This window comes from Streptomonospora halophila (genome assembly GCF_039542725.1).
GTDB lineage: Bacteria > Actinomycetota > Actinomycetes > Streptosporangiales > Streptosporangiaceae > Streptomonospora > Streptomonospora halophila.
In genome coordinates, this window is sequence record NZ_BAABIK010000013.1 from 1 (window position 1) to 165283 (window position 165283).

At 72.7% G+C, this 165283-nt stretch carries 146 protein-coding genes, 7 tRNA genes, 1 pseudogene and 1 CRISPR repeat array; of the genes and pseudogenes, 72 read left to right on the forward strand and 82 right to left on the reverse strand.

Annotated elements, in window-relative coordinates:
* Positions 1-367: 367 nt before the first annotated feature.
* Positions 368-1168 (forward strand): Mut7-C RNAse domain-containing protein, encoded by an 801-nt coding sequence (locus ABEA15_RS12525; RefSeq protein WP_345556764.1) that lies wholly within the window; start codon positions 368-370, stop codon positions 1166-1168.
* A gap of 1157 nt (positions 1169-2325) precedes the next feature.
* On the opposite strand, the gene ABEA15_RS12530 is transcribed toward ABEA15_RS12525, so the two are convergent.
* Both ABEA15_RS12530 and ABEA15_RS12535 read right to left on the reverse strand, forming a co-directional pair.
* Positions 2326-3000, reverse strand: coding sequence for a DedA family protein (locus tag ABEA15_RS12530; RefSeq protein ID WP_345556765.1), 675 nt, complete (start codon positions 2998-3000; stop codon positions 2326-2328).
* Between the two features lie 184 nt (positions 3001-3184).
* Positions 3185-4210 (reverse strand): LacI family DNA-binding transcriptional regulator, encoded by a 1026-nt coding sequence (locus ABEA15_RS12535; RefSeq protein ID WP_344140988.1) that lies wholly within the window; start codon positions 4208-4210, stop codon positions 3185-3187.
* Between the two features lie 426 nt (positions 4211-4636).
* On the opposite strand from ABEA15_RS12535, the gene ABEA15_RS12540 reads away from it, so the two are divergent.
* The 8 genes from ABEA15_RS12540 (at position 4637) to ABEA15_RS12575 (ending at position 15045) form a co-directional block, all read left to right on the forward strand.
* Positions 4637-6982, forward strand: a complete 2346-nt coding sequence (locus ABEA15_RS12540; protein ID WP_345556766.1) for an AbfB domain-containing protein — start codon at positions 4637-4639, stop codon at positions 6980-6982.
* A gap of 253 nt (positions 6983-7235) precedes the next feature.
* Positions 7236-8345, forward strand: coding sequence for an ABC transporter substrate-binding protein (locus ABEA15_RS12545; RefSeq protein WP_345556767.1), 1110 nt, complete (start codon positions 7236-7238; stop codon positions 8343-8345).
* 69 nt (positions 8346-8414) lie between these two features.
* The gene (locus ABEA15_RS12550; RefSeq protein ID WP_345556768.1) at positions 8415-10130 is read left to right on the forward strand and encodes a sugar ABC transporter ATP-binding protein; all 1716 of its coding nucleotides are present in this window, start codon (positions 8415-8417) and stop codon (positions 10128-10130) included.
* Positions 10127-11089 (forward strand): ABC transporter permease, encoded by a 963-nt coding sequence (locus ABEA15_RS12555; RefSeq protein WP_344140994.1) that lies wholly within the window; start codon positions 10127-10129, stop codon positions 11087-11089. Before ABEA15_RS12550 ends, ABEA15_RS12555 begins: the two co-directional genes overlap by 4 nt.
* Positions 11086-12135 (forward strand): ABC transporter permease, encoded by a 1050-nt coding sequence (locus ABEA15_RS12560; protein ID WP_345556769.1) that lies wholly within the window; start codon positions 11086-11088, stop codon positions 12133-12135. The genes ABEA15_RS12555 and ABEA15_RS12560 overlap by 4 nt, the downstream gene beginning before the upstream one ends.
* A 220-nt stretch (positions 12136-12355) precedes the next feature.
* Complete coding sequence (locus ABEA15_RS12565; RefSeq protein ID WP_345556770.1) at positions 12356-13024, forward strand: C39 family peptidase; 669 nt, start codon at positions 12356-12358, stop codon at positions 13022-13024.
* 540 nt (positions 13025-13564) lie between these two features.
* On the forward strand, positions 13565-14149 hold the full coding sequence (locus ABEA15_RS12570) for a hypothetical protein (protein WP_345556771.1): 585 nt from the start codon (positions 13565-13567) through the stop codon (positions 14147-14149).
* Positions 14150-14208: 59 nt separating this feature from the next.
* The gene (locus tag ABEA15_RS12575) at positions 14209-15045 is read left to right on the forward strand and encodes a hypothetical protein (RefSeq protein WP_345556772.1); all 837 of its coding nucleotides are present in this window, start codon (positions 14209-14211) and stop codon (positions 15043-15045) included.
* 71 nt (positions 15046-15116) lie between these two features.
* Here ABEA15_RS12575 and ABEA15_RS12580 read toward each other — a convergent pair whose 3' ends face one another.
* On the reverse strand, positions 15117-15971 hold the full coding sequence (locus ABEA15_RS12580; RefSeq protein WP_344141000.1) for an NAD(P)H-dependent oxidoreductase: 855 nt from the start codon (positions 15969-15971) through the stop codon (positions 15117-15119).
* A gap of 679 nt (positions 15972-16650) precedes the next feature.
* On the opposite strand from ABEA15_RS12580, the gene ABEA15_RS12585 reads away from it, so the two are divergent.
* From ABEA15_RS12585 to ABEA15_RS12610, 6 genes and pseudogenes are all read left to right on the forward strand, one after another.
* Complete coding sequence (locus ABEA15_RS12585) at positions 16651-18810, forward strand: hypothetical protein (protein WP_345556773.1); 2160 nt, start codon at positions 16651-16653, stop codon at positions 18808-18810.
* Between the two features lie 507 nt (positions 18811-19317).
* The gene (locus ABEA15_RS12590) at positions 19318-20358 is read left to right on the forward strand and encodes an AAA family ATPase (RefSeq protein ID WP_345556774.1); all 1041 of its coding nucleotides are present in this window, start codon (positions 19318-19320) and stop codon (positions 20356-20358) included.
* 43 nt (positions 20359-20401) lie between these two features.
* On the forward strand, positions 20402-21547 hold the full coding sequence (locus tag ABEA15_RS12595) for a DUF58 domain-containing protein (protein WP_345556775.1): 1146 nt from the start codon (positions 20402-20404) through the stop codon (positions 21545-21547).
* Positions 21535-23790, forward strand: a complete 2256-nt coding sequence (locus ABEA15_RS12600; protein WP_345556776.1) for a transglutaminase TgpA family protein — start codon at positions 21535-21537, stop codon at positions 23788-23790. Before ABEA15_RS12595 ends, ABEA15_RS12600 begins: the two co-directional genes overlap by 13 nt.
* A gap of 78 nt (positions 23791-23868) precedes the next feature.
* Positions 23869-26754 (forward strand): protein kinase domain-containing protein, encoded by a 2886-nt coding sequence (locus tag ABEA15_RS12605; protein ID WP_345556777.1) that lies wholly within the window; start codon positions 23869-23871, stop codon positions 26752-26754.
* 98 nt (positions 26755-26852) lie between these two features.
* Positions 26853-27092 (forward strand): annotated as a pseudogene (locus tag ABEA15_RS12610) (hypothetical protein); the annotation flags it as partial.
* On the opposite strand, the gene ABEA15_RS12615 reads toward ABEA15_RS12610, so the two are convergent.
* On the reverse strand, positions 27089-27610 hold the full coding sequence (locus tag ABEA15_RS12615) for a hypothetical protein (protein ID WP_345556778.1): 522 nt from the start codon (positions 27608-27610) through the stop codon (positions 27089-27091). The pseudogene ABEA15_RS12610 and the gene ABEA15_RS12615 overlap by 4 nt on opposite strands.
* A 302-nt stretch (positions 27611-27912) precedes the next feature.
* Here ABEA15_RS12615 and ABEA15_RS12620 point away from each other — a divergent pair, with 302 nt between their 5' ends.
* The 3 genes from ABEA15_RS12620 to ABEA15_RS12630 all read left to right on the forward strand — a co-directional run bounded on the left by ABEA15_RS12620 (position 27913) and on the right by ABEA15_RS12630 (position 30788).
* Positions 27913-28428: an acyl-CoA thioesterase gene (locus ABEA15_RS12620; protein ID WP_344141009.1), complete on the forward strand. Its 516-nt coding sequence runs from the start codon at positions 27913-27915 to the stop codon at positions 28426-28428.
* A gap of 116 nt (positions 28429-28544) precedes the next feature.
* Positions 28545-29690 carry an alcohol dehydrogenase catalytic domain-containing protein gene (locus ABEA15_RS12625; RefSeq protein WP_345556779.1) on the forward strand — a complete coding sequence of 382 codons (1146 nt, stop codon included), beginning with the start codon at positions 28545-28547 and terminating at the stop codon, positions 29688-29690.
* A 480-nt stretch (positions 29691-30170) separates the two neighbouring features.
* The gene (locus ABEA15_RS12630; protein ID WP_345556780.1) at positions 30171-30788 is read left to right on the forward strand and encodes a TetR/AcrR family transcriptional regulator; all 618 of its coding nucleotides are present in this window, start codon (positions 30171-30173) and stop codon (positions 30786-30788) included.
* A 156-nt stretch (positions 30789-30944) separates the two neighbouring features.
* On the opposite strand, the gene ABEA15_RS12635 is transcribed toward ABEA15_RS12630, so the two are convergent.
* The 6 genes from ABEA15_RS12635 to ABEA15_RS12660 all read right to left on the reverse strand — a co-directional run bounded on the left by ABEA15_RS12635 (position 30945) and on the right by ABEA15_RS12660 (position 39460).
* The gene (locus ABEA15_RS12635) at positions 30945-31709 is read right to left on the reverse strand and encodes an SDR family NAD(P)-dependent oxidoreductase (protein ID WP_344141013.1); all 765 of its coding nucleotides are present in this window, start codon (positions 31707-31709) and stop codon (positions 30945-30947) included.
* 259 nt (positions 31710-31968) lie between these two features.
* Positions 31969-33447 (reverse strand): mannitol dehydrogenase family protein, encoded by a 1479-nt coding sequence (locus ABEA15_RS12640; protein ID WP_345556781.1) that lies wholly within the window; start codon positions 33445-33447, stop codon positions 31969-31971.
* An 86-nt stretch (positions 33448-33533) separates the two neighbouring features.
* Positions 33534-34919: an MFS transporter gene (locus ABEA15_RS12645; RefSeq protein WP_345556782.1), complete on the reverse strand. Its 1386-nt coding sequence runs from the start codon at positions 34917-34919 to the stop codon at positions 33534-33536.
* Between the two features lie 116 nt (positions 34920-35035).
* A complete protein-coding gene (locus ABEA15_RS12650) occupies positions 35036-36223 on the reverse strand; it encodes an Ldh family oxidoreductase (RefSeq protein ID WP_345556783.1) in 1188 nt (395 codons plus the stop codon).
* 1668 nt (positions 36224-37891) lie between these two features.
* Complete coding sequence (locus ABEA15_RS12655) at positions 37892-38644, reverse strand: IclR family transcriptional regulator (RefSeq protein ID WP_344141017.1); 753 nt, start codon at positions 38642-38644, stop codon at positions 37892-37894.
* Between the two features lie 90 nt (positions 38645-38734).
* Entirely contained in the window at positions 38735-39460 is a 726-nt protein-coding gene (locus ABEA15_RS12660) for a response regulator transcription factor (protein ID WP_345556784.1), read from the reverse strand.
* Between the two features lie 270 nt (positions 39461-39730).
* Here ABEA15_RS12660 and ABEA15_RS12665 point away from each other — a divergent pair, with 270 nt between their 5' ends.
* From ABEA15_RS12665 to ABEA15_RS12675, 3 genes are read left to right on the forward strand one after another with little or no spacing between them, the layout of a single operon-like run.
* Positions 39731-40738: a ring-cleaving dioxygenase gene (locus ABEA15_RS12665; protein ID WP_345556785.1), complete on the forward strand. Its 1008-nt coding sequence runs from the start codon at positions 39731-39733 to the stop codon at positions 40736-40738.
* Positions 40735-41430 (forward strand): alpha/beta hydrolase, encoded by a 696-nt coding sequence (locus ABEA15_RS12670; RefSeq protein WP_345556786.1) that lies wholly within the window; start codon positions 40735-40737, stop codon positions 41428-41430. The genes ABEA15_RS12665 and ABEA15_RS12670 overlap by 4 nt, the downstream gene beginning before the upstream one ends.
* Positions 41431-41456: 26 nt before the next feature.
* The gene (locus tag ABEA15_RS12675) at positions 41457-41930 is read left to right on the forward strand and encodes a MarR family winged helix-turn-helix transcriptional regulator (protein ID WP_344141021.1); all 474 of its coding nucleotides are present in this window, start codon (positions 41457-41459) and stop codon (positions 41928-41930) included.
* 100 nt (positions 41931-42030) lie between these two features.
* Here the strand turns inward: ABEA15_RS12675 and ABEA15_RS12680 are convergent, their stop codons facing one another.
* The 4 genes from ABEA15_RS12680 to ABEA15_RS12695 form a co-directional block, all read right to left on the reverse strand.
* A complete protein-coding gene (locus ABEA15_RS12680) occupies positions 42031-42627 on the reverse strand; it encodes a TIGR03086 family metal-binding protein (protein WP_344141022.1) in 597 nt (198 codons plus the stop codon).
* Positions 42539-43477, reverse strand: a complete 939-nt coding sequence (locus ABEA15_RS12685; RefSeq protein WP_345556787.1) for a helix-turn-helix domain-containing protein — start codon at positions 43475-43477, stop codon at positions 42539-42541. Before ABEA15_RS12685 ends, ABEA15_RS12680 begins: the two co-directional genes overlap by 89 nt.
* A gap of 372 nt (positions 43478-43849) precedes the next feature.
* Positions 43850-44287, reverse strand: coding sequence for a VOC family protein (locus ABEA15_RS12690; RefSeq protein WP_345556788.1), 438 nt, complete (start codon positions 44285-44287; stop codon positions 43850-43852).
* A gap of 1 nt (position 44288) precedes the next feature.
* Positions 44289-44873, reverse strand: a complete 585-nt coding sequence (locus ABEA15_RS12695; protein ID WP_344141025.1) for a DinB family protein — start codon at positions 44871-44873, stop codon at positions 44289-44291.
* 61 nt (positions 44874-44934) lie between these two features.
* Between ABEA15_RS12695 and ABEA15_RS12700 the strand changes: the two genes are divergently transcribed.
* Both ABEA15_RS12700 and ABEA15_RS12705 read left to right on the forward strand, forming a co-directional pair.
* Positions 44935-45894, forward strand: coding sequence for a helix-turn-helix transcriptional regulator (locus ABEA15_RS12700; RefSeq protein WP_345556789.1), 960 nt, complete (start codon positions 44935-44937; stop codon positions 45892-45894).
* 138 nt (positions 45895-46032) lie between these two features.
* The gene (locus ABEA15_RS12705) at positions 46033-46935 is read left to right on the forward strand and encodes a metallophosphoesterase family protein (RefSeq protein WP_345556790.1); all 903 of its coding nucleotides are present in this window, start codon (positions 46033-46035) and stop codon (positions 46933-46935) included.
* 83 nt (positions 46936-47018) lie between these two features.
* Here the strand turns inward: ABEA15_RS12705 and ABEA15_RS12710 are convergent, their stop codons facing one another.
* Entirely contained in the window at positions 47019-47897 is an 879-nt protein-coding gene (locus tag ABEA15_RS12710; RefSeq protein WP_345556791.1) for a LysR family transcriptional regulator, read from the reverse strand.
* A gap of 83 nt (positions 47898-47980) precedes the next feature.
* Between ABEA15_RS12710 and ABEA15_RS12715 the strand changes: the two genes are divergently transcribed.
* Complete coding sequence (locus ABEA15_RS12715; protein WP_345556867.1) at positions 47981-48706, forward strand: SDR family oxidoreductase; 726 nt, start codon at positions 47981-47983, stop codon at positions 48704-48706.
* A 223-nt stretch (positions 48707-48929) separates the two neighbouring features.
* The gene (locus tag ABEA15_RS12720) at positions 48930-51080 is read left to right on the forward strand and encodes an intein-containing Rv2578c family radical SAM protein (protein WP_345556792.1); all 2151 of its coding nucleotides are present in this window, start codon (positions 48930-48932) and stop codon (positions 51078-51080) included.
* Positions 51081-51112: 32 nt separating this feature from the next.
* Here the strand turns inward: ABEA15_RS12720 and ABEA15_RS12725 are convergent, their stop codons facing one another.
* A complete protein-coding gene (locus ABEA15_RS12725; RefSeq protein ID WP_345556793.1) occupies positions 51113-52003 on the reverse strand; it encodes an endo alpha-1,4 polygalactosaminidase in 891 nt (296 codons plus the stop codon).
* A 225-nt stretch (positions 52004-52228) separates the two neighbouring features.
* On the opposite strand from ABEA15_RS12725, the gene ABEA15_RS12730 reads away from it, so the two are divergent.
* Both ABEA15_RS12730 and ABEA15_RS12735 read left to right on the forward strand, forming a co-directional pair.
* Positions 52229-52813: a DUF4232 domain-containing protein gene (locus ABEA15_RS12730; protein WP_345556794.1), complete on the forward strand. Its 585-nt coding sequence runs from the start codon at positions 52229-52231 to the stop codon at positions 52811-52813.
* Positions 52814-53085: 272 nt separating this feature from the next.
* Positions 53086-54258, forward strand: a complete 1173-nt coding sequence (locus ABEA15_RS12735; protein ID WP_345556795.1) for an elongation factor Tu — start codon at positions 53086-53088, stop codon at positions 54256-54258.
* Positions 54259-54355: 97 nt separating this feature from the next.
* On the opposite strand, the gene ABEA15_RS12740 is transcribed toward ABEA15_RS12735, so the two are convergent.
* A complete protein-coding gene (locus ABEA15_RS12740) occupies positions 54356-54856 on the reverse strand; it encodes a DUF2000 domain-containing protein (protein WP_345556796.1) in 501 nt (166 codons plus the stop codon).
* A 161-nt stretch (positions 54857-55017) separates the two neighbouring features.
* Between ABEA15_RS12740 and ABEA15_RS12745 the strand changes: the two genes are divergently transcribed.
* The 4 genes from ABEA15_RS12745 (at position 55018) to ABEA15_RS12760 (ending at position 59047) form a co-directional block, all read left to right on the forward strand.
* Positions 55018-55533 carry an Lrp/AsnC family transcriptional regulator gene (locus tag ABEA15_RS12745; RefSeq protein ID WP_345556797.1) on the forward strand — a complete coding sequence of 172 codons (516 nt, stop codon included), beginning with the start codon at positions 55018-55020 and terminating at the stop codon, positions 55531-55533.
* Positions 55534-55750: 217 nt separating this feature from the next.
* Positions 55751-56803, forward strand: a complete 1053-nt coding sequence (gene sigJ / locus ABEA15_RS12750) for an RNA polymerase sigma factor SigJ (protein ID WP_345556798.1) — start codon at positions 55751-55753, stop codon at positions 56801-56803.
* Between the two features lie 210 nt (positions 56804-57013).
* Positions 57014-58357, forward strand: coding sequence for an NAD(P)/FAD-dependent oxidoreductase (locus ABEA15_RS12755; RefSeq protein WP_345556799.1), 1344 nt, complete (start codon positions 57014-57016; stop codon positions 58355-58357).
* Positions 58358-58582: 225 nt separating this feature from the next.
* The gene (locus ABEA15_RS12760) at positions 58583-59047 is read left to right on the forward strand and encodes an SRPBCC family protein (RefSeq protein ID WP_344141041.1); all 465 of its coding nucleotides are present in this window, start codon (positions 58583-58585) and stop codon (positions 59045-59047) included.
* A gap of 161 nt (positions 59048-59208) precedes the next feature.
* Here ABEA15_RS12760 and ABEA15_RS12765 read toward each other — a convergent pair whose 3' ends face one another.
* Both ABEA15_RS12765 and ABEA15_RS12770 read right to left on the reverse strand, forming a co-directional pair.
* Positions 59209-59952, reverse strand: a complete 744-nt coding sequence (locus ABEA15_RS12765; protein ID WP_345556800.1) for a YqeB family protein — start codon at positions 59950-59952, stop codon at positions 59209-59211.
* 91 nt (positions 59953-60043) lie between these two features.
* Positions 60044-60274, reverse strand: coding sequence for a hypothetical protein (locus tag ABEA15_RS12770; protein WP_345556801.1), 231 nt, complete (start codon positions 60272-60274; stop codon positions 60044-60046).
* Positions 60275-60452: 178 nt separating this feature from the next.
* On the opposite strand from ABEA15_RS12770, the gene ABEA15_RS12775 reads away from it, so the two are divergent.
* Positions 60453-61811 carry a sensor histidine kinase gene (locus ABEA15_RS12775; protein ID WP_345556802.1) on the forward strand — a complete coding sequence of 453 codons (1359 nt, stop codon included), beginning with the start codon at positions 60453-60455 and terminating at the stop codon, positions 61809-61811.
* Between the two features lie 145 nt (positions 61812-61956).
* Here ABEA15_RS12775 and ABEA15_RS12780 read toward each other — a convergent pair whose 3' ends face one another.
* Together ABEA15_RS12780 and pgi are read right to left on the reverse strand one after the other, a co-directional pair.
* A complete protein-coding gene (locus tag ABEA15_RS12780) occupies positions 61957-62562 on the reverse strand; it encodes a histidine phosphatase family protein (protein WP_344141046.1) in 606 nt (201 codons plus the stop codon).
* Between the two features lie 103 nt (positions 62563-62665).
* Complete coding sequence (gene pgi, locus ABEA15_RS12785) at positions 62666-64351, reverse strand: glucose-6-phosphate isomerase (protein ID WP_345556803.1); 1686 nt, start codon at positions 64349-64351, stop codon at positions 62666-62668.
* 345 nt (positions 64352-64696) lie between these two features.
* Between pgi and ABEA15_RS12790 the strand changes: the two genes are divergently transcribed.
* Both ABEA15_RS12790 and ABEA15_RS12795 read left to right on the forward strand, forming a co-directional pair.
* The gene (locus ABEA15_RS12790) at positions 64697-66049 is read left to right on the forward strand and encodes a dihydrolipoyl dehydrogenase family protein (protein WP_344141048.1); all 1353 of its coding nucleotides are present in this window, start codon (positions 64697-64699) and stop codon (positions 66047-66049) included.
* Between the two features lie 343 nt (positions 66050-66392).
* Positions 66393-67367, forward strand: coding sequence for a hypothetical protein (locus ABEA15_RS12795; RefSeq protein WP_345556804.1), 975 nt, complete (start codon positions 66393-66395; stop codon positions 67365-67367).
* Positions 67368-67439: 72 nt separating this feature from the next.
* Here ABEA15_RS12795 and ABEA15_RS12800 read toward each other — a convergent pair whose 3' ends face one another.
* From ABEA15_RS12800 to ABEA15_RS12855, 12 genes are all read right to left on the reverse strand, one after another.
* A complete protein-coding gene (locus ABEA15_RS12800; RefSeq protein WP_344141050.1) occupies positions 67440-67739 on the reverse strand; it encodes a DUF6221 family protein in 300 nt (99 codons plus the stop codon).
* 211 nt (positions 67740-67950) lie between these two features.
* A complete protein-coding gene (locus ABEA15_RS12805; RefSeq protein ID WP_345556805.1) occupies positions 67951-68781 on the reverse strand; it encodes a glutamate ABC transporter substrate-binding protein in 831 nt (276 codons plus the stop codon).
* Between the two features lie 50 nt (positions 68782-68831).
* Complete coding sequence (locus ABEA15_RS12810; protein WP_345556806.1) at positions 68832-70325, reverse strand: hypothetical protein; 1494 nt, start codon at positions 70323-70325, stop codon at positions 68832-68834.
* 6 nt (positions 70326-70331) lie between these two features.
* Positions 70332-71060, reverse strand: coding sequence for an FHA domain-containing protein (locus ABEA15_RS12815; protein ID WP_345556807.1), 729 nt, complete (start codon positions 71058-71060; stop codon positions 70332-70334).
* A gap of 19 nt (positions 71061-71079) precedes the next feature.
* Complete coding sequence (locus ABEA15_RS12820; protein ID WP_345556808.1) at positions 71080-72402, reverse strand: VWA domain-containing protein; 1323 nt, start codon at positions 72400-72402, stop codon at positions 71080-71082.
* 340 nt (positions 72403-72742) lie between these two features.
* Complete coding sequence (locus tag ABEA15_RS12825) at positions 72743-73822, reverse strand: protein phosphatase 2C domain-containing protein (protein WP_345556809.1); 1080 nt, start codon at positions 73820-73822, stop codon at positions 72743-72745.
* Positions 73823-74011: 189 nt separating this feature from the next.
* A complete protein-coding gene (locus ABEA15_RS12830) occupies positions 74012-76450 on the reverse strand; it encodes a serine/threonine-protein kinase (RefSeq protein ID WP_345556868.1) in 2439 nt (812 codons plus the stop codon).
* A gap of 541 nt (positions 76451-76991) precedes the next feature.
* Positions 76992-77657, reverse strand: a complete 666-nt coding sequence (locus ABEA15_RS12835; RefSeq protein WP_344141057.1) for a response regulator transcription factor — start codon at positions 77655-77657, stop codon at positions 76992-76994.
* 92 nt (positions 77658-77749) lie between these two features.
* On the reverse strand, positions 77750-79078 hold the full coding sequence (locus tag ABEA15_RS12840; RefSeq protein ID WP_345556810.1) for a sensor histidine kinase: 1329 nt from the start codon (positions 79076-79078) through the stop codon (positions 77750-77752).
* Between the two features lie 184 nt (positions 79079-79262).
* Complete coding sequence (locus ABEA15_RS12845) at positions 79263-79856, reverse strand: HdeD family acid-resistance protein (protein WP_344141060.1); 594 nt, start codon at positions 79854-79856, stop codon at positions 79263-79265.
* A gap of 196 nt (positions 79857-80052) precedes the next feature.
* Positions 80053-81342 (reverse strand): citrate synthase, encoded by a 1290-nt coding sequence (locus tag ABEA15_RS12850; RefSeq protein WP_345556811.1) that lies wholly within the window; start codon positions 81340-81342, stop codon positions 80053-80055.
* A gap of 338 nt (positions 81343-81680) precedes the next feature.
* Entirely contained in the window at positions 81681-82202 is a 522-nt protein-coding gene (locus ABEA15_RS12855; RefSeq protein WP_345556812.1) for a methyltransferase family protein, read from the reverse strand.
* 157 nt (positions 82203-82359) lie between these two features.
* Here ABEA15_RS12855 and ABEA15_RS12860 point away from each other — a divergent pair, with 157 nt between their 5' ends.
* On the forward strand, positions 82360-83229 hold the full coding sequence (locus ABEA15_RS12860) for a TetR/AcrR family transcriptional regulator (protein ID WP_345556813.1): 870 nt from the start codon (positions 82360-82362) through the stop codon (positions 83227-83229).
* A gap of 141 nt (positions 83230-83370) precedes the next feature.
* On the opposite strand, the gene ABEA15_RS12865 is transcribed toward ABEA15_RS12860, so the two are convergent.
* Positions 83371-84123 (reverse strand): TetR/AcrR family transcriptional regulator, encoded by a 753-nt coding sequence (locus ABEA15_RS12865; RefSeq protein ID WP_344141066.1) that lies wholly within the window; start codon positions 84121-84123, stop codon positions 83371-83373.
* A gap of 173 nt (positions 84124-84296) precedes the next feature.
* Here ABEA15_RS12865 and ABEA15_RS12870 point away from each other — a divergent pair, with 173 nt between their 5' ends.
* Complete coding sequence (locus tag ABEA15_RS12870; RefSeq protein WP_344141068.1) at positions 84297-85451, forward strand: acyl-CoA dehydrogenase family protein; 1155 nt, start codon at positions 84297-84299, stop codon at positions 85449-85451.
* A 100-nt stretch (positions 85452-85551) separates the two neighbouring features.
* On the opposite strand, the gene ABEA15_RS12875 is transcribed toward ABEA15_RS12870, so the two are convergent.
* Together ABEA15_RS12875 and ABEA15_RS12880 are read right to left on the reverse strand one after the other, a co-directional pair.
* Positions 85552-86016 (reverse strand): TIGR03668 family PPOX class F420-dependent oxidoreductase, encoded by a 465-nt coding sequence (locus ABEA15_RS12875; RefSeq protein WP_344141070.1) that lies wholly within the window; start codon positions 86014-86016, stop codon positions 85552-85554.
* A gap of 119 nt (positions 86017-86135) precedes the next feature.
* A complete protein-coding gene (locus tag ABEA15_RS12880; RefSeq protein ID WP_345556814.1) occupies positions 86136-87863 on the reverse strand; it encodes a serine/threonine-protein kinase in 1728 nt (575 codons plus the stop codon).
* 280 nt (positions 87864-88143) lie between these two features.
* Between ABEA15_RS12880 and ABEA15_RS12885 the strand changes: the two genes are divergently transcribed.
* The 4 genes from ABEA15_RS12885 (at position 88144) to ABEA15_RS12900 (ending at position 90272) form a co-directional block, all read left to right on the forward strand.
* Positions 88144-88491: a TFIIB-type zinc ribbon-containing protein gene (locus ABEA15_RS12885; protein ID WP_344141073.1), complete on the forward strand. Its 348-nt coding sequence runs from the start codon at positions 88144-88146 to the stop codon at positions 88489-88491.
* A 57-nt stretch (positions 88492-88548) separates the two neighbouring features.
* The gene (locus ABEA15_RS12890) at positions 88549-89262 is read left to right on the forward strand and encodes an AAA family ATPase (RefSeq protein ID WP_344141074.1); all 714 of its coding nucleotides are present in this window, start codon (positions 88549-88551) and stop codon (positions 89260-89262) included.
* Positions 89263-89459: 197 nt separating this feature from the next.
* On the forward strand, positions 89460-89594 hold the full coding sequence (locus ABEA15_RS12895) for a hypothetical protein (protein WP_345556815.1): 135 nt from the start codon (positions 89460-89462) through the stop codon (positions 89592-89594).
* Positions 89595-89657: 63 nt separating this feature from the next.
* Positions 89658-90272 carry a TetR/AcrR family transcriptional regulator gene (locus ABEA15_RS12900; RefSeq protein ID WP_345556816.1) on the forward strand — a complete coding sequence of 205 codons (615 nt, stop codon included), beginning with the start codon at positions 89658-89660 and terminating at the stop codon, positions 90270-90272.
* A 100-nt stretch (positions 90273-90372) separates the two neighbouring features.
* Here the strand turns inward: ABEA15_RS12900 and ABEA15_RS12905 are convergent, their stop codons facing one another.
* From ABEA15_RS12905 to ABEA15_RS12945, 9 genes are all read right to left on the reverse strand, one after another.
* Entirely contained in the window at positions 90373-91704 is a 1332-nt protein-coding gene (locus ABEA15_RS12905; protein WP_344141077.1) for a cytochrome P450 family protein, read from the reverse strand.
* A 325-nt stretch (positions 91705-92029) separates the two neighbouring features.
* Positions 92030-94408 carry a heavy metal translocating P-type ATPase gene (locus ABEA15_RS12910; RefSeq protein WP_345556817.1) on the reverse strand — a complete coding sequence of 793 codons (2379 nt, stop codon included), beginning with the start codon at positions 94406-94408 and terminating at the stop codon, positions 92030-92032.
* 588 nt (positions 94409-94996) lie between these two features.
* Positions 94997-95596 (reverse strand): GNAT family N-acetyltransferase, encoded by a 600-nt coding sequence (locus ABEA15_RS12915; protein ID WP_344141079.1) that lies wholly within the window; start codon positions 95594-95596, stop codon positions 94997-94999.
* A gap of 229 nt (positions 95597-95825) precedes the next feature.
* Complete coding sequence (locus ABEA15_RS12920; RefSeq protein WP_344141080.1) at positions 95826-96614, reverse strand: ion transporter; 789 nt, start codon at positions 96612-96614, stop codon at positions 95826-95828.
* A gap of 123 nt (positions 96615-96737) precedes the next feature.
* The gene (locus tag ABEA15_RS12925; protein ID WP_345556818.1) at positions 96738-97634 is read right to left on the reverse strand and encodes a helix-turn-helix domain-containing protein; all 897 of its coding nucleotides are present in this window, start codon (positions 97632-97634) and stop codon (positions 96738-96740) included.
* A gap of 293 nt (positions 97635-97927) precedes the next feature.
* On the reverse strand, positions 97928-99403 hold the full coding sequence (locus tag ABEA15_RS12930) for an alanine/glycine:cation symporter family protein (RefSeq protein WP_344141082.1): 1476 nt from the start codon (positions 99401-99403) through the stop codon (positions 97928-97930).
* 250 nt (positions 99404-99653) lie between these two features.
* Positions 99654-100346, reverse strand: coding sequence for a nitrate reductase molybdenum cofactor assembly chaperone (locus ABEA15_RS12935; protein WP_344141083.1), 693 nt, complete (start codon positions 100344-100346; stop codon positions 99654-99656).
* A 440-nt stretch (positions 100347-100786) separates the two neighbouring features.
* Positions 100787-101515 (reverse strand): rRNA methyltransferase, encoded by a 729-nt coding sequence (locus tag ABEA15_RS12940; protein WP_345556819.1) that lies wholly within the window; start codon positions 101513-101515, stop codon positions 100787-100789.
* Between the two features lie 80 nt (positions 101516-101595).
* Positions 101596-101670, reverse strand: a tRNA-Asp gene (locus tag ABEA15_RS12945).
* Positions 101671-102396: 726 nt separating this feature from the next.
* On the opposite strand from ABEA15_RS12945, the gene ABEA15_RS12950 reads away from it, so the two are divergent.
* Positions 102397-102774, forward strand: a complete 378-nt coding sequence (locus tag ABEA15_RS12950; protein ID WP_345556869.1) for an RNA-binding S4 domain-containing protein — start codon at positions 102397-102399, stop codon at positions 102772-102774.
* Positions 102775-102906: 132 nt separating this feature from the next.
* Here ABEA15_RS12950 and ABEA15_RS12955 read toward each other — a convergent pair whose 3' ends face one another.
* From ABEA15_RS12955 to ABEA15_RS12965, 3 genes are all read right to left on the reverse strand, one after another.
* Complete coding sequence (locus ABEA15_RS12955) at positions 102907-103317, reverse strand: SRPBCC family protein (RefSeq protein ID WP_345556820.1); 411 nt, start codon at positions 103315-103317, stop codon at positions 102907-102909.
* Positions 103310-103627, reverse strand: coding sequence for an ArsR/SmtB family transcription factor (locus ABEA15_RS12960; RefSeq protein WP_344141086.1), 318 nt, complete (start codon positions 103625-103627; stop codon positions 103310-103312). The genes ABEA15_RS12955 and ABEA15_RS12960 overlap by 8 nt, the downstream gene beginning before the upstream one ends.
* A gap of 261 nt (positions 103628-103888) precedes the next feature.
* A tRNA-OTHER gene (locus ABEA15_RS12965) sits at positions 103889-103950 on the reverse strand.
* 609 nt (positions 103951-104559) lie between these two features.
* On the opposite strand from ABEA15_RS12965, the gene ABEA15_RS12970 reads away from it, so the two are divergent.
* The gene (locus tag ABEA15_RS12970; RefSeq protein ID WP_345556821.1) at positions 104560-106056 is read left to right on the forward strand and encodes a hypothetical protein; all 1497 of its coding nucleotides are present in this window, start codon (positions 104560-104562) and stop codon (positions 106054-106056) included.
* Here the strand turns inward: ABEA15_RS12970 and ABEA15_RS12975 are convergent.
* Positions 106037-106792, reverse strand: coding sequence for a helix-turn-helix domain-containing protein (locus ABEA15_RS12975; protein WP_345556822.1), 756 nt, complete (start codon positions 106790-106792; stop codon positions 106037-106039). The two genes, ABEA15_RS12970 and ABEA15_RS12975, sit on opposite strands and share 20 nt — an antisense overlap.
* A gap of 874 nt (positions 106793-107666) precedes the next feature.
* On the opposite strand from ABEA15_RS12975, the gene ABEA15_RS12980 reads away from it, so the two are divergent.
* Together ABEA15_RS12980 and ABEA15_RS12985 are read left to right on the forward strand one after the other, a co-directional pair.
* Positions 107667-108161: a GntR family transcriptional regulator gene (locus ABEA15_RS12980; RefSeq protein WP_345556823.1), complete on the forward strand. Its 495-nt coding sequence runs from the start codon at positions 107667-107669 to the stop codon at positions 108159-108161.
* Between the two features lie 10 nt (positions 108162-108171).
* Entirely contained in the window at positions 108172-108723 is a 552-nt protein-coding gene (locus ABEA15_RS12985; protein WP_345556824.1) for an HD domain-containing protein, read from the forward strand.
* A gap of 20 nt (positions 108724-108743) precedes the next feature.
* Here ABEA15_RS12985 and ABEA15_RS12990 read toward each other — a convergent pair whose 3' ends face one another.
* Both ABEA15_RS12990 and ABEA15_RS12995 read right to left on the reverse strand, forming a co-directional pair.
* Positions 108744-109220: an NUDIX domain-containing protein gene (locus ABEA15_RS12990; protein WP_345556825.1), complete on the reverse strand. Its 477-nt coding sequence runs from the start codon at positions 109218-109220 to the stop codon at positions 108744-108746.
* A gap of 4 nt (positions 109221-109224) precedes the next feature.
* On the reverse strand, positions 109225-109968 hold the full coding sequence (locus ABEA15_RS12995) for an XRE family transcriptional regulator (protein WP_345556826.1): 744 nt from the start codon (positions 109966-109968) through the stop codon (positions 109225-109227).
* Positions 109969-110269: 301 nt separating this feature from the next.
* On the opposite strand from ABEA15_RS12995, the gene ABEA15_RS13000 reads away from it, so the two are divergent.
* The 6 genes from ABEA15_RS13000 to ABEA15_RS13025 all read left to right on the forward strand — a co-directional run bounded on the left by ABEA15_RS13000 (position 110270) and on the right by ABEA15_RS13025 (position 115656).
* Positions 110270-110701: a plasmid replication, integration and excision activator gene (locus tag ABEA15_RS13000; protein ID WP_345556827.1), complete on the forward strand. Its 432-nt coding sequence runs from the start codon at positions 110270-110272 to the stop codon at positions 110699-110701.
* Positions 110701-111012 carry a hypothetical protein gene (locus ABEA15_RS13005; RefSeq protein ID WP_345556828.1) on the forward strand — a complete coding sequence of 104 codons (312 nt, stop codon included), beginning with the start codon at positions 110701-110703 and terminating at the stop codon, positions 111010-111012. Before ABEA15_RS13000 ends, ABEA15_RS13005 begins: the two co-directional genes overlap by 1 nt.
* A gap of 99 nt (positions 111013-111111) precedes the next feature.
* A complete protein-coding gene (locus ABEA15_RS13010) occupies positions 111112-112527 on the forward strand; it encodes an FtsK/SpoIIIE domain-containing protein (RefSeq protein ID WP_345556829.1) in 1416 nt (471 codons plus the stop codon).
* Positions 112527-114224 carry a replication initiator gene (locus ABEA15_RS13015; RefSeq protein WP_345556830.1) on the forward strand — a complete coding sequence of 566 codons (1698 nt, stop codon included), beginning with the start codon at positions 112527-112529 and terminating at the stop codon, positions 114222-114224. The genes ABEA15_RS13010 and ABEA15_RS13015 overlap by 1 nt, the downstream gene beginning before the upstream one ends.
* A 2-nt stretch (positions 114225-114226) precedes the next feature.
* Entirely contained in the window at positions 114227-114403 is a 177-nt protein-coding gene (locus ABEA15_RS13020) for a helix-turn-helix domain-containing protein (RefSeq protein WP_345556831.1), read from the forward strand.
* Positions 114403-115656, forward strand: coding sequence for a tyrosine-type recombinase/integrase (locus ABEA15_RS13025; RefSeq protein ID WP_345556832.1), 1254 nt, complete (start codon positions 114403-114405; stop codon positions 115654-115656). Before ABEA15_RS13020 ends, ABEA15_RS13025 begins: the two co-directional genes overlap by 1 nt.
* 99 nt (positions 115657-115755) lie before the next feature.
* Here the strand turns inward: ABEA15_RS13025 and ABEA15_RS13030 are convergent.
* The 4 genes from ABEA15_RS13030 to ABEA15_RS13045 form a co-directional block, all read right to left on the reverse strand.
* Positions 115756-115829, reverse strand: a tRNA-Phe gene (locus ABEA15_RS13030).
* Between the two features lie 24 nt (positions 115830-115853).
* A tRNA-Asp gene (locus tag ABEA15_RS13035) sits at positions 115854-115928 on the reverse strand.
* A gap of 114 nt (positions 115929-116042) precedes the next feature.
* Positions 116043-116115 (reverse strand) — tRNA-Glu (locus ABEA15_RS13040).
* 141 nt (positions 116116-116256) lie between these two features.
* Positions 116257-117813 (reverse strand): metallophosphoesterase family protein, encoded by a 1557-nt coding sequence (locus ABEA15_RS13045; RefSeq protein WP_345556870.1) that lies wholly within the window; start codon positions 117811-117813, stop codon positions 116257-116259.
* A gap of 201 nt (positions 117814-118014) precedes the next feature.
* Here ABEA15_RS13045 and ABEA15_RS13050 point away from each other — a divergent pair, with 201 nt between their 5' ends.
* Together ABEA15_RS13050 and ABEA15_RS13055 are read left to right on the forward strand one after the other, a co-directional pair.
* Positions 118015-118368 carry a metallopeptidase family protein gene (locus ABEA15_RS13050; protein WP_344141087.1) on the forward strand — a complete coding sequence of 118 codons (354 nt, stop codon included), beginning with the start codon at positions 118015-118017 and terminating at the stop codon, positions 118366-118368.
* 241 nt (positions 118369-118609) lie between these two features.
* Entirely contained in the window at positions 118610-120106 is a 1497-nt protein-coding gene (locus ABEA15_RS13055) for an MFS transporter (RefSeq protein WP_345556833.1), read from the forward strand.
* A gap of 318 nt (positions 120107-120424) precedes the next feature.
* Here ABEA15_RS13055 and ABEA15_RS13060 read toward each other — a convergent pair whose 3' ends face one another.
* Positions 120425-120688, reverse strand: a complete 264-nt coding sequence (locus tag ABEA15_RS13060; RefSeq protein WP_344141089.1) for a PspC domain-containing protein — start codon at positions 120686-120688, stop codon at positions 120425-120427.
* 352 nt (positions 120689-121040) lie between these two features.
* On the opposite strand from ABEA15_RS13060, the gene ABEA15_RS13065 reads away from it, so the two are divergent.
* Both ABEA15_RS13065 and ABEA15_RS13070 read left to right on the forward strand, forming a co-directional pair.
* Positions 121041-121733: a hypothetical protein gene (locus tag ABEA15_RS13065; protein WP_345556834.1), complete on the forward strand. Its 693-nt coding sequence runs from the start codon at positions 121041-121043 to the stop codon at positions 121731-121733.
* A 91-nt stretch (positions 121734-121824) separates the two neighbouring features.
* Positions 121825-122454 (forward strand): TetR/AcrR family transcriptional regulator, encoded by a 630-nt coding sequence (locus tag ABEA15_RS13070; RefSeq protein ID WP_345556835.1) that lies wholly within the window; start codon positions 121825-121827, stop codon positions 122452-122454.
* A 105-nt stretch (positions 122455-122559) separates the two neighbouring features.
* On the opposite strand, the gene ABEA15_RS13075 is transcribed toward ABEA15_RS13070, so the two are convergent.
* The 4 genes from ABEA15_RS13075 to ABEA15_RS13090 all read right to left on the reverse strand — a co-directional run bounded on the left by ABEA15_RS13075 (position 122560) and on the right by ABEA15_RS13090 (position 125736).
* Positions 122560-123621 (reverse strand): glucose 1-dehydrogenase, encoded by a 1062-nt coding sequence (locus tag ABEA15_RS13075; RefSeq protein WP_344141094.1) that lies wholly within the window; start codon positions 123619-123621, stop codon positions 122560-122562.
* 141 nt (positions 123622-123762) lie between these two features.
* Positions 123763-124905, reverse strand: a complete 1143-nt coding sequence (locus tag ABEA15_RS13080) for an amidohydrolase family protein (RefSeq protein WP_345556836.1) — start codon at positions 124903-124905, stop codon at positions 123763-123765.
* Positions 124892-125173 carry a hypothetical protein gene (locus ABEA15_RS13085; RefSeq protein ID WP_345556837.1) on the reverse strand — a complete coding sequence of 94 codons (282 nt, stop codon included), beginning with the start codon at positions 125171-125173 and terminating at the stop codon, positions 124892-124894. Before ABEA15_RS13085 ends, ABEA15_RS13080 begins: the two co-directional genes overlap by 14 nt.
* Positions 125174-125502: 329 nt before the next feature.
* Entirely contained in the window at positions 125503-125736 is a 234-nt protein-coding gene (locus ABEA15_RS13090; protein WP_344141096.1) for a hypothetical protein, read from the reverse strand.
* 1413 nt (positions 125737-127149) lie between these two features.
* Here ABEA15_RS13090 and ABEA15_RS13095 point away from each other — a divergent pair.
* The 4 genes from ABEA15_RS13095 (at position 127150) to add (ending at position 130785) form a co-directional block, all read left to right on the forward strand.
* Entirely contained in the window at positions 127150-128793 is a 1644-nt protein-coding gene (locus ABEA15_RS13095) for a pentapeptide repeat-containing protein (RefSeq protein ID WP_345556838.1), read from the forward strand.
* A gap of 234 nt (positions 128794-129027) precedes the next feature.
* Complete coding sequence (locus tag ABEA15_RS13100; protein ID WP_345556839.1) at positions 129028-129303, forward strand: hypothetical protein; 276 nt, start codon at positions 129028-129030, stop codon at positions 129301-129303.
* Positions 129304-129355: 52 nt separating this feature from the next.
* Positions 129356-129511, forward strand: coding sequence for a hypothetical protein (locus ABEA15_RS13105; protein ID WP_345556840.1), 156 nt, complete (start codon positions 129356-129358; stop codon positions 129509-129511).
* 233 nt (positions 129512-129744) lie between these two features.
* Complete coding sequence (add, locus tag ABEA15_RS13110) at positions 129745-130785, forward strand: adenosine deaminase (RefSeq protein ID WP_345556841.1); 1041 nt, start codon at positions 129745-129747, stop codon at positions 130783-130785.
* Positions 130786-131218: 433 nt separating this feature from the next.
* Here the strand turns inward: add and ABEA15_RS13115 are convergent.
* A tRNA-Lys gene (locus tag ABEA15_RS13115) sits at positions 131219-131291 on the reverse strand.
* A 451-nt stretch (positions 131292-131742) separates the two neighbouring features.
* Between ABEA15_RS13115 and ABEA15_RS13120 the strand changes: the two genes are divergently transcribed.
* Positions 131743-131970 carry a BCCT family transporter gene (locus ABEA15_RS13120; protein ID WP_345556842.1) on the forward strand — a complete coding sequence of 76 codons (228 nt, stop codon included), beginning with the start codon at positions 131743-131745 and terminating at the stop codon, positions 131968-131970.
* Between the two features lie 214 nt (positions 131971-132184).
* Here ABEA15_RS13120 and ABEA15_RS13125 read toward each other — a convergent pair whose 3' ends face one another.
* Positions 132185-132844 (reverse strand): GyrI-like domain-containing protein, encoded by a 660-nt coding sequence (locus tag ABEA15_RS13125; RefSeq protein ID WP_345556843.1) that lies wholly within the window; start codon positions 132842-132844, stop codon positions 132185-132187.
* A complete protein-coding gene (locus ABEA15_RS13130) occupies positions 132834-133361 on the reverse strand; it encodes a PadR family transcriptional regulator (RefSeq protein WP_345556844.1) in 528 nt (175 codons plus the stop codon). The genes ABEA15_RS13125 and ABEA15_RS13130 overlap by 11 nt, the downstream gene beginning before the upstream one ends.
* A gap of 226 nt (positions 133362-133587) precedes the next feature.
* Here ABEA15_RS13130 and ABEA15_RS13135 point away from each other — a divergent pair, with 226 nt between their 5' ends.
* The 5 genes from ABEA15_RS13135 to ABEA15_RS13155 all read left to right on the forward strand — a co-directional run bounded on the left by ABEA15_RS13135 (position 133588) and on the right by ABEA15_RS13155 (position 138537).
* Positions 133588-133983, forward strand: a complete 396-nt coding sequence (locus ABEA15_RS13135) for a MerR family transcriptional regulator (protein WP_345556845.1) — start codon at positions 133588-133590, stop codon at positions 133981-133983.
* Positions 133980-134969 carry an aldo/keto reductase gene (locus tag ABEA15_RS13140; protein WP_345556846.1) on the forward strand — a complete coding sequence of 330 codons (990 nt, stop codon included), beginning with the start codon at positions 133980-133982 and terminating at the stop codon, positions 134967-134969. Before ABEA15_RS13135 ends, ABEA15_RS13140 begins: the two co-directional genes overlap by 4 nt.
* A 154-nt stretch (positions 134970-135123) precedes the next feature.
* Positions 135124-135510 (forward strand): hypothetical protein, encoded by a 387-nt coding sequence (locus ABEA15_RS13145; protein ID WP_345556847.1) that lies wholly within the window; start codon positions 135124-135126, stop codon positions 135508-135510.
* Positions 135507-137345: a caspase, EACC1-associated type gene (locus ABEA15_RS13150; protein ID WP_345556848.1), complete on the forward strand. Its 1839-nt coding sequence runs from the start codon at positions 135507-135509 to the stop codon at positions 137343-137345. The genes ABEA15_RS13145 and ABEA15_RS13150 overlap by 4 nt, the downstream gene beginning before the upstream one ends.
* A 181-nt stretch (positions 137346-137526) precedes the next feature.
* Complete coding sequence (locus ABEA15_RS13155) at positions 137527-138537, forward strand: pirin family protein (RefSeq protein ID WP_345556849.1); 1011 nt, start codon at positions 137527-137529, stop codon at positions 138535-138537.
* Positions 138538-138670: 133 nt separating this feature from the next.
* Here ABEA15_RS13155 and ABEA15_RS13160 read toward each other — a convergent pair whose 3' ends face one another.
* Positions 138671-139726 (reverse strand): maleylacetate reductase, encoded by a 1056-nt coding sequence (locus ABEA15_RS13160; RefSeq protein WP_345556850.1) that lies wholly within the window; start codon positions 139724-139726, stop codon positions 138671-138673.
* Positions 139727-140244: 518 nt separating this feature from the next.
* Entirely contained in the window at positions 140245-140874 is a 630-nt protein-coding gene (locus tag ABEA15_RS13165) for a hypothetical protein (protein ID WP_344141105.1), read from the reverse strand.
* Between the two features lie 278 nt (positions 140875-141152).
* Between ABEA15_RS13165 and ABEA15_RS13170 the strand changes: the two genes are divergently transcribed.
* Positions 141153-141995 carry a pentapeptide repeat-containing protein gene (locus ABEA15_RS13170; protein ID WP_345556851.1) on the forward strand — a complete coding sequence of 281 codons (843 nt, stop codon included), beginning with the start codon at positions 141153-141155 and terminating at the stop codon, positions 141993-141995.
* A gap of 256 nt (positions 141996-142251) precedes the next feature.
* On the opposite strand, the gene ABEA15_RS13175 is transcribed toward ABEA15_RS13170, so the two are convergent.
* Both ABEA15_RS13175 and ABEA15_RS13180 read right to left on the reverse strand, forming a co-directional pair.
* Entirely contained in the window at positions 142252-143544 is a 1293-nt protein-coding gene (locus ABEA15_RS13175; RefSeq protein WP_345556852.1) for a glucarate dehydratase family protein, read from the reverse strand.
* 9 nt (positions 143545-143553) lie between these two features.
* Positions 143554-144549, reverse strand: a complete 996-nt coding sequence (locus tag ABEA15_RS13180; protein ID WP_425579388.1) for a 5-dehydro-4-deoxyglucarate dehydratase — start codon at positions 144547-144549, stop codon at positions 143554-143556.
* Positions 144550-144765: 216 nt separating this feature from the next.
* Between ABEA15_RS13180 and ABEA15_RS13185 the strand changes: the two genes are divergently transcribed.
* The 3 genes from ABEA15_RS13185 (at position 144766) to ABEA15_RS13195 (ending at position 147681) form a co-directional block, all read left to right on the forward strand.
* Positions 144766-145539 (forward strand): IclR family transcriptional regulator, encoded by a 774-nt coding sequence (locus ABEA15_RS13185; protein WP_344141108.1) that lies wholly within the window; start codon positions 144766-144768, stop codon positions 145537-145539.
* 408 nt (positions 145540-145947) lie between these two features.
* Positions 145948-146874 (forward strand): alpha/beta hydrolase family protein, encoded by a 927-nt coding sequence (locus tag ABEA15_RS13190; RefSeq protein ID WP_344141109.1) that lies wholly within the window; start codon positions 145948-145950, stop codon positions 146872-146874.
* A gap of 285 nt (positions 146875-147159) precedes the next feature.
* On the forward strand, positions 147160-147681 hold the full coding sequence (locus tag ABEA15_RS13195; RefSeq protein WP_345556853.1) for a hypothetical protein: 522 nt from the start codon (positions 147160-147162) through the stop codon (positions 147679-147681).
* A 164-nt stretch (positions 147682-147845) separates the two neighbouring features.
* Here ABEA15_RS13195 and ABEA15_RS13200 read toward each other — a convergent pair whose 3' ends face one another.
* The 3 genes from ABEA15_RS13200 to ABEA15_RS13210 form a co-directional block, all read right to left on the reverse strand.
* Positions 147846-148799 carry a glycine betaine ABC transporter substrate-binding protein gene (locus ABEA15_RS13200; protein WP_344141111.1) on the reverse strand — a complete coding sequence of 318 codons (954 nt, stop codon included), beginning with the start codon at positions 148797-148799 and terminating at the stop codon, positions 147846-147848.
* A gap of 75 nt (positions 148800-148874) precedes the next feature.
* Positions 148875-150107, reverse strand: a complete 1233-nt coding sequence (locus tag ABEA15_RS13205) for an ABC transporter permease (RefSeq protein WP_344141479.1) — start codon at positions 150105-150107, stop codon at positions 148875-148877.
* A gap of 5 nt (positions 150108-150112) precedes the next feature.
* Positions 150113-151441, reverse strand: a complete 1329-nt coding sequence (locus ABEA15_RS13210; protein ID WP_345556854.1) for a quaternary amine ABC transporter ATP-binding protein — start codon at positions 151439-151441, stop codon at positions 150113-150115.
* A 522-nt stretch (positions 151442-151963) separates the two neighbouring features.
* On the opposite strand from ABEA15_RS13210, the gene ABEA15_RS13215 reads away from it, so the two are divergent.
* Together ABEA15_RS13215 and ABEA15_RS13220 are read left to right on the forward strand one after the other, a co-directional pair.
* Positions 151964-152596 carry a rhomboid family intramembrane serine protease gene (locus ABEA15_RS13215; RefSeq protein ID WP_425579389.1) on the forward strand — a complete coding sequence of 211 codons (633 nt, stop codon included), beginning with the start codon at positions 151964-151966 and terminating at the stop codon, positions 152594-152596.
* Positions 152597-152745: 149 nt separating this feature from the next.
* Positions 152746-153756, forward strand: coding sequence for an SDR family NAD(P)-dependent oxidoreductase (locus tag ABEA15_RS13220; protein WP_345556855.1), 1011 nt, complete (start codon positions 152746-152748; stop codon positions 153754-153756).
* A 239-nt stretch (positions 153757-153995) separates the two neighbouring features.
* On the opposite strand, the gene dcd is transcribed toward ABEA15_RS13220, so the two are convergent.
* Positions 153996-154589, reverse strand: coding sequence for a dCTP deaminase (gene dcd, locus ABEA15_RS13225; RefSeq protein ID WP_344141114.1), 594 nt, complete (start codon positions 154587-154589; stop codon positions 153996-153998).
* A 119-nt stretch (positions 154590-154708) separates the two neighbouring features.
* Between dcd and ABEA15_RS13230 the strand changes: the two genes are divergently transcribed.
* Positions 154709-154779, forward strand: a tRNA-Gly gene (locus tag ABEA15_RS13230).
* 258 nt (positions 154780-155037) lie between these two features.
* A CRISPR array of direct repeats spans positions 155038-156164; the repeat unit is 37 nt; unit sequence GTTGCGATCCTCGGCCGCCGCTGACGGCGACCGCCAC.
* A gap of 275 nt (positions 156165-156439) precedes the next feature.
* Complete coding sequence (locus tag ABEA15_RS13235) at positions 156440-157816, forward strand: tyrosine-type recombinase/integrase (protein WP_345556856.1); 1377 nt, start codon at positions 156440-156442, stop codon at positions 157814-157816.
* 738 nt (positions 157817-158554) lie between these two features.
* On the opposite strand, the gene ABEA15_RS13240 is transcribed toward ABEA15_RS13235, so the two are convergent.
* From ABEA15_RS13240 to ABEA15_RS13285, 11 genes are all read right to left on the reverse strand, one after another.
* Positions 158555-158782, reverse strand: coding sequence for a helix-turn-helix domain-containing protein (locus ABEA15_RS13240; RefSeq protein WP_345556857.1), 228 nt, complete (start codon positions 158780-158782; stop codon positions 158555-158557).
* A complete protein-coding gene (locus ABEA15_RS13245) occupies positions 158761-159081 on the reverse strand; it encodes a WhiB family transcriptional regulator (RefSeq protein WP_345556858.1) in 321 nt (106 codons plus the stop codon). Before ABEA15_RS13245 ends, ABEA15_RS13240 begins: the two co-directional genes overlap by 22 nt.
* Positions 159078-159914 carry a hypothetical protein gene (locus ABEA15_RS13250; protein WP_345556859.1) on the reverse strand — a complete coding sequence of 279 codons (837 nt, stop codon included), beginning with the start codon at positions 159912-159914 and terminating at the stop codon, positions 159078-159080. Before ABEA15_RS13250 ends, ABEA15_RS13245 begins: the two co-directional genes overlap by 4 nt.
* A gap of 46 nt (positions 159915-159960) precedes the next feature.
* On the reverse strand, positions 159961-160332 hold the full coding sequence (locus tag ABEA15_RS13255; protein WP_345556860.1) for a hypothetical protein: 372 nt from the start codon (positions 160330-160332) through the stop codon (positions 159961-159963).
* Positions 160329-161387 (reverse strand): DNA cytosine methyltransferase, encoded by a 1059-nt coding sequence (locus ABEA15_RS13260; RefSeq protein ID WP_345556861.1) that lies wholly within the window; start codon positions 161385-161387, stop codon positions 160329-160331. The genes ABEA15_RS13255 and ABEA15_RS13260 overlap by 4 nt, the downstream gene beginning before the upstream one ends.
* Positions 161384-162259: a TRM11 family SAM-dependent methyltransferase gene (locus ABEA15_RS13265; protein WP_345556862.1), complete on the reverse strand. Its 876-nt coding sequence runs from the start codon at positions 162257-162259 to the stop codon at positions 161384-161386. The genes ABEA15_RS13260 and ABEA15_RS13265 overlap by 4 nt, the downstream gene beginning before the upstream one ends.
* A complete protein-coding gene (locus ABEA15_RS13270; protein ID WP_345556863.1) occupies positions 162256-163074 on the reverse strand; it encodes a hypothetical protein in 819 nt (272 codons plus the stop codon). Before ABEA15_RS13270 ends, ABEA15_RS13265 begins: the two co-directional genes overlap by 4 nt.
* Positions 163075-163215: 141 nt before the next feature.
* Complete coding sequence (locus tag ABEA15_RS13275) at positions 163216-163473, reverse strand: hypothetical protein (protein WP_345556864.1); 258 nt, start codon at positions 163471-163473, stop codon at positions 163216-163218.
* 75 nt (positions 163474-163548) lie between these two features.
* The gene (locus tag ABEA15_RS13280) at positions 163549-163722 is read right to left on the reverse strand and encodes a hypothetical protein (protein WP_345556865.1); all 174 of its coding nucleotides are present in this window, start codon (positions 163720-163722) and stop codon (positions 163549-163551) included.
* 65 nt (positions 163723-163787) lie between these two features.
* The gene (locus ABEA15_RS25635) at positions 163788-164354 is read right to left on the reverse strand and encodes a helix-turn-helix domain-containing protein (protein ID WP_425579390.1); all 567 of its coding nucleotides are present in this window, start codon (positions 164352-164354) and stop codon (positions 163788-163790) included.
* Positions 164355-164436: 82 nt separating this feature from the next.
* Positions 164437-165069 (reverse strand): hypothetical protein, encoded by a 633-nt coding sequence (locus tag ABEA15_RS13285; protein ID WP_345556866.1) that lies wholly within the window; start codon positions 165067-165069, stop codon positions 164437-164439.
* Positions 165070-165283 lie beyond the last annotated feature (214 nt).

The window sequence follows — 165283 nt, forward strand, 5'->3', positions numbered from 1 at the left end:
CACCAGCCCCACCGCCACGGCGCGCAGCCCCTGCACCTCCGGCAGGAACCGGCGTTCCGAGCCTGCGGGAGGCGCCGCGGCGGGAGTGGATACGGTGGACGCGGAGCGTGTTTCAGCTGACACGGTATGCGTTTCGTGACGGGAGTAGAGGGCCGCACCCGGTGGGAGGCAGCCCGAGTACCTCCATGGTGTCGTGACCCCCTCGTTACAAACAAGGCGTTACCGGGACTTTATGTGAATTCTTACAGAATCATGTGAGTTCTCTCAGGATTCCGCAACTCTCCAGGTCAGAGGCGTGCAGCGGCGTCACCTGCGGTTCCGCGCGCGGGGCTCAGGGGGTCGGACGCCGGCCTGGCATCCTGGGAGCATGGCGCGCGACGACCGGCCTCAGGTGCTCCTGCGGTTCGCGGACGGGCTGCGGTTCCTGCTCCCGTCCCGCCACCGGAGCGCCGAGGTCCGCGTGGACCGCGACCCCACGGCGACCCTCGGCCACCTGGTCCAGTCGACCGGGGTACCGCTGACCGAGGTGGGCGGCCTGCTCGCCGACGGGTGCCCCGTCGGTCCGGGCCACCGCCCCGGGCCCGGGCAGACCGCGGACGTCCTGCCGGTCGAGCGCCCGCAGCGGCTGCCGGCCAGCCCTCCGCGCTTCCTGCTCGACGTCCACCTCGGCGCGCTCGCCCGGCGCCTGCGCCTGGTCGGCGTGGACACCGGCTACGGCAACGACCTCGACGACGACACCCTGGTCGCGATGGCCAACCGGCAGCGGCGCGCGCTGCTGACCCAGGACCGCCGGCTGCTGCACCGACGCGCGCTGGAGGCCGCGGCCTTCGTCCGCGGACACGGTCCCGACGACCAACTGCGCGACGTGCTGGACCGCTTCGCACCGCCGCTGGCGCCGTGGAGCCGCTGCACCGCCTGCAACGGCCCGCTGGTTCCCGCGGCGAAGGAGGCGGTCGAGCACCTGCTGGAACCGGGGACCCGCCGTACCTACGCGGACTTCGCCCGCTGCCGCGAGTGCGGGCGCGTCTACTGGCCGGGCGCGCACCACGCCCGGCTGGCCGCGATCGTCGAGACGGCCCGGGAGGCCGTGGCCGCCGCGGGCGGCCGGGACGGCGGCCGGAGTGCCCCTGCGGGCGGGGGCGCCGCGCGACGCTCCGCACGGCCATGAGCCGACGGGCGTGGGCCCGCACCGATCCGACGCAGCGCGGGGGATGCGGCCCGGGAATTCGCTGCGCCCGATGATCACAACAGCACCGCACGCGCCGAAAGAGCCGTTTCGCGACCACCGACGCGTTTCTCCGGTTATCGCCTGAAATTCCCGGTCCGGCCGGCGGGTGCACCCGCAGAATTGCCAGCTGTGCCCGCATCGACCTGCAGAGACCCGGCGAACGGCAAATCCGATCGGCCGCGAAAACCGGTATCCCGGAATTCGCCGGGTGCACGCGGATAAACTCGCACCACCGACGGGACCTTCCCCGGATCGCGGGTCCCCGCAACGGAACGGGCCACCGTCCGGAACCCTCGAACCCCCCGGACTCCGCTACCCCCGTCCTTTTCGACTCCGCCGCACGGCGATACCCGGCGGCTCCCTCTCCCGTGTTCCGAAAGGCACAGCAATGTCCGCAGGCGCCACCTACGGTCACCGCACCGCACATCCCGGTGCCGGCCGGCAGGCATCCGCCCCTCCGTCGCCGGAGGGGCCCCACGCCGACCCGGAGGCGCTCGACGCCGCCCAGAACGCGGCACTCGCCTCCCTGATCCGCCGCCTCGCCGGTACGCGTCCGGAGATCTTCGCCGACATCCCCCCGGCGCCGACCCCGGCGGGCCCTCGCCACGCGGCCCCGCCGCCCGGAGCCGGGCCCTGGCACGCCGCCCCTCAGTCCTCCGCTGCGTTCTCGTCCGACCGGCCCGAGCCGGAACCGCGCCGCACCGACCGGAACCCGGACGCACCGGGGGCGCGCAGCGCACGCGAGGGCGCCCCGCCTGGACCGCCGCGCCGCTCCCGGCGCGGCCGCGGACCCGCTCCGGGCGCGTGGACCGTCTCGTTCCCGCAGCTGTGTGCCACCGGCGGGGCCGAAGCCGTCCTCGGAGCCGTCGGCGCTCTGGCACGCACGGTGCACGCGGTGCGCGCGCTCGGCCGGTAGCCGCCGTGTCCGCAGCGCTCTGCGGCCTGGACGCCCTCCGGAGACCTCGCCGGCCCTCGGTCGCCCCCCGGACACCGCCGCGGGCGACGACCGTGCGCGGGCGAGCCGTATGCGGCGGCCGCACCGCCCGGCCGCGGGCGCAACGACCCGCCGCGCGCGGGGCCGGATGGCGTGCCGGCGTTCACTGAGCCTTGTTCGCGACCTCGGGACCGGCCGCTGCGGTCGGGGATGCCGGAGCGGCGACGGGCTCGGCCGCCCGGCGGCGCCGGCGTACGGCGAAGCGCACGGCTTCGGTGACGATGCCGATACCGGCGGAGAATCCCACGCCGATCGTGACCGCGAGCAAATGGTTGCCCTCGAAGGTCTCGCTGGCGGCGAATCCGATCAAGCCCGAGTACAGGGCCCACAGCACGGCGGCGAGCGCGGCGAATGCGCTGAACCGGGAGAGGGGGTACTCCAAAGTTCCGGCGGTGAGCGTCGTCGCGGTGCGCCCTCCCGGGACGAAGCGCAGCGCCACGATCATCAGCCCGCCGCGCTGCCGAAGCGCGCCGGCCGCCCATTCGCGGGCCGCGCGGCCCCGCTTGCCCGGAAGCAGGCGAGCGGTGGCGCGGGTGCCGAGCAGGCGCCCGATCACGTAGGAGACGTGGTCGCCGACGAACGCGCCCGCCGCCGCCACGGCGATCGCGGCGGCGAGGTCGGTATCGCCGGAGGCGGCCAGCGACCCGGCGGCGATGACCGTCGTCTCGCTGGGGACCACGGGAAAGAAGGCGTCCAGGACGCATACGAGGAAGATCGCCAACAGCGCCCACGGCGAAGCCATGGCACCGGAGACGATCTCGTTGATGGCGTCAACCACGCTGGACGGCCGTTTCCGGCTGGTGCGTTCGGCCGGCGCCGGACCCGGCGGTTCGGGGGGTCGGAGGGCTGATCGCAAAGAGGTCGGGCATAGCCGGAACACTAGGGGCGGCGCCGGTTCCGCCGCGATGGTGGCGACGCCCCGGATTCGCGTAGTGGTACCCCTACCCGCGGTCGGCCCGGCTCTAGGGGCGGCCCAGCGTGCTCTCGCGGCGGATGAGGGCGAACCCCGGGCGGATGTAGCGGGGGTCGGCCTGCGCGGCCTCGTCGCCCCCGTCGAGACGGGCCAGCAGCGCGTCCACCGCCGCCTGGGCGATCGCCTGCTTGTGCGGGGCGATGGTGGTCAGGCTGGTCGAGCAGTAGCGGCCGTCGTCTATGTCGTCGAAGCCCACCACCGCGACGTCCTCGGGAACCCGCAGGCCCCGCTCGATGAGTGTACGCATCGCGCCGATGGCGATCAGGTCGTTGTAGCAGAACACGGCATCGGGGGCGACGCCCGAGTCGAGGAGGCGGGCCATCGCCTGGGCTCCGTCTCCGCGCGTGTAGCCGTCGGTGGCGGCGACCAGCTCGTCGCCGGCCGCCGCACCGGGCGACTCCGCGATCGCCGCGCGCCAGCCGCGCAGGCGCAGGTGCGCGACCCGGCGCACCCGTCCGTGTCGGGCCCCGAGGAAGGCCACCCGGCGCCGGCCCAGGTCGAGCAGGTGCCGGGTGGCGGTGCGCGCCGCGGCGACGTTGTCGATGGCGATGTGGTCGTGGGGCGCCTCGTACTCGCGCTCGCCCAGCAGCACCAGGGGCGCGTCGTTCCCGCGCGCGAGCAGGTCCTCGTTCTCCAGCTCGATCGGGCTGAGGATGAGCCCGTCGATCAGCCGCGCCCGAAAGCCTTGGGCGAAGAGGACCTCCTGGTCGCGGCGCCCGTTGGTGTGGTCCAGCAGCACGATGTAGTCCAGGCCGGCCGCGTAGCTGATCACGGCGTCGGCCAGCTCAGCGAAGTAGGGGTTGCCCAGCTCGGGCAGTGCGAGGGCGATGATCCCGGTGCGCCCCTTGCGCAGGTGGCGCGCCGTGAGGTTGGGCCGGTAGCCCAGTTCGTCGATGACCTGCTGCACCCGCTGCCGGGTGGCCGGCGTGACGTGCCGGTAGCCGTTGACCACGTTCGACACCGTCTTGACCGACACGCCCGCGCGTGCGGCCACGTCCTTGAGGCTGATGTTCACAGCGTCTCCTTCGCACGCGCGCCTGCCCCGCTCCCATCCGTGCGCTACTCCGCCCCTGCGGAGCGATCGGCACGGCGCGGCGCCGGATGAAGGCGCTTACCGACCTACGGGCCGACTGGGCCCTCGGCCCGCTCGGCGCTTCCCGGTGCCCGGTGCCCGGTGTCGATGCTGACTTTTCCATCGTTATACAACACCGGAGACGACCCCGTACATGGGCGCTGCTCACCGCATGTCTGTGAATCGAGCGCACTGCGGTGGGACTTCCGCGGACTGCGCACGGCGATGAATCGGGGTCTGGACAGCCACGTGTGACTGTGCTCTCATCATGGATGGAACCGGGTTTCCCACGTTGTAAAACCACGGGACCTCGGTCAGCGGACCTGCCGGCGCCCGCTCGACCGAACCCCTCATACCCGGAGGCTTCGGATGAGACGCTTCCCCCTTGACCTCGATCCCCCGTCCCCGTCCGACGAACCCCGCCCCCGCTTGCGCGGCGGGCGCCGCCGCTCCCCGCTGACCGCGCTGGTAGCGGCCGCCGCCGCACTGCTCATGCCGCTCACCCTGGCCTCCCCCGCACAGGCGGCCGAATGGGAGCCGCAGGAGCCCCCGCTGACCACTCCCTGGACCGACGACGTCTCGGCGGACAACGCGCTGCCCGAGTACCCGCGCCCGCAGATGGTGCGCGAGGAGTGGCGCAACCTCAACGGCGAGTGGGAGTGGGCGCCCGCCCAGGAGGGCGAGAAGCCGCCCTTCGGCGAGTCCCTCGACCGCACCATCCTCGTCCCCTACCCCGTGGAGTCGGCGCTCTCCGGCATCGCCGAGGACACCGACCGCATGTGGTACCGCCGCACCTTCACCGTGCCCGACTCCTGGAAGGGCCGGCACGTCAAGCTGAACTTCGACGCCGTGGACTACAAGGCCGAAGTGTGGGTCAACGGCACCAGGGTCGGCGCCCACCGCGGCGGCTACGACCGGTTCACCTTCGACATCACCGACGCGCTGCGCCGCGGCGAGGACAACGAGATCATCGTCGGGGTGCACGACCCCACCGACTCGGGCCAGCAGGCGGTCGGCAAGCAGCGCAACGACCCCGGCGGGATCTTCTACACCTCCTACTCCGGGATCTGGCAGACCGTGTGGATGGAGCCGGTCGCGCCGGCGCACACCACCCGCGTCGACCTCACCCCCGACGTCGCGGGCGAGAAGCTGGACGCCGTGGTGCACACCGCGGGCGGGGGCGGGGTGACCGCGCAGGTGACCGTCCGCGACGGCCAGAACGTCGTGGGCAGGGCGCGCGGGAAACCCGGCACGAAGATCGAGGTGCCGGTGCCCGACGCGCGCCTGTGGTCGCCCGACGACCCGTTCCTCTACGACGTCGACGTCGAGCTCAAGCGCGGCTCCAAGGTCCGCGACCGGGTCGAGAGCTACGCCGGTATGCGCTCCGTGGGCACCGAGATGGTCGACGGCACGCGGCGGATGGTCCTCAACGGCGAGTACGTCTTCCAGATGGGCCCGCTCGACCAGGGCTACTGGCCCGACGGGATCTCCACCGCGCCCACCGACGAGGCCCTGAGGTTCGACATCAAGGCGGCCAAGGACCTCGGGTTCAACACCATCCGCAAGCACGTCAAGGTCGAGCCCGACCGCTGGTACTACTGGGCCGACCGCATGGGCATGCTGGTCTGGCAGGACATGCCCTCCATGGCCCACAGCCCCGACGAGGCGGCCAAGGACCGCTACGAGCACGAACTGCGGGAGATGGTCGACCAGCACCGCAGCTTCCCCTCGATCACGCAGTGGATCCCCTTCAACGAGGGCTGGGGGCAGTACGACGGCGCCCGCATCGCCGACGAGGTGAAGCGGATGGACCCGTCGCGCCTGGTCACCGGCGCTTCCGGCTGGTACGACACCGGCAACGGCGACGTCGTCGACTCCCATATCTACGTCGGTCCCGGCGATCCCACGCCCGCCACCGCGTCCCGCGCCTCGGTGCTGGGCGAGTACGGCGGCCTGGGCCTGCGGGTCGAGGGCCACGAGTGGAGCCCCGGCGACGGGTTCGGCTATGAGATGGTCTCCGACAGCGCGTCGCTGACCTCGCGCTACGTCGGCCTGACAGCGGGGCTCCAGCGGCTGGAGCGCACCAACGGGATCTCCGCGGCGATCTACACCGAGATCACCGACGTGGAGAACGAGCTCAACGGCCTGTGGACCTACGACCGGCAGCAGATCAAGGTCGACGAGGACCGGATACGCGCCGCGCACGAGGATCTGATCGCCGGCCGCCCGGTCATCGAGCCGGCCGACCTGCCGACCGGTGAGCACTCGCTGCGTGTCACCACTCCCGGCTACGACAACCGCTACATCCGGCACCAGGACGCGCTCGGGTTCACCGAGGTGGTCGAGGAGTCCAGCTCCGACCTGCTCAAGCAGGACGCGACGTGGCGGATCGTGCCCGGCCTGGCCGACGACACGTGCTACTCCCTGGAGTCCGCGAACTACCCCGACGAGTACCTGCGCCACCGCGCCTCCCGGGTGCGGCGCGAGGCGTCCGACGGCTCCGAGCTCTTCCGCGAGGACGCCACCTGGTGCGCCGAGCCCGGCCTCTCCGGCTCGGGGGTCTCGCTGCGCTCCTACAACTTCCCCGACCAGTACCTGCGCCACTACGACTCCGAGCTCTGGCTCGCCGGTGTCGGCGGACCCGAGCCCTATGAGACCGCGCAGCTCTTCGACGAGGACGCCACCTGGGCGATCGAGGAGCCCTGGGCGAGCTAGCCCCGGCACCGCGCAGCGGCCCGGCGCCGCCCGCCCCCGACCCCGGCGGGCGGCGCTCCGGCCGCACCCGCGGACCGCCTTCCCCACCGATACGCACGGGCCGGCCGGCCCGCCGCCGGCCCGTGCCCATCCCATCCGCTCGATCACTCACCCGATCCCGTCCACGCGATCCCATCCATCCGCGACCGCTCGGCGAACGCGCGCACGGCGCGACCGACCGGCCCGCACATCCCTTCACTGGTGGAGGCTGGAAATGGCAACCGACCCCTCCGACCGCGCCGGGCGCTCCCCGCGCCGCACGGCTACGGTCTTCACCGCGGTCACCTGCACAGCGCTGACACTGCTGGCCACGTCCTGCGCACGCGGCGAGGACGAGGCCGCGGGCGGCCAGGACGGCGGCGACGCGGCCGCCCAGGCCCAGGTGCTCGACGAGGCCGCGGGCAGCGACGAGACCTGCTCCGCCGAGCAGGCCGGCATCGAGGAGTTCGACCTCAAGGACATGAAGGTCGGGTTCTCCCAGTCCGAGGCGGAGTCGAACCCGTTCCGCATCACCGAGACCGCCTCCATCAAGAAGGAGGCCGAGAAGCGCGGCGTCGAGCTGATCACCGCCAACGCCCAGTCCGACTTCGCCCAGCAGATCAGCGACGTGCAGGACCTCATGTCGCAGGGCGCCGAGGTGCTGATCATCGCCCCGCTCAACTCCGACGGCTGGGAGCCGGTGCTGGCCGAGGCCGAGCGCAAGCAGGTGCCCATCGTCACCATCGACCGCCAGATCAACGGCGACGCCTGCAACGACTACGTCACCTTCATCGGATCGGACTTCGTGGAGCAGGGCCGGCGCGCGGCCGACCAGATGATCGAGGCGCTGGGCGGCAAGGGCAAGGTGGCCATCCTGCTGGGGGCCGCCGGCAACAACGTCACCACCGAGCGCACCAAGGGCTTCAAGGAGCGCGTCGAGGAGAAGGCGCCGGACATCGAGATCGTCTTCGAGCAGACCGGCGAGTTCACCCGCGAGGGCGGCCAGTCGGTCACCGAGCAGCTCATCCAGTCCAACCCCGACATCGACGGCATCTACGCCGAGAACGACGAGATGGGCATCGGCGCGGTCACGGCGCTGCGCGGCGCCGGCAAGCAGCCCGGCGACGTCGAGATCGTCACGGTCGACGGCACCGAGGAGGCCGTGCAGCTCATCATCGACGGCTGGATCCACGGCGTCGTCGAGTCCAACCCGCGCTTCGGCCCGCTGGCCTTCGACGCCCACGAGTCCTTCGGCAAGGGTGAGGAGGTCCCGGTCGAGCTGATCATCTCCGACCGGGAGTACGACGCCGAGAACGCCGAGGAAGAGCTGCCCAATGCGTACTAGTCCCGGACCGGGGTCCGCGGCACGGCAGGCCCCGCCGGCGACGGAGCACAGGAGGAGGAGACGGTGGCGATGACCGCTACCGCAGAGCAGGGCGGGTCCGGCGCCGCCGGTCCCGTCCTGCGGACCCGCGGACTCACCAAGCGGTTCCCCGGGGTGCTGGCCCTCGACGACGTCGACTTCGACCTCTCCCACGGCGAGGTGCACGCCCTGGTCGGCGAGAACGGGGCCGGCAAGTCCACCCTGATCAAGGTCCTCACCGGCGTCTACGCCCCCGACGGCGGAGAGGTGCGCTACCTCGGGGGGGCGGCCCGGTTCGACACGCCGCTGCGCGCCCAGCAGGCCGGGATCTCCACCATCTACCAGGAGGTGAACCTGATCCCGCTGCTCAGCGTGGCGCGCAACCTGTTCCTGGGGCGCGAGCCGCGGCGCTTCGGGCTGATCGACTTCGCGCGCATGCACCGCGAGGCGGCCGGCATCCTGCGCGACTACGGGGTCGAGGTCGACGTGACGCGGCCCCTGCAGGGGCTGTCCATGGGCGCGCGGCAGATGGTCGCGCTCGCCCGCGCGGTCGTCGCCGACGCCCGCGTGGTGATCATGGACGAGCCGACGTCCTCCCTGGAGCCGCGCGAGGTCGAGACGCTGTTCACGGTGATCGGCGGACTGCGTGAGCGGGGCATCACGGTGGTCTACGTCAGCCACCGGCTGGACGAGCTGTACCGGATCTGCGACCGCGTCACCGTCCTGCGCGACGGCCGGGTGGTCCACACCGGGGAGCTGGCCGGCCTGGAGCGCCTGCGGCTCATCTCGCTCATGCTCGGGCGGGAGGCCGAGCAGGTCGAGCGGCAGGGCGCCACCACCTTCGGCGGACCGCACGAGCGGCGCGCCGGGGAGCCGGTGCTGGTCGCCGAGGAGCTGGACGACCGGCATCGGCTGCACGGCGTCTCCCTGGCGATCCGCCCCGGCGAGGTGCTGGGGCTGGGCGGGCTGCTGGGCTCGGGCCGCACCGAGACCGCCCGCGCGATCGCCGGGGCGGCGGCGCTGCGGTCCGGCCGGATCACCGTGGCGGGCGTCCCGCTGCGCCGCCGGTCGACGGGCGCGGCGATCGCCGCCGGTATCAGCATGCTGCCCGAGGACCGCAAGAGCGAGGGCATCATCCCCGAGCTGTCGGTGCGGGAGAACATCGCGCTGGCGGCGATGCCGCGGCTGTCCCGGTTCGGGCTGGTCTCCGAGCGGCGGATCGACCGGGTGGTGGACGTGTTCGTCGAGCGGCTGCGCATCAAGTCGGCCGGCACCCGGCAGAAGGTCGCCGAACTGTCCGGCGGCAACCAGCAGAAGGTGCTGCTGGCGCGCTGGCTGGCGCTCAACCCCCGGGTGCTGCTGCTCGACGAGCCCACCCGCGGTATCGACGTCGGCGCGAAGGCGGAGGTGCAGCGCCTGGTCGACGAGCTCGCGACCGAAGGGCTCGGGGTCCTGCTGATCTCCTCGGACCTGGAGGAGCTGATCGAGGGCGCCGACCGGGTGGTGGTGCTCAAGGACGGCTCCGTCGTGGGCGAGCTGAGCGGCGACGAGGTCAGCGAGGGCGCGCTGATGCGGGCCATCGCCGACGCCGACACCGCCGACGCGGACGCCGACCGCGGCGGCCGCGGGGACGCAGGCGGGGCCGCGGCCGAAGGCGCCGGCGGGCCCGGCGGCCCGGAGGAGCACGAGGGCGGTGCCGGCCGCGCCGGCCCGCGGGCGGGCGCGGCCGCAGGCGACACGACGCCGGGAAGGGAGGGTGCCCGATGACCGCGATCGGCATGCCCGCTGTGCGCATCGACCGCACGCGGGTCGTCCCCTGGCTGCAGGAGTACGGCGTCTACATCGGCGTGGCGGCGCTGCTGGTGTTCAACATCGCCCTCACCCCGCACTTCCTGTCCCTGGAGAACTTCCGCACCCAGGCGGTGCAGGTCACCCCGGTGCTCATACTCTCGCTGGGGATGGCGCTGGTGATCGCCACCGGCGGCATCGACCTGTCGGTGGGGTCGGTGATGGCGCTGGCGGCGGCGATGATCTCGCTGTACCTGGGCTACGGCCCCGTCGTCGCCGTGCTGGTGGCCCTGGTAGCGGGGGCCGCGGCGGGTGCGGTCAACGGCGCTCTGGTGGCCTTCGCCGGAGTGCAGGCCATCGTCGCCACGCTGGCGATGATGATCGGCGGCCGCGGTTTGTCGCTGGTGCTGCTGCCCCAGCTCGACGGCATCCGCAACCCCGCTATCCGCGAGCTGGGCGCGGGCGACGCGTTCGGCGTGCCCTACCTGGTGTGGATCTCGGCGGTGCTCGTGGCGGTCGTCGTGTTCGTGGTGCGGCGCACCGTCTTCGGCCGCCGGATCGTGGCCATCGGCGGCAACCGCCGGGCGGGCGAGCTCTCCGGGCTGCCGGTGCGGCGCACGCTGCTGGCCGTGTACGTGCTCTGCGGGCTCTTCGCGGCCGTCGCGGGCGTGCTGGCCACGGCGCGGCTCCAGGCCAGCGACCCCAACTCCATCGGCCGGCTGATCGAGCTGTCGGCGATCACGGCCGTGGTCGTCGGCGGCACCCCGCTGCAGGGCGGGCGTGTGCGCATCGCCGGCACGGTGGCGGGCGCGGTGCTGATGCAGCTGCTCGTCTCGACCCTGATCAAGCACGACCTGCCGCCGTCGTGGACGCAGATCGCGCAGACCGCGGTGATCATCGCGGCGGTCTACGTGGCGAGGGAGCGTGGGAGGAAATGACCGCGGTGAAAAGCACGGCCGCGCCCGGCACCGGCCTCCCGGGCGGGCCCGGCGGCAGCGGCGGAGGGCGTCCGGTGTTCGGCTCCGGGCGGGGCGGCGGCTCGGCCGCCGAGTTCGTCCAGCGGCACGGCGCGCTGGTGGTCCTGGTGGCCGTGCTGGCCGTCGCGGCACTGACGATCGACGGCTTCTTCAGCCTGGGCAACCTCAACCACATCGCCGTCGGCGCGGCGTTCCCCGCCATCATCGCGCTGGGCATGACGTTCGTGATCGTCACGGGCGGCATCGACCTGTCGGTGGGCACCGTGTTCGCGCTGGCGGGAGTGCTGGCCGCGTGGGCGTCGCAGTACGGCAGCCTGGCCGCGCTCGCCCTTCCGCTGGCGGTGTGCGCACTGATCGGCGCGCTCAACGGGGTGCTCATCGCCAAGGCGCGGCTGGCGCCCTTCATCGTCACGCTGGCGACGATGCTGGGCGCCTGGGGACTGATGCTGGCCGTCTCCGACGAGGGCACCGAGACCTACGTGGTGCCCGACGGGCTCGCCATCACGCCGATGGTCCAGGACCGCTTCTTGGGCATCGGCTACCCGGTGCTGCTGGTGGTGGTGCTGTTCGCCATCGGCGGGGTGGCGCTGCGCCGCACCGGATGGGGCCAGAACATCTACGCCGTCGGCGGCAACGAGGACGCGGCCGCGCTGATGGGTGTGCCGGTGGCGCGCACCAAGATCACCGCCTACACGCTCTCCGGTCTGCTCGCCGGGCTGGCCGGTGCGCTGAACGCGGTGTGGCTGGGTTCGGGCGTGACCATCTTCGGTATCGGCATCGAGCTGGACGCCATCTCGGCGGTGGTCATCGGCGGCACCCTGCTGGCCGGCGGCTACGGCTTCGTGTCGGGCTCGCTGGTGGGCGTGCTGCTGCTGAACGTCATCCAGAACATCATCAACGGGATCGGCGGGCTGAGCTCGGCCTACCAGCAGGTGGTCAGCGGGTCGTTCCTGATCGTGGTGGTGCTGGCGCAGAACTACCTGAGCAGGCGGCGGGAGCGGGTCTGAGCGGCCGGCCGCCGGGCGCCGGCGCACGTCTGACGCCCGCCGCCGCCCGGCGGTCGCGCACAGCCTCCGCCGGGCCTGCGACGCGCCCGAACGGCCGCCGGTTCCCGGCGCACCCCCGCGATCGAAGCCCCGCTGGGCGGACGGTACGGTCCTCCGGTTCCGTTCTGCCGCAGGCGCGCTGACGGTCGCCTCGACCGCCGCGCGCCCGTCTGGAGGTCACATGCACGGTTTCCGTCTGGCCGTCGGCGCGCTGGGCGCCGCCGGCGTCCTCATCGCCGGGGCTGCTCCCGCCGCGGCCGAGCCCGCTACCGCGCCCTCTCCGGGTTCCACGGTCGTCGGCACGTCCCAGGCCCCCGCTCCCACAGCGTCGCCCCTGGCCGAGGCCCCCGTCCGCTACGAGGTCAAGCACAAGGCCTGGGAGCAGAAGGAGCCCTCCTGGTGCGCTCCGGCGAGTGTGCAGCTCAGCCTGCGCACCTTCGGGGTGTACGTCACCCAGGACACGCTCGCCGACAAGATGGGCACCGACTCGGTCGGTACCTCCGGCGCCGACATGGAGCGCGTCTACGACTCCTATCTGAAGGACGAGGGCTACGAGATGTCCTGGTCCACCGCCCAGGACCCCGAAGCGCTCATGGACGCCGTGTCCTACGACGTCGGCGTGCTGCACAAGGCCATCCCGCTCGGCGTGTGGGGCGCGGAGGCGTCCTGGATCGGTGCCGACGAGAACTTCGGCCACGTGGTCTCGGTGCGCGGCTACGACAAGGAGAAGGACACGTTCACCATCTGGGACCCGTGGCTCGGTGGCTACGGCGGCCACCACACGGTCTCGGCCGACGACCTGGCCGACGCGGCCCAGAGGAACGGCCTCGCCTACGTCCACAGGCTCTGAGCCCGGGCCCCGCTGACGCGGGTCCGAACGCCTCCGGCCCCCACGCCCCCTGCCCCGCGACATGGTGGATCCCGGAGGCCCGTGACGCGGCCGCGACGCCGCCGTGCGCCGTCGCGCAACCGCGCCCGCCCGACCGCGCCCCTTCCCGCGCCGCTCCGGCGGCCCGGGAAGGGGCGCTTCGTCCTCTCCCGCACCGCGGCGGCTCCGAGCGCGCCGAGACCGGACGGTTCAACCGGTCCGGCCGGTCCGGCGCGTCCGGCGGACGCTCCTGCGAACGCCGCAGGCCCATTACGGACCGGCGTTCGCGCCTCGACGGCCCGTCCGAACGGCGGAGCGGGCCCGCGGCGGACCCTTACCGCGGCGCGACATCGCCGTCGCGGCCACCGCATCGCCCCAGGCCGGAGCGTTCGCGGCCCGCATCGGCCCCGTGACCGGCCCCTTGCCCGCGATTTACCCGGCAATGGCGGGGTAGCCCTCGGTCGAAGGCCAACCCGGCCCGCGGCGGGCGGGGTACGGACGGCACCGAGGAGGCCGATCGGCATGGACACCGGCCTGGTGATCACGATCGTCGTGGTCCTCGTACTGATCGCGGCCGCGGCGGCCTTCGCCGTGCCGTGGCAGCGCAGCAGGCGGCTGCGCTCGCGCTTCGGCCCCGAGTACGAGCGTGCCGTGCAGGAGCACGGCGACCGCCGCGCCGCGGAGCGCGAGCTGACCGAACGCGAGCGGCGCCACGCCGAGCTCGGCCTGCGGCCCCTCTCCGAAGGCGCGCGCCGCAGGTTCGAGGCGGACTGGGACAGCGTGCAGGAGCGGTTCGTCGACTCGCCGGAGGACGCCGTCCGCCAGGCGCACGGCCTGGTCGACCGGCTGATGACCGAGCGCGGATACCCCTCCGGCGACGACGACCGGCGCATCGCCGACCTCTCGGTCGAGCACGGCGGCACCGTCGACCGCTACCGCCGGGCGCGCGCCGCGAGCGAGCGCAGCGCGGCCGGCGAAGCGTCGACCGAGGACCTGCGATCGGCGATGGTGCACTTCCGCGCTCTGTTCCACGAGCTGCTCGGCGACGGCTCCACGGCCTCCGCCGGTTCCGACACCGCCGACCCCGGCGATCCCGCCGCCCGCTGACCCCTGACCGCCAGCCGCCCCGGGTGCGCACGCGCGCCCGGCCGAAGGGAGTTCCGGAGATGGACAACCCGCTCAAGCGCAAGAACGAGGCCGCGGCGGACCCCGGCGCCGAGCGCGGCCGAAAGGAACCGGCGGATTCCGGCGCCGCCGCGGCAGGGGCCGGTACCGGGTCGGGATCCGGCCGCGAGGGGAATAGCGGCCAGGACAGGGCGGCGGCCGGCGGCGCTGCGCGGTCCGGAGGCGACGGCAGGGCCGGCGCCTCGGCGGGCGCACAGCCGTCCTCCGCCGGGAGCGGGGCGGGCGGCGGGTCCGAGTCGGCGGCGCATCCGCCGAAGACCCCCGCCAAGGCCTTCGTGGGTGTGCGGGCGGGTTCGGCCGCCAGGCGGCGGCAGGGGGCCGCGTCGGCCCAGGCCGCCGAGACCGCCGGATCGGGTACGGACACCGAGCAGGGGAAGGCGCCCGCGGCCCCCGCCGAAGGGGCGGCACCCGCCGCGTCGAAGCCCGCGGAGGCCGGCGCGTCCGGGGCCCCGGCACCCGCCGGGTCGGCCGCGCCCGCCCGGTCGGCCCGCCCCTCCGCTGACGGACGGCCGTCCCGGAGCGGCGCCGACACCGACGAGCGGGGCGCCGAGCTGTTCTCCGGCGAGGAGGCCCGCCGCCTCCAGCAGCGGTGGCGCGACGCGCAGAGCGACTTCGTCGACGACCCGCGCGCGGCCGTGGGCACCGCCGACGAGCTCGTCGGCGAGGTGCTGCGCACGCTGCAGGAGCGGCTGGCGGCGCACAAGCGCACGCTGGAGGGGCGCTGGGCCGAGGGAGCCGAACCCGACACCGAGGACCTTCGCACGACCATGCGGAGCTACCGCGCCTTCTTCCGCCAGGTGCTGCGCGCCGAGGACTGACCGGCCCGCGTCGGCCGCCGCCCGTGCGGGAGGCGGGGACGGCGGGCCCGCACCGCCGCGGTCCGGGCGTCTCACGCAGAGGGGCGGCCCGGGACCCGCGGACCGGTGCCGTCCTTGGACTCGGCGGCGGGCGGCCGCCCGTCGGGGCCGAAATCGGCCCGGTGCGCGCTCAGGCCGGTTCGGCCGGGCGCCGTGTCCGGGCTGAGCACGAGGTCGTCGTCGTAGTCGGCGCTGTTCTCGTGCCGGTAGGCGATGGGTTCGGCGGTGTCCAGCTCGGCGAGGCGCTTGCGCAGCTGCGCCGCGTTGGCGGCGAACGCCTCGTTGTCGGCGCGGTCGGCGCCGTAGACGACGAACGGCGGCAGCGCTGCCGCGCCGGTGTACCAGAATGTGCCGTGCAGCAGGGGGAACAGCACCTCGTCGACCTGGCCGTGCACGCCCCGGGCACCGAACCCGGACTCGCGCGCGCCCACGGAGGTGACGATCAGCGCGCGCTTGCCGACCAGCCCGCCGTCGCCGTAGCGCCTGGTGCGCCCCCGGTCGTCCTTCAGCCCGAATGCGAAGCCCTGCACGAGCACGCGGTCGAACCAGCCCTTGAGGATCGCGGGCGGGCCGAACCACCACAGCGGGAAGTGGAAGACCAGGACGTCGGCCCACTCGATCTTCTCCTGCTCGCCGCGCACGTCGGCGCCGAGCCGCTGCTCCTGGTAGGCGCGCTCCTGGGCGTCCCCGACGAACAGCCGGTCGCAGCCCGCGCCGCCGACCCCGCGGAAGTCGGCGGGGTCGACGACGGGCTTGAAGTCCATCCCGTAGAGATCGGAGACGCGGTGTTCGTGGCCGAGCGCCTCCAGCTCGTCCAGCCCCTCGTCCATCAGGGAACCGTTGAGGGAGCGCCGTTCGGGGTGGGCGAACACCCAGAGGATCTTCATGGTCCGATACTGCCTTATGGGTGGCGGCCTGGATCAAGGGTTTCGCCGTAGCGCGATTCCGCGGCGGCCCATCGGGCATCCCGGAGAATCCGGGCGCCGACGCCGGGATGAATTCCCGGCGGCGAACAGTCGGCCCGGCGCGATCGGACCGGCATGCCTCCGCCGACGCGCGGCGGCCGGCGCGTGCGCGGAATGCGCCGCCTTGACCGGGGGATTCCTGCGATTTGCGTTCGGAATCTCCGGGCGCCTGCGGCCGGGCCCCGAGAACGGCGGGGAGCCCCGCCGCGCCCGGCGTGCGTGCGCGCCCGGCGCACCGCCGAGCGCGCGTTGCCGGCGGGCGTGAGCCCGCGCCGCGGCGGCAGGGAGAAGCCTCGCGCGGGGGCCGCCACGCGGAAATCCACAACCCCGGGATCGCCTTTTTTCACGGTGGGGATCCGAGTAAAGTTCCTGGAGCGGTAGGTCCGAGAATTCGTATTCCCGAACGAGGCGACGCAGCTCCATAGCTGAGAGTAGTGGCGGGCGGCACGAGCGCAACCGCATCGACCAGATGTCTCCGCTGCTCACAGCACGGCCGACCGGTGCCCCTCCCCGGTCCGGCGGACACTTCGGGCAGCGGCGGCGCCGCCGCAGGGCATGGCCCCGCGTTCTTCACCCCCGGAGGAATGGACAGGAGACCCCCTTGCGCCACCAGCACGGCTCCCCGCGCACACGCTTCGGCCGACCCGCAGCGGGCGCGGCCGTCGCGGGCCTGGCCACCGCGCTCGTCGGCAGCGCGGTGTTCGGTGTCGGCGCCTTCAGCCGCCTCGACGACCTCTCGGACGGCTCCACCTGGCTGTGGAGCGCGGTCACCGGCGAGGTCATCCGCGTCAACGCCAACAACGGCCGGGTCGACCTGGTCCACTCCGTCGACGGCGCCGAGGACCATCCGGTGCGCCTGGCGCAGAACAACCGGCACCTGGTGCTGCACGACCTCGAAGCCGGCTCGCTGACCTCGGTGAACCTGGCGCGCATGGAGTTCACCGGTGAGTCCGGGATCGGCTCGGCCGACGACAACCGCTTCGTCCTGGGCCGCGGCGCCGCGGTCATCATCGCCGAGGAGCGCGGCGAGGTCCGCCGAGTCGACCCCGAGACCCTGCGGCCCGCGGGCGAACCGCTGCGCCTGGGCGGCCGCCTGGTCGGCGGGCAGTTCGACGCCGAGGGCGTGCTGTGGGTGGCCTCCCCGTCGCAGGGCACCGTCGTGGGCATCGACACCCGCTCCGAACAGCCGGAGGTCGTCGAGAGCGTGCCCGTGGGCGATCCCGGCGACGACCTCGCGATCACCGTGCTCGACTCCGGCGCACTGGCGGTGAACACCGACTCCGACGAGCTCAGCGTGGTGACCGGCGGGTCGGCCGACACGGTGGAGTCGCCGGTCGGCGTGAACGGCGCCGAGGTCACCGACCGCACCGAGGGCGGACTCGCCGCGGTCACGGTCCCCGACACCTCGTCCGTGGTCGCGGTCGAAGGCCTGCCCGACGACCCGCGGGTGCGGACGTTCACCGTGCACGGCACCCGCCCCGACGCCGCGGTGCCCTTCGCCGGCGACGTCTACGTGCCCTACTCCGAGGAGGGCCTGGTCCGCAGGTTCTCCAGCGACGGGCGGCAGCGCACCACCATCCGCGTGCCGGACGCCGGCGAGAGCCCGCTGGAGCTGGAGGTCCGCGACGAGCACCTGTTCATCAACGCGCCCGAGTCGGAGTCGGCCCTCGTCGTCGATTCCGACGGCGGTGTGCGCAAGGTGAGCAAGTACGACACCGATCCCCGGGCCGACGGCCCGGGCGGCGCCGAGAACCAGGGCGAGCGCCCGGGCGGCGACAGCGCCGATCCCTACGTCGAGGGCCCCGACGGCGGCGGCTACGTGCCCGAGCAGCCCGACCTGCCCGATGCCAGCACGCCCGAGGACCTGCCCGAGCCTCCCGGCCGCCCCGAAGGCGGCCGCGGCGAGGAGGCGCGTCCCGAGGAGCACGAGGACGGATACGAGGAGCCGTCCGCCGAACAGCCGCCCCGGCCCCCGGACGTCCCCGACCTGCCCGACGGCGAATGGGCGCCGGGCGACGGCCAGGGCGGGGAGCAGGGCGAGCAGGGCGGCCAGGACGGCGAGCAGGGCGGCGGGGGCGGCCTGCCCCTGCCCCCCGGCGGAAACGGCGGCGAGGGCCCCGGATCCGGCGGCGGGGACGACGAGGACGAGGAGTCCGAGGACGGCTCGGACGACGGCGGTCTGCCCGACCTGCCCGGCGGCGGCATCCTCGATCCCCAGGACCCCGAACCCCCGGAGTCCGGGGACGACGAGAACGACGAGGACCATGAGGGCGACGGCGGCGACGGCGACCAGAGCGGGGATGACGACGACTCCGCCGAGGGAGACGACGAGGCCCCCGAGGAGGAGGACGACGGCGGCGCGGATCCCGGCGGAGGTCCCGACGGCGGAGATGAAGGAGGAGACGACGGCGACGGCGGCGGAACCGGTACGGAGGAGCCCGAGGACGGCGGCGACACCCCCGATCCCGCGGATCCCGGCGACACTCCGCCCCCCGAAGACCCCCAAGACCCCGAACCCCCGGTCACCGATCCCGGGACCGACCCCGATCCCGGAGACGACGTGCCGCCGGAGAGCGGCGGCTCCGGCGGTGGCCCGGGCGACGCCCCGCCCGAAGAGGGCACCGGCGGACCGCAGAACGGGGCCGAACAGCCGGAGGCACCCGCCGACGGGGGAACAGGCGGAACGGGACCCGGCGGAACTCCGGAGCAGGACGACGCCTCCGACACCACACCGGACGCCGATGCCGAGCCCGCGTCCTGACGCGTGTGACCGAATGGAGGGGACGGGGCGCCTGCACCGCTCCGCCGAGTCCGCCCGGACCGAACCGCGGCGCCGGGCGGGCGGCGAGCGCGCAGGCATGGCGCACCCCTGGCCCCCGAACCCAACATTCCGCAGCACGACAGGGAGGAGGCGCCGCCATGGGCCGGGCGACCGGAGCCGCCGCGCGGCACCCCGCCCCGCTGCGCCCGGTCGGCCCCGGCGGGCGCTCCGATCGGCCGCCGGGGCCTCCGCCGGCGTGGCACCGCGCGCCGTCTCGCCCCGGAGCGCCGCCGTGCGGCGACCTCGGCACGGCACGCGCCGAACGGCGCTCTCCTCAGACGCCGGCCGACGGCACAGGCCCCGGCCCGCCTTGCGCTCCGAAGACACGCCTCCGTCGCGCGGCCGGCACCGGGCGCGACGGAGCCCCCGCTGCCCCGGTACCGCACCGCCCGGCCTCCCGGCACCGCGGCACCGCCCGACCCGACCGCACGATGCGGAGACTCCACTATGACGACCTCGGCCCCCCGCACCGCTCCCGACAGCGTCCCCCGATCCGGCGCCGGCTCCCCCGCCCCGACGCTGACCGGGTCCGAGGCCGCCGAGCACGCGGCGGCCTTCCGGCGGCTGGCCGCCGAAGTGGGCTCGGCCGTCCTCGGCAAGACCGACATGGTCCGCCTCGCCCTCGTCGCCATGCTCAGCGAGGGCCACGTGCTGCTGGAAGACGTGCCCGGCGTCGGCAAGACCACGCTGGCGCGCGCGGTCGCCGCGGCGACCGACGGCGAGTGGCACCGCATCCAGTTCACCCCCGACCTGCTGCCCTCCGACGTCACCGGCGTCCCCGTGTTCAACCAGGACACCCGCGAGTTCCAGTTCCACCCGGGCCCGGTCTTCGCCAACGTCGTCGTCGCCGACGAGATCAACCGCGCCTCGCCCAAGGCGCAGTCGGCGCTGCTGGAGGTGATGGAGGAGCGCCAGGTCACCGTCGACGGCCGGCGCTACCCCGTGCCGCGGCCCTTCCTCGTGGTCGCCACGCAGAACCCTGTCGAGATGGACGGCACCTACCGGCTGCCCGAGGCCCAGCTCGACCGGTTTTTGATCCGGCTGTCCCTGGGCTATCCCGACACCGACTCCGAGCTCGCCATCATGCGCGGGGACCGGCTCAAGAGCACCGACGAGCTGACGGCGGTCGTCGGCGGCGAACAGCTCGCACGCATGTCCGCTGCCGCCACGCGGGTGCACATCCACGACGCCGTGTACCGCTACGCGCTGGACCTGGCCCACGCCAGCCGCGCGCACGACGAGATCCACGTCGGCGTCTCCCCGCGCGCCACGGCGGCGCTGATGCGCGCGCTGCGCATGTACGTGCTCACCGAAGGCCGCCACTACGCCACGCCCGAGGACGTCAAGGCGCTGGCCGTGCCCGTGTGGGCCCACCGGCTGGTGCCGGCCGCGGGCTCGGCGATCAGCGGGCGCAGCCCGGCCGACGTCCTCGGCGACATCGTCGACCGCACGCCCGCTCCCCACGCCGTGCGGCTGGCCGATGGCTGAGGCGGGCGGCGGCGACGCGCGGGAGCGGCCGGGGAGCGGCGCCGTGCTGCCGACCGCCCGCGGTTGGCTGGTGCTGGCCGGCGGCGCCGCCCTGCTCGTCGCGGGCGCCGGGTTCGGCTACCGGGAGCTGCTGGTGCTGGGCGCGGTGCCCTTCGCCGTTGTCCTGGTGTCGGTGGCCCTGGTGGGCCGGCTGCGTCCGATGCAGGTGCGGCGTTCGGTCGCCACACCGCGGGTCTCGCCGGGCGACGAGGTCGAGGTCGTCTTGGGCACCGACGAGGACGGCCGCGGCCGGGGCGCGCACCTGCTCGCCGACCGGGTCGCCGGCCCGACCGGAGCGCGGTCGGTGGAACTGCCCGCGACCCGGTCCGGCGACCCCCGGCCGACGGGCTACCGGCTGCGGGCCGAGCGGCGCGGCGTGCTCGACCTGGGACCGCTGGAGTCGCGGCGGCGCGACCCGCTGGGCCTGGCGGCCGCCCGGCGCGTCTCCGGCGGGACCGACCGGATCTGGGTGCACCCCCGGTGGGAGACGCTGGGCGCGATGCCCGTCGGCCGCAGCGACGACCCGCAGGGCGTGTTCGACGGCGGGCGCGCGGGCAGCGTCAGCTTCCACACCCTGCGCGACTACGTAGCGGGCGACGACGTGCGGCACATCCACTGGCGCAGCACGGCACGCCAGGGCAAGCTCATGGTGCGCGAGCACCTGGACACCTCCCACACGCGCATCAGCGTCGTGGCCGACGACCGCGGCGGCGCGGCCGGCGACGAGCTCGCTGCCCTGGACGAGGTCGCGAGCGCGGCGGCCTCGGTCGTGGCGGCGGCGGTCGAGGGGCGGTGGGCCTGCGAGCTGCGGCTGGTGGGCGGACGGTCGGTCGAGAGCACCGGTCGGTTGGCGCCGATGCTCGACCTGCTCGCCGAGGCGCACCCGAACCCGGGCGCCGACCTCGCCCGTGAGCTGTGGCGGCTGCGCAACCGCCCCTTCGGCGACACCGCGGTGCTGGTCAGCGCGTCGATCACGGCGGCCGAGGCGCGGATGTTCGCGCGGCTGGGCGAGGTGTACCCGCGGCTGGTGCTGATCGTGCTGCGCCGGTACGGCCGACCGCTCGGCGCCGTTCCCGGCGTGACGGTGGTCGACGCCGGCGACGCCCGCGACCTGGCCGCACGCTGGAGCGGTGAGCGGTGGTCGGCGTGAACCGGGCGGCCGCGGCGGCGCGGGGGGCGGTGGTCCTGGCGGCGCTGGTCGCGGCGGGTGCCGCGCCGGGGCTCGCGGTGGCGCCGGGTTATGTCCAGCCCGCGCCGGTCGCCGCGCTGCTCGCCGGGTGGTCGGCGGCGGCCGTGCTGGTCACGGCGCTGCTGCGTAGCCGGCTGGGTCCGGTCGCCGCCTTGGCGGCCGGGCTTCCGCTCGCCTTCGGCGGCGTGGCGGTGCTGGTGGCCGCGGTACCGGGGCCCCGCGACGACCTGTGGTGGGGAACCGTGGACGCCGTCGCCCACTCCGGCGCCCGCATCCTGACGACCTCGCTGCCGACGGCCGTGGCCGCCGACACGCTGGCGCTGCCGTCCCTGGGCGTGTGGCTGGCGGGCGCCGCCTCGGTTCTGGCGGTGCGGGCCGGATCCCCGCTGACGGCGCTGCTGTGCCCGCTGGTGGCGCTGGCGGGCGCCGCCGTGCTCAACGGTCCCGACATCAGGCCGGCCTACTACCCCGCGGCGCTGTTCGCACTGGCGGCGGTCGTGCTGCTGGCGGCCGCCGCCGACTCCTCGCCGGGACCGGGCGGCGGAGCCGGCCCCGCAGGCACCGGCGCCGCGGTGGCTCCGATCACCGCCCGCCGCACCCGGTCCGGGCGCATCGCGGGCGCGCTGCCGCGGGCGCTGAGCCTGAGCGCGGTGCTGGCGCTGGTGGCCGGGCTGACCGCCTACGTCGGCCCGCTGGCCCTTTACGGCGCGCCGATCCGCCCGGCCGACCCCCGCGCCGCGGTCGTGCCGCCCGAGGAGGACACCGCGGCGGTGAGCCCGCTGAGCTACCTCGCCGGCTGGTCCGCCGAGCCCGGCCGGCGGCTGCTGCGCGTCACCTCCGATCAGCCGACGGAGCTGCGGTGGGTCACGCTGTCCGACTTCGACGGCGTCACCTGGCTGCCCGCCGGCCGCTACCGCGCCTCCTCGCAGGTCCTGCCGGAGCCCGAGCACGAGGTTCCGCCGGGGCGGCCGCGGCGGGTGACCGTCGACGTCGAGGAGCTGCCCGGGCACTGGCTTCCGGCGGCCGGGCTGCCGCGGAGGGTGGAGGGGACACCGGTCGCCTTCGAGCCCGCGTCGGCCACACTGCGCACCCGCAGCGGCGCGGCCGCGGGGCTCCACTACCGGGTGGTGGGCAGTGCGCCGGAGTACCGCGAGCCCGACCTGAAGCAGGCTGGCGAGCCCGACCTGGAGGAGTTCGCGGAGTACCTGGAACTTCCCGCGGGCGCCCCTGAGGAGATCGAGCGGATCGCCGAGGCCTATGGCGACGGCACGCCCTACGAGCGCGCGAACCGCCTGGCCGGCCACCTGCGTGCCAACTACGGTTTCGCACCCGAGGCGCCCGGCGGGCACGGCTACGCCAACCTCGCCGAACTGCTGGTGCCGCCGCACGAGCAGGGCGGCGGCGGCACCTCCGGTCAGTTCGCGAGCGCGTTCGCGCTGCTGGCGCGGGCGTCGGGACTGCCGAGCCGCGTGGTCGTCGGCTTCGGCAAGGGCACCGCGATCGACGGCGGCGACAGCCGGCTGATCCGCTCCGGCGACGCCGTGGCCTGGGGCGAGGTCTACCTGAAGGGCGTGGGCTGGGCGCCGTTCGACGTCACTCCGGGCGATCCCAAGCGCAACGGCGCCGACACCGGCTCCGAGGCGGGCGCGGGCGGCGGCTCCGGCGGGCAGGCGGGCGCGGGCGCCGCGCAGCAGGAGGGCGGGTTCCTCCGGATCACCGGCACCCCGCTGGACGTCGCCTACGCCTGGGAGTTCGCCGGGCGCAGCGGCGCGGGCGCGGCGACGGCCGTGGTGCTCGCGGCGCTGGTCGCCGGCGTCCTGCGGGGGGTGCGGCGCGGGGTCCGGCTCGGCGCGCGCGACCCCCGGCGCAGGCTCGCGGGGGCGTGGTGGGAGCTGCGCGACGGGCTGCGCCTGGCCGGTGCGGCGCCGCGGCCCGCCGACACGGTCACCGACGTGCTGGCACGGTCCGACGGCCTGCTTCCGCCGCCCGGAGGCGGCAGGCGCGAGTGGGCGCTGGGGCGGGCCCTGAACGCGATGGCGTTCGTGCCGCCCCAGGAGCGCGCCGACCGGGTCGGCGCGGCGGAGGCGGCCGCCGCCTCCGCGGAGGTGCGCGCCTACACGGCCGCGCTGCGCCGCCGCGCGGGCCGGGGCCGCCGCCTGCTGTGGTGGGTCGACCCGCGACCGCTTTTCTGGAGGCGCCGATGAGGACAGCACGGCATCGCAGGGCGGCGCCCTCGGCCCGCGTCCGACGACGGCCGTTCGGCGAAGGACAGGAGGTGCGCCGTGGGTGATGCGCCGAGCCGCGCGGGCGACGCGGTGCTGAACGTGCCCGGGGTGTTCGCGCCGCAGCCGCTGTACTGCGGCGACGACTCCGTGCTCTACCGCGCGAGGCGCGACCCCGGCGGCACCCGGGTCGTCGTCAAGTTCGCCCGCGCCCGCGGGCCCCGCGAGGAGCGCGATGAGATCGAGCTGTGGCGGATGCATTCGTCCAACCGGGGCGTCCACTCGCTGCTCCAGCACGGCACGGCCGGCGACGGCCGCCCGTACGCGGTCATGGAGGACTGCCCCGACGGCGACTACCGGCGCATCCTGGCCGAGCAGGGGCCGGTCGCGGTCGCCGAGGGCGTAGCGGTGGGCACCGCCGTGGCCGACGCGCTCGCGGCGGTGCACGCGCGCGGGCTGCTGCACCATGCGGTGGCGCCGGAGAACATCCTGCGGGCGCGGTTCGGCCCGGCGCTGATCGACTTCGGTTCGGCGCTGCCCCGCGACCACCCCTTCCCGCCGGCGCACCACCGCGACGGGGCGGTGGAGCACGTTCCGCCGGAGCAGTTGGCCGGCGCGCTTCCGGGACCGGCGTCGGACGTGTACCGGCTCGCCTCCACCGTGTGGACGCTGCTGGCTGGGCACCCGCCGTTCGCCGACGGCGCGGGGGAGGCAGCGGAGGAGGCGCAGCGAGGCGCTCCGGCGGCCTCCTACCGCGTGCGGGTGCTCGGGTCCGCTCCCCCGCGGGTACCGCGCGAGGACGTGCCGGAGCGGATCCAGGACGTTCTGCGCCGCGCGCTGGCCGCCGACCCTGCGGAACGGGTGGGCGATGCGGCCGCCTTCGCGTCGCTGCTGCGCGGCGAGGACGCGGCGGACCCCGCTGAAGCGCCTCCTCCGCTGCCCACCACCCGGCGCCCGGGCCCGCGACCGGACCACCGTCCGCCGCCCGGCACAGCACCGGCGGCGCTGAGCCCCGGCAGGCGCCGCCTCCAGCAGACCGCGGCCGCCGCGGGCACGGGCGTCCGGGACACCGGCGTCCCGGAGCCGCCCGCACACCGGGACACGGCGGTACACCAGGAGCCGGCCGGCGCCGAATCCGTGCCGCCGAACACGCCCGAGCGCGGCACCGGCCCCGGCGCGGATACCCTGCCGCCGCCGTCCGGACCCGACACCGGACCCTGGGCACCACCGCCTCCGCAGCACCACTCCGGCCCCCCGCTACACGCCACTGAAGCCCCCATCGGTGAGCACAAGCACGAGGGACCGCCCGCCGGAACTCGGGCCCCGAACGCGCCCGCGGACCAAGCCCACCCCGGCGCCGCACACGCGGACCAGGCCCTACCCGACCCCGCACGCGGTTCCCCGGAGCACCCCGCGGTTCCCGTGCCAGGCACGGCCGAAAACCCCGTGGACGAGCACGGACCCAAGAAGACCCCCGAAGCCGGAACCGGGGCCCCGCCGACCAGGCTCGCGGACCATGCCGACCCGGGCGCCGCACACAGGGCTCCACCCTCCCTCAGGCTCACCCCCGACCTCCCGCCGGGCAGTGCCGAGAGTCCTTCCGGCAAGCACGAGAACACAGGACCGCCCGGCGCGGATACCCTGTCGCCGCCGTCCGGACCGTGGGCGCCACCGCATCCGGAGCACCGCTCCAACCCCCCACTGCACGCCACCGAAACCCCCGTTGAGGGTCACGGGCACGAGGGACCGCCCGCCGCCGGAAGCGGGGCGCCGGGCACGCACGCGGACCAGGCCCCACCCGACTTCGCACACGGTTCCCCGGAGCACCCCGCAAACCCCCTGCTGGCCACCGACGACCCTTCCAGCGAGCACCGGCGCGAAAGACCGCCCGGCACCGGCCTCCCCTTCCCGGAGCCGCTACCGCCTCCCGTACCGGCGGCGGAGGTCGCGGCGCCACCCGCTTTGCTACCGGACGAGCGGTCGGCGGGCCCGGGGCCCGGGCCCGCCCGTTCCGCAGCGGCGGACGCTCCGGCCCGAGACGCGTCCGGCGCCGAAGACTCCCGGCGGCACGCCGGCTCCGCCGCCGGGGCCGACGGGCACAGCCTCCCCGAGCCCTCCGGGGCCGCCGACGACGCGGCCGTAACCGGGTTGGACGCCGTTCCCGAGCCGCCCTATGCGCTCGATCCCGGGGTCGCACCCGCTACACGGGGTGCGGTGCCGCCGCCCTATGCGTTCGACGGCGGGACGGCCGCCGCACCCGGCGGGACGCCCGGCGGCGGCGTCCCGCCGTGGCAGCACCCGCCGATCGGCCCCCCGCAGCTCCCTCCCACCGGCGGCCCGCCTCTCGATGCTCTCCTCCCGCCGGTTTCCGGGAACCGCAAGCGACGGCGAGCGGGACGGGTCGCGTTGTACGCGCTGGCGGCGTCGGCCCTTCTTGCGGTGGTCGCCGGCGCAGCGTGGCTGGCCTCTCCGCTGCTGTCGTCCGCGCCGGCGTCCTCCGGGCATCCGCCGGCGGCCGCCGAGGCCTCACCGGAGCCGTCCGCGCCGCCGGCAGGCGGCGGTCCCTTGGCCGCCGACGACGCGGAGGCGGCCGACGCCGCCGAGGACGCCGCACAGGACGCCTCCGACGGCACCGAGCCGAGCGGCGACGCGACCGGCCCGGCCGACATAGCCCCGACCTCGGTCGAGATCCGGGACGGCACGATCAGCGTCGCCCTCTCCTGGGCGGACAGCACCGGCGGCGCGGCAACGCACCATGTCGTCGGCGGCCCGGTCGGCGCTGGCGAGGACTCCGGCATGGCGAGCGTGCCGGCGGGCGAGACCAGTGTCGAGATCACCGGCCTCAACCCGGATGTCGAGTACTGCTTCCGAGTGGTGGCCGTCCAGTCCATCGACCTCGCCGCCGCCTCGAAAGAGGTGTGCACCGACCGCGGTTCCCAGGAGTGAGCCTTTCGGCCCGCCGCACGCGCAGCGCCCCCACGCCACCGCCCCGAAGTGGCGGAGCGCTGCCGGCTCTCCGGGGTCTGCGGCTAGGCACGGCCCAGCCCGCTGACCAGCGGGCCCACCGCAGGCGCAAAGGCTCGGCGGGCGGCAGGCCCCCGGCCTTCGACCGGCGGGCCTACCGCGGCCGCAACACCGTGGAGCGGGCGATCAACCTGCTCAAGTAGAACCGTGCGGTGGCGACCAGGTACGACAAGCGGGCCGCGGTCTATGACGGCACGGTCCAGCTCGCCGCGATCCGGATCTGGCTGCGCGACCTCACCCGTTCAAAAAACAGAACCTAAGGGGCGAGGGTCGCGGCGGCGGCTCGGTCGCAGGCGGCGGTGATCTCGGCGAGCGCCTGCTGCGCCTTCTTCGGCAGCCGCACGCGGTCGGCTTCGGCGACGTCGACCTGGCGCAGGCCCGCGACGAAGGGAATGCGGACGAGGGCACTCGCGTGCCGCCCGGCGCGACTCAACAGGTCGGCGGCCGCGCGGGGCTCGGGGCCCGAGCCGTCCGCGACCACGGCCACAGCGGCGATCCCCGCCCCGCTCGCGGCCACGTGGTCGGCGACCTCGGCGGCGCGGGCGGCGGCCGCGACGCTGTTACGGGTGGCCAGGACCAGCGGACGGCCGAACGTGTCGATCTCGCTGCGCTCCACCGAGTAGGTCCCCAGCTCCCACGGGGTCCTCAGCAGGATGCGCAGCGTGGTGGTCCCGGCGCCGCCGTGGCAGCCGAGCAGGACCGGCTCGCGGGCCCAGTCCGGCAGTCCCGCGGCGCCATCGCTCCCGGCCGCACCGCGGTCGCTCCGGCCGTGTGCCATGCCATCACCGTCCATCGTCGCAAGCGGCGCGCCGGATGCTCGGCCACCGGGGTTGGCGTCCGGCCCGCGGCCGACACACCGCCTTCTACCCCAACGCCGAGTGCCGCGCAAGAGCGGCCGTCCGGCGCCCTGCTCGGCCGCCCTCCGCCCTCCTTGCTTGGTCTCCTCGCCGCCTCCTCCCGCCGGGCTTTCTCCTGGGGGCACCGCGCCGGCGCCGCCGACTCCCCGCGTGAACGTCGCCCGCGGGCACGCGATACGGTACATACCAATCGGTATGTCGCGATGCTGAACGGGGGTGACCGGTGGACACTGCCGACGACGCCGCCGGTGCGGGGACCGGCGCTGCGGGCGGGGCCGCGCCGGAATACGCCCACTGGACGGAGATCCCCACGCGGTGGGCCGACAACGACGCCTATGGCCACATGAACAACACGGTCCACTACGAGTTCATGGACACCGCCATCAACACCTGGCTCATCGAGCAGGGCGGGCTGGACTACCGGGGCGGCGAGGTCATCGGCCTGTGCGTGGAGTCGCAGTGCTCCTACACCGCCGAGATCGGCTTTCCCGAGGTCCTGGCCGTCGGGTTGGCGGTCGCCCGCCTGGGCACCTCCTCGGTCCACTACCGGGTAGGGCTCTACCGCAGTGACCGGCGCTCCGTGGTGGCCGAAGGGCGCTTCGTGCACGTCTTCGTCGACCGGGGGACCCGCAGGCCGGTCCCCGTCGAGGGCCGGCTGCGCGCCGCGCTGAAGGAACTGGAGCGGCCCGAGAAGCCTGAGAGAACCGAGAGACCCGCCAAGCCCGAGGAACCGGGGTAGCCGGCGAAGCCGCGGACGGGCGGGGACGCGCGTCCGCCTCGGACGCGCCCGAGGTGAACGGCACCCGAGGACCGGCGGCAGCCGGTCCGCGATGACCCGGTGAAGTGGAGGAGCCCGTGAACGCATCCGCCCCCGCGGCCGTGCGCGCCGCCGTCCTGGAGGAGATCGGCGCCGACGCCCCCTACGCCCGCTCGCGCCCGCTGCGGGTGCGCGAGCTCGGACTCGCCCCGCCCGGCCCCGGCGAGCTGCTGGTGCGCATCCGCGCCGCCGGGCTCTGCCACTCCGACCTGTCGGTGGTCAACGGCGACCGGCCGCGCCCGGTGCCCATGGTGCTCGGCCACGAGGCGGCGGGCGAGGTGGTGGCTCTCGGTGCCGGTGCCGGGGACCGGTTCGCCGCCGGCGACCACGTGGTGCTCTACTTCGTCGCCCCCTGCGGGGGCTGCCCCCGCTGCCTGGAGGGCCGCCCGGCGCTGTGCGTCCGCGGCGCCGCCGCGAACAACGCCGGCGACCTCGTGGGCGGGGGCAGGCGCTGGCGCGGCCCCGACGGCGAGCGGCCCGCCCACCACCTGGGGGTCTCGGCCTTCGCCGAGTACGCGGTCGTCTCCGCCGACTCCGCGGTGCGCGTGGACGCCGACCTGCCCTTCGAGGTCGCCGCGCTGTTCGGGTGCGCGGTGCTGACGGGCGTCGGCGCCGCCCTGAAGGCGGCCGATGTGCGGCCGGGCGAGCGGGTGGCGGTGTTCGGCCTGGGCGGAGTGGGGCTGTCGGCGCTGCTGGGCGCGAACGTGGCGGGCGCCGCGCAGATCATCGGGATCGACCCCGTCGCCGCCAAGCGCGAGCTGGCGGCCTGCCTGGGCTCCGCGGAACGGCTTCCGGGCGGCCCGGACGCGGTGGAGGAGGTGCGCGAGCTGACGGGCGGCGGCGCCGACAAGGTCGTCGACACCACGGGCAGCGCCGACGTGCTGGCGCAGGCGTACCTGGCCGCGCGGCCAGGCGGCACCACGGTCACCGTCGGGCTGCCGCATCCCGACCGGCACGTGTCGATCCCGGCGGTGACGCTGGCGGCCCAGGAGCGCACGCTGCGCGGCAGCTATCTGGGATCAGGGGTGCCCGCCCGCGACATCCCCGCCTACATCGCGCTGTACCGCCGCGGGCTGCTGCCGGTCACCGAACTGCTGTCGGGCCGCCTGCGGCTGGACGAGGTCAACGAGGGCTTCGACCGCCTCGCCTCGGGCGAGGCCGTCCGGCAGGTGGTCGAGCTGTAGGCCGCCGCCGGCCGGCCGCCGCCCCGCGGGGCGGCGGCGGGCGTGCCCACGGCCGCCCGGCGCAACAAGCCCCGGCGGGCCGGAAGCGACGACGTCCGCGCAGCGGTGGAAGGCCACTCCCGACCGGCCGATGCCGAGATCCCGCCCGATGGGAGCGGAGCCGGCGCGGCCCCTTGCGGCTCGCGGCTGCAGGAGTCCAGCCGGTAGGAGCCGCAGTCGGATCCGCCCGGGCCGGCGGCTCCTGCTCGGGCCGGAGGTCCGGGGCAGACCGAGGCCGTGCGGCGACGACCCGACCGCTCCGCCCGGCCGCGCGCCCCTCCGTCGGCGCACTCACGCGCCCGATCCCGCTCCCGTACGCCGCGTGCCGTGTTCCTCGTGACGCGAATCGAGCGCCGGCACGCCTTCGCTACCGTGGATCCGCACGCAGCCAGCTCCGGGGCGTCGCCGCTGCACGCAGCCCCGCGGACCGGAAGGGCGCACATGGCACGCAGGACGGGCACACGCACGGGCGGGCGCGCGGGCGCCTGGCAGTGGAGCCGCACCACCCGCACCCGCAGCGTCCTGCTGGAGGCCGCCCGGGAGATCTTCTCCGCCAAGGGCTTCGCCGATGCCGGGGTGGCCGACGTGGTCGAGCGCGCGGGTTCCAGCGTGGGGAGCCTCTACCACCACTTCGGCGGCAAGACCGAGCTTTTCCTTGCGCTGTGGGAGGACCAGCAGGCCTACGACGAGGAGCAGGCGGGCACCGCCGTGGCCCGAGCGCGCGCGGACGGCGAGGACGACCCGCTCGAACTCTTCATCGCGGGCGCCCGCGCCTTCCTGGAGGGGTCCTGGCAGCGGCGGGACGTGGGCGTGCTGCTGCTCGCCGGCGACGGTCCGCCCGGGTTCGACATGCTGCGCCGCGGCCGCAACCGCGAGTGGGTGCGCCAGAACTCGGCGCTGCTGCAGGCCGGCGACTCCGCACTGGAGCGGCTCACCGTCAGCGTCTTGACCGCGGTCATCGGCGAGGCGCGCCGCGAGATCGTCGTCGCCGACTCCCGCGACGAGGCCGACCGGCTCACCGAAGCCACCGTCGACCTGATCCGCCGCCTCGGCGGTTAGCCCCGGACGGCGGTCGCGGCAGCAGCACTCCTCCACCGCGGCACCGCGTGCCAGAGCCGGGACATCGGGCCGGAGGGGTCGGAGGGAGTCGACGGGGGCAACGCGTCTCCTCGGGGCGAGGGAGGGGGCGCTCCATGGTCCCACCCCGGGGGTCGGTCAGTAGAGCACGTGCTTGCCGCCGTCGATCACCACGGTTTCGCCCGTGACGGCGTCCATCTCCAGCATGGCCAGCAGGGAGCGGGCCACCTGCTCGGGCTGGGTGGTGGCACGGAGGGGGACGACCTCGCGCTCCTCGCGGCTGAACGCGGCGAAGCCCTCCTCGCCGCGCAGGTCCGTCTGCCAGCGGGTGGCGACCGTACCCGGAGCGACCGCGTTGACGCGCACATCGGGCGCCAGCGCCGCGGCGAGGGCACGGGTGAGCTGCTCCAGCGCGGCCTTGCTGACGCCGTAGGCGATCGACGAACCTCCCGCGCGGAAGGCCGAGATGGACGAGGTGCTGACGATCGCGCCGCCCGCCTCCCGCAGTGGGCGCTCCAGCGCGCGGGCGCAGCGGAAGGCGCCGACCACGTTGACGTCGAGGATCTCGTGCCAGATCTCGTCGGTCAGTCCGGCGAGGTCCTCCGCCGGCACGGCGCGGGTGGTTCCGGCATTGTTGACCAGCGCGTTCACTCGTCCGAAGCGCTCCACGGCGCGGGCGGCCATCGCCTCGACCGCAGCGGTGTCGGCGACGTCGGCCCGCACGGGCAGTGCCGGTACGTTGCAGGCCTCCACCTCTCCGGCGGTGTCCTCGGCCTCCTGGGCCGACCGGGCGTAGGTCAGCACGACTCCGGCGGCACCGCGCCGGGCCGCCTCAAGACACACCGACCGCCCGATCCCCGTTCCGCCGCCGGTGACGACGACGACAGCGCCTTCGATCCGCATCCGCTCCTCCTCGCTCCGACTGCTCGGTGACTCGGGACTTGGTGAGCTGGTGGCTCGGTGGTCGGTCTCGCTCCGCTCGACGCCTCGCCGATCGGCGCTTCGCCGGCCGACGCCCGCTGATCACTCCGCGGTGCTCGCGACCCGCACACCGGCCCGGCACCGGCCGCCCTGACCTACCCGCGCCCTGCGCGCCCCGTTCCGGCTATCCCGTCTGCGCTCCCGCCTCTCCCGGCCATCCTGGCCATCCCGGCTCTCCCGGCTATCCCGCGGCCTCCTGGACCGCCGCGTGGACGCCCCGCACCTCCACCGTGCGCAGGGCTTCGGCGACCCGGTCGCCGACATCGGGCCGCGAACCCGACTCCTCCGACAGCCCGTACAAACGCTCGCGCAGCAGGTCGACGGCCTCGGTGGCGTAGCGGGCGGGCGCGAGTTCCGCGGCGATCTCCTCCGAGACCGGGTCCAGCCGCGGGCGGGCGCCGACGGGCACGCGCAGCAGGTGCACCCACGCGGCGATCGCCAGGCATGCCAGATGCGGGTCCTCGCCGCGGCGCACGTGCTCGGCGGCCGGCGCGACGAGGCGCTGGGGAAGCTTGCCGACGCCCTGCTGGGCGATCTTGGCGAGCTGGTGGCGCAGGTTCGGATTGCCCAGGCGCGCCAGCAGCGCGTCGAACTCGGGCGGGCTGCCGCCGACCGCCGCGGCGCTGGGCGCAAGCTCGTCGCGGTAGAGCGCGCGCAGATAGCGGCGCAGGTCCAGGCGGCCCACCGCCTCGGTGACCGTCTCGGCACCCAGAAGCAGCCCCAGGCACGCCGTCGCGGACAGGGGGGCGTTGACGCAGCGCAGCTTGACCGTCTCGTAGGGACCGACGTCGGGGGTGAACTGGACGCCCACGCGATCCCAGGCCGGTCGCGGACCCGCGAAGGCGTCCTCGACCACCCACGAGCGGTGCTGCTCGCCGACCACCGCGGCGGCGTCGGCGACGCCCAGCGCCTCGGCGACCCGGTCCAGGTCGGCCTGCTCAGTGGCGGGTACGACCTGGTCGACCACCGTCGAGCAGAACGCCACCCGCTCGCCGACCCACTCCAGCAAGGGGGCGGCCTCGCTCTCGGGCAGCATCTCGCAGAAGGACTCGACCAGCCCGCGCAGCAGCCTTCCGTTGCGCGGCAGGTTGTCGCAGGGCAGCACGGTCAGCGACTCGGCACCCGCGCGGCTGCGCGCCTGCAGGCCGCGCACGAGCTGTCCCACGGCGGTGCGCGGTGCGCGCCCGAGCGCATCCGCGGCGGTCTCGGGGTCGTCCGGTGCCAGGCGGCCGGTGGCGGGGTCGTGGCGGTAGCCGCCCTCGGTGACGGTCAGGGTGACGACGCGGGTGGCCGGCGCCGCGAGGGCGGCCGCCAGCCGCTCAGGCTCGTCCAGCGCCGACACGGTGTCGGTGATCGCACCGACCGCGCGGACCCGGTCGGCGCCGTCGGCCGCCCGCTCGGTGACCGTGTAGAGGTTGTCCTGGCCGCGCAGCGCCTCCACCGTCGACCGGCCGCGCGAGGCCGCGGCGCAGATCCCCCAGTCGCCGGGCTCGGCCGCCATGGCGAGCTGGGTGAACACGGCCTGGTGCGCCCGGTGAAAGGCGCCGGGCCCCAGGTGCACGATCCCGGTTCCGGTCCCGGGCGGCGGCAGCTCGGCCGTGAGCTCGGTGGGCAGCAGCCCGCGGGCGGCGCGGTTCAGCCGCGGCGTCGCCGTCGTCATGGTCACCTCCGCATCAACGATTCGTCCGTGGGGAGCGGCCGGGCACCCCGCCCGGCCGCTCCCCGGCGCCCCGCTACCCGCGCCCGCTACTCGGCCGACGGTTGCCGGTCGCTGCGCCAGGAGGCCGAGACGATGCTCGTTTGGTCGGTCTCGAAGGCGGCGATGTCGATCTCCCGGGTCTCGCGGGAGAAGATGAACGCGACCAGCGACACCGCCGCCGCGCCGATCATCAGCAGCGCCACCAGCCACGGGTCGCCGCCGGAACGGGCGAGCAGCGCGGTCGCCGCGACCGGTGAGAACCCGGCGATGGCCGCACCGATCTCGCGGGAGGCGGCGAAGCCGGTGTAGCGCACTCCGGCGCCGAACAGCTCGGCGTAGAACGCCGGCTGCACCGCGATCATAGGTGCCACGCCCAGAGTGGTCGCGATGAGCAGTGCCGACCAGATCACCACGGGCTCGCCGGTGTTGAGCATCAGGAAGAACGGATAGGCGAACGCGGCGGTGAACAGGACGCTGAAGATGTTCAGCGGCCGCCGCCCGATGCGGTCCGACAGTGCGCCGAAGACCGGCTGCAGCAGGATGACGGCGATTCCGAACGCGATGACGCCGGTCAGCGCCACCCAGCGCGGCTGGTCCAGCTGGGTGGTGAGGTAGGAGACGCTGAACGTCGCGAAGATGTAGACGACCGCTGTGTCGCAGATGTGCGCGCCGATGCCGACCAGGAAGCTGCCGGGGTAATTGCGCAGCGCCTGCACGATCGGGACCTTGACGGTGGTGCGCTTCTGCACCGCCCGCAGGAAGACCGGCGACTCGGCCACGCGCAGCCGAAGGTACAGCGACACCCCGATCAGCAGGAAGCTGAGCAGGAACGGCACCCGCCAGCCCCACGACATCAGCGCGTCGTCCGGCAGGAAGCCCACGATCAAAAAGACCACGGTGCCCAGTACCAGGCCGATCTGCACGCCGGTCTGCGCGAACGAGCCGAAGAACCCGCGCCTTCCGGCAGGGGCGTGCTCGGACAGCAGCGTGGAGGCGCCCCCGAACTCCGCGCCGGCGCCCAGTCCCTGGCAGATGCGCAGCAAGGTCAGCAGCACCGGAGCCCACAGCCCGATCTGGGGGTAGGTGGGCAGCAGCCCGATGATGCCGGTGGACAGGCCCATCACCAGAGTGGTGATGACCAGGGTCGTGCGCCGACCGAGCACGTCGCCGATGTGGCCGAAGACGAACCCGCCCAGCGGCCGGAAGACGAAGCCCACGCCGAAGCTGGCGAAGGCGACGAGCGTGCCGACGGCCGGGTCGGCGTCGGTGAAGAACAGCGCGTTGAAGACGAGGGCGGCGGCTGTGCCGTAGATGAAGAAGTCGTACCACTCGAGCGCCGTGCCCACGAGAGACGCGAGGACGACGCGCCGCATGTGCTCGGGTGACGTCGCGGGGATGTTGTCCGGGGTCCTCGCCCCGTCCTGGTCGGTCATGGCGGTTACTCCGTCTCTCCCCCGTATTCGGTCGTGGCCGGGGTCGGCGTTCGCCGACCGGGGGCGCCCCGCGGGGCGCGGCGGGCCGACCGGGTGCGGCCCGGTCGGCCGGTGATTCACCGTGGTGACTGCGCGGGCGGGTCGGCGACGGGACCGCCGCCCGCCCGCGGATCGGAGGTCCGGTGTCCGCCGGAGCGGTCGGGCACCAAGGCGTTCAGCTCCTCCCATACCGAGGAGGGGACGGGGATGCCGTTCTCGGTCCGCTCGGCGCGGGCGCGCCGTTCGACGTCGCCGGGCACGAGCACCTCGTCGGCGCCTTCGGCCGCGGGTGTGCTGCGCAGCTCGGCGCAGAAGTCCTCGACCTGGGCGCGGAAGGCGTCGGCGGGCATGAACCGCGCCGGGTCGATGCCGACGAGGACCGTGCCGTTGTCGCCGCTGTAGCCGGGCAGGCAGGAGATCCCGCCGCCGGAGAGCAGGCCGCCGACCGCCTCGATCATCACGCTGAGGCCGTAGCCCTTGTGCCCCGCGAAGGGCAGCAGGGCACCGCCCTGGTAGAAGTCGGCGGGCTGAGTGGAGACGCGCCCGGCGGAGTCCATCAGCACGCCTTCGGGCGCGCGCTCGCCGCGGGCGCGGGCCATGGCGAGCTTGCCCTCCGCGACGGCGGATGTGGCCCAGTCCATCACCACGGTCCCCTCCCCTGCACCGTCGTCGGCCGGGCCGCAGGGCAGCGCCCAGGCCAGCGGGTTGGTGCCGAGCCTGCGCTCACGCCCGCCGAACGGGGCCACCGTGGGGTCGACGTTGCACAGCGCGATGCCGATGTAGCCGGACTCGGCAAGGGACTCGACGTACTCGCCGAGCCGGCCGATGTGGTTGCAGTCGCGGACTGCGGCGATGCCGATTCCGTGGCCCTCGACGACACCGTTCAGCGCCCGAACGGCGGCGGCCGCGGCGACCTGCCCGAACGCGCGGTGTCCGCGGACGGTCAGCACCGCGCCGTCGGTGGGCTCGACCTCGGGGACGGCGCCGGGCTCGATCCGCCCCAGGTCCACCGCGCGGGCGTAGATGGGCAGCCGCCGGACACCGTGGGAGTCGTGGCCGACCAGGTTGGAGTCGACGAGGGACGCCGCCACCGCAAGCGCGGTGCCGCGCGGTGCGCCCATGTTCAGGAGCGCGGCCTCGGCGAGTTCGGTCAGCTCGCCCGAAGACACGATGCGCGTCGGCCCCTCGTCGGCGCCGCCCGAGCCGGCTCCGACACCGGCGTCCATCCAGTCGGCCGCGCTCGGCCGGTCTCCCCCGCTGTGCACAGGCTTTCCGTCCCTTCGAGAGGCTCTGCGTCCTTCCGTTTCATTGAATGAAACGGCGTTCCACTGCGTTCCACGCATATTCGCATAGGTGTGACGAGATGTGAAGGGGGTCACACGCCATTACATCGGCACCGGCGGTGGAGGGGTGGGGCGTTGGACCCGCGGAGATCGGTTCGGGTGCTCGCCGGTTGCGCGTGCGACGTAGGCGGCGAGGGCGGTGGGTGGCTAGGCCCGCAATTACCGGTGCGGGTGCCCGCCGGTGGCTCTTGCAACGACGGCAGCAAAAGCGGCGGGTGGGCCCACGACCCGAGCACACGACGAGGGCAGCAACGGCGGTGGGGGGTTGGGCCCGCAGGGATCGGTTCGGGTGCTCGCCGGTTGCGCGTCCGACGTGGGCGGCGAGGGCGGCGAGTGGTTCGGCCCGCGACCACCGGTCCGGGCGACCGCCGGTGGCTCGCGCGGCGACGGGCCGCGGGCGAGAGCTCTGGGCCGACTGGAGTGGACATTTCGGATATACGGGGCGGGGGTGGTCCCGCGGGTACGCGATGCCCGCTCGAACCAGCGGGCTGCACCGCCACTCGGCTTGGATTCCGCAATTCGGAAATTTGTGCGGCGTCTTGTCCTATTCATCCCGGTTCCAGGCTGGCATGCAGGCCCACACGGCGACGAGACCGCCGAAAACCGCACTTTGGGGCCCTCAGGGCTGCATCCGGCGGGGTTCGTCGCTCTCGGCGACGCCGCGGACCTCCCCAAGCGGGGTGCAAACCGGGCAATCCGGCGGAAATCCTCTCGGGTGAAGGCGTGCTGCGGTGTGCCAGAAGGCCGCGGAGTGCATCAGGGCAGTCTCGTCGCACGGCAGATCGAAGCGCCGCTCCCTAATGCCCGCTTTGTCGCACCCGTGTGGCCCACATCAAGGGATCGGCCGCCCCGCCGCACCGGCGGGTTCCGCACCGGCGCCGGCGGCAGCATCTGATCGCCGCCTCGCCCCCTCCCGCCCGTGCTGCCCGCGTTACGTCGGCCACCGGCGAGCGCCCGAACCGATCACCGCGGGCCCCCAACCACCCACCGCCCTCGCTGCCGACGTCGGGCGCGCAATCAGCGAGCACCCGAACCGGTGATCGCGGGTCCCGCCATCTGCGACCTCGCTGCCGACGTCTACCGGCGATCGCGAGCTGAGCCACCCATCACCCTCGCCGCCATCGTCGCGTGCGCCACCGGCGAGCACCCGAACCGGTGATCGCGGGCGCACCCCCACCGCCCTTGCTGCCCTCGTCGCGTCGGCCACCGGCGAGCACCCGAACCGATCACCGCAGGCCCAACCACACACCACCCTCGCTGCCCCCGTCGGGCGCGCAACCCGCGAGCACCCGAGCCGGCGATCGCGGGTCCCGCCATCTGCGACCTCGCTGCCCTCGTTGCGTCGGCCACCGGCGAGCACCCGAACCGATGACCGCAGGCCCAACCACACACCACCCTCGCCGCCGGCGTCTGGCGCGCAACCGGCGAGCGCCCGAACCGATAGGCGCAGGCCCAACCACCCGCCGCCCTTGCTGCCATCGTCGCGTGCGCAACCGGCAATCACTCGAACCGATCACAGCAGACCCAACCACCCACCACCCTCCCCGCCCCCGTCACGGGCGCGATCGGCGGTGGCGGTGGCGGTGGCGGTCAAGGCGTACCCAGGAGGGCGGAGATCTCGCGGGCCGCTGCGGCGACCTGGTCGCCGCGCCAGGCGGCGGTGCCCTCTGTGGGCACGTGCACCAGCGCCGCGGCGCTCACGCCGCCCACGACCTCTCCCGTGTAGTCGGTGATCGCCGCGCCGACGGCGCGCACGCCGGTCTCGTTCTCCTCGCGGTCCTCCGCGTAGCCCCGCGCGCGCACTGCCTCCAACTCGGCGAGGAGGCTGTCCTCGTCGCAGATGGTGTCGGGTGTGCGGCGGGGCATGCCGGCGCGCTGAAGCAGCGCATGCACGCGGTCGTCGGGCATGTGCGCCAGCATCGCCTTGCCGACCGACGTACTGTGCAGCCACAGCTGCATGCCCACCCGCGAGGCCAAGTGGTAGGGCTTGGTGCCCTCCAGCTTGGCGGCGTAGACGGCCTCGTCCCCGGTCAGCAACGCCAGGTGCACCGTCCACTCGGTGCTCTGCTGGAGGCGCGAGAGCACGGGGTAAGCGTGCTGGGGCAGGTCGAGCCGGCGCATGTAGCGCCCGGCCAGCGAGAGAACGCGCGGCCCGCCCGTGTAGTGGCCCTGGCCGTCGGTGCGCACGAAGTCGCGCGCCACCATCCGCTGCAGGATCCGGTGCACCGTGGGCTTGGGCAGCTCCGTGGCCGCTGCGATGTCGGCCAGCCGCGACGTGTGCGCCAGCGCCTCCAGGACGTCCAGCGTCCGATCCGTCACCGTCTCCTTCTCACGCCCCTGCATACCCCGATTATCCGCACACCCGGCAACCGCCACCGACCGCACCGCCGCCGCACTGCCGCACCGCCGGCGGGCCGGCGGTGCCGGGAGCGCTTAGCGGGTGCCGTCGCCCCCGGGTTCCGCGTCGTCGTGCTCGGGGATCAGGCCCGCATCATGGACCAGCAGCGCGACCTGCACGCGGTTGTTCAGGTCGAGCTTGGCCAGGATGCGGGAGACGTGGGTCTTGACCGTGGGCACGCTCAGGTGCAGGGACGCGCCGATCTCGGCGTTGGAGCGGCCCTCGGCGACGGCCACGGCGACCTCGTGTTCGCGCTCGTTGAGTGAGCGCAGCCGCTCGCGCGCCCGCTCCCGGCGCCGACCGCGCCCGTCGTCGCCGGTGGCGTGCGTGATCAGGCGGCGGATCACCGACGACGACAGCACCGGCTGCCCCTGGGACACCCGGCGCACCGCCTCGACGATCTCGGAGGGCGGCGTGTCCTTGAGCACGAACCCGGCTGCGCCCGCTCCCAGCGCACGCAGCACGTGCTCGTCGGCGTCGAAGGTGGTGAGGACGACGACCTCGGGCGCGGCGGGCCGGGCGCGCAGCACCTCGGTGGCCGCGAGCCCGTCCACCGCCGGCATCCGGATGTCCATCAGCACGACGTCGGGCCGCAGGCCGGCGACCATCTCCGCGACGGCGGCGCCGTCCCCCGCCTCTCCCACGACCTCCAGGTCGGGCGCGCCGCCGAGCATCATCCTCAGCCCGGCGCGCAGCAGCGGGTCGTCATCGACGATCAGCACGCGGATCTTCGCGGCGTCCGAGTCAGCGGGGACCGTCATACCGCCAGCCTAGGGCGACGGCGCGGGACGCCGTGCGAGAACCCGCCCCCTTAACCCGCCCCCTTGCGCGTCGACTGGACCGGTTGTGCCCACCCCGCGGCCACCGACCCGTCTGACCGGCTCCTTACTCCGCGGCCGCCGACCCGCCTGACCGGCTCCTCACTCCCCCCTCACCCCGCGTCCTCTGGACTCACCCGCGGAATATGGTTTAAGATTCAACTGTTTTCGGGGATGTAGTCCAAAGGACAACCAAACCGGAGGGGGCCGACCATGGACGTGCGACCGGCGGGGCTGCACCACGTCACCGCCATTGCCAGCGACCCGCAGGCCAACGCCGACTTTTATCTGAACGCGCTGGGCATGCGGCTGGTCAAGAAGACCGTCAACTTCGACGCGCCCGACACCTACCACCTGTACTACGGCGACCGCGCGGGCAACCCCGGCACGATCCTGACCTTCTTCCCCTGGCCCGACGCGCCGAAGGGGCGCCTGGGCGCCGGCCAGGCCACCACCACGTCCTTCTCGGTGCCCGAGGGGTCGCTGGGCTGGTGGCAGCGCCACCTCGCATCCCTCGACATCGAGACCAGCCGGCCCGCCGAGCGGCTCGGCGAGGACGTGCTGAGCCTGCGCGACCCCGACGGCCTCGTCATCGAACTGGTCGCCGGCGCCGACTTCCACGACACCGACCCCTGGGACGGCGCGGGAATCCCGGTCGAGCACGCCGTCCGCGGCATCCGCGGGGTCACCCTGACCGAGCACGACCTCGACGCCACCGCCGGCATGCTCAACGGCAAGCTCGGCTTCGAGCTCGCCGCCGAGCTGGGCGGCCGCTACCGCTTCCACACCAGCGAGGCCGGCCAGGGGGTCGGCACCGTCGTGGACGTCCTGGCCGACCGCGGCGCCCGCAACGGCCTGGTGGCCGCCGGCACCGTGCACCACGTCGCCTACCGCGCCCCCGACCAGCCCACCCAGGTCCGCTGGCAGCAGAGCCTGGCCGGCGACGGCGTGGGCGTCACCGAGATCCGCGACCGCTCCTACTTCACCTCGATCTACTTCCGCGAGCCCGGCGGCGTCCTGCTGGAGATCGCCACCGACGGCCCCGGCTTCGACTACGACGAGCCCCTGCTGCAGCTGGGCCGCAGGCTGAAGCTGCCGCCGTGGCTGGAGCCGCAGCGCGACGAGATCGAGCGGCACCTGCCGGAGCTGGTCGTCGGCGAGCACGAGGACTCCGCCACGTCGGCCGCCGGCGCCGCGAGCGGCGACGAGGCCGCCCGATGAGCGCGGCCGCCGACTTCCACCACGTCTACGTGCCCGCCGAGGAGCCGGGGCGGCCGACGCTGCTCCTGCTGCACGGCACCGGCGCCGACGAGCACGACCTCCTCGGCCTGGGCCGCGCCCTGGCACCGGGGGCGGCCCTGCTGTCGCCCCGCGGCAAGGTCAGCGAGAACGGCCTCAACCGCTGGTTCCGTCGCCTGCGCGAGGGCGTCTACGACACCGAGGACGTCATCGCGCGCTCCGGCGAGCTGACCGGTTTCGTGGAGTCCGCCGTCGCCGAGTACGGACTCGACCCGCGCGGGGTCGTCGCGGCGGGCTTCTCCAACGGCGCCAACATCGCCGCGGCCACCCTGCTGCTGCACCCCGGCGCGTTGGCGGGCGCCGCCCTGTTCGCCGCCGCGGCGCCGCTGCAGGACCGCGAACCCCCGATGGCCGACCTGTCGGGGACCCCGGTGTTCCTGGGCGCGGGCCGCATCGACCCGATGACCACCATCGAGGAGGCGCGGCTGCTCACCGGCCAGCTGCGCGAGCGCGGCGCCGCGGTCACGCTGCACGAGCACCGCGGCGGCCACGAGCTGCCGGTGCCCGTGCTCGACGCCGCACGCCGATGGCTGGCCGAGAGCGGTCTCGCCGGTTCGGCGCCGGCTCCGGCGGACGGGCCGCCGGCCGCCGGAGCCGACGGCGGGGCCGGGTAAGGGCGGGCGTGAGTACGATGGCGCCCATGACCGCAGGGGAGGAGGGCGTGCGCTGGCTCGACGCCGAGGAGCAGTCCGTCTGGCGCTCGCTGCTCCGAGCGCAGTCCCGCATCGAGGAGGAGCTCGACCGCGATCTGCAGGCGCGCAGCGGGGTCAGCCTCGTCGAGTTCGGGATCCTCGTCGCCTTGTCGGAGGCGCCCGGCATGCGGATGCGGATGCGGGTCCTGGCCGACAGCGTCATCGTGTCCAAGAGCCGCCTGTCCCACCAGATCACACGGCTGGAGCGCGCCGGCTACGTGCGCCGCGAGCCCTGCGAGGAGGACCGCCGCGGCTTCTGGGCGATCCTCACCGACCAGGGGCTGAAGGTGCTGCGCGAGGCCGCCGGCGGGCACGTCACACGGGTGCGCGAGCGCGTCTTCGACCGCCTCACGCGTGAGCAGGTGCGCCAGCTCGGCGCCGTCATGCGGCTCCTGGAGCCCGGAGACGGCGCCGGAGGCTGACGAGAGGCTGCCCGCCCCTCCCGCAGACCCCGGGGGCCGCACCCCGGGGGGACCCGGCCGCGCGCACGCCCGGCGCGCGCGGCCCGACCGAGCGCCCGGATCAGGGGCGGCGGCCCAGGTAGGCCAGCATCCGGTCCTGCTCGGACGCGGACTCGGGCACGCTGACCTCGGGACCGCAGACTCCCTCCATACGCAGGGTCTCGCCCAACTGGCGCGCGCTTTCGAAGACGCGGGCGACCTCGGCGGCGGGCAGGGTCTCGTCCTGCCCGGTGGCGCGGGCGAGGTCCCAGGCGTGCACGACCAGGTCGAAGCCGAGGAAGTCGTCGATCGTCCGCGCCAGGCTGGTGCGGCCGAAGTAGCCGTCGAACTCCGTGGCCGCCTGCTCCGGGTCGTCGAGGACCTCCTGCAGGGCCGTGCGCGCTTCGTGCCAGGCGGCGACCGGGTCGTCCTCGACCCGGATCCGCAGGTCGATCGCGATCCCCACGTGGCCCGGCATGTTCGTGTGGTTGTCGATCATGTGGCGCAGCAGGTCGCGCGCCGTCCATCCGGCGCACGGCGTCGGGGACTCCCAGCGGCCTTCGGGCACGCCCTCGACCCGCCGGGTGAACTCAGCGGACCGTTCGCGGTAGCGCTCGGCGGTCTCCGCGGTGTCGGGCTGGGGTGTATCGGCGTTCGTCGCCGTGTTCGCGGTGTCCATGGCGACGATTCTGCTGGGGCCCGGCGCCCGCGGTCGTGTACGGATCGGACACCGCGGCGGGGACGATCCCGGCGCCCAGCGCGGCGGCGGGCCGCGCGCCGCTGTGCCCGCCGGACCGGCGCGGTGGGCGGCCGACGAGTTCGTGCGGTGGGGCTCCGCCGAGGTCGCGGCACTCGCGGTACAGGTGCGACTGGTCGGTGAACCCGGCGGTGTGCGCGAGGCCGGCGAGGTCGGCGGGCGCGGCCGGGTGGCGCGCCAGGCGCAGGAACCGCTGAAGGCGCAGGATGCGGCGCAGGACCGAGGGCCCGTAGCCGAACGCCGCCGTGCTGCGCCGGTGGAGCTGGCGTTCGCTCAGCCCGGTCTCGGCGGCGAGCGCGGCAACCGGTGTGGAGGGGTCGGCGGTGAGCATGCCCGCGACCGCGGTGACGACCGGGTCTGCGGGCGGGATGTCCCGCCGGCTGCTGCGGACCAGGTCCTCCAGCACGGCGACGCGCTCACGGTCGCCGCCGGCCTCGTCGAGTTGTTCGAGCAGTCGGCGCCGGCGGGCCGAGCCCAGGACGTCCTCGATCGGGATGCGGCGCTCGCGGGCGGCGGCGGTGTCCAGCCCCAGCACGGCGCCGACGCGGCCCGGGCGGAAGCGGACGCCCACCGCGGCGGTGCCGGGCGGCAGGGAGAACGTCCATCCGGTGGTCTCGGGACCGCACACGACGAGGCGGCCCCCGTCGATCCACAGCACGTCCACGCACCCGTCGGGCACCAGGCGGTGGCGGCCCTCGATGCGCGCGGTCCAGCTCAGCACGAGGTCGTCGGCCAGGTCCGCCGCTACGGGCTCGGGCGTGTACCAGGTCATGGCTCCCCTCCGGTCCGGCGGCGGAGGCGACGGTCGCGCGCGTGCGGGACCGCGGCCGTGCGCCGGTTTCAGCGGGGCCCGGGCGATCGGCCGCCCGGACGTCCGGCGGTCTCCTATCGGCGCGCAGCCCCACGGCGAACGGGCGTGCTCCCCGGGCCCCGCAGCCCACTCTAGTGCTGTGACCGGCGACAGTGCTGTGACCGGCGACGTTCACGGGTTGCCCGTCGGATCGCGCCGTTGTCGGCCTTGGAGGTTCCCACGACCGCGCCCTGGCCGTCGGGGCGTCCGATCGCACGGCGGCGCGGAGCCCGGTAGCCGGCGCGGTGCGCGGCGGAGCCCGGTACCGGTCGCCGGTACCGCCGCGCATCCGCGTCAGTCGAGGCAGAACTCGTTGCCCTCGGGGTCGGCCATCACGATGTGGCCGGCCCCGAGCGGCGGTGCGGGCTCCTCGCGCCTGATCCGTGCGGCGCCGTGCGAGGCGAGCCGCTCGGCCTCGGCCTCCAGGGCCGCCATCCGCGCGTCGCCGTCGAGCCCGGGTGCGGCTCGCACGTCGAGGTGCACCCGGTTCTTGACCTGCTTGCCCTCCGGCACCCGCTGGAAGAACAGCCGCGGCCCCGAGCCCGCGGGGTCGACCACCGCCGAGGCGTCGTTGCGCCTCTCCGGCGGCACGCCCATCGCCTCCAGCGCCTGCTCCCACGTCGCGAAGCCCGCGGGCGGGTCCTGCACCTTGTATCCCAGGGCCTCGCACCAGAAGCCCGCCAGTGCGGCGGGGTCGGCGCAGTCGAGCGTGATCTGGATGTCGCGGGCCATGTCAGCTCGCCTCCTGCCGTGTGTGTCGGCGGGTGTGCAGGTACAGGTCGCGGAGCAGGCACACCTCCGCCATGTGGTGGATCACTTCGCGGTTGATGTGCGCGACCAGCTCCGCCATGGAGTGTTCCGCGTACTCCCCTTCCGCCTCGCCGCACGGGCGGGCGAGGCCGCTTTCCCCGAGCGACTCGACCCCGGCCTGCCACGCGGTGTACTCCGCGTCGAGCTGGGCCAGCGCCGCGGTCGCCGTCTCGGCGTACTCGAACGACCAGTAGTCGACGGGCGCGCGGCCGAAGTGGGAGGCGTTGCGCATCGCCAGCACGCCCACGATCACGTGCCCGAGCCGCCAGGCGATCGTCGTGAGCGGCGCCGGGTCGGGCTCGGGAAACGCGAAGTCGATGGTCATCGCGCCGGACCCGCCCTGCACCGGTGCCGTGCCGGTCCCGCGCGGGCGCACGTTCCAGCAGTCCTGCGCCGGCTCCCAGAAGTACTCGTCGTCGGTGAGCCCGTCGAGGCGCCCGCGGAGCTGGTTGCTCCAGTGCCAGTCGAGCTGCTCTCTCAGCAGGCTGTTCCATGTGTGATCGGTCATGGCTCCAGCCTCCTCCCAATAGCGGACAGGGTCGTTCCGTGATCTGTGGAACGATGCGCCTATGACCGTCGAAGCGACGACCGAACGCGTGCTGCGGCTGCTGGCGCTGCTCCAGCGGCGGCCGTCCTGGACCGCTGCCGAGATCGCGGCCGAGCTGGGGGTCACCGACCGCTCGGTGCGCCGCGACGTGGAGCGCCTGCGCGCGCTCGGCTACCCCGTGCAGGCGGCGCCGGGCGTCGGCGGCGGCTACCAGCTCGGCGCGGGCACCCGGCTGCCGCCGCTGCTCTTCGACGACGAGGAGGCGACCGCGACGGCGGTCTCCCTGCGGCTGGCGTCGGGCGGCACGGTCGCCGGAGCGAGCGAGGCGGCGCTGCGGGCGCTCGCGAAGCTCGACCAGGTGATGCCGCCCCGGCTGCGCGCCGAGGTGCGGGCGGTGCACGGCGCCACCGAGATCCTTGTCGGCCCCGGCGTCGAGGTCGACGCGGAGGTGCTGGTGACACTCGCGCGCGCCTGCCGCGACGCCGTGCGGGTGCGGTTCGGCTACGTCGGCCGCGACGGCCAGGAGAGCGAGCGCACGGTCGAACCGGTGCGGATGGTCACCACCGGCCGCCGCTGGTACCTCATGGCCTGGGACCCCGACCGCGACGACTGGCGCACCTTCCGGCTGGACCGGATGCGCGAGGTGGCGGCGACCACGTGGCGCTTCCGTGCGCGGGAGCATCCGGACCCGGTCGCCTACGTGCAGCGGTCGGTCACCGGGGCGCCGTACCGGTACCTCGCCCGGGTGCGGATCCACGCCCGGGCCGACCAGGTGCGAGCGCTGGTTCCGCCCCAGGTCGCGCGCGTCGACGACGACGGCGACGGGTGGTGCCTGCTCGTCGGCGGCGCGGACGAGCTGGAGTCGATCGCCATGCACGTCGCGCGGCTGGGCTTCGAGGCGGAGGTCCTGGACCCGCCTGAGCTGCGCGAGGCCGCCGCCGTGCTCGCCCGCCGGCTCGCGGCGATGGCCGGGGCGGGCTGAGCGCTGCGGCCGGTCCGCTCGCGGACCGGCCGCAGGGGTGCGTGCCTGAGGGCCGGGTGCACGGGTTCGCGGAGAATGTCCGAGACTGTTCGGATGACGGCAGACGAGCCGAACCGAGCCTGGGAGAGCCGAGGGCCGATGCCCGAACCGAACGCCGCCGACGAGCCCGACGAGCCCGCCGGACACGCCGACCACGCCGGAGCCGCGGGCGAGCCGCGCCTGCTCGCCATCAGCGACCTGCACGTGTCCCACAGCGGCAACCGCGAGGTGCTGGAGGGGCTGCGCCCCTACACCGGCGGCGACTGGCTGATCGTCGCCGGGGACGTCGCCGAGACCCCCGCCGCCGTCGAGGAGGCGCTGCGCATGCTGCGCGAGCGGTTCGCCGAGGTGGTGTGGGTGCCCGGCAACCACGAGCTGTGGACCACCCCGCGCGACCCGCTGCAGCTGCGCGGCGCCGAGCGCTATGAACAGCTTGTGGACATCTGCCGGGGCCTGGGCGTACACACCCCCGAGGACCCGTTCCCCGTGTGGCGCGGCGCGGGCGGCCCGGTCACGGTGGTGCCGCTGTTCACCCTCTACGACTACACGTTCCACCCGCCCGGCACCTCCACCAAGGAGGACGGGCTGGCCTACGCCCGCAGCACCGGCGTGGTCTGCACCGACGAGTTCATGCTCCACCCCGACCCCTACCCCTCCCCCGACGCGTGGTGCCGGGCCCGGCTGGAGTACAGCGAGCGCCGCCTGGCCGAGGTCGACGGTCCCACCGTCCTGGTCAACCACTACCCGCTCGTGCGCGAACCCACCGACGTCCTCTACTACCCCGAGTTCGCCCAGTGGTGCGGCAGCGTCCACACCGCCGGATGGCACCTCAAGTACGACGCCGCCGCGGTCGTCTACGGCCACCTGCACATCCCTCGGACCACCTACCACGACGGGGTCCGGTTCCAGGAGGTCTCGGTGGGATACCCGCGCGAGTGGCGGCGCCGCCCGGTCCCCGACAACCGCCTCTACCAGGTGTTCCCCGCACCGGCGGAGGGCTAGCGGCCCGTCCCGGCGGGCGCCCGCTCTCCGGCCCGCCGGGCGGATCCCCCGGTGGCCGGTCCGACAGGAGCTTGAGGGGGGCCTCAGTCCGCGGGCGCGGGCTCCGCGGCGCCGCGGAGCCCGGCCGCTGAGCGGACGAGTGACGCGACCTCCGGTGAGCGGCTGCTCGGCGGCCACGCGATCACCGTGGTGACGTCCGGCGCGTCGGCGACGGGCACCGCGACGTGCTCGGGCCACTGCCAGGCGCGGCTGGAGGCGGGGATGACCAGCAGCGTCCTGCCCAGCGCAACGAGCTGAGCGAGCTGCGACTGGGTGTGCACCTCCGGTCCGGGCCCCTCCGGGTAGGACCCGTCGAGCCGGGGCCAGCGAGCCAGCGGCAGGTCCGGCACGTCGCGGACATCGGCCAGGGTGAGCCGGTCGCGCGAGGCGAGCGGATGCCCCGCGGGAAGGAGCGCGATCTGGCCTTCGACGTAGAGGTCCTCGGTGTCGAACCCGGCGAGGTCGTCGAAGGGCCGGTGCATGAGGGCCGCGTCGGCGCGCCCGTCGCGGAGCAGCCGCGCCTGCTCGCCGACCTCGCACAGCAGAACCTCGACCGATGGCGCTTCGGGATCGCTCGCGAGCGCGTCGAGGAGCCGCTGCAGCAGCTCGTGGGACGCTCCGGCCTTGGTCACGAGCACCAGCCGCCGCGTCGGATCCCCGGCACGCCGCGTCCGATGCGCGGCGGCCGCGACCGCGTCGAGGGCCGCTCGGGCCTCGCGGAGCAGCACGCTGCCGGCGTAGGTCAGCGCCGCTCCCCGGCGGTCCCGGTCGAAGAGCCGGACGCCGAGCCGCTGCTCCAGCCGGCGGATCGCGCGCGAGAGCGGCGGCTGCGCGATCCCCAGCCGAACGGCGGCGCGTGCGAAGTGCAGCTCCTCGGCAACGGCGACGAAGTACCGCAGCTCGCGGGTCTCGAGATCGTCCACGTGCGGAGCCTACCGCCTGATACCGGGCGAGTATCACAGCCGAGCGAATCGGTCTTGGACGGCGAGCGCGGGGCTCGCCGAGTATTGGTCCCGTGAACGACACGAAGACCGCGCTGGTCACCGGCGCGAACAAGGGAATCGGCTTCGCCATCGCACAGGGCCTGGGAGCGGCCGGCTTCACGGTCGCCGCGGGCGCGCGCGACGACGCCAGGCGCGAGCAGGCCGTCGACCGCCTGCGTGCCGCGGGCGCCGACGCGTTCGGGGTCGCCCTCGACGTCACCTCAGACGACAGCGTCGCCGCCGCGGCCGCGGCCGTCGAGAAGGCGGCGGGACGGCTCGACGTGCTCGTCAACAACGCGGGCATCTCCGGCCGGACCGGCGACGGCATACAGGACCCGACGACGCTCGACCTCGACGTCGTCCGCACCGTCATCGAGACGAACGTGCTCGGGGTCGTCCGGGTGACGAACGCGCTTCTCCCGCTGCTCCGCCGCGCCGACTCGCCGCGCATCGTCAACATGTCGAGCAACATGGGTTCGCTGACACTGCAGACCGGTCCGATCCTGGCCGCGTACGCACCGTCGAAGTCGATGCTCAACAGCCTCACGGCGCAGTACGCCCGCCGGCTCGCCGACACGAACGTCATCGTGAACGCCGCCTGCCCCGGCTACGTCGCGACCGACTTCACCGGCTTCAACGCGCCGCGGACGCCCGAGCAGGGTGCCGCGATCGCGATCCGGCTCGCCACCCTGCCCGACGACGGACCGCGCGGCGGCTTCTTCGACGACGAGGGCGCCGTCCCCTGGTGACTCCGGACGGGCGGGAGCGAAGGCGCCGGCCCGCATTTGCGCCGCCCTCCCGGCCATCACCGCGCCGCAAAGTTCCGCAGTTCACGCGGCGCCCACTCGGCGGTCGAAACCCCGGCCTCACGGCCCCCGCGGCCCGGAGCGCGCGTGCGGCCGTGAAGCGCCTCGTCACAGGCCTGTGGACGGCCACTGGACACGCATTCGAACCTGTGTTCGTATTGAGGGTATGCGATGGGAATCCTTGCGTGACCAGCACGACGAGCCCGCGCTGTTCGAGCGCGCGGACGTCGCGCCCGAGCCCTCCGGCGCCGGGCGCGGCACCGGGCGGGCCGGGCTGGCCGATCCCGGACCCGGGCCGGTCCTCGGCGGCGACGGCGGCGACGCCGTGGCCGTCGAGATCCGCGCCCGATCGATCATCAACCGCGTCCCCGGCGAGGCCGCGGTCCCGTTCCGCTGGACTGTCAACCCCTATCGGGGCTGCAGCCACGCCTGCGTCTACTGCCTGTCCGGCGACACCCCGATCCTCATGGCAGACGGCCGGACCAGACCGCTGGCGGAGATCAGGGTCGGCGATCGGATCTACGGGACGCGCCGCGCGGGCGGCCGCCGGCGCTACACACCCACGACGGTGCAGGCGCATTGGACGACGGTGAAGCGCGCCTACCGCATCACGCTGGCCGACGGCACGGTGCTGGTGGCCAGCGGCGACCACCGGTTCCTCACCGGCCGCGGCTGGACATACGTCGCCGGAGGCGCCTCCGGCCACCGCCGCCGGCCGCACCTGACCGAAGGGACCGGACTGCTGGGCACGGGCCGCTACGCGGATCCGCCCGAGGGCGCCGGCGCCTACAGGAGGGGCTATCTCTGCGGGATCCTCCGCGGCGATGCGCCTCCCGGCGGTTCCGGCCATCCGGGAACGAAGCGTCCGGCCGACGGAGCCCGCGTGTTCCGACTCCGCCGGGCGCTCGCCGACGGCGAAGCGGCGGATCGCGCCGCAGGCTGCCTCGCCGGTCTCGGCGTGAGCGCGGTCCGCTTCGACCCCGCCGCCGCGCCGGAGAACCGGCGAGCGATCACGGCGATCCGCACCGCGCAGGGCACCTCGTCCGAGCGCATGTCCGAGATCGTGGAATGGCCGGTCGCACCGTGCGACGAATGGCGCAAGGGGTTCCTCGCGGGGGCGTTCGACGCCGAAGGCGACTGTTCCGGAGGCGTCCTCCGCATCTCCAGCGCCGACAGCGAGATCATCGCGGCGGTCGGCCTGAGCATGAAGCACTTCGGCTTCGAGCACACCGTCGAGGGACCCGCCGCGGTGTCGGGCGCGCAGGTCGTGCGGCTCACCGGAGGACTGCGCGAGCGGCTGCGGTTCCTCCAGACGACGGACCCCGCGATCACTCGAAAGCGCGGTATCGACGATGCCGCACTCGAGTCGGACCCCCGGCTCGACGTCGTCTCGATCGAGGACACCGGCGAACTACGCACGCTGTACGACATCACGACCGGAACGGGGGACTTCCTCGCGAACGGCGTGGTGAGCCACAACTGCTTCGCCCGGCGCACGCACGAGTATCTGGACCTCGACTCCGGACACGACTTCGACTCCAAGATCATGGTCAAGGTCAACGCCGGCGAGCTGCTGCGGCGCGAGCTGGCCAACCCGCGGTGGGCGGGCGAGCCGATCGCGATGGGCACCAACACCGACCCCTACCAGCGGGCCGAGGGCCGCTACCGGCTGATGCCGCAGATCATCGCGGCCCTGCGCGACTTCGCCAACCCGTTCTCCGTCCTCACCAAGGGGCGGCTCATCCTGCGCGATCTCGACCTGCTCGAACAGGCGGCCCGGGTCACCGACGTGGGCCTGGCGGTGTCGGTCGGCTCCCTCGACGAGGACGTATGGCGCACCGTCGAGCCCGGCACCCCGCGCCCCGCCTCGCGGTTGGACGTCGTCCGCCGGTGCGCCGACCGCGGGCTGAGCTGCTCCGTGCTGATGGCGCCGATCCTGCCCGGCCTGACCGACTCCGCCGAGCAGATCGAGGCGACCGTCGCCGCGATCGCCGAGTCCGGCGCCGCGAACGTCACCCCGATCCTGCTGCATCTGCGCCCCGGCGCGCGCGAGTGGTACATGCGGTGGCTCGCACGCGAGTACCCGCACCTGGTGCCGCGCTACCGCGAGCTGTACCGCCGCGGCGCCTACGCTCCCAAGCCCTACCGCGACCTGGTCGGCGCGCGCGTGCGCGACGCCGCACGCCGCCACGGCCTGCTGCGCCCCGACAGCGGCGACCCGCCGCGCCACCGCCCCGCACCGGCCGACGGCTCCGCTTCGGCGAGGTCCGACGGCGGCCGCGCCCCCGGCGGCGAGCAGCTGACCCTGCTCCAGTGACACGCACGCGAAACGGCGGATCCCCCACGGGCTCAGGCTCGGCCGAACTCGTCGCAGGTGGCGTGGACGTACCCCGCGGACTCCGGCGTCGCCACGTCCAGGTCCCGCAGCACCGCCGAGACCCCGAGGTCGCCGAAGGAGCAGGCGGCGGGCATGTCCTGCTCGCGGTACTCCACGTCCAGCACCCGGTCCGGATACGCGCCGGCGTAGACGTCGCACTCGTTCCAGCGGCCGCACTCCTCGGTGACCGCGAAGTCGAAGCCGGCCACGGGACCGCCGTCCGCGTCCCGGATCAGCTCTGCCGCGTTCTTCTGCCCGGCCGCCAGGCCTTCGCGGTGGGCGCGGGCCGTCAGCAGCTCGGCGAACCCGACCGCGTCCGCGCGGTCGAGCAGCGACTCCGAACGCGTCCACGAGTCCAGGTTGTCCAGCTCCACGGCGTCGAACCCGTCCTGAGCGCAGCCCCGGATCCACGCGCCGACGACCTCCGCGGCCGCTTCGCGCTTGTCCGCGGTCGAGATGTCGATCAGCGCCTCGTCCCAGTCGGAGTCGACGACCAACTCGCCGTCGGCGTCGCGCAGCAGCAGGTCGGGACGGTCCTCGCGCCACTGGTCGAGCTCTCCGGGCTGCACCTGGAACCCGTTGACGTAGCAGACGTTGTAGACGCCGTCGGCGGGCGCGTCGAGCCGGTCCCGGATGACCGCGTCCGCGCCCTCCGGCAGGGGGTAGGCCCCGCCGATCTGGTAGTCGAAGGCCGTGTGCGCGGGCGGCGGCTGGGGGGACGCGGCCTGCTCGCCGGAGGAGTCGGCGGACTCCTCCGCGGCGGCCGGCCGTGCGCTCTCCTCTCCGGGCCCGCTCGGTGCACAGGCGGCGAGGGCGAGCAGGGCGGCCATCGGGAGGGTGCGCACGGCGCTCCGCACAGTCATGGCAGCAAACCTACCGCCGTTCGGCCGCCCTCGGGCACCCGCGTGCGGTGGTACGGCGGCGCCCGCGAAGCGCGCCGGCACAACCGGCCGAGAATCGGTTTACCTGCGGCGACGTCCGGTTCAGGCCGTGTTTTCGGCTCCGCTTCACGAACAGGCGCGCCGAAGCGGCGGTCACAACAGTGACAGCACAACAGCCCGGACGGAATCGTCCGCGAAGGGGGAGCGATGTCCGCACGCACGTTCACGACCGCCGCCGCCCGCAGTCTCCGCACCGCCGTAGTCGCCGGGGTGGCGGTGCCCGCCCTGCTGGCGGGTGCGCCGCTCGCCGCCGCCGACACCGCCGGCACCGCCGGCGCGGGGGACGCCGGGACCGTGCCCGACTGCGGGTTCCACCGTTTCAAGCTGATCGAGAACGGCCGCAACGCCGCGGCCGGCACCATGGCCTTCGACTTCGCGCTCGCCCGCGTCTCCGACGGCGCCGGAGCGTGCCTGATGCCCGGGTCGGTGGAGGTGCGCTGGGTGGACGGCGACGGCGAGCAGGTCGGCGCCTGGGCGCGCCAGCGCAGCGAGCCCGGCGAACCGTTCGTGCTCGACGAGGGGGACGTCGCCGAGTTCACCATGTTCCACGCCAACACCGGCAACTACGTCCCCGAGGAGTGCGAGCCCACCGAGGCCGCCGGCATCGAGTACGCGATCGGCGAGAGCGGCGAACTGTCCTACGCCGGGCTGGGCCCGGGGCTGACCGTCTGCGCCGATTCCGAGATCCAGGGCACGAGCCTCTCTCCGGTGACACCGAGCCCGTACAACTGAGGCCCCCGGTTCCGCCCGACCGCCGCGCGTCCGCCGAAAACCCGTTGCCGCCGCGCGGACCGCGGTGGATCATCGCGGGCATGTTCCGGCACGCCTCCTCGCTCACGCCCGCGGTCGCGGGCGCCGCGGAGCGTGCCCGGAGCGCGGCCTCGCTGCGCGACCTGTTCGACGGCGCCGAGCGCTGACCCCTTCCCGGTCGTTGTGAGGCGGCCCGGCGGGAAGGGGTGGGCACGGCGCGGGCCGCTTCCGCAGCGAGCATCGAGGGAACCATTATGGCCAAGAAGGCCTTCGTGCGGACCAAGCCGCACATCAACATCGGCACGATGGGGCACGTCGACCACGGCAAGACCACGCTGACCGCGGCGATCACCAAGGTGCTGAGCGAGTCGGCGGGGGCCGACCATGTGCCCTTCGACCGGATCGACCGGGCGCGCGAGGAGGCCGCGCGCGGCATCACGATCAGCATCGCCCACGTCGAGTACGAGACCGCCACCCGGCACTACGCGCACGTCGACATGCCCGGCCACGCCGACTACGTGAAGAACATGCTCACCGGCGCGGCCCAGCTCGACGGGGCGATCCTGGTGATCTCCGCGCACGAGGGGGTCATGCCGCAGACCCGCGAGCACGTGCTGCTCGCCCGGCGGGTCGGAGTCGCGCACGTCGTCGTCGCGCTGAACAAGGCCGACGGCGCCGACCGCGAGCTGGCCGACCTGGTCGAGTTGGAGGTGCGCGAGCTGCTGGCCGAGCACGGCTATCCGGACTCACCCGTCGTGCGGGTCTCCGGCCTGCGCGCCCTGGAGGACGACCCGGTGTGGACGGCCTCCGTGGCCGAGCTGCTCCGCGCCGTCGACGAGCACGTGCCGGTGCCCGAGCGCTACACCGACGCGCCGTTCCTGCTGCCGGTGGAGGGCGGGCTGTCGGTGACCGGCCGCGGCACCGTCGCCACCGGGTCGATCGAGCAGGGAAGGGTGGCCGTCGGCGACACCGTCGAGGCGGTCGGCGCGGGCCCGGGCTTCACGGCCGTGGTCACCGGGGTCGAGACCTTCGGCAAGACCATGGAGTACGGCGAGGCCGGGGACAACGCCGCGCTGCTGCTGCGCGGTGTGCGCCGCGAGCAGGTGCGGCGCGGGCAGGTCCTCGCGGCCGTGGGCACCCAGTCGGCCCACCACCGCTTCGCCGCCCGGGTCCACCTGCTCACAGCCGAGGAAGGCGGCCGCCGCACCTCCATCGGCGACGGGTACCGGCCGCAGCTCTACATCCGCACGGCCGACGCGCCCGGGCGGCTGCGGCTGCGCGGCGCGGAGCGCGCCCGTCCCGGTGAGACCGTCGACGTCGAGGTCGAGCTGGGCACCGCCCTGGCCATGCGCCCGGGCCTGGGGTTCGCGATGCGCGAGGGCGGCAGGACCGTCGCCGCCGGGACGATGACGGAGCCGCTGGACTGAGACCCGACGTCGGAGTCCAGCGAGGGGGAGGGGCCGCGGCCCCTCCCCCTCGTGTGTCGCGGGCTCCGAGGGCGCCGGAGCGCCTGCCCGGCCGCCGTCACGTGAACAGCGGCAGGCGCCCGACGATCTTGTCGACCTTGTTGCGCGGGCCGACCAGCGCCACGCCGTGGTAGCGGAGGTCGTCGGCGCCGGTCTCGGCGAGTGCGTCCAAATACCCGCTGTAGACGCGGCAGACCTGGGCCAGCGAGGGCATGTCCACGACGAGCAGGCCGGACTTGCTCAGGGCCTTCTCTCGGATGCCGCTCACCTCGGCGGTGTCGCCGGCCAGGACGGTGCAGCCGGTCCAGGGCAGCCCGCGGTGCGCTCCGCCGGAGGCGTCGGCGCCGCCGGGGCCGATCATCTGCGGCACCTCGCGGCCTACGGCGGCGGCCAGGCAGCTCGCGGTGTTGGCGGCGAGGCCGGGGTCCAGGTCGCGGTCGATCACCATCACCCACTTCACCCGCAGGCCGCGGGTGGGGGTGTCGATGTCGACGTCGTCGGGGTCGAGTCGGAACGGGGTGGTCTCCGCCGGGTCCGGGCGGGTGAGCTGGTCGGTCATACGGTTCCTCGGCCTGGTCGCGGGCGTGGTGCGGCGCACCGCGCGCGTTGCGCGCGCAGGAGTTCCGGTCGTTCGACGTACGCGTACTCTGAAAGAAGCTAGCCATACGTGCGACTTGTGCAAAGCACTACCGAACATCGTTCGGCGAGGGAGCGGAAACGGTGGAGCTGGACGAACTCGACAGGGCGATTCTGCGCGAAGTGCAGAAGGACGCACGGCGCACCAACCGCGACCTGGCCGCCGCGGTCGGCGTCGCGCCGTCGACCTCGCTGGAGCGCATGCGGTCCCTGCGCGAGCGCGGGGTGCTGCGGGGATACCGGGCGGAGGTGGATCTGGAGGCCATCGGGCGCGGCGTGCAGGCGATGATCGCGGTGCGCATCCGCCCGCCGTCGCGGCGCAACATCGAGTCGTTCCGCGAGTGGGCGGCACGGCTGCCCGAGACCGTCGGCCTGTTCGTGACCTCGGGCAGCAAGGACTTCTTGATCCACGTCGCGGTCGCCGACACCGACGGCCTGTACGCGTTCGTCATCGACCGCCTGACCGAGCGCCCGGAGGTCGCCGACGTCGAGACCAGCGTCGTCTACGAGCACATGCGCACACCGGCGGTCGAGCCGGTGCGGCCCCGCGGCAAGGCGTCGGGCCGGGGTCGGGGAGCCGGCGAGCCCCGGACACACTGACCGATGGCGCCCGGCCGACGACCGGAAGCGGCCACCCGCACCGGACGGACGTGCGTCCACCCGGGCCGCGCAGGCACCACGGCGACGCCTACCGCGGCCACGCCGCCCGCACCGGCGCCTTCGTGCCGCTCGTCGGCCGCCTCCACCCCCTGACAGGCCGGGCCCCGATCGGGCGGGGCAAAAACCGTGATCCACGACGGCGGCCTAGCATCGTGCTGTGGCCCCATCGCGATTCGAGCCCGACCCGCGGCCCGCCGACCCCGCGCCGGCGGACGGCGGCGGCCGGACGGGCGCCGACCCCGCCGGGGCCGCGTCCGCGTCCGCAGCGGCGGGCGCTCCGACCACCCCCGTGTCCGAGGCGGCCAAGGCGGAAGTGTTCGCCGAGCAGCGCCCCCGGCTGCTCGGGCTCGCCTACCGGCTGCTCGGGTCGGCGGCCGAGGCCGAGGACGCCGTCCAGGACGCGTACCTGCGCTGGAACGGAGCCGATCCCTCGGTGGTGCGGGTACCGGCGGCCTGGCTGACCAAGGTGGTCACCAACCTCTGCCTGAACCGGCTCACCTCCGCGCGGGCGACCCGCGAGCGCTACATCGGCCCCTGGCTTCCCGAACCCGTGCTGACCGACAGCGGCGCGCTCGGGCCGATGGAGACGGCGGAGCAGCGCGACTCGGTGTCAGTAGGCGTGCTGGTCATGCTCGAACGGCTGACCCCGCCCGAGCGCGCCGTTTTCGTGCTGCGCGAGGCGTTCGGGCACACGCACCGCGAGATCGCCGAACTCCTCGACGTCGACGAGTCCCATTCGCGGCAGCTGCTGCGGCGCGCCCGCGAGCACGTCGGCACGCCGCAGCGCCGCTTCACGCCCGACTCCGCCCAGCAGCGGCGGCTTCTGGAGCGGTTCTTCGCCGCCGCCGCGGAGGGCGACGTCCCGGCGTTGGAGCGGATGCTCGCCGACGACGTCACCGCCTGGGCCGACGGCGGCGGCCGGGTCCGCGCCGCACGGAACCCCGTCGCGGGCCGCTCGAAGGTCGCGCGCTTCACAGCCGGGGTGAGCACGCTTCCCGAGACGACGGGACTGGAGATCGAGCTGCGGCCGGTCAACGGCGAGCTCGGCGCGGTGCTGCGGGTCGGCGGCGAGCTGATGGGAGCCACCTGGCTGGAGGTGGGCCCGGACGGGCGGATCACGGCGGTCCGGGCCGTGCTGCATCCCGAGAAGCTGGAGTTCCTCGCGGGGCAGGTGGCCGCGGAGCATCGGGACGCCCGGACCGACGGCTGAGTCGCCGCCGATCGGCCGAGCCGCCGCATCCGCGTGCGAGGCGCGATCCGCGTCCTCCCACTGCGAGCGCGGTCGCCGCGGCGGCCGCGACCGAAGGCCGGAATGTGGCCCAGATCACGGACGCCGCCCGCCTCCGGCTGTCACGGCCCGCGCGCGGCGCCGGTTCAACCTCCGCGGACCAACCGCAGGGAAGCGGAAGGAAGGAACGCCATGACACCCCATCGCATCGTCGTCCTGGGCGCGGGCTTCGCAGGCCTGACCGCCGCCAAGCGCGCCGCCGGTTACCTGCGCGGCACCCCGGCGCGCGTCACGCTGGTCAACGCCGCCGAACACCTCGTGGAGCGGACCCGCCTCCACCAGGTCGCCGCGGGCCAGCGGCTGCCGGAGATCCGGATCGCCGACCTCCTGCGCGGAAGCGGGGTCGAAGCGGTCTTCGGGCGTGTCACCGCGATCGACGCGGACGCGCGCACCGTGCACCTGGACGAGCACCGAGACCCGGCCTCACCGTCGGGCGGGTCGCCGGTCCGCGAGCGGCTGTACTACGACACGCTCGTCTACGCGCTGGGAAGCTCGTGGGACACCCGCGACGTTCCGGGCGTGGCCGAGCACGCGTTCGCGGTCGCCGACGCCGAGCAGGCCGCCCGGTTGCGCGACCACCTTCGTGTGCACCAGGGAGCGCGGCCCGGCGACGGGGGCGGCCGCACCGGCGCGGGAACCGCCCCGGTCCGCTCCGCGGCGGCTCCGGCGCTCGTCGGAGGGGCCGCCGCGGCCGGCGGCGCCCCCGAAGCCGCCGCGCACACGGCCGACGCCGCACCCGAGCACCCGGCCACGGCCCACACGCGCCACCGCATCGTCGTGGCCGGCGGCGGGCTGACCGGCCTGGAGACGGCGGCCGAGCTGGCCGAGGCCTATCCCAACGCGCGCGTCGAGCTCGTCTCGGCCGAGGCGGTAGCCGACTGGCTAGCGCCACGCGCGCAGCGGCACCTGCGCGGCTCGCTGCGGCGGCTGGGGGTGGCGGTGCGCGAGCACACCGCGATCACCGCTGTCCAGGACGGCCGCGCCCTCGTCGGGGACGGGGAGTCCGACGCGATCGCCTTCGACACACTGGTGTGGACCGCCGGGTTCCGAGTCCACGCGCTGGCCGCCGAGGCGGGCCTGGCCGTCGACGACACGGGGCGCATACTCGTCGACGCGTCTCTGCGCTCCGTCTCGCATCCGGAGGTGATCGCCGCGGGAGACGCCGCGGCGGCGATGACCCGGGGCGGTGTCGCGCGCATGACGTGCCAGACGGGCCTGCCGATGGGGGTGCACGCCGGGGGCGTGGCCGCCGACACCGCCCGCGGACGCGCGCCCCGACCCGTCCGGCTGCGCTACGTGGCGGTCAACATCAGCCTGGGGCGCCGGGACGCGGTGACCCAGTTCCTGCGCGCGGACGACACACCGGTGCGCGCCGCCCTCGTCGGCCGGTCCGCGGCCGCGCTCAAGGAGGGGATCACCCGCGGCGTGGTCACCGCGCTCCGCCACCCCGGCCCCTTCTTGCCCCGCCGCGCGTAGCGCGGTGGCCGCCCCGGCTCCCGTGGACGGGGGGAGCCGGGGCGGGGCGACGGGCTACGCGGGATACGTGCGGTGTCAGGACCGGGCGTCGATCGTCCGCTCGGTCCTGCCGAACGGGACCGCCCGGACCCGTTCCCGGCGAGCGATGAGTTCGCGCGGTTGCTCCGGTCGAAAGTGGTGTCACATCGAACGCGGCGCGGCCGCGCGGACCTGAAGGAGCACGCCATGACCCGCACCACCGGCACCGAGAACGCCGACGGCAGCAGCTACACCGTCACCCGCGAGTACGACGCCCCTGTCAGTGCAGTGTGGGACGCGTGGACCGAACCCGACGCGTTCGCGAAGGTGTTCAACGCCGTACCCGAGTCCGTCGTCCTGGACGTGCGCCCCGGCGGCGGGTTCCGCGCCGACATCAAGACGCCCACCGGCGAGCTGCACCCCGTCAGCGGCAGTTACGTCGAGGTCGTCAGGCACAGCCGCCTCGTGGAGGACATGGGCGCCGCCCAGGAGGCCGGGCTGGAGCCCCAGCGGATGGCGATGGACTTCACCGACCTGGGCGGCGGCCGCACCGCGCTGACCGTCCACCAGACCTGCGACAGCCCCCAGACGGCCAAGATCTCCCGCCAGGGCACCGAGTTCCTGCTGGAAAGCTGCGCCACCTACCTGGCGTCCGCTCGCCCGTCGGCGTGACGCGCCGCAGACGAGCACCGAAGCGGTTCGCGACGACGAGGCCGCCGGGCGGCCGGCGGGGGCGACGCCTCGCCGACCGCCCGAGCGCGGCACCGGTCGCCGTTGTCCCCGGGCCCCGCCGGACGGGCTCCCGCGCCGCCCCCGGACGGGCCCCCGCGCGCTCAGGGCCCCTCGGAGGCGGATCCCGCGTCGTCGCGCGGCGCGATCGCGCGCCAGTACTGGGTCTTGCGCTCGTCGCGCACCACCAGCCCCAGCTTTCCCAGCTCCGCCCGCAGCTCCTCGGCGTCCCGGGCGGCGTCGGAGCCGTCCTTGCGCAGGGCGCGGGCTCGCGCCGCGAACAGGCCGTGGGCGCTCGCCGAGAGGTCCGGCACGCCTTCGACCCAGCGGCGGTAGTCCGCGGCGCACGGGTCGCCGCCCTCGCGCCAGGGGTAGCCGTGCTTCCGGAACGCGGCGGCGAGCCGGCGCGCGTCCAGGTCGGTTGCCTGCCCGGCCAGCTCCTCGGTCCGCGGCCCCAGCGCCACCAGCCGTTTTCCGTCCTTGAACACGGCGCTGACCTGCGAGCGCCGGAAGGCGACCCGGCGGTCGCCGGACTCGACGACGGCCTCGCCACCGTCGACGGTCACCGTGCCCGACTCGCTTTCGCCGATGAGCGCCAGCACGAGCCCCGCGACGAGCCCCACCACGGCGCCGCCGATGCGCGTCGGCGTGTCCGGCAGCGTGCTGATCAGCTGCACCGGTCCCTCGAACGGGGTCCACGGCCAGGTCGCCAACCATTCGGCCAGGGTCTTCAGCAGCGCGCCGAGCACGGCACCCAGGAGCGGCAGCCCGCCCCACATCAGGACGCGCTCGCTCCTGGCGGGCGCGACGACGGTGGCTTTGCCGGGTGCCGGCGCGTCCCGTTCCATCGCAGCTCTCTCCTCAGCCATAGCTGTCCGAACCCCCAATCCCGGTCGACCGGCCGCGCCCCGCTCGGCTCCGACGCCCGCGCCACCGACCTCATCGGCCGTGTCCCCGTCCGGCGGCGACGAGCGCCGCGATCCCCGCGACCAGCAGCGACACGCTGACGAACACCGCGTAGTCGTCGAGCCGCGGCAGCCGGCCGACGACCGACAGCCGCCCGGCAGCGCGCCATGCCCCGGCGCCCAGCTCCCCGGCGAGCCCGACGGCCGCCTGGAAGCACAGGACGAGGCCGAGGAGAGCGGTGGCGAGCGGCGCGATCCGTGCCATGCTCCGACGCTAGGCCGAGCGGTCGCTCCGGCGCGTCGGCCGCCGGTATCGCCTGCCCCGACCGAAGTCTCGGATCGGCGGCTTGGCGCCGGCCGAAAGCATCGTCCGCCGCGCCGCGAGTAGCCGAACGGGCTGCCTGAGCGGCACGGCCCATGGCCGCCGAGTAGGTTCGGCAGCCATGGAGAGCGCACCGACCGGCACCGCGCCCCGCCGCAGGCGCGGGCCGCGCGAGTGGGCGGTCGACATCGGCCTGTTCCTGGCGGCCGTGGTCTACGGGCTCGCCTGGACGATCGCTCTCTCGGAGGATCCCGAGGTCACCGCGACCGCGGTGCTGCGCGAGCAGGTCGTCTGCGCGGTCGCCTGCGCCGCGGTGTGGCTGCGCCGGCGCTGGCCGGTGGGTCTGGCGCTCGGGCTGATCCCGCTGTCGGCCTATGCCTCGCTCGCCGACGGCGCCCAGTGCGCCGCCCTGTTCACCGTCGCCGTCCACCGCTCCGCCCGCACGGCGGCCCTGTGCGGCGCGGCGACGGTGGCGGGGCAGATCGCCTACTTCGCGGTGTTCGTCAACCTCGTCCCCGCCGAACGGCTGCCCGACGACGGCGAGCTGCAGGTGATCGTCGCGTTCACGTCGGTGCTGGTCGTGGCGGTGCTGGGCTGGGGCGCGACGGTCCGCCACCGGCGGCAGCTGGTGCTGTCCCTGCGCGAGCGGGCGGCGCGGGCCGAGACCGAGGCGCGGCTGCGCGCCGAGCAGGCCCAGATGCACGCGCGCGAGCAGATCGCCCGCGAGATGCACGACGTGCTCGGCCACCGGCTGTCGCTGCTGAGCGTGCACGCGGGCGCGCTGGAGTACCGCCCCGACGCGCCCGCCGCGGAGATCGCCGGCGCGGCGTCGGTGATCCGAGAGAGCGCGCACCGGGCGCTGCAGGACCTGCGCGAGGTCATCGGCGTGCTGCGGGCCCCGGTGGGCGAGCTGCCGCAGCCGACGCTGGCCGACGTACGCGGCCTGGTCTCGGAGTCGGCCGCCGCCGGGATGCGGGTGGAGCTGAACGACGAGGTGCGGGGGCGCGCCCCCGACACCGTCGGCCGCACCGCCTACCGGATCGTGCAGGAAGGGCTGACCAACGCCCGCCGCCACGCCCCGGGCGCGCGCGTGCGCGTCGGCCTGCGGGGCGGCCCCGGGGAAGGGCTGTCGGTGGAGGTGGCCAACACCGCGCCGGACGCGGGGAGCGCCGTGCACGCCGCCGGGAGCGGGGGCGCACGGGAGCCCGAAGCGGTGAGCGGGCGCGCTGGGCCGGATGCCGCTGCGGACAGCAGGGCGACGGATTCCGGTCCGCTCGGCGACGACGGATCGCCCGAACGGGAACCCGGTGATCCCGCCGGGTCGCACGCCGGGGGGCAGGGCCTGCTCGGACTCGCCGAACGCGTCTCCCTCGCCGGAGGACGGCTCAGCCACGGCCCCGGCGAGGAGGGCGGCTTCCGCCTGCACGCCCTCCTGCCCTGGAACGAGGACGGCGGCGCACCGGATCCGGAGGCACGCTGAGGCGGCCGCGCCGCAACGCGCCTTCCGGATCCCGATCCCGAGGGAGACGGCGCGGCCGACGCGGTCCGCCGGGCGCCCCCTCCCGCCCCGGCCCGCGGGGGCGGGGCCGGGCGGCTCCCGGCGTGTGCCGGTGCGGGCCGCCCGGCTACTCGCGCCGCGGCACCACGTTCCAGTCGGTGAGCACCGGGCGCCCGTGCTCCTCTCCCAGTCGGGCCGTCGCCGCGGTCTCCAGGCGGAACAGCGCGCCGCGGTCCGCGGGGAGCCCCAGGCGGCGGGCGGTCAGCACGCGCAGGAAATGGCCGTGCGCCACCAGCGCGGCGTCCGCGGCTCCAGGGTCGTCCAGAACGGGACGGAGCCGCTCCAGCACCCGGTCGGCCCGGTCCCCGACGGCCTCCACGGACTCCCCCGGGTGCTCGGCGTCGCCCGGCACCACGCCGTCGTGCCAGATGTACCAGCCGGGCCGCTCACGCTGGATCTCCCCGGTGGTGCGGCCTTCGTAGCCGCCGTAGTCCCACTCCATCAGGTCGGGGTCGGCCACGCCGCCGTGCAGACCCGCCAGCTCCGCCGTGCGGCTCGCCCGCTGCAGCGGGCTGACCAGGACACGCGACAGCCGCTGCGAGGCGAGCAGCGGGCGCAGGGCGCGCGCCTGCTCCTCGCCCTCCCCGGTCAGCGGGACGTCGGTGCGCCCGGTGTGCCGGCGCGCGACGCTCCACTCGGTCCGGCCGTGGCGGATCAGCAGCAGTCCACCCATGCGGTCTCCCTCCCTGTCCGCCTGTTCCCTCGCCCGTGCACATTTCGCCGGCCGGTCGCGCGCCCGACGCTCCGGGCAGGCCTGGCCGCCTGTTGCCGGGCGGTCATCCGTTCAGCGACCGGTACCGGCTCACCAGCGCCGCCGTGGAGGAGTCCAGCCCCGCCACGTCGGCACCTTCCGTCAGCGCCGGCTCGATGCGCTTGGCCAGCGCCTTGCCCAGCTCGACACCCCACTGGTCGAAGGAGTTCACGTCCCAGACGGCCCCCTGGACGAACACCTTGTGCTCGTAGAGGGCGATGAGCTGCCCCAGCACCGACGGCGTCAGCTCGGTGGCGAGGACGGTCGTGGTCGGGCGGTTGCCCGCGAAGGTGCGGTGCGGCACCTGCTCGGGCGGTACCCCCTCGGCCGCCACCTCCTCGGCCCTCTTGCCGAAGGCCAGCGCCTGCCCCTGGGCGAACATGTTGGCCATCAGCAGGTCGTGCTGGGCGATCAGCTCGGCGGACATGCCGGGAACGGGCCGGGCGAACCCGATCAGGTCGGCGGGCACCAGCTTGGTGCCCTGGTGCAGCAGCTGGAAGTAGGCGTGCTGGCCGTTGGTGCCGGGCGTGCCCCACACGACGGGGCCGGTCGGCCAGGTAACCGGACGGCCCGCGCGGTCCACCGACTTGCCGTTGGACTCCATGTCGAGCTGCTGCAGGTAGTCGGGGAAGCGGGCGAGGTACTGGCTGTAGGGCAGGACCGCGTGCGACTGCGCGCCGTGGAAGGCGCCGTACCAGATGCCCAGCAGGCCCATCAGCATAGGCGCGTTGGCCTCGATCGGCGCCGTGCGGAAGTGGTCGTCGACGGTCCGGAAGCCCTCCAGCATCTCGCGGAAGCGCTCCGGGCCGATCGCCACCATCAGCGACAGCCCGATCGCCGAGTCCATCGAGTAGCGGCCGCCCACCCAGTCCCAGAACTCGAACATGTTCTCGGTGTCGATGCCGAACTCGGCGACCTTCTCCGCGTTGGTGGAGACCGCCGCGAAGTGCCGCGCGACGGCCGCGACGTCGCCGTCCAGCCCGGACAGCAGCCACGCGCGCGCCGACGTCGCGTTGGTGATGGTCTCCACCGTGGTGAAGGTCTTCGAGGAGACGATGAACAGGGTGGTCGCCGGGTCCAGGCCGCGCAGCTTCTCGTGCAGGTCGGCGCCGTCGATGTTGGAGACGAAGCGGACCTCGACACCCCGCTCGCCCGCCGCCTCGGAGCCGGTGAAGGGGAGCAGCGCCTCGTAGGCCATGGCCGGGCCGAGGTCGGAGCCGCCGATGCCGATGTTGACGACCGTGCTGATGGGGTCGCCGCGGTGCCCCCGCCACACCCCTGAACGCACCCGCTCGGCGAACCCGGCCATCCTCTCCAGCACGCGGTGCACCTCGGGCACCACGTTGCCGCCGTCCTCCCCCTCGACTCGGACGACGGCGTCGGCGGGCGCGCGCAGGGCCGTGTGCAGCACGGCCCGGTCCTCGGTGGTGTTGATCCGCTCGCCCCGGAACATGGCGTCGCGCAGCCCGGCCACGTCGGATGCCTCGGCCAGGGCGCGCAGCAGGCGCAGGGTCTCGTCGGTGACGAGGTTCTTGGAGTAGTCCAGGTGCAGGTCGCCCACCTGCACGGTGTACCGGCCGCCGCGTTCGGGGTCGGCGGCGAACAGGTCGCGCAAATGCGCCTCCCCGAGCATCGCACGGTGCTCGCCCAGTGCCGCCCATTCGGGAAGGCGGTCCGGGCGCGTGCGGTCGGTCGCGGTCGTGTCGGGCATCGGTCTCGCTCCTCGCTGGTCCGTTCGGTGTCGTGCTCCCGGGCCGCCTCCGGGCCGGATCGCCCGCCCGGGCCGCCGGGGCACACCCCTACCCCGAATCCTGCCCTCTCGCCCGACCCGCTCGGTGCGCGGGCGCGCCCGGGCGGGGCTCAGGGGCGGACACGCTCCGACGCGCCGCATCGCGCGTCCTGCGCGGCGAAGGCGGGTAGCAGTCCCTCGTCCGCACGGCGCACCGGAGACCTCCGGCGCACCGGCCGCGGCCCATCGGAGAGGTCCGCACCCCGGGGCGGCACTGCCGGGCCGGTGCCCGGGCGGGCCGCACTCGTCGAGCAGAGGAGCACCCACATGGACGAGCAGTACGACGCCGTCGTCATCGGCATGGGTCCGGGCGGCGAGGTCGCCGCGTCGCAGCTGATCCAGGCCGGAAAACGCGTCGCCGTGGTCGAGCGCGAGCTCATCGGCGGCGAATGCGGGTACTGGGCCTGCATCCCGTCCAAGACGCTGCTGCGCCCGCTGGAGGCCGCCGCCGGAGCGGCAGGGGCGGCGGGGCTGGAGCGGCCCGAACCGGACTGGGCGGGCATGCGCTCCTACCGCGACACCATGATCCGCCACCTGGACGACTCCAAGCAGGTCGAGGGCTACCGGTCCCAGGGCGCGGCGGTGTTCAAGGGCACCGCCCGGTTCGTCGGACGCGACCCGTGGGTGGTCGAGGTCGGCGAGCACCGGCTGAGCGCGGCCGACGTGATCGTGGCGACGGGGTCGTCCGCCTCCCGGCCCCCGATCGAGGGCCTTGAGGAGGTCGAGGTCTGGACCAACCGGCAGGCGACCACCGTCGAGGAGATCCCCGGCCGCGCCGTGGTCGTCGGCGGCAGCGCGGTGGGCGTGGAGATGAGCCAGTTCTTCGCCCGCATGGGCTGCTCGGTGACGCTCGTGCAGCGCGGCCCGTCGCTGATGGACCGCGAGGAACCGCGGGTGGGCGAGCTGACGGCGGAACTGCTGCGCGGCGACGGGGTCGACGTACGCACGGGTGCCGAGCCGCGCAAGGCCTACCGGAGGGGCCGCGACAGCGTGCTGGAGCTGCATGACGGCTCCGAGGCCGTGGGCGACGTGGTGCTGCTGGCCGCCGGCCGCAGGCCCCGCCTGGAGCACCTGGAGCTGGACGCGGTGGGGGTGCGCACCGGGGCCGCGGGTCTGGAGGTCGACGAGCGCTGCCGAGCGGCGCCGGGGCTGTGGGCGGTCGGCGACGTCACCGGCGTCGCGCTGTTCACGCACGTCGCCAAGTACCAGGGTGGAGTCGTCGCCGCCAACATCCTCGGCGGCGACCGCACGGCCGAGTACACCGGGGTCCCGCGCGTCGTCTTCGCCGACCCCGAGATCGCCGCCGTTGGCCTGACCGCGGACCGGGCGCGCGAGCAGGGGCTGGACCCGGTATCGGCGGAGGTCGACCTGACCGCCGGGCTGGCCCGCCCCTGGACCTACGAGACCTCGCCCCGCGGCCGCGTCGGCGTGGTGGCCGACCGCGGAAGCCGCACCCTCGTGGGCGCCTGGGCGGTGGCCCCGCTGGCGGGCGAGTGGATCCACACGGCCGCACTGGCGATCCGCGAGGGCATCGGCGTGGACCGGCTGCGCGACGGGATCTTCCAGTTCCCCACCTACAGCGAGGGCTACACGCTGGCGGTGAACGAACTGGACCTGTAGTGCGCGGGGCGCGCGGGCGGTCCCCGCGCGGACGTGGCGCCCGGGCCGCGGGCGCCTTCGCCGAACGGCCCGGCCCGTGTCCGAACCGCGTCGCTCGGGGCGGATACTGGCGGTGAGTGTGTAACCGGTGCCACAGTCGGGCAGGGGAGTGTTCTCAACGCGGTCGACGCGGTGCCTCTCGCGTGCCGCGGGCGGTACAGCGGGAGGTGCGGCACAGGAGTAGGCGCGGGCGCTTTCCTGCGCTCCGCGCGGTAGGGGCGGTGCCGCCCGCCGCACGACGACGGGCGCACGCGGCACGGGCAGACTCGGCCGCGAACAGCCGACGGCACGAGGGGCGGTCCTCATGGGAGCCGACACAGCCGGGCACGCGGCCCGCCGGGCCGCGCGGCGCGCGGGCGCGCGTGCCGCGGGGGCGGCGGTGTGGACTCCCTTCCCGCTGCTCGCGGCCCAGGGCGCGCGCCTGTGCTCACCGGTGGTGCGCGGGCTGTCGGCGGCCGCGCTGGCCCTGTTGGCCGCCTCGGCGCTGTCGTCGGCGGCGGCCGGACTGCGCTCGGCACGTGCCCTGGTCCTCGCCCGGGCGGCGCCCGCGCCGCAGAGCGACCCGCCCCCGGCGCGCCGGGACGGCGCGGCGCCGGCGTCCGAGGAGACCGCGGCCTCCGGGGAGAGCCCGGCGCGGATCCCGGTCCAGCGCCCGCCCGAGCCCGTGCCGCCCGCCGTTCCCGTTCCACCGCAGTGGACCGCCCCGCCGCGCCCGCCCGCGCAGCGGCCGGCGCCGCCGAGGACCGGGACCGCCGGTGCGGATCCGGCGCCGCCCGAGCACCCGCCGCCCGATCCGCCCGAGCAGGACGCGCCGCAGCGGAAGCGCGGCGCCGCCGCCCGTCCCCGGTGGCGCTTCGCGGGCGGCGCATGGCGGCCCGCTGCGCTGTGGTGGCTGAGGGTGGCCGTGCTCGTGCAGGTCGCCGCCGTTCTGGCCGGTTCGGTCACGGTCGGCGCTCCGAGTGCCCCTCCGGTACAGGCCGCAGCGCTGCTGCACGGCCCGCTGCTGGGGCCGGTGCTCTTCGCGGGTGCGGCGCAGGCGGCCGCGGCCGCGGCGATCGCGGCGGCCGCCCGGACCAGCCGGCTGCCCGCAGTGTTCAGCCTCGTGCTGCTGGCGGGAACGGCGGCGCAGGGGCGGCTGGCCGGGGTCGACCAGGTCTACGTGCTCCTCCTCGGCGCAGTGCTCGTGGCTCCGGGGCTGTGGGTGGCTCTGTGGGCGTGGGGCTGGCGCTGGCCGGAACCGGACGGCGCCGAGGCGAGGGTGCAGGCACCGGCGGACTGACGGCCCTCCGGCGGGTCGTCGCTTCGGCCCGGCGGTGCCGCAGATCGCCGGCCCTCCAGCGCTGCCGGGGAGTCAGTGCTTCCAGGAGGAGTCGTAGTCCGGATGGGCCGCGTACACCGCCGCCAGATGCTCCAGCGCGCGGCGCCAGGCGTGCAGCGCCGACCAGGCCCCGTCCTCCTCGGCGGCGGACTGGGCTCCGTCGTTCAGGGAGTCCATGCACTCGCGGTAGGTGGCGGTGTACCCCTCCACGATGCCGCGCTTGGCGGCGACGTCGGCGCGGGCGCGCTCGGGGCCGCCGGTGCCCGGTGACGCCGCATGCGCCGCGCGCTCGTCCTCCTCCAGGCGCTCGTTGAGGAACTCCACGATCGTCACCCTGCTCCACTCCTTCCGCCGGAATCACACCTCATCGACGCCGCCCGCGGCCCGTGCATTCCACTCGTGCGCCCCGGCGGATACGCTACGCGCCGCACCGGCTCCCGTATGTCCGCAACCCACGCGTGTGGGCGGTGGTCCGGCGATTGTACGGAGTCTCCCCGTTCCGGCGGCTCCCCCGGCCGCGCACGCACCGCCACCGCCGCCGCGCTCAGCCGCACCCCTCGAACTGCGGAACGCTGGTGTTGACGTCCAGCCCGCTGTCGCCGAACCACTTGCGCAGCAGCCAGGCCGCGGTGCCGTCCTGGTACATCCGGGTGATGGCCCGGTTGACCTCCTCGCAGCCCGCGATGTCCTCCTTGGCGACGCCTACCCCGTACTTCTCGTTCGTGAACGGGGCGTTGACGAGGTGGAAGTCCGACGGCGCGTCCTCCAGGTAGCCCGCCAGGATCAGGTCGTCCGTCGAGACCGCGTCCACGTCGCCCTCGGCCAGCAGGCCGATGCAGTCGCTGTAGGTCGGGCGCTCCACACGCACGGCGTCGATGCCGCGCTCCTCGATCACCCGGTTGGCGGAGTTGGACCCGGCGCCCTGGCACAGCCGCCGACCCTCCAGGTCGGCCACGCCGGTGATCGAGGTGTCGCCGGCGCGGACCAGGATGTCCTGGTGCGCCACGTAGTAGGGGCCGCCGAACGTGACGACGGTCTTGCGCAACTGGGTGATGGAGTACGTGGCCAGCACCAGGTCGACCTCGCCGCTCACGAGCACGCGCTCGCGCTCCTCGGAGGTCACCCCCACGAACTCCACGTCCTCCGCGGGCACTCCCAGCTCTTCGGCGATGTAGAGGGCGACGTCCACGTCGAACCCCTCGATGCGGCCCTCGTCCGCGCGCATCCCCAGGCCGGGCTGGTCGTCCTTGACCCCGATGCGCAGCCGCGCGGCGTCCACGATCGAGACGGGCCCGCCCACCGGGTCGGTGCAGGCCCAGGTGGCGGACAGCAGCACGGCGGCCGCGACGGCGGGCGCCAGTCGGCGCAGCCCCATCGGCGCTCGCCTCCTCTCCTGCTCGGCCGGTCCGGCCGGTCCGGCCGCGGCTAGCGGTACTCCGCGAGCCGCGGCCGCACCCCCAGCACCACCAGGGCGGCGAATCCCAGGCACGCGCCCAGCAGGACCGCGTCCCAGCCGCGCAGCCCCGCCCGGGCGTCGGCGACGGCGGTGTCGAACGTGTTGATGTGCAGCGCGGTGAGCTGCACCAGGGACCGCTCGTAGCGGTCGAAGAAGTCCTCGACGGACTCCTCACCCGACATGTGGGCGTCCACGGCCGCGCCGATCCTCCCGTCCTCGGCCAGGGAGCGCATCCGCTGGTCGGCGCGGAGGAAGGCGCTGTAGTCCCGCAGGGTGCGCCGCTGGACCTCCTCGCGGCCCTCGACTCCGCCGGACCGGATCTCGCCGCCGAGGAGGCCGAGCATCCGGCCGTCGTAGGCGGTGTGGTCGGGCACGGTATCGGCGACTTCGGCGGTGTAGCCCTCCAGGTCGCCCGGCGGCTCGGAGCCCTCGGGCACCAGCAGAACCACCATCCGCGCGTCCTCCAGGAAGTTCTGCTCGTAGGTGACGGCGCGGCCGGGGTCCATCAGCCACCGGCTCTGGTCGGCGTTCATGCCGGTGCTGATCGCCCGCGCCCGCGACAGCGACAGCACCGAGTCGAGGCCGTCGACCTTGGCGCTGCGCAGGTGCGCGGCCTGCTCCTCCAGCATCCCGATCGCGGCGAGTCCCAGCACGAGCACGCCGGCGGTCGCCGCCGCGAGCGGAAGGTTGTAGCGGCGCCGGAACCGCCGGCGCAGGAAGATCTGGAGCGCGACCAGCGACGCCAGCAGCGCGGTGGCGGCGGCCGCGACCAGCGCGATGCCCACCGACGACGCCGAGCTGTTCTCCTGGTAGGTGCTGCGCACGGTGGCGCCGCTGTCGAGGGTGAGGTTGTAGGCCTTGGGCAGCAGGTCGCGGCGCATCAGCTCGCCGGCCTGCCGGTAGAGCCGGACGACCTCCTCGGGCGGCGAGCCCGCGGGGCGGCCGGCCTCGTCGCTGATGAGCTGGGCCTGGGCGACCAGGTGCTCGTAGCGGTTCATCCCCTCCATGACCGCGCGGACGTTCTCCTCCTCGGTCCCGTCGCCCTCGGCGAGCTGGGCGGCGTGCAGCAGCGCCTCGCCGGCGTCGGAGCGCCGCTGCTCGTAGCGCACCAGGGCGGCCGCGCGCCCGTCGCCCAGCGAGTGCTCGGCGCCCATCAGCAGGACGTTGGCCATCTGGGCGTCCATGTCGCTGAGCGCGAAGTACAGGTCGGCGGTCGCCACCACCTTGGGCCCCTCGCCGCTGCCGATGATGTCCAGGCCCTCGCGTGCGCGGGCGATGGCCGACCCGGTGGCCGCGAACAGCACGCCGGTCAGCACCAGGCACAGCGCGCTGAGCAGCCACACCCAACCGCGGGTGCCGGGCCGGCCCAGCCACGGCGGCAGGCCCACAAGGGCGCGCGCCCGATCCGCGGCCCGGGTGGCGAGCCTGTCGGCGATCTCGGGGGCCTCGACGCTGCGCTTCACCGCCCCTCACCCCCGCTGGCGGTGAAGGGTGATCGCGGTCCAGGCGCCGACGTAGATCCGGTCGGCCTCATGCAGCGGTACCTCCCTGTCGTGCGGCACGGGCTCGGCGGTCCCGTTGAGGGTGGTCCCGTTCGTCGAGCCTTCGTCGACCAGCACCCAGCTCCCGCCGGGACGGGCGAGGAGGGCGGCGTGGGTGTGGGACACGGCCGGGTCCTCCGGCGGGCCGGCGAGATCGATCTCGGGGTGGACGCCCAGCCGGAGGCTGCGCCGCCCGATCCGGACCCGCTCCCTGTTCAGCGGCACCCGGCGCTGCGGCGCATGCGCGGGGAACGCGATGGCGTCGGGGTCGAGCACGCCGAAATCGGCCATGGAGTGGTAGTAGGCGGGGTCGGCGCAGACGATGGCCCACCAGGTGTCCCGGTGCGGTGCGGCGCCGCCGGGGCCCCGTTCGGCCGGTGCACCGGAGTGCGCGGCCGAGCGGGCGTGCGGGACGTGCGACAGCGGCAGCGGCGAGGCCTCGGTGCGGTCGGCCGCGGCGAAGTCGTGGCCGCAGTCCTCGCAGAAGCGGCCGGCGCGCTCGGCGGCGCAGTCGGGGCACACGGAGCCGGTCGGATCGGCGGCCGCGTCGGCGGGAGCGGCGGCTCCCCGCCCGGTCGCCGGTGCGGGGTTCGGCAGCCCGCACACGTCGCAGTAGGCGCGGGCGGCTGAGAGGTGTCCGGCCGGACACGTCGGCATGGTCGGCCCCTTCTTGCTCTCACACGGCCCCCGGTCCGCGGTCGCCCGCGCGTGTGCGCATGGTCGTGGTCGAGCGGGTCTCGGGCTCCGCCTCGTGGGCGCGGGCGACCGCCGGGCGTAGCCGGACGGTTCCCGCGGCCGGGTCGACGGCCTCGACCACGCTGTCCAGCAGTGCGGCGGCGGCCTCGTCGCCCGAGGCGTGGGCCAGGGCCACCGCACGCCCCAACCGGGCGGTGGCCGTATCGGTGTCTCCGTCGCGTCGCGCGCGCAACCCCTCCTGCACGGCGCGCGACAGCTCGCTTGCTCCGGTCCCGGGGGCGGCGGCACCGTCGGCGTGCGCGGACGGTCCGGGACCGTCCGCCCACTCGACGACGACGTCTTCGCGGGGCCCGTCCGCCGGATCGGAGCCGGCGTGCACGGGCCCCACGCGGGCGGCGCGCATCCGCCGCCCCGCCTGCGCGGGCGGCACCCGCACGTGCAGGTGGAAGGCGCGGCTCTCGGCGCCCCAGGATCCGGTGGGATAGTCGCCGGTCAGCGCGCCGGCGGGCGCCCGGCGTGCCGTGAGGTCGCAGACGCCGGGCGAGACCTGGACCAGGGCGGCCGCGTCGGCACCGCGGGGTGTCCACAGCCGTAGCGCGACGTCGGCGACGGCCTTGCCGGCGGCGGCGCGGACCGCCGCGCGGACGTCGTCGGCCAACCGCTCGGGGTCGACCACGCCGAAGGTGCCGAGCATGGCGTCGGCCACGCGGTGCGGCGCGGCGGAGTCCGGGCCGGTGCCCACGCACCGGCAGTCGCAGGCGAACCGGCCCTCCTGCGCCCGCAGCGCCGGTTCGAACGCGGCCGGATCGGCGCCGTCGCGCCCTCCGGTGAGCAGGACCGCGTGCTTGAGCGTGCCGGCGGCCAGCGGCGCGAACAGGTCTCCGGCCGTGCGCAGCCAGGTCCCGATGCGGGCGTCACCTCCGGCGGTGAGCGCGCCCACGGCGGCGTGCGCCTCGGCCCGGGTGCGGGCCGAGGCCGCGGCGAGGCGGCCGGGGCCGGGGTAGACGGTGCGCGCGGTGGCGGAGCCGGCCACGACGGCGAAGGCGGCCCCCTCGCGCAGTTCGTCCACGGCGGCGCACACGGCCCGCTTGGCGGCGGCCAGCTTCGCGCCGCGCATCGAGTCGGAGGTGTCGACCACGACGACCTCGGCGGCGGGTGCGCGGACGGCGTCCGGTGCGGGCGTGCGGCAGGTGACGTGCACGACAGCGTGCACGTCGGCGCATCCGGGCGGCAGCCGCAGCCACCCGTCGCGGTCCACGCGTACGGAGAACTCCGGCGCCGCGGTCGCGGCCCGCCCGGTCACGGCGCCCCGCCTTCCCGGGCGCGCCCCGGGGCCCGTGTTCCGCGCGGCGTGTGCGGAGCCCGCCGGGAACCGGAATCGGCGCCGCGCCGCAAACGCCGGTGCGCACTCGCCCGGTCCGGCGCGCCTCGCCCGTCTCCGCCACCGGCCGGGTGCCGCGGAGAACCGCCGCACCGAGCGTGCGTGGGAGCGAGCCGCCCCGCCGACCGCGCCGTTCGGTCGGCGCCGGACGGTCTGGCGCCGTATCCGGTCCCGCCGCGGCACTCCGCCGGGGCGCCGAGCCGGCCGGGCGCGGCCCCGGCCGGCACGCGACCGCTTCGCGCGCGGCGGCTCGACGACGGCATCAGGCGTCCCCCTCCGCGGCGGCCGGGCCGGGCACGTCGATCACCACGGCCGTGACGTTGTCGTGCCCGCCCCGCTCCAGCGCCAGGCGGACGCAGGCGCGCGCGGCCGCGAGCGGCTCGGGACCGGCGCCTCGGACGAGCGCGGCCAGGTCCTCAGGATCGGGCAGGTAGTTCCACAGGCCGTCGCTGCACAGCAGCAGGCTGCCCGCGCCGCCGGGGTCGAAGGCGGCGACCCGTCCGGCGGCGCCGCCGTAGTCGGCGCCCAGCCACGCGATCAGCGCGTGGGCCTGCGGCGCGTCCGCCGCCTGCTCAGGGGTGAGCACGGACATCGCGACCATGGCCTCGCTCCAGGAGTCGTCCCGGGTGAGCTGCACCGAGGGAGCGGCCGGGGGTCCGCCGCCGAGCCAGTAGGCGCGGCTGTCGCCGACCCAGGCCACGCCCAGCGGCCCGCCTCGGGGCACCGCCGCAGCGGCGAAGGTGCAGGCGGGCGCCTGGACCGCGGAGTCGGCGAGCGCGGCGACGGCGCGGCCCGCCCGGTGCAGCGCCGCCCCGAGCGACTCGGCGGTGCCGACCCCGCCCTCCAGCGACTCGCCGAGCGCGGCCGACCCGGCCGCCGCGGCCGCGCGGGCGGCGGTCTCAGGGCGCTGCGAGGAGGACACCCCGTCGCAGACGACCGCGGCGGTCGCCGAGCGGCCGGGCCCGCCGCCGGCGCCGGGCAGCACGGCGGTACGCAGGGCCATGGCGTCCTCGTTGCGTTCGTGGCGCAGTCCCCGGTCGCTCACGCCGGCGGCGGTGCCCGGGCCGAGTTGGAGCTCGCTGTGGTCGCCGGGGCGCCGGCGCAGCCCGCACCGCGTGCAGGCGCCCGCGTCCAGCCGCGCGCCGCAGCGCGCGCAGGGGGCGGAGTCCTCGGCGGCCGGTGCGGGAGGGGCGGCGGCCGCGGCGTGCACGGCCGCCCGAACGCCGGAGGCGCCGTCGCGCCCGTTCCCGGAGCCGGGCAGAGGATTGCCGCAGTGCTCGCAGAAGCGGTCCTCCGCGGACACCTGGTCACCGCACACCGGGCAGGTCAGCACGCTGCGCATCGCCTCCCCTCTGCCGCGCGGGCGCGGCCGCCGAAGGCGCGCGGCGTGGGGCCCCGGCCGTCGGCTTCGTCCGGCCGCGGCCGCCGCACAGCGGTACACCCCCGGACCGCGCCCCTTCGGAGCGCGTCTCCCCCTCAGGGCACATACCCGCACCGGGCGGTGGGGCTAACGCGAATGCGCGGCGGGCGGTCACAGCAGCGTCCGCGGCCGGACGGCGTTGGCGCGGTCGACGAGGACACGCCGGCGCACCGCGTCGGTGGTGATGCGCGCCCGCTCGCGATAGCTGCGCTCCAGGTTCGCGCGCAGCCCCTCCTCGGTCAGCGGTGCGCCCAGCAGCCGGGCGCGCGGCGACTCGGGGCCGTATCCGGCCGCCACCCAGTCGAGCGCGGTGCGCAGCACCCGCGCGTTGAGCCGGTCGCGGGCCTCGCCGCGCAGGCCGAGGCGGCCCAGCCGCGCCACGGCGTCCAGGAAGACCGCCTCCGACAGCGAGGCGGGCTCGCGGTCGGTCACCAGTGCGCTCACGGCCGCCATCTGCGCGGCGATGTAGACGCTGGACAGCTCCGGCACCATGTCCAGCACCTGCGCCGCCCCGGCGGGGTCGCCGCGGGCCAGGCGGATGCGGGCCAGGCCGAACCCGGCGCTGACGAAGGAGCGGTCGGTCAACCACACCGTGCGGTAGAGCTGCTCGGCCTCGTCGAGCCCGCCGGTGAGCTCGCAGGCGCCGGCGAGGCCGAGCTTGGGCGCGGCCTCGCCGGGCAGGTGGTCGAACAGCTCCTCGAAGCGGTCGCGGGCGTCGCAGCACTCGTGCGCGCCCAAAGCCATGACGGCCCAGTACCAGAACGGCCGCCAGTCGCCGGGCGCGCAGGCGCCGAACTCCTGCAGCTGGCGGGCGGCCTCGTCGCGGCGGCCCACCCCGATCAGGGCGCGCGCCAGCAGCAGCCGGGTCTCGGGGGTGGGACCGGCGTCGCCCTCCAGGGCGGCGGCCAGGTCCTCGTCGGGCAGCGCCGCGAGCCCGGACAGCTCCGCGGCGGCCTCGTCGGCGGGGTCGACGAGCGGCAGCGGCAGCGCGGCCGCGACGCTTCCCGGGTCGGGCGGGCCGAGCAGCCGGTCGGTCTCGTCGATGACCCGCACCAGGTTGCCCGAGGTGAACAGCGGGTGCTCCGCACCGAACAGGTTCGACGGGGCCGGGTGCGGGCGGCCGTGCATGTCCGAGAGCACCTCGCGCAGCACGCCGGTGAGCTGCTCGGCCATCTCGGCGGCCGCGGAGAAGCGCAGTTGGGGCTCGGGCTGCAGGGCGCGGCGCAGCAGCCGGTCGTAGGAGGGGTAGCGCCGCAGCACCGGCACGGACGCGGCGTCGGGCAGGTCGTCCCGGTAGGCGCCCCCGTAGTCGAACCGGAAGCTGAGCACGGCCAGGCAGCGCGCCACCGAGTACAGGTCGGAGCCGATCGAGGGGCCGATCTCGCGCAGCTCCCGCTCGGGCACGCGGTAGCCGACCGTGGTGTAGACGGGCGTGACCAGGTCGTCGATGCGCCGCACCGCGCCCAGGTCGATGATCTTGATCTGCTCCTCGCTCTGGATGACGTTGTCGGGCTTGAAGTCGCAGTACAGCAGCCCCTTGCTGTGCAGGTGGCCGAGGGCGCGCAGCGCTTCGAGCCCGTAGGCGATCACCCGGTCCGCCGGCAGGCCGTCGGCGCCGGGGTTGCGGTGCAGGTGCTCCATCCGCAGGTCCCACAGCGACTGCCCGCCGACGTACTCCATGACGATGTGGCCCGCGGGCACCCCGGTGCGCGGGTCGGGGTGCTGCACGAAGTTGTAGATCTTGACCACGTTGGGGTGCTCGACCTCGGCGAGCACCCCGCGCTCGGCGGCCGCGGTCTTGTGCGCCTCGGCGTCGCCGACGTTGAGCAGGCCCTTGAGCACCACCCACCGGTCGTCGACGTTGTGGTCGCGGGCGAGGTAGATCCAGCCGAGCCCGCCGTGGGCCAGGCAGCCCAGCACCTCGTACTGCCCGGCGACGACGTCGCCCGGCGCGAGCTTGGGCGTGAAGGAGAACTCGGTGCGGCAGGAGTGGCAGTAGCCCTCCGTGCGGCCGGGGCGGCTCCCGCGGGCGCGGCCCACGCTCGCGCCGCAGTGGCCGCACACCCGGCTCCGCTCGGCGACCACCGGGTTGCTCAGCACGGCGCCGGCGGGATCGCGGTAGGGCACGGGCGGCACCTCGACCATGCCCAGGCCCAGCAGGCCGCGCGACGAGGGCGCGCCCGGACGGCTCGAGGCGCCGACGGCCGGGCCGTCGCCCGAGTGCGCCCGCTGGCCCGGGATGCCCGAGGAGTCGGACAGGCGGGCCTCGCGCAGGCTCGGCGAGCGCCCCGACGACGGCGGCGGCGCGGCGGCCGGGCCGCCGCTGCGGGGGCGCCCGCCGTCCCGGGCCGCCCGTTCGGCGTCTCCGCCGACCTCCTGCGGCGCGGAGGGCCGCGACGGCGCAGGCGCGGTGGGCGGTGCCGCGGCGGCGGTGCCGGCCGCCCGCGGAGCGGGGACCACCGCCGAGCGGGCGACCGGCGCCATGCCGCACTCGTCGCAGTAGCCGTCGTCGACCACACCGGTGCAGTCGGGTTCGGCGCACTCGTTCATCGGCACGCTCCCGTTCCTCTGCGGGCACAGCGGCGCCCCGCGCCGACGCGGTCGGCCGGCACGCTGTGCGCCGGCGCTCGCGCAGCATGAGGCACGTTGCCTCCGAGTCTTACCCCGTTGCCGGAGCTCCACAAGCGGACGCGGCACCGGCGACCGTATCCGGCCGGTAACGCCTGGGTGACCCGGCGGCCATCCCCGTGTTCTTCGGCGGTACCGCCGTGCAGCGGGTGGGGCGACGGCGGCGGGACCGCCCCGCCGCCCCCGCCGGCCGTGTCTTTAGCGACTGCCGGGTAGCGGGCCGCGTACGTAAGGTAGTACCTCGATCGCGAACAGGCCACCGCCCGCGTTTCGCCGAGCGGCGCAGAACGTCCCCGCCGGAACCGCCTGGTGTGTGCGAAACCGGACCCGGCGGGGACGCCGACGCCGCCTGGGCGGTGATCGAACCCCTCGTGACGGCCACACGGCCATCCGGTCGGAGTGCTCGATGGAGCGACCGTTCTGCCGACCCGGCTGTGCAGTCACCCGGTTGCCCAGCGGTCGCTCAGGCGAGCCAGCCGGGGCGCACCATGCCGGTCTCATAGGCGATGACGACGAGCTGGGCCCGGTCGCGCGCGCCCAGCTTGGTCAGCACCCGGCTGACGTGGGTCTTGGCGGTCGCGGGGCTGAGTGTGAGCCGGCGGGCCAGCTCCTCGTTGGACAGGCCCTCGGCGACCGCGGCCATCACCTCGCGCTCGCGGTCGGTGAGCGAGTTCAGCCGCGGCGCCGGCGGCGGCTCCTTGATGCGCCCGGCGAACTCGCCGATGAGGCGGCGGGTGACCGAGGGCGCCAGCAGCGCGTCCCCACGGGCGACGACGCGCACACCGTGGATCAGCTCGGCGGGCTCGGTGTCCTTGACCAGGAACCCGCCGGCGCCGGCCTTGAGGGCGCCGTAGACGTACTCGTCGAGGTCGAACGTGGTGAGGATGACGACCTTCACGCCGCGCAGCGCGTCGTCGGCGGCGATGCGGCGCGTGGCCTCCAACCCGTCCAGAACCGGCATGCGGATGTCCATCAGCACGACGTCGGGCCGGTGTTCGCGGGCGGCGCGCACCGCCTCCTCGCCGTCACCGGCCTCGGCAACGACCGCGATGTCGTCCTCGCCTTCGAGCATGGAGCGGAAACCGGCGCGCACGAGTGTCTGGTCGTCGGCGAGCACCACCGTCGTCATGCGTGCCCCGCCTCCCTGTCGTTGCGGCCCTGACCGGCCGCTGTCCCTTTCCTACCAGGCCGCGGGGCCGCCGGGGAGGCCGCGCGGGGGCCTCAGCCGGAATCGGGGCGGAGAGGCCGGGCGGCACCCCCGCCGGGGGGCGTGGCAGCGCTACCGTCCGGCGCGTGCAGCGGGAATGCGGCGCGGACGGCGAAGCCGGGCCCGTCGTCGCGCGGGCCCGCGCTGCACGCGCCGCCGACCGCGGCGGCGCGCTCGCGCATCCCGCGCAGCCCGTTGCCCTGCGGGTCCGTTCCCGGGGCCGTGCCGCCGCCGTCGTCGGCCACCACGACCCGCAGCTCGCCGCCGCCGTAGTGGACGCACACCTCGGCGCCTGCGGCGCCGGAGTGCCGCAGCGCGTTGGTGAGGGACTCCTGCACGATGCGGTAGGCGGCCAGGTCCACCGCCGCGGGCAGCTGCGCGAGCCTGCCCGTGACCTCCAGGCGCACCGGGAGGCCGGCGGCCGCCGTCTGCTCGGCGAGGTCGTCCACGCGCGCCAAGGACGGCACCGGCGCCGTCGGCGCGCCGTCCTCGTCGACCTGGCGCAGCACGCCCAGCGTCGAGCGCAGCTCGCGCAGGGTGTCGCGGCTGGCCTCCTTGATGCGGTCGAGGGCCGCGTAGGCGGCGCCGGGGTCGTCCCTGCGGTGCGCGGCCGCACCGGCCTGCACGTTGATCAGGGAGATGCTGTGGGCGATCACGTCGTGCACCTCGCGGGCGATGCGCAGCCGCTCCTCGACGGCGCGGCGGCGGGCCTCCTCCTCGCGGGTGCGCTCGGCCTCGGCGGCGCGGTGCTGGGCTTCGCGCATGTAGGCGCGCTGGCTGCGGGCGATCTCGCCGACCAGCAGCACGACCAGGGCCCAGGAGAGCACCGACAGCGCGCGCGATGCCTGGAAGTCGAGCACCTCCACGACGCCCGAGACCGCCAGTACGGCGCCGACCGCGGCCAGGGCGGCGCTGCGCGCGCCGACCGCGCCCAACCGCACCACCGCGACCACGAGCCCCGCCCAGGCGACCCAGATGTCGGCGGTGACGGTCATGTAGTAGCCGAGGACGCTCAGGCCCATCCCGACCGCCGCGGTGTGCGGGAACCGCGTCAGCAGGGCCATCGCCGCGGTGCCCGCGAGCAGGATCGCCAGGCCCGGTTCGACGCCGTTCTGCCCGAAGGCCACGGCAAGCTGCAGCACGGCTACACCGGCGGCGAGCAGCAGGTCGACGGCCGCCTCGGGGATCCGCAGCGGACCGATCAGCAGGTTCCCGCTGCGGGAGGCCGCCGCCTCGTCGCCGCCCGCAGCAGCGGCGGCGCCGGCAGGCGGCCCGGCCCCGGTGCCGACGGCGGGACCGGCCGACCGGAGGGCGCGCAGCAGGGCCCGCGCCCGCCGGATCACCGGAGTGCTCCTCGCCCGCGCCGCGGGCGCCCGACGCGTTCCGGCATCACAGGCCCACCCTCCATCGGACGACGGCCGCCTTCTCAGCGGGGCCGTACAGCCAGAATGGAGTACGCGCGCGTGCGCACGCATCCCCCTCAGGAGGCAACCGCGGCTGCGACCGCGGGAGTAGGGCGCGCCCGGTTCAGGCCGTACCGCCGGTCTGCGGGCCCTCCTGTGCGGGGCCCCTGTGCAGTGTGCCGCCGGAGCCCTGGCCCAGGCCGCGCATGCGCAGGCTCAGACCGATGAGCGCCGCGCCGAAGACGATGGCGTAGGCGCCGATGGCGAAGGACATCGCGACCGCCCCGCCGAACGGCACGATCCAGATCACCAGGCCGAAGGCGACCGAGAGCGCGCCGCTGAAGATGTAGAGCCACTCGCCGTGGATCTCCCGGCGCAGCCGGTAGGCGGTGAGGATCTCGAACACGCCGGTGATGATCGCCCACAGGCCCAGCAGGATCGCCAGGACGAGCACGGTGGCCAGCGGCCAGGCCAGGATGATCAGACCGACGACCACGCCCAGGATCGCCTCCCAGACCAGCGGCGGGCGGTCGCCCTCCTCGGCGCGCAGGGCCGCCCAGCCCGCGAAGACGCCGTCGACGAGGGCGTAGACGCCGAAGACCGTCGCCAGCGCGATCGCCGTGATCCCGGGCCACAGGACCGCGACGAGCCCGAAGACGATCGCCGCGGCGCCCCGGACGGTGAGGACCCACCAGTGCTCTACCAGGTAGTCGAGCATGTCTCCCCCGATCGATCGACCACAGTGGCGCACTGCCCGGAGGCGGGCGCGGTGATGGTCGCGGGGGCGCAATTATTACCGGCGGCGGGGCAAGCCGATACCCGTCAGTGGTGCGGTGCGCGGTGTGCGCATGCAGGCACCCGGTCGCGCGGGCGGGGCGGCTCCGCCGCGCGGCCGGGTACGGGTGCGCCGCGCCTCAGCCGTTGTAGGAGCGCTGCGCCGGGCCGACGTAGAGCTGGCGCGGCCGGGCGATCCGGGCGGCGGGGTCGAGGCGCTGCTCGCGCCAGTGCGCGATCCAGCCGGGCAGCCGGCCGAGGGCGAACAGCACGGTGAACATGCTGGTCGGGAAGCCCATGGCGCGGTAGATGACGCCGCTGTAGAAGTCGACGTTGGGGTAGAGCTTGCGATCGGTGAAGTAGGAGTCGGCCAGCGCGCGGCCCTCCAGGCGCAGCGCGAGCTCGAACAGCTCGTCGGGCTGCTCCTGGCGGTCCAGGATCTGGGCGGCCAGCTCTTTGATCTCCTTGCTGCGCGGGTCGAAGTTCTTGTAGACCCGGTGCCCGAAGCCCATCAGCCGCGTGCCGCTCTCCTTGTCCTTGACCTTGGCCAGGAACGAGTCGACGTCGCCGCCGAGGCCGCGGATCTCCTCCAGCATCTCCAGCACGGCCTGGTTGGCGCCGCCGTGCAGGGGGCCGAACAGGGCGTTGATGCCGGCGGAGACGCTGCCGTAGAGGCTGGCCTGGGAGGAGCCGACGACGCGCACGGTGGCGGTGGAGCAGTTCTGCTCGTGGTCGGCGTGCAGGATGAGCAGCAGGTCCATCGCCTTGGCGTAGAGCTCGTCGAGCTCGCGGCTGCCGCTGTCGCCACCGAAGGTCATCCGCACGAAGTCCTCGACGTAGCCGAGGCTGTGGTCGGGCTCCAGCGGCTGCTCGCCCGCGGAGTTGCGGTAGATGCGCGCGGCGACGGTGGGCAGCTGCGCCAGCAGCAGCATCGTCGCGCGGTCGACCTGGTCGGAGTCGTCGGGATCGGTCGTGTCGGCGTAGAAGGCCGCCATGGTGTTGACCGCGGCGCCCAGCAGGATCATGGGATGGCCGTCGCGCGGCAGAGCGTCGATCATGGCCCGCATCTCGACGGGCAGGGCGGCGTTGGCGCGCAGCTGCTCGGTGAACTCCTTGAGCTCGCCCGGCCCGGGGAGTTCGCCGTGGATGAGGAGGTAGGCGACCTCCAGGAAGGAGCTTCCGGCCGCGAGTTCCTGGATGGGATAGCCGCGATAGCGGAGGATGCCCGCTTCGCCGTCGATATAGGTGATCTTCGACTGGCACGCGGCGGTGTTGGCGAACCCGGGGTCGAGGGTGACCATGCCGGCCCGGCTCAGCAGGGTCTTGGCCTCGAAGGCCTGTTCACCCTCGGTGCCGGTCAGCAGCGGCAGGGTGTGCGCCCCACCTTCGTACCGCAGCTCTACCGCGCGCTCTTTGCCGTCTTCGCTCATGCCTGAGCAACCTTTCCAGGCGGGGATGCGGGGGATCAGGGAAAGCCGCCGTCCCGGCTCGACCGTGTCTTGCGTTCAGTTCTTATTAAACTCCAGTGAAGCAAAACAGTACAATTGTCGCGCATTGGCGAACCGGTGACATGGGACACACCATAAAGCTGGCAAACAGTTTCCCATGTGCTAAAGAACCGTTGTTTTTCGCGCTCTCCGAAAGTGTACCTGTTTGACATCCGAACAGTCCTTCGCCCCCCGTGAAACACGGGGAGCCCCCGCCCCACGGGACATCGCGCCGCGCGGGCACCCCGGGGCGGAGGCCCGCCTCCCGCTCCCGCGCGGGCTCAGCCGGCGGCGCCGGTGCGCGGCGCCTGCCACGGACGCAGCCGCGGCAGCCACGCGGGCACGTTGCGGCGGTACTCGGCGTACTCGGCTCCGAAGGAGCGGGCCATCGTCGGCTCCTCGTAGAGCCGCACGAACACCGCGGTGACCGCCCAGAACACCAGCGCCCACAGGGCCACGCCCCACGAGCCGAACAGCAGCGCCTCACCGATGTTGACCGCGGTCAGCGCCACGTACATGGGATTGCGCACGTAGCGGTGGAAACCGTCCACGACCAGGTGCTCGGTGGGGGCGACCGGCGCCGGCGTGCCGCGGGCCGCGGCGAAGCGGGCAAACGCGTGCACGCACGCGTACAGGCCCGCGCAGGTCAGTACGGCGCCGAGAACCTGGGCCGCGATCCAGTACGGAAGCGGCTGGCGAAGCTCCCAGCCGCTGATCAGCCACGGAATGAGGCCGACCATCGTGCCCGGCGCCACGACGAAGAACACGGCACTGCCGACTGCTGCCGACGTCCGACTCCGCATCGTTCCTCCTTCCCGTCTTCCGCAGTCCTGTGCACTGCGGTCGGATGCCTTGCGGGATGCCGCGCGACCGCGGCACCGGCGCCCGGGCCGAGGCGGCCGGGGACGCTGATGCCTGGGTATCTGAAACTGCTCGATATGTATAGTAGTATCGAGTTTCATGATGGAGCAGAGGAACGAAGACGCGCGGCGGGTCCCGCCCGGCCTCGTCGACGCGGCCGTAGCGGCGGCGCGGGAGCGGGGTCGAGACGTCGCCGAGGTCCCGCTGACAGCCATCGCCGCGAAGGCCAACATCTCGCGCAGCACTCTGCTGCGCCGGCTCGGCGGAACGCGCGCCGCGCTGGACGCCGCCGTCCTGGCCTCCGGCGTCGACCCCGGGGGCCGCCCGCCCGTGCGCGAGCGCGCGGTCGCCGCGGCGGCGGAGATCATCGGCGACCGCGGGCTGGGCGGGGTCACCCTGGACGCCGTCGCGGCCGCCGCGCAGTGCTCGGTGCCCAGCCTGCACACGGTCTTCCACGGGCGCGACGGCCTCCTGTCGGCCGTCTTCGAGCGCTACGGGCCGGTGATCGGCATCGAGGCGGTCGCCGAGGACCCCCCGGAGCGCTTCGAGGACGTCGTCCACAGCCTCTTCCGGGCGATCGTCACCGCTTTCTCGAAGGAGCCGCGGGTGCTGCCCGCCATCGTCGCGGACCTCCTCGGCCGCCCCGACGGCCCGGGCTCGCGCCTGCTGGAGGCGGCGGTCCCCCGCCTGCTGCACGGGATGACCAGCCTGTTCGCCGCCGAGATCGAGGCCGGACGGCTGCGCCCGCTGCCCATGCCCGTCATCATCCAACTGCTCATCGGGCCGCCCGCGGTGCACATGATGGTGCGCCCGGCGCTGGACCGCGCCCTCGGCCCGGCGCTGCCCTCGGTCGACGACGCCTGCGCGATGTTCGCCGACGGGTTCCTGCGCGCCGTGGCCCCCGATCCGTCCACCGCCGAGGGCGGTCCACACGCGCCGGGCGGGACCGGGCCGCGGGAAGGGGTCTGAGGCCCCCGTTCTCAGCGGACGGCGGCGCCCCCGCCCTCGGCGACGGACCGCGAGCCGACCGGGCGCGGGGTGCCGGGGAAGAGCTGCCCGGAGTCCCCGCCGCGGCCCGGACCGTGCCGAGGCGGACGGCCCGCCGACCGCTCAGCCGCCTTCCGGCCCCAGCGCGGAGCGGATGCGGGAGAGCACGTCCGCGCCGGAGGCGGCCGCGGGGTAGACGGCCACCAGGACCGACTCCTGCGCCGCGGCGTCCCGGCCGCCGGCGCCGCCCGCGTCACCCTCTGGAACGGGAGGCTCGCGCAGCAGGGCGCCCAGTGATCCGGTCACGAACGCCATGGCCTCGTCGAACCGGCGCCAGGGCACCGGCTCCTGCGGGGCGTGCAGCCATGACCGCAGCACGTGGTTGTGCGCGGCGATCACCGACGCGGCCAGCGCCTCGCCGGTCAGGGCCCGCCGCCCCGCCGTCTCGCCGCGGCCCAGGAAGCGGCTGAACGCCGCCTGGTAGCGGGCGGTCATGGCGATCTCGCGGTCGCGCAGCCGGGGCACGGCGCGCACCAGGCGGAAGCGGGGCACGGTGATCTCGGGCGAGCGCACGTACTCCTGGAAGACCATGCGCGCGGCGGAGCGCACCGTGGCCACGGGGTCGTCGTCGGGCGCGGCCTCCAGGAAGCGCTCGACGGTCTCGAACAGGTCGTCGTGCTCGGCGAAGAGGATGTCCTCCTTGGACCCGAACCGGCGAAAGAGGCTGCGCCTGCTCATCCCGGCGGCGGCGGCGATGTCGTCCATGGTCGTGGCCTCGTAGCCGGCCTCGCTGAACAGCCGCACCGCCACCTCGACCACCGCGGTCCGGGCCGCGCCGCCCGGCCTGCCCCGATCGCCCTCCGCGCGCTCAGCCACCTCGGCCCCATTCCCCGTCGATCCGCTGCGTGTTCCCCGTGCTCCTCCCACGAGTATCGGCCGTCGTTCCGTTCGTCGCACCCGATCCGTATGATGACACTAGATGCCATGTATGGACACGCAGTGCCAGATGGCGACACGGCCAGCCGGGACCGAGGAAGGCGGGAAGCGTCATGGGCGACTTCGACCTGTTCAGCATCACCGAAGAGCACGAGCAGCTGCGCGAGGCGGTACGCGCCGTCTCCGACGACAAGATCGCTCCGCACGCGGCCGAGGTCGACGAACGGTCCGAGTTCCCCAAGGCGGCCCACGACGCGCTCGTGGACACCGACTTCCACGCCGCGCACATCCCCGAGGAGTACGGCGGTGTGGGCGCCGACGCCGTCGCGACCTGCATCATCATCGAGGAGGTCGCCCGCGCCTGCGCGTCCTCCTCGCTCATCCCGGCGGTGAACAAGCTGGGCACGATGCCGCTGATCCTGGGCGCCTCCGAGGAGGTCAAGCAGCGCTACCTGGCACCCGTGGCCGGCGGCGAGGCGATGTTCTCCTACGGCCTGTCCGAGCGCGAGGCCGGCTCCGACACCGCCGCCATGCGCACCCGCGCCGAGGCCGACGGCGACGACTGGATCCTGAACGGGCAGAAGTCCTGGATCACCAACGCGGGGGTGAGCCGGTACTACACGGTCATGGCCGTCACCGACCCCGACGGCAAGCGCGGCGGCAACGTCAGCGCGTTCGTGCTGCACGCCGACGACCCCGGCTTCACCCTCGGCGAGCCCGAGCGCAAGCTGGGGATCAAGGGCTCGCCCACCCGCGAGCTGTACTTCGACGACGTGCGCATCCCCGGCGACCGCCTGGTCGGCGGCGTCGGCGAGGGCCTCAAGCTCGCGCTGCGCACGCTGGACCACACCCGGGTCACGATCGGCGCCCAGGCGGTGGGCATCGCCCAGGGTGCGCTGGACCACGCGGTGGCCTACGCCAAGGAGCGCAAGCAGTTCGGCTCCGCGATCGCCGACTTCCAGGGCATCCAGTTCATGCTCGCCGACATGGCGATGAAGCTGGAGACCGCCCGGCAGATGGTCTACGTCGCCGCCGCGAAGTCCGAGCGCGGCGACGCCGACCTGCCGTTCTTCGGCGCCGCGGCCAAGTGCTACGCCTCCGACGCCGCCATGGAGATCACCACCGACGCCGTCCAGCTCCTCGGCGGCGCCGGCTACGTCAAGGACTTCCCGCTGGAGCGCATGATGCGCGACGCCAAGATCACCCAGATCTACGAGGGCACCAACCAGATCCAGCGCCTGGTAATGGCCCGCCAGCTGCTGAAGTAGGCCGCGGCCCGCGGCCCGCGGCACCGCACGGCTCCGGCGGAGCGACGCTTGCCCCGTCCGCGGTCCGCCCGCGGTCCGTCCGCCGGTTGCTGCGCTCGGGTCAGTCGGGCTGGTCGGAGGACCAGCCCGACCAGCGGGTGACCTCGACGAGGACGACCGGACCGGAGGGCGGGGCGTCGCGGTACTGGGCGTAGCGCTCCTGGAGGCGGCGGACCGCGGTGCGGTGCTCGGGGGGCGCGTTCTGGGAGTCGGTCCCCGGGTCCACGATGCGGGCGAGGCCGTCGGCGCGCACCCACCACAGCCGGGACCAGTCGTCGGAGTACGCGTCGGCCAGCAGGCACACCCGCGGGTTGGCGGCGATGTTGGCGAGGCGCCGCAGGGCGGTCGTGCGCTTGGGCTTGTGGTCGACCGCGAAGGCGACGGTGTCGGCGTCCTGCCCCTGACCGGCGATCAGGGCGAACGTGACCGGCACCAGGTGGGGCAGACCGTCGGCGTCCGCCGTGGCAAGGCGTGCGACGCGCGCGCGGGCGAAGTGCTCCCGGCACTGTCGGGCGTTCCAGCGCATACCGCGAGCCTGCCACGGAAGGCGGCCCCGGCGGGCGCGCCCCGCCCCGAAGCGGCCGATCCGGCCGGGCCGATCGGGCCGCGCGCTCGTACGGCCGGTCGGGCCGGGCGGCTCCGCCGCTACTCGGCCGGCTCGAAGGACTCGGCCGCCTCGTCCAGGATCGCCTTGTTGCGCGCGAAGTCCTCCTCGGTGGACACCAGGAACAGCGCGTAGCCCTTCTCCTCGGTGTGGAACGCCCGGTCCACGGCGTGCATGGCGGTGCCGTGCTGCCCCGTGAAGGTGAACTCCCAGTCGGCCGCGCTGATGTAGTCGTCGGTGTAGGGCTCGCCGAGGGCCTCGATCCCGACCAGCGAGTAGCCGTCGAAGTTCGCCGACATGCGCGGCTCCTGGGCCACCCAGTCGTCCTTGGCGTTCGACGCCGGGGCGTCGCTCTGGTCGATCTGCAGGTAGCCCTGCTCGCCGGGGATGTCGAAGAAGACGCTGCTGCCGTTGCGGTTGTCCAGCGGCCAGTCCTCGGGGACCTCGACGGAGAACCCGGTGGGGTCCTCGTGCTCGGTCATCTCGGGCAGCTCCGGCTCGTCCTCGCCGTCGTCGCCCGCGGCCTCCGTCGCCTGCCCGCCGGAGTCCGGCGCCGCCGCAGTGCCGTCCTGCCCCGCTTCCGAGGAGTCCGCGCTCGGCCCGGCGGTGCCGCCCGCGGCGCCGGCCTCCTCCCCGGGGGCGCCCTGGCGGCTGCCGATCCAGGCCACCGTCCCCGCGACCAGCACCAGCGCCGCCAGTCCGCCCGCGACCGCCAGCGCAGCACCGCCGCGGCGGCCGCCGCGCTCCGGTGCCGGCCCCGCTGCCGGAACGGGTCCGGGCGGGTCCGCTGACACGGGTGCCGCGCCGGCGCTCTCGCCGATGCGGGAGGTGCCCGACGCCGGCGCGGAATGCGCGACGTGCAGGGCCGCCCCGGCGGGGGCGTGCTGCGCCGCGTCGTCCCGGCGCCCGGCCGGAGCCGCCGAGTCCCGGTCCCGGCGGGCGTCCTCGACCGCGGCCTGGAGCAGTGCGGCCGCCTCGTCGACCGAGGGCCGGTCACCGGGCTCCTTCTGCAGCAGGCGTTCGATGACCGGCTCCAGCACTCCCGCCGACGCCGGCTGCGGTACCTCCGCGGTGACGATGGCGGTCAGCGTGGCCATGGGTGTGTCGCGATGGAAGGGCGTGGTGCCCTCGACCGCCTGGTAGAGGGTCACGCCCAGGGCCCAGATGTCGCTGGCCGGCGTGGCCGGCTTGCCGTGCGCCTGCTCGGGCGCGAGGTAGCTCGGCGACCCCACGAGCAGGCCGGTGCTCGTGAGGTGGCTGGAGCCCTCCAGGTGCGCGATGCCGAAGTCGGTCAGCACCGCGCGGTCGCCGCGGGCGATGAGCACGTTGGCGGGTTTGATGTCGCGGTGCACGATGCCGCGCTCGTGGGCGAGCGACAGCGCGGCCGCCACCTGCGCGCCGATGCCCGCGGCCCGCTCCGGCTCGAACGCACCGCCGCTCTTGATGAGGGAGCCGAGCGACGGCCCGCGCACCAGCTCCATGACGATCCAGGGCCGCTCGTCGATCTCGACCACGTCGAAGACGGTGATGATCGAGGGATGGCTGAGCTGGGCCGCGTGGCGGGCCTCCCGCAGCATCCGGGTACGCAGCACCTCGACCTCGGCGGCGGGCAGCTGCGGGGGGATGAGCAGCTCCTTGACGGCCACCGGCCGGTCCAGAAGCTCGTCGACGCCCTCCCAGACGCGCCCCATCCCGCCCTCGCCGATCAACTCGGTCAGGCGGTAGCGGCCGGACAGCAGGCGCCCCGGCTCACTGCTCTCGTTCGTCATCGATGGGGATTCCTCGTAGTGGGATGGCGGTGCCCGGCGGAGGGGGCGCGGTCAAGGCGAGTTTAGGAGCAGTCGCGGGCCTTCACGGGCGCGCGGTGCGCCCGGCCGAGGCGCCGGGTTGACCCCGTCGACCGCCGTGGACGGACGGAGCGCCCGGTGCAGCCGTTTGAACTGGGACGACGCGGAGTTCCCGAATCGGGCGGCCGGTTGCGGCCGCCGCGGTCGCATACGGGATTCCGGTTTTTATCCGCGCCACAGCGCCTGCGGCTATTGTGTAACCGTGATATGCCCTAAGTGCCAAGGCCAGATGCAGACGTTCGACCGTATGGGGATCCACCTCGAGCAGTGCCCGAACTGCCGGGGCATCTTCCTCGACCGAGGCGAGCTTGAGCAGATCATCTCCGCCGAACAGCGCCACTACAGCCACGCTCCCGGTCCCGCCGGCCCCGTGGGCGGCCCCGCTCCGGTGCGGCCCTACCGCGACTCCCCCGCGCCCTACCACGGTGGCGGCCACGGCGGCCACGGCGGCGGCTACCGCGACTCCCCCCGCCCCTACGGTTACGGCGACTCCCCCCGCCCCTACGGCAACAAGCGCCGCAAGAGCTTTCTGGAAGGGCTCTTCGACTAGCGTGCGCGCCACCACCGCACCCGCCCGCCGGCGCGGCCCCGTGCGCGGGACGGCCGCGTGAACCCGCTGATCTGCGCACGCTGCGGAGAGTTCACCGACCGACCGCACGTCGACGCCGACGACCCGACGGGCGCGGTGCTGTGCTGTGCCCGCTGCGGCCACCGCGAGCCCTTCCGGCGGCTGCCGCTGCTGTGCGTGACCGGCCCCAGCGGCACCGGCAAGTCCACCGTCGCGCGCCTGCTGCTGGAGAGCCTCTCGCAGCGGTTCGTGGTGCTGGAGCAGGACCTGCTGTGGACCGGCGGGCTGCGCGATTCCGACACCGAGCACCCGCTGTTTCGCACCACGTGGCTGCGCACCGCCGCGATGATCCAGCAGAACGGCCGCCCGGTCGTGCTGTGCGGCACCGTCGTGCCTCCGGAGTTCGAGGCGCTGCCCGAGCGCGCACTGTTCTCGGAGATCCGCTACCTGGCGCTGATGTGCGACCCCGGGGTGCTCGCCGCGCGGCTGCGCGCGCGGCCGGCCTGGCGGCAGTGGGACGAGCCCCGCATCGCCGAGATGCTCGACTACGCCCGGTGGGTCGAGGAGACCGCGCACGAGATGGACCCGCCCGTCGACCTGCTGGACACCACCGGGGTCCCGGCGGAGCGCACCGCCGAGGAGGTCGCCCGGTGGGCCCTCCGCACAACGGGCGCAGCCGGCGCACCTGCTGCTGCGGGCCTGCGGGCGGACGCCGCCGGCCGCCCCTCCCGCGACTCGGCCCCTCTGCGCTGACACGCGCAGGCTCCCTCTCAGCACCGCCGCGCCGGATCCCGCGGCCGCCGGAAACCCTGGCTCCCGCGCTGATCGCCGCACTGTGCGCGGCCTTCTGGCAGCGCTCGCTGGGCTGGGGGCTGGTCGTCATCGACGGCGGGCTGGCGGTGAAGATCGCCTGAACGGTCGCCAACTCCGGGGCGGACGGCCTGGCCACAGTGCTGCCGCTGGGGGCGGGCGGACTGGTGATGACCGCCGTCATCGTGGCGGTCGCCAAGTGGCGCGGACTGCGCCTTTCGCTGCTGCGCGGGAACGCGTCCGCGGCGGCCGACCGGCCGCCCGAGCGCGTCTGAAACCATATGACCGCACCGGGCGCACGGACGCGATCGGAACACCGACCAGGGAAGGAGGCCGCGGTGCCTCCCGCGTTCTCCGCCGAGGAGAAGGCCCGTATCAAAGGGGTGCTGCTGGAGTCGGGGCGGCGGCTGTTCACGACGCGGGGGCTGCGCAAGACCTCGCTGGAGGACCTGGTGGCGCCCGCCGAGATCGCGAAGAGCAGCTTCTACCAGTTCTTCGACTCCAAGGAGGCGCTGTACCTGGAGCTGATGACCGACCGCATGACCGAGGTCAGGGGCGCCACGGTCGACGACGCGCTGCTGTCGGCGCCCGACACCCGCGAAGGGCTTCGGCGGTTCCTGCACGCCACCGTCACCGTGCTCACCACCGACCCGCTCTACAGCCGGCTGATGACCCACCCCGAGGAGATGGAGGCGGTGGCCCGCCGCCACGACCCGGAGTCGGTGACCGGCGTTCCCGGGAACCCGGTCACCGCCCTGTTCTCCTTCGTCGACGAGAAGCGCGGCGAAGGCGCGCTCGTGGGGGCGGATCCGGCGGTCATCGTCGGCGTCCTCCAGGCGGTCCTGCTGCTGCCCATGCACGCCGGGCGCCTCGCCTCGCCGGAACGCTACCCCGAGGTGCTCGACCTCCTCGTCGACATCGTCGCCGCCGGGCTGGCGCCGGACGGGCGGTGACGGACGGGCCGTGCCGCCTTCGCAGCGCGGAGGCGAAGGGAGCCGTCCGTGGCTCCGGCGGCCCGTCAGCGGCCCTCGCGGCGGGGCCGCCGGTCCGCGCTCACCGGTCGCGCCGGAGCATCGCCAAGAAGTCGGACAGCCTCAACCGCTCCGGCGCCGCGGAGCCGCCGGAGCCGACCTCCGGGGACGCAGGGGACGTCTTCCAGGGCACCTCCTCCTGCGTGGGGGACTGCGGCGTGAAGGAGACCGGGAGGCGGGTGAGCGACCGGGAGAACGGGGAGCTGCGCCACTCCAGCTCGGCGGCCGGCACGGCCAGGCGCACGCCGGGCAGCCGGCGCAGCAGCGTCCGGACGCCGGTCGTCGCGATCATGGTCGCGAGGTCCTGCGCGGGGCAGCGGTGCGGACCGACGCCGAACGAGAGGTGGGCGCGGTTGGCGGTGGCCCCCGCCTCCTCCTGGGCGTTGGCGCCGGCCATCGCCCGGTTGGCCGCCGCGTAGCCGAGGAGGACGGGCGAGCCCTCGGGCAGCGTGCCGCCGTTGGGCAGCGAGACGTCGGAGACGGGATACAGCACCGGATAGCCGATCAGCGGCGGGTCCTGCCAGAGCACATGCTCGATCGCGTCCTCGACGTCCATGCGCCCGCTGACGATCTCGTCGCAGAAGGCGGAGTCGGTGAGGATCATCCGCATGGCGTTGCCGATGAGGTTGGCCGTGGGTTCGTTGCCCGCCCCCACGATCAGCACCAGGTGCTGCAGTACCTCCTCGTCGCTCAGGCCGGCGCGGTGGTCCAGCAACCGCGTTGTGACGTCGTCGCCCGGCTCCTTGCGCTTGCGGGCGATGACCCCGGAGACCACGCGCTCCAACTCGGCGCCGGCGCGCTCGGAGTCGGCGGCGTCCATCATGGCGGCCAGAGCAGTGATGAACCGCCGGCCGCTGTCCTCGTCGAACCCGAAGATGCGGTTCATGACCGTCAGCGGCAGCACGCGGGCGTACTCGTCGATGAGGTCGGCCTCGCCCAGCTGGCAGAACCCGTCGACCAGCGACTCGGCGACGCGGGCGGTGTAGGCGGTGGTCTCGGCGGAGTCGATCCCGCCGAGACTGTCGGTGACGGCGCGGCGCAGCCGCTTGTGCTCGGCCCCGTCGGCGAAGAGCACGTTGGGACGGTGCTCCATCATGCCCAGCACGCCCGCGTCCTCGGGGATCAGACCCGAGCGCCAGTCGCTCCAGCGCCGGGCGTCGCGGCTGAACGTGGCGGTGTCGCGGCACCAGGCGATGATCGTGGCGTAGTCGAGGACCAGCCAGCCGCGGACCCCCGGTTCGAGCATGGCGGGCACGACCGGGCCGTAGGCGTCGCGCACGCGCCGGTAGACGCGGTCCGGATCCCGGTGGAATTCAGGCTTGTACGGCTCGGCGTACGGGCATCCGTCGGTCACTCGGTCCGTCCTCGGGCTCGCGGGGCGTGACGCGCGGCGGCGCGGCGGCGCCCGGTCGGCCCACCGCACCCCGATGCGCCCGGACTCCCCGAAAGGGGAAGGGGGTTCGGCGACGAACCCTACGTCAACCGACGTGCGGAAAAAAGCTCTGCGCGACCGGTCCGCGACGCAATGTCCACCGGTTACGGGCTTGCACCATCCTCGAATTCCTGTCCCGCACCGGTCGGTAGGCGGCACCCGTCCGCGTTCGCCCGGCCCGGCGCCCGCAGGCGTCCGGAGGCGGCGGACGGCCGCCGCCTCCGGACGTATCCCGCGTCCTCCGAGCTCAGCGCGCCGACGCGGCCGACGGCGCCGGTGCGGCCGCGCCGCCGGCGTCGGCGTCGGCGTCGGCGGGGCGATCGGGACCGCGCCCGTCCTCGCCGTCGCGCGCCAGCGGGCGGAACGTCCGCAGCCGCAGGCTGTTGCTCACGACGAACACGCTGGACAGCGCCATCGCGCCGCCGGCGATCATCGGGTTGAGCAGCCCGGCGGCCGCCAGCGGCAGCGCGAGGACGTTGTAGCCGAACGCCCAGAACAGGTTGCCGCGGATGGTGGCCAGGGTGCGGCGGGAGAGCCGGATGGCGTCGGCGGCCACCCGCAGGTCGCCGCGCACCAGCGTGAGGTCGCCCGCCTCGATCGCGACGTCGGTCCCGGTGCCCATGGCCAGGCCGAGGTCGGCCTGCGCCAGCGCAGCGGCGTCGTTGACCCCGTCGCCGACCATGGCGACCGTGCCGCCCTGCTCCTGCAGCCGCCGCACCACGGCGACCTTGTCCTCGGGCAGCACCTCGGCCACGACCTCGCCGATGCCGACCTCGGCTGCGACGGCCTCGGCCACCCCGGAGGTGTCGCCGGTCAGCAGGACCGGGCGCAGGCCCAGCGCACGCAGCCGGGCGACCGCCTCCTTACTGGTGGGCTTGAGCGTGTCGGAGACGGCGAGCACGGCGCGGGCGGCGCCGTCCCAGCCCACCGCGACCGCGGTGCGCCCCTGCTCCCGGTCGCGCTCGACCGCGCGCTCCAGCTCCTGCGGAAGCTCCATGCCTCGTTCGGCTAGCAGGGCGGGGCGCCCGACCAGTACCCGGCGTCCCTCCACGACGCCCTCGACCCCGCGGCCGCCGATGGCGGCGAAGCCGTCGACTCCGGGGAGCCCGCCGACGCGCTGGACCGCGCCCGCGGCGATCGCCCGGCCGATCGGGTGCTCGGACGCGTCCTCGACCGCACCGGCCAGCCGCAGCGCCTCGGCCTCGTCGACTCCGCCCGCGGCCGCGACACCCGCCAGCGCCATGCGCCCGGTGGTGACGGTGCCGGTCTTGTCCAGCACCACGGTGTCGATGCGGCGGGTGGTCTCCAGCACCTCGGGGCCCTTGATCAGGATGCCCAACTGCGCACCGCGGCCGGTGCCCACCAGCAGGGCGGTGGGTGTGGCCAGGCCCAGCGCGCACGGGCAGGCGATGATCAGCACGGCCACCGCCGCGGTGAACGCCTCGGCGGCGCCGCCGGTGCTCAGCCAGAACCCGAGGGTGGCCGCCGCGAGCGCGATCACGACGGGCACGAACACGCCCGAAACGCGGTCGGCCAGGCGCTGGACCTCGGCCTTGCCGCTCTGCGCGTCCTCGACCAGCCGGGCCATCTGCGCCAGCTGAGTGTCGGAGCCCACGCGGGTGGCGCGCACGAGCAGCCGGCCGCCGACGTTGGCGGTCGCGCCGGCGACCGGCGAGCCCGGGCCGACCTCCTCGGGCACCGACTCACCGGTGAGCATGCTGCGGTCCACGGCGGAGGTGCCCTCCTGCACCTCGCCGTCGGCGGCGAACTTCTCGCCGGGGCGGACGGCGAACACGTCGCCGACCGCGAGCCGGTCGACGGGCACCCGCTCCTCGCGGCCGCCGCGCACGACGGCGGCGTCCTTGGCTCCGAGTTCGAGCAGCGCGCGCAGCGCGGCGCCGGCGCGGCGCTTGGACCGGGCCTCGAAGTAGCGGCCGAGCAGGATGAAGGAGGTCACGCCGGCGGCGACCTCCAGGTAGATGTTCCCGGCGCCGCCGCCGCGCTCGACGGTCAGCGAGAAGGCGTGCATCGTGCCCGGCTCGCCCGCCGTGCCGAGGAACAGCGCGTAGAGCGACCAGCCGAAGGCGGCCAGCGTGCCCATCGACACCAGGGTGTCCATGGTGGCCTGGCCGAGCCGCAGGTTCTTGGCGGCGGCCCGGTGGAACGGCAGGGCGCCCCAGACCACGACCGGCGCGGCGAGGGTGAGCGAGGCCCACTGCCAGTAGGTGAACTGCAGCGCGGGGACCATGGCCATGGCGATGACCGGCGCCGACAGCAGGAGGCTGACGGCGGTGCGCGTACGCAGGGAGCGCAGCGGGTCGTTCGGCCCGCCCTCGGCCGCGGCGGAGTCCGCGCCGCGTTCGGCATCGGGCGGCGGAGGCGGGGTGGCGGTGTAGCCGGCCTTCTCGACCTGGGCGACGAGGTCGTCGGCGCTGACACCGTCGGCGTAGGTGACCCGGGCCTTCTCGGTGGCGTAGTTGACCTCGGCGGTGACGCCGTCGAGCTTGTTGAGCTTCTTCTCGACCCGGTTCGCGCACGAGGCGCAGGTCATACCGCCGATCGCGAGCTCGATCCGGTGTTCGGCCCCGGCCGGGGCGCGCTTCGGTTCCACGCTTTCGCTGCTCATCGCCTTGTGACCTCCTCCGCGGCCGGAGCCGCACGTCGCGAGGGTGCTGATCGGGAGCGCGCCGGAGAATCCGCCGGGAACCTCTGCCCGGCCCAGCCTATGCCGCATACGGGGAAGGGGTATGTGAGGGGCACGCCCTCGCTCCCGGGCGGGACCGCCGCGCCCGGCCGGTCACGCCCCCTCCGCGGGGCCGCCGGGCGGGGCGCGCCCGTACCCGGTCCCGCCGCGAAGGCGGCCGCAAGCACGAGCGCGAACACGGAGATGCGCGCGGGAGCGCTCATCGCCCTTCCCCCCGCGCACTCCGCGCGCCGCGGACCGGCGCGGTCGTCCGCCTCCCACCCATTGCCGCTCCCCTTCACCCGACTACGCCCGATACTATACCCCCCTAGGGTATATTCAAGGCAAGCCGCATCCCGTGTTCCGCACGCCACCGCCCCGCCGGCGGCGCCGGAGGGGCAGGGCGGAGCGGGCCGCTCCGCGGCCGGGGCGCGGTCGGGGAGCCGGTCGGGTCGTGCCCGGGGATCTCGGGGCGGTTTCACGCAGGCGTGGAGGCGGCGGAGGAGCCCTCGGGGCGGCCGCCTGCGGGAGTCAGTCGTCCTTGAGGGTCAGCCGCGCGACGGGCCGCCCGCTGCCGGGGTGGGGGGCGCAGGTGAAGCCCGCCTTCTGGAACATGCGCACGGTGCCGGTGTAGACCTCGGCGCTCGGCGCCCGCCCGCCTGCGGTGTCGACGGGATAGGCCTCCAGGATGCGGCCGCCGCTGGCGCGGGCGTGCTCGATCGCCCCGTCCAGCAGCTGCGACCCCATGCCCTTGCGGCGACGGCGCGGCGGCAGCCAGAAGCACACCAGCGACCACACATCGGGCTCGTCGGGGTCGGCCGGACGCAGCGAGCGCGAACGCGCCAGCCGCACGAAGTCCTCCCGCGGCGCCACCGACACCCAGCCGCACGGCTCGGATCCGTCATAGGCGATCAGACCGGGCACCCTGCCGTCGAGCGTCACGCGCTGGAGCGCCTCGCGGTTGCTGCCACCGCGCTCAGCGGGCGTGCACGACACGCTCGCGGTGAACTCCTTGGCCCTGCGCCGGAAGTAGACGCACCAGCAGTGGCCGTAGGCTCCGGTCGGCCCGAACAGCCGTTCCAGGTCTGCCCACCGTTCCGGGGTGGCGGGCTCGATCGCGACAATGGTCATCTGGCCCCCTCGAACACGGGCGTTGTGACCTAGAACACTAGCGACTCCCGCCCCGAGAAGGCACCCTCACAGGCCCCGACTTGTGACCTGCTTCATGCGCCTGCGCATACTCCCAGCTCACCCCGCACCCGTGGAAACGGGCTCACTCCGGTGGCGGAGCGGTGGGCAGGATGCGACGGCAGCCCCGCCGGCACCCGCCGCGCGCCCGCTCGTGGCGGGGGCGGGCCGCTCAGGCCGCCTCACGTTCCCTGCGCAGTGCGGCGACCTCCGTTCTGAGTGCGCGGAGCTCCGCGAGGACCTCCTGCTGGGGGTCGTCCTCCTCGATCTCGCGGCGGCCGGACTTGTCGTGCTCCAGGGCCTCGACGGCCACCGCGATGAACAGGTTCAGGGCGATGAACGTCGAGGCCAGGATGAACGCCACGAAGAACAGCCACGCCGCCGGCTGCTCCGCCATCACGGTGCGGGCGATGGAGCCCCAGCTGTCGCCGGTCATGATCTGGAACAGGGTGAACAGCGACGTCGTGATCTCACCGAAGTGCTGCGGTGCGCTGGCGCGGAAGAGGTTGGTTGCCATCACCGCGGCCACGTACAGCAGCAGCGCGACCAGGAACGAGATCGACGCCATGCCGGGCAGCGCCTTGAACAGGCCGGTCACGACGTGGCGCAGGGTCGGCACCACCGACAGCAGGCGCAGCACCCTCAGCACCCGGAGCACGCGCAGCACCGAGAACGGCCCGGACGCGGGCATGAGGGCGACCAGCACGATGACGAGGTCGAACCAGCTCCACGGGTCGCGGAAGAAGCCTCCCCGATAGGCGAAGATCCGCAGCCCCAGTTCGACCACGAAGACGCCCAGAACCATCATGTCGACCCGGTGCAGCAGCACGCCGTGGTCCTCGACGACCGGCAAAGAGGTCTCCAGCCCCAGTACCGCTGCGTTGACCAGGATGACGGCGATGACGCAGTTCTGGAACCACCGCGCCTCCACGATGCCCGCGACTCGGTCGCGCACGCTCACGGAAGGCTCTCCCCTCAGGCTCGCCGGTCGGCCGTGATCACGGCAGCCTATCGGCCCGCCTCCCCCGCGTGGCCGGGGTTTCCGACCGCTTCCGGACACTGCGGCGCGGACTCCCGCCCGGTGTCAGGCGGGGTCCGCGGGCCCGGCGGCCTGGGCCGAGGAGCGGAGGCCGCGCTCCTTCGCCCAGTCGGCCAGCCGCATGACGGCGTCGTGGTCGGGGCTTTCGGGGTCGGAGCTGAGCAGACCGATGAACTGCTCGTCGTCCTCGACCACCGCCAGCACCTCCCAGTCCAGCGAGAACTCGCCCACCGCCGGGTGGTCGAAGCGTGTGGCGCCGAACGGCCGCAGTGAGACCAGGTGCTGGTTCCACCACCGCCGGAAGTCCTCGTCGCGCACGGACAGCTCGCCCACCAGCTCCTGCAGGCGCGCCTGCTCGCTGCGGGCGCCGCTGTTCATCCGCAGGAACGAGACCGCCTCGCGGGCACGTTCGCGCCAGTCGACGAACACACTGCGGATCGCGGGATTCAAGAAGACGATGCGCACGTAGTTGCGCTGGCGCGCGCTCATGGCGGCCAGGTCGCCGAGCAGCGCCGCGGCCGATCGGTTCCAGGCCAGGATGTCCAGATAGCGCCCGAACACCAGGGCCGGCATGCCCACCACGTTGGCCAGCAGCCGCTCCACGCCGACGCTCACCCGCTGCTCGTCCTCGGCGACGGCCAGACCCAGCTCGGGGTCGGCCAGCTTGAACAGGTGCAGCCGCTGGTCGGCGTCCAGTCCCAGCGCCGTTCCGATGGAGTTCAGCACGGTCCGCGACGCCGTGCGCAGCCGGCCCTGCTCCAGCCGCGTGTAGTAGTCGACGCTGATTCCGGCGAGCTGGGCGACCTCCTCCCTCCGCAGTCCCGGCACCCGACGCGACGGGCCGCCGAAGGGGATGCCCGCATCACGGATGGAGACGAGCGCTCGCCGCGCATTGAGGAATTCGGCCAGCGGCCCCCGGTCTCCGTGCTGGTCGCCTCGCATAGGCCTCGATTATGGCATCGGCGGGCATCTCGGGGGGGGAAGATCGTTCCCTGGAACGGTCCGCCCTTCTCCAGCACCGCGCTTTCGGGCAGTCTCTTCTCCCGAGGGCGGATCCGCTCCGCTGCCCGGCCGCTTGCTCCGGCAAGCGGTTCGGCGGGGAGGGGGCAGCGGAGCGGGCTCCAAGGGAGGTGCGACCCCACCTGCAAGGCGGGGTCGCACCTCCCTGTTCTCGGTCCGCACCGCCCTGCTCGCGTCCCGTGCCGACCGCCCAGGGCGATCGGCACGCCGGCGGTCTAGCGGCTGCCCGCGCCCGCCTCGTCGGCGGCGGGCTGCTGCTCGGCCTCCCAGCACTGGACTCCGCGCAGCTGGGGGAACCGGTCGCGGGTGAACACCGGGTCGAGGCCCTGCTTGCGCTGGGCCACGTAGTCCTTGAGCACGATCCCCACCACACCGGCGAGCGGCGCGAGGGCCACCAGGTTGACCAGGGCCATGAAGCCCATCGCGGTGTCGGCCAGGCTCCACACGATCTGCACGGTGCCGATCGAGCCGAGGAAGGTCGCCACCAGGAAGACGACCTTGAACCCGGTCATGACCCCCCGGTTCTCGGTGAGGAAGGCGACGTTGGCCTGGCCGTAGTAGAAGTTGCCCAGGATCGAGCTGAAGGCCAGGAGCAGCAGCACCACCGTCAGCGCGTGCAGCGACCACGTGCCCAGACCGGTCTCCAGGGCCTCCTGGGTCAGCAGTGGACCGCGCTCGGCACCGAGGGTCGGGTTGGTGGTCAGGATCAGGAACGCGGTCATGGAGCAGATGATCAGGGTGTCGAAGTAGACGCCCAGGGTCTGCACGAGGCCCTGCTTGACCGGGTGGGTGACCGCCGCGGTGGCGCCGGCGTTGGGGGCCGAGCCCAGTCCGGCCTCGTTGGAGAACATGCCGCGCCGCACGCCCTGGATGATCACCGTGCCGATGGTCGCTCCGGCGACCTCGCGCAGGCCGAAGGCGCTCTGCACGATCTCGGAGAAGACGGCGGGGACCTGGTCGGCGTTGAGTACGACCACGACCAGGCCCATGATCAGGTAGAACACCGCCATGAAGGGGACCAGCGTCTGCGTGACGTGGGCGATGCGGCGCACGCCGCCGAACACGACCAGCGCGGTCACGGCCACCAGCAGCAGGCCGACCGCAGCCGTCACCCAGGTGCCGAACTCGTAGCCGATGGCGCCCGCGGAGTTGGCCACGGCGTTGGCGATGGTGTTGCTCTGCACCGCGTTGAACACGAATCCGAAGGTCACCGTGATGGCGATGGCGAAGATGATCCCCATCCACCGGGCGTTGAGCCCGTGCTGCATGTAGTAGGCGGGACCGCCGCGGTAGCCGGTCCGGTCGCGCACCTTGTACAGCTGACCGAGCGTGGACTCCACGAAGCTGGCGGCCCCGACGAAGAGGCCGGCGATCCACATCCACAGCACGGCGCCGGGTCCGCCGACCGCGATCGCACCGGCCACGCCGACGACGTTGCCGGTTCCGATGCGCGCGGCCGCGGAGATCGAGAACGCCTGGAACGAGGAGATCGCCCGCTTACCGTCAGGGGCGACCTCGGGTTTGCTGCGCAGCGTCCGGACCATCTCCGGGATCATGCGCAGCTGCACGCCCCCGAGCCTGACGGTGAAGTAGATGCTCAGGACGGCCAGCAGGGGGATGAGCAACCAGGCCCAGAACGCGTCTGTGAACGTGGTTACGAGGTCGTTGGCTAGTTGGTTGAGTTGTTCCACGGCCCGTGGTGCTCCTTTGCTACGGGGGACGGCACCCGCACAGGGGTACCCGAATCGGGCACTTGTTCACGAATCGACACGATCCGTTACCTTATGCCTATCGTGCCGTTACGCAATCCCGTGTCCGGGGACGACGTCGCGTGCCGCCCCTTGTGGACCGGCACAACGGGGGCAGGCGGCCCGCAGGCGCTCCGGTCCGCTTCCCGGCCTCCGCGCGCCGCCGACCCGCACTCCCCCGCCCGCTTTCGCACTACCGCGGTCGGCGACCGGCCTCGGGGCGCGCACGCCCGCCGGAGGCCGCGCCGGAGCACGCCGCACCGTCCTCCGATCCGCGGGCCTGCCTCGGAACAGCGGGCATGGTGCCGTCGGCGCCGCCGAGGTGCACCGCATCCGCCAGGGCGACGGGGGCGGCGCTGGGCCCGGCAGGCGGAAGCGTGGCGCACACCGCGTCCAGCACCCCCGCATAGGGCGTGCCGAGTCCGGCCATCGCCGCACGCAACCGCTCCATCCCGGGCCGCAGCCGCCCGAGCAGCCGCTCTCCGCGGCCGGGGTCGCACCGGGCGGCGAACTCCAGCACCACCGCCAGGTGGTCGGGCTCCTCGGTGCCGACCGTTCGCCAGCCGCGGTGCGCATAGAGGCCGGCGATGCGCGCGCGGACCCGGCGCCGGCGCCGGGCGTCGCCGTCGGCGTGGTCCAGCAGGTGCAGCGTTCGGCGCTGCCGGGTGTCGAAGGCCCGGGCGTACTGGGCGCGCAGGTCGGCCTCGGGCTCGGCGGCCACGCGGTCGCAGAGGTCGGTGAGGGAGCGGCGGGCGGAGATGGCGGGAAGCTCCAGGAGCGCGCGACGGACGAGCGGGAGGCGCTCGAAGAAGCGCCCCTCGGGCGGACCGAGCAGCAGGGAGGCCGACCGGCGCACCACGGCCTCGGCGAGCGCCTCCTCGTCCACGGGTCCCGCCGCGCCGGGCGCCGCCTGTTCCGGGCTCCCGTACCCGCGCGGCGCGGGCAGCGTCGGCGGCATCGGCGGTTCGGCCGGGGACGGATTTCCGTTTCGCCGCGAATACCGCTTCCGGTCCGCGTTTTCCGTTGACCGGATCAGATATCCGTCGACCCGAAGCATGAGTTCTCCTGCACCCGGATTCCGACCTCCAGGTTTACCGCGATTATCCACTGTCACCACTCGCTTTTTGCGTCGCCGTGAACCGGGCGGAGCGCTTTCGTATCCGCCCCAGGACGAGCCGGACCCATCGACCGAATACCCGTTCAGGGGGCTTTCCTCCACACGATGCGCTCTCGGAATTTTCGGCTCCCGTGGAAACCACCGACGGAACCGCCCGCTGTGCCGGGGCGGCGGGCTCGGCGGAAGGCCGGAACGCGCGAAGCGGGAGCTCAGCGGCGCGCGTCGCCGGCGCGCACGAGCACGGCCGCGCGGTTGCCCACGCGGAGCCGCTCCAGCGCGCGAACGCCCTCGGGCAGGGCGACCTTGCGAGTGCGCGCGGTCACTGCGAGCACGGCGCGCTCGGGCAGGACCGCCGCCAGCGCGCGCAGCATCGCGGGAACGGGCTCGCCGTCGGGCGGCGCGCCGGTGAAGGAGGTGAGGCCGCCGTAGGGCACGTCGGTGAGCACCAGGTCGACGGGGCGCTCCGGCTCGGGCGGGTCGAAGACGTCGCCCGCGCCGACACGGTGGTCGAGGTCGCCGCCGCGTTCGCTCAGCCGCCCGGCCAGGCGCGCGGCGGTGTCGGCCCGGTCCAGCAGGGTCGGCTTCCGAAGCTCCGCGGCCTCGGCGCGCAGCACGCGCTCGCGTTCGGCCAGGCCCCGCCCCGTAAGCAGAGCGAGGTTGCGTTCGGCGATGGACAGCGCGGCGGGGTCGGTGTCGGTGGCCAGCAGCCAGGACAGCCGGTCGCGGTGCAGGGTCCCGACGGAGGCGGCGAGGTGCCCGCTGCCGCAGCAGGGGTCCCACAGCGCAAGGGGCGCTGCGGGCAGGTGGGCGGCGGCGCGCTGAAACAGCTCGTCGGCCAGGCGGACGGGGAAACCGGGGTGGCCCGGCGCGGAGCGGAGCACGTTCCCGCAGGCCAGGTCGGAGTGGTCGCGGCGCTCGGTGGCGTAGCGGTAGGCCACGGGGTCCCTTCGCGGCCGCGGGCGGCGGCGCCGATGCGGAACGGGGGTTCACACGGACCGGGAATCCGGTCGGGAGGAGGCGGTCCTGACGGGATTTGAACCCGCGGCCTCCACCTTGACAGGGTGGCGAGCACTCCTAGCTGCTCCACAGGACCTCGGTGCGGTCGAGCCGCCGGGCGGCTGCGCACTCGCTCCACTCTAGCGCCAGTCGAGAGTGCTCCGCACCTCGGATCCGCCGTATCGAGCCCGCGTCCGACGGGCACGGCGCGCCCCCGTGTCGGCGGACCGGGCGCGGCGGTGCGGCACCGGTGCGCCAACCGCCCTGGTAGGGCGCTATCGCCGGACCCGGTCCTCCTCCCAGACCGGCTCGTCGGAGGCCTCGACCCGGCCGTCGGCGCGGATGACGAGGAAGACGAGGAACAGGACCAGCGACCGGGCGAACCACGGGTCGTGCGCGACGCGAGCACGGTCCCCTCGAACGCCGCCAGGGCGTCTTCCAACGCCTCGGCCGACTCCCCGTCCGGGTTGCCGGTGAACTCGCCGAGCAGCGGCATCGTCGTCGGGGCCGCGCAGCAGCGCTTACAGCACCGCGATTTGGGAAGCGCGCCTGCCGGCTCCCGGAGGGGGTGCCGAACCGCTGCTCGCGCCGGCGCACCGGCTCCCAGCGGTACAGCAGCGGCGCGCACCCGCGGGGGCGGGCTACAGTGCGGGCAGAGGGGCCGCCGCGCACCGCGGGCGGCCCGGTGAGACACCAGCCGATGCGCAGCGCCGCCGGCGACCGGGGATCGCGGCGGCTGCCGGAAGGATCACAGGTGAACGACCCGGAGCGCACCACCCCGCCCGCGCAGAAGGGCGAGCCCGCGGCACAGTCCGACCCCAGGATGCCGCAGGGGCATCCCAGCGGCCGCGTGGACCGCTGGGTCTGGGCCGTGCGGCTGGCCAAGACCCGCGCCGACGCCGCCCAGGCGTGCCGCGGCGGGCACGTGCGTGTCAACGACCGGCCCGCCAAGCCCGCGACGCCCGTCCGCGTCGGCGACGAGGTGCAGGTGCGCCTCAACGGCGTCACACGCATCGTGGACGTCGCCCTGGTGATCGAGAAGCGGGTGGGCGCCCCGGTCGCGCGCCACTGCTACACCGACCGCAGCCCTGAGCCCGCCCCGCAGCAGCCCGGCGCGGTGCTGCGCCGCGATCGTGGAGCGGGCCGCCCCACCAAGCGCGACCGCAGGCAGATCGAACAGCTCCGCCGCCAGGGACTCTGAGCGGAGCGTCGCCCCACCCGGGCCCGCGGAGCGCTGTCGAGGAGTGCCGACCGGTGCGGGCTGCGCCCGGTTCGGTGGCCCCGGACTGCACCCTGGCGCCGGTTCGCCCCGGTTCGGTGGCGCCCGGGCCGGTCAGTCGATGCCCGGGGCCAGCTCAGCGAGCCTGGGGACGACGGTCTCGCGCCAGCCGGGCCCCATGCGGTCGTAGGCCTGACTCTCGCGCTTGTCGTCGAGGTCGAAGCCGGAGTGGTCCAGCAGCAGGCGGGTGCCGTCGCCCTCCGCGACCAGCCGCCACGTCAGCGTCCAATTGCCGTTGAACGTGTAGACGAAGCGCGCATGGGGCACCGATTCGAGGACCTTGCACGGGATGGCGCCGAACCCGGGCATGTCCAGATGGAACTCGTGCCCCACCGTTTCGGCGACGTCGCCGGGCGCCCACCACTTCGCGTGCAGGTCCGGCTCGGTCAGCGCCCGCCAGACCTTTCTCGGCGGGGCCGCGATGAACTGGTCGACCGAGATCGTGCCAGTGCGTCCTTCAGTCATCGGGGATCTCCTTCTCGACAAGATCGGCCATGTCGCGCAGCCGTTCGCGCCAGAACCGCTCGAACGGGTGCAGCCAGTCCCCGACCTGCTTCAGCGGCGCCGCCTCCAGCCGGTAGTACCGACGGCGGCCCACCGGCTCATCGTGGACGAGCGCCGCCCGACGGAGCACCTGCAGATGCTCGGCGACGGCCGGGCGGCTCATATCGAACTGCTCGGCGAGGTCGCCGGCCGTCCGCGGCCCGTCCGCCAGAAGCTCCAGCAGACGGCGGCGCGCGGGGTTGGCCAGGGCGAGGAAGACGTCATCTGACATACGGGAACGATATGTAAGAAACTCCCGACATGTCAACTATCCCCGACACGTTGCCGTCAGTCCGCATTGGGGGAGAGGAGGACCACGCCATGCGGCAGATCTCAGAGGCCCTTGGGCACTGAGCCGGCCGACAGGTGCGCGAGACGCAGCGGTGCATCGGCCGCAGAGACCCACCGGACGCCACGGGCGCCCACCGGCGCAGCAAAATGCCCCGTGGCCGCTTTCCGCGGTTCACGGGGCATTTCATGTGTTCAGAGGATGTGGCCAGGGACGGGGTCGAACCGCCGACCTTCCGCTTTTCAGGCGGAGCAACCGCCCTGACCAGTCGTGACGGCCGTCGTCGGATGCACGTTGCCGACCGCGCGTGGGTGGGGGCGGTTGCTGTCGTTGCTGTAACGGTTGCTGTCAGACGGCGGCCCTTCTGACCTGCCCAACAGACGGCGGCAGGTGCGGCACGGAACGGATAACGCTGCCGCCCCTCCCCCGCCATAGCTACGGCAACCCCAGCAGCGAGCAACCACAGTCCCGGTCCGAGGTGCTCGGTCGCGCCGGTGCCGGCCACCCAAGACAGACAGAGTCGCGCGACCGAGTGCCTCGGGTCCGAGAAACGTCATCGACCCGAGTTCTACCAAATGGCAACGGTTTGTCGGCGCGGCGCGTCACCATGTGCACTATGCCGCTCTGCGACGCGAGGAGGGCCGGTGCGGCATGCACGAGAGAACGTAGCGGCGGCTGGGGGCGTGCTCGGGACCGGGCGCCAGCCCGCAGCCCGAGCACGCCCCCAGCAAGCCGAAGCGACGGCGCGCAGCGCCGTCGCCTTGATCTCATACAGCCCGATTCGGCAAACATTCGAGTGCCCAGTTGGCCAGATCCAGCCAGTTAGCGTGGCGGTGCTTCAAAAATGGGAAGATTGGCCGCGAAGGAGGAAACGTATGAGGATATCAGAATACTTCGGTCTCGACAGAAGCCAATCAGAACTCGATTTTGTCGATGTAGACACATTTAAAGATGTTCCTGTCTACATTGACCCTTCGTGTATACGACGTCTTTCCGATGACTGGAGCCATCGATGCGATAAGCAGTTGACAACGTATTTTGACAGCGTACTCGATGCAGTTCGAAACGATGATGATAGACGACTCATGAGCCTTCTAAGTAAGCTCAAGGAGCCCAACGAAACTCATCTCGGAATCTCGAAGGGAAAATCTGCTGGACGAGCGCTCGGGGCGAGATCGATAAGGACTCTTGCTAGGAAGTTGGCCGAGAGTAAGGCCGCTAGAACTGGGCTTATCGAAGACCTCGAAGATACTGCTCTATTTATCGACAACGTTGGGAAGGATGTTGTATCGGACATCACAACTAACATTATCCGGGGAACGTTGATTCTCTACACGCAAAGCGTTTCTCGGTATTATGGTATTCCCATGGAAGAAGTTTGGAGTGGGTATGTGTGGGACGAAAAAAAGTTCGAGTGGGAGGACGATTATACTGAACTTCCAACAACAGAGGACGGAAAATTGTTGTTGGTGCCGAAAGTTATTGTCAGGAATGGCTTGCACATGAGAAAGGACGAGTTTTTCAACAAGCATTTGATGCCCAGCTTGGAGAAGGAAGAATTGGATAATCCTTCAAGCAAGTTGGTGCATAGAGTAAAGGAAGGGGAAAAGGTAATCGAAAGTGTTGATCGAGATAAACTGAAAGAGCACTACGGAACCTCAAAATCCGCAATCAGTGACCTGAGCGCAACACGGCCAGCTGTTTTATCGAACTACAAGGACAAGAAGAAGAGCACGGGGTCGCTTCCGCTGTCGCACTCGAAGCTTTCGGCCGTAACTGGAAGTAGGCCAGTTAACTACCGTAAGTTGCTGAGGAAAGTCTTAGAAACGCCTTTTGGTGCCGACCATGCACATGCTTATCATCGACATGTGGAAGCATTGTTTTCGGCTATGTTCTACCCTGAACTCTCTTTTCCTGTAAAAGAAAACGAAATCAATGAAGGTCGAAAGCGAATAGATATTCGCTACACAAACACCTCGCGGCGCGGATTTTTCTCATGGTTGCGAGATGACCCTGTGGTGTGCCGATATGTCTATGTTGAGTGCAAAAACTATGCCCGGGATATTGCTAATCCAGAATTGGATCAAATTGCCAGCAGGTTTTCAAGTCTGCGAAGCGAAGTCGGGATACTAACATGTCGAAGTTTTGAGAACAAAGATCTCTTCTTAAAAAGGTGTCGTGATACTGCCCTTGCTGGGCGAGGATACATCTTCGTGCTGGATGATGGCGACCTGAAAGAAATGGTTAATGATATTGAATCTTACTTTTCCAATATCGAGAAAAAGGGTGCGCCTAAAAGCGGATTGGACGCACCGAAAGACCCCTGGTGGTTTCCAAAGCTTCATGAGCGCTTCAGCGATATGGTGAGTTGACGGAGCTTAAGTTTGTGGACTCATTCCAGGCGAGTTCGAAACTTTCAATATGGGTGGAAGCAAGATCAGAATATTTGCGTCCATCAATATGAAGTACGGGCGCAGATGACGCTGGGATGCCGTATATGTGGTGGTTGACCAGTAGCTGTTCGTCTGCTCGGTATATTGAGTTGTAAAGTATTGTGCTGTGCAGGCGCAGTTCGATTCCCGCTGTGCCCTGAATGTGACGGTATAAAAAAAGAGCGTTTCGTGTTTTCGCGACCACACATTTCCCGATTCCTTCTTCCTCGCCGCGCAACTCAACGTTGGAACTGTCAGGATCGCCGAGCAGTATGCGGACCTTGACGCCTTGCCTCGCCTTGCGTTCGAAGATGCGCAGGATTCCGGTGTCGTCGGCGAGAAACAAGCCGCTGTAGACAAGTACGCCGATCTCACGCTCCGCCGACTCGAAGAGTTGGCGCCATGCCGACTGAGGAACTTCCCAGCGGTGCGGATAGACCTTCTTGATGCCGGCAGGCAGCGAGGATGCCGGGGGCTCGTCGGTCTTTCCGCTCTCCGGCCAGAGCTCAACCTCCGCCACGTCCAAGAGGTCAGCCATCGCCCAGCGGTGCCGCGCGTAGGGCTTCTGGCCGGAGAGCCAGCGGCGGACCGTCTTCGGGTCTACGCCGATGCGTTCGGCTGCCTGGACGTCAGTGAGGCGGGATCGGGCAAGGGCCTGGCGAAGGGCCTCGTTCACGGTGTCACCCTCCGGGCTCGGGGATACCGACGCTAGCAGAAGACGTCCCAAGACGTCCCTTGAGAAGTCCGATACGTGGTACACATGTCCGCGCGTCCACGCGAAGGTTTCCGCAGGTGAAAAGACCCCCGCGAGTGCTGCGAACACTCCGGGGGCGTGGTCCCAACCTGACGGAAGCAGGCGGAACATGCGGAACTTTATCGCGCGGTATTACCCCCGACAGCGGCCCCGGCGAATCGTGTCGCGCCAGCGGCCATACGTACCCATACCCTTCACGCCCGATCCACTGGCCTACGCCGTTCCTGCGCGGGCGGCGATGGTGCGGCCCTACGTGCTGTATGTCGAGCGGCAGCGGGACCGGGCGCGCGGCGACCGCACTCGGCTTGGGGTGGCTGTCCTGCTGGACATCGCCCAGCGTGAGGCGGTGCTGGCATGACGGCGCACGCAAACCCGCTTTTGCGGTTGCTCCAGGAGCGGTATGGGGAGCGTTGGAGCATCCGGCGCACGGAACATCTGTGGCTTGCGACCGTGCGCACGTCCGACGTCGATCACGCGCCAACGCTTGTCGAGCCCGACGTTGAAGAGTTCGTGCGTCAGCTTGAGAACCCTCCTACTGGAGCTGGACGTTCACTGCTGTCCGCTGGCTGGTTCCGCGCGCAGACGCGGAAGCTCGGCGATGGCTGCTACCGCGTTGACGGTCCCCCGATGACGTGATCAGGCTGCCGCGCGGTCGGTGGTCCGTCGCTGACTTCCCACACCGGCCGCGCGGCGTTGACGCAGCAGGACTAGTGAGGATGCTGCGGACCTCCGTGAATATTCACGGAAGTCTGGGAGTATTGTGCAGCGCTGCATAAGCAACGAGGGGAATGACTAAGTGAGTCCTCGCGCGACCCCGTGGGGCACGTATACGCAGATAGCGGAGACGCTGAGACAGCGCATCACCAGCGGTGCGCTCGCTCCCGGCGCCGCGCTGCCCTCAGAGTCCGCGCTCGGCGACGAGTTCAACGTTGCTCGCAGCACCGTCCGGCGCGCGCTCGCCGCGCTGGAAGCTGACCACCTGATCCGGACGCTCCCCGGTACCGGGCGGGTCGTCTGCGACCCCGACGAGGGCAGCAAGGCCGGCGACCCCTCCGGGCATCAACCACAGTACCGGCGCATCGCCGCCGAACTGCGCGGGAAGATCAGCCGCGGGGACCTGGCGCCCGGTGACGCGCTGCCCAGTGAAGCGGCGATCGTCCGGACGTACGACGTCTCTCGGGGCACCGCGCGCCAAGCCCTGTCCGAGCTGGAGGGTTCCGGCCTGGTCGTATCCGTGCACGGTAAAGGTCGCTTCGTCCGCGCTGGGGACGCCGGGAACCCTGCAAGCTAGCCTGGAACATGTGGGACATGTTCTGTGGGCGCGGGATCTCGCGCGGAACCTTCTCGAAGAGTCATTGCCCCGGCGGTGGGCGCACACTCAAGGCGTAGCCAAGCAAGCCGCCACCCTGACCGAGGTCCTCGGCGATAACGCTGACCTGGTGACAGCCTCGGCGTGGCTGCACGACATCGGATACTCACCCGACCTCGCCAAGACCGGCTTTCACCCGCTCGACGGTGCCCGCTATCTGCGCGACGTCGAGCATGCCGACGGTGTGCTGTGCTCGCTGGTCGCGCACCACTCCGGCGCCCTGGTCGAGGCCGACGAGCGGGGGATGCGTGAGGAACTCAGCAACGAGTTCGAGTTTCCGCCGATCGAGCTGTTGAACGCGCTGACCTACTCCGACATGACGACCGGCCCGGATGGGACGCACCTGCCGGCCGAGCGTCGGCTCGACGAGATCCTTGAGCGCTACGCGCCCGGTGACCTCGTGCACCGCGCAATCACCCGATCGCGTCCCGACCTGGTCAAGGCGGTTCGCTCGGTGGAAGCCCTCCAAGACGCGCACCGGTAGCCCTCAACGAGGGTCGGCCTTCACCCGATGTGCGGTGCGGTCCGGCCCTCCGCGTGGTGCTTGATGCGGAGCTTCATCGACCGGTCCATCTGGTACCCGTCCAGCTCGGCCCTGGGAACCCAGTGGACTTCTCGGGACTCGCTGCTCGGCGTCGGCTCCCCTGATACCGGCCGCGCCGTGAGCACGATGGAGAACTCCTGTCGCACCTCGTCGTCGCTTGTGTAGTGGATGACGTGCTTCGGGTCCGTGTAGGTGCCTGATATCCCGGTGATCTCGCAGGTGATGCCGGTCTCCTCGCGCGTCTCGCGCACGGCGGCCTCGGGCAGGGACTCGCCGAGATCGATCGCGCCGCCCGGTAGCGCCCAGTTGCCGTTGTCGGTGCGGCAGATCATCAGCACTTCGTCACGCTCGTTGGCGACGATCACGTTGACCGAGGGAACGAGGCTGTTCGCGGGCGGGGCCTGCGGGTCGTCGTAGTAGTCGATCCGCTTCGGCATGGTCCTACTCCTCATCCAGCGGGACCGCTTCGCTCCACACGCGTTCGAAGCTGTCCAGGTAGGTGCTCACCATGCCACCGCCGGCGATCCGGCGGAGATGGAAGACCGGCGCATCGGCTGCGGGCCTGCCGTAGATGTGGGTGTTGACCAGTACTTGCCCGTCCGCGCGATAGATCGAGTTGTACAGCGTCGTGCTGTGCAACCGGAACTCGACACCGTCCACGCTGCGCAGCGACTTGTACAGCACGATCACGTTGCGGATCTTGGCGCCCATCGCGTCGTCAATGCCCTCGTCGGCGCCGCGCTGGGCAACCGCCGCACAGTCGGGGTCGCCGAGCAAAACGCGCACACGCACACCGGCCTCGGCCTTCTCCCTGAGCAACTGGTGAAGGTTGCCGTCCTCGGCGAGGAAGTACCCGCTGTAGACGAGGATGCCCAGCTCTTCCTGCGCGGTCTCGAACAGGCGTTTCCACGTATCGCGGGGAACGGTCCACCGGTGCGGGTAGATGTTCAGGATCTCGCTCTCGGACGCCTCGGCGGACTGCTCGGGACTGAGCGCCTTTGGCCAGAGGAACGCCTCGTCCGTGCCCAATCGCGCCGCGACCGCGTAGCGGTGCTTGCGGTAGGGGGTCCGGTCACGGCCGATCCACCGCTCGACGCTCTTCGTGTCAACGCCGACGTCCGCGGCCAGATCAGCGGGCGTGAGTCCCTGCTCAAGCAGCGCTGCGCGCAACCTCTCGTTTGGCATGAGCCCCGTGTTCGCAGGACGTCTAAGGACGCGCTCACAGTATCGAGACGTCCCGAACACGTCCAGCCATGTAGTGATCCCGTCCCGGGCCTGTGCCCGATGCTCGTACGTGTCTGAAGGTATCGGCCTCCAGCGGCCGAGAGACGAGGCGATCCGGCGGGAGACAGGGGCGATGGCTGAGCTCTGGCGAACCAACTTCGATACATGCTATACATGTCTCGATTGTTCGCAGAGCGCAACCGCTCGCGTGAACGCCGAACGGTGCTGCGATGCAGCCGGATCTATGAACAGGAGAAACGCCATGGCGATTCAAGGTGCGCTGCCGATCGAGTTCGGGACGGTGTTCCCGCACGGCGCCTACGCACTGTCGGTGGAGCAGATCACCGACTTCGAGACCAAGCGTCCGCAGTTGGACAAGAACACTGGTCTTCCGCTGTGGGCGGTCGACGTGATCGACGCCGACCCGGAAGCGCGCGGCAAGGCCAAGTCGGTGAAGGTGAAGGTCGCTGCGGAGCACTGCCCGACGCTTCCCGACGAGGTGCCCGGCCTGCCGTTCCGGCCCGTGGAGTTCGAATCGATGTCGGTCATGCCCTACGTGGACGACTCCGGGCGCCGTCCGCGTGTGGCCTACTCGCTGCGCGCTCGTGGGGTGAAGGCGCCGGGCGGCAACGGTGCGGCCTCGCGCAAGGCTCCCGCCGCTGCGGCCTCCGGTGCGGCCAAGGACGGTGCCTGATGGGTGGCCGCTGGGACTCCTCCGGCGCTCCGGCATCGGATCCGGTGCCCACCTGGGGCTCGATGAGTCTTCACGTCGGATCGGACGTGCGGGTGCGCTGCTACACCTATCCCGACGCGAAGCCGATCCTCTCGGTGTCCTCGTCCGGGCCTGAGCTGTCGATGACGTGCCGCGACCATCGGGGCGCGGTGACCTCGGCCGATCTCGCGTTCGCCCGTGAAGTGGTCTCGGCTGCGCAGTGCTACCTGGCCGCGCTGGAAGAGCTGCACGCGCGACCCTGCCGGGCCGACGAGGAACCCGGCGCTGCCTGATCGGCAATCGGCGGGGCGGCCTGGTGCTGCAACACCTCGGCCGCCCCTTGAACCCCTCCCGCAGTCCTTCAGTGATCACGAAAGAGGTGTGACCAGCTTATGTTGCGCGCGATGAACGCCGGAGCCGCACAGGTCCAGCGGCCGACGGCTCCGGTCCCTGCCCAGAGCATCCGCTTCACGACTCCGGTGGTCGAGACGCCGGGGATCTTCATCCTCACGGGGTGGCTGTGGCGCTTCCTGCGGGCGCTGGTGCTGCTGCCCGTCCAGTTCCCGGTCTCGGTCGGCGCGGTGGTCGTCTCGGTCGCCGCCTACGGCCTTGGCGGTTGGCTCGGGCTGGCCGTGTTGTGGTCGGTCCTCGACCTCGCCGCGTTGGTGTGGTGGCGCCGCTGGCCGCAGTCCTTCAAGACGCACGTGGCGCGTCGGGTGCTGGCCACTTGGCGCCGGTTCTGGGTCTACCGGCGCCACTGGCAGCCCGTGCTCGTCGTCTCCGGGCTGGCGGAAAGCTACCTCGAACGCCAGTACCTCCCGCAGATTCGCGGCGTGACGTGCTCGGCGTGGGCCGACCGGGTGCGGGTGAAGCTGGTGGCCGGCACCGCCCCGGCGGAGTTCGAGAACCGGGTGGCCGAGCTGGCGCACGGCTTCGGCGCCCCCTCCTGCCGTGTGGAGGTGCGCGGTCCGCGTGACCTCGTCCTGGAGTTCCCCCGCCGCGACACCCTCGCCGACCCCATCGACGCGCTACCCGTTCCCGATGAGCCTGACCTGTCCGGCCTGCCGGTGGGCATCGGTGAAGACGGCGAACCGTGGCGGCTGCGGCTTCACGGAACCCACGTGCTTACCGTGGGCGTCACCGGTGCCGGTAAAGGCTCGGTGCTGTGGTCGGCCATCCGGGCGATGACCCCGGCCCTCCATGCGGGCACCGCCGAGGTGTGGGCGATCGATCCCAAGCGGATGGAACTCTCCTACGGGCGCGCCCTGTTCGCCCGGTATGCGGATGCGGCGGAAGACGCCGTGTCCCTCCTGGAGGCGGCGGTTACGGCGATGCAGGAACGCGCCGAACGCTACGCGGGCAAGCAGCGGACTCACGTGCCGAGCACGCGGGATCCGTTCGTCGTCGTGGTCCTGGACGAGGTGGCGTTCCTGACCGCCTACCACCCCGACCGCGACATCCGCCGGCGCGCGGAGAACGCCATCGCGACGCTGACCTCACAGGGCCGCTCGGTCGGGTTCTGCGTGCTGGCCGCGCTCCAGGATCCGCGCAAGGAGGTGCTGAACCTCCGCAACCTGTTCCCGGACAAGATCGCGCTCCGGCTGGACGAGGCGTCGCAGGTGGACATGGTCCTTGGCGAAGGCGCGCGGGATCGCGGGGCCAACGCCCACCTGATCGACCCGGACCTTCCCGGTGTGGCGTTCGTGAAGCTGGAGGGCTCCCTGGCCCCGGTGCGGGTGCGGGCAGCGTTCGTCACCGATGCCGACATCGACACCATGGCCACTGACGCTGCGGGGGTGGTCGGCTGATGCCCACTCCGACCGGTAAGAGCACCCGCGCCGAGCGGCAGGCGCAACCGCTGGCGCGTGAGGTGGCCGAGCAGCTCGCCGCAGACAAGGGCGTCTGCATTCGCCCGGTGTCGCTGCGCCGGACCGACATCGCCACGGGCCAAACAGAGATTGTGGACGTGCCGTGCGGGTCCACGCTGGAGTCTCGCTGTCCATCCTGCGCCAAGCGCAAGCGGTCCATCCGGCGGTCCCAGTGCGAAGAGGGCTGGCACCTCGCCGAGGATCCGACCGTCACGCCCGACGAACCGTCCGACGTTCAGCGGGCGTGGATCGAGCGGCGCGCCGTGGTGACCGCCGAGCGGGATCGCCTTGTGAACGCGGGCGAAGCTGCTCCCGACGAGGTGGCCGCGCTCGATCAGGCCATCGCCGACCTCGACGCCGAGATCACCGCGTCCGGGCTGCGCGGGTCGGTCTCGCCTGGCTCCTCCTCGTCGGGGTGTGCTCGTCGGGTGCGCTCCACCAAGCGGCGCCAGGATGCGCCGGACCTGCCCAAACGGCAGATGGCGAAAACCACTGTGGGGCGGAGCTATGAGGATTCGGCCACGGGCCGCGTCTTCCGGCCCTCGCTGTTCGTGACGCTGACGTGCGACACCTACGGGCGGGTGAAAGCGGACGGCACGCCGGTGGATCCGTCGACCTATGACTACCGGCGGGCCGCGCGGGACGCGCTGCACTTCTCCAAGCTCATCGACCGGTTCGTGCAGAACCTGCGCCGCGTGGCGGGCTTCGACGTGCAGTACTTCGCCACCGTGGAACCGCAACGCCGCCTGGCGCCGCACCTGCACATGGCCACGCGCGGCACCATCCCGCGCGCGGAGCTGCGCCAGATCGCGGCGGCCACGTATCACCAAGTGTGGTGGCCTTCCGCCGACGAGGCGGTCTATGCGGCGGACCATCTGCCGGTCTTCGACGAGGAAACGGGCAACTACGTGGATCCCGAGACGGGGGAAGTCCTGCCCACCTGGGGCGAAGCCCTAGATGACCTCGACGCTGACCCTCACGCGGAACCGCTGCACGTGGTCCGCTTCGGGCCGCAAGTCGACGCAAAGGGCGTGGTGGCCGGCACCGATGACGCCGATCGGTGCGTGCGCTACCTGGCGAAGTACCTGACCAAGGACATCGCCGAATGCCACGACGTGGAGAACGAGGCGCAACAGCGCCACGTTGACCGGCTCGTGGAGGCGCTGCGGTTCGAACCCTGCTCGCCGCGCTGCGCGAACTGGCTCCGCTATGGAGTCCAACCGGACGGTGCCAAGGCGGGCATGACGCCGGGCTTCTGCCGCTCCAAGGCACACCGGCGCGAACACCTCGGCTACGCCGGGCGCCGCGTCCTGGTCTCGCGCAAGTGGTCCGGGAAGACCGTCGCCGACCACAAGGCGGACCGGCTGCGCTGGGTCCTCGACGCCTTGGGCGTGGATCCCGACGCCGACCCCGACGAGAGCCAGGACGACGACGCCGCTCCCGCACTCGCCTCGGTCTCCTCCGGCAATCACGCCTGGGAGCTGGCGCGACCGACCGATCCCGACGTCCCCCCGCGCGAACACCGCCTCCTGCGCGCGGTCGGCGAAGCGCTCAAGCGCCGCTCCCAGCTCGACGCCGTTCGGCAACAGCGATCCGACGACCTTTCGGCAACTCCAGACATGGAACAGGTGGCCTAACCATGAGTGATCTGGTCCTGACCGTCGACGAGGCGGCGGCCCGTCTCCGCGTGAGCCGCTGGACGCTGTACAACCTCATCCGCTCGGGTCGGCTCCGCACGGTCAAGATCGGGCGCCGACGCCTGGTCCCGGTGAACGCGCTCGCCGAGTGCATCGACGCTTTGGGAGAGGTGGCCTGATGGCTGCTAAGGACAGCGGCGACAACCGCCGCAGGAACGATCGCTCAAAGCGCGCCAACGGCGACGGGAGCATCTGGCAGCGCAAGGACGGCCGGTATGCCTTCGCCGCCTACGTTCTGACAACTGAGGGCACGTACAAGCGCGTACAGGGCTACGCCAAGGACCGCGACGAGGCCCGGTCGAAGCTGAACAAGCTTCTCGCCGACTCCGACCAAGGAATCCCGGTCGCCTCCGAGAACTGGCGCGTAGACGAGTACCTGAACTACTGGCTCGAACACGTCGTCAAGGCCGAGCGCCGCCCCAAGACCGTCCAGGGCTACGAGGGCGTGATTCGCCGCCACCTCGTCCCCAACCTGGGGAAGAAGCGGCTCGGCAAGCTGACCGCTCGCGACGTGCGCACCTTCATCACCCGCATTCGGCAGGAGTGCCAGTGCTGCAAGAACGGCACCGACGCCGCCCGCGAGAAGCCCGAATGCTGCGCAGCGTCCCCCAAGGCGTGCTGCGGCTCGACGCTCTCGCCCCGCATGGTTCAGTCGGTCCACGCGGTACTCCGCAACGCCTTGGAATCGGCAACCCGTGAGGAGATCATCCCGCGCAACGTCGCGAAGCTGGTCAAGGTCTCGCCTCCCCGCTACGCGGTGAACCGCGGGCTCGACGTCCCGCAGGCGAAACGACTGCTCAAGGTCTCGGCAGAGGACCGGTTCCACACGCTCTACGTGCTCGCGCTCTGCCTCGGCCTGCGGCGCGGCGAACTGCTCGGACTCCGCTGGGTGGACGTTGACCTCGACGCCGGCCAACTGGAGATCGTGAACACCCTCCAGCGCGTGAACGGCTCCCTGCGCCTGGTCCCGCCCAAGACGGACGACTCTTCGCGCACGGTCCCGCTGCCCGGCCTGTGCCTCGATGCGCTGCGCGACCACCGTAAACGCCAGTTCGCCGAGCGCTCCGACGCCTGGCCGGACTGGGAGGAACAGGGGCTCGTCTTCCCCTCCAAGCGGGGTACGCCGCTGGAGCCGGACAACCTGCGCCGGAGCTGGGAACCGCTGCGCCGGAAAGCGGACCTGGACGGCGTGCGCTTCCACGACCTCCGGCACACCTGCGTGACGCTGCTCCTCAACCTCGACGTACCGCCGCAGGTCGTCCGCGAGATCGTGGGACACAGCGACATCGGCGTGACGATGACCATCTACGCGCACGCCTCCCTCGATGACAAGCGCCGCGCCCTCGGGCGCCTCGGCGATGCGCTCGGGTGAGCCCTCGTCCGCCGCCAACTGCCCGCGTTGCTGTCACGGTTGCTGTCAAAAAAGCCCGGCGCCTCTTCGGCTCCGGGCTTTCGCACTGCTCAGACTGTGTGGCCAGGGACGGGGTCGAACCGCCGACCTTCCGCTTTTCAGGCGGACGCTCGTACCAACTGAGCTACCTGGCCAGGCACACCAAGCGGTGTGCGACGCGGTCCTGACGGGATTTGAACCCGCGGCCTCCACCTTGACAGGGTGGCGAGCACTCCTAGCTGCTCCACAGGACCTGGTGTCATGTTCAGTTGTCGCGCGGTCGAGGATGTCCGATTCTTCGGGATCTTCGTGTTCCGCGCTCCGCGTCTCATTCTGCCAGACCTTCGGCAGTGGTTTGACCGGAACCGTACCCCCAACCGGATTCGAACCGGCGTTACCGCCTTGAAAGGGCGGCGTCCTAGGCCACTAGACGATGGGGGCCTCGACGACGAACGCGGTCGTCACTCCCACTTCGCCGGTCGTCGGGGACGGGTCAAGCATAGGGGAGATTCCACCGCGGTGCCAAAGCGGTTTGCCGGGCTCCCGGTCGGCGGGCTCGGCGGGCTCGGCGGGCTCGCGGGCTCATCCGGGGCCGCCCGTCGGCTCCGGCCCGGACTCGGACTCCTGCGGACGCGCGGGCGGCGTCTGCGTGGCACCGGCCTCCCCCGAGGCGGGCGTGCCGGTCGGCGACGGGGTGGGGGGCGTGGGCGCCTGAGGCGTGCTGGTGGGCGGGGTGATCTCGCGGTCCGGGTTCTCGGTGATGTGCCGCTCGATCTGCGCCGAGGACAGACCGAGGCCGCCGAGCGTGACGTCGTCCCAGGCCTGGAGGCGCTTGGACTCGCGGTCGAAGTACAGCACGGAGGCCTGGTAGGGCGTGGGCTCGTCGGAGTCGCCGTCCAGCGCGCGCAGCCCCGCGCCGCCCGTCGAGCCCTGCACGATGAAGCGCGTGCCCGTGCCCTGCTGTTCCGTCCAGCGGCTCTGGGCGTCTCCGGCCAGCACCAGCGGGACCCGGCCGCTGAAGGCCTGGCCCTGGCGCGGGTCGTGGAACATCGCGACGTCGACCGGCGGCTCGTGCCCCTCGACCGCCGGCACCTGCTCGGCGCCGATCGCGGCGAGCTCGCCGCCGGTCGGGTTGTCCAGCGCCCTGTCCGGGGTGAAGCGGGGGTCGCCCGCGCCGTAGAAGACGATCCCGCCGACCCGCTGGACCTCGTCGTCCAGTACGACGGCGTTGTCCTGCTCCTGTACCGCGCGCTGAGTGCCCATCGAGTCGTGGTTGCCGCGCACCCACACGTAGGGGACGTCCAGGGACCCGATGTCGTCGACGAAGACATCCTCGGCCGCGCTGCCGCGGTCGGTGATGTCGCCGGTGTCGGCGACCATGTCCACCTGGAACTGCTCGCTCAGGGACCGGACCACGTTCCATCCCGCCGGGTTCAGGTGCAGGTCGCTGACGTGCAGCACCCGGATGGTGTCGGCATCGTCCTCGTAGACCGGCAGCGCCGAGGTCGCCTCGTAGAGCTGGGAGACGTTGCCCACAAGGCTCGCCAGCTGCTCGCGGTAGCGCGAGAACCGGCTGACGACGCTTTCGGCGCTTCCCACCACCTGCGGCGCGCCCGCCAGCAGCCCGGTGTAGCGGGGCTCGGCGATGGCGGCGGGGTTGAACGTGGCGGCGCTGAGCCCGCCCGCGCCGGCGATCACCAGAAGCGCCGTCGCCGCGCTCATCCCGGCCCGCCGCCAGTCGCGGAACAGGATCAGCGCCGTGACGCCCGCGCCGACGACCGCGGCCGCCACGGCTTGCACGAACAGCCGGATGACACCGCTGCGCAGCTCGTCGCCGATGCTGTCGGCCATGCGGTTGATGGCCTCGGGGTTCTGGAACATCTCCCGGGTCGCCGACAGCCGGATCTCCGAGATGGAGGCGCGGAAGCTCAGGGGGCCGGTGTGCGTGTCGAACTCCAGCTTGCCCAGCGGTGAGACGTCGACCACCGTCTTGCCGTCGAAGTCGGGGCTGATGCTGAACTCGACGTCGGCCGGGCCGATGGGCGCCACGATCTGGCCGCCGAGGGTCAGCCCGAGCCAGCCTCCGAGCAGCGCGGCCGCCACCACGGCGCCGTAGCGCCAGGTGCGGCCCCGGCGCATGCGGGAGAACCAGGCGGGGGCGGCTCGCACGGCCTCTGCCAGACGGGATCTCACGCTCGACAACACCTCCCCATCATGCCCGTGCGCGCCTACCGCCAACGTCGTGCCCGCACGCGCGGCGGGCGCCGGCGGGCCCGGCCTCTCGTCCGCCCGGCGCGGCGGCCGGTATCGGCCTCGTCGCCCGCTGCCCTATGCCGCACAATGCGATGCGTGGTGGAACTGACGCGCGCACGGTTCGAGGAGCTTGTCGCAGACGCCCTCGACACCATCCCCGAGAACCTGACCGGCTACATCGACAACGTGGTGATCACGGTGGCCGAGGACCCGCCCGAGCCCGGCCTGCTCGGCCTGTACGAGGGGGTGCCGCTGACCGAGCGCGGCGACGCCTACTTCGGGGTCCTGCCCGACCGGATATCGATCTACTGGCGGGAGATCTGCACCGTGTGCTCGACGCCCGAGGAGGTGGTCGAGGAGGTCCGGATCACGGTCGTGCACGAGATCGCCCACCACTTCGGCATCGACGACGACCGCCTGCACGAGCTCGGCTGGGGGTGATCGGCCGTGCGCCGCACGCCCGACTACGCTGCGCTCCCTCCCGGCCGCCGACTTTACCCGGGCAATACCCGACTAAAACGGCACTTCCGGTACATGAATCCGCTGCGTGAACCTAAGGGCTACAACGAAACAGAAACGAATAGGGTCGAACGACTTGCGGAAAAGCGCACACATCAGGAACGGTAGGTCATCAACCAACGACTTAGAGTGACACCTTTGTTACCAGTAAGGGAGTCGCCGAGTGGGCGATCCGCACATGGACAGCCGCGAAGCACGCGTCCCCTCTCAGGTCCGCGGACAGGCGAACCCACCGCACCCTGAAGCCGACGCCGTCGCCGACACGGCCGCGCCCCCGCCTTCCGGAGGTCCCGCCCCCGCTGCCGTCGCCGACTCCGGCTCCGGTGCTCCCGCGCCCGCAGGTCCCTCCGGCCCCGGGACGCCCGACTCCCCCGGAAGCGCCGCCGAGTCCGGCGGCGATGACTCCCCCGAGCCGCTCTCCGACTGGCGGGACGGGTACCGCGAGGTCCTCAAGGTGCCCGAGTACAGGGCCCTGTGGTCGGCCCACGCGCTGGCGACCACCGGAAACTTCCTGCTCAATGTCGCCATAACCGTGCTCGTCTACCAGCAGACGTCCTCGGCCCTGGCCGCCGGGATCACCCTCGCGCTCACCTACATCCCGCAGGTCATCGGCGGCCCGCTGCTGTCGGGCCTCGCCGACCTCTTCCCGCGCCGCCGCGTCCTCGTGGTCTGCGACGTGATCCGCGCGGTGATGGTGGCCGCGATGGGCATCCCCGGGCTGCCGATCTGGGCGATCTGGACGCTGCTGTTCCTGTCCATCCTGCCGCTGGTGCCCTTCGGGGCGGCCCGCGCGGCGCTGATGGCCGAGATCGTGCAGGGCGAGCGCTACGTCGCCGGCTCGGCCATCTTCCAGCTGACCTCCCAGGCCGGAACGCTGGTGGGACTGGCCGCCGGCGGCTGGGTCGTCGCCGTCATCGGCGCCAACTCCACCGTGATGTACAACGGGCTGACGTTCCTGGTGTCGGCCGCCATCGTCTACGCCGGGGTGCGCCGCCGGCCCGCCCCGCACCAGGACCGCGACGCCCGGCCCTCGCTCTGGCAGGTCACCCGCGACGGCACGCGGCTGGTCTTCGGCGACTCCCGCCTGCGCACGCTGGGCCTGTTCGCCTGGCTCGCCGGGCTCTACATGATGCCCTACGGGCTGGCCAACCCCTTGGCCGACGAGGCGGGCGGCGGCGCCACGGCAGCCGGGTTCATCATGGCGGCGCCGTCGTTGGGGGCCGTGATCGGCGGCTTCGTGCTGACGCGGCTGATCAACCCGACGACCCGCATGCACCTGCTCGGCCCGCTGTCCGTGACGGCCTCGGCGCCGCTGCTGCTCTGGCTCGCCGACCCTCCGCTGTGGGCGATGATCGGGCTGATGGTGTTCTCGGGCGCAGCGGCGTCCTACCAGATCGTCGCCAACGCGGCGTTCGTGCTGTGCGTGCCCGGTGAGGGGCGCGGACTGGCGTTCGGCCTGGTGGCTGCGGGTCTGCAGGCCGCCCAGGGCGTCGGGATCGCGCTCGCGAGCCTGCTGGTGGAGATCACCGGCACGCAGGTGGTCATCATCGCCGCCGGTGCCGTCGGGGTGCTGACCGCGCTGTGGCTGGCCCTCCACTGGTCCCGGATCTCCCACAGCGCGATCGAGCTGATGAACGCGCCGGCTCCTGCGGCCGGCTGACGGGAGCGCGGCGGCGCGGCGCGAGCGGCGACGCGCTGCACGGCGGCCCGTGGGGGCGGCACGTGCACCTGTGCGGGGCCGGCGGCCGGCGGCTGCGGGACGGTCCCGCGCGGCGCCGAGCGCCACCTGCTTCGGCGCCGAGCCGCCGTCAGGCGGGAGCGCTGTCCGCGGAGCTCTCGGGCGCCCCCGCCGACGCGTTCCGCTCCGGCCCGCACCGGCCGGACGGCTCCGGCCGCGTCCCGCTCGGCTCCCCGTCGCCCTCGTCGAGGGCACGGGGGAGCCTCGCGACGAAGTCCGGTCGTGCGCGCAGCGACCACATCAGTAGTCGGACTTCTTGCCCTGGAAGTTGCGGATGATGTGCTCGAGCATCGAGTCCTCGCCGTCCTCCTCGGGCATCACCAGCCAGGCGGCGATGTAGAGCAGGACCGCGGTCCCGGCGCCGAAGATCGTGAGGGCCACGAAGACCACGCGGACGATGTTGGGGTCGACGCCGACGAACTCGCCGATACCGCCGCTCACGCCCGTGAGGATCCGCTGGCGGCGGCTGCGTCGCAGTTTCTTGCTGCCGGTGTTGTCGTTCATGCTTCCAGCGTGCCCTTTCACGGCGCGATTTCCCATCGGGAACCCCCCTGGCGCTCCCCTGACCGCGACCCTGAACCGGAGCCGAAACCGGTCGTTCCGCCGACAGGGGTCGGCCGCTTCGCGGCCGTCCGATGCGCGCTCCCCCTCTCCCGCCTCGTTTGGCCCCGCATGCGGTGTCGACACCTGGGCGAGCCCTGAACCGATCCCGGTGCACGGCTCCGGCGCGGGTGCGCTGCGGGAGGGGCCGCAGGGTCGCGGCTCCGGTCACGCCGCCGCCGGGCCGTTGTTGACCGGGAGCTCATTGCGATTTATTATGACTGACCAGTCAGTCATAATAAGGAGGCCTGTTGTGATGGACACCGATCCCGACTGCACAGGCACGGCTGCGCGGGACGAACCGCCCGGCCCGGCCGGCGGGCGCGCGACTCCGGAGCGCCGCTCGGACGGGGGCGTCGTCAGGCGTGCGATGCGCCGGGTCGCTGACGCGATGGTGGCTCCGCAGGCCGGAGCGGGCGAGATCGCCCTGACCTTCGGAGCCGCCGGCGCCGGCTCCGCGGCGGCGCTCGCAGCGGGCGCGGCGGCCGGCTGGCCGGTGGCGGCGACGGCCGTCGCCGCCCTCGTGGCCTTCGACTACTTCGGCGGCGCGGTCGCCAACGCCACCGCGTCGGCCAAGCGCCGATTCCACGCTCCGGGCCGGGGCGGGCTCCACCGGCTCGGTTTCGTCGCGCTGCACGTCCAGCCTGCGGTGGTCGCCTGGGCCGTGCCGGGCTTCGGTTGGGCCGACGCGGCGGCGGTCTACACGCTCACCCTTGCCGCAGCCGTCGTCGTGGAGCTGACCCGCCCGGATCTGCGCCGCCCGGCCGCCTTCGCCGCGGCGACGCTGGGCATCGCCGCGGCGCTCGCGCTGCTGGGCGTCCCACCGCAGATCGCCTGGCTGGCGCCGGTGGGCTTGATCAAGCTGCTGCTCGGCCACCTGCTGCCCGGCGAGGTGCACGCCGTACCGCCCGCGCCGGCCGATGCGGGTGTCGCCGGCGGCACCCGCTGACCGGCACCCGCTGACCGGCACCCGCCGACGGGCGCCCGGATCTGCGGCGCGATCATCGAGGGCGATACCGCCGCTGAAAGGAAGGGGCCCGATGGCACCCAAACGGGTCGACCGCGACGCCCGCCGCGAGGACATCCTGGACGCCGCCGTGCGCGTCTTCGCTCGCCGGGGCTACCCAGCAACGCGGATCGAGGACGTCGCCGCCGAGGCCGGCATCGCCAAGGGCAGCGTCTACCTCTACTTCGAGGGGCGCGAGGCGCTGCTGGCGGCCGGCTTCGAGCGGATCGCGCGGCGCTCGGCGCAGGTCCTCGCCGACGCCCGGCGCAGCGACCGGCCCGCCAACGACGCGCTGGCCGAACTGGTCGAGGGCGCCGTCGCCATGCTCGCGGCCGAGCCCGACCTCACCGCCGTGATGCTGGACCTGTGGAGCGCGGGAGGCGCCGCGCGCCGCGCCGAGGACGCCGACCCGCCCCCGCCGGCGTTCGACATCGCCGCCGTCTACCGGGAGTACCGCGCTCTGGTGGCGGAACTGCTGCGGCGCGGCGGCAGCGAGGGCGACCTGCGGCCGGGGCTGGGCGAGCCGGAGGCCGCCGTCGTGGTCGCCGCCATCGAGGGGTGCCTGCTGCAATGGCTCGTCGATCCCTCGGTCGATCTGGCGCGGCTGGCCGACCCCATCACCGCGACCTGCCTCGACGGGCTGCGGGCACGCCCGGAGGGCTGAGCCCCGGGCCGCCCTTCGCGCAGCGCCGGCTGCCCGCACGCTCAGGCGCGGTCGCTCGACGCGGGTAGACGACCGCGCGGGGCGCGGCGCCCGCCCGCCGGTCGCTCACTCCGCAGAGGGGTCGAGGGCGACGACGGTCTTGATGTCGCCCGGCTGCGGCGTGAACGCCTCCGTCGCACGCGCCACGGGAACGCGGCGGGTGATGATGCGCTCCAGCCACGACTCGCCGGCGGCCGCCAAGGCGTCGGCGGCCTGGCGGTAGTGGCGCAGGTTGGCGTTGACCGAGCCGATCACCGCGTCGTTCTCCAGCACGATGTCGCGGTTGAGGCTGCCCGCGTCGACGGTGATGCGGCGGCCGGCCGGCGAGACGCCGGTGAGGCAGACGATTCCGTAGGCGGCGGTGCCCGCCATCGCCTCGAAGACCAGCCGGGCGGCGCCGGTCGCCTCGACGACGATGTCGGGTTCGAGCTTGTCCATCACCTGCTCGATGTCCTCGGAGTGGTACTCCGCGCCGAGGTCGCGCACCAGGAGCGGCTTGGGGCCCTCGGTGACGCGGTCGAGCACGTGCACGTCCAAGCCCCGCTGCTTGCCGAGCAGTGCGGCCAGCAAGCCGATGGGCCCGGCCCCGGTGACCAGGACGCGGCGGGGCTCGAACCAGGAGCGTTCGCCCACCCGCTCGATCTGCTCCCAGGCCTTGGCGACCACGGTGGCGGGTTCCATCAGCACGCCCACCCGCTCCAGGCGGGGGTCGAGCTTGACCGCGTACTCGGGCTCCACCGACCACGCCTGCGCGCCGTAGCCGTCGACCCCCTTGATGCCCCGCTCGGTGTAGCGGCCGTTGCGGCACATGTCGAACTCGCCGCGCGCGCACGCCCCGCACGGAACCGGGTCGGGCCGGCGCACCACGCCCACAGCGAGATCGCCTTCGGCGAACCCGCTGTTCTCGGGCGCCCGGCGGACCCGGCCGAGCGACTCGTGGCCCAGCACGAGCCACTCGCGCCCCTGCGGCAAGGCACCGTGGCCGCCCGCGATGATCTCCCGGTCGGTCCCGCAGACTCCCAGCGCCAGGCCCTGCACCAGCATCTCCCCCGGCCCCGGCTCGGGATCGGGCAGCTCGCGCACCTCCAGCGGCTCATCGCGACCGGGGCTGACGGTGACTGCGCGCATGGCTGCCCTCCACTGGCCTACTGCACCACTGTCCAACCCATGCCTAGCCGCCGCACGGCACTGCAAACCCTCCGGGGGCGCCGATCCGGGCGTCCGGAAGCGGGCGTTTCCTGAGGAATACCTCGGTGCGGCGCCGATGCGTCAGACCTTCATGCCGAACAGTTTCTCGGCATTGCGGAACGCGATCTTTTCCTTATCTTCACGCGGAAGATCGACTGCTCGGAACCAGTCGGTCCCTTCTTTGATGCTAGCGAAGGGGTAGTCGGTTGCGAACATCACTCGATCCACACTGATGTACTTCAGCAGGAGGTGGAGCAGTTCATCCTGGAAGAACGCGCTGGTAGTGATCCAGAAGTTGTCCTGGAAGTACTGCGCGATGGGCTTCTTGAGCGAGTCTTCGGTCGGCTCGCCCATGTCTTCGGCGATCCGCTTGTAGTAGAAGGGAAGACCTTCGCCCATGTGGCCGATGATGATCTTCAGATTGGGGAATCTATCGAAAACCCCGTATGTAATCATCCGGATGCATTGGGTAAGCACCTCCTGGTGCCAGCCATATCCAGACCCACTGAAAATGTAGTCTTGGTACTCCTTCGTGTATTCCGACCGTGTCGTGCTGTAGTAGATTTGGTAGATCTCTTCGGCCGGATACCCGGGATGCAGGTAGATCGGCACATCGAGGGATTCGGCACGCGCTAGCACGGGCTCGAATTCCGGATGATCGAGGAATTTCTTCGTGATGTGCCCGTTGGTCAGGGCGCCCAAGAAGCCGTCTTCCCGAACCGAGCGCTCCAGTTCGTCGGCCGCCGCATCCGGGCTCTGCAAGGGCAAGGTCGCGAAAGCCTGGAATCGGCCAGGATGACTCGCCATCGGCCCTTCTACAAGCTTCCGGTTGAGACGATAGGCAAAGTCGATGCCCTCTTGCCCCGGGAGATTCTGCACAGCCGGCGTATGCGCAGAGAGGATCTGAACGTTGAGCCCTCCCTTGTCCATATCATCGATGCGGCGCTGGCCCAGATTGGCAAGACCTGTTCCCTCAAGGAACGCTATGTGCTCCTCGTTGATGGAGTTGAGCTTCATCAACTCGGGAGTCGAGAAGGTCTCTTCCGTACCGATGAATGACAGGTCTTGGTCACGGAGCGAGATGTCCGAAGCATCTTGCTCGTTGGTGCATGACGCGAGGATCGGCGCGGCCAATCCAACGCCGGCGCCAAGTGCAGCCCCGCGAGTGAGGAAATTGCGGCGTCCCATCGACATTTTCGTGGGTCCTGTTTCATTCGATTTCATGTCTGTATGCGCTCCGGCGTCGCGTTGTGCAGTGAACGTAAAGATTGACAACCGTGGTCCGCAGGTACCCGCCCGGGTTCGCGATCCGCTTCAACTCGCGCTGGGCCGGCGTGGCGGTCGAGCGGAGCGTCGTGCGGTCGAGTGATGGGTGTCTGACACGGCCCATCACGGCCGTGAACTCTCCCGCTGGGAACGCGATGGTGACGTCGTCGAGCACGACGACGGCTGATTCGCCGGAGCCGTAGTGCTCGACGGCACCGGCGAGCATGGCTGCAGCGTCGTCAGCGTTTGGATGACATCGCTCCCCGCAGAGTGCCGCTCGACAACTGTGGAATCTGGACGTTGGGACACGAGATCTCCGATGAGTGGTTGGTGTCCACCACGATGTCGGCGGGCGCCGGTCGCTGCGTCGTCCCACAGGAGGTGACGCGTACTCCCACGGGAGTACTTGTGCGCAACCAGAATGAGCTTCCCCCGTAGCGCGGACACCTGAGGTGAGGGCAGACGTGATCATCAGAAAGAATGTCGTCCGTGCCCTCTCCACACTCGCCCGAGTTCTGCCGCCGCGCTGTCGAGCCGGCGCGCCAGGGCAGCACGTCAACCGTCGGGCTCGCCAAAGCCCTCGGTATCAGCCGTTTCTGCCTGCAGAACCGGGTCGCCGAGTTCCGCCGTCGAGGAAGAATCGGTCAGCGATGCCGCCGGGCCAATTCCATGATGGAGTCGCTGTGGGCGACGATGCGGTTGTAGTTGCTCGACAGCCGACCCGTGGAAAACCCGCAAGGAATTGTCCGCAGCAATCTTCGAATGGATAGAATGCTGGTAAATCCCCATAGGCGTCACTCCAGTATCGGAATGCGCAGTCCTACCACGTTCGAAGGGCTCGATCTGCCCTCAGGCACCCCGGCCGACCTCACTGAAGGCGTCCACACAAGCTCACGACGTCTTCGACGAGATGGCGAGCGTCTTCCATGGTGTGTCGCCTGCCTTCTCGCTGCCTTGGTGCCGGGTCGTCGCTCGCGCGGCATTGTTCCACCCGATACAGACAGCCGAGACGGTCAACCTGGGTGGCGTTGACGCGCGGGAGGAGCCTGCGCGTCAACGCATACGACGTGGGGCCGGCGAGTGGGCCTCGTCGACGCACGCGGGGAGTCGCGCTGACACCTGTGCGGACCGCCGTCGACGACATCGGCCGCGGGTGCCTGAGGGCAGGGTTTGACCTTCGGACACCCGCCCATCCCCGGGCGCGACCGCGGCATCACTGACGACTCCGGTCCGCATGGCAGACCCGAAAGGCGACTCGATCGGCAACCCGGTACATCCACCGCGAGGCTGGATCGGCGCGGATCGACGCCGCTGGCGGGAGAGGGCCGGTCAGCTCGTCGTTGCGGTGGGGTGACGCAGGCAGGTGGGGCGCCTCGGTGGCACGATATGGGACGGCCGTGCCGGACCGTGCCGGGTTCTCCGCATCGCTCCAGCGGGACCGGAGGGGTCGTGGATTCTCGGGCGTCCGATTGACCGTTGACCTGCACAATCGACACGGTACACTGCGCTGGGTTCATGGAATGCCGAGTGGTGTTGTGACCTGGCGTTTTCTCGCCTCGGGATAGGGAGATGGCACCGGTTGACACCACCGTGTGCCGGGCCGGTCCCCACCATCCGAGCACCGATGGAGCATCCGCTCCGAACGCCACCCTTCCCAGATGCACCGACGTGAGTCTTCCTTTTCGGTCAGCTATCAGAACCACTTCGAAGTCGGGGGCGGTGGGTGAGGCAATGCACTTCGCCTATGCGAGGGGGAGAGAAGGGACCTTGAACGTTGCTTTGTGCCCCCGCTGTCGCGTGGGTGAGTCTGTGTTCCCAGAGGTCCCCGCGTCGCCGCATGGGTCGGCGCCCGTGGCGTCCGGTTCGTCCCGGTGTATGTCATGCACAGGGCCGAACGGGTCGAGTTCGTCGTTGCTCCAGTCCCGCAGCCAGGTTCGGAGGTTTGGCGGAATACGAACCGTTGGCGCCCGGGCGGCGCGGTCGTCCAGGACTCCATCCTCGCGTCGCCCACACCGGGCAGGAGCACGATCTGCTCAGGCCGTGCCGCAACAGCGGTACGCAACGCGGTCACGGCCGCCGCGGCGGAACGGGTGGAGGCCTCCATCGCCTCGCCTGCCTTTCTCTTCACACCCGTCATTCAACTTCCTCACGAGAGGATGTACATCCCTCCGGAAGGCAGTCTGAAACCGCTAACGTCGGCGCATGACCGAGCGGGACACTCCCGAGGAAGCTGCCGCGCCTATGGCGTTGACCCGACGCCTATTCGTGCGGGTCACCGAAACCTCGACCGGGATCCGGCGCTGGGCCAAGCATCGCGCAGGTTCATTGCGCGCACCTCGGATCGATGCTCGTCGGGGCACCGTCATTCTGCTCCTCAGCGCTGCGGCGATCTGGGCGGCAACACCGCTGGCGGTCGACGCCGCGTTGTGGCTGTGGTCGCGCCCCAACGCTGCCCGCGTCCTGATCCTCGCGGGCGTCGTGCTCACCGCCGCCATCGCGTTCACCCGGCGACTGCGGGACAAGCGGCCTGCCCAGCCACATCTGGGCGCCTTGATCGCGCTGGCCTGGTGCGCAGTTGCCGCGATGGTGGCGGTGCTGACGGGCGGGGCATGGTGGATCATGGGCGCCCCGACGGCCCGTTTTCCCAGCGAACTGCCCCCCGCTTCACTAGATGCGATCGCCACCCGAGCGTTCGCGATCGTAGCCGGCCTTGGAGGCGCAGCACTGCTGGTCATCTCCTACCGGCGCCAGCGCACCACCGAAGCCGACGGCGCCCGCGCCGACCTGGCCGTGGCCCGCGAAGACACTCGCCTGTTCACCGAACGCTTTACCTCTGCCAGCGAACAACTCGGCAGCGAACACCCGGCCGTGCGTTTGGCTGGCGTGCATGCACTCGCCCACCTCGCTGACGACGCGCCCGAGGGGCGCGAAGAGCTTGTGCAGATGGTTATCGACGTGCTGTGTGCTTATCTGCGCATGCCGTATCGAACCGCCCCGGAGATACCTCCCGAGGGCGCCGATGCCCAGCAGGCCGAAGAACATCACCTCCAACTGCTGGAGTTCAAGTCACTGCGCGAGGTCCGTCACACCATCATCCGCATCATCGGCGACCGTCTGCGTCAGCCCACCCGCTGGCGCGGCAAGGACTACGACTTCACGGGCGTCGTCTTCGACGGCGGCGATCTCGATCGAGCCCACTTCACAGGCGGCCGAACGTCCTTCTGCAACGCGTGGTTCGCCGGTGGGTACGTGCGCTTCTCCAGGGCGGAGTTCACTGGCGCAGAGGTGGACTTCAGCGAAGCGAAATTTCTCAGTGGCGAGGTATCCTTTCGGGCTGCGCGTTTCGCTGATGGAGACGTGGAGTTCTCCGGGGCCCAGTTCGTCGGTGGAGAGGTCGACTTCCGAGGAGCGATGTTCGTCGGCGGAGACCTGGGTTTCGTCAGCACGAGGTTCGCTGCCGGAAAAGTGGATTTCTCCCTCGCGGATTTCACTAGCGGAAGGATATCGTTTTCTAAGGCCTTGTTCGCCGGTGGAAATGTAAGTTTTCGTGGGGCCGAGTTCTCCGGAGGACAGGTGGACTTTTCATCGGCGCGGTTCGCCCACAAGATAGATTTTTCCCGGACACGCTTTACCGGCGGAGAAGCCGATTTTTCCGGGGCAGAATTTTCGAGCGAAGAGATCGACTTCACTCGCACCGTTTTTTCCGACGGAGCGGTTTCTTTTGCGATCCCGGCGGGCGGAAAGCGGGATGCGCGTGGCGTGTGCCCCCGCGGGTTGCTAGAGGCGCACAAGGCGGGACTGACTGATGTGGTGACGCTGCCGCCTGCGTGGGACCTCTCGGGCTAACGTCCCCAGGAGGAGGGACACTCGGCCCAGACCATGGGGAAGCCCGTGCGTGCGCAAGTTTTCCGTGGGTCAAGAGAAGGTAAAAAGGAAGGGGTGGTCGCGTGCTGCACGGCGCGCTCAAGGAAGGAACGCCCCCGTTTTTCTTCATGCGCTGAACAGCCATGCCTGAACAGCACACGCGACCTCGAGGAATTTCGTCCAGCGATCGGCTGGGAACGAGCGAAAGGACGCCTCGTGTCTGCCCCTCACACCGGCAATCCCCTGTCCTCCCACGTGCGTCCGGACCTGCCCGGCAGGTTCAACGAACTGGACGTGCTGCGCCGCCAATGGGACAGCTTCGCGGCGACGGAGGAGGGCCAGATTGTTCCCCCGTTCGAGGTTCTGATCCACCCGTCCTCAGGATGCAACCTGCGGTGCGACTGGTGCATCGGCGATCACGTCCCCTGGAGATCTGGGACGACCAACGCGAAGAGGCATCCCCGTCGGGGGAGGCACCCTTATCCCGTGTAGCGACGAGCCGATCTATGCCGACGTCGCCAACCTCGATTACGCCCCTGCACGAGTGGTCGCCGACAGCCACGCCCGCATCGCCTGCGCGCGCCTGATCCTCCTGGGACAAGCAGCCGGATCTGGCATGCTGCTCGACGAGCCGAGAGAACTCGCCGATGTCACCCGCGCGGCCAAGAAGATATACAACAATCACAGCCAGCTCCATTAGCCGGCGGCACCGTGATCAATGCGGCGTATCGCCTGAGACCGAGCAAGGAGATTCTTATGCCCCGAGCGCCGTTTCAAGTCCTTGTCGTCCCCTTTCGTCGCATAGGTGAAGAGGTCGAGTTCGCCATCCCCCGGGCCACCTCGACACCGCGCCCCACTGAACACCGCAGCCCCCGCCGGGCGAGCGGCTGAGCGTCGTGAACTGCCCCAATGCGCGCTACGCGGAAACGGCCCATGGCACCCCAACTCCCCCTACCGGAAGATGTCCAGGGGCAACCCTGCCTCAAGCAACTACCCAAAGCCGACCTTCACCTCCACCTCGAAGGCGCCATGCGACCCGTCACGCTTGCGGACCTCGCACGCACCTACGGGCACCCGGCACCACAGATCGCTCCTTGCTACGACTCGTTCGACCGGTTCCAGAACTGCTACCAAGAGGTCGTCGAACTGATTCGCACGAGGTGCGATCTCCAACGCCTCGTGCATGAAGTCGTGGAAGACGCGGCAGCCTCAGGAGCGGTCTGGATCGAGCCGCACTTCATGCTATCCACCTATGCGCCCGCGCTCGGTCCCGCCGAAGAGGTGCTCGACCTGGTCCTGGAAACGGGGAACGCTACCGGAGCGCGCTTGGGCGTCGGATTCGGGCTCGTGCTCGGCGCCAGCCGCAACCGCGATCCGCACCAGGCCATGGTCCTGGCACGACTCGCCGCCGAGTACGCCGACCGCGGAGTTGTCGCCTTCGGACTTGTCGGTGATGAGTCCGCAGCGCCCGCGGAAGACTTCGAAAGGCCCTTCACCATCGCCCGGGAAGCAGATCTGATCCTCGCGCCCCACGCAGGCGAACGCGTCGGCGCGCTCAGTGTCCGAAATGCGGTCGACGTCCTCTCCGCCGACCGCATCGCTCACGGCGTGCGTGCCGTCGAACATCCCCCGTTGCTTGAACGTCTCGCTGACGAGGGCATCACTTTGGACGTGTGTCTGACGTCCAACCAACTGTTAGGCGTCGTCGATGACCTGGACGACCATCCTCTCCCGCGACTCCTGAAAGCTGGGGTGCCATGCTCCTTGGGCTCCGACGACCCGCTGCTCTTCGGAACCAGCCTGCTTACGGAGTACCAGATCGCCCGCTCGCAACTATCGTCGCCTGATTCCCAGCTCGCGACACTTGCCTCCACGTCAATTGACGCCTCCGGCGTCCCCGATGATCTCGTCATGTCCGCGCTGACGGGTATCAGAACCTGGCTACAGGAGGGAACGAGCTCGTCTCACAGGTAGATGTGCGTGGCGGGAGGGTTAGCACCGATCGGTGTCACGCCCCGGCCCGTGGCTCGTTCCACAGGAGTCTCCGCCGTACGGGGCGTCCACGGTCGAAGGCGGAACCCGTCCGCCCGCGACCGCGCCGTCGCCGCGGAACGACTCCGCTGGTGCGGGAGGGGAGGTCAGCGCGTGACTGAGTCGCGGGGGATCCGACCGGGCGGGGCGCCCTGGCTGTCGAGTGCGGGACGGTGGTGCCGGAGCGTGCCGTGTGCTCCGCATTGCTCCAGCGGGACCGGAGGAGCCATGGATTCTGGGGCAGTCGGCAGGCGTCCGATTGGCCGCTGACCTGCGCATTCGACACGGTCGCGCGATAAGAGCACCGACGGAGCAACATAGCCGTCGACATTGGCGAAGTCGGGGGATCATTAGGCTTCTGAACTGGGAAAACGAGTAGGCCGCCCGGGGCTCGAACCCGGAACCTACTGATTAAAAGTCAGCAGCTCTGCCAATTGAGCTAACGGCCCGCGACGAGTATACCGGCCCGAGCCAGTGGATGCTGCACCACAGCAGGCACGGTTCGTAGCCCGCTGAGCTGCGCAGACAGCACATTTTCCAGGCCGCGGCTCCGGTTGCCGCACACACGATCCCGGACCCCGCCGACCGGCTCCGGGCCCCGACCGGCGCGTTCTCTCTGCGATCTGTCACCCCCACCAGCCGGGGCCTGGCTTGGGAGGCGCAGCGGCGGCGGCCACCGGGAGGATGCGGCCGTCTCCCGCGCCGCGGCCGAATGAGCCCCGGAGCCCTCGCGGGCCCCACACGCCCGAAGCGCCCCCGCGTCGCGGACGTGGTCAGTGCCTGGATGGGATGAGGGATGGACGATGCGGTTCCGCGTGCAGACCCACCCCGTGGTGTTCGGAGTATCGGTCGTGGCGATCCTGGGGTTCCTGGTTCGCCGGGCTGGTCGCCACATCCGCCATGGAACGGGCCTGGCCGGCGTTGGAGGGGGGTATCGCCGCGGTGCTTCTGGTGGCCTGCGGCCTGGCCGCCTTGCAGACGGCGGCGATCTCCACGGCCCTTCCGTTCAGCCTGGTCATGGTGATGATGTGCTACGGGCTGGTGCGCGCCCTCTACGCCGATAGCCACAAGTATCCGCTGGACCAGGTGATCCTGGCCGAGCGCGACCACAAGCGCGTCCCGGAGTAGGAGGGCCTCGAGCGCACCCCGTTCAAGCCCGGATAGCGGGGCCCGCCCGCCCCGGCCGAAGCACGCCCACCCCCACCCATGACCCGGGGCCGGTGCGGGTCGACTCCCCGAGCCCGAACTGCTGGGCGGGTTGGCGCGGCGCTGGGCGGCCGACGTCCAGTAGGTTCCGGGGTCGAAGCCCTAGCGGGCTACCATATCCACGCTGGTCATGGTCTTATCGGCGCCGGTTCTGCCCCGTTCGGCGCTCCGTTCCGAGCGCGGTGTCGACCGGTTGTCTGAGGATGGTGCGCAGCTTCTCGGGGGCGGCCTTGCGGAAGTCGCTGAGGTAGATCTCGTGATGCGTGCCGGCCATGCGCAGGCCGTTGTCCGGGATGAACTCGTGGTGCATCCGCGCCAGCACATCGGCCTCGTCGTCGAAGGAGCCGACGTGCAGCGTCTGCACGCAACGCCCCTCCGACAGCGACTCCAGGCGGACGTCGCCGAGGCGCGCCGGGTGGTTTCCGGCCCCCGCCTGCTCGACGGCCGCGGCGAACATGCGCCGATCGATCCAGTCCGGAACCATGATCATCAGCGTCCAGTCCCACCGGGACTTGTCACGCGAAGTCGTGAAGGAGTCCATGTCCCCGGCCCACCACAAACCCTCCAGAGGCATGACGACGTAGTCGCGTCCGAGGTCCCGCTTGCTGGCGAACTTCAGCTTGTAGGCCACCGGGTAGAGCGCTCCGACCGCCTCGGCGAAGGCCGGAGAGGTGTTGGGGTCTCCGTGGCCGTTGATCATGAGGTACTGCGTGTCGGGTACGTCCACGATCCGGAACCGGCCGCGTTTCGCCTGGTAGGCGTCGAGGCTCTGCTTGAAGTCGGTCTTAGTCGTCATCGGGCACCTCGACTCGTGCTGCGAGCCACGACCTTTCCGCCTCTAGGAGGCTCAGCGAGTACGAGAACACCTCGCGCGCCGCCGGCGCGAGGGGGCTCTGCGCCCGCTCGGCTTCCTCGACGGCCGTGATACGGTCCTCGATCCGCGCGAGCCTGGTGCGGAGCGCTTCGGTGTACTCCCGCTCGGACAGCAGCGGCAGGTTGGCGACGCCGACCAGTAGCGGGTGCGGCACCGCCCTGGGTTCTGCGATGAGCGCGAGTGCGTTGCGCGTCGCCGCATCCCGCCCTGCGCTCGTGGCCTGGAAGACGCGGCGCGACTTCGCGCCGGCGGGAGCCTGCGAGACGCGGACCAGGCCCCGCTTCTCCAGCTTGGTGAGCAGGTAGTAGATCGAGGAGAAGCCGATGTCCGTCCACTGCCGGATGCCGCGCTCGGCGATGACCTGCTCCAGGTCGTAGCCGTGCCGGGGCCGCTCGACGATCAACCCCAGGACGGTCAGCTCGGACGGGGTCAACTCCACGGGTCTATTCTAGTCGTAGAATATCCCGCCGTCGATCGGGCCCACGGGCCCACAGGCCTGCGCGAGCGGCGGGCTGCCGGCGGCGCCCGCTTGGGCCTGGGACTCCACGAGGCCTGACGCAGCGGGGCGAGGGCCGCACGCCCCATGAGGCCCTCCCCCGCCCCCGCTACCTGTGCAGAGCCGGGGGATTGACCTGGAGTGCAGTCCAGGTACAAGACTCCTCTTCATGAGCACCGCCCACTACACGCCGGGGGAGATCGCCGAGCGCTTCGGGATCAGCCTCGACACCTTGCGCTACTACGAGAAGGAGGGCCTGCTCACCCAGGTCGAGCGCGCTCCTTCCGGGCACCGCCGCTACCGGGCCTCCGACGTCGAGCTGCTGTACCTGGTCCGCTGCCTGCGCGACACCGACATGCCCATCGCGCGGCTGCGCGACTTCGCCGAGCTGGTGCGCGACGGCGACCACACCATCCCCCGCCGAGTGGACATACTGGCCGACCATGACGCCCGCCTCACCGAGCGCATCGCCAAGCTCCAGGAACGCCAGCAGGCCATCCGGCACAAAATCGACTACTACCGCGGCGTGCTTGCCGCGGCCGACGACGAGGAGATCGCCAGATGAGGTATCGGACCATCGGGACGGGAGCGGCCCGGCGCCGCGTCAGCGCCGTGTGCCTGGGCGCGATGAAGCTCGGCGGAGACATCGACGACGCCACCTCCTTCGCCATCCTCGACCGCTTCGTCGAGGCGGGCGGAACGTTTGTCGACACCGCGAACAACTACCAATTCTGGGAACCGGGCTGCACCCCCGACGACTCCGAGGCGCTGCTGGGGCGCTGGCGCGCGGCGCGGGATGGTGACCTTCCAGATGAGCTGGTCATCGCCACCAAACTCGGTGCCCGGCCCACCGTCCCGGGGGGACAGCAGGACACCTGGGAAGGGCTGTCGCGCCCCGCGGTGCGGGCCGCCGCGGAAGGCAGCCTCAAGCGGCTCGGGGTGGAGCGCCTCGACCTGTACTACCCCCACGTGGAGGACCGCAGCGTGCCCCTGGAGGAGACCGTCGACGCCCTGTCGGAACTGGTCGACGCCGGCACGGTGGGCATGCTGGGTGCGAGCAACCACACGGCCTGGCGCCTGGAGCGGGCACGCGGGCTGGCCGAGGCCGCAGGGCGGCACCGCTACCAGGTGCTGCAGCTGCGCTACAGCTACATTCAGCCCCGCGCCGACCTCGGGCTGCCGGAGACGGCACACGTGCACGCCAACAGCGAGCACCTGGACTTCGTGCGCCAGGAGAACGCGGCCGGCCGCGACACCGCCGTGGTCGCCTACACCCCGCTCCTCATGGGCGCCTACTCCCGCAGCGACAGGGAGCTCAGCCGCGCCTACGAGCACCCCGGAACGGCGGCGCGGCTGGCGGCCCTGGACGACGTGGCCGCCCAGGTGGGGGCAACGCGCAACCAGGTGGTGCTGTCCTGGATGATCGACCACGACCCGCCGATCATCCCGCTGGTCGGGGTCAGCAAGGTCGCCCACGTGGACGAGGCGATGGAGGCGGCCGACCTGCGCCTCACCCGAGCCCAGCGCCGATCCCTGGACGAGGCGGCCTGACCCCGTGCCCGCCGCCTTCGGCGGTCGCAGCGCAGGGCAATTGAAACCGCAGGTGACAGGGTTGCCGTGGTGGGTGAGCGCGGAGCAGACTGGAAGCAGGTGAGCTGGCACGGGCCTATGGTCCGCCTCCGCCCCGAAGCGGGAGGGCTGCCCGATGGACACCGCGTTGCAGATCCACGTCGGCGCTGACGGCAACGGCGAGGACCTGGCCGAACTGATCACCATGCTGCGCAACGAACTCCTGCAGCTCGACGTCGACGAGGTCCGCCCGCTTCGAACGGCACCGCCTCCCGCCGGTTCTCGCGCGGAGTGGGGGATCGACCCCGCCGGGCTCGTGGTGGTCGCCGACAGGTCGATCGACATCCTGAGCAGGATCGTTGGAAGCCTGCGGGCATGGCGCGAACGCGCCGATCCCCGCCCCGCCATTCGGCTGGAGATCGACGGCGATGTCGTCGAGATCTCCGACGTCTCGGCCGAGCAGGCCGACCAGACGCTGAAGTACTTCCTGCAGCGCCATGCGGCTTTACGGGAGCAGACGTGAGCGGCGCGCGACGAGCGCTGATCGTCGCCGAGGACGCCTACGAGGATCCCGGGCTCACCAAGCTGCGCTCCCCCGCGAAGGACGCCACCGCCCTGGCCGAGGTTCTGGGCAATCCCGAAGTCGGCGCGTTCGACGTCGCCGTCGTGCACAACGAAGCCTCTCCGGTGGTCGCCAACCGGGTTGAGGAGTTCTTCGCCGAAGGGCGGCGCGAGGATGCCCTGCTACTGCACTTCTCCTGCCACGGCCTGAAGAACCTGTCCGGAGAACTGTTCTTCGCCACCCGCGACACGGTACCGAAGCTGCTGCGTTCAACGGCCGTCTCGGCCCACTTCGTACGCAAGTGCATGGGTGCCTGTCGGGCCCGCAACACCGTTCTCCTGCTCGATTGCTGTTTCGGCGGCGCGTTCCTCGAAGGAATGGGGCTTCGCGGCACCGATGACGCCCACGTGCTCGACACCTTCTCCGCTCAGGAAATGGGAAGCGGGCGCGGTTGGGCTGTTGTGACCGCCTCCAACGCGATCGAGTACGCCTTCGAGGGGGAGCATCTGACTCGGGACGCCCCGCACACCCCTTCCGTGTTCACCACCGCTCTGGTCGCCGGGCTTGCCACCGGTGAGGCCGATCTCGACGAGGACGGGCGCATCTCCCTCGATGAGCTTTACGACTACCTCTATGATCGCGTCCGCAGCGAGAACCCCCACCAGACCCCCAGCTGCAGCGTGCATGTGCAAGGCGACGTCTACCTCGCCCGCAGCGCTCGGCGCCACCACGCTCTAAACAAGCTGTCCGAGCCCCTGCGCCAAGCCCTGGTCAGTTGGGATTCGTCCGCTCAGGAATGGGGACTGGCCCAGCTGGAAGCAGCGGTATCCGGTCCTGACCTCGCCGCGGCCGCCACCGCCCACGACGCCTTGCTCTGGCTGACCCGCCAATCCTCGAACGCCGCGGGCGCTGCGGCGCACCGCGTACTGGAGGCCGCTCGCCTCACGCCTGTCCCGGCCACCCTGGACTTCGGCCGCATCGCCCACGCCTCGCCCAGTCCTTCCCGGCACGTGCTCCTTACCGGGCCTCCCTTAGCGCTCGACTGCAGGGCCCGCCCGCGCACCTCCGCTCTGAGCGTTCAGCGGGAACCGAACGCCGGAAACAACCTGGTGGTCACCCTCAGCACCTCCCGGTCCGGACCGGTCGAGTCCTCGGTCGTGCTGTCCAGTCCCGTCGGCGACGTGCACGTTCCCGTTACCGCCGAGGTTCTCCCTGCGGAGCCGTCCGGCTCGGATCGGTCCACGATGCCGCCGCGAACGGCCTCGGAACGGCCGCCTGCCCCCGTACCTCAGGGGTCGTCTCCTGCCGCCCCGACCGCCCACGGCGTACACCAGCAGCTGTATCCGGGCATAGGGCGCCGCGTGCTCGCTCGCCTGATCGACCTCGCATTCGTGGGTTTGGGCGGATGGGCCCTCCTGATTCTCATTCTGGCGTTGGGCAGCCTCGCCGGAATGGACGTCAGCAGCGACGGCACACTCATCACCACCGTGACCGCGCTGTCCATCTTCGGCTGGGGAGTGCTGATCTTCCTTTACGACACTCTCCTGCTCGGGACTCGGGGCAACACGGTCGGCATGGCCGTTGCAGGAGTGCGTGTCGTCAACGTGTACGACGGTGGCCGACCTCGATGGCGCCAAGCTCTTGCACGCGGTGCCGTGTTCGGGCTCCCGCAATCGATTCCGGCACTGGGGCAGCTGTTCGTCCTGCTCGGCTGCCTGCTGGCGATACCCGACCGCAGGAACCGATCCTTGCAGGACGTCGCAGCCGCAACGCTGGTCGAGTTCACACCTCGGTAGCGCGCTCGAGCTCCGGGGAGGGGGCTCATGCCGTCAACACCGTCCGGCCGGACGCGACCGGGTACGCGCCGCCGGGGCCATCCCCGCATGCTCGAGGATGCCGCGGGCAACAGCGCAGGGGAGGGCCCGCAGGTACCTTGGTGGTGGGGGCGGGGTGGGCTGCTTCCGGGGAGGAGGGGCGATGAGCAACCTGGAGGCGGCGCCGCGGGAGGTGGCCTGTTCCTCGCCGGCCGCGCCGGACGCCGACGAACTGCCGCTCGGGCGGGTGCTGGAGCCGCGGGAGGTTCCGCTGGGCGGCCCCAGGGCCATGCGGGTGCGGCGCACGCTGCCCCAGCGCGCCCAATCCCTGATCGGGGCCTGGTGCTTCGTGGACCACTACGGGCCCGACGACGTCTCCGCGTCCGGGGGGATGCGGGTACCGGGCCACCCCCATACCGGGCTGCAGACCGTGTCGTGGCTGTTCAGCGGCGAGGTCGAGCACCGCGACACGACCGGCGCGCACGCCTTGGTGCGCCCCGGCGAGGTCAACCTGATGACGGCCGGGAGCGGCATCGCCCACTCCGAGTACTCCACGCCCGAAACCGCGGCCCTGCACGGTGCGCAGCTGTGGGTGGCGCTTCCCGACGCACACCGGTTCACCGCCCCCGGGTTCGAGCACTACGCGCCGCCGCTGGTCGAGGAGGACGGAGCCCGGGCGCTCGTGTTTCTGGGCTCCCTGCTCGGGCACACGTCGCCGGTGCCGACCTTCTCCCCCTTGATGGGCGCCGAGATCACCCTGCGGGCCGGGCAGCGGCTGCGGCTGGATGTCGACCCCGCCTTCGAGCACGGCGTGCTGGTCGACACCGGGGCGCTGACCGTCGCCGGTACCGCCGCGGCCTCCGGGCAGCTCGTCTACCGCCCGCCCGGAACCCGCACTCTGTCGCTGCACGCCGTGGACCGCGGAGCCACGCGCGTGCTGCTGCTCGGCGGGCGGCCGCTGAACGAGCGGATCGTGATGTGGTGGAACTTCGTGGGCCGCACCCACGAGGAGATCGCGGGCTTCCGGGAGCAGTGGCAGACCGAGCGCGCCGACGGCGGCGCCCCGTCCGACCGGCCGTCCCGGTCCTCCCGGTTCGGCCCCTTCCCCCAGCAGTGGGAGACGACCCTCTCGGCGCCCGACCTCCCCAACGCCCGGCTGCGCCCGCGGGAGTGACCTCCGCACGCGGAGCCCGCAGCCGGCCTACGGGCCGTGCACGTCCGACAGACCGCCACCGTCGGCCTCGTGTTCTCCGCATCTCGTCCGCCGCCGGGCTCCCGTACCGGTCGTGCCCGTCCCGCGGAAGCCGCTACCAGGCCTGCCGCAGCAGGTCGGTGATCGCATCGGCGTCGGCCGCCCGCGGGTTGGGGTAAGGGTTGGCGGCGACACGTTCGGCGGCCTCGCGCAGCCCGTCGCGGGGCACGCCCAGCTCCGCGAGCGTGGTCGGCCCCTCGTGGCCGCGCGCCAGCCGCGACACGGCGGCGACCGGGTCGCCCCCGGCGATCCGCGCGAGCCGCTCCGCGGTGCGCGGCACAGCGGGCAGGTTGAAACCCATGACGTGCGGCAGCAGCAGCGCGTGGAGCTCGGCGTGCGGCAGGTCGAAGGCCCCGCCCAGAACGTGCGCCAGCTGGTGGTGCAGCCCCATCCGGGTCTGCGCGAGGCACAGGCCCGCGAGCCAGGCCGCCGACTGGAGGCGCTCGCGAGCCGTGATCTCGGCGGGGTCGGCCAGCACCGCCGGCAGCGTGGTGAGGATGCCGTCGACGGACTCCGAGGCCAGCCCGTCGCTTGCCGCCGTGGCGTCGCGCGCCCACAGCGCCTCGACCGAGTGCGCTAAGGCGTTCAGGGCGCTGGTCAGGGTGAGGCCCTTGGGCATGGTGAGGGTGAGTTGCGGGTCGTAGACGACGGTGCCGGGGGCCAGCGCCGGATCGCGGCGCGTGGTCTTCACGCCGTTCTCGGTCTCGCCGAGATTCGGGGTCACCTCGGAGCCGGCGTAGGTGGTCGGCACGGCGACCTGCGGCAGACCGGTCCTGCCCGAGAGCGCCTTGGCCAGACCGATCGCCGAACCGCCGCCGATCGCGACGACGCAGTCGGCCCCTGCTCGCTCGGCCACGGCCAACGCCTCGCGGGTCACCTCCACAGGCGTGTGGACGACCGGGCCGTCGAAACGCGCGGCCAGGCCGGGGCCCAGTGCCGCCGCGAGCTCGTCGGCCGGGCCCCGCGCGGAGCGGGTCGAGACAAGCAGCACGCGCTCGGCGCCGAGCCGCTCGGTCTCTCTTGGGATCTCGTGGCGAGCGCCCAGGCCCGCGAGCACCCGGAGGGGAAGGGTCTCGTGCACGGTCACACCGCTGGACGCGCTGTCAGACATGGTTCCTCCCGGCGACGGCCGCCCGGCCGCCGACCGCGGCTCCTGCGCGCGTGGACCGGGTGCTCGCGACGATGATCTGCAGGATGGGCTCGGCCACTGCGGTACTCCGTTCTGCCGTGTGCACGGTCGCACCCCGTCCGCGGCCCCCTTCCCTCGCCGGCGGCCCGGCTGAGGATGCGCCGACCGCGACGGTGGCGGCCGTCGGGTTCGCGGCGGGCGGCGGCTGCGGCGAAGGGCCCGGCCGGTGGCGCCGACGAAGCCGCCGGAGGCCTCCGCGGACTGCGGGTCGTCGGCGGCCGCTCCCGCGGTCCCGGATCACGGCGGATCACACGTCCGGAGAGCGGACCGCGGCTGCGGCCGACCGCCCCGGGCCCGTCCACCCCGACCGCGACCAGCGGCGTTTCCCGACACTGTAGTCCGCGACACTGTAGTGAACGCGTTCGCGGCGGCATCGTTCGGGGCGACCGTCCCCGCCGCTTCTCCGGCGGCCACCTCGCAGCCCGCGCGACGGCGATGACCTAGCGCTTGGGTCGCTTGGCGGGCAGGCCGCGCCGGGCCGCATGGCGGCGGAGCGCGGCGAACAGTCGCGCCGGCTCGGGGGTGTCGAGTCCCGGCAGCACGACGGGGCGGCCGTCGCGCACCCACAGCTTGAGGTCCCCGGGCTCGCCGTTGCGCGGGGAGTGCCGCAGCGCGGTGATGTCGGCCAGAGCCACCGCCCGCAGCCGCCGCCCGGCGCGCAGGACCAATCCCCGCTCGAAGAGGTAGACGCCCTTGCGGCCGCGCAGCACGGCGGCGGTCCACAGCGCGGACGGAAGGACCGGCAGCAGCAGCGCCACCCGCGCCAGCCGCGGCACTTCCGAGGTCGCGGACGCGAACGACGACTCGGCCGCGACGAGCACGGCCACCGCCGTCGCTCCGGCGGCGGCCACGTAGACCGCGGCGCGCCGGTGGTCCACCTCGCCGTAAGCGTGCGTGCTCACGGGCTCGCCCAGGCCGTGTTCGCGGGCGGCGCCGACGACGCCGGCAGGCATCGCCGCGCCCGGACCGTCGTCGGGCGCAGCGGGAACGGGCCGGGAGCCGGCTGATCCGGATCCGGCGCCGAAGGAGGCGGGTGGATTGGGCACGGAATCCGGAACACGCTTGCTCACTGGAGGATCCAATCGTCGCGGCGGCCGGTATGGGGGCCCGTGCGCATGTACGCACGAGATACGGGCGACCGGCGGCCAGCCTAACAACGCACCCCGAGCCGGGGGCGGGCTCCGCCGCCGCCGCGTCCGAGCGTCCGAAGCCCGGCGCAGCCCGGCGGCGGAGTGCGGCGCCGCCGCCGCACCGGCGGGGCCGCCGGCGAACCTAGACTCGTCGGGGGCACCGCGCCGCCGAACCGGCGGAGCAGGGGCGTTGGGAGTCGGCTACGGAAGGGGGCGAGTTGCCGGGCAGTACGCAGGGCGCCGCTGGAGCTGAAGGCGTGCCGGAGCGCTCGGCGCTGCGCGCCGACTGCTCGTCGTGCTTCGGGTTGTGCTGCGCCGCACTGCCGTTCTCCGCCTCGGCGGACTTCCCGGTGGACAAGGCGGCCGGGCGGGCCTGCTCCAACCTGGGTGCCGACTACGGCTGCACCATCCACGCCCGGCTGCGCGACGAGGGGTACCGCGGCTGCACCGTCTTCGACTGCTTCGGCGCCGGCCAGCAGGTCTCGCGGGTCACCTTCGAGGGCCGGTCCTGGCGCGACGACCCCGGTATCGCGCGCTCCGTCTTCGACGCCTTCGGCGTCATGAGGCAGCTGCACGAGCTGCTGTGGTACCTGGACGAGGCCCGTTCGCTGCCGACCTCGGAGCCGCTCGGCGCCGAGCTCCGGGCACTCCAGAAGGAGGCCGCGCGCCTGACCCGGGCCGATGCCGCACAACTGCGCGAGGCCGACCCGGCTGCGCTGCGGGAGCGGGCCAGGCCCCTGCTGCGGCGCGCGAGCGAGCTGGCCCGGGCGCGGGAGACCCGCCCCGGCCGCGATATGTCGGGCGCCGACCTGGTCGGCGCCGACCTGCGCAAGGCCGACCTGCGCGGTACGGGGCTGCGCGGGGCCCTGCTCATCGCCGCCGATCTGCGCGGCGCCGACCTGCGCCGGGCCGACCTCATCGGCGCCGACCTGCGGGACGCCCGCCTCGGCGGCGCCGACCTCACGGGCGCGCTGTTCCTCACCCAGCCGCAGGCCAACGCCGCCCGCGGCGACGCCCGCACCCGGCTGCCGGAGGTGCTGGAGCGGCCGGACCACTGGTAGCCGGCAGACCGCATGTTGCCCGGCGGCCCGGCCGCGCCTGCGCCCCACGCGCGCCGAACAGGCGCGCCCGCCGCTCCGCCGCCGCGCGGCATCCGGCGCGCCCGGGCCGACCGAGGCCGCGCGGCCGGACCCTTCACCGGCGAGGAAGCCGCACTCCGACCTGCAAGAGTCGCGGGCGGCGTGTGTGGACGCCCTCCCCGCGGCGACCGCCGGGCGGCGGCCCCGCGTCGACCGCCGGCCTCGGCCGCGCGGTCTGCTACCAGCGCGGCAGGCGGGGCGCGGTCCAGTCGGGGTGCACGGCGCGCATGGCGCCGACGTCGTCGCGGTCCCGCACGTCGCTGTCGCTCCACCTGCGGTGCAGGTCGGCCAGCGCGTCGGTGTCCAGTTCGATCCCGAGCCCGGGAGCGTCGGAGACCTCCACCGCGCCGCCTTTGAAGGCGTGCGGCCGCGTGACAACGTCCTCCTGCTGCCAGGGGCGGTGCGTGTCGCAGGCGTGGTGCAGGTCGGGTACGGCGGCGGCCACGTGGGTCATCGCGGCCAGGCTGATGCCCAGGTGGGTGTTGGAGTGCATGGACACCCCCACGCCGTAGGTGCGGCACAGCGCGGCCAGGTCGAGCGTGGCGCGCAGCCCGCCCCAGAAGTGGTGGTCGGAGAGCACGACCTGCACGGCGTTGCGGGAGAACGCCTCCGGCACCTCGTCGAACCCGGTGACGCACATGTTGGTGGCCAGCGGCATGCCCGTGCGCTGGTGGATGCGCGCCATGGCGCCGACCCCGGCGGCGGGGTCCTCCAGGTACTCCAGCACCCCCGTCAGCTCGCGTGCCACGCGCTCGCCGGTCTCGGCGGACCAGGCGCCGTTGGGGTCCAGGCGCAGCGGCGTGTCGGGGAACGCCGTGCGCAGCGCGCGCACGGCTGCGATCTCCTGGTCGGGGTCGAACACGCCGCCCTTGAGCTTGATGGAGCCGAACCCGTAGCGGTCCGCGAACAGCCGGGCCTGCTCCACGACGCCCTGCGGGTCGAGCGCGCTGCCCCACTCGTCGGGGCCGGCGCCGGGGTGGGCCGCCCACTTGTAGAAGAGGTAGGCGCTGTAGTCGACGCGGTCGCGCACCCGGCCGCCGAGCAGGGCGTGCACGGGGACGCCCAGGATGCGGCCCCAGGCGTCGAGGCAGGCCACCTCGAACACCGCGAACACGCTGGCCTTGAGCTTGGCCAGGTCGCGCTTGCCGCGCAGGCCGGCGGCGTGCGTGCCGGCCTCGGCGTAGGCGGTCTCGTCGGCGCCCAGAACCTCGTCCACGACCGCGCGCAGGGCGGTGGGGCGGGACACGTCGGCGCCGGCCAGGTGCGGCGCGACCCTGCGGATCGCGGTGAGGTAGTCGGTGTCGCCGTAGGTCTCGCCGAGCCCGACGGCGCCCGACTCGGTCTCGATCTCCACGATCGTGCGCGGGGTGGCCGGCTGGTGCACGCCCTGCAGGTTCAGCAGCGGCGGGTCGGAGATGAGGATCGGGGTGACCCGGACCTCGCGGACACGGCCGACGGTGGATTCAGGCATCGTGGTCCTTCACTGTTCGCGGTGTCGTCCGACGAGGTCGAGCCCGGCGGCGAGCAGCCGCTTCGCTTCGTCGAGGTGCTCGGGCGCGGGCTCGGCCAGCGGCGCCCGCACCGGGCCGACGTCGACGCCGGTCTCGGCGGCGCGCAGCCGGCAGGCGGCCTTGACCAGGGACACGGCGTAGCCGGTGCCCCTGTCGCGCAGGCTCACCCAGGGGATGAAGAAGCCGTCGAGCAGCCGGTCGACCGCGGCCGTGTCGCCCGCCGCCAGCGCTCGGAAGAACGCGGTGGCGATCTCGGGCGCGAAGGCGTGCACCGCCGACGAGTACGCGCGGACGCCGGTCGCCGCGTAGGCCCGCGCCTGCAGTTCGGCGGTGGGCACGCCGTTGAAGAACAGGAAGTCGTCGGGCGCGGCGCGCACCAGGCGCTGCATCCGGTCCAGGTCGCCGTGGCCGTCCTTGAGCCCGATGATGTTGGGCACCTCGGCCAGCTCGGCCACGCTCTCGGGGGTGAAGGCGACCTGGTTGCGCTGGTAGGCGATGAGCGGCAGCCGGGTGGCGGCCGCGACGGCCCGGGTGTGCTCGACCAGGCCCGACTGCGGGCCCTTCACCAGGTAGGGCGGCAGCAGCAGGAGGGCGTCGGCCCCGGCGCGCTCGGCCGCCGCGGCGAAGTCGGCGGCCAGCCGCAGGCCGTAGCCGGCGCCCGCGACGACCGGCACCCGCCCTCCGGCGCGTTGCACGGCGGTGCGCACGGCGGCCTCGTAGTCGTCCAGGCCCAGTGTGAAGAACTCGCCGGTGCCGCAGGCGGCGAAGACGGCGCCGGGCTCGCTCGCGAGCTGGTGGTCCAGGTAGGCGGCCGAGGCGCCCTCGGCGAAGCCGCCGTCGGCGTCGAACGGGGTCAGCGGGAACGCCAGGACGGCGCGCTCCATCCCGTGCGCGAGGCGCTCGGCGACCTCGCGGACGTAGTCGGGACGGCTCCCGCCGTGGCCTGCCCCTGCCACTGCACTCACGCAGTCTCCATATGTAGACAACATTTCTCTATGCAGAAGGAGGTTATTCCGCGGACCACGCCACGTCAACGGGGCCGCAACCGGACCGGACAGGCTGCACTGCGGGGCTCGGCCGTGCCGCACCACGTCCGTGGCGCCCACGCATATGGATAGAATCCAGATACGCGGACAGGGAGTGCAGGAAATCCGAACCAGGCGCGACACCGGGAGGTCGTGGTGGCCGACGATGCGGCCGAGCGCAGCGTGCGCGAGGTCAAGTCCGCCGCGCGCACCGTGGAACTGCTCGAGGCACTCAGCGGGCTCGACCGGCCGGCCACGCTGCGCGTCTTGGCCGAGCGCATGGGAGTGCCGCGCAGCAGCCTGTACGCCCTGCTGCAGACCCTAGTCGGGCGCGGCTGGGTGCGCACCGACCCCACGGGGTCGCTGTACTCGATCGGCATCCGCGCGCTGCTCGCCGGCACCGGCTACATCGACGCCGACCCCCGTGCGGCGATGGTGAGCCCGTACCTGGACTCGCTCTCCGAGCGCCTGGGCGAGACCGTGCACTTCGCCCGCCTGGACGGCGCCGACGTCATCTACCTCGCCACCCGGGAGTCGCGGCACTACCTGCGCCCTTTCAGCCGCGTCGGGCGCAGACTGCCTGCGCACAGCACCTCTCTGGGCAAGGCGCTGCTGGCCGAGCGCACCGACGCCGCGGTCGACGCACTGCTCCCGGCCGAGCTGGACGCCGTCACGTCGAGGACCATCACCGACCGCGCCGCCCTGTTCGAGGAGCTCGCCGCCATCCGCGAGCGCGGCTACTCCACCGACGACGGTGAGAACGTGGTCGGGCTGCGCTGCATCGGGGTCGCGCTGGGCTACGACCGGCCCGCTCAGGACGCCGTCAGCTGCTCGATCCCCGCCGCCCGCTACACCCCCGGGAGCGCCGAGGCCGCGGTCGAGGCGCTCACGGAAATCCGGACCGCGCTGGAGCGCTCCGGGCTCTGGTAGGCGGCCCGTGCGGCGGGCGTGCGGCACTGCATCCGGAGCCGGCCCTTCGTTCGCCCCTCGCCCGCCCGCCTGCCGCGCCCGAACCGCCCGAACTTCGGCGCGTCCCGCCCCTCGCGGACGGCACTGATTCCACCGTCGCGACCTGCGGCGAAGCCGACACTGGTGGTTCAACGGATAGGCCGTGACGCCGCGATTGCGGATAGTTACCCCATGCCCGCATACAGCATGCAGGCGCGTCCGGAGACCCCCGGACTGAAAGCGGCCGAGCCGGCGGATCCCCCAACCCCCTGATCCCGAACCCCGCCCCGCTCCGCGCCGCCGATCCCCCTGGAACCGACGGCGAGCCGCGCCCGCGGACCCCCCGCGGAGCCTGCGGCCCCCCGTCGCGAGGCAAAGGAAGCATTCCCCATGTTCGCACCGAACACCACCGCCGAGCAGCCCGAGGCGGCCACCCCGTCCGCCGCGTCCCCCTCCCGCGGCCCTCTGCACACCGCCGGGCGGATCGCCGTGACCCTGGCGCTGGCACTCGGCGGAACCGCCGCCGTGAGCGCGCCGGCCCAGGCCGACGAGATCGGCCCCGACCCCTCAGAGGAGAGCATCGAGGCGCCCACCGGACCGTTCGACACCGACGACGAGGACGTCTCCTCGCTGGTGAGCGGCTTCGGCGGCGGCACGATCTACTACCCCACCGACGACAGCCACACCTACGGCGGTGTGGTCGTCGCCCCGGGCTACACGGCCAGTTCCTCGTCGATGTCCTGGCTCGGCCCGCGGCTCGCCTCGCAGGGCTTCGTGGTCTTCACCATCGACACCAACTCCCGCTACGACCAGCCCGCCAGCCGGGGACGCCAGATCGGCGCCGCACTGGACTACCTGGCCGACAGCAGCGACGTGAGCGACATCGTCGACGGCGACCGCATGGCGGCCATGGGCCACTCCATGGGCGGCGGCGGAACGCTGGAGATCGCCGAGGACCGCCCCGAGCTGAAGGCCGCCATCCCGCTGACCGCGTGGAACCTGGACAAGAGCTGGGGCGGTGTCAGCGTGCCGACCCTGGTCGTGGGCGCGGAGAACGACTCCGTCGCCTCGGTGCAGAGCCATTCCATCCCGTTCTACGAGAGCCTGCCGAGCTCGCCCGGCAAGGCCTACCTGGAGCTGGACGGCGCCTCGCACTTCGCGCCGAACCTGTCGAACACGACCATCGCGAAGTACAGCATCTCCTGGCTGAAGCTGTACGTGGACGGTGACCAGCGCTACGAGCAGTTCCTCTGCCCGCCTCCGGACAGCGGCGGCCTGTTCTCCGACATCTCCGACTACCGCGAGACCAACTGCTAGAGCTTCGCCTTCCGACGTGCCCGACGCCTGTCAGGAGCGGCGCCGCCTCCTAACCGGGCGGGCGCCGGGGCGGGCACGGAAGCGGGACACCGCAGGGCTGATGGCGGCCGCGCGCAGCGGCCGCCATCAGCGTGTTCGGGCACCGGCAGCGGAGGCATCTGGACACACGCCGAAAAGGCGCCGCCGATCGCCGCAAACCGCCGTTGCACCGCCCGGATAACCGATATGGTTCCGATTGCCGCGTCCCCTTTGCCAGTCCCCCTGCTCAGTGAGAGAGGCGCTCCCGTGTCCGAAATCGTTCGGCTGACCTGCCCGATGGGCCGCAAACGGGCGGAGCTGTGGAGCGGCGCGGTCCTGGCGCTGGCCGGCGCGGGAGGTGCCGCGGCGGCGTTCGCCGGGCTTGTGGGCGTGCCCGAGCAGGCCGCTCAGGGGGCGCTGCGCTGGGGTGCCGTGGCGCTGGGCACCGCGGTGCTGGTGGCCGGGCTGGCGCTGCTGGCCGACGGCCTCCGGCTGCGGGTGCCGGTGCTCGAGGTGGAGGACGGGGAGTTCCGCTACACGCGCGGGCGCTACATCGTGCGCATCCCGTTCGCCGACGTCGGCTCCTACTACGTGCTGCGCGGACGCACCCGGTCGCTGGGCCTGTGCGACGTCACCGGCCGCCCGCGCCAGTTCCCCTCGGTCCAAGGGCGCCGTGCCAGCCGCCCCTACCTGCCGCTCACCGGGCTGACCTCGCCGGACAAGGTCGACGCGTTCATGAGTACAGCGGGCATCCCCCCGCGCGACCGCTCGCTCACGTCGGGGCGCTGAGCCCGCGCTTAGGCGGCGACCGCCGAACGGGCGCCCGCCGCCGCAGGGCCCCGTAGGCTGCAAACGGACCTCCCCCGCACAGCACGGCGGGCCGCGCCCCGAAGGACGCGGCCCGTTCGCTGCACGAGGTGCGGCACCCGCAGGTGCCGGGCGACCTGCGCGGGCTAGGAGCTGAAGTCCAGGCCCTTGGCGTCGTCGCCCATGACCTCCTTGAGGTAGTCGGGGTTGTCGGCCAGCCAGGCCTTCGCACCCTCGGTCTCCTCGCCCTCGTACTCACCGATGACCGTCTGCTCGAGGCTGCCGATCTGCTCGTCGGAGAGCTTGAAGTTGCCGATCCACTCGGCGAGGTCCGGGTAGTCCTCGGAGAAGCCGGGACGGCCGATGCTGTGGATCGACTCGGGCTCGCCCATCGCGCCCTTGGGGTCCTCGAGGTCCTTGAGGTCCTCCTGGGCGTAGACGATGTGCGGACGCCACAGCGTCACGACGATCGGCTTCTCCTCCTTGATCGCCGTACGCAGCTCCTCCAGCATCGCCGGCGTGGAGGACTTGACCAGCTTGTACTCGCCCTCGAGGCCGTAGGCGGGCATCGCCTCCTCTTCGGTGGTCTGCACCAGGCCCGAGCCGGACTCGATGCCGATGATCTCGCCGCCGAACTCGTCGGACTTGCCCTTGAGGTCCTCGATGGAGTTGACGTCCTCCATGTAGGACGGCACCGTCAGCTCCAGGCTGGCGCCCTCGTTCCAGGCGCCGAGGTCCTCGACCTTGTCGCCGTACTTGTCCCAGTACTCCCCATGGGTGTTGGGCAGCCACGTGTCGAGGTACAGGTCGATGTCGCCGTCGGCCGTGCCCTGGAACACCGGGGCCACGTCGACGTTCTCGATGTTGACCGTGTAGCCCTTCTCCTCCAGGACCGCCTTCCACAGGTGGGTGACGGCGATGTCCTCCTCCCAGGGGATGAGGCCGATGGTGATCTCCTTGTCACCGCCGCCTTCACCCTCCGACGGGCCCGTGGACACGCCGCCCTCGCCGCCACCGCCGCAGGCGCCGGCGACGAGCGCCAGCGTCGCGGCCGCGGCACCTACTCCGATCAGCTTCGTGAAGCGTTTTGCCTCGCTCACGGTTCCTCCTCTTTTGTGCGGGTGATTCCGGGAACCCCGCCGATGCGGGCGACGGCGGGGAGGGGGATGGTGGGTTCAGGCGGATGCGCGCTGCGCCCTGGCGGCGGGTGAGTAGCGGGTCACCGCACCGGTCAGCCGGTCCAGGAAGATGGCCAGGATGACCACGGCGATACCGCCCTCGAAGCCCACCGGGACGTCGCCCTGCGCGATACCCGTGTAGACGTCGTTGCCCAGGCCGCCGGCGCCGACCATGCCGGCGATGACGACCATCGACAGACTGAGCATGATGATCTGGTTGATGCCGGCCATGATCGTGGCCAGCGCCAGCGGCAGCTGGATGCGGCGCAGGATCTGCCAGTCCGGCGCGCCGAACGCCTCGCCGGCCTCGACCAGCTCCTTGTCGACCTGGCGGATGCCCAGCTCGGTCAGCCGGACGCCGGGAGGCATCGCGAAGATGACCGTCGCGATGACGCCGGGCACGGTGCCGATGCTGAAGAAGGCGATCGCCGGCAGCAGGTAGACGAACGCGGGCAGGGTCTGCATGAAGTCCAGGACCGGCTTGACCACGGTGCTGACGTGGCGGCTCTGCGCCGCGAGCACGCCGATGGGCAGTGAGACCGCCACGGCGACCACGGTCGCGACCAGGATCAGCGCGAGGCTGCTCATCGCGTTCTCCCAGCTCTCCATGCTGATGATCAGCAGGAAGCCGAGAATGCTGAACAGGCCGATGCCCCAGCCCGCCACGGTGAAGGCCAGCGCGGACAGCAGGACCGCGACGATCAGGGACAGCTGCACGCCCAGGACGAAGTGCAGGACCAGGATCAGCAGCAGCGCGGCGGTCCACGCGACGGCGACGACCTGCTGGCGCCGCTCGCGCGCGGCAGTGAAGCTGATGGCCACCAGCGCGGTGAGCAGCAGCAGAGCCAGGATCAGCGGCGGGTAGACGTACTCGGCGCCGAACAGGTTCATGGCCCACAGGAACAGCGGGGCCGGCAGCGAGGTGATCACCGCTGAGGCCAGTCCGGCCGCCAGCTCGGCGACGTAGAACCCGGCCCATACCGCGATGGCGATCAGCGTCGGCTTGCGGTGCTTGCGCGCCAGCAGCCCGCCGGCGACGAACGCCGCGGCCAGCAGCGTGAACTGGGTGGCCGAAGGCATGAAGAACAGCGTCGACAGCGTGCTGACACACGCCTGGATGATCAGGTCGACGAAGTCGAAGAACGAGCCGAAGGTCACCCGCAGCCACTCGATGGCGGCGTCGAAGGTGGTGCCGACCGGAACGCGCGGCACGGGAACGGCGTAGGACATCAGGCTCATCGCCGGCTCCCTTCGGTGGCCGGGGCGTCGTCGCCGGGTTCGGCCCCGGAGTCGTCGGCACCGGAACCGGACGCCGACTCGTCGGCACGGGAGGCCTCGTCCGCTGCGGACGCGGTCTCGGCCGCCTGGTCCGCACCGTTCTCCTCGCCGCCGCCGGGGGTGGCCAGGGCGGCAAGCAGAGTGCCCCGGGGAATGACGCCGACCAGCCGCTCGTCGTCGTCGATCACGGCCAGCGGGTAGGAGCTCTCCGCGGCCTGGACGAACATGTCGGCGACCGCGGTGTCGGGCGACACGCGCTCGGCCGCGCCGACCAGCCCGGCCAGCTCCTTGACGTTGTCGCGCACGGCTTCGGCGATCGCGCTCTCACCGACGACGCCCATCAGCCTGCGGTCGCGCTGGACCACGAACGCCCACGGGGTCTGGTTGTCGCGCATGGTCCGCAGCGCCGTGCGGGGGCCCTGGCCCGGGTCGATGACCGGGATGGGCTTCTCCATGACCGATGAGGCGGTGAGCACGCGCGTGCGGTCGACGTCCTCGATGAAGTTGGCGACGTAGTCGTTGGCCGGGTCGTTGAGGATCTCCTCGGCCTTGCCGATCTGGGCGACGCGCCCGTCGCGCAGCACGCAGATGCGGTCGCCCAGGCGCATCGCCTCGTTGAGGTCGTGGGTGATGAAGACGATGGTCTTGCCCAGCGACGCCTGCAGCTCCAGCAGCTGCGTCTGCATGTCGCGCCGGATCAACGGGTCGAGCGCGCTGAAGGCCTCGTCCATCAGGATGATCTCGGTGTCGGCGGCCAGAGCCCGCGCCAGGCCGACGCGCTGCTGCATCCCGCCGGACAGCTGGCCGGGGACCTTCACCTCCCAGCCGTCGAGGCCGACCATCGCCAGCGCCTCGCGCGCCTTGGTCTCGCGTTCGGCGCGGGGCACGCCGCGGACCTCCAGGCCGTAGGCCGCGTTCTCCAGCACCGTGCGGTGCGGGAACAGCGCGAAGTGCTGGAACACCATGCTGACCTTGTCGCTGCGCAGTTTGCGCAGCTCCGACTTGCCCAGCTTGGTGATGTCGGTCCCGTCGATCTCGACGGTCCCCGACGTGTGCGGCAGCAGACCGTTGAGCATCCGGATCAGCGTGGACTTGCCGGAGCCCGACAGACCCATGACCACGAAGATCTCGCCCGGCTGCACCTCGAAGGAGACGTCGATGACCGCGGCGGTGACGTTCAGCGACTTGATGTCGTCGCGGTGCCGACCGTCCGCCAGCAGCTCGACCGCCCTGGTCGGGCGCCTGCCGAATATCTTGTAAAGCTTGTCTGCGCGTACTGCTGGCACGGTCTCCTCTTTGGCTCTGTCCAGTGGCGCACCCGAGGGACGCCCCTGGAGGCGGCCCTGCGCGCGCCTCGGCGATGCGCGCCGGACTTACTTTCCGTTACCGGGCTTGTCGGTCCACACCTTCATGAGTGCCCCTGCCGGATCGGGGCCCTGCACGCGCGCCACGTCCTTACCGCTCTTTAAGTCCCATTTATGGTGATAGGAACCCTACCGACGAAGTGCGAAGACTTGCCGCCGGCATCGTCACGGAGAGATAACACGTTTACTGTCGAGCACCCCCCGGAAAGCGGACGTGCGCACCGCACTTGGACCACGCGGTGCCGCCCCAATGTGATCTACACCACACTTCATACCGAGGTGACCACGATCACTGTTCCGGCGTCTTGGCAGCTCAAAACGGCTACGCTCAGATCGTTCGCGTGTGTGTACCGTGATTCTCTGCTATAGGCCGGTACACCCTCCGTCCACAGACCCGGAACCGCTCCCGGGTCGGGCTGGAGGCCGTCGCGTAAAGTCGTGAGAGTGACGCACTCACGCACAGTCGGCTTCCTGACCGTCGCGGCGATGCTGGCCGCGATGTGGGTGTTCGAGATCGTCGACACCCTCCTGGGCGGCGCACTCGACATGGTCTTCGGGCTGCGGTCGTGGACCTTCGACAACGTCTGGAGCGTTGTCACCGCCCCCTTCATGCACGCCGGCTTCACCCACCTGATCAGCAACTCGGTCCCGTTCCTGGTGCTCGGGGCGCTCGTGGCGATCGGCGGCCTCGGGCGCTTCGCGTGGACCACGCTGATCGTGATGGCGGCCAGCGGGATCGGCGTCTGGCTGCTCAGCCCGCAGGGCACCCTGACCGTGGGCGCCAGCGGCCTGGTGTTCGGCTACTTCGGCTACACCGTGCTGCGCGGCATCGTCGAACGGCGCACCGTCGACATCGTGATCATGATCTGCGTGATCCTGTTCTACGGGACGCTCATCTTCGGCGTGCTGCCCCAGCAGACCGGCATCTCCTGGCAGGCCCACCTGTTCGGCTTCCTGGGCGGGCTGTTCGCGGCCTACGTGCTCCCCCGGCGCCAGAGCCGGCGCGAGCTGAACGGCGGCTACGGCGGGCGGCCCGGGCCCGGCGGTTACGGCGGGTACGGAGCACCGCTGCGCTAGGAGCCTTCGCCGCACGCGGGGCCGAGCCGCCGCGGATGCGGAGGGGCGGAGCGGACGCGGGGCCCGAACCGTTCCGGGAGCGGGGTCGGCGGCGGAACACGCCGGCGACACTTGAGTTAGAGGGCACTCGAAGTCCTAGCATCGCGGCCATGACCACACAGCAGACGCCGCAGCGCCCGATCGGCTCGGGCTTCTCGAACCGGACCACCGCGAAGGAGGTCCTGGAGGGGATCGACCTCGGCGGCAAGCTCGCCGTCGTGACCGGCGGCTACTCCGGCCTCGGGCTGGAGACCACCCGCGCGCTCGTCGAAGCGGGCGCCCACGTCGTCGTCCCGGCCCGCCGCCGCGCGGCGGCCGAGGAGGCTCTCGCGGGGATCGGCGGACAGGCCGGCGGGTCCGCCGGGGGCGGCGGGGGCGTCGAGGTGGACGAGCTCGACCTCGGCGACCTGGACAGCGTCCGCGCCTTCGCCGACCGGTTCCTGGCCACGGGGCGCGGCATCGACATCATGATCGACAACGCCGGGATCATGGCGTGCCCGGAGACCCGCGTCGGCCCGGGCTGGGAGGCGCAGTTCGCCACCAACCACCTCGGCCACTTCGCCCTGGTCAACCGCCTGTGGCCGGCCATCGCCTCCGGCGAGGGCGCCCGCGTCGTCTCGGTCTCCTCCCGCGGCCACCACCGCTCCCCCATGCGCTGGGACGATGTGCACTTCGAACGGTCCTACGACAAGTGGGAGGCCTACGGGCAGGCCAAGACCGCCAACGTGCTCTTCGCCGTCCACCTCGACGCGCTGGGCCGGGAGTCGGGGGTGCGCGCGTTCTCGCTGCACCCGGGCGGCATCCTCACCCCGCTGCAGCGCCACCTCCCCAAGGAGGAGATGGTGGCCGCGGGCTGGATCGACGAGCAGGGCAATCCGATCAACCCGGCCTTCAAGACCCCCGAGCAGGGGGCGGCCACCCAGGTGTGGGCGGCGACCTCACCGCAGCTCGCGGGAATGGGCGGGGTGTACTGCGAGGACTGCGACATCGCCGAGATGGTCGAGACCGGGGACGCGAGCACGCCGTCGGCGGTGCGGTCGTACGCCGTCGACCCCGAGCAGGCCGCCCGGCTGTGGCAGCTGTCAGCCGAGCTGACGGGGGTGGACGCGTTCGCGCGGTAGGACCGCGCCGAGGGGGCGGTCGGCGGGGGCGGTCGGCGGGGGCGGGGCGGCAGTGCGGCGGTCGTCAGCAGGAGGACGCGTGGTGGAGGCGGGGGGCGGGTGAGCGGCAGTCCGAAGCGGCCGGGCCGGGCGACGCGTGTCGAAGGGCGCGCAGAGGGAGCCGCACGACGAGGGGCAGCAAGAGTGGGGGGCGCCACGGTAGGCGATCGCGGGGGCGGTCGGCGGTCGGCGTCGCCCGACTACGCCTGCGCGGCTCCCTCCCCCGTCCCCCAGCGGAAGTTCTTGTACGACCGCGAGGGGGTCGGGCCCCGCTGGTTCTGGTACCGCGACCCGTACTGGGACGAGCCGTAGGGGAACTCGGCCGGCGAGGTCAGCCGGAACATGCACAGCTGCCCGATGCGCATCCCGGGGTAGAGCTTCATCGGCAGCGTCGCGACGTTCGACAGCTCCAGCGTCACGTGCCCGGAGAAGCCGGGGTCGATGAAGCCGGCCGTGGAGTGGGTGAGCAGTCCCAGCCGACCCAGCGAGCTCTTGCCCTCCAGGCGGCTCGCGATGTCGTCGGGCAGCGCGACCACCTCGTAGGTCGACGCCAGCACGAACTCCCCCGGATGCAGGATGAACGGCTCGTCCCCGTCCGGCTCCACCAGGCGCGTCAGATCGGGCTGCTCCACAGCGGGGTCGATGTGCGGGTACTTGTGGTTCTCGAAGACCCGGAAGTACCGGTCAAGCCGCACGTCCACGCTCGACGGCTGGACGAGGCCGGGGTCGTACGGATCGATCTTGACCCGCCCGGACTCGATTTCAGACCTGATGTCGCGATCGGAGAGCAGCACCCTCCAGAACCTACCGCCTCCCACCGGCCCACCGCCGCCCCGCGCTCCGGTTACCCGCTCCCCGCCGACATCCGGTAAGCTGTCCTGAGTCGGCGGGAGACCGCAATCCCCGCAGCGACGCGGATGTAGTTCAATGGTAGAACTTCAGCTTCCCAAGCTGATAACGCGGGTTCGATTCCCGTCATCCGCTCTGTACGAAAAATAGCCCTGACCTGCGGTGATTCATCGAACAGGCAGGGCTATTTTTGCGCTTAGGGTGCACGCGAGGGTGCACCACCTCGCCGCGGCCGCCCAATGTGCAGACTCCACCCCGTCATCCGCGCCGGAGTCGAGGGTGCACCAGGGTGCACGGGAAGACCCCGCCGGCCCCGGTGAACCTTCGGGTCGCTGCCGGTGACTACTGGCGATTGCACCCCATATTGCGCTGCGCATAGTCGTCGTGCTGGTTGTTGCGATCCTCGGCCGCCGCTGACGGCGACCGCCACTGCTCGCCGGGGGCGCGTGGCGCCTGCGCAGAGTCGTTGCGATCCTCGGCCGCCGCTCACGGCGACCGCCACCCACAGCAGGTCCGCGGCCGGCTGGTAGGCGATGAAGTTGCGATCCTCGGCCGCCGCTGACGGCGACCGCCACTCGGGGATGGTCATGCGGGCTTCGGGGGGTTCGGTGGGTTGCGATCCTCGGCCGCCACTGACGGCGACCGCCACGGCGCGACCCGCACACCCACCGCCGATTGGTGAAGCCGTTGCGATCCTCGGCCGCCGCTGACGGCGACCGCCACCCCTCCAGGTCCTCACCGTCGAGCGGGCCGAAGTGGTTGCGATCCTCGGCCGCCGCTGACGGCGACCGCCACCCGAGGGGGTCGCCGCGATCCTGCGCGCCGGTTGGTTGCGATCCTCGGCCGCCGCTGACGGCGACCGCCACGACACGCACGCGAACTGGTCGCGCGCCTTCGAGGCGTTGCGATCCTCGGCCGCCGCTGCCGGCGACCGCCACTCGCCGGCCTGGCGGGCGCCGACCGCCATCGCCTCGTTGCGATCCTCGGCCGCCGCTGACGGCGACCGCCACGGCCCGCTCGGGTGAGGTGGACCTGTATCTGGCGAAGTTGCGATCCTCGGCCGCCGCTGACGGCGACCGCCACCTCCGCGTCATCGAGGGAGTCACCCCCGGGCAGACGGTTGCGATCCTCGGCCGCCGCTGACGGCGACCGCCACTGGAGCGGCTCTAACCGGGCCTCTGGCGAGCCCCTAGTTGCGATCCTCGGCCGCCGCTGACGGCGACCGCCACCAGACGCCCTCGCCGCGCCACCCCCGCCCCGAACCGTTGCGATCCTCGGCCGCCGCTGACGGCGACCGCGACGTGGGGTGCGGGTCGGGTATCCGGCTGCGGACTCTGTTGCGATCCTCGGCCGCCGCTGACGGCGACCGCCACATGCTCTACTACAGCGACACCGAGTACGCGCTGCACCTGTTGCGATCCTCGGCCGCCGCTGACGGCGACCGCCACGCTTCGCCCCCGCGCCCTGGGCGCCGACGGAGCCGGTTGCGATCCTCGGCCGCCGCTGACGGCGACCGCCACACCGCCTGAGCAGGGGCAACGATCATGCGATTCGCGCTGCGCTGAACAACCAGACCGGACATCGTCACCCACTCAGGCAGAAACCTAATTCGGAACCTCCCCGGAAATCCATGAGAGCTTCCGGTTCCGAAGCACGCCGCAGAAGGGGCTTCGGCGAGACTCCAGACTACTCATGGGCCAGCACCCGGCCGCCGGCCTCGAGAACCTCGCCCGACCTCGGAGGTTCTTCGCCCGATTCCCTCCGCCCTCGCGCGGCCCCGAGCGATCCTCGCCACATGGCAATCATCGAAAAGCGCCGCCTGACCAACGGAAACACCCGGTACTGGGTCAAATGGCGCCTCGGCGGCACCCGCGCAGGAACAGCCCAGTCCGAACCCTTCGACGCCGAGGCCGCCGCCCACACCTTCAAACTCCACGTCGAAGCCGCCGACCACCACTGGCCCCAGAACTGGATCCCAAGGCAGGGATGGGCACCCGGCTGGGTGCCCGGCATCGGCTGGACCAACCACCCCCAGCAGGACGACGGGCTGCAGGAGAAGGCAGAGCCGGTGCGCTTCGCCGACTACGCCACCGACCTCATCGACTCCCTGTCCGGCATCGAAGGCCGCACCCGCCACGAATACCACCGCGACCTGCGCCTGCACCTCATCCCTGCCTTCGGCGAGACCGACCTTCGCGACCCAGCCGACCTCACACCCAAACGCGTCCGCGAATGGGTCAACGCCCTGCAAGCAGGCGTTGCCGACCCGAAAATCCCGATCAACCCCGACGCCCCGGCAGGCAAGAGGAAGGGCGCTGATCGCGGCTGCCGCACCGGGTGGCTGCGCCCACCCCTGCGCGCCAAGACCATCCAGAACCTGCACGCCCTGCTGTTTTCCATCTGCCAGGCCGCCACCCAGGAAGACCCGCCCATCCGCGCCGCCAACCCCGCCGCCCGCATCCGCCTGCCCCGCCTCGACGACGGCGAAGGCGACGACGACATGTGCTTCCTCACCCGAGCAGAGTTCCAAATCCTGCGGGAGGCCGCCCACCCCGACGTGCGCGACATGCTCGAGGTGTTCGCCCTGACCGGGTTGCGCTACAGCGAACTCACCGCCCTGCAGAAGCGCGACATCCACCTGCGCACCGTCCGCGGCACGGTCACGGGAACCCTGGAGGTGCGCCGCGCCTGGAAGCGCCAACCCGACAACACCTTCACCCTCGGCGCCCCCAAGACCAAGCAGTCCCGGCGCCGCATCGCCCTCTCACCGCGCACCATCGCGCTACTCAAGCCCTGGTTGGAGGGCAAAGATCCCGAGGACTACGTGTTCACCACCGAGCAGGGTGCCTGGTGGCGCCACTCCAGCTTCTACAACCGCCGATGGATCCATGCCGTCAAACGGGCACAGGCCGCAGGCCTGGCCAAGAAGCCGCGCATCCACGACCTGCGCCACACCCACGTCTCCTGGCTCATCGAAGAGAACGTCCACGCCTTCAAGATCCAGCGCCGCCTGGGCCACAAGTCCATCACCACCACCATGGACCGCTACGGCCACCTCGTCACCGACCTCGACGACGACCTGCTCACGGCCATCGACGGCACACCCGCAACGCCCACCCTGGCGGCCCTGCCCACCAGCGGCGGTACCCACCACCTGACCGTCGTGTCCTGACACCTGCCACAACAACTGGGGCCGGGCGATCACGCCCGGCCCTTGGGCACCACGCCGCGGTGGCCTCCTCCAACGACGTTCGGAGGGCCGCGGCGCGCGAATCTCAAAAGTAGCGCAAATTCAATGCAACCCCGGGCGCGCAACTCCGATTTCTTTTGTTTTCCCTTTACAGGGATACGAATCCGCAACCGGCGCCAGATGCGTGCTGCGGATCATGGCAGCGCGCCCAGACAGACGCACTGCGCTCGGCAGCCCAAATCTCTCGAAGAGCCTTTTTGGTCTTTCTCTGGCAGTACGTTTGGAAGTAGACGGCAGCCAGTCGTCCCTGCCTTCCAGATAGCTGACGGGTGAGGAGGTGGCAATGTCGAAGAGCGAGCGCGGCCGCTGGTGGAAGTCACCTGAGGCGATGCGGACGCTGGACCTGTTCCTGCGCCTGATCTTCGACGTATGGCGAGGGGGCGGCGGCCTGTAGAGGCCCCACCCCCTCCCCACGGAGCCCTCGGGATGACAGCTTGCCGGCTGCCCGAGGGCTCTTCTCGTCCGCGCTTGATGCAGCGAACCAACACACGATCCCGCATCATCGCGTGGACTCAATAAGACTCATTGTATCCGTGATCGGCTATCACTGAAGCCTGATACAGGATCAAAGTCGCGTGATCCGCTATTAGCTACACTGCGTAATACCACTACTCACGGCCAAGGAAACCACACGGTTGTACCCCAATAATCCACGCGAAGTCAGTGACGGTTCCAACCACGATGCAGGGTTCCGCGGCGCTGTGTGTCGGCAGGTTCTTGCCGCGCCTGTTCCGCAATCTGGTCGAGGTCGTCTTCGCCGAAGCGGACGTGTTTGCCCAGGCGGCGGTGGGGGACCTTGCGGGTAGTGACCTTGTCACGCAACCAAGACTCGGGGACGTTGAGGCGGCGGGCGGCCTGCGGGATGGTCAGCAGCGGGGTCTCCTGCACGGCTCCTCCGTGGTCTCCGAGGTCGGGCGACGATCGTGCGCGGCGGCGACGCGGAAACGTTGGCGCTCCTCTTCGGAGGCGCCGCCCCACACGCCCCAGCGCTCACCGGTGCGCATCGCCTGGTCAAGGCACTCGATCCAGACGGGGCAGCGCCGGCATACCTGCTTGGCGGTACGGACGCTGCCGCCTTGGCTGGGAAAGAAGTGCCGGGCGTCGTGGAGGCGGCAGAGGGCCGATTCCTGCCACTCCTCCCCTGGTCGCCGGGTGCCTCGTGCGTGTCGCTGTCGCCTGGCAGTCATGATCCCTCGGCGGTCGTGGTCGGGCTGATGCGGCTGCGGATGCGCTGGGCGGTCCGGGTTTTCAAGCCGAGGCGGCGCGCGAGTTCGGCGCCGGTGATACCGGGCTCGTCGGTGATCAGGGCGCGGGCGGCGGCCTCCCGGTCAGCGCGGCCGGGCCGCTCCGCAGTGGGGCCAGCCCCGCGGACGCCCCCAGCGGCCCCGCCCTGACCGTGGTCACCACCCGTGGTGCCCGGCGTTCCGTCCGCCGTGGCGGGATCCGGCACCGGGCCGTGATCGCCCCGGTGGGCGGTTGCGGGGGCCGGGTGGGCTGGTGGCCCGGCAACCCCGGTCGGGGCCGTGTCGGGGCGGTTGGTGGCCGCATCCGGGCTGGTCAGGGTGGTCGTGATGGCGGCGAAGTGCGCCCGGTAGCGCGGTGCCGCCTCGGCCAGCAGGATCAACAAAACCGGGGCGATCGCGTGGAGCACGATGCCGGTCGGGTCGGGGTCCCACGCGAGGTGGCCGGGGCGGGGTGCGGCGAAGACCGAACCCCAGATATTGGTGGTCAGGGTGGCCGCACCGGTGAAGGTGCGCAGCAGCCAGGCCCGCCAGCACGAGGCGCGGCCGTAGCGTGCCAGGACCGCGTCCGAACTCAAGGCGGCCCATAGGGCGATGCCGACCAGCGGTTCGAGCATCCAGGCGATCCAGGCGGGAACGCCGTGGTCGATGGCCAGTTCGGCGACGGTGACGGTGGAGAAGGCGAGTGCTCCGGCGGCTACCGCCATGAGTGCGACGTCCAGGCGCTTGGCGGCGCGCTGGATCCGGGCGATCTCCTCGTCGGTGGTGGCCGCGGGCACCCGCCTTCTCCCCTTCTGTCGTCTGACGGTCAGTCGCGGCCCGGTATCAGTCGGGGCGTATGGCGTCGGCGTAGCTCATCAGCGCGCGGTGGCGGGCCCGCACCTCCTCGGGTATGGCCACCACCCGGTAGGCGGCCCGGCCGAAGCCGCGCCCGCACACCAGGTGCTCGCCCTCCCATCGCGACCGTGTACCGAGGAGCCCGGCGACGCGGTCGACCTCGTCGGCTTGTTCCTGGTCGTCGCCGCGCGGGAAGTAGGCGACCTCCACGCGGGCGTGCGGGCTGACTGGCAACTCCAGCCGTTCTTCCAAGAAGGCGGCCAAGGCGCGTAGGTCGTCCGCCAGCGCGCGGCGGTTGTCAAAAGCGGCAGTTTCCACGGGCTGCTCCTCGGTCAGGTCGGGGCGCTCGGAGGGGATCACCAGGGCTCCTCCTCGCCGCGCAATAGCAGGTGCAGGGCGGCTTCGGCTTGTAGCGGCACGACGGCCCGTCCCAGGGCACGAAGGTGGGCGTTGCGCGACAGGCCGAGGGCGGGGTCGCTGATCCAGCCCTCGTCGAAGCCCATGAGCCACTCGGTGAAACGCGCGGACAAGCGCCTACCGCCGCGCTGGCCCGGCTCCAGCGGGCACGGCGCCCTCCGGCCGGTGATGTGCTCCCAGCGGCGGATCGCCTGCTCGCCAGAGCCCCAGGCGCCCGGCGCGCTCAAGGCACACGCCCTCTCGGCCTGGGCCTTCGCGCTGCCGGGCAGCGCGGCGCCGCCGTCGTCGGCAGCTCGGGTGTGCAGCTGCGGGTGCAGGAGGTGGCCGCGGGATTGGTCTCGGCCAGGTGGCGCACCGCATCGGGCAGGCCCACCTGCTTGCCGCGGCGCTTGCGCTCGGCCACCCGGCAGGGGCCCCGGCCCGCATCGCGGGCGGCGGGGGTGGGCAGTGAGGAACAGCCGCTCGCGGGCGTGCGGGGCGCCGACGTCGCGGGCCCGTAGGCTGTGCCACTGCGCGTCATACCCCGCGGCGGCCAACTCGCCCAGGACGGGGCCGAGCCCGGCGCCCTTCCACTGCCACCGCAGGGCGGCCACGTTCTCCACGACGAGCAGGCGGGGTCGAAGATGGCGAACGGCGTCCATGACGCGGGCCCAGACTCCACTGCGTTCTCCGTTCTCGATGCCGGCGCCGCGTCCGGAGATGCTCACGTCCTCGCACGGGAACCCTGCGGTGAGCACGTCCACGGGTTCCACCCGGCGCCACTCGACGGCGCCCAGGTCGCCGAGGTTGGGGACCTGCGGGAACCGTGCGTGCAGGAACCGGGCGATGTCGGGGTCGTTGTCGGCTACCCAGGCCAGACGGGTCCGGCCCAGGGCTTCGGCCGTGCCGAGGTCGAGGCCGGCGATGCCGGTGCACAGCGACCCCACGGTGACCGGGTCGGCCAAGGCGGGCGTGGGGGATGGTGGCGGTTGGAGTAGGAGGTTGCCGGGTTCGCTCACGTGTGGGCCTCCTCGGCGGGGTTGCGCAGGATCAGCGCGTCCTCGTGCTGGACCACGTGGGCCGCGGCGCCCCGGCGGCGCAGTCGGGATGCCTCCAGCGAGGCGAAGAAGGAGCTGCGCGCGACCGTTCCGCCGTCGCGCAGCGCGCACATCAGTGCCGCGCATCGGCCCACCGGTGCCAGCCCGGCCGCCTGGGCGGCAGCCATGGTCTGGCCGGGGAAGTCGACCAGCCCGCCGCCGGAGCGGAAGGGCCGCGTGGTGATGACGACGTGGGCGCCCGGGGCCAGCAGCGCTCGGCAGCCGGACAGGATGTCGGTGAACGAGGCCAGCAGCTCACCCATGGGCTGGTGGGCGAGGTTGGCGCGGGCGCGGGTGCGGCTGTAGCGGTAGCTCCACTTGTCGACCGCCTTGGCGCCGTCGCGCGCCGAGCGCACCAGCCCATGGGTCATGGCGCCATAGGGCGGCGAGGTCAGCAGCAACGACACGCGCCCCGCCTGCTCCGGTTGGGCGGCGACGGTCTGGGCGAGCTGGGCGGCCTCGCCGGTGTGCACCCGGGCCTCGCCCTCGGCGCCCTGGGTCTGGGCGAGGTGGAGGTTGTGGCGGGCGATGGAAGCCCATTTGGGCTCCAGTTCGAAGCCGAGCCCCTCGCGTCCGAGGTGGGCGGCCTCTACGAGAGTGGTGCCGATCCCGCACAGCGGATCCAGCACCACATCGCCCGGACGGGTGAAGGTGGTGACGGCGTGGCGGGCGATGCCGGGCAGCATCTTTGCTGGGTGCTCCAGCGACAACCGGGCGTAGCGGTGGCCGCGCTGGGCACGGGCCTGCAACTGGCCCGTGGGCCAGACGGAGGCGAGGTTGGCGGGACGGTTCATCGGACCACCTCCGCATCCGCTACCTCGGCGGGTTTGTGCAGCAGCACCACGTCGTCGTGGGTCGGGTTGATGACGCTGGCCGCCGCCCGGGCGTGGGCCGGGCCGAGGCCGCCGGCCCCGGGCACACCCGCCGCCTCGTCGCCGTCGACGTAGGTCTCGACCGGATCGGTCAGGGCGATGATGTGCTGGAGGTAGACCAGCCCGGCGGCGTGGGCGTGGTGGGCACACGCCGTCACCCGGTCGGGGTGGCCGCCGTCTTGGCGGGTACCACCGCAGACCAGGGCAACGTGTCCGCCCGGGCGCAGCAGTCGGGCGGCGGCCCGCACGACGTCGCCGAGGGCGTCGCTGTAGGTCGCCCCGTTCAGCCGTCCGAGGTGGCCGCTGGCCACCCGGGCGGTGCGCGGGATGCGCCCGGGCTCGGGCAGCCAGGCCACGACCAGCGCGGCCCGCCCGCACATGTCTTCCAGGAGCGTTGCGGCGCTTCGGGCGTCGCCGCACCGGTGGACCGCCCGGCGCCGGTCCTCGTCGGCGAGGTGGTCGATGACGCGCTGTTCGGCGGCGGTGACGCGGTCAGGCTCGATCTCGATCCCGTAGGCGCGTCGCCCACTCTGCACCGCTTGGGCCAGGGGGCCGCCGTCGCCGTGGCCGAGGAACACCGCCGCCTGGCCCCGCGCGCTCAACCCGGTGATCAGCCGCCGGGTGAGATCGATGGCAGGGGGCGTGTGCGGGTCCTGTCCGCAGGGCCAGACCGCCAACGGGGGCCGCAGGTCATAGCCTCCCGCTGCGGTGGTGGGTTCGCTTGCGTGTTGTGTCATATGCCGTGTGCCCGCCCCTCCGTCGCCTCGCCCTGACACCCCGAATAGAGCCAGGCCCGCCCCGGGATTGGACACAGCCACCGCAAAAGCCGAAGCGCCCCGGGGCCGGAGGCCTCGGGGCGCGGGCGGAACCGCTGGGATCTACCTGCGGTGGCGGCAGCGAGTGAGCACCCACGCGGCGCCCAGCCCGGCCAGGGCAGCGCCGCGCGCCACCGGCGAGCACAGCCCGTCGGCGGTGATCGTCATCGAGCGCAGGTAGCGGTAGTGGTTGGTGCAGGCCGCGCCGCACAACCGCCCGGGCGCGCGGCCCCGCAGGTGCGCGGCGCCCCGGGCGGCGGCGGTCAGGAGCAGGGCAACGGTCAGCGCGGCGGTGAGCACACACGCGTCAGCACACGACATCTTGACTCCGTTTCGGGTCGGTGTTCGGCTCCCGGGGACAGGGCGGGCGCCTCGGGCGCCCGCCCCGGTGGCCGCTCAGGCCGCCCTGTAGCGGCGCGGCGCTTCGCAGGTCAGCTCGGCCTCGCCGTCATTGGCCAGCCGTGCCATGGCGTTCTGGATCGCGCCGACGCTGCGCCCGCGCAGCAGGTGGCTGATCTCAGTGGGCGAGAACTCATCCTCGGGATCGGATTCGAGGATGGCTTTGACCATCAGCCGCAGCCCGCCCGGCTCCAGCCGCGGGCTGCCGCTGACCTTGTTGCGCTGCGCGCCGTCGGCTACAGAGCCACCTCGGGTGCCCGCCTTCTCGGCCTCGGCGCCCCGTGCGGCACCAGGCGTCCGAACCGGGGTTGTCCCCGCGGGCGTGCCCGCGTCCGCGGGGGCGGCGGCCTCGACGGGGCGCGCGGCGCGGCGGTATCTGTGGGGTCAGGGGCATTGGCAGGCGCGTCGTGCGGCGCCGCCGTCACCTCCGGGGCCGCCTCCGTATCCGTGTCCGCGCCGTCGTCGGCAGGTGATGCCGGCGCACTCGCCTGCCCGGTGCCGGAGTCCACGGGCGCGGTGTCAGGTGCCGGGGCCGTCACGTTGGCCGCCTGCGTGTCGCTGGGCGCGGGCGCATCTGTGGGCTCGGTGCCGCGCGCCATGCTCCACAGGTCGGGCAGGCGCTGGCCCCCTTCCCGGGCGCCGCGGGTGCGGCAGGTGAGCCCGTCGTCTTCCAAGCAGCGCAGGGCGGTGGTGACGGTCGAGCGGCCCCGCCCGGTGGCGGTGGCGATCTCGGCGGCGGTGGCGGGCGCGGTGGCCCCGCGCAGGTGGGTCAGGATGTCGGAGCAGACGGCGGCGCTGGCCATGATGAAAGATCCCCTTCGGAATGAACGTGTCGGTTGCAGGTGGGGCGGGGGGCGGCCCCCGGGCCGCCCCCCGCCCCGGTTGTCAGGCCCCGACGTGGGCCTTGGCCGCGGTGAGCAGCGCCCGCACGTCGGCCGTGGCGTCCGGGCCGTGGCTGATCAGGCCCTTGATCTGGCGTCCGAGGTCGTAGACGCGCAGCAGGGTGCGCAGCCGCCCGTCGGTATAGGTGGTGTACTTCGCGGTTGCGGTGATGAAGGGTTGGTGCCGGTAGACGAAGTGGTCGCGCACGATGCGCCGCTCGCCGCGGACCCAGCGGTCGCTGCGGCGGTTGAGTTGGAAGTCCCGCGCGTACATGAGGTTGCGCACCGGCTCGATGGGGCCGAAGGGCACCGGTCCCTGCTCGTACCATTCGCCGAGGTAGTCGAAGGCGGTCTCATCCAGGGCCCCGAGAAGGTCGTCCATGCTTTCGCCGTCGGCGCGGTGGGTGACCATCTCTTCAGCGAGATCGGCATGTCCCCAGACGATGACCGCGCTGGGTTCGGGCACACGCTGGAACCGGTCTGCGGGCAGGACCCGGTACCGGGGCCGCCCGAGGGCCTCCTCGTAGGCGATCGCCGATCCCGGCCCGGCTTGAAGGCAGCGCACGAGGTGGTCCAGGCCCATCTCGGCCTCAGCGGCCCGGTCGAGGAAGGCGTCGGTGCTGTCGGTGGTGTTCATGGCAGTACTCCGTTTCGGGTCGTGCAAGGTCAGGGGTGGTGGGGCGGGCGCGGCCCCGTGGCGCGCCCGCCGTGACGCTCCGGTGATCAGCGGCCCAGGTAGCGGTGGATCACGGCGTTGACCTCACACGCGCGCAGGCAGGCCGTCTCGGTGCGGGTTACGATCGGGCAGTCTCCCGGCGCGCACCGGTGCGCATGGAGCAGGTGCAGGGCCT

What these genes read in the sequence shown, in the direction of transcription:
- ABEA15_RS12970 (WP_345556821.1), top strand. Translation starts at nt 104,560, where the DNA reads ATGAGGATATCAGAATACTTCGGTCTCGACAGAAGCCAATCAGAACTC.
- ABEA15_RS12630 (WP_345556780.1), top strand. Translation starts at nt 30,171, where the DNA reads ATGGCACGCAGGACGGGCACACGCACGGGCGGGCGCGCGGGCGCCTGG.
- ABEA15_RS12855 (WP_345556812.1), bottom strand. Translation starts at nt 82,202, where the DNA reads ATGCGGAGTCGGACGTCGGCAGCAGTCGGCAGTGCCGTGTTCTTCGTC.
- ABEA15_RS12655 (WP_344141017.1), bottom strand. Translation starts at nt 38,644, where the DNA reads ATGCAGGGGCGTGAGAAGGAGACGGTGACGGATCGGACGCTGGACGTC.
- ABEA15_RS12570 (WP_345556771.1), top strand. Translation starts at nt 13,565, where the DNA reads ATGGACACCGGCCTGGTGATCACGATCGTCGTGGTCCTCGTACTGATC.
- ABEA15_RS13010 (WP_345556829.1), top strand. Translation starts at nt 111,112, where the DNA reads ATGTTGCGCGCGATGAACGCCGGAGCCGCACAGGTCCAGCGGCCGACG.
- ABEA15_RS12815 (WP_345556807.1), bottom strand. Translation starts at nt 71,060, where the DNA reads ATGCCGACGTGTCCGGCCGGACACCTCTCAGCCGCCCGCGCCTACTGC.
- ABEA15_RS13245 (WP_345556858.1), bottom strand. Translation starts at nt 159,081, where the DNA reads ATGACTGCCAGGCGACAGCGACACGCACGAGGCACCCGGCGACCAGGG.
- ABEA15_RS12660 (WP_345556784.1), bottom strand. Translation starts at nt 39,460, where the DNA reads ATGACGGTCCCCGCTGACTCGGACGCCGCGAAGATCCGCGTGCTGATC.
- ABEA15_RS12990 (WP_345556825.1), bottom strand. Translation starts at nt 109,220, where the DNA reads ATGCCGAAGCGGATCGACTACTACGACGACCCGCAGGCCCCGCCCGCG.
- ABEA15_RS12680 (WP_344141022.1), bottom strand. Translation starts at nt 42,627, where the DNA reads ATGGACACCGCGAACACGGCGACGAACGCCGATACACCCCAGCCCGAC.
- ABEA15_RS13265 (WP_345556862.1), bottom strand. Translation starts at nt 162,259, where the DNA reads ATGAACCGTCCCGCCAACCTCGCCTCCGTCTGGCCCACGGGCCAGTTG.
- ABEA15_RS12635 (WP_344141013.1), bottom strand. Translation starts at nt 31,709, where the DNA reads ATGCGGATCGAAGGCGCTGTCGTCGTCGTCACCGGCGGCGGAACGGGG.
- ABEA15_RS12700 (WP_345556789.1), top strand. Translation starts at nt 44,935, where the DNA reads ATGACCGTCGAAGCGACGACCGAACGCGTGCTGCGGCTGCTGGCGCTG.
- ABEA15_RS12545 (WP_345556767.1), top strand. Translation starts at nt 7,236, where the DNA reads ATGGCAACCGACCCCTCCGACCGCGCCGGGCGCTCCCCGCGCCGCACG.
- ABEA15_RS13075 (WP_344141094.1), bottom strand. Translation starts at nt 123,621, where the DNA reads ATGCGCGCAGTCACCGTCAGCCCCGGTCGCGATGAGCCGCTGGAGGTG.
- ABEA15_RS12775 (WP_345556802.1), top strand. Translation starts at nt 60,453, where the DNA reads ATGGAGAGCGCACCGACCGGCACCGCGCCCCGCCGCAGGCGCGGGCCG.
- pgi (WP_345556803.1), bottom strand. Translation starts at nt 64,351, where the DNA reads ATGCCCGACACGACCGCGACCGACCGCACGCGCCCGGACCGCCTTCCC.
- ABEA15_RS13125 (WP_345556843.1), bottom strand. Translation starts at nt 132,844, where the DNA reads ATGACGACTAAGACCGACTTCAAGCAGAGCCTCGACGCCTACCAGGCG.
- ABEA15_RS13155 (WP_345556849.1), top strand. Translation starts at nt 137,527, where the DNA reads ATGAGCAACCTGGAGGCGGCGCCGCGGGAGGTGGCCTGTTCCTCGCCG.
- ABEA15_RS12845 (WP_344141060.1), bottom strand. Translation starts at nt 79,856, where the DNA reads ATGCTCGACTACCTGGTAGAGCACTGGTGGGTCCTCACCGTCCGGGGC.
- ABEA15_RS12960 (WP_344141086.1), bottom strand. Translation starts at nt 103,627, where the DNA reads ATGTCAGATGACGTCTTCCTCGCCCTGGCCAACCCCGCGCGCCGCCGT.
- ABEA15_RS12685 (WP_345556787.1), bottom strand. Translation starts at nt 43,477, where the DNA reads ATGACCTGGTACACGCCCGAGCCCGTAGCGGCGGACCTGGCCGACGAC.
- ABEA15_RS12995 (WP_345556826.1), bottom strand. Translation starts at nt 109,968, where the DNA reads ATGCCAAACGAGAGGTTGCGCGCAGCGCTGCTTGAGCAGGGACTCACG.
- ABEA15_RS12720 (WP_345556792.1), top strand. Translation starts at nt 48,930, where the DNA reads ATGCGATGGGAATCCTTGCGTGACCAGCACGACGAGCCCGCGCTGTTC.
- ABEA15_RS13270 (WP_345556863.1), bottom strand. Translation starts at nt 163,074, where the DNA reads ATGACACAACACGCAAGCGAACCCACCACCGCAGCGGGAGGCTATGAC.
- ABEA15_RS13135 (WP_345556845.1), top strand. Translation starts at nt 133,588, where the DNA reads ATGAGCACCGCCCACTACACGCCGGGGGAGATCGCCGAGCGCTTCGGG.
- ABEA15_RS12705 (WP_345556790.1), top strand. Translation starts at nt 46,033, where the DNA reads ATGCCCGAACCGAACGCCGCCGACGAGCCCGACGAGCCCGCCGGACAC.
- ABEA15_RS12850 (WP_345556811.1), bottom strand. Translation starts at nt 81,342, where the DNA reads ATGAGCGAAGACGGCAAAGAGCGCGCGGTAGAGCTGCGGTACGAAGGT.
- ABEA15_RS13005 (WP_345556828.1), top strand. Translation starts at nt 110,701, where the DNA reads ATGGGTGGCCGCTGGGACTCCTCCGGCGCTCCGGCATCGGATCCGGTG.
- ABEA15_RS13190 (WP_344141109.1), top strand. Translation starts at nt 145,948, where the DNA reads ATGTTCGCACCGAACACCACCGCCGAGCAGCCCGAGGCGGCCACCCCG.
- ABEA15_RS12795 (WP_345556804.1), top strand. Translation starts at nt 66,393, where the DNA reads ATGGGAGCCGACACAGCCGGGCACGCGGCCCGCCGGGCCGCGCGGCGC.
- ABEA15_RS13050 (WP_344141087.1), top strand. Translation starts at nt 118,015, where the DNA reads ATGCGATGCGTGGTGGAACTGACGCGCGCACGGTTCGAGGAGCTTGTC.
- ABEA15_RS12860 (WP_345556813.1), top strand. Translation starts at nt 82,360, where the DNA reads ATGATGGAGCAGAGGAACGAAGACGCGCGGCGGGTCCCGCCCGGCCTC.
- ABEA15_RS12880 (WP_345556814.1), bottom strand. Translation starts at nt 87,863, where the DNA reads ATGACGAACGAGAGCAGTGAGCCGGGGCGCCTGCTGTCCGGCCGCTAC.
- ABEA15_RS13000 (WP_345556827.1), top strand. Translation starts at nt 110,270, where the DNA reads ATGGCGATTCAAGGTGCGCTGCCGATCGAGTTCGGGACGGTGTTCCCG.
- ABEA15_RS12730 (WP_345556794.1), top strand. Translation starts at nt 52,229, where the DNA reads ATGTCCGCACGCACGTTCACGACCGCCGCCGCCCGCAGTCTCCGCACC.
- ABEA15_RS12780 (WP_344141046.1), bottom strand. Translation starts at nt 62,562, where the DNA reads ATGGGTGGACTGCTGCTGATCCGCCACGGCCGGACCGAGTGGAGCGTC.
- ABEA15_RS12755 (WP_345556799.1), top strand. Translation starts at nt 57,014, where the DNA reads ATGACACCCCATCGCATCGTCGTCCTGGGCGCGGGCTTCGCAGGCCTG.
- ABEA15_RS12915 (WP_344141079.1), bottom strand. Translation starts at nt 95,596, where the DNA reads ATGACCATTGTCGCGATCGAGCCCGCCACCCCGGAACGGTGGGCAGAC.
- add (WP_345556841.1), top strand. Translation starts at nt 129,745, where the DNA reads ATGGCACCCCAACTCCCCCTACCGGAAGATGTCCAGGGGCAACCCTGC.
- ABEA15_RS12925 (WP_345556818.1), bottom strand. Translation starts at nt 97,634, where the DNA reads ATGCGAGGCGACCAGCACGGAGACCGGGGGCCGCTGGCCGAATTCCTC.
- ABEA15_RS12670 (WP_345556786.1), top strand. Translation starts at nt 40,735, where the DNA reads ATGAGCGCGGCCGCCGACTTCCACCACGTCTACGTGCCCGCCGAGGAG.
- ABEA15_RS13235 (WP_345556856.1), top strand. Translation starts at nt 156,440, where the DNA reads ATGGCAATCATCGAAAAGCGCCGCCTGACCAACGGAAACACCCGGTAC.
- ABEA15_RS12950 (WP_345556869.1), top strand. Translation starts at nt 102,397, where the DNA reads ATGCCGCAGGGGCATCCCAGCGGCCGCGTGGACCGCTGGGTCTGGGCC.
- ABEA15_RS13120 (WP_345556842.1), top strand. Translation starts at nt 131,743, where the DNA reads ATGGAACGGGCCTGGCCGGCGTTGGAGGGGGGTATCGCCGCGGTGCTT.
- ABEA15_RS13045 (WP_345556870.1), bottom strand. Translation starts at nt 117,813, where the DNA reads ATGCGCCGGGGCCGCACCTGGCGCTACGGCGCCGTGGTGGCGGCCGCG.
- ABEA15_RS12875 (WP_344141070.1), bottom strand. Translation starts at nt 86,016, where the DNA reads ATGCGCTGGAACGCCCGACAGTGCCGGGAGCACTTCGCCCGCGCGCGC.
- ABEA15_RS12790 (WP_344141048.1), top strand. Translation starts at nt 64,697, where the DNA reads ATGGACGAGCAGTACGACGCCGTCGTCATCGGCATGGGTCCGGGCGGC.
- ABEA15_RS12645 (WP_345556782.1), bottom strand. Translation starts at nt 34,919, where the DNA reads ATGACCGACCAGGACGGGGCGAGGACCCCGGACAACATCCCCGCGACG.
- ABEA15_RS12760 (WP_344141041.1), top strand. Translation starts at nt 58,583, where the DNA reads ATGACCCGCACCACCGGCACCGAGAACGCCGACGGCAGCAGCTACACC.
- ABEA15_RS12825 (WP_345556809.1), bottom strand. Translation starts at nt 73,822, where the DNA reads ATGCGCAGCGTGCTGACCTGCCCGGTGTGCGGTGACCAGGTGTCCGCG.
- ABEA15_RS12615 (WP_345556778.1), bottom strand. Translation starts at nt 27,610, where the DNA reads ATGGCACACGGCCGGAGCGACCGCGGTGCGGCCGGGAGCGATGGCGCC.
- ABEA15_RS12575 (WP_345556772.1), top strand. Translation starts at nt 14,209, where the DNA reads ATGGACAACCCGCTCAAGCGCAAGAACGAGGCCGCGGCGGACCCCGGC.
- ABEA15_RS13020 (WP_345556831.1), top strand. Translation starts at nt 114,227, where the DNA reads ATGAGTGATCTGGTCCTGACCGTCGACGAGGCGGCGGCCCGTCTCCGC.
- ABEA15_RS12955 (WP_345556820.1), bottom strand. Translation starts at nt 103,317, where the DNA reads ATGACTGAAGGACGCACTGGCACGATCTCGGTCGACCAGTTCATCGCG.
- ABEA15_RS13285 (WP_345556866.1), bottom strand. Translation starts at nt 165,069, where the DNA reads ATGAACACCACCGACAGCACCGACGCCTTCCTCGACCGGGCCGCTGAG.
- ABEA15_RS12560 (WP_345556769.1), top strand. Translation starts at nt 11,086, where the DNA reads ATGACCGCGGTGAAAAGCACGGCCGCGCCCGGCACCGGCCTCCCGGGC.
- ABEA15_RS13160 (WP_345556850.1), bottom strand. Translation starts at nt 139,726, where the DNA reads ATGTCTGACAGCGCGTCCAGCGGTGTGACCGTGCACGAGACCCTTCCC.
- ABEA15_RS12640 (WP_345556781.1), bottom strand. Translation starts at nt 33,447, where the DNA reads ATGACGACGGCGACGCCGCGGCTGAACCGCGCCGCCCGCGGGCTGCTG.
- ABEA15_RS13205 (WP_344141479.1), bottom strand. Translation starts at nt 150,107, where the DNA reads ATGTCCTACGCCGTTCCCGTGCCGCGCGTTCCGGTCGGCACCACCTTC.
- ABEA15_RS12690 (WP_345556788.1), bottom strand. Translation starts at nt 44,287, where the DNA reads ATGGCCCGCGACATCCAGATCACGCTCGACTGCGCCGACCCCGCCGCA.
- ABEA15_RS12540 (WP_345556766.1), top strand. Translation starts at nt 4,637, where the DNA reads ATGAGACGCTTCCCCCTTGACCTCGATCCCCCGTCCCCGTCCGACGAA.
- ABEA15_RS13145 (WP_345556847.1), top strand. Translation starts at nt 135,124, where the DNA reads ATGGACACCGCGTTGCAGATCCACGTCGGCGCTGACGGCAACGGCGAG.
- ABEA15_RS12805 (WP_345556805.1), bottom strand. Translation starts at nt 68,781, where the DNA reads ATGGGGCTGCGCCGACTGGCGCCCGCCGTCGCGGCCGCCGTGCTGCTG.
- ABEA15_RS12675 (WP_344141021.1), top strand. Translation starts at nt 41,457, where the DNA reads ATGACCGCAGGGGAGGAGGGCGTGCGCTGGCTCGACGCCGAGGAGCAG.
- ABEA15_RS13140 (WP_345556846.1), top strand. Translation starts at nt 133,980, where the DNA reads ATGAGGTATCGGACCATCGGGACGGGAGCGGCCCGGCGCCGCGTCAGC.
- ABEA15_RS13175 (WP_345556852.1), bottom strand. Translation starts at nt 143,544, where the DNA reads ATGCCTGAATCCACCGTCGGCCGTGTCCGCGAGGTCCGGGTCACCCCG.
- ABEA15_RS12565 (WP_345556770.1), top strand. Translation starts at nt 12,356, where the DNA reads ATGCACGGTTTCCGTCTGGCCGTCGGCGCGCTGGGCGCCGCCGGCGTC.
- ABEA15_RS13095 (WP_345556838.1), top strand. Translation starts at nt 127,150, where the DNA reads ATGACCGAGCGGGACACTCCCGAGGAAGCTGCCGCGCCTATGGCGTTG.
- ABEA15_RS13275 (WP_345556864.1), bottom strand. Translation starts at nt 163,473, where the DNA reads ATGTCGTGTGCTGACGCGTGTGTGCTCACCGCCGCGCTGACCGTTGCC.
- ABEA15_RS12665 (WP_345556785.1), top strand. Translation starts at nt 39,731, where the DNA reads ATGGACGTGCGACCGGCGGGGCTGCACCACGTCACCGCCATTGCCAGC.
- ABEA15_RS12550 (WP_345556768.1), top strand. Translation starts at nt 8,415, where the DNA reads ATGACCGCTACCGCAGAGCAGGGCGGGTCCGGCGCCGCCGGTCCCGTC.
- ABEA15_RS12735 (WP_345556795.1), top strand. Translation starts at nt 53,086, where the DNA reads ATGGCCAAGAAGGCCTTCGTGCGGACCAAGCCGCACATCAACATCGGC.
- ABEA15_RS13080 (WP_345556836.1), bottom strand. Translation starts at nt 124,905, where the DNA reads ATGAAATCGAATGAAACAGGACCCACGAAAATGTCGATGGGACGCCGC.
- ABEA15_RS12555 (WP_344140994.1), top strand. Translation starts at nt 10,127, where the DNA reads ATGACCGCGATCGGCATGCCCGCTGTGCGCATCGACCGCACGCGGGTC.
- ABEA15_RS13280 (WP_345556865.1), bottom strand. Translation starts at nt 163,722, where the DNA reads ATGGTCAAAGCCATCCTCGAATCCGATCCCGAGGATGAGTTCTCGCCC.
- ABEA15_RS13090 (WP_344141096.1), bottom strand. Translation starts at nt 125,736, where the DNA reads ATGGGGATTTACCAGCATTCTATCCATTCGAAGATTGCTGCGGACAAT.
- ABEA15_RS12580 (WP_344141000.1), bottom strand. Translation starts at nt 15,971, where the DNA reads ATGAAGATCCTCTGGGTGTTCGCCCACCCCGAACGGCGCTCCCTCAAC.
- ABEA15_RS13065 (WP_345556834.1), top strand. Translation starts at nt 121,041, where the DNA reads ATGGACACCGATCCCGACTGCACAGGCACGGCTGCGCGGGACGAACCG.
- ABEA15_RS12725 (WP_345556793.1), bottom strand. Translation starts at nt 52,003, where the DNA reads ATGACTGTGCGGAGCGCCGTGCGCACCCTCCCGATGGCCGCCCTGCTC.
- ABEA15_RS12740 (WP_345556796.1), bottom strand. Translation starts at nt 54,856, where the DNA reads ATGACCGACCAGCTCACCCGCCCGGACCCGGCGGAGACCACCCCGTTC.
- ABEA15_RS12590 (WP_345556774.1), top strand. Translation starts at nt 19,318, where the DNA reads ATGACGACCTCGGCCCCCCGCACCGCTCCCGACAGCGTCCCCCGATCC.
- ABEA15_RS13025 (WP_345556832.1), top strand. Translation starts at nt 114,403, where the DNA reads ATGGCTGCTAAGGACAGCGGCGACAACCGCCGCAGGAACGATCGCTCA.
- ABEA15_RS13070 (WP_345556835.1), top strand. Translation starts at nt 121,825, where the DNA reads ATGGCACCCAAACGGGTCGACCGCGACGCCCGCCGCGAGGACATCCTG.
- ABEA15_RS12525 (WP_345556764.1), top strand. Translation starts at nt 368, where the DNA reads ATGGCGCGCGACGACCGGCCTCAGGTGCTCCTGCGGTTCGCGGACGGG.
- ABEA15_RS13060 (WP_344141089.1), bottom strand. Translation starts at nt 120,688, where the DNA reads ATGAACGACAACACCGGCAGCAAGAAACTGCGACGCAGCCGCCGCCAG.
- ABEA15_RS12870 (WP_344141068.1), top strand. Translation starts at nt 84,297, where the DNA reads ATGGGCGACTTCGACCTGTTCAGCATCACCGAAGAGCACGAGCAGCTG.
- ABEA15_RS13220 (WP_345556855.1), top strand. Translation starts at nt 152,746, where the DNA reads ATGACCACACAGCAGACGCCGCAGCGCCCGATCGGCTCGGGCTTCTCG.
- ABEA15_RS12695 (WP_344141025.1), bottom strand. Translation starts at nt 44,873, where the DNA reads ATGACCGATCACACATGGAACAGCCTGCTGAGAGAGCAGCTCGACTGG.
- ABEA15_RS12770 (WP_345556801.1), bottom strand. Translation starts at nt 60,274, where the DNA reads ATGGCACGGATCGCGCCGCTCGCCACCGCTCTCCTCGGCCTCGTCCTG.
- ABEA15_RS12835 (WP_344141057.1), bottom strand. Translation starts at nt 77,657, where the DNA reads ATGACGACGGTGGTGCTCGCCGACGACCAGACACTCGTGCGCGCCGGT.
- ABEA15_RS25635 (WP_425579390.1), bottom strand. Translation starts at nt 164,354, where the DNA reads ATGGCCAGCGCCGCCGTCTGCTCCGACATCCTGACCCACCTGCGCGGG.
- ABEA15_RS12765 (WP_345556800.1), bottom strand. Translation starts at nt 59,952, where the DNA reads ATGGAACGGGACGCGCCGGCACCCGGCAAAGCCACCGTCGTCGCGCCC.
- ABEA15_RS13015 (WP_345556830.1), top strand. Translation starts at nt 112,527, where the DNA reads ATGCCCACTCCGACCGGTAAGAGCACCCGCGCCGAGCGGCAGGCGCAA.
- ABEA15_RS13085 (WP_345556837.1), bottom strand. Translation starts at nt 125,173, where the DNA reads ATGCTCGCCGGTGCCGTCGAGCACTACGGCTCCGGCGAATCAGCCGTC.
- ABEA15_RS12910 (WP_345556817.1), bottom strand. Translation starts at nt 94,408, where the DNA reads ATGAGCAGCGAAAGCGTGGAACCGAAGCGCGCCCCGGCCGGGGCCGAA.
- ABEA15_RS12830 (WP_345556868.1), bottom strand. Translation starts at nt 76,450, where the DNA reads ATGAACGAGTGCGCCGAACCCGACTGCACCGGTGTGGTCGACGACGGC.